General features: G+C 69.8%; 147 protein-coding genes, 1 tRNA gene, 1 other RNA gene and 3 pseudogenes (1 of these 152 cut by a window edge). 84 read left to right on the forward strand and 68 right to left on the reverse strand.

The window, feature by feature from the left end; all coding sequences use genetic code 11:
* On the forward strand, positions 1-834 hold the 3' portion of the coding sequence (locus tag ACFQRD_RS06730; protein WP_377803605.1) for a glycoside hydrolase family 43 protein. The gene continues 69 nt to the left of window position 1, outside the view; 834 of the gene's 903 nt are visible here — the last part of the coding sequence; its start codon lies beyond the left edge, outside the window; it ends in the stop codon at positions 832-834.
* On the opposite strand, the gene ACFQRD_RS06735 is transcribed toward ACFQRD_RS06730, so the two are convergent.
* The 3 genes from ACFQRD_RS06735 to ACFQRD_RS06745 are packed head-to-tail and all read right to left on the reverse strand — an operon-like array spanning position 818 to position 3,272.
* Positions 818-1,333: a dihydrofolate reductase gene (locus ACFQRD_RS06735; RefSeq protein ID WP_377803606.1), complete on the reverse strand. Its 516-nt coding sequence runs from the start codon at positions 1,331-1,333 to the stop codon at positions 818-820. The two genes, ACFQRD_RS06730 and ACFQRD_RS06735, sit on opposite strands and share 17 nt — an antisense overlap.
* Entirely contained in the window at positions 1,333-2,136 is an 804-nt protein-coding gene (locus tag ACFQRD_RS06740; RefSeq protein ID WP_377793666.1) for a thymidylate synthase, read from the reverse strand. The genes ACFQRD_RS06735 and ACFQRD_RS06740 overlap by 1 nt, the downstream gene beginning before the upstream one ends.
* Positions 2,133-3,272 (reverse strand): LacI family DNA-binding transcriptional regulator, encoded by a 1,140-nt coding sequence (locus ACFQRD_RS06745; protein ID WP_377803607.1) that lies wholly within the window; start codon positions 3,270-3,272, stop codon positions 2,133-2,135. Before ACFQRD_RS06745 ends, ACFQRD_RS06740 begins: the two co-directional genes overlap by 4 nt.
* A 226-nt stretch (positions 3,273-3,498) precedes the next feature.
* Between ACFQRD_RS06745 and ACFQRD_RS06750 the strand changes: the two genes are divergently transcribed.
* From ACFQRD_RS06750 to ACFQRD_RS06785, 8 genes are all read left to right on the forward strand, one after another.
* On the forward strand, positions 3,499-5,019 hold the full coding sequence (locus tag ACFQRD_RS06750) for an alpha-N-arabinofuranosidase (RefSeq protein ID WP_377803608.1): 1,521 nt from the start codon (positions 3,499-3,501) through the stop codon (positions 5,017-5,019).
* 15 nt (positions 5,020-5,034) lie between these two features.
* Entirely contained in the window at positions 5,035-6,666 is a 1,632-nt protein-coding gene (locus ACFQRD_RS06755; protein ID WP_377803609.1) for an alpha-N-arabinofuranosidase, read from the forward strand.
* A 317-nt stretch (positions 6,667-6,983) separates the two neighbouring features.
* On the forward strand, positions 6,984-7,547 hold the full coding sequence (locus tag ACFQRD_RS06760) for a type IV toxin-antitoxin system AbiEi family antitoxin domain-containing protein (RefSeq protein WP_377803610.1): 564 nt from the start codon (positions 6,984-6,986) through the stop codon (positions 7,545-7,547).
* On the forward strand, positions 7,544-8,401 hold the full coding sequence (locus tag ACFQRD_RS06765) for a nucleotidyl transferase AbiEii/AbiGii toxin family protein (RefSeq protein WP_377803611.1): 858 nt from the start codon (positions 7,544-7,546) through the stop codon (positions 8,399-8,401). Before ACFQRD_RS06760 ends, ACFQRD_RS06765 begins: the two co-directional genes overlap by 4 nt.
* Before the next feature lie 82 nt (positions 8,402-8,483).
* The gene (locus tag ACFQRD_RS06770) at positions 8,484-9,386 is read left to right on the forward strand and encodes an alpha/beta fold hydrolase (RefSeq protein ID WP_377803612.1); all 903 of its coding nucleotides are present in this window, start codon (positions 8,484-8,486) and stop codon (positions 9,384-9,386) included.
* A 177-nt stretch (positions 9,387-9,563) separates the two neighbouring features.
* On the forward strand, positions 9,564-9,926 hold the full coding sequence (locus ACFQRD_RS06775) for an ArsR/SmtB family transcription factor (protein WP_377803613.1): 363 nt from the start codon (positions 9,564-9,566) through the stop codon (positions 9,924-9,926).
* Positions 9,923-10,453, forward strand: coding sequence for an SRPBCC family protein (locus ACFQRD_RS06780; protein ID WP_377803614.1), 531 nt, complete (start codon positions 9,923-9,925; stop codon positions 10,451-10,453). Before ACFQRD_RS06775 ends, ACFQRD_RS06780 begins: the two co-directional genes overlap by 4 nt.
* Positions 10,450-11,040, forward strand: coding sequence for a TIGR03086 family metal-binding protein (locus ACFQRD_RS06785; protein ID WP_377803615.1), 591 nt, complete (start codon positions 10,450-10,452; stop codon positions 11,038-11,040). Before ACFQRD_RS06780 ends, ACFQRD_RS06785 begins: the two co-directional genes overlap by 4 nt.
* 220 nt (positions 11,041-11,260) lie before the next feature.
* Here ACFQRD_RS06785 and ACFQRD_RS06790 read toward each other — a convergent pair whose 3' ends face one another.
* Both ACFQRD_RS06790 and ACFQRD_RS06795 read right to left on the reverse strand, forming a co-directional pair.
* Positions 11,261-13,246 carry a DUF6807 family protein gene (locus tag ACFQRD_RS06790; protein ID WP_377803616.1) on the reverse strand — a complete coding sequence of 662 codons (1,986 nt, stop codon included), beginning with the start codon at positions 13,244-13,246 and terminating at the stop codon, positions 11,261-11,263.
* Positions 13,246-14,847 carry a family 43 glycosylhydrolase gene (locus tag ACFQRD_RS06795; protein ID WP_377803617.1) on the reverse strand — a complete coding sequence of 534 codons (1,602 nt, stop codon included), beginning with the start codon at positions 14,845-14,847 and terminating at the stop codon, positions 13,246-13,248. Before ACFQRD_RS06795 ends, ACFQRD_RS06790 begins: the two co-directional genes overlap by 1 nt.
* Before the next feature lie 374 nt (positions 14,848-15,221).
* Between ACFQRD_RS06795 and ACFQRD_RS06800 the strand changes: the two genes are divergently transcribed.
* The 10 genes from ACFQRD_RS06800 to ACFQRD_RS06845 all read left to right on the forward strand — a co-directional run bounded on the left by ACFQRD_RS06800 (position 15,222) and on the right by ACFQRD_RS06845 (position 26,302).
* Positions 15,222-16,169 carry an ABC transporter permease gene (locus tag ACFQRD_RS06800; RefSeq protein WP_377793684.1) on the forward strand — a complete coding sequence of 316 codons (948 nt, stop codon included), beginning with the start codon at positions 15,222-15,224 and terminating at the stop codon, positions 16,167-16,169.
* On the forward strand, positions 16,169-16,897 hold the full coding sequence (locus tag ACFQRD_RS06805) for a YesL family protein (RefSeq protein ID WP_377803618.1): 729 nt from the start codon (positions 16,169-16,171) through the stop codon (positions 16,895-16,897). Before ACFQRD_RS06800 ends, ACFQRD_RS06805 begins: the two co-directional genes overlap by 1 nt.
* Positions 16,894-18,399 (forward strand): extracellular solute-binding protein, encoded by a 1,506-nt coding sequence (locus ACFQRD_RS06810; protein WP_377018495.1) that lies wholly within the window; start codon positions 16,894-16,896, stop codon positions 18,397-18,399. The genes ACFQRD_RS06805 and ACFQRD_RS06810 overlap by 4 nt, the downstream gene beginning before the upstream one ends.
* A 58-nt stretch (positions 18,400-18,457) precedes the next feature.
* Complete coding sequence (locus tag ACFQRD_RS06815) at positions 18,458-19,750, forward strand: glycoside hydrolase family 28 protein (protein WP_377018496.1); 1,293 nt, start codon at positions 18,458-18,460, stop codon at positions 19,748-19,750.
* On the forward strand, positions 19,734-20,180 hold the full coding sequence (locus ACFQRD_RS06820) for a hypothetical protein (RefSeq protein ID WP_377018497.1): 447 nt from the start codon (positions 19,734-19,736) through the stop codon (positions 20,178-20,180). The genes ACFQRD_RS06815 and ACFQRD_RS06820 overlap by 17 nt, the downstream gene beginning before the upstream one ends.
* A complete protein-coding gene (locus ACFQRD_RS06825; RefSeq protein WP_377018499.1) occupies positions 20,177-21,136 on the forward strand; it encodes a carbohydrate ABC transporter permease in 960 nt (319 codons plus the stop codon). The genes ACFQRD_RS06820 and ACFQRD_RS06825 overlap by 4 nt, the downstream gene beginning before the upstream one ends.
* 27 nt (positions 21,137-21,163) lie before the next feature.
* A complete protein-coding gene (locus ACFQRD_RS06830) occupies positions 21,164-22,657 on the forward strand; it encodes a right-handed parallel beta-helix repeat-containing protein (protein WP_377803619.1) in 1,494 nt (497 codons plus the stop codon).
* A gap of 45 nt (positions 22,658-22,702) precedes the next feature.
* Positions 22,703-24,103: a polysaccharide lyase family 1 protein gene (locus tag ACFQRD_RS06835; protein WP_377803620.1), complete on the forward strand. Its 1,401-nt coding sequence runs from the start codon at positions 22,703-22,705 to the stop codon at positions 24,101-24,103.
* A 217-nt stretch (positions 24,104-24,320) separates the two neighbouring features.
* On the forward strand, positions 24,321-25,169 hold the full coding sequence (locus ACFQRD_RS06840) for a sugar phosphate isomerase/epimerase family protein (protein WP_377803621.1): 849 nt from the start codon (positions 24,321-24,323) through the stop codon (positions 25,167-25,169).
* Positions 25,170-25,207: 38 nt separating this feature from the next.
* Positions 25,208-26,302, forward strand: coding sequence for a dienelactone hydrolase family protein (locus ACFQRD_RS06845; protein ID WP_377803622.1), 1,095 nt, complete (start codon positions 25,208-25,210; stop codon positions 26,300-26,302).
* A gap of 3 nt (positions 26,303-26,305) precedes the next feature.
* Here the strand turns inward: ACFQRD_RS06845 and ACFQRD_RS06850 are convergent, their stop codons facing one another.
* The 3 genes from ACFQRD_RS06850 to ACFQRD_RS06860 form a co-directional block, all read right to left on the reverse strand.
* Positions 26,306-27,799, reverse strand: a complete 1,494-nt coding sequence (locus ACFQRD_RS06850) for a SulP family inorganic anion transporter (RefSeq protein ID WP_377803649.1) — start codon at positions 27,797-27,799, stop codon at positions 26,306-26,308.
* Between the two features lie 226 nt (positions 27,800-28,025).
* A complete protein-coding gene (locus tag ACFQRD_RS06855) occupies positions 28,026-28,454 on the reverse strand; it encodes a MerR family transcriptional regulator (protein WP_377803623.1) in 429 nt (142 codons plus the stop codon).
* A 30-nt stretch (positions 28,455-28,484) separates the two neighbouring features.
* Entirely contained in the window at positions 28,485-30,719 is a 2,235-nt protein-coding gene (locus ACFQRD_RS06860) for a glycoside hydrolase N-terminal domain-containing protein (RefSeq protein ID WP_377803624.1), read from the reverse strand.
* 374 nt (positions 30,720-31,093) lie between these two features.
* Between ACFQRD_RS06860 and ACFQRD_RS06865 the strand changes: the two genes are divergently transcribed.
* From ACFQRD_RS06865 to ACFQRD_RS06875, 3 genes are read left to right on the forward strand one after another with little or no spacing between them, the layout of a single operon-like run.
* Positions 31,094-32,248 (forward strand): Gfo/Idh/MocA family protein, encoded by a 1,155-nt coding sequence (locus tag ACFQRD_RS06865; RefSeq protein ID WP_377803625.1) that lies wholly within the window; start codon positions 31,094-31,096, stop codon positions 32,246-32,248.
* Between the two features lie 5 nt (positions 32,249-32,253).
* Positions 32,254-33,600 (forward strand): DUF993 family protein, encoded by a 1,347-nt coding sequence (locus ACFQRD_RS06870; protein ID WP_377803626.1) that lies wholly within the window; start codon positions 32,254-32,256, stop codon positions 33,598-33,600.
* Entirely contained in the window at positions 33,597-34,457 is an 861-nt protein-coding gene (locus ACFQRD_RS06875; RefSeq protein ID WP_377018508.1) for a sugar phosphate isomerase/epimerase family protein, read from the forward strand. The genes ACFQRD_RS06870 and ACFQRD_RS06875 overlap by 4 nt, the downstream gene beginning before the upstream one ends.
* A 255-nt stretch (positions 34,458-34,712) precedes the next feature.
* Here ACFQRD_RS06875 and ACFQRD_RS06880 read toward each other — a convergent pair whose 3' ends face one another.
* From ACFQRD_RS06880 to ACFQRD_RS06890, 3 genes are all read right to left on the reverse strand, one after another.
* Positions 34,713-35,108: a type II toxin-antitoxin system VapC family toxin gene (locus tag ACFQRD_RS06880; protein WP_377018509.1), complete on the reverse strand. Its 396-nt coding sequence runs from the start codon at positions 35,106-35,108 to the stop codon at positions 34,713-34,715.
* Positions 35,109-35,250: 142 nt separating this feature from the next.
* On the reverse strand, positions 35,251-36,366 hold the full coding sequence (locus tag ACFQRD_RS06885; RefSeq protein ID WP_377018510.1) for a LacI family DNA-binding transcriptional regulator: 1,116 nt from the start codon (positions 36,364-36,366) through the stop codon (positions 35,251-35,253).
* 159 nt (positions 36,367-36,525) lie between these two features.
* A complete protein-coding gene (locus ACFQRD_RS06890; RefSeq protein WP_377018511.1) occupies positions 36,526-37,305 on the reverse strand; it encodes a sugar phosphate isomerase/epimerase family protein in 780 nt (259 codons plus the stop codon).
* A gap of 169 nt (positions 37,306-37,474) precedes the next feature.
* Between ACFQRD_RS06890 and ACFQRD_RS06895 the strand changes: the two genes are divergently transcribed.
* Positions 37,475-39,130, forward strand: a complete 1,656-nt coding sequence (locus ACFQRD_RS06895; RefSeq protein ID WP_377018512.1) for an acyltransferase — start codon at positions 37,475-37,477, stop codon at positions 39,128-39,130.
* Between the two features lie 7 nt (positions 39,131-39,137).
* On the opposite strand, the gene ACFQRD_RS06900 is transcribed toward ACFQRD_RS06895, so the two are convergent.
* Positions 39,138-39,854: a CE1759 family FMN reductase gene (locus ACFQRD_RS06900; protein WP_377018513.1), complete on the reverse strand. Its 717-nt coding sequence runs from the start codon at positions 39,852-39,854 to the stop codon at positions 39,138-39,140.
* Positions 39,855-39,890: 36 nt separating this feature from the next.
* Positions 39,891-41,069, reverse strand: coding sequence for an LLM class flavin-dependent oxidoreductase (locus tag ACFQRD_RS06905; RefSeq protein ID WP_377018514.1), 1,179 nt, complete (start codon positions 41,067-41,069; stop codon positions 39,891-39,893).
* Positions 41,070-41,210: 141 nt separating this feature from the next.
* Between ACFQRD_RS06905 and ACFQRD_RS06910 the strand changes: the two genes are divergently transcribed.
* Entirely contained in the window at positions 41,211-43,298 is a 2,088-nt protein-coding gene (locus tag ACFQRD_RS06910; protein ID WP_377018515.1) for an alpha/beta fold hydrolase, read from the forward strand.
* A gap of 162 nt (positions 43,299-43,460) precedes the next feature.
* Here the strand turns inward: ACFQRD_RS06910 and ACFQRD_RS06915 are convergent, their stop codons facing one another.
* Entirely contained in the window at positions 43,461-43,943 is a 483-nt protein-coding gene (locus ACFQRD_RS06915; protein WP_377018516.1) for an OsmC family protein, read from the reverse strand.
* A gap of 107 nt (positions 43,944-44,050) precedes the next feature.
* On the opposite strand from ACFQRD_RS06915, the gene ACFQRD_RS06920 reads away from it, so the two are divergent.
* Positions 44,051-44,269, forward strand: coding sequence for a helix-hairpin-helix domain-containing protein (locus ACFQRD_RS06920; RefSeq protein ID WP_377018517.1), 219 nt, complete (start codon positions 44,051-44,053; stop codon positions 44,267-44,269).
* Positions 44,270-44,292: 23 nt separating this feature from the next.
* Here the strand turns inward: ACFQRD_RS06920 and ACFQRD_RS06925 are convergent, their stop codons facing one another.
* The 3 genes from ACFQRD_RS06925 to ACFQRD_RS06935 all read right to left on the reverse strand — a co-directional run bounded on the left by ACFQRD_RS06925 (position 44,293) and on the right by ACFQRD_RS06935 (position 46,648).
* On the reverse strand, positions 44,293-45,561 hold the full coding sequence (locus ACFQRD_RS06925; RefSeq protein WP_377018518.1) for a hypothetical protein: 1,269 nt from the start codon (positions 45,559-45,561) through the stop codon (positions 44,293-44,295).
* 139 nt (positions 45,562-45,700) lie between these two features.
* The gene (locus ACFQRD_RS06930; protein WP_377018519.1) at positions 45,701-46,087 is read right to left on the reverse strand and encodes a hypothetical protein; all 387 of its coding nucleotides are present in this window, start codon (positions 46,085-46,087) and stop codon (positions 45,701-45,703) included.
* 138 nt (positions 46,088-46,225) lie between these two features.
* The gene (locus ACFQRD_RS06935) at positions 46,226-46,648 is read right to left on the reverse strand and encodes a hypothetical protein (RefSeq protein ID WP_377018520.1); all 423 of its coding nucleotides are present in this window, start codon (positions 46,646-46,648) and stop codon (positions 46,226-46,228) included.
* A 383-nt stretch (positions 46,649-47,031) separates the two neighbouring features.
* Here ACFQRD_RS06935 and ACFQRD_RS06940 point away from each other — a divergent pair, with 383 nt between their 5' ends.
* Positions 47,032-48,099: an Rv2578c family radical SAM protein gene (locus ACFQRD_RS06940; RefSeq protein WP_377018521.1), complete on the forward strand. Its 1,068-nt coding sequence runs from the start codon at positions 47,032-47,034 to the stop codon at positions 48,097-48,099.
* Positions 48,100-48,316: 217 nt separating this feature from the next.
* Here ACFQRD_RS06940 and ACFQRD_RS06945 read toward each other — a convergent pair.
* Both ACFQRD_RS06945 and ACFQRD_RS06950 read right to left on the reverse strand, forming a co-directional pair.
* Positions 48,317-48,401: transfer RNA gene (locus ACFQRD_RS06945), tRNA-Ser, on the reverse strand.
* Between the two features lie 93 nt (positions 48,402-48,494).
* Positions 48,495-49,487, reverse strand: a complete 993-nt coding sequence (locus tag ACFQRD_RS06950; RefSeq protein ID WP_377018522.1) for a LacI family DNA-binding transcriptional regulator — start codon at positions 49,485-49,487, stop codon at positions 48,495-48,497.
* 325 nt (positions 49,488-49,812) lie between these two features.
* On the opposite strand from ACFQRD_RS06950, the gene ACFQRD_RS06955 reads away from it, so the two are divergent.
* The 5 genes from ACFQRD_RS06955 (at position 49,813) to ACFQRD_RS06975 (ending at position 55,640) form a co-directional block, all read left to right on the forward strand.
* The gene (locus ACFQRD_RS06955) at positions 49,813-51,477 is read left to right on the forward strand and encodes an HAD family hydrolase (RefSeq protein ID WP_377018524.1); all 1,665 of its coding nucleotides are present in this window, start codon (positions 49,813-49,815) and stop codon (positions 51,475-51,477) included.
* An 82-nt stretch (positions 51,478-51,559) separates the two neighbouring features.
* On the forward strand, positions 51,560-52,516 hold the full coding sequence (locus tag ACFQRD_RS06960; protein WP_377018526.1) for a cell division protein FtsQ: 957 nt from the start codon (positions 51,560-51,562) through the stop codon (positions 52,514-52,516).
* Between the two features lie 26 nt (positions 52,517-52,542).
* Positions 52,543-54,363, forward strand: coding sequence for an ABC transporter ATP-binding protein (locus ACFQRD_RS06965; RefSeq protein WP_377018527.1), 1,821 nt, complete (start codon positions 52,543-52,545; stop codon positions 54,361-54,363).
* On the forward strand, positions 54,363-55,187 hold the full coding sequence (locus tag ACFQRD_RS06970; RefSeq protein WP_377018529.1) for an energy-coupling factor transporter transmembrane component T family protein: 825 nt from the start codon (positions 54,363-54,365) through the stop codon (positions 55,185-55,187). The genes ACFQRD_RS06965 and ACFQRD_RS06970 overlap by 1 nt, the downstream gene beginning before the upstream one ends.
* A gap of 45 nt (positions 55,188-55,232) precedes the next feature.
* Positions 55,233-55,640 (forward strand): Rid family hydrolase, encoded by a 408-nt coding sequence (locus ACFQRD_RS06975; protein WP_377018530.1) that lies wholly within the window; start codon positions 55,233-55,235, stop codon positions 55,638-55,640.
* Positions 55,641-55,798: 158 nt separating this feature from the next.
* Here the strand turns inward: ACFQRD_RS06975 and ACFQRD_RS06980 are convergent, their stop codons facing one another.
* Both ACFQRD_RS06980 and ACFQRD_RS06985 read right to left on the reverse strand, forming a co-directional pair.
* Positions 55,799-55,906, reverse strand: a complete 108-nt coding sequence (locus ACFQRD_RS06980) for a methionine/alanine import family NSS transporter small subunit (RefSeq protein ID WP_377018531.1) — start codon at positions 55,904-55,906, stop codon at positions 55,799-55,801.
* Between the two features lie 125 nt (positions 55,907-56,031).
* Positions 56,032-57,672 (reverse strand): sodium-dependent transporter, encoded by a 1,641-nt coding sequence (locus ACFQRD_RS06985; RefSeq protein ID WP_377803627.1) that lies wholly within the window; start codon positions 57,670-57,672, stop codon positions 56,032-56,034.
* A 287-nt stretch (positions 57,673-57,959) separates the two neighbouring features.
* Here ACFQRD_RS06985 and ACFQRD_RS06990 point away from each other — a divergent pair, with 287 nt between their 5' ends.
* The 3 genes from ACFQRD_RS06990 to ACFQRD_RS07000 all read left to right on the forward strand — a co-directional run bounded on the left by ACFQRD_RS06990 (position 57,960) and on the right by ACFQRD_RS07000 (position 61,745).
* A complete protein-coding gene (locus ACFQRD_RS06990) occupies positions 57,960-59,330 on the forward strand; it encodes a M20 family metallopeptidase (protein ID WP_377018533.1) in 1,371 nt (456 codons plus the stop codon).
* A gap of 45 nt (positions 59,331-59,375) precedes the next feature.
* Positions 59,376-60,959, forward strand: coding sequence for an AbgT family transporter (locus ACFQRD_RS06995; RefSeq protein ID WP_377018534.1), 1,584 nt, complete (start codon positions 59,376-59,378; stop codon positions 60,957-60,959).
* Between the two features lie 225 nt (positions 60,960-61,184).
* On the forward strand, positions 61,185-61,745 hold the full coding sequence (locus ACFQRD_RS07000) for a pyridoxal 5'-phosphate synthase (protein ID WP_377018535.1): 561 nt from the start codon (positions 61,185-61,187) through the stop codon (positions 61,743-61,745).
* Between the two features lie 51 nt (positions 61,746-61,796).
* Here the strand turns inward: ACFQRD_RS07000 and ACFQRD_RS07005 are convergent, their stop codons facing one another.
* The 3 genes from ACFQRD_RS07005 to ACFQRD_RS07015 all read right to left on the reverse strand — a co-directional run bounded on the left by ACFQRD_RS07005 (position 61,797) and on the right by ACFQRD_RS07015 (position 63,413).
* Entirely contained in the window at positions 61,797-62,471 is a 675-nt protein-coding gene (locus tag ACFQRD_RS07005; protein ID WP_377018536.1) for an arsenate reductase ArsC, read from the reverse strand.
* Positions 62,472-62,546: 75 nt separating this feature from the next.
* Positions 62,547-62,948 (reverse strand): arsenate reductase ArsC, encoded by a 402-nt coding sequence (locus ACFQRD_RS07010; RefSeq protein ID WP_377018537.1) that lies wholly within the window; start codon positions 62,946-62,948, stop codon positions 62,547-62,549.
* A 60-nt stretch (positions 62,949-63,008) separates the two neighbouring features.
* Complete coding sequence (locus ACFQRD_RS07015) at positions 63,009-63,413, reverse strand: ArsR/SmtB family transcription factor (RefSeq protein WP_377018538.1); 405 nt, start codon at positions 63,411-63,413, stop codon at positions 63,009-63,011.
* Positions 63,414-63,534: 121 nt separating this feature from the next.
* Here ACFQRD_RS07015 and arsB point away from each other — a divergent pair, with 121 nt between their 5' ends.
* Together arsB and ACFQRD_RS07025 are read left to right on the forward strand one after the other, a co-directional pair.
* The gene (arsB, locus tag ACFQRD_RS07020) at positions 63,535-64,647 is read left to right on the forward strand and encodes an ACR3 family arsenite efflux transporter (RefSeq protein ID WP_377018540.1); all 1,113 of its coding nucleotides are present in this window, start codon (positions 63,535-63,537) and stop codon (positions 64,645-64,647) included.
* Complete coding sequence (locus tag ACFQRD_RS07025; protein WP_377018542.1) at positions 64,644-65,141, forward strand: low molecular weight phosphatase family protein; 498 nt, start codon at positions 64,644-64,646, stop codon at positions 65,139-65,141. The genes arsB and ACFQRD_RS07025 overlap by 4 nt, the downstream gene beginning before the upstream one ends.
* A 104-nt stretch (positions 65,142-65,245) precedes the next feature.
* Here the strand turns inward: ACFQRD_RS07025 and ACFQRD_RS07030 are convergent, their stop codons facing one another.
* Positions 65,246-65,986, reverse strand: coding sequence for a Pr6Pr family membrane protein (locus ACFQRD_RS07030; RefSeq protein ID WP_377018543.1), 741 nt, complete (start codon positions 65,984-65,986; stop codon positions 65,246-65,248).
* Positions 65,987-66,318: 332 nt separating this feature from the next.
* On the opposite strand from ACFQRD_RS07030, the gene ACFQRD_RS07035 reads away from it, so the two are divergent.
* The 6 genes from ACFQRD_RS07035 to ACFQRD_RS07060 all read left to right on the forward strand — a co-directional run bounded on the left by ACFQRD_RS07035 (position 66,319) and on the right by ACFQRD_RS07060 (position 73,743).
* Positions 66,319-68,082 (forward strand): ABC transporter ATP-binding protein, encoded by a 1,764-nt coding sequence (locus ACFQRD_RS07035; RefSeq protein WP_377018544.1) that lies wholly within the window; start codon positions 66,319-66,321, stop codon positions 68,080-68,082.
* Entirely contained in the window at positions 68,079-70,205 is a 2,127-nt protein-coding gene (locus ACFQRD_RS07040; protein WP_377018545.1) for an ABC transporter ATP-binding protein, read from the forward strand. Before ACFQRD_RS07035 ends, ACFQRD_RS07040 begins: the two co-directional genes overlap by 4 nt.
* A 151-nt stretch (positions 70,206-70,356) precedes the next feature.
* On the forward strand, positions 70,357-70,974 hold the full coding sequence (locus ACFQRD_RS07045; protein WP_377018546.1) for an ArsR/SmtB family transcription factor: 618 nt from the start codon (positions 70,357-70,359) through the stop codon (positions 70,972-70,974).
* A gap of 54 nt (positions 70,975-71,028) precedes the next feature.
* On the forward strand, positions 71,029-71,745 hold the full coding sequence (locus ACFQRD_RS07050; RefSeq protein ID WP_377018547.1) for an SRPBCC domain-containing protein: 717 nt from the start codon (positions 71,029-71,031) through the stop codon (positions 71,743-71,745).
* Positions 71,746-71,917: 172 nt separating this feature from the next.
* A complete protein-coding gene (locus tag ACFQRD_RS07055; protein ID WP_377018548.1) occupies positions 71,918-73,081 on the forward strand; it encodes an FAD-dependent monooxygenase in 1,164 nt (387 codons plus the stop codon).
* 14 nt (positions 73,082-73,095) lie between these two features.
* Positions 73,096-73,743 (forward strand): maleylpyruvate isomerase family mycothiol-dependent enzyme, encoded by a 648-nt coding sequence (locus ACFQRD_RS07060; protein WP_377018549.1) that lies wholly within the window; start codon positions 73,096-73,098, stop codon positions 73,741-73,743.
* A 136-nt stretch (positions 73,744-73,879) separates the two neighbouring features.
* Here the strand turns inward: ACFQRD_RS07060 and ACFQRD_RS07065 are convergent, their stop codons facing one another.
* Positions 73,880-74,407, reverse strand: a complete 528-nt coding sequence (locus ACFQRD_RS07065) for a DUF4188 domain-containing protein (protein WP_377018550.1) — start codon at positions 74,405-74,407, stop codon at positions 73,880-73,882.
* A 114-nt stretch (positions 74,408-74,521) separates the two neighbouring features.
* Between ACFQRD_RS07065 and ACFQRD_RS07070 the strand changes: the two genes are divergently transcribed.
* On the forward strand, positions 74,522-75,205 hold the full coding sequence (locus ACFQRD_RS07070; RefSeq protein ID WP_377018551.1) for a MerR family transcriptional regulator: 684 nt from the start codon (positions 74,522-74,524) through the stop codon (positions 75,203-75,205).
* 42 nt (positions 75,206-75,247) lie between these two features.
* Positions 75,248-76,252, forward strand: coding sequence for an aldo/keto reductase family protein (locus tag ACFQRD_RS07075; protein WP_377018553.1), 1,005 nt, complete (start codon positions 75,248-75,250; stop codon positions 76,250-76,252).
* A gap of 130 nt (positions 76,253-76,382) precedes the next feature.
* Here the strand turns inward: ACFQRD_RS07075 and ACFQRD_RS07080 are convergent, their stop codons facing one another.
* The gene (locus ACFQRD_RS07080; protein WP_377018554.1) at positions 76,383-77,942 is read right to left on the reverse strand and encodes an alanine/glycine:cation symporter family protein; all 1,560 of its coding nucleotides are present in this window, start codon (positions 77,940-77,942) and stop codon (positions 76,383-76,385) included.
* 214 nt (positions 77,943-78,156) lie between these two features.
* On the opposite strand from ACFQRD_RS07080, the gene ffs reads away from it, so the two are divergent.
* Positions 78,157-78,253, forward strand: an RNA gene (gene ffs, locus ACFQRD_RS07085) — signal recognition particle sRNA small type.
* A gap of 275 nt (positions 78,254-78,528) precedes the next feature.
* A complete protein-coding gene (locus tag ACFQRD_RS07090; protein WP_377018555.1) occupies positions 78,529-79,392 on the forward strand; it encodes a type II CAAX prenyl endopeptidase Rce1 family protein in 864 nt (287 codons plus the stop codon).
* Between the two features lie 148 nt (positions 79,393-79,540).
* On the opposite strand, the gene ACFQRD_RS07095 is transcribed toward ACFQRD_RS07090, so the two are convergent.
* Positions 79,541-81,046, reverse strand: a complete 1,506-nt coding sequence (locus ACFQRD_RS07095; RefSeq protein WP_377018556.1) for a dicarboxylate/amino acid:cation symporter — start codon at positions 81,044-81,046, stop codon at positions 79,541-79,543.
* 168 nt (positions 81,047-81,214) lie between these two features.
* Here ACFQRD_RS07095 and ACFQRD_RS07100 point away from each other — a divergent pair, with 168 nt between their 5' ends.
* Positions 81,215-82,327, forward strand: coding sequence for a hypothetical protein (locus ACFQRD_RS07100; protein ID WP_377018557.1), 1,113 nt, complete (start codon positions 81,215-81,217; stop codon positions 82,325-82,327).
* Positions 82,328-82,344: 17 nt separating this feature from the next.
* On the opposite strand, the gene ACFQRD_RS07105 is transcribed toward ACFQRD_RS07100, so the two are convergent.
* Positions 82,345-83,835, reverse strand: coding sequence for a hypothetical protein (locus ACFQRD_RS07105; protein WP_377803628.1), 1,491 nt, complete (start codon positions 83,833-83,835; stop codon positions 82,345-82,347).
* A gap of 163 nt (positions 83,836-83,998) precedes the next feature.
* Between ACFQRD_RS07105 and ACFQRD_RS07110 the strand changes: the two genes are divergently transcribed.
* Positions 83,999-87,436, forward strand: coding sequence for a DNA polymerase III subunit gamma and tau (locus tag ACFQRD_RS07110; protein WP_377018559.1), 3,438 nt, complete (start codon positions 83,999-84,001; stop codon positions 87,434-87,436).
* Positions 87,437-87,466: 30 nt separating this feature from the next.
* Here the strand turns inward: ACFQRD_RS07110 and ACFQRD_RS07115 are convergent, their stop codons facing one another.
* On the reverse strand, positions 87,467-87,997 hold the full coding sequence (locus tag ACFQRD_RS07115) for a transcriptional regulator (RefSeq protein ID WP_377018560.1): 531 nt from the start codon (positions 87,995-87,997) through the stop codon (positions 87,467-87,469).
* Positions 87,998-88,111: 114 nt separating this feature from the next.
* Entirely contained in the window at positions 88,112-89,434 is a 1,323-nt protein-coding gene (locus tag ACFQRD_RS07120) for a glycoside hydrolase family 125 protein (protein WP_377018561.1), read from the reverse strand.
* 167 nt (positions 89,435-89,601) lie between these two features.
* Between ACFQRD_RS07120 and recR the strand changes: the two genes are divergently transcribed.
* Both recR and ACFQRD_RS07130 read left to right on the forward strand, forming a co-directional pair.
* On the forward strand, positions 89,602-90,195 hold the full coding sequence (gene recR / locus ACFQRD_RS07125; RefSeq protein WP_377018562.1) for a recombination mediator RecR: 594 nt from the start codon (positions 89,602-89,604) through the stop codon (positions 90,193-90,195).
* 19 nt (positions 90,196-90,214) lie between these two features.
* The gene (locus ACFQRD_RS07130; RefSeq protein ID WP_377018563.1) at positions 90,215-91,969 is read left to right on the forward strand and encodes a hypothetical protein; all 1,755 of its coding nucleotides are present in this window, start codon (positions 90,215-90,217) and stop codon (positions 91,967-91,969) included.
* Positions 91,970-92,096: 127 nt separating this feature from the next.
* On the opposite strand, the gene ACFQRD_RS07135 is transcribed toward ACFQRD_RS07130, so the two are convergent.
* The 5 genes from ACFQRD_RS07135 to ACFQRD_RS07155 all read right to left on the reverse strand — a co-directional run bounded on the left by ACFQRD_RS07135 (position 92,097) and on the right by ACFQRD_RS07155 (position 97,717).
* Positions 92,097-93,191 carry an ABC transporter permease gene (locus tag ACFQRD_RS07135; protein ID WP_377018564.1) on the reverse strand — a complete coding sequence of 365 codons (1,095 nt, stop codon included), beginning with the start codon at positions 93,189-93,191 and terminating at the stop codon, positions 92,097-92,099.
* Positions 93,191-94,210 (reverse strand): ABC transporter ATP-binding protein, encoded by a 1,020-nt coding sequence (locus ACFQRD_RS07140; RefSeq protein ID WP_377018565.1) that lies wholly within the window; start codon positions 94,208-94,210, stop codon positions 93,191-93,193. Before ACFQRD_RS07140 ends, ACFQRD_RS07135 begins: the two co-directional genes overlap by 1 nt.
* A gap of 184 nt (positions 94,211-94,394) precedes the next feature.
* A complete protein-coding gene (locus ACFQRD_RS07145; RefSeq protein ID WP_377018566.1) occupies positions 94,395-95,726 on the reverse strand; it encodes an extracellular solute-binding protein in 1,332 nt (443 codons plus the stop codon).
* 284 nt (positions 95,727-96,010) lie between these two features.
* Positions 96,011-96,841 (reverse strand): carbohydrate ABC transporter permease, encoded by an 831-nt coding sequence (locus tag ACFQRD_RS07150; protein WP_377018567.1) that lies wholly within the window; start codon positions 96,839-96,841, stop codon positions 96,011-96,013.
* Between the two features lie 12 nt (positions 96,842-96,853).
* Entirely contained in the window at positions 96,854-97,717 is an 864-nt protein-coding gene (locus tag ACFQRD_RS07155; RefSeq protein ID WP_377018568.1) for a carbohydrate ABC transporter permease, read from the reverse strand.
* A 335-nt stretch (positions 97,718-98,052) separates the two neighbouring features.
* Between ACFQRD_RS07155 and ACFQRD_RS07160 the strand changes: the two genes are divergently transcribed.
* Positions 98,053-100,290 (forward strand): NAD(+) synthase, encoded by a 2,238-nt coding sequence (locus ACFQRD_RS07160; RefSeq protein ID WP_377018569.1) that lies wholly within the window; start codon positions 98,053-98,055, stop codon positions 100,288-100,290.
* A 36-nt stretch (positions 100,291-100,326) separates the two neighbouring features.
* On the opposite strand, the gene ACFQRD_RS07165 is transcribed toward ACFQRD_RS07160, so the two are convergent.
* The 10 genes from ACFQRD_RS07165 to ACFQRD_RS07210 all read right to left on the reverse strand — a co-directional run bounded on the left by ACFQRD_RS07165 (position 100,327) and on the right by ACFQRD_RS07210 (position 113,770).
* Entirely contained in the window at positions 100,327-101,877 is a 1,551-nt protein-coding gene (locus ACFQRD_RS07165) for a sulfatase (RefSeq protein ID WP_377018570.1), read from the reverse strand.
* 42 nt (positions 101,878-101,919) lie between these two features.
* Complete coding sequence (locus tag ACFQRD_RS07170; RefSeq protein WP_377018571.1) at positions 101,920-103,110, reverse strand: glycoside hydrolase family 1 protein; 1,191 nt, start codon at positions 103,108-103,110, stop codon at positions 101,920-101,922.
* Between the two features lie 29 nt (positions 103,111-103,139).
* A complete protein-coding gene (locus tag ACFQRD_RS07175; RefSeq protein ID WP_377018573.1) occupies positions 103,140-104,996 on the reverse strand; it encodes an ABC transporter ATP-binding protein in 1,857 nt (618 codons plus the stop codon).
* Positions 104,993-106,102: an ABC transporter permease subunit gene (locus ACFQRD_RS07180; protein ID WP_377803629.1), complete on the reverse strand. Its 1,110-nt coding sequence runs from the start codon at positions 106,100-106,102 to the stop codon at positions 104,993-104,995. The genes ACFQRD_RS07175 and ACFQRD_RS07180 overlap by 4 nt, the downstream gene beginning before the upstream one ends.
* Positions 106,099-107,079 (reverse strand): ABC transporter permease, encoded by a 981-nt coding sequence (locus ACFQRD_RS07185; protein ID WP_377018575.1) that lies wholly within the window; start codon positions 107,077-107,079, stop codon positions 106,099-106,101. The genes ACFQRD_RS07180 and ACFQRD_RS07185 overlap by 4 nt, the downstream gene beginning before the upstream one ends.
* A gap of 7 nt (positions 107,080-107,086) precedes the next feature.
* Complete coding sequence (locus tag ACFQRD_RS07190; RefSeq protein WP_377018576.1) at positions 107,087-108,757, reverse strand: ABC transporter substrate-binding protein; 1,671 nt, start codon at positions 108,755-108,757, stop codon at positions 107,087-107,089.
* 462 nt (positions 108,758-109,219) lie between these two features.
* Positions 109,220-110,311, reverse strand: a complete 1,092-nt coding sequence (locus ACFQRD_RS07195) for a LacI family DNA-binding transcriptional regulator (protein ID WP_377018577.1) — start codon at positions 110,309-110,311, stop codon at positions 109,220-109,222.
* A gap of 94 nt (positions 110,312-110,405) precedes the next feature.
* The gene (locus ACFQRD_RS07200) at positions 110,406-111,299 is read right to left on the reverse strand and encodes a carbohydrate ABC transporter permease (RefSeq protein WP_377018578.1); all 894 of its coding nucleotides are present in this window, start codon (positions 111,297-111,299) and stop codon (positions 110,406-110,408) included.
* A complete protein-coding gene (locus ACFQRD_RS07205) occupies positions 111,296-112,306 on the reverse strand; it encodes a carbohydrate ABC transporter permease (protein WP_377018579.1) in 1,011 nt (336 codons plus the stop codon). Before ACFQRD_RS07205 ends, ACFQRD_RS07200 begins: the two co-directional genes overlap by 4 nt.
* A gap of 3 nt (positions 112,307-112,309) precedes the next feature.
* On the reverse strand, positions 112,310-113,770 hold the full coding sequence (locus ACFQRD_RS07210; RefSeq protein WP_377803630.1) for an ABC transporter substrate-binding protein: 1,461 nt from the start codon (positions 113,768-113,770) through the stop codon (positions 112,310-112,312).
* A 284-nt stretch (positions 113,771-114,054) separates the two neighbouring features.
* On the opposite strand from ACFQRD_RS07210, the gene ACFQRD_RS07215 reads away from it, so the two are divergent.
* Both ACFQRD_RS07215 and ACFQRD_RS07220 read left to right on the forward strand, forming a co-directional pair.
* Positions 114,055-115,041 (forward strand): sugar-binding transcriptional regulator, encoded by a 987-nt coding sequence (locus ACFQRD_RS07215; RefSeq protein ID WP_377018581.1) that lies wholly within the window; start codon positions 114,055-114,057, stop codon positions 115,039-115,041.
* Positions 115,042-115,290: 249 nt separating this feature from the next.
* Positions 115,291-116,877 (forward strand): mannitol dehydrogenase family protein, encoded by a 1,587-nt coding sequence (locus ACFQRD_RS07220; protein ID WP_377018582.1) that lies wholly within the window; start codon positions 115,291-115,293, stop codon positions 116,875-116,877.
* Between the two features lie 313 nt (positions 116,878-117,190).
* Here ACFQRD_RS07220 and ACFQRD_RS07225 read toward each other — a convergent pair whose 3' ends face one another.
* Entirely contained in the window at positions 117,191-117,523 is a 333-nt protein-coding gene (locus ACFQRD_RS07225; protein WP_377803631.1) for a hypothetical protein, read from the reverse strand.
* A gap of 1,369 nt (positions 117,524-118,892) precedes the next feature.
* Between ACFQRD_RS07225 and ACFQRD_RS07230 the strand changes: the two genes are divergently transcribed.
* The 5 genes from ACFQRD_RS07230 to ACFQRD_RS07250 all read left to right on the forward strand — a co-directional run bounded on the left by ACFQRD_RS07230 (position 118,893) and on the right by ACFQRD_RS07250 (position 124,102).
* Positions 118,893-120,260, forward strand: a complete 1,368-nt coding sequence (locus tag ACFQRD_RS07230; RefSeq protein WP_377018584.1) for an aspartate kinase — start codon at positions 118,893-118,895, stop codon at positions 120,258-120,260.
* On the forward strand, positions 120,257-121,375 hold the full coding sequence (locus tag ACFQRD_RS07235) for an aspartate-semialdehyde dehydrogenase (protein WP_377018586.1): 1,119 nt from the start codon (positions 120,257-120,259) through the stop codon (positions 121,373-121,375). Before ACFQRD_RS07230 ends, ACFQRD_RS07235 begins: the two co-directional genes overlap by 4 nt.
* A gap of 128 nt (positions 121,376-121,503) precedes the next feature.
* Positions 121,504-122,196 (forward strand): TetR/AcrR family transcriptional regulator, encoded by a 693-nt coding sequence (locus ACFQRD_RS07240; protein ID WP_377018587.1) that lies wholly within the window; start codon positions 121,504-121,506, stop codon positions 122,194-122,196.
* Between the two features lie 59 nt (positions 122,197-122,255).
* The gene (locus ACFQRD_RS07245; protein WP_377018588.1) at positions 122,256-122,792 is read left to right on the forward strand and encodes a PRC-barrel domain-containing protein; all 537 of its coding nucleotides are present in this window, start codon (positions 122,256-122,258) and stop codon (positions 122,790-122,792) included.
* Entirely contained in the window at positions 122,789-124,102 is a 1,314-nt protein-coding gene (locus ACFQRD_RS07250) for a glycosyltransferase family 4 protein (RefSeq protein WP_377018589.1), read from the forward strand. The genes ACFQRD_RS07245 and ACFQRD_RS07250 overlap by 4 nt, the downstream gene beginning before the upstream one ends.
* A 47-nt stretch (positions 124,103-124,149) precedes the next feature.
* On the opposite strand, the gene ACFQRD_RS07255 is transcribed toward ACFQRD_RS07250, so the two are convergent.
* Positions 124,150-124,605: a MarR family winged helix-turn-helix transcriptional regulator gene (locus tag ACFQRD_RS07255; protein WP_377018591.1), complete on the reverse strand. Its 456-nt coding sequence runs from the start codon at positions 124,603-124,605 to the stop codon at positions 124,150-124,152.
* Positions 124,606-124,793: 188 nt separating this feature from the next.
* Here ACFQRD_RS07255 and ACFQRD_RS07260 point away from each other — a divergent pair, with 188 nt between their 5' ends.
* Both ACFQRD_RS07260 and ACFQRD_RS07265 read left to right on the forward strand, forming a co-directional pair.
* Positions 124,794-126,638 carry a flavin-containing monooxygenase gene (locus tag ACFQRD_RS07260; RefSeq protein ID WP_377803632.1) on the forward strand — a complete coding sequence of 615 codons (1,845 nt, stop codon included), beginning with the start codon at positions 124,794-124,796 and terminating at the stop codon, positions 126,636-126,638.
* A gap of 105 nt (positions 126,639-126,743) precedes the next feature.
* A complete protein-coding gene (locus ACFQRD_RS07265) occupies positions 126,744-127,736 on the forward strand; it encodes an SDR family NAD(P)-dependent oxidoreductase (protein WP_377018594.1) in 993 nt (330 codons plus the stop codon).
* 12 nt (positions 127,737-127,748) lie between these two features.
* Here ACFQRD_RS07265 and ACFQRD_RS07270 read toward each other — a convergent pair whose 3' ends face one another.
* Complete coding sequence (locus ACFQRD_RS07270; protein WP_377018595.1) at positions 127,749-128,624, reverse strand: helix-turn-helix transcriptional regulator; 876 nt, start codon at positions 128,622-128,624, stop codon at positions 127,749-127,751.
* 193 nt (positions 128,625-128,817) lie between these two features.
* Here ACFQRD_RS07270 and ACFQRD_RS07275 point away from each other — a divergent pair, with 193 nt between their 5' ends.
* On the forward strand, positions 128,818-129,690 hold the full coding sequence (locus tag ACFQRD_RS07275) for a class I SAM-dependent methyltransferase (RefSeq protein ID WP_377018596.1): 873 nt from the start codon (positions 128,818-128,820) through the stop codon (positions 129,688-129,690).
* 294 nt (positions 129,691-129,984) lie between these two features.
* Here the strand turns inward: ACFQRD_RS07275 and ACFQRD_RS07280 are convergent, their stop codons facing one another.
* The 4 genes from ACFQRD_RS07280 to ACFQRD_RS07295 form a co-directional block, all read right to left on the reverse strand.
* Positions 129,985-130,800: a carbohydrate ABC transporter permease gene (locus ACFQRD_RS07280; protein ID WP_377018597.1), complete on the reverse strand. Its 816-nt coding sequence runs from the start codon at positions 130,798-130,800 to the stop codon at positions 129,985-129,987.
* A gap of 182 nt (positions 130,801-130,982) precedes the next feature.
* Positions 130,983-131,948 carry a carbohydrate ABC transporter permease gene (locus ACFQRD_RS07285; protein WP_377018599.1) on the reverse strand — a complete coding sequence of 322 codons (966 nt, stop codon included), beginning with the start codon at positions 131,946-131,948 and terminating at the stop codon, positions 130,983-130,985.
* A gap of 9 nt (positions 131,949-131,957) precedes the next feature.
* Positions 131,958-133,280, reverse strand: coding sequence for an extracellular solute-binding protein (locus ACFQRD_RS07290; protein ID WP_377018600.1), 1,323 nt, complete (start codon positions 133,278-133,280; stop codon positions 131,958-131,960).
* Positions 133,280-135,358 (reverse strand): glycoside hydrolase family 127 protein, encoded by a 2,079-nt coding sequence (locus ACFQRD_RS07295; protein ID WP_377018601.1) that lies wholly within the window; start codon positions 135,356-135,358, stop codon positions 133,280-133,282. The genes ACFQRD_RS07290 and ACFQRD_RS07295 overlap by 1 nt, the downstream gene beginning before the upstream one ends.
* 157 nt (positions 135,359-135,515) lie before the next feature.
* Here ACFQRD_RS07295 and ACFQRD_RS07300 point away from each other — a divergent pair, with 157 nt between their 5' ends.
* Positions 135,516-136,502, forward strand: a complete 987-nt coding sequence (locus ACFQRD_RS07300) for a LacI family DNA-binding transcriptional regulator (protein ID WP_377018613.1) — start codon at positions 135,516-135,518, stop codon at positions 136,500-136,502.
* 23 nt (positions 136,503-136,525) lie between these two features.
* Here ACFQRD_RS07300 and surE read toward each other — a convergent pair whose 3' ends face one another.
* The 3 genes from surE to ACFQRD_RS07315 form a co-directional block, all read right to left on the reverse strand.
* Complete coding sequence (gene surE, locus ACFQRD_RS07305) at positions 136,526-137,317, reverse strand: 5'/3'-nucleotidase SurE (RefSeq protein WP_377018602.1); 792 nt, start codon at positions 137,315-137,317, stop codon at positions 136,526-136,528.
* Positions 137,317-138,249: a PfkB family carbohydrate kinase gene (locus ACFQRD_RS07310; RefSeq protein ID WP_377018603.1), complete on the reverse strand. Its 933-nt coding sequence runs from the start codon at positions 138,247-138,249 to the stop codon at positions 137,317-137,319. The genes surE and ACFQRD_RS07310 overlap by 1 nt, the downstream gene beginning before the upstream one ends.
* A 501-nt stretch (positions 138,250-138,750) precedes the next feature.
* Positions 138,751-140,280 (reverse strand): adenosine deaminase, encoded by a 1,530-nt coding sequence (locus tag ACFQRD_RS07315; protein ID WP_377018604.1) that lies wholly within the window; start codon positions 140,278-140,280, stop codon positions 138,751-138,753.
* Positions 140,281-140,483: 203 nt separating this feature from the next.
* Between ACFQRD_RS07315 and ACFQRD_RS07320 the strand changes: the two genes are divergently transcribed.
* The 4 genes from ACFQRD_RS07320 (at position 140,484) to ACFQRD_RS07335 (ending at position 142,944) form a co-directional block, all read left to right on the forward strand.
* The gene (locus ACFQRD_RS07320; RefSeq protein WP_377018606.1) at positions 140,484-141,650 is read left to right on the forward strand and encodes an FAD-dependent oxidoreductase; all 1,167 of its coding nucleotides are present in this window, start codon (positions 140,484-140,486) and stop codon (positions 141,648-141,650) included.
* Between the two features lie 155 nt (positions 141,651-141,805).
* Positions 141,806-142,348 carry a TetR/AcrR family transcriptional regulator gene (locus ACFQRD_RS07325; RefSeq protein WP_377018607.1) on the forward strand — a complete coding sequence of 181 codons (543 nt, stop codon included), beginning with the start codon at positions 141,806-141,808 and terminating at the stop codon, positions 142,346-142,348.
* 248 nt (positions 142,349-142,596) lie between these two features.
* Positions 142,597-142,785: a hypothetical protein gene (locus ACFQRD_RS07330; protein WP_377018608.1), complete on the forward strand. Its 189-nt coding sequence runs from the start codon at positions 142,597-142,599 to the stop codon at positions 142,783-142,785.
* A gap of 12 nt (positions 142,786-142,797) precedes the next feature.
* Positions 142,798-142,944 carry a hypothetical protein gene (locus tag ACFQRD_RS07335; protein WP_377018609.1) on the forward strand — a complete coding sequence of 49 codons (147 nt, stop codon included), beginning with the start codon at positions 142,798-142,800 and terminating at the stop codon, positions 142,942-142,944.
* Between the two features lie 127 nt (positions 142,945-143,071).
* Here ACFQRD_RS07335 and ACFQRD_RS07340 read toward each other — a convergent pair whose 3' ends face one another.
* Positions 143,072-143,791, reverse strand: a complete 720-nt coding sequence (locus tag ACFQRD_RS07340; RefSeq protein ID WP_377018610.1) for a hypothetical protein — start codon at positions 143,789-143,791, stop codon at positions 143,072-143,074.
* A 171-nt stretch (positions 143,792-143,962) separates the two neighbouring features.
* Here ACFQRD_RS07340 and ACFQRD_RS07345 point away from each other — a divergent pair, with 171 nt between their 5' ends.
* The 3 genes and pseudogenes from ACFQRD_RS07345 to ACFQRD_RS07355 form a co-directional block, all read left to right on the forward strand.
* The gene (locus ACFQRD_RS07345) at positions 143,963-144,247 is read left to right on the forward strand and encodes a hypothetical protein (protein ID WP_377018611.1); all 285 of its coding nucleotides are present in this window, start codon (positions 143,963-143,965) and stop codon (positions 144,245-144,247) included.
* An 83-nt stretch (positions 144,248-144,330) separates the two neighbouring features.
* Positions 144,331-145,229, forward strand: a pseudogene (locus ACFQRD_RS07350) (IS110 family transposase); the annotation flags it as partial.
* Positions 145,230-145,347: 118 nt separating this feature from the next.
* Positions 145,348-145,521, forward strand: a pseudogene (locus tag ACFQRD_RS07355) (DDE-type integrase/transposase/recombinase); the annotation flags it as partial.
* Between the two features lie 69 nt (positions 145,522-145,590).
* Here the strand turns inward: ACFQRD_RS07355 and ACFQRD_RS07360 are convergent.
* Complete coding sequence (locus tag ACFQRD_RS07360; RefSeq protein ID WP_377019650.1) at positions 145,591-145,914, reverse strand: hypothetical protein; 324 nt, start codon at positions 145,912-145,914, stop codon at positions 145,591-145,593.
* A gap of 252 nt (positions 145,915-146,166) precedes the next feature.
* On the opposite strand from ACFQRD_RS07360, the gene ACFQRD_RS07365 reads away from it, so the two are divergent.
* Positions 146,167-147,252, forward strand: coding sequence for a hypothetical protein (locus ACFQRD_RS07365; protein WP_377019649.1), 1,086 nt, complete (start codon positions 146,167-146,169; stop codon positions 147,250-147,252).
* An 81-nt stretch (positions 147,253-147,333) separates the two neighbouring features.
* Here the strand turns inward: ACFQRD_RS07365 and ACFQRD_RS07370 are convergent, their stop codons facing one another.
* Positions 147,334-148,155 (reverse strand): TetR/AcrR family transcriptional regulator, encoded by an 822-nt coding sequence (locus ACFQRD_RS07370; RefSeq protein WP_377019648.1) that lies wholly within the window; start codon positions 148,153-148,155, stop codon positions 147,334-147,336.
* A 136-nt stretch (positions 148,156-148,291) separates the two neighbouring features.
* Here ACFQRD_RS07370 and ACFQRD_RS07375 point away from each other — a divergent pair, with 136 nt between their 5' ends.
* Both ACFQRD_RS07375 and ACFQRD_RS07380 read left to right on the forward strand, forming a co-directional pair.
* Positions 148,292-148,507, forward strand: a complete 216-nt coding sequence (locus ACFQRD_RS07375; RefSeq protein ID WP_377019647.1) for a dihydrofolate reductase family protein — start codon at positions 148,292-148,294, stop codon at positions 148,505-148,507.
* 373 nt (positions 148,508-148,880) lie between these two features.
* Positions 148,881-149,308: pseudogene (locus ACFQRD_RS07380) on the forward strand (IS3 family transposase); the annotation flags it as partial.
* 66 nt (positions 149,309-149,374) lie between these two features.
* Here ACFQRD_RS07380 and ACFQRD_RS07385 read toward each other — a convergent pair.
* On the reverse strand, positions 149,375-150,274 hold the full coding sequence (locus tag ACFQRD_RS07385) for a helix-turn-helix transcriptional regulator (protein ID WP_377803633.1): 900 nt from the start codon (positions 150,272-150,274) through the stop codon (positions 149,375-149,377).
* A gap of 175 nt (positions 150,275-150,449) precedes the next feature.
* On the opposite strand from ACFQRD_RS07385, the gene ACFQRD_RS07390 reads away from it, so the two are divergent.
* From ACFQRD_RS07390 to ACFQRD_RS07400, 3 genes are all read left to right on the forward strand, one after another.
* Positions 150,450-151,208, forward strand: a complete 759-nt coding sequence (locus ACFQRD_RS07390) for an SDR family NAD(P)-dependent oxidoreductase (RefSeq protein WP_377803634.1) — start codon at positions 150,450-150,452, stop codon at positions 151,206-151,208.
* 172 nt (positions 151,209-151,380) lie between these two features.
* On the forward strand, positions 151,381-152,931 hold the full coding sequence (locus tag ACFQRD_RS07395; RefSeq protein WP_377019644.1) for an alkaline phosphatase D family protein: 1,551 nt from the start codon (positions 151,381-151,383) through the stop codon (positions 152,929-152,931).
* Positions 152,932-152,956: 25 nt separating this feature from the next.
* Complete coding sequence (locus tag ACFQRD_RS07400; RefSeq protein ID WP_377019642.1) at positions 152,957-153,802, forward strand: polysaccharide lyase family protein; 846 nt, start codon at positions 152,957-152,959, stop codon at positions 153,800-153,802.
* 21 nt (positions 153,803-153,823) lie between these two features.
* Here ACFQRD_RS07400 and ACFQRD_RS07405 read toward each other — a convergent pair whose 3' ends face one another.
* The 4 genes from ACFQRD_RS07405 to ACFQRD_RS07420 are packed head-to-tail and all read right to left on the reverse strand — an operon-like array spanning position 153,824 to position 158,328.
* A complete protein-coding gene (locus ACFQRD_RS07405) occupies positions 153,824-155,320 on the reverse strand; it encodes a tripartite tricarboxylate transporter permease (RefSeq protein ID WP_377019641.1) in 1,497 nt (498 codons plus the stop codon).
* A 49-nt stretch (positions 155,321-155,369) separates the two neighbouring features.
* Positions 155,370-155,876 carry a tripartite tricarboxylate transporter TctB family protein gene (locus tag ACFQRD_RS07410; protein WP_377019640.1) on the reverse strand — a complete coding sequence of 169 codons (507 nt, stop codon included), beginning with the start codon at positions 155,874-155,876 and terminating at the stop codon, positions 155,370-155,372.
* Positions 155,869-156,846: a tripartite tricarboxylate transporter substrate binding protein gene (locus ACFQRD_RS07415; RefSeq protein WP_377019638.1), complete on the reverse strand. Its 978-nt coding sequence runs from the start codon at positions 156,844-156,846 to the stop codon at positions 155,869-155,871. Before ACFQRD_RS07415 ends, ACFQRD_RS07410 begins: the two co-directional genes overlap by 8 nt.
* 48 nt (positions 156,847-156,894) lie before the next feature.
* Positions 156,895-158,328, reverse strand: coding sequence for a sulfatase (locus tag ACFQRD_RS07420; RefSeq protein ID WP_377019637.1), 1,434 nt, complete (start codon positions 158,326-158,328; stop codon positions 156,895-156,897).
* A gap of 373 nt (positions 158,329-158,701) precedes the next feature.
* On the opposite strand from ACFQRD_RS07420, the gene ACFQRD_RS07425 reads away from it, so the two are divergent.
* The gene (locus ACFQRD_RS07425) at positions 158,702-159,613 is read left to right on the forward strand and encodes a sugar-binding transcriptional regulator (RefSeq protein WP_377803635.1); all 912 of its coding nucleotides are present in this window, start codon (positions 158,702-158,704) and stop codon (positions 159,611-159,613) included.
* Positions 159,614-159,656: 43 nt separating this feature from the next.
* Here the strand turns inward: ACFQRD_RS07425 and ACFQRD_RS07430 are convergent, their stop codons facing one another.
* Both ACFQRD_RS07430 and ACFQRD_RS07435 read right to left on the reverse strand, forming a co-directional pair.
* Positions 159,657-160,382 (reverse strand): FadR/GntR family transcriptional regulator, encoded by a 726-nt coding sequence (locus tag ACFQRD_RS07430; protein ID WP_377803636.1) that lies wholly within the window; start codon positions 160,380-160,382, stop codon positions 159,657-159,659.
* Between the two features lie 10 nt (positions 160,383-160,392).
* Positions 160,393-161,121 carry an SDR family oxidoreductase gene (locus ACFQRD_RS07435; RefSeq protein WP_377803637.1) on the reverse strand — a complete coding sequence of 243 codons (729 nt, stop codon included), beginning with the start codon at positions 161,119-161,121 and terminating at the stop codon, positions 160,393-160,395.
* Between the two features lie 200 nt (positions 161,122-161,321).
* Between ACFQRD_RS07435 and ACFQRD_RS07440 the strand changes: the two genes are divergently transcribed.
* The 8 genes from ACFQRD_RS07440 to ACFQRD_RS07475 all read left to right on the forward strand — a co-directional run bounded on the left by ACFQRD_RS07440 (position 161,322) and on the right by ACFQRD_RS07475 (position 174,334).
* Positions 161,322-162,110: an SDR family NAD(P)-dependent oxidoreductase gene (locus ACFQRD_RS07440; RefSeq protein ID WP_377803638.1), complete on the forward strand. Its 789-nt coding sequence runs from the start codon at positions 161,322-161,324 to the stop codon at positions 162,108-162,110.
* Positions 162,111-162,574: 464 nt separating this feature from the next.
* Positions 162,575-164,377 (forward strand): glycosyltransferase family 4 protein, encoded by a 1,803-nt coding sequence (locus ACFQRD_RS07445; RefSeq protein ID WP_377803639.1) that lies wholly within the window; start codon positions 162,575-162,577, stop codon positions 164,375-164,377.
* Positions 164,367-165,272 carry an ABC transporter permease gene (locus tag ACFQRD_RS07450; RefSeq protein ID WP_377803640.1) on the forward strand — a complete coding sequence of 302 codons (906 nt, stop codon included), beginning with the start codon at positions 164,367-164,369 and terminating at the stop codon, positions 165,270-165,272. Before ACFQRD_RS07445 ends, ACFQRD_RS07450 begins: the two co-directional genes overlap by 11 nt.
* Complete coding sequence (locus ACFQRD_RS07455) at positions 165,256-166,290, forward strand: ABC transporter ATP-binding protein (protein ID WP_377803641.1); 1,035 nt, start codon at positions 165,256-165,258, stop codon at positions 166,288-166,290. The genes ACFQRD_RS07450 and ACFQRD_RS07455 overlap by 17 nt, the downstream gene beginning before the upstream one ends.
* A 45-nt stretch (positions 166,291-166,335) precedes the next feature.
* On the forward strand, positions 166,336-167,484 hold the full coding sequence (wecB, locus tag ACFQRD_RS07460; protein WP_377803642.1) for a non-hydrolyzing UDP-N-acetylglucosamine 2-epimerase: 1,149 nt from the start codon (positions 166,336-166,338) through the stop codon (positions 167,482-167,484).
* Positions 167,485-167,550: 66 nt separating this feature from the next.
* Positions 167,551-171,435 (forward strand): glycosyltransferase, encoded by a 3,885-nt coding sequence (locus ACFQRD_RS07465; protein WP_377803643.1) that lies wholly within the window; start codon positions 167,551-167,553, stop codon positions 171,433-171,435.
* A gap of 164 nt (positions 171,436-171,599) precedes the next feature.
* Positions 171,600-172,841 (forward strand): glycosyltransferase, encoded by a 1,242-nt coding sequence (locus tag ACFQRD_RS07470; RefSeq protein ID WP_377803644.1) that lies wholly within the window; start codon positions 171,600-171,602, stop codon positions 172,839-172,841.
* Between the two features lie 164 nt (positions 172,842-173,005).
* Positions 173,006-174,334 carry a D-glucuronyl C5-epimerase family protein gene (locus tag ACFQRD_RS07475; RefSeq protein WP_377803645.1) on the forward strand — a complete coding sequence of 443 codons (1,329 nt, stop codon included), beginning with the start codon at positions 173,006-173,008 and terminating at the stop codon, positions 174,332-174,334.
* Between the two features lie 4 nt (positions 174,335-174,338).
* Here ACFQRD_RS07475 and ACFQRD_RS07480 read toward each other — a convergent pair whose 3' ends face one another.
* On the reverse strand, positions 174,339-175,802 hold the full coding sequence (locus ACFQRD_RS07480) for a hypothetical protein (RefSeq protein WP_377803646.1): 1,464 nt from the start codon (positions 175,800-175,802) through the stop codon (positions 174,339-174,341).
* Positions 175,803-175,905: 103 nt separating this feature from the next.
* On the reverse strand, positions 175,906-176,961 hold the full coding sequence (locus tag ACFQRD_RS07485; protein ID WP_377803647.1) for a hypothetical protein: 1,056 nt from the start codon (positions 176,959-176,961) through the stop codon (positions 175,906-175,908).
* Positions 176,962-177,321 lie beyond the last annotated feature (360 nt).

Genomic DNA, 177,321 nt, shown 5'->3' on the forward strand with positions numbered 1-177,321 from the left:
ATCGCCTACGGGACCGGTCCGGTGCGGGACGGTCTGGCCGTTCCCGCCGCCTTTTCGTCGGACCTCCAGCAGTGGGAGGGGATCGGCAACGTGCTCGAGGCCCTGCCATCCGAGGCGGGCGATTCGTACTGGGCGCCGGAGGTCTGCCACCGGGACGGCGCCTGGTGGATGTACTACTCGGTGGGCCACGACGACCGCGGCCACCGGGTGCGAGTCGCCCGGGCCGAGCACTCGCGGGGCCCGTTCCGCGATCAGGGGCTCGTGCTCACGCCCGACGAGCTGTTCGCGATCGACGCCTCGCCGTGCCGACTGCCGGACGGGTCGTGGTGGCTCTTCTTCGCCCGCGACGTCCTCGAGCATGAACGGCCGGGGACTCACCTGGCGGCCGCGCCGCTGCCGACGCCGACCACGCTGGGGGAGACGGTCCCGGTGCTGGAGCCGTACGCAGATTGGCAGATCTTCGAGCGGGACCGGGAGATGTACGGCTCCACGTACACCTGGCACACGCTCGAGGGCCCGCACGTCGTGGTGCGCGACGGCATGCTGCTGCTGACCTACTCGGGCGGCTCCTGGCAGGGCCCCGGGTACCGCACCGCGTGGGCGCACGCCTCCACGCCGGTGGGTCCCTGGACACTGCCGGAGGCGGGGGAGGACGTGCTGCTGGCGACCGACGAGGAGTTCATCGGTCCGGGTCACAACTCGTGCACCGTCGGGCCTGACAGCCAGGATGTGATCGCGTTCCACGCGTGGGATGCCGAGCTCACCGGGCGCTTCATGCATCTGCGCGAGCTCCGCGTCGGCACGGACCCCGCCCGCCTCAGCGTTCGTAGGTGAGGATGCGGTAGCGCAGGCCGTTGGCCGCTTCGTGCCACCCGGACTCCGGATCGGCCGACGTCTGCCGGAAGGCGCTGGGGACCTCGGGGGCGGTGGTGTCCCCGTCGACGTCGAGGTCGATCTCGGTGACGGAGAGCAGATCCGCGTCGTCCATCGCCTCCCGGTAGACCCCGCCGCCGCCGATCACCCAGATCGTCCCGTCCTGCGCGGCCAGCGACTCCTCCGCGAGGCGCAGCCCTTCCGGCAGGTCCCGCGCGCGAACCGCACCGTCCTCGGCGAAGTCGTCGTCGCGGGTGATGACGATGTTGGTACGGCCCGGCAGGGGGCGGAATCGGGGCGGGAAGGACTGCCAGGTCCGCCGGCCCATAACCACGGGGCAGCCCTGGGTGGTGCGCTTGAAGTGGGTGAGGTCCTCGGGCAGATGCCACGGCATCGTGCCGTCCGCACCGATCACGCCGCTGCGCGCCTGCGCCCAGATCATCCCAATGCGCGGTCCCATCAGACCGCGACCGGCGCTTTGATGCCCGGGTGGTGCTCGTAGCCCGCCACCTCGAAGTCCTCGAGGACGTAGTCGAGGATCGAGTCCGGGCGGCGGGTGATCCGCAGGCTCGGGTAGGGGTAGGGCTCGCGGGCGAGCTGCTTGGTGACCTGCTCGATGTGGTTGTCGTAGATGTGGCAGTCCCCGCCGGTCCACACGAAGTCACCGACCTCGAGATCGGTCTGCTGGGCGACCATGTGCGTCAGCAGCGCGTAGCTGGCGATGTTGAAGGGGACCCCGAGGAACATGTCGGCGCTGCGCTGGTAGAGCTGACAGGAGAGCCTGCCGTCGTGGACCTCGAACTGGAACAGGGCATGGCAGGGCGCCAGCGCCATCGCCGGGATGTCGGCCGGATTCCAGGCGGTCACGATCAGTCGCCGCGACTCCGGGTTGGTGCGGATCTGCTGGACGACGTCACTGATCTGGTCGATCACGCCGCCCTCGGGGGTGGGCCAGGAGCGCCACTGCGCGCCGTAGACCGGGCCCAGCTCGCCGTTCTCGTCGGCCCACTCGTCCCAGATGCTCACCCCGCGCTCCTGCAGCCAGCGCACATTGGTGTCCCCGCGCAGGAACCACAGCAGCTCGAGCGCGAGCGAGCGGAAGTGGACGCGCTTGGTGGTGATCAGCGGGAAACCCGCCGAGAGGTCGTAGCGGAGCTGGCGGCCGAACAGGCTGCGGGTCCCGGTGCCGGTGCGGTCGCCCTTGGGGCTGCCGGTCTCCAGGACCTCGCGCAGCAGGTCCTCGTACGGGGTCGGGATGGTCACCGGGGGTGCTCCTCGATATCTGGGGCGGATAGGGATGCGGGAGTACGTGCTGATGACGATGGCGCGGAGATGCCGGTGCTCTCCATGGTCGACTCCCGCGTGACCACGGTGTACGGGGTGTCCACCACGCGGGGCGGGCCGTCGTAGCCCTGGATGCGCTCGGCCAGCAGGTCCAGCACCGTGGCCGCCAATCGAGACTTGTCCGGGGAGACACTGCTGAGGGACGGGGCGGTGAACGGCGCGTCGGGCGTGTCGTCGTATCCGATCACGGCGATCTCCTCGGGCACCCGTCGGCCCAGGCGTCGCAGCTTCGCCAGCGCGCCGATCGCGAGGTCGTCGTTGCCGCAGACGATGCCGTCGATGTCGGGGTGCTCCTCCAGCAGCGTCTGGGCTCCGTCGAAGCCGTCGATGCGCCGCCAGTTCGGGAGCGTCCGCACGACCGCCTCGTCGGGGGAGAGGCCGAACTCGCCGATCGCGGAGAGGAAGCCGTCCCGGCGCAGGGAGCCGGAACTATGGGGCTGCTGCCCGTGCTCGGTGTCGATCACGCCGAGGAAGGCCAGGCGGCGCCGGCCGGTCTCGAGCAGATGCGACGTCGCATCGAAGGACGCGGAGACGTTGTCGATACGCACGTAGTCGCTGCCCTGGGGGAGGGTCTCGGGCAGGTGCTCGCCGATGAACGCGGTGGGCTGGCTGGTGCGCTCCATGCGCGCGAACAGCTCCTCCTCGAGTTCGAGAGGACTGAAGATCACGCCGTCGCCGAAGACCCGTTTGAAGCCCTCCAGCACGGTGCGCTCTGCGTCGCGGCCGCCCGAGGTCGAGTGCAGCACGATGGTCTGACCGCGTCGCTGGGCCTCGTCGATGAACTCCTGGGCGAGATTCGAGAAGTAGGAGAGATTCAGTGACGGCACCGCGAGGGTGATCATCCGGCTGGCCCCGGTGCGCAGCTGCTGCGCCGCGACCTGGGGGCGGTAACCCACCTGCAGGATCGCCTCGCGGACGCTCTCCCGGGTCGACTCGCGCACATGCGGGTAGTCGTTGACCACGTTCGAGACGGTCTTGATCGAGACCCCCGCGAGCTCGGCGACATCGCGCAGCGACGGAGGGCGCTGGCGGCCGGTCGAGGAGTGCGTGGGCATACCTATGATTCTCGCACCGAACCGGGCCGCGGCGGCTGCAGGGCGCGCAGCGGTGGGGTCGGGCGATCAGCCCGACGCGCCCGTGAGACCCCGTTGACGCGGTCCTCTTGCTGTGAAAAGGTGTTTGCAACGATGTAAACCTGATTGTCGCACCTGGTCATCGCATCGTGTCCCGTCGCACTGTCGCGCGAACCGGCGCCCACTCCCCAGAAGGATCCTGACACCGATGTCTCCTGCGCTGACCCTCACCGTCAACCCCGCCTTCCGCGTCGCGCCCGTGCGCCGCCGCACCTTCGGTGCGTTCGTCGAGCACCTGGGCCGTTGCGTCTACACCGGCATCCACGAGCCCGATCATCCCTCGGCCGACGAGGACGGCTTCCGCACCGACGTCCTCGAGCTCACCCGTGAGCTCGGCGTCAGCTCGGTGCGCTACCCCGGCGGCAACTTCGTCTCCGGCTACAAGTGGGAGGACGGCGTCGGGCCCCTCGAGCAGCGACCCGCCCGCCACGACCTCGCCTGGCACTCCACCGAGCCCAACACCGTCGGCCTGGACGAGTTCATGGCCTGGGCGAAGAAGGCCGAGGTCGAACCGATGTACGCCGTGAACCTCGGCACCCGCGGGGTCGAGGAGGCCCTGGACGTGCTGCAGTACGCCAACGCCCCGCAGGGCATCGAGCTCTCCGATCAGCGCGCCGCCAACGGGTCGCCCCAGTCGCACGGCATCCGCATGTGGTGCCTGGGCAACGAGATGGACGGCCCCTGGCAGACGGGCCACAAGACCGCCGAGGAGTATGCCCGGGTGGCCACCGAGGCAGCCCGTGCCATGCGTCAGGAGGACCCGGACCTCGAGCTGATCGCCTGCGGCTCCTCGAACTCGCAGATGCCCACCTTCGGGGCGTGGGAGAACACCGTGCTGACCGAGGCCTACGACTTCGTGGACATGATCTCCGCCCACGCGTACTACTCGGAGAAGGACGGCGACCAGGCCTCCTTCCTCGCCTCGGCCGACGACATGGACTACTTCATCGACTCCGTCGTCGCCACCGCCGACCATGTGCGCGCGAAGCTGAAGCGCGACAAGCGCATCATGGTCAGCTTCGACGAGTGGAACATCTGGTACCAGCACCGCGCCGAGTCCCGCCCGCCGAGCGGCGACGACTGGCCCGTCGCCCCCGTGCTGCTGGAGGATGTCTACTCCGCGATGGACGCCGTGGTGTTCGGCAACCTGCTGATCTCCCTGCTGCGCCACAGCGACCGCGTCGCTTCCGCGTCCCTCGCTCAGCTGGTCAATGTGATCGCCCCGATCATGACCGAGCCCGGCGGGCGCGTGTGGAAGCAGACCACCTTCCATCCGTTCTCGCTCACGTCGCGCCACGCCAAGGGCGAGGTGCTCGACGTGCGACTCCAGTCGCCGACGTTCGAGAACCAGCGCTTCGGCACCAGCACCTCGGGCGACGCGGTCGCGACCTGGGACGAGGAGACCGGGGACCTGACCGTCTTCGTCGTCAATCGCGACGCCTCGGGGCCGCTCGACCTGGGCGTGGACCTCACCGCCTTCGCCGGGCTCGAGCTCGTCGAGGCCCTCACCCTCCACCACGAGGACCCGTACGTGGCGAACACGGCCGACGCCCCCGACACCGTCACCCCGCAGAAGAACGACACGATCGCGCTCGCCGACGGCCGCCTGACCGGTGAGCTGCCCGCGATCTCGTGGTCGATCATCCGCCTGAGCCGCACCGGCGCCTGAGCAAGGAGAACTCCGATGAGCAACCCTGCCCGCACTGTCACCACCGGCCTGGCCTCGGCGCTGAGCGCCCCCAGCCCCGGCACCGGTACCACCGGATCGACCGGCCCCTCCAGCAGGCGGACCGACGGGCCCGCGCGCGTGGTCGTCGACCTCGACCTGCCCGGCGCCACCATCTCCCGCCATCTCTACGGCCACTTCGCCGAGCACCTCGGCCGCTGCATCTACGGCGGCTTCTTCGTCGGCGAGGACTCCGAGATCCCCAACACCCGCGGCATCCGCCACGACGTGGTCGACGCCCTGCGCGCCCTGCGGATCCCCAACCTGCGCTGGCCCGGCGGCTGCTTCGCCGACGAGTACCACTGGAAGGACGGCATCGGCCCTCGCGAGCAGCGCCCTCGCATGGTCAACTCCCACTGGGGCGACGTGGTCGAGGACAACTCCTTCGGCACCCACGAGTTCATGGACCTCGTCGAGCTGTTGGGCACCGAGGCCTACGTCAACGGCAACGTCGGCTCCGGCACCGTGGCCGAGATGAGCGAGTGGATCGAGTACCTCACCCGCGCGGACGACTCCCCGATGGCCTCCCTGCGCCGTGAGAACGGGCGTGAGGGACCGTGGAAGGTGCCGTACTTCGGGATCGGCAACGAGGCCTGGGGCTGCGGAGGCAACATGCGCGCCGAGGACTACGCCGCCCTGGCCAGGCAGTACTCGACCTATGTGCGCGATCACGCGGGCAACGAGGTCACGCGCATCGCGGCCGGTGCCAGCGATGACGACTACGGCTGGACCGAGGCGCTGATGAAGGCCATCGGCACCCTCAAGGGTCGCGAGACCAAGCCCAAGCCCTTCCAGGCGATCTCCCTGCACCACTACACGATGTCCGGGCCGTGGCAGGACAAGGGCAGCGCCACCGAGTTCACCGAGGACGAGTGGTACCTGACGCTCGCCCGCGCCGCCCGCACCGAGGAGCTCGTCGCCCGCCACTCCACCGTCATGGACCACTACGACCCGCACAAGCAGGTGGGCCTCGTCCTGGACGAATGGGGCACCTGGTGGAACGTGGAGCCCGGCACCAACCCCGGCTTCCTGTACCAGCAGAACACCGTGCGGGACGCCCTGGTCGCCTCGCTCCACTTCGACGGCTTCCACCGCCACGCGGACCGCCTGGTCATGGCCAACATCGCCCAGACCGTCAACGTGCTGCAGGCGATGGTTCTCACCGACCCGGACTCCGGCGCGCTGGTGCTCACGCCGACGTATCACGTGTTCGAGATGAACGCCGGTCACCAGGACGCCGCGGCGCTGGACGCCCACGTGCTGCTGCCCGAGGAGCCGCGCGAGATCGAGGGCCGCACCCTGCCGTCGATCTCCGCCTCGGCGTCGACGACGGGGGAGACGGCGCTGATCTCGCTGTCGAACCTGGATGCCTCCGAGGGCCGCACGCTCGTGCTGGACCTGCGCGGCCGCGAGGTCACCGGGCATTCGGCGCGGGTGCTCACCGGAGCGTCCTCTGCCGCGCACAACACCCCGGAGCAGCCCGACGCGGTGGCCCCGGTGGAGCTGACGACGGTGCGCGAGCACGAGCGCGGCCTCGAGGTCGAGCTCCCGCCGCACTCCTTCGCGACGGTGCAGCTGCAACTGGGTTGAGGGCGGGCCGCGGGTGGGCTGGCGCCTGGCCGCGGCGCCCCACGAACGCTGCGCCCTCGCTCAGCCGTCGTACCCTCACGCAGCCGCCGCACTCCCGCTCAGCCGCCGCGACGCAAGAGGTGCCGCTGACGTGGTACTTCTCGGCGCACGAGCGGTCCCGGCTGGGTCCCGCGACCGCCAGGGCCTGAATGGTGCCGCTGCGGTCGGGTCGAGGGCGAGCCCGTATCTGGGTTGCTCGCGCCTGGCTTGGCTATGGTGAAACAAAGCGTATACAGGTATGGTTATCTGCATACGGTCTGTTTCAGGAGGTGAGAGCCATGGGGGCAGAGACGCTGCGTCCAAAGCACGCGTGGCGTGAGGGCATGTCCCGGAGCAACCTCTACCGCGCGGCCCAGTCGGGGCGGTATGAGCGCATTGCTCGGGGCATCTACCGGCCGGCCGACGCGCCAGCCGCGGACTGGGACTGGATCGAGGCTGCCACCCGTCGTCGAGACGCGACGATCTGCCTGACTTCGGCGCTCGCTTTCCACGACCTCACTGACGCGATTCCTGATGCGCTCGACGTCGCCATCCCGCGCGGAGCCCGCATCCCTGCCACCGAGGCGGCAATCAACTGGCACCTGTTCGCCAAGGACACATTCACCCTCGGCCGCGCTGACATCGCGGTCCCGAGAACGGCCCAACGCATCGGCATCTACTCGCCCGAGCGGTGCATCGCCGATGCCTTCCGCCTTCGCGGCGACTTGGGATACGAGCTCGGCAGAGACGCCCTTCGCGAATGGCTGCGCAGGGGTGGCAGGCCGGCCGATCTCATGGAGATCGCGTCCAGGCTCCCCAGGGCCGAGGGGCCGATCCTTCACGCACTGGACATCCTCGCGTGAGCACAGGCGAGGCCGTCTTTCGGCAGCTTCAGAACCGAGCCCGATCGGACGGCGCCAAGGCCGGTAAGCCCACTCCCACGGCCGAGTACCTCACCCGTCACGTGCTTGAATCGTTCCTTGAGCGGCTCGCCCGCACGGATCACCGGGACAACTTCATCTTGAAGGGCGGCATTCTGCTTGCCGTCTACGGCGTACGCCGCCCCACGAAGGACGTGGACTCTGAAGCGGTCAATGTCTCTGTCACGCCCGAGCACATCGTGGACGTTGTGCGTCACGTGGCGGCAGTCGATGTCGCGGATGGTGTCTGGTTCGACGTGGACACGGTCAGCATCCAGGAGATTCGCGACGACGCCGAGTATCCCGGCAGGCGGGTGCGGGTCAACTGTCGTGTCGGGCCTCAAATGCTCGTCGTGGTCTGGGACATCTCCACGGGCGACCCGATCGTGCCGCTGCCGCGGCCGGTTAAGGTTCCTCGGGTGCTCGGTCACGACATAGAGATGCTGGGCTACGCGCCGGAGACCACCGTGGCCGAAAAAGGCGTGACCATTCTGGAGCGGGGGACCGCGAGCACCCGGTGGCGCGACTACATCGACATCGTCCAGCTGAGCGAGAAGCACGGTGTTGATGAGGACCTGCTTCTGGAATCAGCCCAGGCCGTGGCCCGGTATCGCAAAATTGCCCTCGGCCCGATTGCACCTGTCATCGCAGGGTACGGGGCCATCGGCCAGGTGAAGTGGGCTGCCTGGAGACGCAAGGAACGCCACGAGGACGTCAGCGAGCCTTACCTTGACGCCCAGATGGCCAAGGTTGCCGCAGTCCTCGACCCCGTATTCAGACGGTCTGACCGAGCGTAGGTTCGGTCGCGATTTCCGGACCGGATCGGATGCACGAAGCCGGGGCCGGAAGTTCAGGGCCGGATCGAGTAGGTTCTCGCGTGTGACCGCATCGCCGTCCGCGCCTGCTGCGCCGACTCCTTCGCTGCCCGAGCCTGTCCCCATCGACCTCGGTGGGGTCCGGATCGCCACCTACGAATTCGGAGCGGATGGCAGCGCCTCCCGCGGTGACGTCCTGTTCTGCCATGGCACCCCGTGGTCGGCCCAGGTGTGGGCACCGGTGGCCCGGGCCCTGAGTGTGACCTTCCGCGTGCACCTGTGGGACATGCCCGGTTACGGCCGCTCCGGCAAGGAGGCCGACGTCCCGCTCGACCTCGTGACCCAGAGTGAGCGGTTCGCGCGGCTGCTCGAGCACTGGCAGTTGGAGAGCCCCCACGTGATCGCCCACGACATCGGCGGCGCAGTCGCCCTCGGCGCCCACCTGCGTGGCGGCAGCCAGTTCGCCTCGCTGGCGCTGTGGGACGTCGTGACACTCGACCCGTGGGGCTCGCCGTTCTTCCGGCTCGTCGCCGAGCACGCCGACGTCTTCACCGCCCTGCCGCCCGCGCTCCACGCCGCCCTGGTGCGCGAGTACATCAGCGGGGCCGCGCACCGCACGCTGACCGCGGAGCAGTCGGAGCTGCTGGTCTCTCCCTGGATCGAGGGGGAGGGGCAGGCCGGGTTCTACCGCCAGATCGCAGCGCTGAGCCCCGAGCACACCGAGCCCCTCGTGGAACGGCTCCACCAGGTGCGCTGCCCCGTGACGATCGGCTGGGGCGAGCAGGACCCGTGGATCCCGGTCGAGCAGGCCTCCCGGCTGCGGGAGGCGCTGCCGGGAGAGCCGCCGCTGACCGTGCTGCCGGGCGTCGGGCATCTCGCGCCGATCGAGGCGACCGAGCTGGTCGCCACGGCGCTCGCGGAGTGGCTCGCGGGGGCCGCTGATCAGGGCGCTTCGGCCAGCGCCTGACCGCGGCGCCTCGACCCGCTCCTGATCGCGCTGCCACGAACCGAGCCTGGCCGCGCTGACAGCCCGCGCGCGCCCGGCGACCGAGCCCGCACCAGTTGTATTCAACCGAGGGGTTGACGACGTGGCGGAGCAGGCGTAGCGTCGCCGTTGTCAACCAAGAAGTTGAGAAAGGGAGGTATGGACGACGACACTCTCTCGAGGGCCTTCGCCGCTCTCGCCGACCCCACCCGTCGCGACCTCGTCTCCCGGCTCACTCTCGGGGACGCCACCGTGGGCGAGCTCGCCGCCCCCTATGACATGTCGCTGCAGGCCGTGAGCAAACACCTCGCGGTCCTCGAATCGGCCGGCCTCGTCACCCGCCGGCGCGATGCCCAACGCCGCCCCGTGCATCTCGACGCCGAGACGCTGGGGGAGCTGACCACCTGGATCGACCGACATCGCAGGGCCGCCGAGGCACGCATGTCCCGCCTCGACGAGGTCCTCGAGCACGCAGGAACCCCTGACGCAGGCCTCACCGATTCTCAGGAGACATCGCCATGAACGCCACCGACCGTCTGACCACTGCCACCATCGAAGCCGACCCCGACGTCCCCCTGATCCGCATCACCCGGGACTTCCCTGCGACTCCGGCGCAGATCGTCCGCGCCCACACCGACCCGGACCTCTACGCCCAGTGGGTCGGGCCCAAGGACCTCTCGACCCGCATCGACCACTGGGACGCCCGCACCGGCGGCTCCTGGGCCTTCACCAACATCCGGGGTGAGGAGGAGTACTCCTTCCACGGATGCTTCCACGAGGTCTCCGAGAACCGCATCGTCCAGACCTTCACCTTCGACGGCTGGCCCGAGGGGGTCTCGCTGGAGACGATGCGATTCGAGGACCTGGGGGACGGCTGGACCCGCATGCACAGCCAGTCGCTGACCGACTCCTTCGAGGCTCGCGGTCAGATGCTGGAATCCGGCATGGAAGTCGGCATCAACGAGGGCTACGCGAAGCTCGACGAGCTCCTCGAGGCCGGTTCCGTGCCGGCGGGAGCACAGTCTCCTGCAGCGGAGCAGACAGCGTGAGCACCCCGCTGCCCCAGCTCCCGCCCGACGCGAAGTACCGCGCCATCTCCGACCGGTTCACCGAGACGGTCGGCGGGGTGAAGGACTGGGACGCACCCACGCCCGTCGCGGAATGGCGTGCCCGGGATGTCGTCGACCATCTCGTCACCTGGCTGCCGGCCATGATCCACGGGGGCTCGGATGTCCGCTTCTCGGCCGGGCCGTCGGCGGACGACGACCCCGTCGGCGCCTGGATCCATCTCGATACGCAGGTCCGCGAGCTGTTCGAGGATCCGGCTGCCGCGCAGCACCTGCACTCGAATCCGCACACCGGCCAGGACAGGCCGGTCCCGGACGTCGTCGACTCGGTCTTCACCGGGGACGTCTTCTTCCACACCTGGGACCTGGCTCGTTCGTCGGGTCAGGACGATGCGCTCGATCCCGACATGGTCCACGAGGCGCTGGCCGGGATGAGTGCCATGGAGGAGATGCTGCGATCCAGCGGCCAGTTCGGGCAGCAGCAGCCCGTGCCGAAGGAGGCGACCGAGCAGGAGAAGCTCTTCGCCTTCCTGGGCCGCGATCCGCGATGGGAGGCTGCGGCCGGCTGATCTCCGCCAGGACCGATCGCCGAGCGGACCCTTCGTCGTCAGACGTTCCCGCGGGAACGTCTGACGACGAGACACGTTCCCGCGGGAACGTTCATCGGGTCGGCGCGACGGTGCGCGGAGGACGCTCGCGGCCGTGCTGAGGCGTTCCCGCGGGAACGCCTCAGGGCGAGGTCGTCGACGTCGTGTCGCGGCACATCACTCGCGGCACGCCGCCCGCCGATCAGGAGTCGCCGCTCGAGGCGGGGAACTCGTCGTCGCTGACAGGCATGGCCCCGACGATCGCGGGCACCTCATCGGCCGTCACCGGGTGGTCGAACACGGCCGCGTGCACCCGGACGTCGAGGTGGGCGCCGCGGGGTATGTCCCGCGGAGCGGACCAGGCGAGGCTCGTGCCGATTCCTACGTAGTCCGATGCGCGCACGAACCACGGGTCGACACGACTCTGCGTCCGGATGTCCTGCACGAGCACGAGACTGGTCCACTCGTTGCCGTGGCGTCGCTGGACGACCAGGAACGGACTCGTCGACCCATGGGCGATCGACTCCCCGTGACCGTCCTCGACCAGGATGCGGGTCTCGTCCGCGTCGGGCAGACGCCAGAACAGGCCCCCGTACCCCGCCCCCAGCCGGCCCCGGTTCGCGGGGCTCGTCAGGCGCACGTCGGCGGTGTCCGCGTACAGGCGGCTGCGCCAGGCAAGGCCCCACCCATAGTGCTCGGGCAGGACGAACGCCCGGAGGCGTCGCCGTTCGAGCAGGACGTCGCGGCCATCATGATCGAGCCACCTGACCTCCGAGCGCAGATCGCGCCCGGTCTCCGCGGTCTCCGTCTCGCGGATCTCCTGGACACCCTGGTTCGCCAGTAGGGTCGAGCCACGGCCCTCGACGAAGGTGCGCCCTCCCCAGTACGTGGTGCCGTTGACGTCGGGCAGGGCGAGCGACAGGCCGAAATGATGCCGATGATCGACCGGATTCGTGACCGTCAGCGCTCGTCCGTGCAGAGAGCGCACGGGGTGCAGATGAGGGCGCGGGCTGTGGACGGGGGCCATGGACGCCCCCGTCACGGCGGCGGTCAGCAGCGTCCCCCCGTGCAGAAGGGTCCAGTCCCGACCTTCCCGCACCCAGCCCAGCGGCTTCTTCGCGAGGTCGGCATCGTATGCCCCCGACAGTGCATCGGCATGGTCGGGAACGGGCACCCTCGACGGCGGCACGCGCCCCGTGCTGTCGCCGACGATCAGCTGCGGCTCGAGCAGGACATCGCCGAAGGTCTCGTCGGCGCCCGGGCTCTCGATGTGGTCGCGCAGCCGGGTCCAGGCGACCGCGCCCGGATCCAGCTGCTCCTGGCCGACGGTGGTCAGACGCGGCACGGCGAAGCGGGACAGCTCGATGCCGTCGAAACCCGTGACCGAGAGGTCTCCGGGCACGTTGACGCCGAACTCGTTCAGGCGCGCCAGGATGCCGAAGGCCGTGAGGTCGTTGAACCCCAGCACAGCGGTGGCCCCGGATTCGAGCACCTGCTCGGCCACCTCGTACCCGTCGGACATGGTCGAGCCGCCGTGGATGGAGCGGAGCGTCGTCCCCGGGGAGGCGTCGACGAGGCTGTTCAGAGCGGTCAGACGTGCACGGTTGGCCGCGCTGCGGGGCGGGCCGGCCACGTACAGCAGATCCCGGTGCCCGAACGCCTCGAGATGACGGACCAGCTGCGTCATGCCTCCCGCATAGTCGATGCTGATGGTGGTGGCGCGGCCCGCGGTGGTGCGACGGTTGATGAGAACCACGGGAGCGATGGTGCTGACGAGCTCGTCGAGGACGAGGTCGTCCATGCGGGGCGAGACCAGCACCACCGCGTCGCAACGGCGGCGTGCCTCGCGGGCGATCGACTCCTCCCGCTCCGGTGAGGAGGCCTCCGCGACCAGCACGCTGTATCCGTCGGCCTCCGCGCTGCGGGAGAGACCGCGCAGGATCGCCTGGAACATGGGGTTGCCGAGGTCCGGGACCACCAGCGCCACCGTCAGGGTGCGCCCGGTCGAGAGATTGCGGGCAGTGAGGTTCGGACGGTACTGCAGCTTCTGCGCCGCCTCCTTCACACGGAGGCCGATCGACGGATCGACGCTGGTGCGGCCGTTGAGGACGCGCGAGACCGTGGCGCGGGAGACCCCGGCCGCCTCAGCCACCTGGGTGATGGTCGGCCCACCTCCGCCTCGGGGCATCAGATGTCACTTCCTTCGCAGTGCACGGTCACCGGGCCGAAACTCGCCCTCCGGTCGTCCAGGACATGGTCCACCATGCTCCCGGCCGCGGCGAACAGGCCGACCTCCGCGCCGATCCACCGTCCCTTCGTACTCTGCCATCCGGTCAGCAGCCACTGGGGAGGTGCCGCCCCCGCAGGGCGACCGGCCGGGGTCGTTCGGCCCGGCGATGCCCCCAGTGCGATGCGGCCTGCCTGATCGCAGGTCAGATGCAGGCGTATCGAGGCCTCGGCGGTCGGGTCGGCCGTGAACAGCCGGGCGCGGTGGATCGTCTCGTCGGCCGCGTCCTGCGGCATCGTGCCGTGGACGAGGGTTATGCCGTCCCCGTCCCGGACCAGTCCGGCCCACGCGTAGCTCAGCCCGAGCACTACGATCCCCGCCCGCTCGGGGGCGGCATCGCGGCGCGGGGGTGCAGCAGGAAGATGGAGCTCCACCTCCCAGCTGCTCGGCTGCCCCGGAAGCTGCTGGCCGAGCACGTCACCGAGCTGCCGGAGATCGGCGCGGGGACTCGGCGCGAAGGCCAGGTCCAGTCGCCCGTCCCCGGTGCGCCACCGGTCGGCCCGGGGGTTGGCCTGCCAGTGCCAGCGCGGAGCGAGCTCGCGCGAGGTGAAGTCGTCGGAACGCCGCGGCTCCGTGTAGCCCGTGGCCGGACCGCTGCCGCCCACGGCGCCGACCTCGGGGACGAGGGCGACCGGACGGCCGCGGGTCGCGTCGACGGGCTCACCCATGTGGGGCCACCCCTCGGCGTCGAAGCGGACCGGCTGGACGTGGGTGACACGGCCGAAGACGTCGCGGTCCTGGAAGTGGACGAACCACCAGCAGCCCTGCTCGTCGTCGACCAATGCGCCCTGGTGCGGACCGTTGACCGGCGTGTCGTCCTGCTCCAGCGCCACGCGGTGCTCGTAGGGGCCGCGGAGGTCGCGGGAGCGGAAGACGACCTGGTACCCGTCGGCGACCCCTCCCGCCGGGGCGTAGATCCAGTACCAGCCGTCGTGGACGTACGCCTTGGGGCCCTCGAGGGTCAGCATGCCGGGGATCTCGGCGCCGTCGATGAGCACCTCGGAGGCGGACAGCGGGGCCGTGAGGTCCGGGGTCACCTCCAGCAGCGAGAGGCGATTCTTGATCCCGGCACGCGACCGCGCCCAGCCGTGCACCAGATGCGCGCGGCCCTCGTCGTCCCACAGGGGGCACGGGTCGATCAATCCGTGCCCGGCGAGCAGGAGCCGGGGCGCGCTCCACGGGCCCGCGGGATGCGGCGCGTCGATCACGAAGATCCCGTGGTCGGGGTCGGGGTAGACGATGTAGAAGGTGCCGTCGTGCTCCCGGATGCTGGGAGCCCAGACGCCGCTGCCGCGCCGCGGGAGCGCATAGTGCTCGAGCGGGACCAGCGCCGGCAGCGCATTGGTCACGTGCTCCCAGTCGACGAGGTTCGACGAGCGCAGCACGGGCAGTCCCGGGGCTCGATTGAAGCTGGAGGCGATCATCCAGTAGTCGCCGCCGACGCGGATGACGTCCGGGTCCGGCCAATCCGCATCGAGGACAGGGTTCGATCGGTGTTCCAACGTGACTCCTCCGCACGGCCTGCTCAGGGCGCTGGTCCGATTCGTGCGGGCGCTTCCGCGCGACCACCGGGGAACCGGTTACACAGCGTGCTGCGCGCACACTATCAGGTGGCCGGCCGCGGTGAGGCCCTTGAGGTCGCGTGGCCGGGCGACGCCGTGACCAGTAGAGATGGAGCCGGGGCGGCAGGCTGCCCAGAATCGTGTTCGCCCGCAGCGTTGACAGCCGGGAGATCGCCACTCACACTGGGGAGACCGCGGGGAACCGGTTTCACACGACTGTTCCCCGCCCGTGCTTCGACGACGAACAAGGATGGCCAATGGCGGCTGACCCCGTACGCGACCCCAGGATCTCGTCTCCTGTGCTCGCCGCAACCGTGCCTGAGCCCCCTGCGGGAAAGGCGGCCGTACAGGCGCGCAAGAAATCGCTGGCCGCGATGCTCTGGCGCCACCGGGTGCTCTACCTGATGGCACTGCCCGGAATCGTCTACTTCCTGGTGTTCAAGTACCTGCCGATGGGCGGTCTGATCATCGCGTTCCAGGACTACCAGCCGTTCCTGGGGATCCTCAGCAGCCCCTGGGTCGGCTTCGAGCACTTCGTCCGCCTGTTCACGCAGGACACGTTCTTCATGCTGCTGCGCAACACCCTGGTGCTGTCGGGGCTGCTCATGCTCATCTCGTTCCCGGTGCCGATCATCCTCGCGCTGCTGATGAACGAACTGCGCGGACGCTTCTTCAAGCGGAGCGTGCAGACGATCATCTACATCCCCCACTTCATGTCGTGGGTGATCGTGGTGTCGCTGTTCTACGTGCTGCTCACGACCGACGGCGGGGCCATCAACAACCTCATCACCTCGCTGGGCGGGCAGCCCGTCGCCTTCCTCACCGATCCCGAATGGCTGCGCCCGATGTACGTGTTCCAGCACGTCTGGCGCACGGCGGGCTGGGGGACGATCGTCTACCTGGCCGCCCTGACCGCGGTCGACATGACGCTCTACGAGGCCGCCGAGATCGACGGCGCCAACCGGTGGAAGCAGACCTGGCACGTCACCCTGCCTGCCATCCGGCCCACGATCATCGTGCTGTTCATCCTCTCGATCGGTGACTTCCTCGAACTCGGGTTCGAACACATGTTCCTGCTGCTGAACTCGATGAACCGTGAGGTCGGCGAAATCTTCGACACCTTCGTCTACACCGCCGGCATCCAGAACGGCCAGCTCAGCTTCGCGACCGCAGTGGGCCTGTTCAAGGGCCTCGTGGGGCTCGTGCTCGTGATGGGCGTGAACTCGCTGGCGAAGCGGATCGGCGAGGAAGGGGTGTACTGATGTTCGGTTTCGAGCAGTTCGTGGCCCTGAACCGCCGGCTCTCCGGGCTCTGGCGCCTGGCCTGGCTGAACATCCTGTGGATCGCGGTGACCGTGGCCGGTCTCGGTCTCGTGGGTTTCGGTCCGGCGAGCTACGCGCTGGCCAAGTATCTCCATCACTGGCTGCGGGACGGCACCACCCCGCCGGTGGCCCCGACCTTCTTCCGGTACGCCCGGGAGCTGCGGTGGCACCCCGTGGTGATGGGGGCGATCCTCCTGCTCGCCGGCGCCGTCATCCTGGTCAACCTGCTGAGCCTCTCGGACTGGTACCTGAGGGCGGCGAACCTCGCGGCAGCCGCCGTGCTGTGGATCCTCGGCGCCTACGTGTTCTTCGTGATGGCCGCCCTCGACGTGACCGGCATCCGTGCACAGCTCAGCAGCGCCCTGCTGCTGGGGGTGGGCTCGCTGCACTGGACCATCATCGCCACCACCACCGTGCTGGTCGGCTACGGCCTGATGCTGCGCTTCGCCGCGCCGCTGCTGATGATGTTCGGAATCGCCCTGCCCGCCCTCGTCTTCGCCGCCGTCTGCCGGCGGATCCTCCGTGATCTCGAGAGCTCCCCGGAGACCGACCCCCACCCCGTGCTGCGCGTGCCAGCGCACCCGGCGGAGCGCACCGACGCGTCCCCGCCTCGCCCGACGAAGGCCGCCCAGCGGTCGTCGTCCCTCCCGAAAGGAACCCCGGCATGATCACTCGCAGAACTCTCCTGTCCTCCGCACCCCTGGCCGCCACCGGCGCCCTCGCCCTGTCCTCCTGCGGAAGCAGCGGCGGCGGCTCGGCCGGCGCCGGTGGCGGCTCGCTGACCTGGATGTCGATGCTGCACACCCCGTCCACGCCGCAGGCGGACGGCCCGGTGATGACCGCGCTGACCGAGCACACGGGGACCGATTTCCAGTTCCAGTGGGTTCCGGACGCCTCCAAGGAGGAGAAGGTCAACGCGGCCCTGGCCTCGGGCTCCGTCGCCGACATCACGTCCCTGAACCAGCTGGCGATGCCGTCGATCCGGGACGCACTCAGCTCCGGACTGTTCTGGGAGGTCGAGGAGTTCCTCGCCGACTATCCGAACCTCAGCCAGATCAACCCGGACACCCTCGAGGGGGCACGGCTGGACGGTGCGCTGTACGGCGTGCCGTTCCAGAAGCCGCTCGCCCGCTACGGCGTGCTGGTGCGGCAGGACTGGCTGGACCGCCTCGGCCTCGAGGTGCCCCACACCATCGAGGAGCTCGGCGAGGTCGCGAAGGCCTTCGCCGAGGACGACCCGACCGGCACCGGCGCCGCGGCCACCGGGTTCATCGACCGTCAGGAGAGCTTCCTGGTCGGCTTCCGATCGCTCGCCGGCTACTTCGGCGCGGGCGACAAGTTCCAGCTGGACGACGCCGGCAACATCGTCCCCGCCTGCACCACCGATCCCTGGAAGGAGGCCATGCAGTGGTACCGCGAGGTCTACGAGGCAGGCGGCGTGAACCAGGAGTTCATCACGATGCAGAAGCAGAATCAGCAGCAGGCGATCGCGCAGGACAAGGGCGGCATCGTCGTCACCGGGCTGTTCGAGGCCAAGAACTACGTGGCGCTCGCCGAGTCGATCAACCCCGACACCGAGGTGTCCTGGACGCTCATCAACGACATCACCTATGCGGACGTGCCGCGGCGGATCGTCTCGGACACCGGCGGGGGCATGGGCGGCCTGATGTGCTTCTCGACCCAGTCGCTCACCTCCGAGGAGGACCTCGCCCGCGGGCTGACCCTCATCGACGAGCTGCTCGAGGAGCCCGCCTTCCAGCTCATGACCAACGGCATCGAGGGCACGCACTACGAGATGGATGACGACGGGGTGGTGACCATCATCGATCAGCCCCTGTGGGAGCAGCAGGTCCAGCCCTACAACGGGTCACGCCCGTCGGACCTGGTGGAGATCTACAAGTCGTCCGACGAGTACGTGAACCAGGCGAACGAGATGATGGACGAGAACGCCGAGTACGCCATCACCAACCCGGCGCAGTCGCTGACGTCCCCGACGTACGACAACCAGTGGGCGACCATCGAGCAGGCGCTCAACGACGCCTACAACACCTTCATGATCGGCCAGACCTCCATGAGCGACTACGAGGCCGCCATCGAGGCCGTGCGCTCCCAGGGCCTGGACGACATCATCGCCGAGTACACCGAGGCCTACGACGCCGTCAACGGCTGACGGTTCGTCTCCGCCGCGCTCCCCTCCGCTCCTTCCACCGATCGGGAAAGGTCCCTTCGTGTCGACCCTGGACATCTCCGAACCGCCCGTCGCCGAGCTGGCGACCACATGGCTGCAGCACGCCATCGACCGGGCGGCGGCCCGTGGGGGCGGTCAGGTGCGCGTGCCCCCCGGCACCCACCGCACCGGAGCGATCCGGCTCCGCTCGGGCATCGATCTGCACCTCGAGGCCGGCGCGCTGCTGCAGTTCGTCCCGGATCCCGCGCTGTACCCGGCCGTCGAGGCGCGCTGGGAAGGCACGGCAGGCCTCGTCCACTCCCCGTGCCTGTTCGCGCACGGGGAGAGGGACGTCTCGATCACGGGCCTGGGAACCGTCGACGGGGGCGGCGCGACCTGGTGGGAGACGTTCCGGCAACGGCGCGGCGACCTCGAGCATCCGCGCCCGACCCTGATCGGCCTGCACGGCTGCGAACGGGTCACGATCAGGGACGTCTCCCTGCGCAACTCCCCGGCCTGGACGCTCCACCCCGCCCTGTGCGACGACGTCACCATCAGCGGCATCCGGATCAGCAACCCTGCGGACTCGCCGAACACCGACGGGATCGATCCGGAGTCCTGCCGCAACGTGCGCATCAGCGACTGCCACATCGATGTGGGCGACGACTGCATCGCGATCAAGGCCGGCACCGAGCACACGCCGGACCGCGTCGCCTGCGAGAACATCGTCATCAGCAACTGCACCATGATCCGCGGCCACGGCGGGGTGGTGATCGGCAGCGAGATGAGCGGCGACGTCCGCAACGTCGTGATCAGCAACTGCGTGTTCCAGGGCACCGATCGTGGGATCCGTCTGAAGACCCGCCGAGTGCGCGGGGGAGTGATCGAGGACGTGCGGGTGACCAACGTGGTCATGGACGACGTGCTGTGCCCGATCACGGTGAACCCCTTCTACTTCTGCGGGCCGGAGGGCAAGGAGCCCCACGTGGGGGACCGCTCCGCGCGCGCCGTCGACGGGGGCACCCCGCGGATCCGCGGGCTCCATCTCGCACATGTCACCGCGAGGAACGTCCACGCCTCGGCGGGTCACCTCTTCGGACTGCCCGAGGCGCCCCTCGAGAACGTCACCCTCGACGACCTCGACGTCACCTTCGCCGCCGATCCGCGGCCGGGAGCGCCCGAGATGGCGCTCGCCGTGGAGGCCCGGACCCGATCCGGCATCGAGCTCGGGTTCGTGCGGGGCGGCGAGCTCAGCCGGGTCCGGGTCGCCGGCGCCGACGGGGCCGCGGTGTCCACACACGCCTGCGAGGGTCTCGAGCTGGAGGTCAGGGGGAGCGATGACGGTTCTGCATGAGTCCCGCCGGCTCCGCCGTCGCACCGCCGAGATGTGGATCGCAGGTGTCGGGATGGCGCTGGCGATTCTCTGCCTCGGCGGCTTCTGCCTGGTCATGAACGGGGTGGATGCCGCGACCTTCGAGCGCGACGTCATGCCCTCCCTGCTCGGCGCGGATCACGGCATGGGCCCGCAGGAGGCGTTCGAGGCGGCTCGCGTCCTCGGAGCCTGGTTCGGCGCGACCCTGATCGTGGTGCTGCTGCTGTCGACGGCCGGGCTCTTCCTCGCCCGTCGTCTGCCCACCCGCCGCACCACCGGCTGGTGGTTCTTCGCCGCGGGGCTGGTCCTGCTGCTGGGGAGCCAGCTGATCCTGTTCCCGCTCGCGTTCGTCTTCTTCGCGACGGCCGCCCTCTTCGCCCTGCGCCCGCTCACGGATGGGAGCCCTTCATGACCACCGCACCACCCAGCCCTCCCACCGACGCGGGGAGCAAGGCCGTCCTGGCCACGCGTCCGCCACGCCGAAACGGCCGGCCGCGCCTGCGCCGCCTCAGCACGGGGGAGCAGATATTCCGGGTGATCAACGTGATCATCCTCAGCGGCTTCTCCCTGATCTGCCTGATCCCGTTCGTCCACGTCATCGGCAGCTCCTTCGCGAGCCCCGGTGAGCTGGCCACGACCAACTTCCTGCTGATCCCGCGGGAGGTCACCCTCGACGCCTACCGCTACATCCTCTCGACCCCGACGATCTTCCGTGCGATGGGAGTGTCGGTGTTCGTGACCACAGCGGGCACGCTGCTCAGCCTGGTGGTCACGGCGCTGATGGCCTATGCCCTGGCCAAGCCGTACCTGTTGGGGCGCCGAACCATCAACTTCCTGGTCGTATTCACCATGCTGTTCAGCGGCGGCATGATCCCCACCTTCATCGTGGTCTCCTCGCTGGGGCTGCTGGACTCGCTGTGGTCGCTGATCCTTCCGGTGACCGTCAACGCCTTCAACTTCGTGATCATGCGGAACTTCTTCCAGGGCATCCCCGACAGCCTCGAGGAGGCGGCGCGGATCGACGGCTGCTCCGAGCTGGGTGTGTTCGCGCGCATCGTGCTGCCGCTGTCCATCGCCTCGATCGCCACCATCGGCCTGTTCTACGCCGTCACCTACTGGAACACGTACATGCACGCGATCCTGTACATCAACGACTCCTCGAAGTGGCCGATCCAGGTGCTGCTGCGCCAGATCGTCATCGTCGCCAGCGGTGTCAACGCGGACGCCTCCTCGGTGAGCGTGGTGCCTCCGGCGCAGTCGGTGAAGATGGCCGTCATCACCGTGGCCACGATGCCGATGCTGCTGCTGTACCCCTTCATCCAGCGCTTCTTCGTCAAGGGCGCGCTCATCGGCTCGGTCAAGGGCTGAGCCGCACCCCACCGATAAAGGATGATCATGCCGTCAGTTCCCCGCCGCAGCCTCCCTGCCCTGGCCGGTGCCTCCGTGGGCGCCGCCGCCGTGCTCGCCGGCATCGCTCCCGCTCTCGCCCGGCCCACCGCGACCACGCCGGATGGCGTGCTGGCCCTGATGCGGGTCCCCACCGGCAGGTCCGGTGCCGGCGGCGGTCGCGTCTGGTCGCCGCGGCCGACGGGATTCGCCTCCGTGCCCACCCCCGAGCTGCCGGAGGGCACCACGGGCGGACTCGGCGGTCGCGTCGTCACCGTCACCACGGCGGATGCGCTCGCCGAAGCCATCGCGGCCGACGAGCCGACGGTGGTGCTGGTGAGCGGGACGATCGAGTTCCCCAGCGGAACCATCACGGACGTCTCCGCGAACACGAGCATCGTCGGCGTCGGCCGCGGGGCCGAGATCGTCGGGGGCGGGCTGCGGCTGCTCGAGGTCTCCAACGTCATCATCCGCAACCTCACCGTCCGGGACTCCTTCGTCGCGGGGGACTGGGACGGCAAGTTCGAGACCAACGACAACGACGGCATCCGTGTGGATACCTCGCACCATGTCTGGATCGATCACTGCGAGTTCGCCCGGCTCGGCGACGGTCAGGTCGACATCCGCAAGGACTCGACCGACGTGACCGTGTCCTGGTCCCTCTTCCGCGACCACAACAAGACGCTCGGCGTGGGCTGGACCGACAACCTCGTCACCACGCTGACGCTGCACCACAATCGGTTCTCCAACGTCCACCAGCGCAACGGCAGCATCGATCAGGTGAAGATCGGGCACGTGTACAACTGCTGGCTCGCGGGCGCCAGCTCGTACGGCATGGCCTCCCGCGGTGCCACCGAGCTGCTCATCGAGCACAGCGTGTTCGACGCCGTCCGCAACCCGATCGGCACCAGTGACGAGCAGTCCCGGGTCGCGCAGAACGGCAACCTGCGCACCGACTCCTGGGGCGACTGGGAGGACACGGGCATCGACGTCGACCCCGCCGACCACTACGACTACGACCTCGACCCCGTCGACCAGGTGCGCGACCTGCTCACCCGGCATGCAGGCCCCCATGGGCGCACGGAGCGCACGCCGCGGCGCCTGCATGTCTCCCAGGACGGGACCGGTGACGTCTCCTCCATCCATGCCGCCGTGGGGGCCGCGTGGCGCAGCCCCCACCCCGTGGAGATCATCGTCCACCCCGGGATCTATCGCGAGGTGATCTCCGTCTGGCCGGGGTGCGACGGCCTGGAGATCCGCGGTGCCTCCGGTGATCCCGCCGACGTCGTGGTCACCTACGACAAACCTGCCACGGACTGGGCGACCGTCACCGTGTTCGCCCGGGACGTCGTGCTCGCCGCCCTCACGCTGGAGAACGCCTACGAGGACGACACCGGGGGCGACCGCGCCGCCTATCCGCTGCGCTCGATCGACGACACGCTCCGGCTCGAGGACGTCGAGCTCACGGGCGGCCCCTGGGAGATATCGGATCCGCGCCTCTGACCAGGGAAGACCAGCCGCCGACACAACAGATCAAGGAAGATCATGATGGCCACATCCACCCGAACCCGGCGCACGGCCTGCGCACTCGTGACCGCGTCGGCCGCCCTGATGCTGATGATTCCCTCCACCGCCGTGGCCGGCCCCGGCGGTACCCACGGCCCGCCCGATACGCACCCGCGCGATCCGGCCATCACCGACCGGCAGGTCCTTCCCGATGACGACGGCTGGGCCAGCGCCGGCGGCGGCACCACCGGCGGCGCCGAGGCGAACGAGGAGCACGTGTACGACGTCTCCACCCGGACCGAGCTCGTCAACGCTCTCGCCGGCTCCGGAGACGAGCCCGCGATCATCCGGGTCCACGGCACCATCGAGGTCAACGCCGACGAGAACGGTGAACCCCTCACCTGCGACGAGATCGCCGAGGGCACCGGGTACACCCTGGAGGAATACCTCGAGGCCTACGACCCCGAGACCTGGGGCCGTGACCGTAAGCCCGACGGTGAGATGGAGGAGGCCCGCGAGGCCGCCGAACAGAAGCAGCGCGCCCTGGTCGACATCCGCATTCCCTCGAACACGACGCTGATCGGCGCCGAGGAGGGCGCCGGGCTGACCGGCGCGAACCTCACCGTGAGCGGGGTCCACAATGTCATCATCCGCAACCTCGTGCTCGCCGACACCTACGACTGCTTCCCCTCGTGGGACCCCACCGACGGCGACGAAGGTGCTTGGAACAGCGAGTACGACAGCGTGCGGATCGTCGACGGCGCAACCAACATCTGGGTCGACCACAACGCCTTCACCGACGAGCCGATGACCGACGACAAGCTGCCGACGTACTTCGGACAGACCTTCCAGCGGCACGACGGTGCTCTTGACGTCACCAACGGCTCGGACCTGGTCACCGTCAGCTGGAACAGCTTCTCCGACCACGACAAGCTGACCCTGGTCGGGTCGACCGACAGCGCCGACCGTGGGGACCCGGGCAAGCTCCGGGTCACCTTCCACCACAACCTCTACGAGGGCGTGGGCCAGCGGGCACCGCGCGCCCGCTGGGGACAGGTCGACGTCTACAACAACCACTACGTCATCACTGACGACCAGACCGTCGACTACGGCTACTCACTCGGGGTCGGCCACGAATCGCGTCTGTGGGTCGAGGCGAACACCTTCGACATCACCGGTGACACGCAACCGGGGCAGCTCCTGTCCTTCCTGCGCGGCGAGGTCATCGTCACCGAGGGCAACCTCGTCAACCATCGTCAGGTGGACCTGCTGGCCGAGTACAACGCCGTCGCCGATGAGGACGAACAACTCGCCGAGGACACCAGCTGGGAGCCGACGCTGCGGGCCTGCGAGCACAAGGTCCAGCACGTGGCCGGTGTGGTCGATGCCTGGGCCGGTCCCGAGCTCGGTCCTGCGCCGGGCCGTCCTCACGGAGGCTGCTGACCTCCGTCCGGCTGCATCGCACGCCCCAGCAGCGTTCCCGCGGGAACGCTGCTGGGGCGTGCGGACCCTCCCGCGGGAACGTCCATCGGCCGATGGGCCGTTCCCGCGGGAACGCCCCACGGCGCGAATATCGGCCATCGCCGAGCGCGCGGTCCCACGACGTGGACTCCGTGCCGTGGATCACGGTCAGACCCGCGATTCCGCATAGGCTTTCGGGATGTTCTCGAATCTCTCGGCCGGCGCGCTCGGCCTCTCCCTGGACCACCCGACCGCCGTCGACCTCGCCGCGACGCACGGCTTCGGCGGCGTCGACCCGGATCTCGGCTACTTCTGGTCGCTCGGCAGCACCGCAGCTGTGGCCGAGCACGCCGCGGCGGTGCGCGAGCGCGGCCTGCAGTGGGGGATGACCGGCCTGCCGATCGGCCTCGACGCTCCCGCCGAGGAGTTCCGCCAATCCCTCGCCGATCTGCCCGCCGCGCTCGAGCTGCTGAAGGCCGCCGAGGTCACCCGGGTGGGGACCTGGATCCGCCCGATGCACGACGAGCGCACCTACCGCGAGAACTGGCGGCTCTTCGCCGGCCGTCTCGCCCTGGTCGCCGAGCTCCTGGCCGAGGCGGGAATCCGCATCGGTCTGGAGTACATCGGCCCGAAGACGTTCTGGTCCACCGAACGCTTCCCCTTCATCCACTCGCTGCGCGAGGCACGGGAGCTGATCGCCGAATCCGGCGCGGGCAACGTCGGCCTGATCCTGGACAGCTACCACTGGTACACCGCCGGCGAGAGCGCCGAGGACCTGGTCGGCCTCACCGACGCCGACCTCGTCTCGGTCGACATCAACGATGCCCGCAGCGATCGCGAGCGCGACCAGCAGCAGGACCTGGACCGTCGCCTGCCGTACCAGACCGACGTCATCGACCTGGCCGGATTCATGGGCGCCGTCCATGCTGCCGGCTACACCGGGCCGGTGAAGGTCGAGCCGTTCATGAAGGAGCTGGCCGAGCAGCCCGTCGACGACGTCCTCGCGGACATCTCGAGCCGGCTCGACCGCGCCGTCGCGAGCCGCTGACGCACCGCCGGCATCCCACCCCAGCGAAGGACGACGACATGGAACCGCCTCTGACCGGAGCCGACTCCGACGCCGAGGCCACCGTGGAGACCCCCGCGACGGCCGAGGCCGCCACCGCCCGCCGCCGTCTGCGCTTCCTGCTGGGACTGGCCGATCACTTCGAGGACCGCCAGGGCCGGCGCAGCGCCCGCGCCGGCAGCACGGCCGACGGCGCGGCGGCTGACGGCGCGACGGGCGACGGCGCGACGGGGGATGCGGCATCCCCCGAGACGTCGGCCCCCGCCGCAACGCCGCATCTGGACGATCTCCCCGCTGCGAGCGGCACGGAACCACAGGAGGTCCGGATCCGCACGGCCGACGGCGACGTGATCCCCGCCTTCCTCCTGCGCCCCGCTCCGGAGGTGGCCACGGGTGCCGCCGTCGTGCTGGTGGCCGGCCACGGCCGCGGCATCGACGACCTGGTCAGCACTGATCCGGCCGACGAGTACCACGACGGCCTCGCCCACAAGCTGGTGCGCGCCGGGCTGACCGTGCTGTGCCCGGAGATGATCAGCTTCGGACGGCGCCGCGTCCCCCGCCCGGACGGTGCCGAACCCTATGAGGACACCGAGAACTCGTGCGGCATCGATGCCGCCAGCCACCTGCTGCACGGCCGGCCGGTGATGGGCCACCGTGTGGCTGACGCCCGCGCCGCCGTGCAGGCGCTGCGCGAGGTGCCCGGGGTGGACCCGCAGCGGGTGGCCGTCGCGGGCGGCTCCGGAGGCGGGGCCGTCTCGCTGCTGCTGGCGGCAGTGGACCCCACGGTCGCCGGCGCCCTGGTCGCGAGCTATTTCTCCTCGTTCGAGGCGAGCCTGTGCTCGATCCGGCACTGCCCCTGCAACATCATCCCCGGCCTGCTGCCGGAGATGGAGATGGCGGACATCGCCGCCCTCGTCGCGCCCCGGCCCCTGGTGCTGGAGGCAGGTGAGCACGACCCGATCTTCCCGATCGAGGCGACGCGCGCCTCGTTCGCGCAGCTGCCCCCGGTGTGGCAGGCGCTCGACGCCGCGCCTCCCGAGCTCGTCGTCACCGACGGCGGCCACGCCTTCCGCGGGGAGCGGTCCGTGGAGCTGTTGGCCGAGCGACTGGCCTGAGCCTCAGACCGCGTCGCCGAGCTTCCCGGACAGGCGCTCCAGGCGCTCCTGGCTCGCGCCGTCCAGCCCGATGATGCGGGCCTCCTTGCCGCGGTCGGTGTACTTCGACTGCACGGCATCCAGCGCCGCCACGGTCGAGGCGTCCCACACGTCGGCGTCGGTGAGGTCGATGATCACGACGTCCGGATCGCCCGCATAGTCGAACTGGTAGACCAGATCGTTGCTGGAGGCGAAGAACAGCTCGCCCACCACGCGGTAGCGGCGGATCTCCGGGGCGCCGTCGTCGTCGATGTCGGTCTCCCACACCGGCTCGATGCGCACCAGGTGCGCCACCCGCCGGGCGAAGAGGACCATCGCGGCCAGGGTGCCGAGGATGACGCCGACGGCGAGGTTGTGGGTGGCGACCGTGGCGACCACGGTGATCACCATGACAAGGGTCTCCGGCACGGGCATCAGCCGCAGCGTCGAGGGGCGGATGCTGTGCCAGTCGAACGTGGCCACGCAGACCATGATCATGACCGCCACCAGGGCGCCCATCGGGATCAGACCGACGATGTCGCCGAGGGCCACCAGCAGGATCAGCAGGAACAGACCGGCGAGGAAGGTGGAGATCCGTGTGCGCGAGCCGGACTGCTTCACGTTGATCATGGTCTGGCCGATCATGGCGCAGCCGCCCATGCCGCCGAAGAAGCCGGTGACGATGTTGGCGACGCCCTGGCCCCACGCCTCGCGAGTCTTGTTCGAGTGGGTGTCGGTGATGTCGTCGACGAACTTCGCCGTCATCAGCGACTCCAGCAGCCCCACCAGCGCCATGCCCAGCGCGTAGGGGCCGATCAGCTGCAGCGTCTCCAGGGTGAGGGGGACGTCGGGGATGAACAGGCTGGGCAGGGAGTCCGGCAGCTCGCCCTCGTCGCCCACGGTCGGCACGCTCCAGCCCGAGAAGAACACGACGGCGCTGATGACGAGGATGGTGATCAGCGGGGCGGGGATGGCGGTGGTGATCTTGGGCAGCACCACCAGCATCACGATGCCGACGGCCACCAGTGCGTAGACCAGCGGACCCACACCCTGGCCGTACAGGTGCGGGACCTGCGCCATGAAGATGAGGATGGCCAGGGCGTTGACGAAGCCGGTCATCACCGAGCGGGGGATGAACCGCATCAGCTTGGCCACGCCCAGCGCGCCGAGGACCACCTGGAGCACGCCGGCCAGCAGCACCGTGGCGACCAGGTAGTTCAGGTCGCCCGTCTGGTGCATGACCGGGGCGACCACCAGGGCGACTGCGCCGGTGGCGGCGCTGATCATGGCCGGGCGGCCGCCGACGATCGCGATGGAGATCGCCATGGTGACCGAGGCGTACAGGCCGACGGCCGGATCGACGCCCGCGGCCAGCGAGAACCCGATCGCCTCGGGAATCAGGGCGAGGGCGACGACGAGGCCGCCGAGCACCTCGGTCTTCAAGCGGCGGGGGTCACGGAGCGCCTCGAGGACGCCCATCGGGCGCTGCTGGGAATGCGCGGGGGCGGGGGCGCCGCCGAGGGCAGGGCTGACTGACGTCACGAAGCATCCTTGGGGAGAGGAGATGGGAGGGAGGCCCGAGGAAGCGGACGAGTCCGAGGGCCGACGACCAACCCTCACGTTACGGGAGGTTCAGTGGTTCTCGCACCCGGCGGGCGTTGCGCGATGGGTCACAGGTACGGGGTCGAGGGGTGGTAGCGACGGTCTACCGATTCGTCGCGTCCAGGGCGGTCCCGTTCTCCTCGGGACCGGCGATCTCGCGCAGACGCGCCAGGAACTCATCGGCCATCGCCACCTTCTTCTCCAGGGCGCTGCGCCGCTCGATCGCGATCTGCTCGAACTCGCGCAGCGTGCGGAGGGCCTCGGCGGGGGCGCCCGGCCCGTCGGCCGCGTCGGCGACATCGAGCAGCTCGCGCATCTGCTCGAGACTGAAGTCCAGCGGTTTCATCCGTCGGATGAGCAGGATGCGTTCGACGTCCTGCTCGGAGTAGAGCCGGAACCCGCCCTCGGTGCGCTCCGAGGGGGTGACCAGGCCGATCTCGTCGTAGTGCCGCAGCGTGCGCAGGCTCAGCTCGGTGCGCTCGGCGACCGCTCCGATGTGCAGCAGTTCGCGATGATCGTCCGTCGGGCTCATACGGTCAGTGTGCCCGATGGGGCGGCGCCCTCAGATCAGCCGGGAGAGGTCGATCTCCACGGGCCGTTCATCCCTGAGCTCCACGTCGAGCAGTCGCTCTCCGCGGCGCACCGTGTGGGTGCCCAGCGCCCCCGGACCCACCGCGCGCAGGTGCAGCGCGGTGACGTCGGCGTCGGCCCAGGTCATGCCGACCTCGATGCCGGGCCGCGCCCGTAGCCCGCGGACCGACCCGTCGGCCATGATCGGTGGCAGCGCAGGCAGCAGTTCGATCTCGCCACGGTGGCTCTGAAGCAGGCATTCGGCGAGGGCGGCGACGATCCCGATGTTGCCGTCGATCTGGAACGGCGGATGGGCGGAGAAGAGGTTCGGGTACAGCCCGCTGCGCTCGACGCCGTCGGCGGTCTCGGCCGGGCGCAGGTACAGCTCCAGCAGGGCCTGAACGCGGTCCGGACGACGAAGGCGTGCCCACAGGCACGTCTTCCACACCAGCGACCACCCCGTGGCCTCGTCCCCGCGGGCCTCGAGCGAGGCGGCCGCGGCGCGGGAGAGCTCATCGGGCACGGGATCGGTGCCGGGGTAGAGGAAGCCGAGGTGGGAGACGTGCCGGTGCTCGGGCTCGACCTCCTCGAGCCCGTCGGCGTGCCATTCGAGGATGCGGCCGTCCGCCCCCGTCCGCGGCCCGGGCACCCGGTCCAGCGCCGCCTCGGCGCGCCGGACGATCTCATCGTCACCGCGGCCGGTCAGGCGGGATGCCGCGATGAGGAGCTCGAAGATCTCCCGCACCAGCCAGCGGTCCATGCCCGTGCCCTCGCTGAGCCCGACCGGGGTGCCGCCGGGTGCGACCCATTCGTTCTCCGGAGAGGTCGAGGGGAAGGTGACCAGCTCCCCGCCCTCCGTCTCCCACAGCAGATCGAGAGCGAAGGCCGCTGCGTCGCGCAGCGCGGGGAAGCGGCGCTCGGCGATCGAGCGCGGCTGCTCCCCGCCGAAGGCTGCGATCGAGGAGAGCTCGCGCTCGAGCCAGAGGCCGCCCATCGGCCACGAGGACCACTTGGGATTGCCGCGCACAGGATCGGTGTAGCCCCACGGGTCCGAGTTGTGGTGGACGGTCCAGCCGTCGGCGCCGTACACACGGCGGGCGGTCTCGCTCCCGCTCTCGCGCAGCATGGCGACGTAGCCCTCCAGGGCCCCGGCTGCGCCGGGAACGTGCGCGACCCCCGCCGCCCAGTGGTTCATCTCCAGATTGATGTTGACCGTGTAGTTCGAGTTCCACGGTGCCAGGACGTGGGGATTCCAGATGCCCTGGAGGTTCGCCGGCGGCAGGCCCGGACGCGAGGAGGAGGCGAGCAGGTAGCGGCCGTAGGCGAAGGTGGTGGCGAGCAGCTCCGCATGCTCGGAGCCGCCGAGCTCCAGCTCGACATCGCCGGCCCCGAGCGGGAGACGCTCGAGGTGGCGGCTGCGGAGGTCGAGCTCACCGCGCGCCACCGCGGCGTCGGCCTGGCCCGTCGCCTCGGCGAGAGCGTCGGCGAGGGGACGGTCGGGGTGCCGGCCCATGCCCTGCCACGTGGTGACGATGGCGCAGACGACCAGGATGCGGCCCCTCTCGCGCCGGGTGCGGACGGCGACGGCCGCTCGGCTCGCGTCCTCGGCGTCCCACGCGAGCTCGGCGACATCGCCGTGGCGGGTCGGCACGCCGTCCGACGGGGCGCGGAGGACGAGGGTGAGGCCGTCCGGCCCGGAGGTGCGCCGTTCCTCGACCAGGGGGGAGGTGAACTCGAGCGCGACGTCGGCGCCGTCGGGGCAGGGGGCCGAGTGGACCAGGACCTCGTCGGCGGTGCTGACGAAGGTGCGGTGCTCGCCGTCGGGCGTCCGTGCGGTGTGCTCGAACCGTGTGAGATCGAGTGTGCGCTCGACGAGCTGCTGGGTCCCGTCCGCGCGGGAGAGGCGCACCTGCAGATCCCCGACGGGCTGATAGGCCTGCGCCCATGCGGCCCCGAGCTCCTCGATCGAGTTCTGCGCCTCGACGATCTGTCCGGATCCGAACTGCGATCGGGCACGCGTCAGAAGCTCTGCCGCGTCCTCGCGCGAGGTGCACCTGTTCCGGGTGGTGCTGGGGGAGCCGGACCACAGGGTGGTCTCGTTGAGACTGAAACGCGCCACCTCGGGGTCGCCCCAGACCATGGCACCGATCCGACCATTTCCCAGAGGCAATGCCTCCAGCCAGCGCGTTGCGGCGTGACGCCGGCTGAGAGTATCGGGCGGCGTCATGGCAGGTTTCTCCTCGGGGTCGGGGGTCGCGGTCCCAGCAGCAGCGCGCTGGGCATCGCGTCTCGGCAACGCTAAACATCCTATGTCTGAGGGGCCGTTGCGTCGAGGGCCCACGCGGGAGCGAGAGGGCGGGCGCGAGAGGGCGGGCACGTCCGGCGCCGGGCGCGACGGGAAAGCGCTTGAAACCCGGGCGCTGACATGATCTACTGAGCCCCCGGAACGGAAAGCGGTTACCGTCATCCGTCGCTCACGACGGATGCAGCTCGTGCGCGACGTGGCGCGCGAGCAGCCGGGATCGCGGCCGTTCCTCTCAGTCAGCCCAGCACGGACTGCCGCCGCGCCGGCCGCGGCCGCACATGAAGGAGAGCCGCCACATGGCCACACGCAGGATCGGGATCATCGTCAACGGGGCCACGGGACGCATGGGGTATCGCCAGCATCTGGTGCGCTCCCTGCTCGCCATCCAGGACCAGGGCGGCGTCGAGCTCACCGGCGGCGACCGGCTGCTGCCCGAGCTGCTGCTGGTGGGCCGGAACGAGGAGAAGCTGACCGCCGTGGCCACGCGCCACGGCCTGACGCAGTGGACGACGGACGTCGAGGCCGCCCTGGCCGACGAGGACTACGAGGTCTACTTCGACGCCCTGGTGACCAACCTGCGCGTGGCAAACCTCAAGAAGGCCATCACCGCCGGCAAGGCGATCTACACGGAGAAGCCCACGGCGGAGTCCTTCGCCGACGCCCTCGAGCTGGCGCGCCTGGCGAAGGAGGCCGGCACGGTCTCCGGCGTCGTCCACGACAAGCTCTACCTGCCCGGCCTGCTCAAGCTGCGCCGCCTGATCGATTCCGGCTTCTTCGGCGAGATCCTCTCCGTGCGCGGCGAGTTCGGCTACTGGGTCTACGAGGGCGACTGGCAGGCCGCCCAGCGTCCCTCCTGGAACTACCGCGCCGAGGACGGCGGCGGCATCGTCGCGGACATGTTCCCGCACTGGAACTACGTCATCGAGGACCTCTTCGGCCGCATCGCCGACGTCTACGCCCAGACCGCCACCCACATCCCGGCCCGCTGGGACGAGAACGGCACCCGGTACACCGCCACCGCCGACGACGCCGCCTACGGCGTCTTCCGCCTCGAGAACGGCACCGTGGTGCAGATGAACTCCAGCTGGGACGTGCGCGTGCGCCGCGATGAGCTGGTCGAGTTCCAGGTCGACGGCACCAAGGGCTCCGCCGTCGTGGGCCTGCACAGCGCCCACATCCAGCCGCGCGAGGCGACCCCGAAGCCGGTCTGGGATCCCGACGTCAAGGACGGCCACGACTACTTCGACGACTGGATCGAGGTCCCCGACAACGAGACCTTCGACAACGGCTTCAAGGTGCAGTGGGAGGACTTCCTGCGCCACTACATCGAGGGCCGCCCCTATCCGTTCGACCTGCTCTCCGGCGCCCGCGGGGTGCGCCTGGCCGAGACCGGCCTCGCCAGCTCCGCCGAGGGCCGCCGCATCACCCTCGACCCGCTCACGGAGGTCTGAGCACCATGACGAGCACCGATCTGACCCTGCTCGACGAGGACGGCCATCTGCGCACCATGCCGCTGGGGGAGGCGGTCCCCTTCGCAGCGCCCACCGCGCCGCTGCGCTCGCGCACCGTGTTCGCCGCCGTGCACGTGGTCCCGATCGTCCACGGGGACAACACCCCCGGCGCCCCGGCGGACATCGACTGGGAGGCGACCATCGCCTTCCGCCGCACCATGTGGTCGCGCGGACTCGGCGTCGCCGACGCCATGGACACCGCCCAGCGCAACATGGGGCTGGACGCCGCGGCCACCCGCGAGCTGATCTCCCGCACCGCCGACGCCGCCCGCGAGGCCCTCGCCGATCCCGCGTACGCGGGCCTGTTCCGGGACGGCGCGCAGGTGCGCGACCTGGTCGTCGCCGGTGTCTCCACCGACCACCGCAGCGAGCCCGAGCTGAGCCTGGACCAGATCGTCGAGGCCTACCGCGAGCAGCTGAGCGCGACCGAGGCCACCGGCGCGGGCGCTGTGCTCATGGCCAGTCGTCACCTCGCCCGGGCCGCGACGTCGGCCGAGGACTACGAGGAGGTCTACCGCCGCGTGCTCGAGGCCGCCACCGAACCGGTCGTGCTGCACTGGCTGGGCACCGCCTTCGACCCGCAGCTGGCGGGCTACTTCGGCTCCGGCGACACCGCCGAGGCCTCCGAGACGCTGCTGCGGATCATCGAGGCGAACCCGGCCCGGATCCGCGGCGTGAAGATGAGCCTGCTGGACGCCGAGGCGGAGGTCGCCGTGCGCGAACGCCTGCCGCGCGGCGTGCAGATGCTCACCGGGGACGACTTCCACTTCTCCCACCTGATCGTGGGAGAGGGGGCCGACGGGACGACGGCGCGCACCGACCAGCCGGAGGGCAGCTTCTCCCACGCCCTGCTCGGCGCGTTCGCCGTCACCGCGCCCGCCGCCTCCGCAGCGGTCCAGGCACTGGATGCCGGAGAGCCGGATCAGGCCCGCCGCATCCTCGACGCCGCCGAGGAGCTCGCCCGGCACGTCTTCTCCGCCCCCACCTACCACTACAAGACCGGCGTCGCCTTCCTCGCCTGGCTGAACGGGCACCAGCCCGCCTTCACCATGGTGGGCGGGATGCACTCCGCCCGCAGCCTGCCCCACCTCTCGCGCACCATCGAACTGGCCGCGAGCACCGGCAACCTCGAGCGCCCCCAGCTGGCCGCCGAACGCTGGCACGCCATGCTGCGCCTGGCCGGATACGAGGTGGCTCGGACTGACGCTGCTGACGCTGCTGACGCTGTCGGAGCCGGGACCGACGCCGAGGCCGACGGACCGGACGGCCTCACGGAAGGATCCGCCGCATGAACACGCCCGCTCCGGAGACGACCGGCACGCCCCGTCTGTCCATCAACCGCTGGACCTGCCGCACCACGCCGATCCAGGAGTTCCTCGAGGCCACCGCCGCGGCCGGCATCGAAGCCGTCGGTCTGTGGCGCCAGGACGTCGCCGAGGTCGGACTGGAGGCCCTGCGCCGCCGGGTCGATGACGCCGGCCTGCGCGTGTCCACCGTGTGCCGCGGCGGCTTCCTCACCGCCGTCGCCGAGGCGGACCGCGCCGCGGCGCTGGAGGACAACCGGCGCGCGATCGACGAGACCGCAGCTCTGGGCGCCCCCACGCTGGTGCTCGTCGTCGGCGGCATCAGCCAGGAGGACAAGGACATCGCCGGCGCCCGCGCCCGCGTCGCCGAGAACATCGCGGCCCTGGCCCCCTACGCCGAGGAGCGCGGGGTCACGCTGTCGATCGAACCTCTCCACCCGATGTTCGCGGCCGACCGCGCCGTGGTCTCCACCCTCGACCAGGCCCTGGACATCGCCGAGGCCACCGGCAGCCCCGCCGCCGGCGTCGTCGTGGACACCTATCACGTGTGGTGGGATCCCTACCTCGAGCGCGCCATCCAGCGTGCCGCCGACGCCGGCCGCCTGCTGAGCTACCAGGTGTGCGACTGGAACCTGCCACTGGCCGCCGAACCGCTGTTCTCCCGCGGCTACATGGGCGATGGCTACATCGACTTTCCCGCCATCACCCGCATGATCGCCGCGACCGGCTATGACGGCGACATCGAAGTGGAGATCTTCCACGTGGACGTGTGGGCCACCCCGGCCGCCGAGGCCATCCGCACCGTCGCCGAGCGCTTCGAGCAGTTGGTCCTGCCGTACGCATGACGGCCGCCGGCTGACCGTCGATTCCGATCAGCCGGTACTCCAGCGTCCAGGCGCGTCGATATGCGTCGCGTCGGACCGCTGGAGTACCGCCGAGTCGGACCACCGCTCACCACGATCGCCCCGGACGTCTCGGCACTGTTCCGGCACCTCGTCACGCGGGCCGAGCGCTGCTGAGTGAGGAGTCGGGGGAGCGATCCGACGGCGCTTCGGGCCGATTCACGCTGGTCGAGCGGGCCTCTCCGTGGGGTCCAGTAGTCAGCCGGCGACCGGAAAGATCTGCAGCTCGGCCGGCGTATCGGCGGCACGGAGGCGCTCGTCGCACGCGAGCAGCGGAGCGTCGAGCCCCTCTGCCAAGGCGAGGTAGGAGGCGTCGTAGGCCGCGCACCGGTGACGGAGGGACCAGATGCGCTCCGAGAGCGGTGCAGCGTCGTACCGGGCGATCGACATCGCGAAGTGCGTCTCCCGGAGAGCGTCCGAGTCCTTCGGGAGGAGCTTCCGCCCGCGTTCCAGGCCTCGCAGCGTCGAGAGGACCTCGATATCGAGCAGATGCGGGGCTCCCAGGGGCCGGGTCGCGACCGCTCGGGTCAGCTCATCCGGTGCGTCGGCGCTGATGAGCGCTTCGATCATCGCCGACGCGTCCACCACGATCACCGGCGATCAGCTTCCAGGGCCTCAAGGATGTTCGCGCGCGTCGGCCCCGATTCCTGGCTGCGATGGCGAATCCGCTCGACCAGTTGCGCATTCGTCGGAGAGGCGGCGATCCGGGGTGGTCCGGACCCGACCGATGCCGCCCTCAGGCTCTGGTGGTCAGGGCGGTGGACTCCCGAAGCAGCACGTCACCGCGCACATGCACCTCGCTGACGTCCGCGGTGCTGGCCGGTCCGTCGGCGCTATCGGCACCGTTCCGTCCGGCCGCGCCGGTCCCGTTCGTCCCGTCGGCATCCTCCGGCAGTTCCAGGACCCACTCCACGGCCTGGCGTGCCATGTCGTGAAGCGGCAGTGCGATGGTGGTCAGGGAGGGGTTCGCGTCGGCTCCGTCGGGCACGCCGCCGAAGCCGGCGACGGCGACCTGGCCCGGCACGTCGATCCCGCGCCGGCGCAGTTCTCCGAGCGCACCGAGGGCCATCACGTCGGCGGGGGCGAACAGGCACAGCGGCAGGTCCTCGGCGGGGGAGGCCGCCTCCAGGTGCTCCTGGACCTGCTCGGCAGCGAGGTGGCCGCCGTCCCGGGTCAGGCCGGCACCGATGTTCAGCTCCGGCTCGATGCCGGCCTCGGTCAGGGCGGCGACGAACCCGCCGGTGCGGTCCCCGGCCGAGGGGATGCCCTCGATGCCCTGGACGACGGCGAAGCGGCGATGACCTTCGACCACTAGGGAGGTCGCGAGCTCGTGAGCGGCCGCGGCGTTGTCCGGCACGATGGTGCGGCCCACGCCGAGGGACTGGCCCATGCCCACCACGCGGCCCTCGTTGCGGGCGAAGCCCTCCAGCAGCGTGCTGATCGCGGCGTCGGAATCGTTGCCGTAGCGGTGGGAACCCACCAGCACCAGGGCATCGACCTGCTGGGCGATCAGCGACCGCAGTGCTCTGACCTCGGTGTCGATCTCGCGGTCGGTCTGCGTCAGCAGCACCTGGCTCTGGGAGGCGAAGGCCTGCTGCTGGATCTCGCGGGCGATGGTCGCGAAGTAGGGGTCGGCGATGTCGTGGACGACCAGGCCGATCAGCCCGGAGCGGGAGCGCGCCAGGGCCTGCGCCTGCGCATTGGGCACGTAGCCGAGCTTCGCCGCGGAGGCCTCGACCTTCTCCGCGACCGCCTTGCCGGGGATGCGCGAGGAGCCGTTGAGAACGCGGGAGGCGGTGGCCAGGGAGACCCCGGCATCCTGGGCGACGTCGCTGAGACGCACTGCGGGCATCGGGGCTCCTTGTCGGGAGGGGCGGGTCGGGGAAACGCTGTCCGGGCGTTCAGGATACGGCCGCGAAGCGTCTCATGTCCGGCGCTCGGGCACTAATCGTGGTCGCGGGCGTCACGTCGCGATGCACCGAATGACCCGCCGTCTCGAGAGCGTGGCCAGCTACGACGCACCAGGGGACGGGACCAGCAGGGCGTGCAGCGTCTCCGCCTCGCGGGCCAGCGACGCCGGGTCGTCGCCGGGCACGAACTCGAGCAGTGCGTCGTGGTCGCGGTCGTGGACCCGGACGATTTCGAACGCGTCGCGCCACAGCTCGGCGCGTTCGGCGAGAGGCAGGCGGCGTGCTGCGGGCCACCACGAGAACACATGCAGGGTGGAGACATGGGGTAGGGAGGTGCGCAGGTCCCGGATCGCCGCCGCCCGCGGCTGGTCTTGGTGCGGCTGCCAGTACGTGCGCACGGCCGGATGATCCACCTCGTTCAGCAGCTGCAGCGTCGAGTCGATCTCGTCGGTCAGGGTGCCGCCGTGCCACTCCAGGCCCAGCTCGACGTCAGCATCGGCAGCGGCGACGGCCGTCTCGCGGATCCGGGAGACGAGCATCCGGCGCTGCTCGGGTGAGGTCTCACGAGATCCCCGCCTGCCCGCCCAGATGCGGACCCGCGGTGCGCCGAGTTCTCGGGCGGAGTCGAGCAGTGCGGCGGCCTCCTCGGCCACGGAATCCGCTGTGCCGTCGCAGCGGAGATAGGATCCGTAGCTGGCCACCTCGAGCCCGGCCGCACGGGTCGCCTTCCGTGCTGAGCGGGCCGCCGCCACATCTCCGGCGGGGACATGCACGTCGCTGCCCCATTCAATGCAGTGCAGCCCCGCATCGGCGGCGAGGTCGGCGACCTGCCCGACGGAGAGGTCACGAAAGCTGACCGAGCACAGTCCGGAGCGGATCATGCCTCTCCTTCCGCCGGGTCGGGAGGGCCTTCGGCGGTGCTGCTCAGGGCGTCCCGGCCCATGCCAGTACCAGCGGCATAGTATCCGCTCCTGCGCAGACGCCGGGCCCCACTGCGCTACGGTGGCAAGCGCTTGCGCGCACTGAAGCACCGAGACGAACGAGGCTCCGATGGACGAGAACAAGCGGCCCGCCCGCCCCGGACTCCGCGACGCCGAACCGGATTTCAACGCCTGGTCCTTCTGGCGCCAGGCCGACGACGCGGCACAGCAGGCTCAGCGGGAGCGTCTGGCCGAGCTTGCCGCTGACGGCGCCGAGCTCGGCGAGGGCTGTGTCGTCTCGCAGTGGGCCGCCTGCTTCCCGGAGACCCTGGTTCTCGGGGAGGGGGCCTACCTCGCGGCGTTCAGCTACGTGACCGGAGACGTCCGGATCGGCGCCCACTCGACCGTCAACGCGTACGTGGTGGTGCGCGGCGCTGTCAGCATCGGCGAGGGCGTGCGCATCGGTGCCCACACCTCGCTGCTCGGGTTCGACCACCAGTTCGCGCCCGATCAGCCGGTGCGCAAGCAGCCGCTGGTCAGCCGCGGGATCACCGTGGGGGACGATGTCTACATCGGCTCCCACGTCGCCGTCGTCGACGGGGTGAGCATCGGCGCCCACAGCGTCATCGGAGCCGGCGCCGTGGTCACCAGGGACGTGCCGGAGTGGTCGGTCATGGTCGGCAACCCGGCACGGCGCATCCGCGATCGCCGCGAGACCGGCGGACGGTCCTCCGCGCGCCGTGGGGCCCGGGACCTGAGCGAGTTCGCCGACCGGGCCCGCCAGGAGGCCTCCAGCGTTCTGGCGCGGTGCTGGGATGAGGACCAGCGGGCGTTCACCGACACTCCGGGCGCCGAGCCCACCGTGCGCGCCCTGTGCGACGCGGTCGAGATCGCCGAGCTGCTGGAGCCCGCAGCGCTGTGGCAGCTCGACCGCCCGGAGGTGATCCAGCGGCTCACCGCGCGCCAGGACCCGCGCACGGGGCTCATCCCCGAACTCGGCCACGAGCTGGGCGAGCCCACCGCGGCCGACCTCGGCGGGGGAGCGCGGTATCACGTGCTCAGCGCGGGGTACGCCCTCGATCTGCTCGGTGCCCGATTCCCCCATCCGATCGGCATCGTCGACACCCTGCGAGGCCCGGACCTGATCGCCGCCCTCGAGCAGCAGCCCTGGACCGAGCGCGCCTGGGGCGCGGGGGACTGGGTGGACGTGGTCGGCACAGCACTGACGTGGAACCGCGAGTGGTTCGAGCTGCCGGGCGATCTGGAGACGCTCGTCGGGTGGCTGCACCTGACCGTGGACCGCAGCACCGGGGTGTGGGGCCGGCCCCGGGCGTCCGACGGGCTGCGTCAGCCGGTCAACGGCTTCTACCGGCTCAGCCGCGGAACGTTCGCCCAGTTCGGGCTCCCGATCCCGCACCCGGAACGGGTGATCGACACGGTCCTGGCCCACGCGCGCGACGACCGCCGGTTCGGGGTGGGCCGCTCCACGGCCTGCGACGTGCTGGACATCGCCCATCCGCTGTGGCTGGCCCGCCAGCAGACCGCCCACCGCGGCGAGGAGATCACGGCGTGGGCGGCAGGACAGGTGCCCCGGCTGGTCGCAGCCTGGCGGCCTGGCGAAGGATTCGGCTTCGCCCAGCGCCCCGATGCCCGCGGCACGGCCTGCCCCGGCCTGCAGGGCACCGAGATGTGGCTGGCCATCTCCTGGTACCTCGCCGACCTGCTGGGCGCGGCCGGCTCCCTCGGCTACGAACCCCGCGGCGTGCACCGCCCGTGGCCGCGCTGAGGGTTCCTCAGCGCCCGCCGAGCAGCTTGTCCATCGGGACGAAGTCGGAGAACTCCGCGTCCAGCGCCGGGCCCTGCGTCTCGTCGGCCGCCCCACTCGTCGCGCTCGCCGCACCCGTCGCGCCCGCCGGATCCGAGGCCGCCTCGCCGGCCGCCTCCTCGATCCCGGAACGCAGCATGGTGGCCAGCTCGGCAGAGGCCCGCCGCACCCGCGCCGCCAGCGGCTGCTCGTCACCGTGGGCGTCGGCGTCCGCCCCGAAGTCGGCCGAGGCCGCGAACACGACCGTCGGCACCACTTCGGCCTTGAGGTAGCCGAACATCGGGCGGATCGCGTAGTCGATCGCCAGGGAGTGCCGCGAGGTCCCCGCGGTCGCTCCCAGCAGCACCGGCTTCGCCTTCCAGATGTTGATGTCGATCGCGTCGAAGAAGGACTTGAACAGCCCCGAGGGGCCGACGTTGAACACGGGGGTCACGGCGATCACCGCGTCGGCCGCACGCACCGACTCGATCACCATGGACAGCCGCTCACCGGGGAAACGGGTGAGCATGGCGTCGGTGATGTCGTGGGCGTACTCGCGCAGCTCCACGGTGCGCACGTCGACCTCGGCGCCGTCCCGGCCGAGCGCGGAGGCCGCCTCGCGGGAGAGCTGGTCGGCCAGCATGCGGGTCGAACTGGGCGTGGACAGCCCTGCGGACAGGGCGACGAGACGAATGGGACCGGTCATGAGGTGGATCCTCCCTGAAGCATCGAGTAGAGCATGTCAGGCGCCTCGGCGGGCGTCGAACGGCCGCTGGTCCTCGGCGCGCAGGCCGGTCCAGTTGTCACCGGTCTCGAACTTGTAGGTGTCATCGAAGCTGCCCCGCTCGGCCTCGGCGGCGGCGACCTGCGCGGCGTGGGTGGGGGCCTCGGGGACGTCGGCCGGCTTGCGGGCCTCGAGCTCCTTGCGCAGCACCGGGACCACCTCCGTGCCCAGCAGCTCGATCTGCTCCAGGACCGTCTTGCGGGGCAGGCCGGCGTGGTCCATGAGGAACATCTGGCGCTGGTAGTCGCCGACGTGGTCGGCCATGGTCAGGTACCGCTCGACGACCTGCTCGGGGGAGCCGACCGTCAGCGGGGTCATGCGGGTGAACTCCTCCATCGAGGGGCCGCCGCCGTAGACGGGGGCGTGGTCGAAGTAGGGGCGGAACTCGTTGACCGCGTCCTGGGAGTTCTTGCGCATGAACGCCTGGCCGCCGAGGCCCACATAGGCCTGACGGGCCGTCCCGTGACCGTAGTGCTCGTAGCGCTCACGGTAGAGCTGGACCATCTGCTGGGTGTGGCTCATGGGCCAGAAGATGTTGTTGTGCAGGAAGCCGTCGCCGTAGTACGCGGCCTGCTCGGCGATCTGCGGGGAGCGGATCGAGCCGTGCCACACGAAGGGGGCCACGCCGTCCAGCGGGCGCGGAGTGGAGGTGAACTGCTGCAGCGGGGTGCGGAACTGGCCCTCCCAGTCCACGACGTCCTCGCTCCACAGCCGGCGCAGCAGATCGTAGTTCTCGATCGCGATCTCGATGCCCTTGCGGATGTCCTGCCCGAACCACGGGTAGACGGGCCCGGTGTTGCCGCGGCCCATCACCAGGTCGACGCGACCGTTCGTGAGGTGCTGCAGCATCGCGTAGTCCTCGGCGATCTTGACCGGATCGTTGGTGGTGATCAGCGTGGTCGCCGTGGAGAGGATGAGCTTTTCGGTCTGGGCGCCGATGTAGGCCAGCGTGGTGGTGGGGGAGGAGGTCACGAACGGCGGGTTGTGGTGCTCGCCGAGGGCGAAGACGTCCAGGCCCGCCTGCTCGGCGAGCTTGGCCTCCTCCACCATGAGCTGCAGGCGCTCGTGCTCGGTGGGAACCTTCCCGGTGGTGGGGTCCGGAGTGATGTCGGCGATGGTGAAGATTCCGAACTGCATGATCGCTCCTAGCGCGTCTCGTGGCTCGGGAGGGAACGGTGCGTGGCGGTCCCGGCTCGGCCTCCTGTAGATAGTTCAAGAATAAACTACCTGTGCGGTGCGGGCAAGACCCGTCGGCCGCCTCTGGCAGGATGGTGAGGCATGACACGAGCGAGCACCCGAACCCTGTTGGACGCGACCCGGCTGGCCGGACTGGAGACGACCGACGGAGGCAGGATCCTCGCGAAGGTCTCCAGGCTCGATACCACAGGCACGGCGTACCGCAGCGCCCTGGTGGAGATCGAGGGTGACCACCTGGTGCCGCTGACGCGCGGCGCCGCCTCAGTCGGCGCCGTCGCCGCCGCGGAGGACGGCACCACCTTCTTCACCGCCAAGCGCACCGGGGAGGACGGCAAGGAGGCCGACGACGCCCAGCTGTGGGCCCTGCCCGCTCGCGGTGAGGCCCGCGAGGTCGCAGCGCGCCCCGGCGGCTTCGGCGGACTGAGGATCGCCGGGACGCGGCTGGTCGCCGAGCTCGAGGTGCATTCGCAGGCGTCCGACGAGATCGAGCATGCCCGCCTGGCCGCCGAGCGCGAGGAGGCGAAGGTGACCGCTGGGCTCCACGCCGGCTTCCCCACCCGGTACTGGGACCACGATCTCGGCCCGGCCCGATCGGTGCTCGCCCTCGCCGCGCTGCCGGAGGACGTCGCCTGGGCCGAGGCGACTCGCCCCGCGAGCGCTCAGGACGGTGCACCGGCGGACGGTGCAGCCGCGGACGGGGCGCCCACGGGCGGGGCGGCCGAGAAGGACCCCGTCGGCCCGCAGGTGCTGCACTTCCGCCACGTGACCATGCCGCCCGGGCGTCTCGTGGACTGGACCGTGGACCGCGAGGGCACGCGCGCCCTGGTGGCCATGGCCGATTCCCGCGACGATCTGCTGGCCGCCGAAAGCCTGTACCTGCTCGATCTGATCGGCGCCCAGCCACCGCGGCTGCTGCGCGAGCCGACGGCCGAGGCCGAGTACAGCCCGGGCGAGTTCAGCCCCGACGGGACCCGTGCCCTGATCGGACGCGGCCGGAACTGGACCCGCGAAACCAGCCTCAGCTCGAGTGTGGAGGTGCTGGACCTGGCCGACGGAACGTCCTCGACAGTGTGGCCCGAGCTCGACCACTGGGTCGACCCGGTATGGCTGGACGAGGCGACCCTGGTCGCCGCGAGCGACGACCACGGCCGCGGCTCCGTGTGGATCGGCGGCCTCGAGGACCCCGCACCGCGGCGGCTGGCGGGCGGGCCCGAGCAGGACCTGGCCTTCTCCTCGATCTCGGTCGCCGGGGGCGCGGTGGTCGCCTCGGCCTCCGGGATCTCCGTCGCCCCGCACCCGGTGCGCATCGACCCGGCCGACGGGACCGTGCAGGAGCTGCCGAATCCCGCCGATCCGATCGAGCAGACCGGCTCGCTGACGGGGCTGGCCGCCACCGCGGAGGACGGCACCGATCTGCGGGCCTGGCTGCGCCTGCCGGCGGGGGAGGGCCCGCATCCGCTGGTCGTGTTCGCCCACGGCGGCCCGTGGGGGTCGTGGAACGCCTGGACCTACCGCTGGAACCCGGGGCCCTTCGTCGACGCCGGCTACGCCGTGCTGCTGCCCGATCCGGCGATCTCCACCGGCTACGGGCAGGCGATGATCGACCGCGGCCAGCACGAGCTCGGCGGCGCGCCGTTCACCGACATCATGGCCCTGACCGATAGCGCCGTGGCGCGCGAGGACATCGACGCCGAGCGCACCGCGTTCGCCGGTGGTTCGTACGGCGGCTACATGGCCAACTGGGTGGCCGGGCACACCGGGGACCGTTTCCGCTGCATCGTCACCCACGCCTCCCTCTGGGACACCGAATCGATGGGTCACACCACCGACAACGCGAGCTGGGAACGGCCGATGCGCGACCAGAACCGGCGCTACAACCCCAAGGACAGCGTCGGCGAGATCGTGGTGCCGATGCTGGTCATCCACGGCGACAAGGACTACCGGGTGCCGATCGCCCAGGGCCACGCCCTCTGGTACGACCTGCACGAGTTCTCCGCCACCCCGCGCGATGCACAGGGGCGCACCCGCCACCGCTTCCTCTACTTCCCCGACGAGGGGCACTGGATCATGGGCCGCGGCAACGCCGAGGTCTGGTACGAGACCTTCCTCGGCTTCCTCGACCAGCATGTGCGCGGGACGGACTGGGAGGCTCCGGCGACGCTGGGCTGAGGACAGCCCGGGCGCGGCGGGGTCGTCGTAGACATCGCGATGCCGTCCTCGTCGTCGGCCGGGGCGAGGTTCCGCAGGTCGACCTGGACGAACGGCCCCCGTGCGGCCCCGGTCAGCGGCGTCGACCCTCGCCGTCAGCCGTCAGCCGTCAGCCGTCAGCCGTCAGCCGTCAGCCGTCACCAGCTCCACGCGCGGCGTGCCCTGGCCGGTGAGGAGCTTGGAGACGGGGCACCGGGCGTGCGCGGCGTCGGCGATGGTGCGGGCCTCGTCGGCGGCCATGTCCGGGATGCTCACCAGGGCGCGGGGAGCGAATCGGTAGCCGCCGGCCGGATCGCGATGCAGATCGACCTCGACGCTCACGCTGCTCTGGTGCGGGAGCTCTCGTTCGGCGAGCACCACCCGCAGCGTCTCCTCGAGGCACGTGCTCCAGGCCATCGCGAGGAACTGCTCCGGGGTGAACCCCTGGTGCGGTGTCGACGGTCCGCCGGTGGGCAGCGTGGCCCGGTGGGCGGTGGGGCCGTCATGGACGCGGACCTCGCCCGTTGTGCCGTGGATGTTGTCCGTGCGGGCCGTGTAGAGAGCAGGGTCCTCGGGGTGGGGCGAGGAGGTCGGACCGGAGGAGGCACCTCGATCGTCGGCGGTCATGACGTCAGCGTACGGGCGAGGCCGAGTGCGGGGGAGGGCGGACACCCTGGCACTGCGGCATGCGCCGCATGACGCTCGGTCACACGTCCAGGAGAAGGGGAAGGGCCATGGCGACACCGGATGTGCGACCGGTGGGCGACCTGCCGGACGCGCTGGGCAAGACCGCGCCGCGCGAGCTGCAGGCGGCAGGAATCGACTCACTGGAGAAGGTCAGCAGGCGCACGGAGGCGGACCTGTTGGCGATCCACGGCGTAGGCCCCAAGGCGATCCGCATCCTGGCCGAGGCATTGAGCGAGAAAGTGCTGACGTTCGCTCAGGCCGAGTGACACGGGGACGCGCCGGTCACTCCTCAGCTGACGTCCTCGGCGGGAGCGTCCCACGTGTTGCACACGCTCAGGTCTCCGCCCGACTCGAAGCCGACCTGGATCCAGTGCGCACGCGACTCGGGGTCGATGGCATCGGGGTCGCCGCCGTCGTTCCAGGTGGCCGGATCGGCGAGCGCCTCTTGGAGTGAGGAGTCCAGCTGAGCGCTCGAGGGCAGCTGCATCGTCGAGGCCGACCCCAGGCACTCCCGCTGGAGGAAGAACCGTCGGGTCGTCTCGGCCTGCTGATCGGGGTCGTCGGCGAGCTGCTCGTTCAGGGCCGCGTAGTAGAGGCCCACGGAGCTGTTCCACATCAGCGGATTGGTGAACTGGAAGGCGAGATCCCACGTGTATGCCTGCGGGATGTGCTCGGCGTCGCTCAGGGTGGCGCCGGTTCCGGCCCCGATCGGCCAGTACAGCACGCCGTCGAGGTTGCACATCCGGGCGGTGTCCTCCGTGAAGTCCTCCGGGTCGCAGGACATGTCAGAGGGGACGTCGGGCCAGGTGAAGACCTTGATCGTGGGACTGATCCAGGGGAGCCCGCGGTCCGAGCTGGCAGGAGACCACACCTGGTTCAGGCACCCTGAGGCGGCGTCGAGCAGTGACTGCAGCTGCTCGACGTCGTGCTCGACCGGTGTCTCGGGCAGCTCGCACGTGCCGACGTCGGGGAGCGAGCCCTCGGTCAGAGGGTTCTCGATCAGGATCTGCCGGAGGGTCTCGGCGTCCTCGGGCGGAGTGTCGAGCGGACTGATCACCTCGAACTGGGCGTTCTCCGCCGGCACCTCGCTCTCGGTGCTCTCGGTCTCCTCGCTCGGCGTCGCGGAGTCGCTCGCCGTGTCCTCCTCGGTGGCCGGGTCGCTCGTCGGCTCACTGTCGGTCGTGGCCGGGGAGGCGGTGCGTTCCTCATCGCCTCCCCGGGTGAAGGCGTAGAAGGCCACGCCGCCGCCGAGGACGAGGACCAGGACAGCGATGCAGCCGAAGGCCACGGCGATCAGTCCCCAGGGGCGTTTGGGGGAGGGGGACCGGCCGAACTGCGATGGTCCGCCGGGTCCGCCGGGTCCGCCGGGGCCGCCGGGGCCGCCCGGGCCGGCGGGGCCACCCATGCCGGGCTGCGCGGGGGCCGCACCGAAGGACGGAGTCTGTGGCTGCTGGGCGTGGGGCTGGGGCGGCGGGAACCCGCCTCCCTGCTGAGGGCCGCCGTGGTGCCCCCCGTAGTACGGTCCCTGCCCGTTCCCGCCGGTTCCTGCGCTCGACATCCGTTCTCCCCCTTGGCTGCACAGCGTCGTTGCAGGCGCAGGATATCGGGGCGGGACGCTGCAGGCTCCGGCCGTAGGTTCCGATGCGGTCACAAGTGCCCGGGTCGTCCGGCCGAGGGTCGCAGGAACCGGCGGGCGTCTAGGGTGCCGGGGCGACGTCCTCGGCCGGAGCATTCCAGGTGTTGCACGCCGAGAGCTCCCCGTCGGACTCGAAGCCCGCCGTCAGCCACCGCACCCGAGAGGCGGGTTCGAGGGTCTGCGGCGGATCGCCGGTGCCCCAGTTCGTCTCGTCGAGCAGGTGGTCCCGCAGCTCGGCGGACGGCCGCGCCGCCGAGGGCAGCTGCATGGTCGAAGCCGCCGCCAGGCATCTCATCTGCAGGTTGAAGCGGCGCCACACCTCCGAGCTGAGCGGATCCTCGGGGGAGATCTGTTCCGAGAGCGCCAGGAAGTAGGCGGTGAGCGAGCTGTTCCACGCGACGAAGATCATGATCAGGTACGAGAGGTCCCAGACGTACGCCGAGGGCACGTCCGCGGCGTCATCCCGCGAGGCGCCCAGGCCATGGCCGGCCGGCCAGTAGACCGTCGCATCGAGGCTGCAGACGCGGGGGAAGTCCTCCTCGAAACTGCTCGACTCGCACTCGGAGGCGGGGATGTCCGGCCAGGTTTAGACCTGGACCCTCAGGGGCTCCCACGGCAGGCCCCGGTCCGAGCTGGTGGTGGCCCAGACCTGGTTCAGGCACCCGGCGGCCGCATCGAGAACCGCCTGGAGCTCGGCGGTGTCGTGGTCGACCGGAGTGGCCGGGAGCTCGCAGTCGGCGACGTCGGGCAGGGAACCCTCGGTCAGAGGGCTGGTGGCCATGACGGTCGTGAGCTCCTCCACGTCACCCGGCGGGACGTCGATCGGTGAGACCACCGTGAACTCGGGCTCCTCGGTCTCGGAGCCGCTGGGGGTCTCCGGTGTCTCCTCCGCCGGCTCCGACGGGCTCGACGTGGTCGACGCGGCGGTGGGATCCTCTCCGCCGCGGTTGAGCGCGACGTAGGTGACGCCGCCGCCGAGCACGAGCGCGAGGGCGGCGACGCACCCCATGGCCACCACCCTCACGGCCCACGGCGGGCCGCCGCGCCGGCCGCCCCCAGCCGCGGGGCCCGACGTCCGCTGCTGATACCAGCCGTGCGATCCGCCCTGAGGGGGTCGGTCTCCTGGTCCCGAGTGCGTCATGCCTCTCTCCCCTGCCCCGTCACGTCCTCGCCGTGCGCAGGATATGTGAAGCGATGACGCCGCGGACGGGATGCCGGCGTCCTGGCCGACGGGTCCCGGGCTTCCGCCGGCTGCGACGTCGATCCTCGGGCGCCCTGACGTGCGGCGTCCGGAACTGCCCGTGCGGATATCTCGACGGGGTCACGATTCACGCGGAGTCGGTCGCGGCGCGGCCGCTTGACACCGCATCGAACAGGTGTTCGACTTTCGGTATGCGGTGGAGCGGGCAGGAGATCAGCGGCGAGACGACCAGCGGTCAGGAGGACGCTCCGGCTCTCGTCGGCCTCTCCGGGCTCGTGCGCAGCGTCCGCACTCCCGAGTTCCAGGGCGTCACCTTCCACGAGGTGACGGCGAAGTCCGCGCTGAACCGGGTGCCGCCGGCGAGCTCGATGCCCTTCGAGTGGACGGTCAATCCCTATCGCGGCTGCTCGCATGCCTGCGTGTACTGCTTCGCCCGCAGCACGCACCGCTATCTCGACCTCGATGCGGGAGCGGATTTCGACCAGCAGGTGATCGTCAAGGTCAACGTCGGCGACGTGCTGCGCGCCGAGCTCCGCAAGCGCACCTGGAACCGCAGCCACGTCGCGCTCGGCACCAACACCGACCCCTACCAGCGGGCCGAGGGGCGCTACGGACTCATGCCCGGGATCATCTCCGCGCTCGCCGACAGCGGCACGCCCCTGTCCGTGCTGACCAAGGGAACCCTGCTGCGGCGAGACCTGCCGCTGCTGTCGGAGGCGGCCGAACGGGTCCCGGTGGACCTGTCCATGTCGATCGCCGTCTTCGACGACGAGCTGCAGAAGGCCATCGAGCCCGGCACGCCCTCGGCCGCCGCGCGCCTGGCGACGGTGCGGGCCGCGGCGGATCGCGGCTTCAGCGTCTCGGTGTTCCTCATGCCGATCATGCCGTGGTTGACCGACTCCGATGCACAGCTCGACGAAGCGCTCGCGCGCATCGCGGAAGCCGGCGCCGCGCGGGTGGTCTACGGCGCGCTGCACCTGCGGCCGGGCGCCAAGGAGTGGTTCCTGGAGTGGATCGAGCGGGAGCACCCCGAACTCGCCACCGGCTATCGGCGCTTCTACCAGCACGCCTCGTATGCGCCCGCGTCGTACCGCAAGAACCTCGCCCGACGGATCGAGCCGCTGCTGCGCCGCCACGGTCTGAACTCCCGTGAGGACGAGGACCAGCCGGAGCAGCGGCGGCGTGCCGCGGGTGCGGCGCAGCGGGCGACCGCGGCACCGTCGGCGCTCGACCTCGCGCCGCAGCCCGCACTCTTCTAGGGGGCTTGCAGAGCCCCCTGCGTCCCCGGCGGATCTCTGCGTCTCCCTCTCAGCGTCTCCCGCAGCGTCTCCCTCTCAGCAGCGGGATCCGTGACCGAGTAGGAATGACCCGCGCATACCAACAAGGTCGCGGATCTGGCCGCCGGGTCGGGCTCGCTGGCATCGAGCGGGACAAGGAAATGGCTCCTGACCTGGGCCAGGAGCCATTTTCTATCGGCGGAGGATGGGGGATTCGAACCCCCGAGGGCGTTAACCCAACACGCGTTCCAGGCGTGCGCCATAGGCCGCTAGGCGAATCCTCCAGCGCTCACGAAGAGCAGTGGACAGCGTACCCGAGAGCCCAGGTGGGCGCGAACCGTGCGGGCACAGGTCACATCGGCGCCCGCTCCCGGACCTCACCGGGGCGCGGGCCCGGTGGAGTCCCGCACCCGCAGGGTCGGCTCGACACGGCTGAACGACGCCGTCGTCCGCCTTGCGAGCCGTTCGCGGATCATCTGTGCCGCGAGCCGCCCCATCTCCGCCCGCGGCTGGTTCACGCTGGTCAGATGCGGTCTGACGGTCAGCGCGACCGCCGAGCTGTCGTAGCCTGCCACGCTCAGGCGCTCCGGCACCGGGACCCGCAGATCGGCGGCGCGATGCAGGACGCGCACTGCGGCGATGTCATTGGCGGCGAAGACGGCCGTAGCTGCCCCCTCCGCGCCGCGGCGAATCGCCCGCAGCAGCAGGTCGATGCCGCCATCCGGGTGGACCGGCCCGATCACCGAGGCGCCCTCGCGCAGGCCATGGCGCTCCATGGCGGTCAGGAAGCCGGTCCGGCGCAGGGCGGGGCCGGGGCGGGCCGACAGGGTCACGTGCGCGATGCGCCGGTGCCCCGACTGCACCAGATGGTGCACGGCAAGGGCAGCGCCGGCCTCGTCGTGATTCAGGACGTGGTCGACCCCGGGCACCTGGTCCTGCATGCGGCCGATCACCACGACCGGAACCACCTGCGCCGCCTGCTCCAGGGCGGCAGGGTCCAGCCACGACGAGACCACGATGACGCCGTCGACCCCGAGGTCCAGCAGGCGCCGCAGCCCCCGTGCGAGATGAGCGGTGTCCCGTCGACCGTGGGCGATCACCACCTCCAGGCCCTCGTGGTCGGTGCGCTCCTCGATCCCGGCGATGACGTCGGTGTGGTACGGGTTCCCGAGATCCGTCGGGAGCACTCCGATCAGGCCCGTGCCGCGGCCACGACGGCCGTAGCGCAGGCTGCGGGCCGCTGCGAGCACCCGCCGCCGGGTCTCCGCGCTGACGCCGGGCCGATCGTTCAGGGCCATCGACGCGGAGGCGGAGGACACCCCGGCGGCGCGGGCGACGGTGGCGAGGGTGGGGCGCGCTGAGGACGTCACCTGCTCGGTCTATCAGCCGAGATTCCGGTCACGACCTGGAGAGCTGAAATCTTTCAGGGCTTGTCCCCGAGCTGTGGCAGTCCCGTCACCTGGTGTTCATGACCCCGGCGTCAGCGCTCCGTAGCGTCGGAGAGGCCCCACCAGAAGACCGGGACGCCAAGGTTCTGTGACCCCGAGACCCCGAGCCCCCGAGGCCCCGGGACCCCGAGACCCCGAGGCCCTGAGACCCCGAGACCCCGAGGCCCTGAGGGCCCGAGCCATCCAGACCCCGAGCCGGTGCGACGCCCAGCCGTTGCGAGACCGGACCAGCTTCCCGAGGAGACCCGTGACCACTGCCCCCGAAGCACTCGATGCCCCCGCGGAGGGGGCCCGGGCACTCGCCGCTCCGAGCGCGCTGCTGCTGGATTTCGGCGGAGTGGTCGTGACCACGACGCATCGGGCGCACTGGGCTCGCGAGCTGGCCGGCTGGATCGTGGAGCGCACGCGCTCGCTGGGCTGCGACCTCGATCCCGAAGGCGTCGAGCAGTCGCTTCGCGCGGGCCGACGGGCGCTGTCGCTGTGGAAGGACGCCGCCTCCCGTCGGCTGGAACCGCGGGAGCTGACCAGCTCCGAGATCGTCGGGGACTTCCTGCTGGCCGACCTTCCCGCACCGATCCGGGCTGCGGTGCGGCTCGAGGCCGGCGAGCTGCTGGAGCGGATGGCCGGCCTGGTCGCCGATCACCGCGTGCGCGAGGGCATTCCCGCGCTGCTGGAGACCGCGCGATGTGGCGGGGTGCGCCTGGGCATCGTCTCGAACGCCCACTCCGGGCGGGCCCACCGCCGCATCCTCGATCAGCTCGGCCTGTCCGACGCCTTCGGCGTGCAGGTCTATTCCGACGAGGTCGGTATCCGCAAACCGCACCCCGGGATGATCCGGCGAGCCGCGGAGGCCCTCGGTATCGACCCCGGATCGGCCTGGTACGTCGGCGACACCTTGGATCGCGATGTCGCCGCGGGGCGCCGCGCCGGCGTCGGCGCCGTGATGATCACGCGGGATCGCAGGACCGACACCCCGCCCTTCCCCGTCCTCGACGTCCCCGACCTCGTGGTCGAGGAGCCGAGCGGACTGATCGCCCCGCTGCGCACCGCACTGGGCACGGGCCGCGCCTCCACCCCGATCGACGGCGCACCGGCGCCGGCCGGACCGCCGCCGCCCGCACCACGCCGCCGTCCGGCGCTGCTGCTCGACCACGGCGGGGTCATCACCTCCTCCACGCCGAATCCGGAGCGCTTCTCCGGCGTCGGCTCACGCATCGTCGAGCTGGCCCGGGGAGCCGGGTGCCACCTCGAGCTGCCGACCGTCCTCGATGCCCTTGAGACCGGTTGGGAGCGCCACCGTGCCCACAAGCGTCGCCGGGACAGCTCCCCGGATCCAGCACACCGTCACGAGGAGATCGACCCGGCCGAGCTCTGGGCAGACCTCATCGGGCAGGACCTCCCCGAACAGCTGCGCCCCCTCCTGCGCCTGGAGGCCGCCGAGCTGTCCCTCGCGCTGCACCGCGCCAAGTCGCATCCGGCACCGCGTCCCGGCGCGCTCACGCTGATCGAGTGGTGCCGTCAGCGAGGAATCGTCGTCGGCATCGTCTCGAACACCATCTCGGGCCGCGGCGTCCGCGAGATCCTCGAGGACTACGGGATCTCCGCCCACATCGGTCCGGCCGCCTACTCCGACGAGATCGGCGTGCGCAAGCCCGGCCGGGCGATCTTCGAAGCCGCCCTCGAAGCCCTCCCGAGCGACCGCGCCGACGTGGTCTATGTCGGCGACAAAGCACTCAACGACGGGCGCGGCGGCCGAGACGCCGGGATCGGCACCGTCTGCCTGCTCCGCGGCGGCAAGGACTCCGACGCGACGCTGGAAGCCGCCCTCGCCGAGGGGCTCGCCGATCACGTCCTCGACTCGCCGGACCAGGTGATCGAGGTGCTCGCCGCACTCGCCCCGGGCCGTCCCTGACCCCGGCCCGCGCCTGCTCCACCGACCCGACCCGACCCGTCCGCCCCGTCCGTTCGCCCCGCACGCATCGACAGGAGTTCTCATGACCACCCAGACGCCCTCACCGCTGCCGGAACCCGACCAGGATCAGCGCCGCGGAACCCTGCGCGGCGCCGTCGACGGCATCCGCTCGGCCCACCTGAGCACTTCGCAGAAGCTCATGATCTTCGTCCTGTCGATGTCCCTGTTCGGGCTGTCGAACATCCTGCTCGAGATCATCCCCGACATCACGATCGGACCCATCGACCTGTCGATCTCGAACATGATGTTCATCCCTGTCGCGATGGCCGGGCTGCTGTCCCCGTTCTGGGCCGCGCTCGGTGCCCCGCTCGGCGAGATCGTGTTCACCGACCTGCTCATGGGCGACTTCTCCGGCCTCGCCGAGGTCGAGGGATACGTGCAGATGTTCCTCGCGATCTACATCGGCGGCTCGCTCGTCCGCAATCCGCGCAGCCGCGCACAGGTCGGCGTCAGCGCCGTCTGCATCATCCTCATCGACAAGGTGCTCTCCGCCGTCGTGGACATGGCCAAGGTCTGGATCGGGGTCGAGGACGCCGAGTACGTCACCGGGCTGCCGCAGTCGATCATCGCCGTCGAGACCGTCGGTCTGGTCACCGACGTGGTGATCAGCGGCATCCTGTTCGGGGCGATCCCCGCCATGTGGCTGGTGCCCGCCCTGTACGGGAAGATCGAACCGCTCATGGGACTGCGGCCCCGTGTGCCCGGCGAGCCCATCCCCGGGGACGCCCCGCGCGGCCCGCTGTTCGTCGGCGCGGTGGTGCTGCTGAGCATCGCCTCCTTCGGCTTCGCGTTCCTCGAGGCGTTCGACCTCAGCGCCGGTGCCTGGGAACCGGACTTCCTGGACCGCTTCGGGAACGGGTTCCTCTGGGTCTCGGTGGCCGCGATCGTGGTCGTGATGGCGGTCTCCGTGCTGCTGTTCCGCCGCTCGGGCACACCCGCGCCCACCGGCGCTCCCGGGCCCACCGGCACCGAGAACTGATCCGGATCCGAGACCAGGAGCCCCCTGTGCAGACCGCCACCCCGACCGACCGTGACGATGCGGTGATCCGCGTGAAGGACCTGTCCTTTCGCTATCCCGGCACCGATCGCGACACCCTGCGCAACGTCGATCTCACCATCGCCCGTGGCGACTTCGTCGCGGTGGTCGGGGGCAACGGATCCGCCAAGACCACTCTGTGCAAGACCTTCAACGGCCTGGTCCCGCACTACTGGAACGGGGACTTCGCCGGCTCGGTGCACGTGGACGGCCAGGACACCTGGAAATCATCCGTCGCCGAGCTGTCCAGCCGGGTCGGCTACGTCTACCAGGACTTCCAGAACCAGCTGGTGCGGCCGACGGTGCGCGACGAGGTCTCCTTCGGCCCTCTGAACTTCGGACGCGCCGATCACCGTGAGCGCACCGAGGAGGTCCTCGAGCAGCTCGGCATCTCCCACCTTCGCGATCGCTTCGTCTGGCAGCTCTCCGGCGGGCAGTCCCATCTGGTCGCGCTCGCTGCGGTGCTGGCGATGCGCCCCGAAGTGGTGGTGGTCGATGAGCCCGTCGCCGAGCTCGACCCGGCGCGGGCCCGGGAGATCTATCTGCGTCTGCGTGAGCTCAACGAGCAGCACGGGATCACGGTGGTGACCATCGAGCACCACGCGGAGTTCATCGCCGAGTTCGCCCGCTCCGTGGTGCTGATGGCCGACGGTGCCCCGGTGTGGCATCTGCCGGTCCAGGAGGCGATGGACCGCCACGGTGACCTCGAGGCCCACGGCATCCCCGCGCCGGATGCCGTCGCTGTCTCCGCGGCGGTCGGTGCCCGGCCCGTGGCGCTGGATGTCCCCTCGGCCGCCCGCGTCCTGCGACCGCACGTGCGTCCGGATCGGACCGGAGCAGAGCTCGAGCAGGCGCCCGGCCCAGAGCACATGGCCGGCTCCGCGGGAGCGCCCGCGGAGGTCGTCGCCTCGCTGCGGGCCGTGGAGCACGGCTACCGCAGCGTCAGCGGCGCGCTGACCCCGGTGCTGCAGGGCATCGACCTGACCCTGTCCGCCGGGGAACGGATCGCGCTGGTCGGCACCAACGGCGCCGGCAAGACCACCCTGATGAAACTGCTGACCGGTCTGATCGTCCCGCGCCAGGGCACGGTCACCGTCGACGGCGTCGATACCCGCAGCCGCTCGGCCGCACAGCTCGCCGACCACGTCTCCTACCTGTACCAGCAGCCGCAGCGAATGTTCCTCAAGGACAGCGTGCGGGCCGATATCGCGCTGTTCCCCGAGGGGCGCCAGGTTCCCGGCGCGCACGCCATGGTCGAGGAGGTCATCGACCGTGTCGGGCTGGCCCCGTTCGCAGGCCGCGACGGGCGAACCCTCTCCGGCGGCCAGCAGCGCCGGGCCACGATCGGCATCGGCCTCGCGATGCGCCCGCAGCTGCTGCTGCTGGACGAACCGACCTCGAGCCTGGATATCCGATCCCGGGACGACGTCACCGGCATGCTCGCCTCTCTGTCGGAGTCGGTCCGCTGCGCCGTGGTGGCCACGCACGACATGGAACTCGTCGCGAGCTGGGCCAGTCGAGTGCTCGTGCTGGACCAGGGCCGGGTCCTGGCCGACCTCACCCCGCGCGAGCTGTTCTCCGCGCTGGAGATCACCGCCCGGGCCCGCTTGGTGCCGCCGCAGGCCGTCCGCATCGCCCGGGAACTGGGCCTGGAGCCGTTGCCGCTGACCGCGGCCGCGCTGCGTTCCCGGCTCGGAACCGGTACGGCATCGTCCCTCGTCCCGCAGCCGGCGGCCGGCGCGGTCCCCGCCCCGGCCGGTGCCGCGGGCACCACCCTCGATGAGCGCTGATGGCCCGCAAGACCCGAGACGTCCTGAGCGTGGAATGGGTGCGCCTGGAGCTGCTGCGCACCGCGTACTCGACACGCGGGGGAATGTTCGCCCGAATGGATCCGCGCATGGTGCTGGCCTGGTACCTGCTGGCCGCGTTGGCGCCGTGGTTCACGCACAACCTCACCGTGCTGATGATCCTGTTCGTGATGGTCGCGGTCGCCGTCGTGCTCGCTCGGGTGGGCCCCCTGGTCCTGGGGCTGTTCCTGGTCGGACTGATCGGCAACGCCGTCGGCCTGTTCGCCGCCGCATTCGTGTTCGGCGGTGATCTCGGGACACTCGTCGCCCTGGGAGAGCTCAACCTCAAACTGGGCGCGGTCTCGATGGCCTCGATGGCGGCCTTCGTGTCACTGGAGCCGGAGCAGCTCTCCGACGCGCTGCTGGCACTGCGCGCGCCGGAGCTGCTGGCCTTCGGAGTCAGCTACGGGTACCGGATGCTGCCGATCCTGGTGGACGAGTACGTGACCGTCTTCGACGGTCAGCTGCTGCGTCACGCCCCCGTCGAGCGCAGAGGGGTGCTGGGGTGGCGGGTGATCCTGCGGTGGAGCACGCTCGCGGTGACGGCCTTCTACCCGATCATGCTCAACACCGCGAAGAACGTGCGCACGACGGTCGAGGCCCTGGAGACCCGGGGCTTCACCTACGGTGCACATCACCGCGCCGGGCGGACGCTGCGCCTGGCGTACCTCAGGGTCACCTCGTGGGACATCGTGGTGCTGGCCGGCTCGGCGGTCGCTGTGGTCCTCGCGTACTGGACCGGGGCGCAGTTCCCGATCCATCGGTGACAGACTCCCCGTCGACCGCTCAGCGCGTCTCGAAAGGCTGTCCCCATGTCCCACGCCGTCACCCTGAACAGCTCGGCGATCCTCACCGACACCGTCCAGTACTCCTGCTCGGCGACGGTGGAACCACCCGCGAGGCTGGTGGTGCTCGCCGGGGCCTGCCCGCTGGACAGGGCCGGGGACGTCGTCGCCCCGGGCGACCATGCCGCTCAGGCCGCGAAGTGCGTGGAGAATATGATCGTCGCCCTCGCCGAGGCCGGCGCCAGCCTGGAGAACGTGGTCGGGACGCGGGTGCTGGTGGCCTCGAGCGAGCAGGCCGATCTGGTGACCGCCTGGGACGTGGTCCGCGACGCCTTCCGCGAGCATCCCGCACCGAGCACCCTGATGGGCGCGACGGTGCTGGGCTACCCCGGTCAGCTGGTCGAGATCGAGGCGAGCGCCGCCGTGCGCGACTGAGGCCGGGGCGCGGACGCTGCCGGCCGGGCACCCTCTCCGAGAGGCCGTTATCGGAAGCTCATTCCGGCCCGCTGGAGGGGGTGCTCAACCCAGGGACGCCGGACCCGGTGCTCAACGCAGGGACGCCGGAGGGGGTGCACGGGGTGACGCTCGCGCGGTCAGTCCTTCTGCTCGGGGTGGCGCGCGAGGTTGGCGATGGCGGCGGCGAGGCCGCCCCACACGGTCACGATCGCGACGATCATCATGATGATGGCTGAGACGGACACGGGATTCTCCGATCGGTCGGGATGCTGGGATGACTCTGCTGCTGGTCGAGCTGTCGCGGGGCGGGGGCGTCGCCGGCCGGGAGGCGGGCCCGCGGCGAGGGTGTCCCCGCCGCGAGGCCCGATCCTCACCGCGCCGGCGTGGACCGCAGCTCGTGCGGGGTCGCGACGTCTCCGCCGAGGCCCTGGCCGGCGAGCGCCTCGGGGGCGATCTCGTCACCCTCGGAGTCGGCCTTGTGGAGGTTCGATCCGGCCGGCCACGGCAGCAGGGAGAGCCCGATCGCGATGACGACCAGCGCGATCGCCATCAGCCAGCCGAACACGAGCACGAACCAGCCCGGGTAGTCCTCGTAGGTGCCCTCGGCGGTCAGCAGGGTGAGGGTGCTGGAGATCAGGGAGATGCCCAGCACGATGGGGGCGATGACGGCCAGCGCGATCATCCAGATGCGGCCGACGGGGAAGGTGCCCTGGTGGTTGAGGTGGTCGCGCAGCGTGGGCAGGCCGCGCACGATGTAGGTCACCACGATCGTGGAGACCAGGGCGGCTGCGACGATGCCGTACTCGTTGACCCACTTGTCCAGCACGTCCAGCAGCGGCAGACCCATCGTGGTCGAGAACAGCGCCACCGAGACGATCGCCAGCGGCAGGCACACCCCGAGGGTGGCGGGGATGCGGGCCAGGCCGAACTTGTCCTGGATCGCGGCGATGACGACCTCGACGATCGAGATCAGCGAGGTGAACCCGGCCAGCACCAGGGACCCGAAGAACAGCACGCCGATCAGGGCGCCGGCGGGAGCCTCGGTGATGATCGCGGGGAAGGCGATGAAGGCCAGCCCCACGCCGTCGGTGACCACTTCGCCGATCGGCACGCCCTGGGCCTGAGCCATGAAGCCCAGTGCGGAGAACACGCCGATGCCGCAGAGGATCTCGAAGCTCGAGTTCGCCAGGCCCACGACCAGGCCGGAACCGGTGAGGTCGGTCTTCTTCTTGAGGTAGGAGGCGTAGGTGAGCATGATGCCGAAGGCCACCGAGAGCGAGAAGAAGATCTGCCCGTAGGCGGCGACCCACACGCCGGGATCCAGCAGCGCCGCCCAGTTGGGACGGAAGAAGGCGTCCAGGCCGTCGACGGCGCCCGGCAGGAACAGGGCGCGCACCACGAGGATCAGGAACATGGCGATGAGCAGCGGGATGAACACGATCGCGCTGCGGCCGATGCCGCCGTGGACGCCGAGGCACATCACCGCGATCACCGCCAGCCAGACCAGGACCATGGAGATCATGACGGCCGGGACGATGTCGAAGCTGATGACCACGTCGGGACCGCCGAGGGCCTGGGTGTACTCGCCGAAGAAGCCGGCCGGGTCGTCGCCCCAGCGCTGGTCGACCGAGAAGACCGTGTAGTTCGTGGCCCAGGCGATGATCAGGGCGTAGTAGACCGCGATGATCGTCGCGATCAGCACCTGCCACCAGCCGATGAACTCGGTCCAGCGGGTGAAGCGACGCCACGCTGCCGGGGCGGAGCCGCGCCAGCGGTGCCCGATCGCGTAGTCGAGGAACAGCAGCGGGATGCCCGCCGTCAGCAGCGCGACCAGGTACGGAAGGATGAAGGCGCCGCCGCCGTTCTCATAGGCCACGGCCGGGAATCGCCAGATGTTGCCGAGCCCGACGGCCGAGCCGATCGCGGCGAAGATGAAGGCGACGCGCCCGGCGAAGGCGCCGCGGTCTGCTCTCCGGCCCGTCGTGCCGGGGGAGGGGGTCGATGCACTCACAGTTCGCCTCCGAAGTGTGCGCCGAGGAGCGGCGGAAGAAGGGTGGGGAAGGACAAGGATGTGCCCAGGGGGTCACCGAGCCATCGACGGCCCGCCGGATCGCGGCGGCCGAGCGCTGGCTGACAGGGCGCGGCCAGCAGGGGTGGCGGCCGCGCATCGTGCTGGGATGATACGCGGCCGACGGAGCCTGCGACACCGCACGCGGGGGATGGACATGCAGCCGTGACCTCCGGGGGAAGCGGTGATCACGCTACGTGGTCGCGGGTGCGGATGCTTATCCTCGATCCATGTCTCCTCAGCCGTCCGCGCGCCCCGGCGCTCAGCATTCCGAGGTCTCCACCGCCTATCTCCAGCAGCTGGACGAGGAGCGGGAGCTTGCTATGCGCACCGCGTCCCACCCCGGCTCCGCCTTCGAGGGCGCCGCGCCCGCCCTGCACGACCGGCTCGAGGAGCTCGTCCAGCGTGATGCCGGGGAGATGGCCGCTCTGATGCTGGATCTCGGCGAGCATCCCGAGGTCGCCTTCGAGGAGCATCGTTCGGCCCGGGCCATCGCCGACGTGCTGGCAGCCCACGGTGTCGAAGCGCAGGTGGGCGTGCACGGGCTGGACACTGCGATCCGCGCAGAGATCGTGGGGCAGGGCGGCGACGCCGAGGATGCCCCCACGCTGGCGATCCTCTCCGAGTACGACGCGCTGCCCGGCGTCGGCCACGGCTGCGGCCACAACGTCATCGCCGTGATGGGCCTGGGCGCCTTCCTCGCCCTGGCCGAGCTCGCTGCCGCGGATCCGTCGGCCGTGCCCGGCAGGGTGGTGTTCCTCGGTACGCCAGCCGAGGAGGGCCACACCGGCAAGGAGTTCATGGCGCGCGAGGGTGCCTTCGAGGGGCTGGACGCCGCGGTGATGGCCCACCCGTACGGGTACGACCTGGCCGACCAGATCTGGCTGGGCCGCCGGACCCTGACCGTCGAGTACCACGGGCACACCGCCCACGCCTCGGCCCAGCCGTTCATGGGGCGCAACGCGCTGGACGCCGCGAACCTGCTGTACCAGGGCATCGGGCTGCTGCGACAGCAGACCCCGCCGTCGGACCGCATCCACGCCGTGATCCGCGAGGGCGGGGACCGCGCGAGCGTCATCCCCGACTACGCCAAGCTCGACATGTACGTGCGCTCCCAGCGGCCCGAGACGCTCAAGGATCTCTCGCGGCGCGTCGAGGATGCCGCTCGCGGCGCGGCGCTGATGGCGGGCGTCGGCGTCACCGTCGGCTGGGATCAGCATCCGCCGTCGCTGCCGGTGCGCACCAACGAGGCCCTCACGGGTCGCTGGGTGCAGGCGCAGCGCCGCCGCGGCCGCGACCCGCTTCCCTTCGGCGTGGTCTCGCCGATCCTGGCCGCCTCCACCGATTTCGGCAATGTCAGCTACCGCATCCCCGGCATCCACCCCGTCATCAAGGTGGCTCCCTCCCAGGTCGCGCTGCACACGCGCGAGTTCGCGACCTGGGCGGTCTCTGACCAGGCCCGCTCCGCCGCGGCCGACGGGGCCTACGGCCTGGCCGCCACCGTGCTCGACGCCCTCCACGACCCGCAGCTGGCCCGGGCCGTCGCCACCGAGTTCGAGGAAGCCGGCGGCGCCATCGATGTCCCCTCCTACTTCGACTGACCGACCCCCGCGCCTCCTCGCCACCCCGATCCGACTGGAGTCCCCGTGAGCACTGCACCGAACACCCCGGCCAAGGCCGGGCTGACCGACCGGATCCTCAACGGCGTCGAACGAGCGGGCAACAAACTGCCCGAACCGTTCATGCTGTTCGTGATCCTGTTCCTGATCACGGGCGTGGTCTCCACGGCCATGGCGATGGCCGACGTGGTCGTCGAGGTGCCCGGCGCCGACGAGCCGACGGCCATCAAGGGGCTGTTCACCGGGGAGGGCCTGACCTGGCTGACCACCACCCTGGGCGAGAACTACATCGGCTTCCCGCCCCTGGTGACGGTGCTGCCGATCCTGCTGGCGATCGGCATCGCCCAGCACTCCGGGCTGCTGGGCGCCGCGATCCGCAAGACCTTCGGCTCCTCACCGGCGTGGATGCTGCCCTACGTGGTCGGGTTCGTCGGCGTGGTCTCCTCGATCATGGCCGACTCCGCCTTCGTGGTGGTCCCGCCCCTGGCAGCGCTCGTGTTCAAGGCCGCCGGTCGCCACCCCGTCGCCGGCCTGCTGGGCGGTTTCGCGGCCGCCGGCGCCGGGTACTCCACGAACATCTTTCCCACCAGTCTCGACGCGCTGTTCGCCGGGATCACCACCTCGGTGATGGGTGCTCTGCCCGGTTACGAGTTCACGCCGGTCAACCCGATCTCGAACTGGTTCTTCAACATCGTCTCCTCGCTGATCCTGGGCTTCGTCGCCGGATTCATCATCGATCGGATCATCGAGCCCCGACTGTCCCGCCAGGGTGTGCCCGTCGACGAGACGGCGGTGGACGGGGAGGAGCCGGCCGACGACGCCCAGCAGATGCGTGCCGCCCTCACCTCCGTGGAGAACCGGGGCCTGCTGATCGCCGTTCTCAGCGCCGTGGTGCTGACTGCGCTCTTCCTGCTGGCATTCCTGCTGCCCGGCTCGCCGTGGCGCAACGAGGACGGCGGCTTCCTGCCCAAGTCCCCGCTGCTGGATTCGATCGTGTTCATCGTGGTCAGCTACTTCATGGTGCTGGGCATCGCCTATGGCGTGGTCACCGGCGTCCTGCGCAGCAGCCGGGATGCGGTGCGGATGATGTCCGATGCGCTCAAGGAGATGCTGCCCTTCGTCGTCCTCGCCTTCATCCTCGGCAACTTCATCGCCCTGTTCAACTGGTCCGGCATCGGCACGTGGATCGCCGTGACCGGGGCGAACGGTCTGGAGGCGACGGGGCTGACGGGCTTCGCGGCCATCCTCGGCTTCATCGTGCTGGCCAGCTGCCTGAACCTGTTCATCATCTCCGGTTCGGGCATGTGGGCGATCATGGCCGCCGTGTTCGTGCCGATGTTCTCGCTGATCGGCTACGAGCCCGCGTTCACTCAGGCCGCGTTCCGCGTCGGTGACTCCGCCACCCAGGTCATCACCCCCATGAACCCGTACATGATCGTGCTGCTGGGCATGCTGCGGAAGTACGAGCCCGAGGCCGGCCTGGGCACGCTGATGTCCCGGATGCTGCCGTTCGTGGTGCCGTTCTGGCTGGTGTGGACGATCCTGCTGGCGGCGTTCTTCTTCTTCGACCTGCCGCTGGGGCCCGGCAACGGGATCTTCCTGGGGCAGTGACGATCGGGCATCCGCCGCGGCGTGGAGCTGGTCGATCAGGCGCTGCGGAGGGAGGTCTCGAGGGCCTCGCGGATCACGGCGTGACGGGTTCTCCCGGCCGCCTCTCGCGCGTCCCTCGACCAGTGGAGGGACAGTGTTGTGGACGGCGGGCGAGGGGCTGTGTGTGTCCACGCGAGAGCTGTCAGAGTCCGAGGACTTCGCCCCGTCCCGTGCCACGATGGCGGTATGAGCGAACTCGCCGACCGTCTCCGCGCCCTGCCCGCATTCCCTGAGGACATGCCCGTCCTGCATCCCGAGAACGTCCCGGAGGATCCGGACGAACTCTTCCTGTCGTGGCTGGACGACGCGATCGCCAGCGGTGCCCGCCAGCCGCACGCGATGACGTTCCAGACCGTCCTGGCCGACGGCACTCCCGTCGGCCGCACGCTGATCCTCAAGGACGTCGACGAGAACGGATACCACGTCTCGACCAGGAACACCTCCCGCAAAGCTCGGCAGCTGGAGCAGAACCCGCGGGCCGCGATGACGTTCTTCTGGCGCGAGTCCGGCCGACAGGTGCAGATCATCGGTGACGTGGTCGCCCTCGGGGAGGACGTCTCCCAGGCCGACTGGCTCACCCGGCCGACCTCCGACGGGCGCCCGAATCCCGAGTGGCAGGTCTACGCGCTGCAGCCGCACCTGGTCGAGTTCACCCAGTCGCGGCACGACCGCAACCACACCCGGGTCGGCTACCGCCGCGAGGACGGCCGCTGGAGCCACGGCCCGGTCACGACGCCTGCTGGCTGACGCGATGCCCGCCGGCTGGTGCGACGCCGGCCGGCCGCCGCCGTCGGCCCTTCAGCTGGCGTTCGGTCCCACGAGTTCCTCGAGCAGGCGCTGGACCCGGACGTCGATCTCCTCGCGCACCCGCCGGGCGTCCTCGAGGTCGCCCTCGGCCGGATCGTCCAGCTCCCAGTCCTCGTAGCGCTTGCCGGGGTAGATCGGGCAGGCGTCGCCGCAGCCCATCGTGATCACCACGTCGGCGGCGCGGACCACGTCGTCGGTCAGCGGCTTGGGGAACGCTCCCTCGAGGTCGATGCCGATCTCGGCCATCGCCGCGATCGTCTGCGGGTGGATACCGGAGGCGGGGAGGGAGCCGGCCGATCGCACATGGACCCTGCCCTGGGCGTGATGAGCCAGGAGCGCGGCAGCCATCTGCGAGCGCCCGGCGTTCTGGACGCACACCAGCAGCACCTCGGGCACCTCATGGGCTGCCGCCCCCTTGGACTGGGCCAGTGCCGTCAGACGGTCGCGGGCGAAATGCTCGGTGAGCACCGGCAGGTGGGAGGAGATCTTCGCGGTGCGGGCCAGCGTCGCGTAGGACTCGAAGACGTAGCGCTCCACCGTCTCCGGGGCGAAGACCCCGGTGAAGCGGTCCGAGAGCTGCTCGGTGATGGTGTGCAGCACGTGGCCGGGGTCGGTCAGTGACCGGGGCGCAGGGGTGGCGGCGGCGGATTCGGCGGAGGTGTTCATGGCGCTGTCTCGCTCTCTGGGCGGGTGGATACTGCGACAGCTGGTGGGAGGATGGACGCGGCCCGGCCAGGGACGTCAGACCTCGAGGCTCGCGATGAGCTGCTCGACGCGGGCCCGGATATCGTCGCGGATCGGGCGCACGGCCTCGAGGCCCTGGCCGGCGGGATCGGGCAGCTCCCAATCCTCGTAGCGCTTGCCGGGGAAGATGGGGCACGCGTCGCCGCAGCCCATGGTGATCACGACGTCGGACTGCTGGACCGTGTCCGGGGTGAGGATCGTGGGCCGGCCCGCGGAGATGTCTATGCCCTCCTCGGCCATCGCCTGGACGGCGGCGGGATTGATCGAGTCCGCGGGCTCGGACCCGGCGGAGCGGACCTCGACCTTCTCTCCCGCGAGGTGGCGCAGCCAGCCGGCGGCCATCTGGGAGCGGCCGGCGTTGTGAACGCAGACGAACAGGACACTGGGACGATCGCTCATGGATGCTCCTGGTGACGCAGACGTGGCTGAAGGGGATCGTGGCGGAGTGCGGGGCGCGGGTCAGGAGAGGTCGAGGAAGGCGCGCAGCTCGGCGAAGGCCGACGGCACGACGGCGTAGTGAGCCCAGCGGCCCCTCTGCTCCCGGGTCAGCAGACCGGCTTCGACGAGCTTCTTCATGTGGTGGCTGACGGTGGGCTGCGAGATGCCCAGGCCCTCGCCGAGGTCACAGACACAGACGCTCTGGCAGCCGCCCGCGGCGACGTGCGAGAGCAGCTGCAGGCGCGTGGGATCCGAGAGCGCCTTCAGGCGTGCCGAGAGCCGCTCGGCGTCGTCGGCCTCGATCGGGCCGGTGGCCAGTGAGCAGCAGTCGTCCGCGCCCGCCGGCGAGCGGCACTCATCATCGGCCGAGGCGGCCGACTGCGGCCACGAGAGGTCGACCGGATCGCGTGCGGTCGTGGAACTCATGGTTTCACCTGACTCGAGACGGGGGCGTGGGGGTCGGCGTGCACCGTCTGACATTGACGGTCATCTATGTGAAGGCTACTCTACTCATCGATGACCGTCTATAGGAACAGGTAGGCCGCCCATGACGACGACCACCGCCCCCGCCGCACCGTCCGGTGTGGCCCGGGAGATGTCGTTTCTCGACCGGTGGCTGCCGGCGTGGATCCTGCTGGCGATGGTGGGCGGCCTGGCCCTGGGGCGCCTGGTCCCCGGCATCGGCCCGGCGCTGGAATCCGTGAGCATCGCCGGTGTCTCCCTGCCCATCGCCATCGGCCTGCTGGTGATGATGTACCCCGTCCTCGCCAAGGTCCGCTACGACCAGACCCGGCGCATCGGCGCGGACCGCAGGCTGATGGTCACCTCGCTGGTGCTGAACTGGCTGCTCGGGCCGGCGCTGATGTTCGCGCTGGCCTGGATCTTCCTGGCCGACCTGCCCGAGTACCGCACCGGCTTGATCATCGTCGGCCTCGCCCGTTGCATCGCCATGGTGCTGATCTGGAACGACCTCGCCTGCGGGGACCGGGAGGCCGCGGCGGTGCTGGTCGCGGTCAACTCCATCTTCCAGGTGATCGCCTTCGGGGCGCTGGGATGGTTCTACCTCCAGGTGCTGCCCTCCTGGCTGGGCCTGGCCACCACGTCGGCCGAGTTCTCCGTCGGGGCGATCGTGCTCAGCGTGCTCGTGTTCCTCGGGATCCCCCTTCTCGCGGGCTTCCTCACCCGCGTGCTCGGTGAGCGCGCCAAGGGACGCCACTGGTACGAGAACCGCTTCCTGCCGCGCATCGGCCCGTTCGCGCTGTACGGCCTCCTGTTCACGATCGTGCTGCTGTTCACGCTGCAGGGCGACGCGATCCTCTCCGCCCCGCTGGACGTCGCGCGCATCGCGCTGCCGCTGCTGGCCTACTTCGTCGTGATGTTCGCAGGGTCCCTGCTGCTCAGCCGCGCCGTCGGCATGGACTACGCCCGCTCGACCACCGTCGCGTTCACGGCCTCCGGCAACAACTTCGAGCTCGCCATCGCCGTCGCCATCGGCACCTTCGGCGTCAGCTCCGGGCAGGCCCTGGCCGGCGTCGTGGGTCCGCTGATCGAGGTCCCGGTGCTGGTCGCCCTCGTCTACGCCTCGCTGTGGGCGGGCAGGCACCTGTTCCCCGACGACCCCACCGTCCCCGCCCGCACCGCTCGAGAGGTCTCCGCATGAGCCAGCACAGTTCCGACCCGACGCCCACGGAAGCGAGCTCGACGGCCGCCACCTCGGGGTCGACGCCCGCCGGGGCGACGCCCTCCGTCCTGTTCGTCTGCGTCAAGAACGGCGGCAAGTCGCAGATGGCCGCCGCCCTCATGGGTGCCCGCGCCGACGGCGAGGTCGAGGTCCACTCCGCCGGCACGAAGCCCGGCAGCGGCATCAACGCCCTCTCGGCAGAGGTCATCGCCGAAGCCGGGGCCGATATGTCGGCAGGCAATCCCACGCCGATCGATCCCGAGCTCCTGGCCCGCGTCGATCGCGTCATCGTGCTCGGGGCCGAGGCCGTGGTCGAACCGGTGCCCGGGATGCGCGGCACCATCACCACCTGGCGCACCGACGAACCCTCCGAGCGCGGCATCGACGGCATCGAGCGCATGCGCCTGGTGCGCGACGACATCGACGCCCGCGTGCAGGATCTGCTGGAGGAGCTGCGGGGCGCGGCTCGCTGAGCAGCGGGTGCCGCACGCTCGGCGGAGGCGGCGGTCGGCGGGCCCGCGCGGTTGGAGGGCTCGCGCCGAGAGAGCCCCCGCGGCGATTCCCTCACGCACCCAGGTCAGCCACGGCTGTTCAGGGTGCCGCTGGAGGCTGCTGTGCCTGAGTCCGCCGCATTCGGCCCGTTCTCCCGGAGCATCGCCGGCACGGCCCTGTCGACGGCGCGGATCACCACGGCCAGCAGCGCCGCCACCGCCACCACGAGCAGCGCGTTGACCACGGCCGGAATGATGCCGAGATGGGCCGCGTCCAGGAACGGGTACGGGTACCAGTGCGTGATGCTGCCCTGGCCGAAGATGTAGAGCAGCCACACCGCGGCCACCGCGAACGCGCCCGCGACCGTCGACCAGCGGAACCGGCGACGAGGGCCGAAGACCAGCCAGCCCACCACGGTCAGGACTGGCGAGACCGTGTGCAGGCCGAACGACGCCACGCTCGACCACCCCTCCAACTCCAGCTGCGGAGCGAGCACCAGAGCGAAGACCACGCCGGTGATGGTGATCGCCAGCAACGAGTAGAGCCGGGCGATCTCCCACCACGCGCCGCGCCGCAGCGGATCGATCGCCAGCAGCGCGGAGACGACCACGACCACGATGTTGCTCTCGACGGTGAAGTAGCTGAGGAAGCGCCCCAGCCGCACCGCCAGGCCCGCCTGCTCGCCGCTGTCGCCCGAGTTCGCGTCCTGACCGCCGGTGAGGACCAGCGCGAACTGGATGAGGAGCGCGACGAGGACGACTGCTGCGACGGTTCCGTGCCACCACCTGGATGCGGCACGGCGGCGAGGGTCGAGCGAGGTCTCCATGGCCCCAGTCTGGTCCACGGTCCGGTCCACGCGGGGGCCGCCTCCCGGCGATCGCCGACTGCAGCTGGGGAATGTGCGGCGCAATCCTCGGATCATGGGGAAAACCCCATGTCGATCCCAGGGTCGATGGGGCAGGATGAGTCGGGCCGCTGTCTTCTCCTCCGGCTCATCCGGTCAGGACCCGCTCGACCGGGCAGGGAGAGGCCTCCCCACGGTCACGAGTCTTCCGCGGCCGGTCGACGTTCCGGCCGGTCACGATCTGTCCGCACCCGCCGATACGGTCATCCGGTGATGCCGCCGCGATGATGCCCGACGAACTTCGAAGGTCTTCCATGCTCTGGACGCTGATCAGGCGCCACCTCCGTCCCTACGTGCCCCACGTGATCGCCGTGGTGATCCTGCAGCTGGCCACGATCCTGGCCACGCTGTACCTGCCCAGCCTCAACGCCGACATCATCGATCAGGGCGTGGCGACGGGGGACACCGACTACATCTGGCGCGTCGGCGGCGTCATGCTCGGCGTGGCGATGATCCAGCTGGTCACCGCGATCGCGTCGGTCTGGTTCGGTGCCCGCGTCGCCATGGGCATGGGCCGCGACATCCGCCGCTCGATCTACACCCGGGTCGACCGCTTCTCCACCGAGGAGATGGGCCGCTTCGGGGCGCCCACCCTCATCACCCGCGGCACGAACGATGTCCAGCAGGTCCAGATGCTGGTGCTGATGACCCTGAACTTCATGGTCATGGTGCCGATCATGTCGATCGGCGGCATCATCATGGCGATCCAGGAGGACCCGGGGCTGTCCTGGCTGGTCTGGGTGGCGGTGCCAGTGCTGATGGTGATCGTGGGCCTGCTGATCAAGGAGCTCATGCCGCTGTTCCAGCGCATGCAGGCCAACATCGACTCGATCAACGGCGTGATGCGTGAGCAGATCATGGGCATCCGCGTCGTACGCGCCTTCGTCCGCGAGGACCACGAGACCCAGCGCTTCACCGACGCCAACGCCACCCTGACCGACACCTCGGTGCGGATCGGCCGGCTGTTCGTGATCATGGGCCCCGCCATCACCGTGGTGCTGCACCTGGCCACCGCCGCCGTGCTCTGGTTCGGCGGTCACCGGGTCGCCGACGGCCTGGTCGACGTCGGCTCGCTGACCGCGTTCATGCAGTACCTGCTGCAGATCCTCATGGCGGTCATGATGGGCACCTTCATGTTCATGATGTTCCCGCGCGCGATCATCAGCGGGCGCCGCATCGCCGAGGTCCTCGACACCGTCCCCACCCTGGCCGAGCCCGCCGACCCGGTCGAGCTGCCGGCCCGCGGTGGCGGCGCCACCGTCGAGTTCCGCGACGTCACCTTCTCCTACCCAGGGGCAGACGCTCCCGTCGTCGACGGCGTCAGCTTCACCGCCGAGGCCGGTCGCACCACGGCGATCATCGGTTCCACCGGCTCCGGCAAGACCACGCTGGTCAACCTGATCCCCCGGCTGCACGACGCCACCACCGGTCAGGTGCTGCTCGACGGCGTCCCGGTCACGGAGCTCTCGCGCGCGACCATCTCCCGGACCGTCGGCCTCGTCCCCCAGAAGCCGTACCTGTTCTCCGGGACCATCGGCCACAACCTGCGCTTCGGCGACCCTGATGCCACCGACGCCGAGCTCTGGCACGCCCTGGTGACCGCGCAGGCCACCGACTTCGTCGCCGCCCGGACGACGGGGGAGGGCGAGCAGGCCCGCACCGGACTGGACTCCGCCGTCTCCCAGGGCGGTACCAACGTCTCCGGCGGCCAGCGTCAGCGGCTGTGCATCGCCCGCACCCTGGTCGCCCAGCCGCGGGTGTACGTCTTCGACGATTCCTTCTCCGCCCTCGACGTCACCACCGACGCCAAGGTGCGCGAAGGGCTGGCCGAGCGCACCCGGGGCGCGACCACGATCATCGTCGCCCAGCGCATCTCCACCATCACCGGCGCCGACCAGATCCTCGTGCTCGAGCAGGGCCGGATCGTCGGCCGCGGCACCCATGACGAGCTGCTGGAGAGCTCGCAGACCTACCGGGAGATCGTCGACTCCCAGATCACCGCGGAGGAGCCGGCATGAGCCCCGAGAACCAGGACCGGCCGGAGGATGAGGGCCAGGTCGAGGAGAATCGGACCGCGAACAGCGAGCCGCCGGTGTCCAGCTCCCCGTCGGCCCCCGAGACCGCCCCCGGCGCCGTCGCCTCGAGCACCGCCGCCGTCGGCTCGGAGCTGACTGAGGACGAGATCCTGGAGCTCCAGGACTCCGTCAGCAGCGAATGGGGCGAGTCCGCGCCCCGCAAGGCCAAGGCCTTCTGGCCCTCGACCCTGCGTCTGGTCGGCACGTTCAGCGATCACAAGCTGGCCCTGACCGTGGTGCTGGTCTTCGGGCTCGTCTCCACCGGCCTCAGCGTGTGGGCGCCCACCATCCTCGGCAACGCGATGGACGTCATCGCCGACGGCGCCTTCGGCGACGGGGGAGTGGACTTCTCGCAGCTGGGCCGGCTGCTGCTGATCGTGATCGGCATGTACGTCATCGCCTCGGTGTTCGACTGGCTGCAGGGCCGGCTGCTGAACGACATCGTCATGCGGATCGTCTATCGGCTGCGCCAGCGGATCGAGGCCAAGGTCAACCGGCTGCCGCTGAGCTACTTCGACACCCGCCAGCGCGGCGACCTGCTCTCGCGCACCACGAACGACGTCGACAACGTCCAGCAGGCCCTGCAGCAGGCCTTCGCCTCACTCGTGTACGCCGTGCTGACCATCATCGGCATCACCGCGATGATGTTCTGGCTGTCCTGGCAGCTGGCGCTGATCGCCCTGGTGGCCCTGCCGATCTCCGGGGTGGTCATCGGCTTCATCGGCTCGAAGTCCCAGAAGCTGTTCACCGCGCAGTGGCGCCACACCGGACGGCTGAACGGCCACGTCGAGGAATCCTTCACCGGGCACGACCTGGTCACCGTCTTCGACCGGCAGGACAGCATGCGCGAGCAGTTCGACACCCGCAACGAGGAACTGTGGGAGGCGTCGTTCAAGGCGCAGTTCTACTCCGGGATGATCATGCCGATCATGCAGTGGGTGACCTACCTCGGCTACGTGGGCATCGCCGTGGTGGGCGGGCTGCGGATCGCCGCCGGCCAGATGTCGCTGGGCCAGGTCACCGCTTTCATCCAGTACTCGCGCGAGTTCAACGCGCCGCTGGGCGAGGTGGCCGGCATGGCCAACATGCTGATCTCCGGTGTCGCCTCCGCCGAGCGGATCTTCGAGCTGCTGGACGCCGAGGAGCAGGAGGCCGACGGGGAGATCACCGCCATCGTCACCGGGCTCGACGGCGAACCCGCCAGCCAGCGCATCGAGCGCGCCGAGCTGGCCGCCCCCACCCGCGGCCACGTCGAGTTCGACCGCGTCGCCTTCTCCTACACCCCGGACGCCCCGCTGATCACCGACCTCTCGCTGACCGCCGAGCCCGGCCAGACCGTCGCCATCGTCGGCCCCACCGGCGCCGGCAAGACCACCCTGGTCAACCTGATCATGCGGTTCTACGAGATCGACGCCGGCCAGATCCGGCTGGACGGGGTGGACATCCGCGCCCTGGACCGCGGGGCCGTGCGCAGCCAGATCGGCATGGTGCTGCAGGACGCGGTGCTGTTCGGCGGGACCATCATGGACAACATCCGCTACGGCCGGCTCGACGCCACCGAAGACGAGGTGATCGCCGCGGCGACCGCCACCTTCGTGGACCGCTTCGTGCGCACCCTGCCCGACGGCTACGAGACGGCGATCGAGGACGAGGGCGCGAACATCTCCGCCGGGGAGCGCCAGCTGATCACCATCGCCCGCGCCTTCCTCGCCGACCCCGCGCTGCTGATCCTCGACGAGGCCACCTCCTCGGTCGACACCCGCACCGAGGTCCTCGTCCAGGAGGCGATGGCGGCGCTGCGCACCGACCGCACCAGCTTCGTGATCGCCCACCGCCTCTCCACCATCCGCGACGCCGACGTGATCCTGGTGATGGAGCACGGCGACATCGTCGAGCAGGGCTCCCACGAGCAGCTGCTCGAGGCCGAGGGCGCCTACCACCGCCTCTACTGGTCGCAGTTCGCCGCCGGCGTGGATCCGGATGAGGAGGAGTCGCTGCTGGAGGTCTCGACCGGCGTGACCGGTGAGATCTCTGCCGTGGACCCCGACGCCAGCCCGGCCGGCTGACCGCGGGAGCACGCATCGGCGGTTCGTCTCAGGCGGCTTGTCGGCCGGCTCGGGCGGCACGCTCCGAAAGGTTCCATCCAGGGGGAACCTTTCGGAGCGCGGCGGGACGACAAGCCTTGACAAATTAATTTGTCGGGCGGAGTCTAGGGTCATGCATGATGTGGAGACGATCGACGATGCCGCCGCGGCGGAGGCCTCGCTGGACCCGATGCGGGGGCGGATGCTGGCGGCGCTGAGCGAGCCCGGCTCCGCCTCGACGCTCGCCGCCCAGCTCGGTATGCCGCGGCAGAAGGTCAACTATCACCTGCGCGTGCTCGAGCAGCACGGCCTGGTCGAGCTCGTCGAGGAGCGCCGGCGAGGCAACTTCACCGAACGGTTGCTCCAGGCATCGGCCGCCTCGTACGTGATCTCCCCCGGTGCGCTGGGGGGCATGCAGCCGGATCCGGCACGCTCGCCGGACCGGCTCTCGGCCCGCTGGCTGCTGGCACTCTCGTCCCGTCTCGTGCGGGATGTGGGCACGCTGCTGACGGGGGCGCAGAGGGCGAACAGGCCGGTGGCGACCTACGCGATGGACGGGGAGATCCGCTTCGCCTCGGCCGCGGATCGTGCCGCCTTCACCGAGGAGCTGACGACCACGATCACCGACCTCGTCGCCAAGTACCACCGCGAAAAGCCCGCGGAGGGTGGGGGAGAGGGGAAGCTCTACCGCCTCGTCGTGGCGACGCACCCCGCCGTGCCTGCCGACCGTAGTGCCCCGCTCACCCACTGACGCACCGCTCACCACTGACGCACCTGTCACCACCCACCGATGAGGAGAACAGCCATGTCCAAGGAGTTCGAGGTCCGCAAGGAGGTCGTCCTGGAGGCGACCCCGGAGCAGGTCTGGCGAGCGATCGCCACCCCCGAGGGACAGGCCGCCTGGTCCCCCGATCCGTACGTCTCCCAGGACGGGACGGACGTGGAGATCCAGGAGCCGGAGCGCTTCGCCCTGCGCACCCCCGAGGCGGAGAACGGCGCATTCCACGCCTTCGAGTACATCGTCGAGGCCCGCGACGGCAGCACCACCACCCTGCGGTTCGTCCACAGCGGCTACCTCGGGGACGACTGGGACGCCGAGTTCGACTACGGCGAGATGACCGCGCAGGGGTGGGACATGTACTTCCACACCCTCGCCGAGTACCTCAAGCACTTCGCTGACCGTCCCGCGACCTTCGTCGTCGCCGAAGGGCCCGCCTCCTCCTCGAGTCCCGAGGCATGGACGCAGCTCGAGCGGGCTCTCGGTGTGGACGGACCCGTCGAGGTCGGTCAGCAGTTGACGCTGACCCCGGAGGGCCTTCCGCGGCTCGAGGGCGAAGTGGACTACGCCCGCCCGGGCGAGGATTTCATCGGCCTGCGCGCCGCCGACGGCCTCTACCGCTTCCACGGCAGAGCGGCGATGGGACTTCCCGTCGCCGTCGGTCACTACCTCTACACCGAGGACGTGGATCGGGAGGCCGCCCAGCAGGCCTGGAAGGGCTGGCTGGAGCGCGCATACGCCTGACGTGCTCGGCGGTTCCAGAGGCTGCCAGGACGGTCTCCCTCGATACACTGGCATCTCCCGGTACCGTTCAGCGCTCAGCGCCCCGAGGCGGAGATGCCTGCCTGCGTGGGCAATGAGCCCGTGTCGGCGGAACCGCTTCGCCGGCAGCGACCGGCGGAGTAGGTTCGAGACCATGGAGGTCACGATCATCGGCGGCGGGGTCAGCGGCCTCGCCCTCGCCCACGAGCTCGCCCCGGACCACGACGTCACCGTGCTGGAGGCCTCCCCGGGGCCGCGCGGCGGCGGGTACATGATCGACTTCTTCGGTCCTGGTTTCCTCGCCGCCGAGCGGATGGGCATCCTCGAGGAACTGCGTTCCCGCGGGAACGTCTTCGACGGGGTGCGCTTCGCCCGGCCCGACGGCACCCCGAGCGGGACCATCGACGTCGGCCCCCTGGTCGAGGCGGCCGACGGCCGCTACTTCTCAATCCTGCGGCCGGAGGTGGAGCTGGGCCTGCTCGCGCAGCTCCCGGCCTCCGTGGACGTCCGCTACGGGCAGCGCGCCGTCGCAGTCCGCGACGCGGCCCTCAGCGGCGCCATGGATCCGGCCCGCGCCGTGGTGGAGACCGCCGACGGAGCCACCCTCGAATCCGACCTCGTCGTCGCCTGCGACGGCGTGCGCTCCCCGTTCCGTGAGCATGTCGCCCCCGGCCACGGCGAGATCGTGCCGATGGGGTACCGGGCGGCCAGCTACCTCCTCGAGGCCCCGGAGCTCGCCGACGAACTCGGGAACCATGCCCTGATGACCGACACCTTCCAGCGGATCGGCGGGATGTACGCCGCAGGCGCGGGCCGGATCGGCGTCCTGTGCGCCCAGCGCGTCGACCGACGCCTCACGGAGCGACCGGAACCGGATCCCTCGCGTCTGCGCGCGGAGTTCTCCGGGCTCCACCCGCTGGTGGATACGGCGCTGGAGCAAGCACCAGCGTCGTTCTACGACGACCTGGTCGCCCAATCGGCCGCCCCGACGTGGAGCCGCGGCCGGGTGGTCCTGGCCGGGGATGCCGCCCATGCGGTCTCGCTGCTCGCGGGCCAGGGGACATCGCTCGCCGTCGCCGGCGCGGAGGCGCTCGCCCGCTCCCTGCGCGCGGCAGGGCCGCACGTCGAGGTGGGCCTGCGCGACTATGAGCGGCGGTGGCGTCCGGTCGTCGAACGGGCCCAGCGCGCCGGGCGTCGCAGCGCCGCCTCGTTCATCCCGGCCAACGGCCTGCAGCTGCGCGTCCAGCAGGTCGCGCGGCGCACCCTCAGCATCCCGGGTGTCAGCCGTCTGCTCGCCCCGCAGTTCATCGGGGCATGAGAGGAACCGGCTCCGTGGACCGCCGACGCGACGACGTGCTCGCGCGCGAACATGCAGCCCTCACCGAGGACCTGCAGGCGCTGTCGCGGGAGCAGTGGGCGCAGGGGTCGTTGTGCGCGGGGTGGACGGTCCACGACGTGGTCGCCCATCTCGGGGCTGTGCTGACCGGGGGATGGACCTCCTGGGCCGCGCACATGCTGCGGGCCGGTCTGCGCCCCGAGGTCTACAACCGTCGTCGGATCAGCCGCTTCGCCGGACCGACTCCGGAGGAGACGCTGAGCCGGTTCGCCGCGATCGGGTCCCGCCACGGGGAGGCGATGCGCCCGGCGACCCGACGGACCGTCCCCTGGCTCGGCGAGGTCATCGTGCATGCCCAAGATATCCGTCGGCCGCTGGGACTGGAGCGGACACCGGAGCAGGATTCGGTGCTGGCGGTCGCGACGTTCTTCGCCTCCCGCGACTACACGGTCAGGAGCCGGTCGCAGGTGAGAGGGCTCCATCTCCGGGCGACCGATGCGTCCTTCGCGCACAATCCGCCCGAACTGCCGGCGGTGCGCGGTCCACTGCTCGCTCTCGTCATGGTCATGGCCGGTCGCCCGGCCTACCTCGAGGACCTGGCGGGCAGCGGGGTGGCGACGCTCCGGCGGCGCATGACCCGCTGAGCCGGCTGCGCATGGCGCGAGGAGACGCTCCTGCTCGGGGATCCGTGCGTCAGCCGCCTGCTCGCCCGGCAGGTCCTCGGCACCCGAGGCTGCGTGCCCGAGGCGGCGTGCCCAGGAAGTCTGCCCGGAAGGTGGCTCACGCCCGGCCCAGCCGCTCGCGGGCGGTGCGCCCGCGCGAGGCCAGCGGCGCCGAGCCGGCGGCCTTGGCCAGGCCCACCTCGGCGCCGTTGCCGTAGAAGGTCTCGATTCCCGAGGCGGGAACCTCGAAGGCCTCGTGCCAGATCCCGACGGCTCCGGGATTCTTCCGAGCCGCCGCGTTGAACCGCTCCCACGCCGGCATGTGGGCGCGGGAGGTCATCCGCGCGTACTGGTAGAGGTGCTCGACGCTCTTCCAGTACTGCACCACCCACGGCCCCTTCGGTCCCAGCAGGTTCTCGGCGCTGAGGAACCCCAGGTCCTCGGCCTCGCCCCGCTCGGAGGCGGCGCGGTTGCGCTGGAGCTCGGCGAGCATCCGGGGCATCTCCGCGGCGACCGGCAGCCAGAGGTCCGGTCGCCACGGCTTGTGAATGGTCATGCCGATGTTGAACACCACGACCCCGCCGATCGGGGCATGGGTGAGGTTCGGCGGGCGGGTAGGTGTGACAGAGTCCGGCTGACGGGCCATGGCGCGCTCCTCGCGAGATTAGAAAGTGCTACTTTCTAAGAGTGGGCCGGACCCGTCCCCACGTCAAGGGGTTTCCGTGTCTGGGCCCGAGGAAGCACGACAGAAGGTGACACGATGAGGATCTCCGCCCTCGCGGAACGGACCGGCGTGCCCGTCGGCACCATCAAGTACTACCTGCGAGAGGGCTTGCTGGCCCCGGGCCGTCAGACCTCCCGCACCACCGCCGAGTACGACGAGTCCCACGTCGAGCGGATCCGCCTGGTGCGGGCCCTGACCGACGCGGGTGGGCTGGGCATCGCGGCCGTGCGCCGGGTCGTCGTCGCGATCGACGCGCCGGATCCGCAGCGCCACCACGTCCTGGCCACCGCGCACAACGCTCTCGTGGGCAGCGGAGCCGCCCACGCGGAAGCGGAGCGAGGACGGGCGGCCGCGACCGATCAGGATCACGAGCGAGCAGAGGGCCGCGCTGATCCCGCCGGGCTTGACGGGCGCGCGCGGCGGTGGGCCTCGCGCCGCGGCTGGTCCGCTGACCCGGTCGATCCGCTCCTGGAACGGCTCGAGCGGGCCTGGGAGGCGTGCGGCGCGGCAGGGATCGAGGTGGACGCGGCCATGCTCGACGACTACGCCGACGCCGTCGAGCATGTCGCCCGGATCGATGTGGCGTCCGTGCCGACCGGGGCGGACGACGCGGTGCGCCGAGTCATCGTCGGCACCGTCATGACCGAGCCGATGCTGGCCACTCTGCGCCTGCTCGCCCAGCGCCAGGTCGCGATCCGGGGCGAGCAGGAGCCCGGGTGAACACCCCTGCCTGATCGGCCGCTGCGACGTAGGCTGGGAGGTATGGAACATCGTCATCTCGGCCGCAGCGGCCTCAAGATCAGCGAAATCATCTACGGCAACTGGCTGACCCACGCCTCCCAGGTCGAGGACGACCGCGCCCGCGCGTGCGTGCAGGCCGCCCTCGACGCCGGCATCAGCACCTTCGACACCGCCGACACCTACGCCAACACCGCGGCGGAGGTCGTGCTCGGCGAGGCACTCAAGGGGGAGCGGCGCGAGTCGCTGGAGATCTTCACCAAGGTCTACTTCCCCACCGGCCCCAAGGGGCACAACGACACCGGCCTGTCGCGCAAGCACATCCTCGAGTCCATCGACGGGTCGCTGCAACGGCTGCAGACGGATTACGTCGACCTCTACCAGGCTCATCGCTACGACTACGCGACGCCGCTGGAGGAGACCATGCAGGCCTTCGCCGACGTGGTCCACTCCGGCAAGGCCCTCTACATCGGCGTCTCCGAGTGGAACGCGGATCAGATCCGCGCCGGCCACCAGCTGGCCCGCGAGCTCGGCATCCAGCTGATCTCGAACCAGCCGCAGTACTCGATGCTGTGGCGCGTGATCGAGGAGCGCGTGGTGCCCACCTCGCGCGAGCTCGGCGTCTCCCAGATCGTGTGGTCCCCGATCGCGCAGGGCATCCTGACCGGTAAGTACAAGCCGGGCGCGGAGCCGCCGGAGGGTTCGCGGGCGCGGGACGAGAAGGGCGGCGCGGACATGATCAAGCGCTTCCTGAACGACCCGGTGCTCGAGGCGGTCCAGGGCCTGCTGCCGATCGCCGAGGAGCAGGGCCTGACCCCGGCGCAGCTCGCCGTGGCCTGGGTGCTCTCCAACGACAACGTCGCCGGTGCCATCATCGGCGCCTCGCGGCCCGAGCAGGTCACCGAGAACGTCAAGGCCGCCGGCGTCACCCTCGATGCGGACGTCAAGGCCCGCATCGACGAGGTCCTCGGCGACATCCCCGAGATGGACCCCGCCAAGACGGTCTCCCCGGCGCAGCGCCTCGCCTGAGATACCTCACCTGGGCTCATCGCCCGGAAGACGACGACGGCTCGGCCCCGATGTGGGGCCGAGCCGTCGTCTCTGTGTGGAGCTCGTGCCGCGCCGGTTCAGAGGCGTCGGTTCACCGCAGTGTGGGCTCTCAGAGCGGGCGGGTCTCCGGGCCCTTGGTGCGGCCCGCGATCTCCTCGCCGGTCGCGCCGGGTGTGATCAGCCCGTCGGCCCGCAGCTCCCAGAACTCGGCGTTGCGGATGCCGACGTTGCGCGGGTCGAACTGGGGATCCAGCCCCTGCTTCTTCTGCTGCTGGTAGTCCTTCAGGGCCTTCAGCGCCGGTCCCTGCATGATGAGGATCGCGACGACGTTCAGCCATGCCATCAGGCCCACGCCGACGTCCCCGAGCGCCCAGGCGTCACCGGTGGTGGCGACCGAGCCGTAGACCACCGAGACCAGGATCAGCGCCTGCAGGCAACGGATCAGCACGCGGCGCACGGTGCGGCTGGGGATGAAGCGGTTGAGGTAGGTCAGGTTGACCTCGGCCATGTAGTAGTAGGCCACGATCGTGGTGAAGGCGAAGAAGAACAGGGCGATCGCCACGAACGTCGGCCCGAGGCCCTGGAAGACGGTCTCGAAACCGTTCTGCGCGTACTCGGGGCCGTAGTCGGTGCCCTCGGGGATGGCGCCCTGGTACAGCACCGTCTCCTCGTCGAGCGCGAACACCTGGTACATGTTCGTCGAGATGATCAGGAACGCGGTGGCGGTGCACACGAACAGGGTGTCGACGTAGACCGCGAAGGACTGCGCGAAGCCCTGCTTGGCGGGGTGGGAGACCTCGGCGGCTGCCGCCGCGTGCGGGCCCGTGCCCTGGCCGGCCTCGTTGGAGTACAGGCCTCGCTTGACGCCCATCTCGATGGCCTTGCCCACGATCGCGCCGAAGGCCGCGTTCATGCCGAAGGCGCTGGAGAAGATGGTGCCGAAGACGTGGCCGATCTGGTCGAAGTTCACGAAGAACACGACCAGCGCCAGGATGATGTACAGGAGAGCCATGATCGGCACCACGATCATCGCGAAGTGCGCGATGCGCTTGACGCCGCCGATGATGATGAAGGCCAGCAGGATGATCAGGCCCACGGCGGTCATCCAATGCGGGATGTCCCAGGCCTCGAAGACGGCCGAGGAGACGCCGTTGCCCTGCACGCCCGGCAGGAAGAAGCACATGGCGATGATGGTGAGCGCCGCGAACACGGCCGCGTAGACCTTGAAGACCGGAGCGGCGGCGGTGTGCTTGTACGCCTTCTCGATGTAATAGGCCGGGCCACCTCGGTACTCGCCGGTGTCGAGGTCCTTCTCCTTGTAGATCTGGCCCAGGGTGCACTCGATGAAGGAGGTCGCGGCGCCGAGCAGCGCGATCACCCACATCCAGAACACGGCGCCGGGGCCGCCGAGGGCGATCGCCGTGGCGACGCCGCCGATGTTGCCCATGCCCACGCGGCCGGCCAGGGACATCATGAGGGACTGGAAGGAGGACGTGCCGTCGGGAGAGGACTCGCCCTTCTTCAGCTGCGAGACCATATCCGGGATGCACCGGATCTGCAGGAACACGGTGCGCAGGGTGAAGTAGAGGCCGGCCAGCAGCAACAGGATGACCAAGGGCAGAGCCCAGACCACCCCGTTCAGCATCCCGACCACGTCGGCGAAAGTCATGTCAGCCCTCCTGAGGCATTGAGGAAGCGGTGGCGACGTCGACACCGGAGGTGCGTGACCGGGGACACGGCCGCGCGCTGGAGGAAACCTACCCGACCGTCTCGGCGTCGAGCCCGTATTCAGCTCCGCGTTGCCGGGTCGTGATCAAACTGTCAGGGAAGCGGCATGGCGCACACCGGTTCGAAGTCGCCCGGGAGGAGCCGTTACACTTGTAAGCGACCCCTCGTGCGGTGTCACCTCGCTGAACTCCCCCAGGGCTTGACGGCAGCAAGGGCAGGCGGGCTCTGGCAGGTGCGCGAGGGGTCCTTCATGCCCTCCGGCCGGCGGGTGCGCGCGGCCGATGTGCTGCGCCGATGGCGGCCGACGGAGCGGACCCGATCAGCAGACTGCCTGCGGCCGACATGGTGACTGCACCGACCAGCCGTTGAGCCGGTGGTTCCCCAGGGCACAGCTGCTCTCGTCGTGGGGGATGTCCTCCACCCGATGCGGCGGGGAGCCCCGTATCCGGCGCCGGTGCCGGATTCCTACGGTGGAGCCCGACGCGGAATCGCACCCGGCGCCGCGCACCGTCCCTCAGGAGCGCACGATGTCCTCGAATTCCGCCGTGCCCCCGGCGCTCTCCGCGTCCGCCTCCGATGCTCGTCCCGTCTACGGACGCGTCGCCCTGTTCATGGCCGTGGCCACTGCCGCTACCGTCGCCCTCTCGATCCCGTTCGCCAGCGGAGTGCTGCCGGAGGCCGCCGTCGGCGTCATCGTGCCATTGGCCCAGCTCTTCCCGCTGATCGCCGCCCTCCTGGTCCGCCGCCGCGGAGAGAGATGGTGGCGCTCGCTCGCGCTGGCCGTGCCCTCCTGGAGGGCGCTGGGCATCGCCGCCCTCGCTGCCGTCGCGGCCTTCACCGTGGTCCCGCTGGCCCGTGTGCTGATCGGGTTCGGTGCGGGGGCTCCGCCGATGGCCGACGGCCCGCCGCTGGCCGGCCTCGTGGCAGCGGTCCCGGCCGTCTTCGTCATGCAGGCCGCGTTCGCGATCGGCGAGGAGGCCGGCTGGCGAGGCTGGCTGCACCGAGAGCTCGCGCCGCTCGGCTTCTGGGCGATGTCGCTGAGCGTCGGGGTGATGTGGGCCGTGTGGCATCTGCCGATCGTGGTCGCCTTCGGGTTCTCTCCGCGGGAGGCGATCGCCTATCTGGGCACGATCGTCGCCGTTGCGCCGCTGCTGTCGGCGCTGCGAGAGATCTCCGGGACCGTCTGGGCGGCCGTCATCGGCCACGGGCTGCTCAACAGCCTCCGTGTCGGGATCGAGCAGAACGTGCTGGGACCCCTCGGCCCGGGCCTCGGGTGGCTGCTGGACGTGGCCTCGTGGGCGCTGTGGCTCGCGGTGGCCTGGATGGTGCTGCGCGCCGCCGGTCCGGCCCGCCGGGTCGGTGCCGACGGATCAGACCAGCCGGACCGGTGATCCGTACTGCGCCACCTGGGTGTCAGAGGTCGGACGTGATGGCCACCAGGCGTCCATGGACGCAGAAGCGGGGCCCCGGAATGCCGAGGGCGCACATGCGCCGCACTCTGCACTCCGGAGCCCCGCTCAGCGGTGCCTCCGCCAGGGGTCAGACCGAGGTGGCCTGCTTCTCCCGGGCATCGGGGTCGATGATCGCGTCATCGGCCGGGGCGCCCGGCTCGGTGGCCTCGGCGTGGGCGGCCGCGGCCGCTCGTGCTTCCTCGGCCTGCTCAGCCTGGATGGCCTGGAACGAGGTGCGGCGCGCGGCGTCGTAGGTCTCGTGGTCCAGGATCCGCTCGCGGCGGGAGACGATCACCGGCACCAGTGACTGGCCGGTCACGTTCAACGCGGTGCGGCCCATGTCGAGGATCGGGTCGACGGCGAGCAGCAGGCCCACGCCCTCCAGCGGCAGGCCCAGCGTGGACAGCGTCAGCGTGAGCATGACGGTCGCGCCGGTCATGCCCGCGGTGGCCGCCGAGCCCAGCACGGAGACCAGCACGATCAGCAGGTAATCCGTGACGCCGAGGGAGACGCCGTAGAAGTTCGCCACGAAGATCGCGGCCAGGGCCGGGTAGATCGCGGCGCAGCCGTCCATCTTGGTGGTCGAGCCCAGCGGGACCGCGAAGGAGGCGTAGTGGCGCGGCACGCCCATGCGCTCGGTGACGGTCTGGGTCATCGGCATGGTGCCCAGCGAGCTGCGGGAGACGAAGCCGAGCGAGGTCGCCGGCCACACGCCGCGGAAGAACGAGGCGACGCTGAGGCCGTTGACCTTCAGCAGCACCGGGTAGACGACCAGCAGCACCAGCAGCAGGCCGATGTAGATGTCGGCCGTGAACACGCCGAGCTGGCCGATGGCCTCCCAGCCGTAGCTGGCCACCGCGTTGCCGAGCAGGCCCACGGTGCCGATCGGGGCGAGGCGGATGACCCACCACAGCATCTTCTGCACGATCTCCAGCGCGGAGCCGGTGAACCGCAGGAACGGCTCGGCCTTCTCGCCCACGGAGAGCACCGCGATGCCGACGGCGATGGAGATGACCAGGATCTGCAGGGCGTTGAAGCCGAGCGAGACCGAGCCGTCGTCGCCCACGCTGCCCTCGATGCCCAGGAAGTTGGCCGGGACCAGGCCGGTGAGGAAGTCGAGCCAGGTGCCCTGGGTGGAGGAGGCCTCGGCGGCGTCCGCGGAGACGCCGGAGTTCGCACCGGGCGTGGTCAGGGCGCCCAGGCCGATGCCGATCAGCACGGCGATCATGGAGGTGATCGCGAACCACAGCAGCGTCTTCCACGCCAATCGGGCGGCGTTGGTGACGTTGCGCAGGTTCGCGATGGAGGTGACGATCGCGAGGAAGATCAGCGGCGGGACCAGGGCCTTCAGCAGCGTCACGAAGATCGAGCCGATGGTCTCGAGGGTCGTGGTCAGCCAGTTCGGGCCGTCACCGCCGTCTTCGCCCGCGCCGGGCACGGGACCGATCTGCGCGGCGACCAGCCCGAGGACCACGCCGAGGACGAGGCCGATGAGGACCTGCCAGCCGAAGGGGATCCGCGTGATCGCGCGCAGCGGATTGCGAGAGCGCGTGGGGGGCGCCTCGCTGGCGGGGGAGGAGGTTGAAGTATTCACAGCCGAAGACGCTACGCGCGTGAGGGGTTCGGATCAATACTTTGCCTACGGCATCACACAAGGACTGCTTATGCCTCGAGCGGCCTCCGCCGGTCGGCTGATGGGAGCGGCCTGAAACGTCGCCGCGCGGACGATGTGCCGGCCGCGGCGGGTTGGCACCGTGGAGCCATGCCCGAGCCCCGCAGCGGTCGCCACCCCGAGTCCGCGGCCCGATCCGAACCCGAGAGTCTCGCCGAACCTGCCGCCCGTTCCGAGCCCGAGGGCCTCGCCGATACCGCGAGCCGTCCGGAAGCCGAGGCTCCGGCCGCGCAGGAACCGACGCGGTTCGCGGCCGACGTCGACTACAGCGGCCGGGCCGACGGTCATGACTACCTGGTCCGCGTGCGGCACTGCTTCCTCGGCACCTCCTTCACGGTCACCATCGACGGCGTCGAGCACGACCCCAAGGCCGAGCAGAAGGCCGCCTCCGAAGGGGATCCGCAGGATGACGGCCTGGCGTTCCGACTGGAGGAGAACTTCACCGTCACCTACGCCACGGTGCGCCGCCCGGGCAAGGACGGTGAGCTCGCCGACGCCGAGGTGATCGCCGTGCGCACTGCCGGCCTGGGCGGCGCCGGGGAGGTCGACGTCCGCAGCGGTCTCCAGCGGATCCCGCTCGCGCCCGAGGAGGGCAGCCCGTCGGCCGCCCGCGATCGTCGGCGCACCGCCCATCCCACGCGCTACGCCCTGCTCGCGGCACTGGCCAAGGCCGCCGGGTTCCTGCTGCCGCTGCTCGGGATCGGGGCGCTGTTCAGCGGGTTCCTCCGACCGGCGATCGAATGGATCCTTGCCCGCATCCAGCCCGTGACCGACGCGATCGCCGCCTTCATCGCGCCGATCAGGGAGTGGATCGCCGATCTGCTGCGGCCACTGGTGGAGCTTCGGGACAGGATCCTGGGCCCGGTGCAGGAATTTCTCTCGAACCTCCTCCGGCCCGTCCGCGACGGCCTGGCCTGGCTGCGCGAGCGGCTGTTGGGATGGATACCGGACCTGGATCTGCCCGTTGACATCCCGGACTGGGTGGCCGACATCGCCGTTCCGGTCATCGTGGTGCTCGTCGTCTTCGTCATCACCCGCCAGCGCCTGCGGGCGCGCGCGAAGCGGCTGCACGAGGCGCGCACCTCGGGAGGCTCGAGCCGGGCGACGGCCTCCGAGGACCCTGGTGCGGCGCGCACGTCGGCCAGGTCGAGCGAGGCTTCGACGTCGGACGATTCGGACGACGGCGACGGGCGGGGGAGCTGAGCGCCTGGACCGCCGTACTACTTCTCGGAGTCGGAGGTGTAGTCGAAGCCGGAACCGGAACCGGAACCGGAATCGGAGCTGGAATCGAAACCAGAGCTGGAGTCGGAATCAGTGCCGGAGTCCGGATCCGGTGCGGCGGACCCCCACGCCGGGCTGCGCCGGCGGGCGTGATCGACGCGCTGGGTGCGCCGGATGTACACGGCCAGCGCGACCATGACGACGACGGTCGCCATTGCTGCCCACCAGCGGACGCTTCCGGCCTCCGCATTCGTCATCAGCACCGCGAAGACGAAGACCAGTGGGATCAGAGCGGCCAGCGCGCGGATGGCTCGGACGTTGCGCCGGTGATCCTCCGGCTTCGTGCTCAGGGCGTTGTCACCGATCGCGATGTGAGGCAGGAAGGCGGCGGTGAGCGGCAGGATGACGAACACCGTCAGCGCCAGCGCGCCCAGCATTCCGAAGAGCAGGGCCATCAGCGCCGCCATCCCGACCCATCCCGGCAGCGGCACGTCCCGCGTGACGAAGCCGGCCCAGTCGATCGCCCCCAGCGGCCGGGAGGCGAACCCCCGCCACACCGGCGGCAGCAGCCCGACCAGGACGCTCGGAAACAGGACCACGCCGACCGTCACGAAGGGCAGCGTGAGCGCGCGGTACAGAGCCGCCAGGGTGATGCCGAGCTTCTCGTCCCGTCGCCACAGCGACTCGATCACCGCCCACAGTGGAGCGGGCACGGCGGACAGCGGCACGATCCACGCCACCTGGCCGGCCCGGTCGTCGTCGATGCCGCTCAGCGTGATCAGCACTGTGGCGCTCAGCGAGGCGAGTGCGCCGAGGAGCAGGAGGATCCCGGTTCCGGGGGAGACCAGCCTGCGCAGCATGCCGTCGGATGCGCGCGTGACCACCCGGGGACCTGTCGGCACGGCAGCGGACGCGCCCTCGTCCTCGGCGTGCTCGTCGGCAGTGGTGCCGTCTTCGCCCTCGACTGCGCGGTCCATCGCATCGGCGGAGCGGTCGGGCTCCTCCTGGACGGCGCTGCGCCGGTCACGAGCGTTGAGGACCAGCAGGAGGAGCGAGAGCACCGCGATGAGCACCGTGACCGTGACCAGGCCGAGGGCGATGAGGTACGGCAGGTCCGGCGGCAGCGGGATGCCCAGGCGAAGGCGGGGCAGGGCACTGTCGCGGATCCCGTGAGCCGCGGCGAGCGTCAGCACGAGGAACAGGGAGATCCCCGAGGCGACCAGGGCGCAGGCGGCGGGGACGGCGTCCACCGGACGCGAGCGGCGAGTGGCGCGGATCCATCCTGCCCCGTCGACGAGCACGTAGATCAGCAACGGCAGCTCGACCACGGCCGCCGCGACGTAGCCCAGCGGGCTCTGGTACGGGGCGTAGTAGGCGGCCAGCAGGGTGGCGACGGGGCACAGAATGGCCAGCGCCAGCCCCAGCACGATCTGCATGGCGGAGGTCGGCCGGGGGCGTACGTCCTCCTCGGACGGGGTGAGGGCGAACATGCTCGACATCTTTCCATCGACCGGTGCGCCGCGCTCTCTGCCCGCCCGGCCGTGGACGGATGGTCGCACGCCCGTCACGGCCGCGGTTCCTCCCCAGGGGAGTGCTGTCCCCAACATGTGCACGACAGGCGGGGTCGTCGGTCGTCTCCATTAGCCTGTGGGGGTGGCCACCGCTCTGTACCGTCGTTACCGCCCGGAGTCCTTCGCCGAGGTGATCGGCCAGGACCACGTCACCACGCCCTTGCGGCGTGCGCTGCGCGCGGGCCGCATCGGTCACGCCTATCTGTTCTCGGGTCCGCGAGGCTGCGGCAAGACCACCTCGGCGCGCATCCTCGCCCGCTGCCTGAACTGCGCCGAGGGGCCGACGGATACGCCGTGCGGGCAGTGCGATTCCTGCCGTGACCTGGCCCGCGGCGGCTCCGGCAGTCTCGACGTGGTCGAGATCGACGCCGCCAGCCACGGTGGCGTGGACGACGCCCGCGAGCTGCGCGAGCGAGCGTCCTTCGCGCCGGTGCGCGATCGCTACAAGGTGTTCATCATCGATGAGGCGCACATGGTCACCTCCGCGGGCTTCAACGCGCTGCTCAAGCTCGTCGAGGAGCCTCCGGAGCACGTGAAGTTCGTCTTCGCGACCACCGAGCCGGACAAGGTCATCGGCACCATCCGCTCGCGCACCCACCACTACCCGTTCCGCCTGATCCCGCCGCAGGTGCTGGCTCCGTACCTCGATGAGGTCTGCGCGGCCGAGGGCGTGCAAGTCGGCGAGGGCGTGATGCCGCTGGTGGTGCGCGCCGGAGGAGGCTCGGCGCGTGACTCGCTCTCGGTGCTGGACCAGCTGATGGCCGGCGCCGGTGAGGACGGGCTCGACTTCCCCACCGCGATCGCGCTGCTGGGCTTCACCGACACCGCGCTGCTGGATACCGCCATCACCGCGGTCGCCCAGCGTGACGCCGCCTCCCTGTACGAGGCGGTCGAGCATGTCCTGGCCACCGGGCACGAGCCCCGCCGTTTCGTGGAGGACGTGCTCGAGCGGATGCGGGACCTGATCGTCCTGGCCGCCGTGCCGGATCGCGGCGCAGATCTGCTGCCGCAGGTCCCGGCGGACGAGCTCGAGCGCATGCGCACCCAGGCGGGGATGTTCGCGCCCGCGGACCTGTCCGTCTGCGGTGACCTCGTCCACGAGACGCTCTCGACCATGAGCGGGGCGACCTCACCGCGGCTGCACCTCGAACTGCTCGCCGCGCGGCTGGTGCTGCGCGACGAGCGGGCCGCTGCCCCCGCTCGAGCCGATGGGCAAGCACCGGCAGAGGGCCGCCCGGCCTCGGCCCCGCCCGGGCAGGGAGGCCAGGCCGCCGCAGGCCCGTCCGCCGGTCCGACGTCGGCCGCTCAGGGCTCGCAGCCGGCGCCGGCGGCATCCGGTGGCCGCGAAGAGGCTCGCCGGATCGCCCAGGAGAAGGTCGAAGCGGCCCGGCAGGCGCGCAGCGGCAACGCTCCCTCCCAGGCCGCCTCCTCGCAGGCGGCGGGGGAGCGGCCCGATTCCGCCGTTCCCGGACGGCAGCCGGCGCCCGGACCCGGGGAGCGGCAGAACGCTCCTGCAGCCCGCGAGGGCCAGGCCGCCGCACGACCTGACGGCCGATCGGCGCCGGACGGATGGGACAGCACGCCCTCCCGGCCGGCCCAGAGTGACCGCGACTCCGGGCCCTCGCGCCCTGCCCAGGGCGGTGGGGACGCCCAGCCGTCGCGCCCGGCACAGGATGGCTGGGACGCCCAGCCCTCGCGCCCGTCGCAGACGCCCGTGGAACCTCGGGCTGCCGCGCAGCAGGCCGCTCCACCGGCCGCGGCCTCCACGGCGGAGGCAGCGGCGAACTCTTCCGGCGTCGACGGGCGGGCCCAGGGCATCGTGGACGCGGCCACGGTGCGCGAGCACTGGTCGGCCATCCTCGACGAGCTCGCCCAGATCCGGCGCCCCAGCTGGGTGCTGGTCGCCCAGAACGCGCACGTCAATTCGATGAACGGCTCGACGCTGCTGGTCGGGTTCCGCACCGAGGGCCTGGTCGCGGCGTTCCGTCGAGGGACCGTCGCGCAGAACGTCGCCGACGCCGTCAGGCGCATCATGCGCGTCGAGGTCACGGTCGACGCGATCGTGGCCGAGGACCCGGGGCCCGGAGGTCCCGGTGACGGCGGCCCGGACGATGGCGGTCCCGATGACGGAGGCGGAGGCGGGTCCGGTCCCGACGCCGACGGTGGCCCGGAGACCGGCATCGCCCGGTCCGTCCCGGCTGCCGCCGGGAACCGATGGGACCGGGGCCGCCCCGAGGCGTCGGCGGCTCCCGGTGCACCGGGCCAGGAACGTCCGGTCCCGTCCTGGGGCGAGGCCGAGCCCGCCATGGCGCCGCAGGGCAGCGCGCAGGGCGGAGGCCCGCCCTCCTCCGCACCCCGGGCCGCTGATCGCTCCGGCGCAGGGACGGCGCCCGCGCGCAGCCAGTCCTCACCCGCGGCCCCGCATGCCCGTCGCGAGGGCGGCACGATCACTGCGGAGCGCCCCGAGGACTTCCCTCCCGAGCCCGACGACCCGTATCCGCCCGATCCCGAGGATCTTCCGCCTCAGGACGTCGCACCGCACCGCGCCCATGCCGCTCCGCAGCAGAGCGCGCCCCCGCAGCGGGATCCGTCCGCACCTGCTCCCGAGGCGCCGGGGCCCTCCACCCGCTGGTCCGACGCTCTCGCACCGGCACCGGCAGCCGACGTTCCCGGTGAGCCGGCAACGGGCAGCAGCGCCCAGCCCGAGCCAGGCCCTCGCGCCGAGCCCGGAGCAGGCATCCGTGCCGAGCCGGAGACGGGCGTCCGCGACGAGCCGGCGACCGAGATCCCCGTCGTGGAGGACGAAGGCCGCGACACCCTGCCTCCGGGCCAGCCCCGCACCTATGGACAGAACGCCCTGCGGCGGGCGATCGCCGAAGACCGAGTGGTCCATTCCCGCCCCGCCACCCGTGACACGCGCCCGTGGTCGGACGCACTGCCTTCCGACGCCGGAGCACACGAGGAGCCGGTGGCGCCTGCCGCCGACGACCCGGCAGTTCCCTCGCCCGGTGACGAGGAGCCGGCCGGGGCAGTCCCCGTCGAGAGGGCGATCCCGTCTGCGGGGCCCGTCGAGTCGCCGGCGCCGTCTGCGACGGACTCGCAGTCGCCGGCGCCATCTGTGACGCCCTCGGAGCCGCCGGCCGAGTCGGCATCTGCGCGGGCAGCCGCGTCATGGGGTGCCGCGGCGACGGTCAGCTCGGCGCCCAGCCCGGTCTCGGCGCCGGATCGTTCCGCGCCGTCGGAGTCGCCCGCAGCGCCGGAGGCCCAGGCTCCCGCCCCCGCCCGCACCGGAGCCGCCCTGGCCCGCGAAGCTGCGCTGGCCTCTCGCACGGCCGGTCTGCGCACACGCAGCGGCACCGCGGAGCCCGCTGAGGGCGCTTCGGCCCCCGTCGACCCCACCGGCGGCGCGTCCCGCGACGACGAGGACGCCGTGGTGGCCACGCGCAATGGCCGTGAGGTCATCGAAACGGTCCTCGGCGGCAAGATCATCGAGGTCATCGACGAGACCGACCGGTACTGATCCGGCCGGCGGGAGCCACCGGGCCGCCCGTCAGCCCTCGCGCGGCTCCAGCAGACTGAACAGATCGGTGCGCAGCGTCGCCGGGTCCACCCCGGGCGAGGGCGGGCTCACGTAGAACTCCCAGAACGGGTAGGTCATCTGCTCCCGGCGGTCGCCGACCTCCTCGGTGAACGCGCCCCAGCTCTCCGCCAGGCCGCCGTATCCACCGACGTGACTGACCCAGGCCACGCGACCGGCCGGCAGCACCGAGGCAATGACCTCGTACCCGCTGGGCAGCGTGATGGGTGCCGGCAGCGGCTTGTCCACCGGGAAACCGACCTCGACGTCCGCCGTGGAGACCGGCGCCCGGTGGTGCAGCGCGAAGGCCGGCCCGATCGGGTGCACTCCTGCCTCCTCCAGCGCCGGGACCAGGTGCGAGAACGTGCCGTCCATGAGGGTCGACATCTCGTACATCGGGAAATCACGCTGAGAGACGACCGCGGTGGGGACCTCCGGTGCCTGGGTCACCTTGCACTCGGAGACCGGCTCGCTGGAGTCGTAGGGATGCGGCAACGACGGCATCGTGCATGTCCTGTTCTCGCTGGCGACGCCCGCTGGATCTGCGGCGGGTGGCCACGACGGTACAACGCGCCCGTCACGATGCCCAGCGCCGCGACTCCGCCCGGTCGCCCCGGGTCACTCCGCCGTGCGGCGAACCCCCGCCAGATCCAGCGCCAGCTCGCAGAACATCGAGTTCGACCACGAGAACCACTCGCGAGTGAAGACCGTCGGATCATCGACGTGAACACCCTCGTGCATCATCCCCGTGCCCCCGTCGGTGCGGATCAGCTGCTCGAGGATCCGCAGGCGCTCGCCGTCATCACCGCAGGTGAGGCCTTCGACGGCCTTGCCGATCGGCCACACGTGGTCCTTGGGGGTGTGCGGCGACCCGACGCCCTCCAGGAACAGGCCCGCGAAGTAGTACGGGTTCGTCCGTGAGAGCACCGCGGCGCGGGTGGCGAGGTAGGTGGGGTCGTCCATCGCCACGCAGTCGAGGTACGGCAGGGCCAGCAGGCTGGGCACGTTCGCATCATCGAGGAACACGTGGTTGCCGCGGCCGTCGATCTCGTGCGCCCAGATCTTCTCGCCGTCCGGCCCCTCGACCAGGCCGTGCGCCGCCAGCGCCTCCCGGATCTCGGCGGCGAGCCGGCGTGCCTCCGCGGCATCCTCGGCCTCGCCGGCGACATGCTCGAGCAGCTCGGCGAGCCTCTCCAGAGCGAGCGCGAGGAAATGGTTGCCGGGGATGTTGTAGCCCAGCTCGCAGGCGTCATCGCTGGGACGGAACCCTGCCCACACCAGGCCGTTGGGCTCGGTGAGGGAGCCGCGCCCCTCGCGGGCGAGGGTGTCCTGGGCCGGAGCGCCGGGCCGGCGGAAGAAGTACTCGGAGCGCTCCTCATGGTTCTGCTCGGTGCGCACCGTCGTCAGGATCGCGCGGGCGGCGGGCACGAAGTTCCCGTCGGCCCAGGAGGTGTCCCCGGTGGCCTTCCAGACCCGCCAGGCCAGGTCCGGCCCGTACGAAAGAGAATCCAGCTCGAACTTGCGCTCCCACGCCCAGGGGTTGTCGCGGTCCGTCTCGTCCTCGTCCCAGTGCGAGGCAGACGGGGTGCGGTTGAAGGCGTTGGCGTAGGGATCGATGACGAGGTACTGCCAGTGCCGGCGCAGCAGCCCGTTCAGCAGCTCCACCAGCACGGCACGGTCCTGCGCGGAGCCGACCCCGGCCACGACCAGGCGCAGCAGGGGGGTGAGCTGAGCGGCGGAATCCCGCAGCCACATCGCGGGGATGTCACCGGTGATGACGAAGGTGGTCCCGTCGTCCTCGCGGTGCACGGTGGTCTCGGCGGTGTTGCGCAGATAGGTGACCACCCGGCGGGCGATCTCCGTGGCCGGGGCGACGTCGCCGAGACCGTCCAGGACTCGTGCGTGGACGGCGTCGAGCAGGGCGTCGGGCAGCTGGGCCATGGTTCTCCTCGTCGGGGGTCGGTCCGGTCGCCAGGCTACCGATGTATGTCCCAGCGATGGACAAACATCTCGCGGTGAGGACGGCTCGCGTGAGGAGAGGCACGGCCGGAGGCGGGCGGCGACCGTCGTGGGCCGGCCCGTCAGCCGCACGAACTAGAGTTGAGGGCGTGTACGAAGGCATCGTTCAGGACCTCATCGACGAGCTCGGCAAGCTGCCGGGCATCGGCCCCAAGTCGGCGCAGCGGATCGCGTTCCATCTGCTGGACGCCGACGACGCCTCCGTGCGCCGCCTCGCCGACGTGCTGGTGACGGTCAAGGACACCGTCCGCTTCTGCGAGATCTGCGGGAACGTCTCGGCCGAGGAGAAGTGCCGCGTCTGCGCCGACCCGCGCCGCACCGACGAGGTGATCTGCGTGGTCGAGGAGTCCAAGGACATCGTCGCCATCGAACGCATCCGCGAGTTCAAGGGCCGCTATCACGTCCTCGGCGGCGCCATCGACCCCATCGGCGGCGTCGGCCCCGACGACCTGCGCATCACCCAGCTGATGAGCCGGCTGGGCTCGGGGGAGACGAAGGAGGTCATCCTCGCGCTGGATCCGAACATCGAGGGCGAGGCCACCGCCACATACCTCTCGCGTCTGCTCTCGCCCCTGGAGCTCTCCGTCTCGCGCCTGGCCTCCGGCCTCCCCGTCGGCGGGGACCTCGACTACGCCGACGAGATGACCCTCGGGCGCGCCTTCCTGGGCCGACGAGCCGTGTGAGAGCCCACCAGGAGCGCCGATGACGTCCCCGCACGACCGCCCTCTGCCGCCCCTGGTGGACCTGCCGCCTCCGCGCGAGCTTCCGGATGAGAGCACGGACCTGGTCGCGCCCGGGGAGATCATCGCCGAGTCCAAGGGTGCCCTGGCCCGCCGTCTGCTGCGGATCTTCTGGGCTCCCGGCCTGGTCGTCCTGGGGCTGTGGCTGGTGCTGGTGTTCTTGTACGTCGGCGGCGCCTCACCGGCGTACTGGCTGCTCAGCCTGCTGGTCGGTCTCGCCGAACCGGTGCTTCTGCGCTCGACCGTGAGTGAGCTCGGCTTCTCCGCGGGCGGCCTGTGGACGGCGTTCCTCGTGCTGCCGCTGGTGGGTGCCGCCCTGAGCCTGGCGACCGTGCCCCTGGCGCCGCTGGCCATCGCCGGGATGGATCCCCGGCGCCACCTCAGCGAGAGCGGCTTCCAGCGCGACGTGGCCACCCGGATCACGGCGGTGCTGCTGGCCCCGCCGATACTGGTGGTCGCGGCGCTGCCGCTCACGGTCATCCTCGGCCTGCCGCAGCCGTGGTCGGGCCTCGGACCCGGCCAGCTGATGTCGCTCGCGCTCGCCGCCGGAGCGATCATGCTGGCCTGGATCTGCGTGCGTCCGCTGGTCAGCGCCCCGAAAGTACTGGACATCGACCCGGCCTCCTCGGTGGAGACCACCGCCCGCCTCGAGCGGGACCTCGAGCGCCGCCGGGCCGCGGCGAAGCGGGTGCTGGCCCAGGACCGCCGCCACCTCCCGCCGAACCCCGGCACCCGCGCCGCCTCCGCCGGGCTGCGACCGCGCGGCGCGCTGACAGCTCTGGCTCTGATCGCCCGGGCATGCGTGACCTGGTTGGGCCCCGCAGTGGTCGCGCTGAGCTGGGTGATCTTCGGGATCACCGACCTGGTGAGCACGATCAGCGGGATGACGCAGTCGGATCTGTCCCAGGTGTCCTCGCCGCTGGGCTGGCAGATGCTCGCCGCCGCCGTCCCTGCGCTCGGGCTGGTCCTCCTCGGCGTCGCTCTCGCCCCCGGCCTCGCCGCCCGGCTCAGCGAGAACCAGCGCGGCCTGGTCATCGACCAGCGCACCTACGCCTCCTGGGCTCATCGGGCCCGCGTGAACCCGTGGGAGGCGCGGGCGGTGTCCCTGACCGGCTGCATCAGCGCTGCCGCGGGGCTGGCCGGAGTGGCGCTGTTCGCGGCCGGGCTGATGCTGCTGCCCGGTGCGGCCACCCCCACCGCCTGGGTGTGGATCGTGTGCGACGCCCTGATCCTGGTGCCGCTGCTGGGTCTCGGTGCGGCCGCCGCGATGCGAGGCGGGCTGCGCGATGTGCTGTACGGCCCTGCCGGGAACTACACCCGGCGCGAGACCCCCTACGCCCTGGTCGCGCCCGAGATCGGCACGCGCACCCAGCACGCCCAGGATCCGGCCGTGCGGGCCGCGATGCGCAAGCGCCTGCAGGAGCAGGGCGGCCAGAACAGCCTGGCCATCTTCGACCTGGACGCGGCCGGGGAACGACTGTGGGTCGACGACAGCCAGCCCGGCGCGAAGGACACTGCCGTGCGCGAGGCCGATCTCGCCCGTGGCTTGCTGCCCGACTTCGGCGCGGAGGGCTCCCCGCTGACCAGCGGTGGGGCCGGCTCCGGCGTCGACGGGAGCGGCCCGGGGGCCGACGGCTCCGGCCGCGGCAACCGGCCGGCCCACGGACCGGGAGCGCACCGGATCCCCGATTCGGTCCCCGGCCTGCGCGAGGACTGAGCCTGCGCGAGGGCTGAGGTGCGCGCGGACTGAGGTGCGCGAGGGCTGAGCCTGCGCGAGGGCTGAGGAGCGAGGCCGGAGCCGGCGGGAGGACCGCGGGCCCCGCGGGCAGCCGCGCGGGCCGGGCTCAGGCGATGCGGGTGCCCATGCCGAGGCGCGTGATCGGTATCGCCAGACGCCAGGTGGACACCGCCAGTGCCGCGGCCGCGACGAGCAGCCACAGGGCCGCGCCCATGGGCCACAGCGGACGGTTCGGCGGCTCGCCCAGATCGGTGGGGTAGCCCTCGGCGGAGGGGTCACAGTGATTGTGGTTCGCCGGGTGGGTCGGGGTCGCCGAGGTCCGCATCCCTGTCTTGATCAGCTGCAGGGCGTCGACGTCCTCATCGGATCTCCAGGCCTCGTCCGGATTCACCCTGGGCGATGCCTCCGCCAGCAGCACCACCGGGTTGCCCCACATCAGCGGCTGGGTGAGGTCGAGTCGGACGATGTCCTGGGTGTCCTGCTCGCGGACGCAGACCGGTTCGCCGGTGCTCTCGCCGGCGCTGTACTGGTAGTCCATGTGGTACGTCGTGACCTCCCGCTCCTGGACCAGGAAGATGGCGGAGACGCCCCACGCGATCGGCAGCACGGCGGTCACGCCGAACACGATCACGTAGGCGAGCACGACCGAGCCCAGCTGCCGGTTCGTCAGCGCCGAGAGTCCCAGCCCCAGCGCGGTCACGCACAGCGTCAGCCCCGCGATCACGATCACGAGGCGCAGCATGTACAGCGGGCCCACCCCGCCCAGCAGCGCCATCGGCACCACCGACGGCAGCGCCAGGACCAGGAACGCCAGGCCCGTCAGCCAGCCCGCCAGCAGCTTGCCCAGGACGATCTCCAGCGGGCTCAGCAGGCTGGCCTGCAGCGTCGCAAGGGTCCCGGCGGTGCGGTCGCCGTTGATGGAACCGGCTGACAGTGCGGGGACCACCAGCAGCATCGCGAACATCACCAGCATGATCTGCAGGCTGAAGACGACCGCGGCGATCGGTTCGATGGAACTCCACTGCGAGGAGTACATCGTCGGCGCCAGGGCGAGCACGCCGATGCCGATGAGCGCCAGAGTCCACACGCCGAGCGCGACGTACCAGCGCACGGAGCGGATCCGCTGACGCAGCTCGAGCGAGGTCACCAGCCACAGGCCGCGCGGGCGCAGCGACAGCGTGCCGTTGAGCGGTCGGGTCATCACAGGGCTCCTTCGCGCTGGGCGGCGTCCGAGGCGAGGTAGGCGGCCTCGAGGCGCCCGGTGGCCGGCCCGAAGGACAGCACCTGCGCACGGGCACCGGTGAGATCGGCCAGCAGGCGCGCGGCCGTCGCGTCGTCGGGCAGCTGGACGATCACCTCGGCGTGCCCCGAGGAGCTGCGGTCGGGGCCGACGATCTCGCCGTGGCGCACGCCGAGCCGGCGCAGTGCGTGCTCCAGGGCGCGCTGGTCGAGGGAACAGACGCGCCACGGGCGTGGCCGGTCGGCCAGGTCCCGCACGCTGCTGGCGTCGATCACGCGACCGGAGTCCATGAAGACGACGTGGTCGGCCATCTCCTCGAGCTCGGTGAGGATGTGACTGGAGACGAGCACCGTCGCACCGTCGGCCGCGAGGGACCGCACCACGCGCAGCAGCCGGCGCCGGGAGGCGGGATCCAGGCCGGAGGCCGGTTCGTCGAGGATCAGGACGCTCGGTTCGTGGACCAGGGCCCGGGCCAGGCCCAGGCGCTGCTTCTGCCCGCGGGAGAGGACGTGCGCGGGCTGGCTGGCCAGGGACGCGAGATCCAGCAGCCGCAGCAGCTCGTCGACCCGCCGGCGCAGCCGCTCGGTGGGCAGGAAGTACGCCCGCCCCATCACCTCGAGCACCTCGCCCACGCGCAGCGAATCCCAGGCGCCGAACTGATCGGGCATCCAGCCCACGCGCTCACGCACGGCGGGGGAGTCGGCCGACGGGTCGACGCCGTCGACCAGCACGCGCCCGGCATCCGGGGACAGCAGCGAGGCGAGCATCAACATCAGCGTCGACTTGCCGCAGCCGTTGGGGCCGACGAGCGCCGTCACCGCCCCGCGCGGCGCCGTGAAGGACAGGTCGTGCACGGCCTGCACGCTGCCGAAGGCCCGGCTGACGTGCTCGGCGACGATGCCCGGGCCGCTGGGCACCTCCGGAACGCCGGATGGGCCGGGCGCGGTTCCCCCGGTCAGCGGGGACGTGTTCTCCGTCATGAGCACAGCGTCGCATGCAGCGGCGCGCCGACCAGCTCCGTGGAGAGCACGTTGTGGACACAACCCGTAGAAGGATCGTGAAGAGCCTATGAACAGGGACGTGAGCCGACGAGCGGCTCAGTCGGGGGCGGGCCGCCGGCCACGATCGCGGATCGGGGCCTCATTCCGCCATCGCGGCGTTGCCCTACTCCGCCATCGCGGCGTTGCCCTCCTCCTGGGCCTGGGGGATGCCCTCCTCGGCGGTCAGGCGGCCGATGAAGACCTCCTGGAACGTCGGCATCGCGGCCTCGAGGCCGGCGTTGGCACGGGTGCCGGTATCGGCCTCGGCCGGGTTCTTGGCGGCCTCGACGAAGACGCTGACGTCCACGCCCTTGTCCTTCCAGAACGAGATGAAGGCGTCCTGCGCGTCGACGTGGCCGGGGAAGGAGACGCCCTTCTCGGCCAGCGGCATCTGCCCGTCGACGCTTCCCAGCCAGGTCAGGAGCTTCGCGATGCCCTCCTGCTGGTCGTCGTCGGCCTTGGCGTTGCCCACCGCGACCACGCCGTGGACCAGGGACTTCGCGCCGGCGGGGCCGGCGACCGGTGCGGCCAGGGCCCACTCGAAGGAGTCACCGACCCCGTCGGCGATGTTGGTGAGGTTGTAGGGGCCGGACTGGAACAGGCCGAGCTTGCCCTGAGTGAACAGATCGCGGGTGAAGTCGCCGTTCTCGTTGGTGTCGGCGGCGCTCGGGGCGATCTGGTCGACGTTGATGAGGTCGGCCATGTACTGGAAGGCCTCGATGCCCTCGGGGGAGGCGAAGGTGTACTTGTCGTCCTTCTGCCACTGCGCGCCGTTGGAGGCCAGCATCGGGCCGATGATCGCCTGCCGGTCGGCCTGGGAGTTGAAACCGAACTGCGCGCGGGAGTCGACGTCGAAACCCTCGTCCCCGGGATGGCGCCCCTCGCCGTCGACGGTGAGGGCCTTGCCGGCATCGCGCAGGGGATCGCTCTCGGCCGACGGGTCGAAGCTCAGATTCGCGGGGTCCACGCCCGCGGCCTCGACCAGACCCTTGTTGTAGAACAGCGCGATCGAGTCCCAGATCTGCGGGACGCCCCAGAGCCCGCCGTCGCGGCTGTAGAGGTCCACGACGCTCGGCTCCCACTGCTCGGCCCCGTCGGGCACGACCTCGTTGATATCCAGCAGGTCCTCGGAGTCCTTGTACTGGATGTAGTTCGCGGAGTTCATCCAGTACACGTCGGCCGCATCGCCGCTGGCCACGTCGAGGGGCAGGCGGGTCCAGTAGTCGTCCCAGGGGACGATGTCGATCTCGACGTTCCAGCCCTCCTGCTCGGTGAAGGCCTGGAACGACTCCTCGTAGGCCGCGGCGGCGTTCTCGTCCCACAACCGGAAGGTCAGCGTGCCATTGCCGCCGCCATCGCCGCTGCCCCCGTCGTCACTCGAGGGGGAGCAGGCGGCCGCGGTCCCGAGCAGGCCGGCGGCGGTGAAGGTCGAGAGCAGGGTGCGGCGGGTCAGCATGGGGAAGGTCCTTCCGGGGCCTGGGAACAGCGCGGAGCAGTCCCCATTATCGCGCGGGGACAGCGGGGCGGTCGGATCTGTGGCGGTGTATGTCGCGGGGTCTGGGGAGGGTTGACGCGAGGATGCCGGGTCCGGGGAGGGGTGGCACGAACATGTAGCTCAGCGGCACGCGACCCCCGTATACGTAGGGCAGATGCTCCTCTACTACAGGTTCGTGCCAACGCCACCCGGCTACCCCAGCCCGCCCGCCGCCCGCGGACCACTCCGGCCACCCCAGCCGGCCCTCAGCGCAGGGTGGTCTCGCCGACCGAGCGGGTGATCTGCTTCTGGAACACGACCATGAGGATCACCAGCGGGAGCATCGCCAGGGTCGTCCCGGCCATCACCAGGGTCCAGTTGTTGTTGTACTGCGACTGCAGCGCGGAGGTCGCCACGGTGATGGTGCGCCACTCGGGGCCGGAGGTGATCACCATCGGCCACATGAAGTTGTTCCAGTGGGTGACCACGGTGATGAGGATCAGGGTCACGATGATCGGCCGATTCAGCGGGACCACCAGGTGCCACAGCAGGCGCAGGGTGCCGGCGCCGTCGATGCGCATGGCGTCCATCAGCTCGGTCGGGACGCCGCGGAAGTTCTCCCGCAGCAGGAAGATCGCGTACGGGGAGCCGAGCACGAACGGCAGCACCAGCGCCCAGAACGTGTTGCGCAGCCCGGCCTCGCTCATCATCAGGTACAGCGGCACCACCACGACCACCTGCGGCACCATCAGCGTGGCCACGTACACCCAGAACAGCAGGTCACGGCCGGGAAAGCGCAGCAGCGCGAAGGCGTAGGCGGCCAGCACCGAGAACACCATCTGCCCGGCCAGGATCACCGCGACCATCTGCACCGTGACCACCACGGGGGTCACGAACCCGTCGGAGGAGGTGAACAGGCCCACGAAGTTCTCCAGCGTCGGCGGGGCCGGGATGCTCAGCGGCCCCTGCTGGGCGAACTGCTGGGAGGAGGTGAAGGCCGTCATCACCGAGACCAGGAACGGGCCGAGGGTGACGGCGGCCGCGAGGGCGAGCACCAGGTAGGTGCCCGCGTAGCTCAGGGCGCGTCGTGCGTGCATGGTCTCCTCCCCTCAGCTCATGTCGTAGGTGATGCGGCGGGCGAAGTAGCGCTGCTGGATGAGGGTGATGATCACCAGCAGCACGAACAGGATCACGGCGACCGCACTGGCCCGGCCCAGCCGGGAGGCGCCGAAGCCCTCGTTGTACACCAGCGAGGCGATCACCTCGGTGCGGTGCTGGGGCCCGCCGCCGGTGAGGGCGAAGACCATGTCGAACACCTGGAAGCTGGCGACGACCTGGGTCACGGCCAGGAAGAACGTCGTCGGCCGCAGCAGCGGGATCGTCATGTGCCACATCGAGGCCCAAGGACCGGCGCCGTCGAGCCGGGCGGCCTCGTAGATCGAGGTGGGGATGCGCGAGAGCCCGGCCTGGAAGAACAGCGAGATGTAGCCGACGTTCTGCCAGATCGCCACGAACGCCACCGCGGGCAGGGCCAGGCTCGGGTCCGTCAGCCACTCGATGCGCATGCCCAGGATCTGGTTCGCGGCACCGACGGAGGGCTGGAAGATCCATTTCCACACCACGCCCAGGGCCAGCGGCGCGCACACCCAGGGGATCACCACGATCACCCGCACCACCGCCGACCCCGGCACGGCTCTGACCAGCTGCGAGGCCAGCGCCAAGCCCAGCGCCATCGAGACCGGCACGGAGATCAGCGTGAACAGTGCCGTGACGATGAGGGAGTTGGCCAGGGCGCCGCTGCTGAGCAGCGTCGAGTAGTTCTGAAGGCCGACGAAGTCCCGGGTGCCCAGCAGATCCCAGCGGAACAGGGAGACCACGAAGGCCAGGACGACGGGCAGGATCAGGAAGGCGGTCACGCCGATCAGGCTCGGCGCGATCAGCAGCCACCCCAGCAGGGGCCGACGAGCGTTCACCGAGCCCCCTCGCGAGAAGCTGTGTTGTCCACGATCACCGGGACAACTTATTACAGCTGGCCTCGGCGGTGGGGAGGGGCAGTCTCGAGCGCCCCCGACGGTTCGACGCGCGGTGTCGCCGCGCCCGTTCCCCCGGAACGTTGCAGCGCTGACACGTTCCGGGGGAATGGGAGCCGTGTCGGCACGCTCGTCCTGGTGCTGGCACGCGCCCGCCGTGCTGGCACGCGCCCGCCGTGCTGGCACGCCCCGCCGTGTCGGCGCGCTCGCCATGATGCGCCTCTGACACCGAGGTCCGCGGCCTGATCCCCGGCGCGGCCCTCGATTAGGCTTCCCCCATGAGCTCAGCGACGGACACCGAGGCCTCCAGCGGCGCCGACCAGGGCGGGATTGACCAGCGGCACGGCGTTCCGGGCAGCGTTGAACAGGGCAGCACCGAACACGGCATCACTGACCAGGGTCGCGACCCGCACGCCTCGATCTACGACCACGGCTTCGTGCGTGTGGCCGCCGTGACCCTGCCCGTCGCGCTCGCCGATCCCGCGACCAACGCCGAGCGGCACCTCGAGGTGCTCCGCGATCTGCACGACCAGCAGGTCGGTCTGGCCGTGTTCCCCGAGCTCTCTCTGAGCGGCTACTCCCTCGACGACCTGGTGATGCAGGAGCCGCTGCTCGATGCCGTCGAGGCCGCGGTCGCCACCCTGGTCGAGGCCAGCCGTGAGCTGCTGCCGATCATCGTCGTCGGCGCCCCGCTGCGGCTGCCCCACCGCAGTCGGGTCTTCAACGCCGCGATCACCATCCACCGGGGGGAGATCCTCGGCGTCACCGCCAAGCAGTACCTGCCCACCTACCGCGAGTTCTACGAGCGCCGCTGGTACGCGGCGGGCGATGACGTGCCCGGCGGGATGCTGCGGATCGGGGGTCACGACGCGGTGATCTTGCAGGGCCAGATCATCCCGGTGCCCGACGTGCCGGGGCTGAACCTGTTCGTGGAGATCTGCGAGGACATGTGGGTGCCGATCCCGCCGTCGGCCGAGGCTGCGCTCGCCGGCGCCACGGTGCTGGTGAACCTCTCCAGCTCCCCCATCACCATCGGACGGGCCGACGAGCGCAAGCTCCTGGCCCGCTCCGCCTCCGACCGCTGCCAGGCCGCGTACATCTACGCCGCCGCCGGCGAGGGCGAGTCGACCACGGATCTGGCCTGGGACGGGCAGACGTTCGTGTACGAGTGCGGTGACCTGCTGGGGGAGTCCCAGCGGTTCCCGCAGGGCCCGCGCGCCACCGTCGTCGACGTCGACCTCGAGCACATCGTCGCCGAGCGCCGGCGCCAGAACACCTTCGACGACAACCGCCGCAACCTCGCCGAGCCCATCGACCACTACACCTACGGGCCGGAGACGTACCTCTTCGGGGGCGCTCCGGCCGACGGGGCGGGCTCGCCATCGCCCGCTGCGTCCCCCGCGACCGGCCCTCTGCGTCGGCCGCACCGGCGTTTCCCCTTCGTGCCCGACGACCCGGCCCGCCTGGCCCAGGACTGCTACGAGGCCTACAACATCCAGGTCGCGGGGCTGGTGCGTCGGCTCAGCGCGATCGGCGGGGACAAGCCCGGCGGCACGCGTCCTGTCATCGGGGTCTCCGGTGGCCTGGATTCCACGCACGCGCTGATCGTGTGCGCGCAGGCCATGGACCGCCTGGGCCGCGACCGCTCCGAGATCCTGGCGTACACGATGCCCGGCTTCGCCACCGGAGAGACGACACGCTCCAACGCCGAGCTGCTCTCGAAGGCGATCGGCGCGAGCTTCGAGACCATCGACATCCGGCCGGCCTGCACCCAGATGCTGCAGGACATGGGCCATCCCTTCGGCCGGGGCGAGGAGGTCTACGACGTCACCTTCGAGAACGTCCAGGCCGGCATGCGCTACGACTATCTCTTCCGCCTGGCCAACCATCACGGCGGCATCGTCGTCGGCACCGGCGACCTCTCCGAGCTGGCGCTGGGCTGGGCGACCTACGGTGTGGGCGACCAGATGTCCCACTACGGCGTCAACGCCGGCGTGCCCAAGACGCTGATCCAGCACCTGATCCGCTGGGTGATCTCCGAGGGACTGTTCGACCAGTCGACCGCGGACCTCCTGCAGGCGGTCCTGGACACCGAGATCACCCCGGAGCTGATCCCCACCCGCGAAGGGGAGGAGGCGCAGACCACCGAGGGCTCGATCGGGCCCTACGCGCTGCACGACTTCGCGCTCTACCACCTGCTGCGCCGCGGCTATGGGCCGGCGAAGATCGCCTACCTCGCCCATCAGATGTGGGGTGACGCCGAGGCCGGCGAGTGGCCCGCCGGATACGCCGAGGCGGACAAGCGCGCCTACTCCCGCGACGAGATCAAGCACTGGCTGACCGTGTTCACGCGCCGCTTCTTCGCCAACCAGTTCAAGCGCTCCGCCGTGCCCAACGCGCCGAAGGTCCTCGCCGGCGGCTCCCTGTCCCCGCGCGGCGACTGGCGGATGCCCTCGGACGTCACTGCGAAGGCCTGGCTCGCCGAGATCGAGCGCGAGGTGCCCGGGGACGCCTGAGCGGCGGCGCCCCGGCCTGCTCGCCGGCCTCTCGACTCAGCCCCGCGGCCGGGGCGGCGAGACCAGCCGCGCGGGCCTGCCATCGGCGTCGACCTCGGGCTCGTAGGGCACGTCGCCGACCGCGGCCTGCTCCACCCGCAGTCGCTCCTCCAGCTGGGCGCGCACGGTCGAGTACGCCGGGTCCTCGGCCACGTTGCGCAGCTCCTCGGGATCCTCCTGCAGGTCGTACAGCTCCCAGTACGGCGGGAACAGGTTGCGGCGGGTGCCGGGCAGCCCGAGCCCGTCGTTGTAGAACCGGATCAGCTTGTACCGCCGGGTGCGGATCCCGTAGTGCGCCAGAGCCCCGTGGATTCCGTCGTCGTTCTCCCAGTAGCGGTAGTAGAAGGCGGGATCCTCCTGCGGGGGCAGCTCGTCGCGCAGCGCCTCGAAGAAGCTGGTGCCCTGCATCCCGGGGTCCGGCTCCACGCCGGCGGCGGCGAGGAAGGTGCGGGCGTAGTCCACGTTGGTGACGATCTCCTGGCTGCGCCGGCCGGCGGCCAGCTGCCGCGGATAGCTGAGGATCAGCGGCATCCGGATGGACTCGTCATACATGAAGCGCTTATCGAACCAGCCGTGGTCGCCGAGGAAGAACCCCTGGTCGGACGCGTACGCGTACAGGGTGTCGTCGAACAGGCCGCGCTCGTCGAGCGCAGCGGTGAGCCGGCCGACGTTGTCATCGATCGAGGCGACGCACTCGAGGTAGTCCTGCATGTACCGCTGGTACTTCCATACGGCGAGCTGCTCGTGGTCGAGCCCCTCGGGCGGGTACTGCTTGACGTCCTCGAGGGTGAGGTGGTCGGCGATGCGCATGGCCGCGCGGTGGGCGGCCTCCCCGCGGGTGGCGTAGTCGTCGTGGAAGGTCGACGGCAGGGGGATCGGGTCGGCGTACAGGCCGCGATGGGCCTCGTCGGGCTCCCAGGGCCGGTGCGGGGCCTTGTGGTGGACGAGCAGGCACCAGGGCTCGTTCGGCGCCTCGGCCTCCCAGTCCCCGATCCACTCCAGCGCCAGATCGGTGATGACGTCGGTCGTGTACCCGGTGCGCTGGATATCCCCGTCGGCGGTGCGGAAGACGGGATCGAAGTACTCGCCCTGGTCGTGGAGGATCTCCCAGCGGTCGAAGGCGCGCGGGGCATGCTCGGGGCCCTCGCCCAGATGCCACTTGCCGACGATCCCGGTGCGGTACCCCTCCTCGTGCAGGCGCGAGACGAAGGTGGGCAGCGAGGAATCCATCGGCGTGGACAGCGTGGTCACGCCGTTGACGTGGCTGTGGGTCCCGGTGAGGATCGAGGCGCGGCTCGGGGTGCAGATGGAGTTGGTGCAGAAGCAGTCCTCCATCACCCAGCCGCGCTCGGCGAGCTCATCCAGGTGCGGGGTGCGATTGACGACGGACCCGTAGGCACCGATGGCGTGGGCGGCATGGTCGTCGGTGAGGACCATGAGGATGTTGGGACGGCGGGCGGGTGCGGGCGCGGCCGACGGGGAGGGCGCGGCCGACCGGGAGGGCGCGGCCGACGAGGGCGCGGGATGCGGATCTGCTGCGGGTGTCATGGCGACTCTCCGGATCGGAATCGGGATCGGGGGACGGTCGGGTCAGGAGTCCTCGACGCTCAGCTCGCCGGCGCGCGCGACCTCGCCGTACCAGCGGGCGCTGGGCTTGATCTCGCGTTCGAAGGTGTCGGGATCCCAGCTGAGCAGACCGAAGGTGGGGCGGAACCCGCTGGCCCACTCGTAGTTGTCCAGCAGCGACCAGTACTGGTAGCCGCGCACGTCGATGCCGTCCTCGATCGTGCGGTGGATGCCCTCCAGGGCACCCTGGACGTAGGCGCGGCGGCGCGTGTCGTCGGCGGTGGCGATGCCGTTCTCCGTGATCATGATCGGCACGTTGCCGCTGAGCTCCCAGGCGCTGCGGATTCCCAGCTCCGAGGCGGGCGGGAAGAACTCCCAACCGGTCAGCGTGGTCTCGACGCCCTCGGCCACCGGGATCGGGCCGTCGGGTCCGATGAAGGTGCGGGTATAGGCCTGCACGCCCAGGAAGTCGTCCCCGGCGGAGTTCTCGAGGTACCAGAAGTCGCGCGGGTAGCCGTACTCCTGGAGCTTCTCCTGGCTGCCCTCCTCGCCCGTGGCATGGAAGGCCTGGGTGGCCACGGTCCAGCCCGAGAGGATGTCGCCGCGGCCCGAGAGCACCTCGCGGGATGCCCGGTGGGAGGCCAACAACTGGTCGGCGACGTGGAGGTCGGGGAAGGCGAGGCCGTGGGCGACGAGGTTCTCGGCCTTCTCGCCGCCGGCGAGCATCGCGGCGATGTTGGGCTCGTTGATCGTGCACACGTAGCGCACGTCGTCCAGGATCGGCAGCACCGTCTCGGTGTAGTGGGCGAACAGCTCGGGGGCGTCGTCGGCCCGCCAGAACCCGTCGCGGTCGAACCACCGCGGCACCGTGAAGTGCAGCAGGGTCACGATCGGCTCGACGCCGTGCTCGAGGCAGGTGTCGATCATGCGGCGGTAGTGGGCCAGCTCCGCCTTGGAGACGACGCCGCGCTCGGGCTCGATGCGCGCCCATTCGATGCTGAAGCGGTAGGAGTTCAGCCCCAGCTCGGCGAGGATGCGGATGTCCTCCTCGAACCGGTGGTAGCTGTCGGCCGCGTCACCGCTGGGCTCGACGACGTGGGTGTCCGGGCGGTGCTCCATCTCCCACCAGTTCGAATTGATGTTGTTGCCCTCGATCTGGTGAGCGGCGGTGGCGGCGCCCCAGAGGAAGCCGTCGGGGAAGCGGAGCGTGGACATGGGTCTCCTGTCGTGGGTGTCGGGGTCGGTCAGGCGCCGTGGACGCGCCCGGGGTTGGGGATCGCGTCGAGCAGGCGGATCGTGTACTCGTCGCGCGGCTGCCGCATCACCTGCGCGGTGGGGCCCTGCTCGACCACCCGGCCCTCGTGCAGCACGAGGATGTCGTCGGTGATCAGACGGGCGCTGAGCAGGTCGTGCGTGATGTACAGCAGCGACATGCCGGTGCGCTCGCGCAGGTCGCGCAGCAGCGCGAGCACACCGGCCCGCAGGGAGACGTCGAGCATCGAGACGGGCTCGTCGGCGATGATCACCTGCGGGTCCGCGGCCAGCGCCCGGGCGATCACCACACGCTGGCGCTGCCCGCCCGAGAGCTGATGGGGGAGCTTCTTGGCGTACTGCTCGACCGGCGTGAGGCCGACGGTCTCCAGCAGCTCGAACACGCGCCGGCGGGCGCCGTCGCGATGGACGTCGGTGAGGTTGGCGATCGCCCTGCTGAGGGTGTACTCGACCGTGTTCAGCGGGTTCAGGGCCGAATACGGATCCTGGAACACCATCTGCACGGTGCGCCGCAGATCCCGCAGCCCGCCCCGGCGCAGCGCACCGACGTCGACCGGTCCCAGCTGGATGCTGCCCTCGGTGGGCTTCTCGACCCCGGTGATCATCCTCGCCAGCGTCGACTTCCCGCTGCCGGACTGCCCGACCAGCGCCGTGGCCCCGCCCGGGGCGAGCGTGAAGCTGACGTCGTCGACCGCGAGCACGGGCGCGGCGCGGCGCCGGGGCGGGGCGTAGCGCTTGGTCACGCCCTGGACGCGGAGCTCGGGGCCGTCAGGGACGGCCGGGCCCGAACGGCGTGCGGAGCCGGCGACGCCCGGTGCCGGCCCGTCGGCCGTCGATCCGGGATGCGGCGGCGGGGCCGACGGGGGGTGCTCGGCCGGCGGATGGTGCTCGGCCGACGGATGGTGCTCGGCCGACGGGCCATTCCCGGCCGGCGGCGCCTCACCGTGCGGGGAGGTGGCGCGCAGCTCGGGCGCCTCGAGCCCGGGCAGCGAGACGTGCTCGGCGCGGGGATCGGCGAAGTGGCTCAGCAGCATCTGGGTGTACTCGTGCTGCGGCCGGTGGAGGATCTCGGCGCTGGGGGCGTCCTCGACGATGCGGCCGTCGTGCATGACCAGCACGCGGTGCGCTGACTCGAGCACCACCCCCAAGTCATGGCTGATGAGGATGGCGGTGAAGCCCTCCTCGGCCTGCAGCGCCCGGATGGTGTCCATCACCGCGTGCTGGACCAGGACGTCCAGCGCGGTCGTGGGCTCGTCGAAGACCATCAGCTGCGGCTCCAGCGAGAGGGCGAGCGCGATGGTGATGCGCTGGCGCATGCCGCCGGAGAGCTCGAAGGGGTACCGGTCCAGCACCTCCGGGCCCAGGGACACCCGGCCCACGAGCTCCTCGGCCCGCTGGTCGCGGCGGCCGCTCGCGACATGTCCGTGGGCGGCGAAGATGTCGTGGAAGTGCTTGCGGATGGTGCGCACCGGGTTCAACGTGTTCATCCCGGCCTGCAGCACCATCGCGAAGCCGCCCTGGCGCTGTGTGCGCAGGGCCTCCTGGCTCATGTGGGCGATGTCGACCTCGCCGAACATCACCCGGCCGCCCTCGATGCGGGCAGGCGGCTTGGCCAGTGCCGTCAGCGCGAAGCCCAGGGTGGACTTGCCGGAGCCGGATTCCCCCACCAGGCCGATGAACTCCCCGCGGCCGACGTCGAACGAGACGTCCTTGACCGCATGGGTGGGGCGTGCCCCCACCGGTTCGTAGACGACGGAGAGGTTCTGGACGCTGAGCAGGGGTTCGACTTCTGCCGTGGTGTGCTGCGTCGTGATCGGAGCGGTGCTCATCGCCCGGTGCTCCCTTCCCGCAGACGGGGATTGCTGATCCCGTCGATGCCGAAGTTGATGAGGGTTAGGGAGGTGGCCAGCAGGGCGATGCACAGGCCCGGGGCGAACAGCAGCGCCCACTGACCGGTCAGCATGGCGTTGGAGTTCTGGGCCCAATAGATCATCGTGCCCCAGCTGACCACCGTGGAATCGCCCAGCCCGAGGTACTCGAGCCCGGCCTCGGCGAGGATCGCGGCGGTGGCGGAGCCGAAGAAGCCGCCGGCGATGATGGAGGTCATGTTCGGGAGGATCTCCCGGAAGATGATCCGCGGCGCCCGCTCGCCGGAGAACCGGGCAGATTCTACGAAGTCGCGGCTGCGCAGGGTGCGTGTCTGGCTGCGCAGCACGCGGGCTCCCCACGCCCAGCCGGTGACGGCGATGACCACGATGATCACGGAGATGCCGCCGTTGCTGAGATAGGTGGCGACGACGATCATCAGCGGCAGGCCGGGGATGACGAGGAACAGGTTGACGATGAAGTTGACGACGTCGGCCAGGATCCCGCGCATGTACCCCCAGGTGAGGCCGATGATCACGGAGATCACCGTGGAGATGCCGCCGGCCCCGAAGCCCACCACGAGGGAGATCCGGGCGCCGTAGATGACCTGACTGAGCACGTCCTCCCCGGCGGCCGTGGTGCCCAGCCAGTGCTGGGCGGAGGCGTCGAGGTTGCGCTCGAAGGTGTTGTCCTTGGGGTCGTAGGGGGCCAGCAGCGGCGCCAGCACGGCCAGCACCACGAAGATGCCCAGGATGATCAGGCCGATGCGGGCCTTGCGGTTGCCCCAGATGGTGCGCAGTCCGCCGGCGAGGGCCGCCAGGGCGGGGTGGCGCTGCGCGGTGGCGTCGGCCGCAGCGGCGGATCCGCGGTCGCCGGGAGCCCCGTGGTCGCCGGTGGGCCCGTGGTCGCCGGCTGGTCCGGGGCGGCCGACGGGGCTCGGGCTCCCGTCGGGTCCGGAACGGCCGGCGGGGCTGGTTCCTGCGGGACTGCTCGCCCCGACGGGGCCGGCCGTCCCAGGAGCGTCCTCGCCCCCGGGATTCGATGGGGTGCGGTCGGTGGGTGCGTTCATCGCCTCGTCCTCGGGTCGAGAATGCCGTACAGGATGTCCACGAGCAGGTTCGCCACCAGGACGCTGACCGTGATCATCAGGAAGATCGCCTGCATCAGCGGGTAGTCCTGGCCGGTCACCGCGTTGAATAGGAGGAACCCGATCCCCGGGTAGCCGAAGACCTGCTCGACGAGGATCGAGCCGCCCACGACCCCGCCCAGGGCCATGCCGAAGCCGGTCAGGTTCGGCAGGATCGCGTTGCGCGCCGCGTACTTCAGCGCCACCGTGCGCCCGGGGATGCCGTTGGCCTCCGCGAAGGTCACGTGGTCCTCGCCGAGGGTGGTGATCATGGCGTTGCGCATGCCGATGATCCAGGCGCCCAGCGACGTGATCAGCATCGTGAAGGCAGGCAGGGCCGCGTGGTAGATCGCATCGAGCACGAACTCGAGGGAGAGTCCCGGCACGGTGGTGGCGGAGTACGCCCCGAAGGTCGGGAACAGGTGCAGCACGTATCCCAGCAGGAACAGCAGCAGCAGCGCGGTCCAGAAGTAGGGGAAGGTGTTGATGAAGCTGCCGCCGACGGTGGGCAGGGCATCCAGCCAGGTGCCGCGCTTCCACGCCGAGAGCACACCGATCAGGGTGCCGATGACGAAGGCCGCGACGGTCACGAGGCCCACGAGGATCAGCGTGTACGGCAATGCCTGGGAGACCAGACCGCTGACGGGCTCGGGGTAGAAGGCGTAGGAGACACCGAAGTCCAGGGAGAAGATCTGGCCCAGATAGTCGACGTACTGCTGGAGGATGTTGCCGTCGGGCACCCCGAGCTGGGCCTCGACCGCGCGCCGCGTCGCCTCGGTGACGGGCCCGTTCTGGGAGAGCTTGGCGATGGCGGCGTCGGCGGGGGAGCCGGGCATCATCCGGGGGAGCAGGAAGTTGATGGTGATGGCGGCCCACAGGGTCAGCAGGAACCATCCCAGGCGTTGCAGGGCGTATCTCATCGGGGGATCACTCGCCTTCCTGGCCGGCGCGGCGCACTCTGGTCAGCACCATCAGCGGTGAGGACCCGTACGTCTGCAGCGGTGCGTAGGGGTCCTCGGCGGTGGGCCAGCCGGTGAAGCGGCCGTCGTTGTACAGGCCCCACAGCCCGCCGTAGTACATGGCGATGACAGGGAGATCCTGGTAGAAGATCCGTTGCAGCTCGTGCAGGATCTCGGTCTGCTCCTCGGTCGCGACCGAAGCGCGGTATCGCGCGATCAGGTCGTCGACCTCGGGGTTCTGGTACCGGATGCGGTTGTTCTGCGTCTCCTCGCCGATGGGGGCGTAGTACTCGCCCGAGAGCAGGTTCGTGAAGCCCTGGAAGGCGTCGGAGCCGTTCGACGAGCCGCAGGCGACCTGATAGTCGCCGCTGGTCAGGTTCGCCTCGTAGGCGGCCGCCTGCGGCGCGTCGATGGTGACCTCGATGCCGATCGCCCCCAGCTGGCTCTGGACGGCCTGCACGGCCCGCAGCCAGTCGGTGTACCCGTTCGGGGTGGAGAGCGCGAAGGTGAACGGCTCACCCTCCGGGGTGAGCATCGTGGTGCCGTCGTACGTGAACCCGGCCGCTTCGAACGCCTCGATGGCGGCGTCGGTGTCCTGCTGCAGGAAGCCGCGGTCCGGGAGCTCCGGGTTCAGCAGGTCCTCCTGGTTGGGCAGCAGCATCCCGGACTGGCTGGCCGGGCCGGTGTATCCCTCGACGGCGGCCGAGGCGATCTTCTCGCCGTCGATCGCCAGGGCGAGACCGCGACGGACGTCGGCGCTGTCGAAGGGGGCCACGTCGTGATTCGGATGCAGGCCGATGATCCCGCCGGGCGGGAACCAGTACTTGTTGTGCTCGTTCGCCGCCATCCACGTGTTCTCGACATCGCTCATGTACGAGTACGCCCAGTCGTAACCCTTGGTGACCAGGTCGAGCTGCTCGCTGGCCGCGGGGTAGACGAGGTGGGAGATATCGATCGACTCGGCCTGCCAGTAGTCCTCGTACCTGTCGAGCGTGTACTGCAGCGAGGTGAAGTTGCCCAGTGCGAACGGCCCGGAGCCGACGGGCTCCTCGTTGCGCCAGGTCGAGGGGTCCTCGACCCCTTCCCACAGGTGCCGGGGGACGATGATCGTCTTGCCGATCACGGGCAGGGCGGGGGTGTCGGGGGCCAGCAGGGTGAAGGTGATGGTGGCCCCGTCGGTCTCGATCGACTCGAGCCGGCCCCACACGCCCGCGGTGTCATTGGCCGGGAACTCCTGGAGCATCCGGAACGTGTAGGCCACGTCGTCGCTGGTCAGCTCGGTGCCGTCGTGCCAGGTGACGCCCTGGCGCAGAGTCATCACGATCTGCTGCGGGTCCGGCTGCTCCCAGCTCTCGGCGAGCCATGGCTCCAGTTCCCCGTCCAGCGGATTGATCCAGATCAGCGGCTCGTAGATGATCGTCGCCGCCGTGCGGGCATTGGACTGGTACGGGTTGAAGTTCGCGGTGAACGTGGGCGTGCCCTTGTCCCCGGCGATGAGCATGGTGTCGTCGCCGATGGTGGGATCGGGCCGGCTCGTGATCTGCAGGGAGCATCCCGAGGCGACGAGCCCGGTGATGCCGAGCGCGCCGCCGGCCAGGAGGGTGCGCCGGCCCAGGTTCAGGTGTGGTGCAGATGCCACGTCGTCACGTCCTCACGCCGTCGTTGTGAACGATTCCGCTCCGAGGGCCGAGGTGCCTCCAGCAGTGGAGACGCCTCCGGGAGCGGAGGTGCAGGGGCCGGTGCCCGCCGCGTCGCGGGAGGAACCTGCCTGCCGGTGTCCGTGCGGACCGGGGCGCCTCCTCCATCACCGGCATCGGCGCTCCGTCGTACGGAACGGTGTGACTGTATGCGCTTACATGCCGCTCGTGCAACCCCGGGGGCGCGGCGGGGTTGCACGCGGCCCCGGCGGGCCGGCTGGGCGCATCGGACCCGGGGCCCGCCGGACACATCGGACCCGGGCCCCGCCGGGATCCGTGAGCGCGTTGGTATTCATGCCGTGAAGCAACAGGGTCACGGATCTCGCGGTGCCGTTCGCCGCCGGGAGGGCGCGGTGGCCGTGGCGGTCGCGGGCGTGGGCGGTGCAGCGGGAGCCTGCCCGGGCTCAGGTGGCGGGCGCGGCTCTGCCGCTGCTGTCGCGCAGGAGCACATCGACGGGCAGCTGCAGGTCGAGGGGCTCGGCGTCGGGATCGGCGATGCGCCGCAGCAGGGCCTCGACGGCGCGGATGCCGAGGTCGGTCATGGGCTGGCGCACCGTGGTCAGGCGCGGCCGGCTGTAGCGGGCCTCGTCGATCCCGTCGAAACCGGTGACCACGCACTGCTCGGGCACCCGGATCCCCGCCTCCTGGAGCGCGGCCAGGGCGCCCAGGGCGCTCTGGTCGTTGGCCCCGATCACGGCCCCGGGGGCCCCGCTGCGCAGCTGCTCGCCGAGCGCGTCGTACCCGCCCTGCCAGGAGAAGTCGGCCAGGACGCGGTGCCACGGGCCGTCATGGGAAGCCACCGCGTCGCGGAAGCCGAGTTCGCGGGCCGTGGCGTCGGGGGAGTTGGGCGGGCCGGCGAGATAGACCACGGGGCCGGGCGGCTTCACCGTGAGGATGTGCCGTGTCAGGGCGGACATCCCGCCGCGGTTGTCGACCCGCACCGAATCGGTGGCGCCGCGGATCTCGCCCGCGACCAGGACCAGCGGGACGCTGCGGGCGGCGCGTTCGATGAGGTCGTCGGGTACCGTGCGGGAGACCACCGCGAGCCCGTCCACGCGGCCGGTCAGGTCCCGCAGCACCACGTCACGGCTCACGCTGGTGCCGGCCGCGATCAGCAGGGCGTACCCGTCGCGCCAGGCCGCGGCCTCAGCTCCCTGGACGAGCTGTTCGAAGTAGCGGTTGCGCAGGGGGCCCGCGTGGGAGTCGTCATGGTCCTCGAGGAACTCGACCTCGCCGTCGACGTCCGTCGGCCGGCTGCTGGTGGCGGGGATGTCGTGGCCGGGGATCAGCAGGCCGAGCACCCCCGTTCGACGGCCGGCGAGCCCTCGCGCGCTCGCGTTGGGCACGTACCCGAGCTCCTGCACGGCCGAGAGGACGCGTTCCCGTGTGCCGGCGGCCACCTTCTCGGGGCCTCGCAGCACCCGCGAGACCGTCGCGATGGACACTCCGGCATGCTCCGCCACGTCATAGACGGTGGGTGACTTCTTCAGCGGCACGACGGATCCTCCGGGGCGGTGCACGAGCGGCACCTCGGGCTGTGGCGGGAACTGTCGCACGGTACCCGAACCCTCGCCCGGTCGATCACCCGGCTTACTTCACCGCACCCATCGACAGTCCGCGCACCAGCTGCTTCTGGGCGATCCAGCCGGCGAGGACCACCGGCAGCGAAGCCAGCACCGAGGCGGCGGACAGCCGCGCCAGGAACAGGCCCTCCGAGGTCATGGTGGACATCAGGAAGATCGGCACCGTGGCGGCGTTGGCGGCGGTGAGGTTCAGGGCGAAGAAGAACTCGTTCCACGCGAAGATCACGCAGATCAGCGCGGTCGCCGCGACGCCCGGGGCCACCATCGGCAGCAGCACGGTGCGCATCGTGCGCATCAGCGTGGCCCCGTCGATGGAGGCGGCCTCGAGCACCTCGCCGGGCACCTCGAGGAAGAACGAGCGCATCATCCACACCGCGATCGGCAGGTTCATCGCCGTGTACAGCACGATCAACGTCAGGATGTTGTCCAGGATCCGCAGCTGACCGGCGATGACGTAGATCGGCATGATCACCGCGACCACCGGCAGCATCTTGGTGGAGATGAAGAAGAACAGCACGTCCTGGGTGCGCTTGATGGGACGGATGCTCACCGCGTACGCCGCCGGCACGGCCAGGATCAGCACCAGCAGCGTGGAGACGCCGGTGGCGATCACGGAGTTGACCAGATAGGAGGCGGCCCCGGAGGAGCCGATGATCGAGGCGTACTGCTCCAGGGTCGGGGTGAAGAAGAACGTGGGCGGGTTCGAGGCGGCCTGCGACTCCTGCTTGAAGCTGGTCAGCACCATCCACGCCACCGGGGCGAAGAAGATCAGGCCCGCCGCCCAGGCCAGCACGGTCAGCAGGGTGCCGCGGGCCCGTCCCGTCGGCCGTCGCCGCCTGGGCCGGGAGGCGGCCGGTGCAGCGGCGGGGGTGCGCGGGGCGTCGGCGGTGACGGCACTCATGACTGCTCCTTGGAGTTGATGCTGGTGAAGATCAGGCGCAGCGCGAAGGTGGCGACGATGATGGTGGCGATCACCGTGATCACGCCCATCGCGGCGGACTGGCCGATGTCGAAGCCCAGGAACGCCCGCTGGTAGATGTAGAAGGGCAGGTTGGCACTGGCGGTGCCGGGCCCGCCGGCGGTCATCAGGTAGATCTGGTCGAACGTGTTGACCACGTAGATCGCGCCCAGCAGCACCGAGAGCTCGAGGTAGAAGCGCAGGTGCGGCAGCGTGATGTGCACGAACGTCTGCCACATGGTGGAGCCGTCCATCTGCGCGGCCTCGAGCACGTCACCCGTCTGGGACTGCAGCCCCGCCAGGAGCAGCAGCATCATGAACGGCGTCCACTGCCACACCAGCGCGATGAGGATCGAGAGCAGCGGCAGCTGGCTGGTCCAGTCGATGGGGGAGATGCCCACCAGGGAGATCAGCCAGTTCACCAGCCCGTAGGTGGGGCTGAACATCGAGATCGACCACAGCATCGCCCCCGCCACCGGCATGATGAGGAACGGCGTGATCAGCAGGGTGCGCACGATGCCGCGGCCGGCGAACTTCCGGTCCAGCAGCAGCGCGAGCCCCAGGCCCAGCACCATCGAGACGCCCACGCAGCCCAGCGTGATCAGCACCGAGTTCAGGGCGGCGGTGCGGAAGGTGGAGTCGACGAAGATGTCGAGGTAGTTGCGCAAGCCCACGAACTGCTCGCCCTCGGGGCGCAGCAGGTTGCGGGAGCGCAGCGAGTACCAGATCGTCAGCAGGAACGGGATCTGGGTGCAGATCACCACGAACGCGAAGGCGGGCATCAGCGGCAGGCGGCGACGCCACCCGTCGGCCCGGGAGCCCTCCTGCCCGCGCGGTCTGCCTCCGCGGGATCCGTCGGCCGACGGACCTCCCCGCGGCGCGAGAGGATCCGTGCGGCCGGTCCCGCCGGTGCGTGGGGCGTCGGCCGGGGTGTCGGTGGCTGCGCTCATCGCTCAGCCCTCCCATCCGTAGGTGCGGGCGACGGACGAGGCGAAGGTCTGGGACTGCGCCAGCGCCTCGTCGACCGTCTTGGAGCCGGCGATCGCGGCGGAGAACTGCTGGCCCACGCGCGTGCCGAGATCCTGGAACTCGGGGATGACGACGTTCTGCAGCCCGTCGTAGGGCACCTCCACGGTCATCGCGTTCTCCTGGGTGGCGTTCTCCATCGAATCCAGCGTGGGTTCGGCATAGTTCTGCGAGAGCTCCGCGTACTCGGGGATCTCGTAGGTCGACAGCCGCGAGCCGGGCGGCAGCGCCTCCCAGCTGACCTCGTTGCCCACCAGATCGAAGTAGTCCGGATGGGTCATCCAGGCGATGAACTCCCAGGCCGCGTCCTTCATCTGGCTGGTCTCGGGGATCGCCAGCGCCCAGGAGTACAGCCACCCGGCGTACTCGGTCCTCTCCGTCGGCCCCAGCGCGTAGGCGGTCTTGCCGACGACGGTCGAGGAGCTGGGGTTCTCCACCCCGGAGACCATCGAGGAGGCGTCGAACCACATGGCTGCGTTGCCCTGGCTGAACTGGGTCAGGCATTCGCCGAAACCGGAGGTGGCGGCGCCGGGCTGGCCGTAGGAGCGCAGCGTGTCCACGTACATCGAGACCGCCTCGTGGACCTCTTCGGAATCCAGCCGCGGAGCCCAGTCCATGTCGAACCAGCAACCGCCGTAGGTGTTGATCACGGTGCTCATCGGCGCGAGGTTCTCGCCCCACCCGGCCAGGCCGCGCAGCGCGATCCCGGCCATGCCGTTGTCGGGATCGTGCAGTGCGGAGGCGAACTCGCGCAGCTGATCCCAGCTGGGCCGCTGCGGCATCTCCAGGCCGGCCTGTTCGAACAGGTCCTGGCGGTAGACCAGGAACGCGCTCTCGCCGTAGAACGGCACCGAGTACATCGAGCCGTCCACGGTGAGGGCATCGCGGATGGTGGGCACGAAGTCCTCGGGGGCGTACCCGTCGGTCCGAGCGATGTACGGCTCGAGGTCGGTGAGCCAGCCGTTGGGCGCCCACAGCGGGGTCTCGTAGTTGGAGATCATCACGACGTCGAACTCGCCGCCGCCGGAAGCGACCGACGCGGTGATCTTCGCGCGCGCCTCGTTCTCCGGCAGCGAGACGAAGCGGACGTCGATGTCCGGGTGCTGCGCAGTGAAGTGGTCGATGAGGCTGATCGCGTCCTGCATCTGCGGGTTCGACACGATCGCCACCACGATCGATTCGCGCCCGGCCGACGCGGGGGCGCAGCCGGCCAGGCCCAGCCCGGCGGCGCCGATGCCTGCGGTCAGGCCCGCACCGAGCAGCGTCCGACGGGAGGGCCGGGTGAGAGGGCTGCGTGGTGGTGACGCCTTCGGGGCCGTCCCCGCGGCGCGGGTCGAGGCGCCCGGCGGGTGGGCCTCGCGGGGCGGATGTGGTCGGCGGTGTCCCATGCGCTGTTCTCCTCTGAACGGCTCGAGGCTGGAGTCTCGGGGGAGCGGGTCGATCAGGTCTCTCGGGCGCCTCCGGCGTCCGTGCCGCGGGAACGGTCGCTCCGGCGCGACCGCCGCGGACGGCGATGTCTCCGCTGGAGGATGACTGCGGCCGACGGCCTCGCCGGTGCTCACAGATGATCGCTCGAAATGCTCAACTGCGAGTGAGCGTAGTCATATACGCTCACGTGAGCAACAGTTGGGCGACAGATGATCGCTATCCCCAGGTGGCAGGAGGTGCCGGCATGGCGCAGGATGATGCGGCGGTGAGCGAGGTGGCGCCGGCCGGCGACCGCTCCGAGGCGACCACTGTGTCCGGCTCCCTCAAGGCCGCCCTGGCGACCGAGTACTACATCGATGGCCTGTCCAAGGTCGAGATCGCCCGACGGCACGAGCTGTCCCGCTTCCAGGTGGCCCGGCTGTTGGACGAGGCGCGCGACGAAGGCATCGTGCGTATCGAGATCGTCGACCCCGCGGCCGCCGGCCATGACCACGCTCAGCTTGCCCAGCAGCTGGGCATCGCCTCGGTCACAGTCGCCGCGGCCCGCCCCGGCGAATCGATGCGCGCCGCCATCGCCCGGCAGGTGGCCCGGCTGCTGCCCACCCGCCTGCGCGAGGGCGGCCGGCTCGGCGTGGCCTGGTCCCGGACCCTCATGCACCTTCCCGAGTCGCTGGACTCGCTGCCTCCGGCCGACATCGTCCAGCTGGTCGGTCCGCTCAGCGCCCCCGGCTACTCCACCGCGCACTCCTCGGCCCTCGTCCACACCCTGGGTTCCTTCAGCGGCGGCCAGGTCTGGGCCCTGCCCACGCCGCTGATCGTCGACTCCGCGCAGGTCGCCGCCTCGCTGCGGTCCATGGACGAAGTGCGCACGGCCCTCGATGCGGCCGACAGCCTCGACGTCGCGGTGGTATCCGTCGGGGCCTGGTCCCCGGGGGCCTCGACTCTGTGGGCCCGCCTCGCCGAGAGCGAGCAGCGCCGCGCGCAGGAGGCCGGAGTCGTGGCGGAGACCTGCGGCATCCTGCTGACAGGCACCGGGGCGGTGTGGCACTCCGCGATGGAGGACAGGGTGGTCGGCGTGCGCCCCGACCAGCTGCGCCGGGCCCACGTGATCGCGGCGGCGCCCGCCGTGGGGCGGCCGGAGGCCGTCGTGGCCGCTGCTCGCTCCGGTCTGGTCGATGACATCGTGCTCGCCCCCGACCTTGCCGATCAGGTCGCCGCACTGCTGGAGTGAGGGGCGCCGCGCCGCCGGCGTCCCGGACGGTCGCGTGCCAGGGGTGCGAGTGGGGCAACGCGCCGCCGGCGCCTTGCCCGGCCGCGTACCGGGGGTGCGAGTGAGGGGCGCCGCGCCATCGGCGCGCCGGCCGGCCGCGCCTCGAGGGTGCACGGACCGTTCGATCAGGTGAGCGCGCAGTACTGCTCATCTGACGAGAACGTTGGTAGGGTCGGCCCCATCACATCACTCACCGACGAAGGATGAGACATGACCGCTCTGAACGCTTCTGCCCTGCCCGAATTGGCCGCGAGCGGTCAGGTCGCGGTACCCGACTATCCGCTCGAGGACCGCACGGTGGGCATCGTCCACTTCGGTGTGGGCGGCTTCCACCGCGCTCATCAGGCGATGTACCTCGACCAGCTCTTCCGCGCCGGCCGCGACCGTGACTGGGCGATCTGCGGCGTCGGCCTGCTGCCCGGGGATGCCCGCATGCGCGACGCGCTCACCGCGCAGGACGGGTTGTACACCCTGGTCACCAAGGCTCCCGACGGCCATCGCGAGCCGCGTGTCATCGGCTCCATCGCCGAGTACCTCTTCGCGCCCGACGATCCCGACGCCGTGCTGGCGAGGATGACCGACCCGGCGGTGCGCATCGTCTCGCTCACCGTGACCGAGGGCGGCTACAACTACAACCCCTCGACCGGCCAGTTCCAGTACGAGACCGAGGACGTCGCCGCCGACCTTCGGACCCGCTTCGATCCCGCCGGAGCCCAGGCCGCCGGGCTCGCGGCGACTGACGGGGGCGGGGCGAACACCGCCCATCAGGCTGGTCATCCCCGCACTATGTTCGGGTACGTCGTCGAGGCGCTGCGCCGACGCCGCGAGGCAGGTACCGCGCCGTTCACCGTGATGTCCTGCGACAACGTGCGCGGCAACGGCGACCTCGCCAAGCGGATGATCCTCGCCTACGCCCGTCGCCGCGACGAGAACGGGCTGCACGAAGGCGCCCCCATCGCCGACTGGATCGAGGAGCATGTCGCCTTCCCCAACTGCATGGTCGACCGCATCACGCCGGTCACTTCCGAGGCCGACATCGAGATGATCTCGAGCGACTTCGGCATCGAGGATGCCTGGCCCGTGGTCAGCGAGGACTTCGTCCAGTGGGTCCTGGAGGACGAGTTCCCCGCCGGCCGCCCCGCCTACGAGGAGGCGGGCGTGCAGATGGTCGAGGACGTCGAGCCCTATGAGCTGATGAAGCTGCGTCTGCTGAACTGCAGCCACCAGGCCATCGCCTACTTCGGCCTGCTGCTGGGCCACACCTACGCCGACGAGGCCGCGGTCGACGAGCATCTCGCCCCGTTCACGCGGCGGCTGTACATGGACCGCGAAGGCACGCCCACCGTGCCCGAGGTGCCGGGCATCGACCTCGACGCCTACAAGGACGAGCTCATGGAGCGCTTCGCCAACGAGCACGTCAAGGACACCCTCGCCCGCCTCGCCGCCGAATCCTCCGACCGCATCCCCACCTGGATGATGCCCGTGATCCGCGAGAACCTCGGGGCCGGGCGCGACGTCACCGCCACCGCCGCGATCGTCGCCTCCTGGGCCCGCTACGCCGAGGGCACGGGCGAGAACGGGGAGGAGTGGCCGGTGGTCGACCGCCTCCACGGCCGCGTGATGGCCGCCGCTGCGAAGCATGACGAGGACATGCTCGCCTTCCTCCGCGACGAGGAGCTCTTCGGCGATCTGGTCCAGCACGAGGCGTTCACCGAGCCCTACCTCCACGCCCTCGAGGTGCTCCGCACCCGCGGCGCCCGGGCGCTGCTGACGGAGCTGGTCGAAGGCGCCGCCTGACCAGGGGCCACCTGCGGCACCGGCGCCGCCTCGGGGCCCCGGTGCCCCTGGTCGGTGCCTTGCACCCGGCCCCGGGTCTCTGGGGTACCTCGATCGAGTCGCGAGTTCGGCGCGTTTATCGGGCGCTTTCTGCACTGAACTCGCGGATCGTTTGCGGCCGCGGGCTGGTATCCATCCGGTGGGCTCAGGCCGGGACAGCGGTGGGGAAGTACGGCGCCGTCTCCGACCGCCGGATCGACACGCGCCGGGTCCCGAGTAGTGGGGAGCCCGCGATAGCGCCGGATCCTTCGATGCCGGAGCACTCGAGCTCGCCTCAACCGGTCCAGCCCTGTCGGCGCATGTTCTCGGAGATGCGATCGACCGCGCGGTGGCACTCTGAACGCAGGTCTCGGGCTGTCGTCTGGATCTCTACCCAGCCATGGTCGCGGCGCCGCTCGCTGCGTTCGATGTCCCGTTCCTGCTGCTGAGGAGTCCGATGACTGGGCCCTTCGTGCTCGAGGCACACCTGCCACTGCGCCCAGGAGAGGTCCGGGGTGCCCAGGCTGACCGGCCCGGCGAAGATCTCAACGTTGATCTGTGGCTCCGGAATGCCCTCGCGTATGACGGCAAGGCGGAGCTTCGTCTCGGCGGGCGAGTCGCTGCCCACCCGCACATGGTCGAGAGCCGTCCGCAGTCGGGCAGCGCCACGTCCGCGGTACCTCTCGGCGAGCATGACCAACTCGTCGAGAGCTATATAGGGCTCGGACCGTTGTTCGAACTTCGGCCGCGGGATCCTCACCAGATGATCGCCGACACTCACCAGCGCGGCATGCGAGAAGACCGTGGAAAGATCGAGCAGCGTACGAGTCCGACTGGTGAGCGGGACGTCCCGAAGCGATGACACATCCTCCGGACCGAGCGACAGTTCCCTCCAGCGGATACGTCCTGAGGTGCTGCGATGGGATCCCTCCCGACTCAGGTGGACAGAGCACCGACGGTCTGTCAGGTCCCATGTCGGGGACCTCTCCGGCATGGGAAAACCCCAGAGACGGGCGGCTGTGAGCGTGCAGCCGACGACTCCCGGGGCGCCCCGAGCGCATGCCGCGACGACGTCGAGCTCCGTCACGTTTCCAGTGCGCGTCGCATAGAGCCCCTGTGCGATGCGGATGAGATCATCTGCCGCCAGCCGACGGCTCGATACGCCCGCGGCCCTGGCTTCCGCCGTGGTGAAGACGCCGGGCGCTAATGACGGGGGCAGCGGCGAGCGTCGGCGAGACATAGGCTGAGAGTGGGCCACTCAGAAAGGGAGCCGCCCCGGCCATCCACAACTCCCTGGTCGGACGGTCGGGCGGTCGTTCCTCCACAGCGGCTCGGCGGGTGAGCCAGTGCGTCCGCATGGGGATGGACCGTGATGAGACGCGGTACCGGTCAGGTGGCCTCGTGAGCTTCCCCGCCTGATGTGATCGATCGAGTCGCGAGTTCAGTGCGTTCAGCAAGGTCTAAGTGCAGCGAAGTCGCGACTCGACCGAGGTGGGCCCGGCTGGATCGGGAGGGGCCCTGGCAGATGGGTCAGGGGCCCGGCTGGTGGAGCGGCAGGGGTCTGGATGATTTGTCGGGAGGGGGGTGGGCTCCCCAGACCATGTCAATGTTGGGTGGAACACGTCGCGACCCTGCCGTCTACCTGGGCTTTCTTCTCAGATGCCTTGGTCATGGGCGACCTGACGCCGCGCCTCGTAGACTGACGGGCGGGCTTGTGCGCCTGGCACCGGAACCTCGGTGCCACGGTGTGCCAGGCGGATGACCTGCGAGGTTCCCTCGGCGCGGGCAGGGCGGAAGCGCCCCCTGCGGCCGAGACACCACCAGGGCCCGCCCCGGCACCCGGCCACGGCATCGCCCCGGCATCCGCCGAGGCATTGCCCCGGCACCCGCCGAGGCGTCGTCCTCGGCACCTGCCGAGGCATCGCCACGGCACCCGGCCACGGCCCGAACAGCATGACTGTCCCGCCTGTCCGCAACAGTGAAGGAAACCCCTCCCCATGAGCCTGGTCGTCCAGAAGTTCGGGGGATCCTCCGTCGCCGACGCCGACTCGATCAAGCGCGTCGCCCAGAGGATCTCCTTGTACTCCAAGGCGGGTCACAAGGTGGTGGTCGTCGTCTCCGCGATGGGTGACAGCACCGATGAGCTGATCGACCTCGCCCAGCAGGTCACGCCCAACCCGCCGCCGCGTGAGCTGGACATGCTGCTCACCTCGGGGGAGCGGATCTCGATGGCGATCCTGTCGATGGCGCTGAACGCCGTCGACGTCGATGCCCGCGCCTACACCGGTTCGCAGGCGGGCCTGATCACCGACGAGATCCACGGCAAGGCGCACATCCTCAAGGTGACCCCCGGGCGGATCCAGGAGGCCCTGGACGAGGGGTCGGTCGCGATCGTCGCCGGCTTCCAGGGCGTCTCCCAGACCACCAAGGACATCACCACCCTCGGCCGCGGCGGCTCGGACACCACGGCCGTCTCCCTGGCCGCGGCGCTGGACGCCGACGTCTGCGAGATCTACTCCGACGTCGACGGCGTGTTCACCGCGGACCCCCGCATCGTGCCCGCCGCCCGCCGCGTCCCCTACATCTCCTGCGAGGAGATGCTGGACTTGGCCGCCAACGGCGCCAAGATCCTCATGGTGCGCAGCGTGGAGTACGCCCGCCGCTATGGAGTGCCGCTGCACGTGCGCTCCTCCTACTCCGGCCGCCTGGGCACGATCGTCTCCGACGACCCCGACCGCGTGATCCCCATCGACCCCGACGTCACCATCCGCAGCGCGGACGTCGTCCGTCGCGACGCCGCTGACCCGACCAAGGAGCTCCCCATGGACGACATCGCCGATCCCGGCCTCGAGGCCCCCATCATCTCGGGCGTGGCGCACGACCGCAGCGAAGGCAAGATCACCGTCGTCGAGGTGCCCGACACCCCGGGCAAGGCCGCGCTGCTGTTCGACGTCGTCGCCGGCTCCGGCGCGAACATCGACATGATCGTCCAGAACTCCTCGACCACCGACGACACCGTCGCGATCTCACTGACCCTGCCGGAGACCGACGTGCCGGCCGCGCTCGAGGCGATCGAGACGGCGCGTGAGACCATCGGGTACACCGAGGTGCGCTACGACGACCAGATCGGCAAGGTCAGCATCGTCGGCGCCGGCATGAAGTCCCACCCCGGCGTCTCGGCGACGCTGTTCCGCTCCCTCGGGGATGCGGGCATCAATATCGACATGATCTCCACGTCGGAGATCCGCATCTCCGTGGTCACCGAGCAGTCCCGGCTCGACGACGCGGTGCGGGTCATCCACTCCGCGTTCGGCCTCGACACCGATCAGACGGAGGCCGTGGTCTACGGAGGGACCGGACGATGAGCACTCAGAACACCACCGCCACCACCGCTGCGCCCGACTTCACCACCACCCCCGGCTACCGGGCCGACGGGCCGGTCATCGGCCTGGTAGGCGCGACCGGCCAGGTGGGCCGCGTGATGCTGTCCCTGCTCGCCGAGCGGGCCGTGCCCCACAGCGCGGTGCGCGCCTTCGCCTCGGCCCGCAGTGCCGGCACCACCGTGCAGTACGCCGGCCAGGATCTGACGGTCGAGGATGCCGAGGCCGCGGACATCACCTCCGAGAGCTCCCGCGTGGACATCGCGATCTTCTCGGCCGGTGGCTCCACCTCCAGGGCCCTGGCCCCACGGTTCGCCGAGGCCGGCGCCACCGTCGTGGACAACTCCTCGGCGTGGCGCCGTGACGACGAGGTACCCCTCGTCGTCTCCGAGGTGAACCCGCAGGCCATCGCGTCGGCCCCGCGCGGGATCATCGCCAACCCCAACTGCACCACGATGGCGGCGATGCCCACCCTGAAGGCTCTGCACGACGAGGCGGGCCTGGCGCGGCTGAAGGTCGCCACCTACCAGGCCGTCTCCGGCTCCGGCGTGGCCGGCGTCGCGGAGCTGGCCGGGCAGGTCCGCGCCGGCGCCGAGGACGTGGAGAAGCTGGCCCTGAACGGGTCCGCCCTCGATCTCGGCGAGCCGTCGACCTACGCGAAGCTGATCGCCTTCAACGTGCTGGCCCTGGCCGGGAATCTGGTCGAGGACGGCTCCGGGGAGACCGACGAGGAGCAGAAGCTTCGCAACGAGTCCCGCAAGATCCTGGACCTGCCGGATCTGCCGGTGGCCGGGACCTGTGTGCGCGTGCCGGTGATGACCGGCCACGCCGTCGCGATCCACGCCGAGTTCGATCAGGCCATCAGTCCCGAGCGCGCCCGTGAGCTGCTCGAGGCCGCCCCGGGCGTGTCCGTCGTCGAGCTGCCCAATCCGCTCGAGGCCGCTGGTCAGGATGGCACGTTCGTCGGACGTATCCGTGAGGATCAATCGGTGCCGGGCGGCAAGGGGCTCGTCCTGTTCGCGGTAGCGGATAATCTGCGCAAAGGCGCTGCACTGAACGCCATCCAGATCGCTGAGCTGATCGCCGAGGAGAAGAACTGATGAACATGGACGCCGCGAGCGGGCCTCCCGGACCCGGAACCGGGCCCGCTCCGCTGTCGTCCGAGTTTTCGGATCGTGCTGGGGGCGAACATTTCGGCCAGGCGGCACCGGCCGCCCCAGTCGGCCCGATGATCGTGGCACTTCGTACACTCGACACCCTGACCACCGGAGAGCAGGCACCCGACGACGGCCCGCGAATCGTCATCGACGCCGCCCCGGAACTGGCCAGCCTGCAGACCAGTCCGGGCCAGGCACGCCGGGAGGCCATCCTCGATGGCGCGTCCGCACTGTTCGCCGAGCGCGGCTATCACGGGGCCAGCCTGCGTGACATCTCGCGTCGCGTGGGGATCTCTCATCCAGGGATGCTGCACCACTTCTCCTCGAAGGAGACCCTGCTGGGTGCGGTCATCGATCGTCTCGAGGCCCACGCACAGGGCCTCATGGACTCGACCGAGGCCCTGCAGGGCTCACCGAAGGCCCTGCTCGCGGCGCTGACCGGGCCCTGGAGTCCGTCCCAGCACTCGATGTGCCTGCTGGCCACGCTGTCTGCGGAGATCGTCAATCCCAGCCATCCGGGCCGCTTCCGCATCGCGCGGCTTCGCCTGGTGCACGAGCACGTGCTGGAATCCGTGCTGACCAGCTACGCGGAGAAGGGGCTGCTGCGTGACGGCGCCGAGCCCGCGTTCGTGGCGCGATCAATCTTGTCGGTGCTGCTGAGCCTGGCGATGCGCGAGCATTCGGTGCGCGAGCTGCAGCAGCGCAGCGCGATCGATCCCGTCGAAGAGCTCCACGCGTTCGTGAGCCACTATGTCGATGGCTGATTGCGAGAGGTGAACGCGGTGCGTGCACGGGGGTCACGACCGATAGGGGGAGGACGACGATGACCGATCCACTGCCCGGCCATTCCGAGGACATGAATCCTCCTCTGGCCCGGGAGCGCTTCGCGGCGCGCTCCCGGCTGCAGGCGCTCTCCGGCGCGACCGTGCGCGGGAGGGGCGGCGAGTCCGTGGGCCGCGTGCGCGACATCTATCTGCAGGATGCGACCGGCGAGCTCGCCGCGATCACGGTGGTGCGGCGTCAGCTGAGCTCCCGTAGCGTGCTGATCCCCGCCTCCGCCATCGCCGTGCTGCCGGCGGAGCACCCGGATGAGGCGGAAGCGGCCGACGGCGCCGCGGACCGCCCGACCGGCGAGCACGCCGACGACGGGAACGCGCCTGACGCCGATCGCGAGCGCTCCACGCGGCGCCGTCGCGGCCGGACGACGCCGCACCCCGGCCACCCGCAGGCCCTATGGCTGCTGGTCGACGCCGACGTCGCCCGGGAGGGCATCACCGCCCCGGACACCGCCCACGCCACCCCGGAGATGCTGCGCGAGGCCGCGCGGGTCCTGGGGATCGAGGAGGCACCGGCCGAATGAGGATCCTGGTGCTGACGCACTACTACGCCCCGGAGTTCGGGGCCCCGCAACGCCGCTGGTCGGCGCTGGTGGAGCGCTTCATGACGGCGGGGCACGACGTCACCGTCGCCGCCCCCGTGCCGCACTACCCGGGCGGGCGCCCCACCCGTGAACAGCGCCGCGCCCACCGCGTCGGCGCCATCGAGAAGGGCATGCACCGCGAGACCGTGCTGCGCACCGCCTACCTCCCGCACCGGGCGGACATCGCCTCGCGGACCGTCGACCACGTCGTCGCAGCCGGGGACGCGCTGCGCCGGGTCCGCCGTCGCTTCGCCCGGGCTGCCTCCCGCCCCGACGTGGTGATCGCGACCGCCCCCGCCATCCCGACGCTGCTGGTGGGGCACCTGCTCGCGGCCCGCTGGCGGGTTCCGCTGGTGGTGGAGATGCGTGACGCCTGGCCGGACCTGGTCACCCACGTCGGCCCCGCCGGCGCGCTGCCCGCCGAAGCCGCCCACGCCCCGCACCCCGGCCTCGCCCGCCGCATCGTGCGCTGGATCGTCGCCCGGGCCAAGGGACTGGTCCACCAGCAGGTCACCCGCTGGCAGAGCACCGCACGCGCCGTGGTCACCACCACCTCCCGCTTCGCCGACGTGCTGCACGAGCGGGGCGTGACCAAGGTCGAGGTGGTCCGCAACGGCACCGACCTCTCCCAGGTCCCCGCCCAGCGTGACCACGCAGCCGGCGACCACTCCGAGCTGCGGTGCCTCTACCTGGGCAACATGGGCCGGTCCCAAGGGCTGGAGACGGTGGTCAGGGCCGCCGCCCGGCTGCATCACGACGGGGTCGAGATCCAGGTGCGGCTGATCGGGCACGGGATCGAGGCGCCGGCTCTGGCGTCTCTCGCCCATGAGCTCGATGCCCCGGTCACGGTGCTGCCGCGCATCCCACACCGCGAGGTGGGGGAGCAGTACGCCTGGGCGGACACGGTCGTGGTCTCCCTGCGGGACTGGGCCCCGTTCGCCTGGACGGTGCCCTCCAAGCTCTACGAGATGCTCGCCACCGGCCGTCACATCACTGCACTGCTGGCCGGGGAAGCGGCCGACGTGGTCCGCCGGGCCCGCGCCGGCGACGTGCTGCCCCCGCAGGACGAGGACGCCCTGGTGGGCCTGTGGCGGGGCCTGGCCGCGGACCGCTCCCGCGCCCGGGTGCGGCCCAGCGGCCGCGAATGGGTCGCAGAGCACGCCGACGACGATGTGCTGGCCCGGCAGTACCTGGAGATCCTGGAGTCGGTGACCGGGGCGGTGCCGCGCTCAGTGCCGCTCGCGCGCTGACACGGCGGTTCGGGTGCCGACCGCGCCACGCTTGCGCCGTCCCCGCGCTACGGCCGCGCCTGCCGCAGTTCGCGGTTGACCGCCGCGAGACCGACCTCGAGCGCCTCGAGCTCGCTCTGGTCGAGGCCGGCGACCACCTCGTCGCCGAGGTGCGGATCCGGTGTGGTGACCTCCGCGACCACGGAGCGGCCCAGCGCTGTCAGGCGCAGGTGCCGGGCCCGGTGATCGTCCTGGTCGACGACCCGCTCGACGAGTCCTCGCGCCACCAGCTTGTCGACGATTCCCGTCATGGTGGGCAGGGAGATCCCGAACTCGCCGGCCAGATCCGTCGAGGTGCGAGGCGTCGGCCCGCTGAGCGTGGAGAGCACCCGGACCTGCTTGAGGGTCAGGTCCACGTCGAGCAGGGAGCCGACGAGCCGGGGGAGCGATCGCACGGAGATCGCCACCAGCAGCGTCTGGATCCGCTGTTCGACCCGGCGGCGCGCGTCGTCGTGGTCGGTCACGGACCCAGGGTACGGCCGCATCGGCGGACCCAGGGCCCGACCGCCTCGTCGTGGTCGGTCACGAACCGGGGGTACGGCCGCATCAGCAGACGTTCAGCCATGATGCTTAGCCTGAGACTAAGTGAATTGTCGTGGTGCGGTGGATCTGCCGGGACCCGCGGCGCCCCCACCCTCGAGAGAGGACCTGTATGACATCCACGTCGCACGGTGCCGACGACGTCGACCTCGAAGCCCTCCGCCGGAAGCACGCCCAGGAGCGCGACCGCCGCATCCGGCCCGATGGCGCGCGGCAGTACCGCGGCACCACCGGCGAGTTCGGCTACTACGCGAAGGACCCGTACACCCCGCGGGCGGAACGGGAGCCGGTCACCACGGACGTGGAGGCCCTCGTGATCGGCGCCGGGTTCGGCGGTCTGCTCACCGCCTCGTTCCTGCGGGAGCGCGGCGTGCAGGACCTGCGGCTCATGGACGAGGCCGGTGACGTCGGCGGGACCTGGTACTGGAACCGATACCCCGGCGTGCGCTGCGACATCGAGTCCTACGTGTACATGCCGCTGCTCGAGGAGACCGGGTACATGCCCTCGCAGCGGTACGCCCCCGGGGAGGAGATCCGCCGGCACGCGGTGCGCATCGCGGAGCACTTCGACCTCTACCGCGACACCCTGTTCCACACTCGCGCGACCGGGCTCAGCTGGGACGAGGACTCGACGATGTGGATCGTCGAGACGGACCGCCAGGACCGCTTCCGCGCCCGCTACGTGGTCACCTCATCCGGCACGCTCACCCAGCCGAAGCTCCCCGGCATCCCCGGGATCGAGAACTTTCGCGGCCACACCTTCCACACCAGCCGCTGGGACTACGGCTACACCGGCGGCGATGCCGAGGGCGGGATGACCGGGCTCGCCGACAGGACGGTCGCGGTCGTGGGAACCGGGGCCACGGGCCTGCAGATCGTGCCGCACCTGGCTCGGGACGCCGGCCGTCTGCTCGTCTTCCAGCGCACCCCGTCCACGGTCGATGTGCGCGACAACCGGCCGACGGACCCCGAGTGGGCACGCTCCCTCGAACCCGGCTGGCAGCGGGAGCGGATGGATAACTTCCTCGAGGTCCTCGCCGGGGAGGAGGTCGAGCGCTGCCTGGTGACCGACGGGTGGACGGCCACCGCTCACCTGCAGCGCAAGATCCTCTCGGGGGCCGTGGACGAATCCGTCGACGCCGACGAGCGCGAGCGCCGCGACGAGCGCGACGACGCCGTGACCATGAACCGGCTCCGGGAGAGGGTCGAGGCGGTCGTGGACGATCCCGAGGTCGCCGAGGCGCTCAAGCCCTGGTACCGGTACATGTGCAAGCGACCCGGCTTCAGCGACGAGTACCTGCAGGCCTTCAACCGCCCCACCGTCACCCTCGTGGACACCGCCGATCACGGCGGCATCGCCAGCATGAGCGAGGACGCGATCGTGGTGGGCGAGACCGAGTACCCAGTGGACTGCGTCATCTTCGCCACCGGGTTCGAGACCGGTGTCTCCGGGGTCGTCTCCGGCACGCTGCCGGTGATCGGCCGCGGCGGCCGACCGCTGCTGGAGGCGTGGGGCCGCGGGCCCCGCACGCTGCATGGATTCTCCACCCACGGGTTCCCGAACCTCTTCCAGCTCGGCGCCGTCCAGAACGCGAACTCGGTGAAATTCGTGCATATCCTGCAGGAGCAGGCGCTGCACATCGCCGAGGTCATCGCCCGCGCGCAGCAGGAAGGTGCGCGGTGGGTGGAGCCGTCCCCGCAGGCCCAGGAGGAGTGGGTCCGCACGGTCCGCGAGACCGCCCGGGACGAGTCCCGCTTCCAGGCCGAATGCACCCCGGGGTACTACAACGCGGAGGGCCAGCAGTCGATCACCGGGTTCACCTTCTCGCCCGGACCCGTCGTCTTCCACCGCCTGCTGCGGCAATGGCGGCGCGGCGACATGGCCGACATGCTCGTGCGCACCGACGAAGATGCCGACCGACGCACGGCGGCACCCGTCGGGGCAGGGGTGTCGTGACCAGCAGGCCGGAAGCAGGACGCCCCGACATGTCCGCGTCCCTCGTCGAGGGCGACGGCAGCACCCCCGGCGGCTGACCGCCGCCGCGACTGAAGGAGAGCACGCATGTCCCACCTCACCGCCGCATCCTCGATCCGCGACTGGCTGGCCGATCCGGCCGGAGCACCCCTGATCGAAGGACTTCTCGCCCAGGCGGACGTCCCCGCCGACACCCGCGCACAGATCGCCCCGCTGCCGCTCCAGCAGCTGGTCACCCTGAGCCAGGGTGCCCTGACCCAGGACGCCGTGGACGAGATGGTCCGCACCGTCAACGGCGGGCAGCTCCCGGAGGAGGCCGCCCCGACGGTCCCGGCCGGCGCCCGCTTCGAGGGCAGGACCGTCGTCGTCACCGGCGCCGCCGGCGGCATCGGAGCGGCGACGGCGTCGCGGATCGCGCACGAGGGCGGCCGTGTCATCGCCGTCGACCTCTCCGAGGACCGTCTCGCCCGGTTCGCCGCAGAGCACGAGCAGCTGGACGTCATCGCTGTGGCCGGGAACATCACCGAGGCGGAGTCGATCGACCGCATCGTCGCCGCGGCCGGGCAGAGCATCCACGGGCTCGCGAACGTGGCCGGTATCAACGACGACTTCTCCCCGCTGCACGAGACCAGCGACGAGATGTGGGACCGGGTGATGGGCGTGAACGTCACCGGCACCTTCAAGCTGACCCGGGCGATCCTGCCCGCCATGATCGCCGCCTCCGCCGGCTCGATCGTCAACGTCGCCAGCGAGGCCGCCCTGCGCGGCAACGCCGCCGGCAATGCCTACACCACGTCCAAGCACGCCGTGGTGGGGCTGACGAAGTCCGCGGCGTTCATGTACGGACCCCACGGCATCCGGGTCAACGCGGTCGCGCCCGGCGGTGTGGCCACCGGCATCCCGTTCCCGCCGTCGATGTCCGAGACGGGCTCGGAGCGCCTGCGCCCGTTCCAGAAGCAGATCCCCACGCTGGCGACACCCGAGCAGATCGCGGCCTCGATCACGTTCCTGCTCTCCGACGACGGCGTCAACCTCAACGGCGTCGTGCTGCCCACCGATGGCGGGTGGCACGTGCAGTGACGCCGCGAGGTCTCATGCCCGCTGATCGCGGCGCCAGCGCTGCGGGGTGACGCCGTAGAGGGCGCGAAAGCGCCTGACCAGGTACGTCGCTTCCCTCAGTCCGGTCTGCGCGGCGATCACGCCGAGCGGCAGGTCGGTCTCCCGGAGCAGGCGCCGCACCTCGGTCATCCGCCGTTCGGTGATCCAGTCGAGCAGGGGTCGTCCGGTGCGTGCACGCACCACGGTGGTGAGGTGACCCGGTGTGTAGCCGAGGGACTCGGCGAGGTCGGTGACGGTCAGCGGCCCGCGGAATCTCGCCTCTATCTGCTCGAAGACTCGCTCCACCAGCGGGTCGGGGGTCGAGGCCTCCCCTGGGAACAGCCGTGCGGCCGCGACCAGGATCCGGGTCAGGAGTGCGCTGACCGCATCGCGGGCCCCCGGGCGCTCCGGTGCCGCGAGCTCTTCCGCGAGATCGCCGATCCAGGTCGACCAGCGGGCGCGGTCACGGTCGGGAACGAGTGCGGCTCCGGAGCCGGGGGCGAACATCGCGAACAGTGGGTGGTGTGTCCAGGCCAGTGGCGAGAGCGATGACAGGGCCGGGACGGCGTCGGCGCTGAACGCGATGGCGTTCCCCCGGCATCGTGACGCCTCGGCGAGGTCGGAGGCGTCCACCACCCTGCCCGGTGGCACGGCGTGGAGCTCCCCCGCGCGGGCCGCGGGCGGGGCACCGTCGGTCTGGAACGGTCCCGCGGGATCCTCGAGATAGAGCAGGACGAAGAAGTCGTGGGCGTGGCGATGATCCGGGGCCGACGCCGCGCCGCCGGTGCTCGGATCGAAGCGGGTCACGCTCACCGTCGGCGCGCCGGCACGCTGGTCGAAGCGATAGACCGGTGTGCCGTCGGGACGCACCGTCCGCAGCCTCCGTCGCGGAGCATGGGATCCCTCGACCGAAGAATGTGCCATTCTGCCCCGTTTCTGTGCCGTCCACTGACCGAATGATGTCCAAGGCTGGGGTCAACGATACGGCGACCCGGTCACCGATCGCGCCCGTGCGGCACGCCGCCGCGGGACTCGCGCGGCGGCACCCGACGAAGGAGACCAGATGACGAGCCGGCCCGACGTCCGCATCCTCGATCACCGCACGCCGCAGGAACGGGACCGCTCCTTCCTGCCCGGCATCGGCCGCGCCTGGCTGATGCCGCTGTACGACATCATCACCAAGGTGGCCGGCGCCGGCGCAGTGCACCGTCGCGGCGCCGAGCTCGCCGGCATCAGAGCCGGGGAGTCGGTGCTCGACGTGGGCTGCGGCACCGGCAACTTCGCTCTCACGATTCTCGGTCGCCAGCACGGTGCCCAGGTCACGGGTCTGGACCCGGACGGTGGTGCTCTGCGACGAGCGGCGCGCAAGGCCCGACGGCGCGGCTTCCCACTCACCCTGATCCGCGGGTACGCCGACCGTCTCCCCGTGGAGGACTCCTCACTGGACCACATCGTCTCCGCGCTGGCCCTGCACCACGTCGAGGCCGCGGACCGGGCGCGTTTCGCCGCCGAGGCGCTTCGGGCACTCCGGCCCGGCGGCACCATCACCATCGCCGACTTCGATGGGCCAAGGTCCGACGCCGAGCACGAGGGCGGGAGCACGCACGGGAGTCACGCGGCGCTCGGGAGCGAGGCCGCGAGTGGCCACGGCCATGGACGCGCACGTGGGGGCGGCCGTGGTCGCAGTCGCGCAGCTGGGGGCGGCCATGGCCACCCCCGCGCGGGCGGCCATGGACCGGCTCACGCGATGCGCCACCTCCTTGCCGTGCTGCCGACCCGCAGAGCACCGGTGCCCACCGTCGGCGACAAGGAGGGCGGCGACGATAACGGGATCGTCACCCTCCTCACCGAGGCCGGATTCGACCGAGCCCGCGAACTCGACCATATCCAGGACCGCACCGGGCGCGTGAGCTTCGTGCAGGCGACCCATTCGTGAGAACACCGCATTTCCAGCGTCGGTGTCTGTGTCGAGGCCCGGTTCCTCGGAGTCCGGTTCCTCGGAGCCGCATGGCGGGCAGGCCGATGGAGGGCTGGCCGACTGGCGGGGGACGGATGTCGACTCGGCGGTACTCCAGGGGACAGGCGCGGCATATATGGCCGCGCCTGTCGATGTGAGTACCGTCCAGCAGGATCCACCCCGGTGCCCGCGCCCGCCAACCGCCGCACAGCCCGGCTCCTGCACGGGGCTCCGGGTTCGGCGCCGCCGCCCCGAGCTCCGCGGCCTGACGGCTCAGCCCTTCACGGCCCCAGCGGCCAAGCCCTTCACGTAGAACCGCTGCAGGCTGACGTAGAGGATCACGCAGGGGATCATCGCGATCACGGCGCCGGCGACGAGCTGGCCGTAGTTGACCTCGCCGTAGGTGCCCACCTGGATGTTCAGCAGGGCGACGGGCAGGGTGAAGTACCGCTCGGTGGTCAGCAGTGTCAGGGCGCCCAGGAACTCCGTCCACGAGGTGAGGAACGCATACAGCGCGGCGCTGGCCATGCCGGGCAGGATCATCGGCCGCAGCACGCTGACCAGCATCCGGCCGGTTCCGGCGCCGTCGACGATCGCCGAGTCCTCGAGCGCCTGGGGCACGGTGTCGAAGGTGTTCTTCATGACGAAGATGCCGAAAGGCAGGGCGAAGTTCGTCGAGAAGAGGATCAGCCCGAACCGCGAATCGGTCAGTCCCACGGAGTTCATCAGCAGGTACAGCGGGGTGAGGATCGCCTGGAACGGCACCATCATCGACAGCAGTATGAGGCTGAAGGCGAGCCGTGCCCCGCGGAAGCGGAACTTCGAGAACCCGTAGCCGCCGAGGGTCGCGACCACCGCCGTCAGCGCCGCGGTGGACAGCGAGACGACGATGGAGTTGACCACCGGGCGCCACATCGTCGCCTCCCCGGAGAGGAAGATCGCGAAGTTCTCCCCGGTCAGGTCGAACATCTCGCCGAGCCCGGGCGTCCCGAGGATCACGTCGTTGGGCTGGAAGGCCCGCAGGATCGACCAGGCCAGCGGCACGGTGAAGATCAGGGCGAACAGGGTGCCCAGCACGATGTAGGGCACCAGGCGGCGATCCTTGGTGACCGAGACCGGGTTGGCCGGTGGCTGGCCGCTCGTCGTGCCACCACCGGACGGCCGGCCGCTCGTGCTGTCGGCGGGTGGGCGGCCGCGTGCCGGGTCGCCGGACGATGGTCGGCCGGAGGCGGCCGGTGCCTGCGCGTCGGATGCGTGTTCGCGCGAGAGGCTCATTGGTCGTCACTTCCTCTCAGGAGCACGAACTGGGCCGCGGTGATCAGCGCCGTGAACACCACGAGGATCAGCGAGATCGCCGTGGCCGAGCCGAGCTGCATCTCGACGAAGGCGCGGTTGTAGATGTAGGCGACGATGGTCATGGTGTCCGTGCCCGGGCCGCCCTTGGTGAGGATGTAGAACTGGTTGAAGGCCAGGAACGAGCCGATCACGGAGATGATCAGCGACATCCCGATGGCCGGGCGGATGATCGGCACCGTCACCGACAGCTCCCGGCGCAGCCAACTGGCCCCGTCGATGTCGGCCGCCTCGTACACCTCCGAGGGGATGCCCTGCATGGCCGAGAGCAGAAGGATCATCGTCAGCCCCGGCACCGCCCAGATCACCAGCAGCGACAGCAGGATCGTGGCCTGTGTGCCATCCAGCAGCCAGGCGGTGGAGCCGTCGGTGATGCCGAGGCCGGCGAGGATCCGGTTGATCACGCCCGAGTTCGGCTGCGCCTCCAGCACCAGCATGTAGCTCAGGGTGGTCAGGCCCACCACGAAGGGGATGAAGAAGATCGTGCGCAGCAGCGTCGAGCCGGGCCGGTTGGCGCGCACGATCACGGCCAGGCCGTAGCCCAGCAGCAGGATCGGCAGGGTCACGATCGCGGTGTACAGCAGGGTGTAGCGCAGCGCCTTCCACATCCCCGGGTCCGCCAGCGCTTGGGTGTAGTTGGCCAGCCCCACGAAGCGGTACTCGCCGATCAGCGGCCAGTTGGTGAAGGAGATGTAGGCGGCGAACACGATCGGGATCAGGGCGAAGAACGAGACCAGGGCGATGGCCGGAGCCACCAGGAGCATCCCGGTTCTCGGGCGGTGGGTCAGCGAACTGGGACGGCGCCGGGGCCGGGGCGGCATCGCCTCGGCCACCGGTCTCGCCCCGGTCGGTCCCAGCCGCGCCTCAGCGTCGAGTGCGGACATCACGGGCTCCTAGAGTTGGGTCTGGGTGAGGATGCGGTCGTACTCGGACTGGGCCTCGGCCATGGCGCCGGGGACGTCGCCGTCGAACACGGCCCGACGGACCATCGCCAGCCACGGCCCGGCCTGCTGGTTGTAGAGCAGGTTGTAGGCCAGCGTCGAGGGCACGTACCCCTCGTCGAGGTTGGTCACCGGCACCACGGCCTGCTCGTAGGTCGAGGAGAACTCCTCGTCGGCGCTGTCGGAGCGAATGGGCATGTAGCCCGAGGCGGGCATCGAGCGCTGCATCTCGAGCTCGAGGCAGTAGCGCAGGAACTGCCAGGCGCCGGACGGGTTGCGGGCGCCGTTGAGGATGCACATGTTGTCCCCGCCGGAGAAGGTGGCCACGCCGCCCTCGGGCCCCGGCAGCAGCACGTTCTGCGAGATCGGCCGGAAGTCCTCCTCGGCCTCGGTGACGCAGACGCTGTAGTTGCCGGGGAAGAAGACGACCTCGCCGGAGCGGTAGTCGTTGCCCCATTGGGCGCCGTCCTCGACGAAGCTGCGCTGCGGCACGAGCTCGTCGACCCACAGCTGGCGGTGGAACTCCAGGACGGCTTCGACCGTCTCGTTCCCGTGCACGTTCCCGGACTGCTCACCGAGCTCACCGGTGAGCAGGTCCGTATCGGCGGCCCAGATCATGGGCTGGATCGTGAAGCCCATGGCACCGGCGGCGTTGCCGGGGAAGGACCATGGGTGCACGTCGGGCAGGGCCTGCTTGATCGTCTGGCAGGCCTCCATCAGGGAGTCCAGGCTGCCGGCGACTTCGCCGAGCTCGAAACCCGCCTGCCCCAGCAGCTCGGTGTTGGCGAACAGGGTGGAGTAGTCCCCGGCGAACGGGGCTCCGTAGATGCGGTCTTGGTAGGTGACCAGGCCGACGTGCCCCGCCGAGAGCTGGTCGAAGAACGGCAGGGACTCGACGAGCTCGGTGACGTCGGCGAAGGCGTCGCGCACGTAGAACAGCGGGCAGTTGATCAGGTCGAAGTCGACCAGGTCCGGCACCGAGCCGCCGCGGATGGAGGTGGCGAGCTTGGTGACGTACTGCGCGTCGGGGATCGGCAGGACCTGGACCTCGAGATCTTCGTGCTCCTCGTTGAAGGCGGCGGCGACGGCCTGGATCGCGGTCTGGGTCGCCGCACGGCACCACACCGTGACCGTGCCGGTGGCGTCCTCCCCGAAGCCGGGCGCCGAGGTGTCCGTCGGCGGGAGGCTGCCGGCGCACCCGGCGAGCGCGGCCAGGCCCGTCGCGCCGGCGCCGAGGCCGAGCCCCGAACGGAGGAGACTGCGCCGGGTGAGCATCATTCCTCCTCGAGGGGCAGCCACACCCGCATCGGCTCCACGCCCCGGTTGGCCCACGCGAAGTAGGGGATCGCGGTCCACGTGGCCGCGGTGCGGGTCTCGGCGGCGTCCGGGCTGCCGTGGACGGGGTAGGGCCAGGCCGCAGCGGAGTCGGAGACCTGGACGACGCTGCCGTCGACGGCCAGCGGCACCGCGCCGTCCAGCTCCGGGATCGCAGCGCCGGGCTGCGGGACCTTGGCGGGGTCGACGGCCGCGTCGTCGACGGTGAGCGCGTCCGGCTGGTCGGCGTTCTCCAGGGCGTAGACCAGCGGGCCGCGCTCGAGGGCGACGGCGCCGCGGGAGGCGTCCAGGCGGTGATGGGCGCCGACGAAGCGCGGCGTCAGATCCAGCTGCAGCTCCAGCTCGTCGCCGGGGGAGAAGACCTCAACGAGCTCGACCTGCTCGGCGTCGCCGGGGATCGGGACGTCCTGGCCGCGCAGCGTCAGCCGCGCGGCGCCGCGGGAGAACGGCGGGATCCGCAGGGTGAGCCGACGGGCCGAGCCCGGAGCCGCGTCGATGCGCAGACGGACCAGGCCGTCGTAGGGGTACTCGGTGGTGACCGAGACGCGCAGCTCGTCCGAGCCGTCGGCCGCACCGACCCCGGTGCTCCAGGTGCCGGTGGCGTACTGGTGGATCTGCAGGCCGTCGGCCGTGGCGGTCGCCACCAGGTGATCCAGGCTCGCAAACGTGCGCATGATGTTGGGCGGGCAGCAGGCGCAGTCGAACCAGCCGCGGCGGCCGTGGGCGATCGAGCGGCCCTCGTCGGCCAGCGCGCCCTCGCGCAGCTGGAGGGAGTTGACGTAGAAGTACTCGGTCCCGGTCAGGGAGACCCCGGCCAGGAACGCGTTGTACAGCAGCCGCTCGACGGCGTCGGCGTACTGCGGCTTGCCGGTGGCCAGCAGCAGGCGCCACGCCCACTGGATGGCGCCGATGGCGGCGCAGGTCTCGGCGTAGCCGCGGTCGGTGGTCATCTCGAACGGGTCGCCGAAGGCCTCGAAGTCCCAGCGGGCGCCCATGCCGCCGGTGACGTAGGTCTTGGTGGCCAGGAGGTCGGCGAAGACGGCCTCGGTGCGGGCCAGCAGCTCGGCGTCACCGTCCTCGATGGCCTGGTCGGTGGCGCCGGCGAACAGGTACAGGGCGCGCACGGCGTGGCCTTCGACCGACGTCGTCTCCCGCACCGGCACCCGGGCGGAGAAGTACCCGGGTCCCGGGCGGGCGCCGGGGAAGGTCTCCTCGCGGCCGCGCACATCGAGGAAGAAGCGGGCAAGATCTTTGATCTCCTCGCGGCCGGTGTAGCGGTACAGCTCCACCAGGGCCATCTCGATCACGGGGTGGCCGCCGGTCGCCGCTCGCCCCTCGGGGCCGAAGATCGTGCGGAGGTGATCGACGATGCGCAGCGCGACCTCCAGCAGTGCCGTCTCGCCGGCGTTGCGGGCCAGGGCGACGGCGGCCTGGATGAGGTGGCCGTAGCAGTACAGCTCGTGGTTCCAGGCGAGGTTGGTGTAGCGCTCGGCGGGGGAGTGGCGCAGGGTGTGGACGGCGTTGAGATAGCCGTCCTCCTGCTGGGCAGAGGCGATCAGCGCGGTCACCTCGCGGGCCATCGCGCGCAGGGCCTCGTCGTCCTCGCGGCCCAGCTCGAAGGCGACGGCCTCGAGCCACTTGTAGACGTCGGAGTCCTGGAAGATCATCCCCGAGGCCTCGCCCTGCTCGGTCCCGGCGACGATCCGGAAGTTGCGGAACGTTCCCGAGGTCTCGAGCTGTTCGTAGCCCGACCGCAGTGCTGCCGTGCGGTTGCGCTGCTGGCGGGTGTGCCAGAAGCCGCCGGTGATGCGGGCGGCGCCCGGGTTGAGGGGCCGCAGCACGGCACGGGCCGAGTCGGTCGGGATGGCGGGGGCGGCGAGGTGCCCGCCGGCGGAACCGGAGGTCAGCGACTCGGAGGGGGGAGCGTCGTGCGCCTGGCGGTCACCGGTCGGGGATGCGCCGTCGGCGAGGCCGGAGCCGCTCACGGGGGCGGGCGCGGAGGTCGATGCATGGGTCATCTGGGACGAGCCTCACTGTGTGCGTCGTTGCGGAAAGTGCGGAAATCGCGTTTCTGTGGAGATAATGGCACGCGTTCCCGCGGTGCCACAACCCCCGCCGTCCACCCCGCCGACCCCGGCGGAGCCCGGGAGCACGCCAGGAGGTCACGTGAAGAACATGTCGAAGCCGATGCCGCGCATCGCCGATGTCGCCGCGCTCGCCGGGGTCTCGGTCAGCACCGCCTCGAAGGCGCTGAACGAGACGGGACAGCTGCGCGCGGACACCCGGGTGCGGGTCAAGGAGGCGGCCTCCGAGCTCGGCTTCGTGATCGGGGCCAACGGCCGCGGCCCGGCCGATACCCGCACGTACACCGTGGGCCTGCTGACCACGGACAGCTTCGGGCGCTTCACGATCCCGCTGCTGATGGGCGTGGAGGACGCGCTGGCCGCCGGGAAGATGGCGATCATCCTGTGCGACACCCGGGACGACGTGCTGCGCGAGCGCCACTACCTGCAGTCCCTCCAGGAGCGGCGGGTGGACGGCCTGATCATCACCGGCCGCACCACCGATCCGCGGCCCTCGATCGGCCTGGATCTGCCGACGGTCTACGCCTTCTCGCCGTCCGATGACCCCGAGGACTTCGCGGTGGTGGCCGACGAGGGGGCCGGTGCGGCGATGGCCGCCGAGCATCTGGCCTCGATGGGCTCGCGCCGCATCGTCCACGTCACCGGGCCGCAGCGCCACCACTCGGCCTCCTCCCGCGCGGTCGCGGTGGCCGAGTCGCTGGGGGAGTCCCTGATCGCGCCGCCGCTGTTCGGGCACTGGTCCGAGGAGTGGGGCCGCAACGCGGTGGACATGCTGCTGGCTTCCCATCCCGACGTGGACGGTTTCTCCTGCGGCTCGGACCAGATCGCCCGCGGGGTCACCGACCGGCTGCGCGAGAGGGGCATCGAGGTGCCCGCCCAGGTGCGGGTTGTCGGCTTCGACAACTGGGACGTGATGGCGCTGGCCTCACGGCCTCGGCTGACCACTGTGGACATGGGGCTGGCGGAGCTGGGGCGCCTGGCCGGTCGCACTCTGCTGGACCTGGTCGAGGGCGAGGATGAGCCGCCCCGGCGCCAGGTCCTCACGCCCCGCCTGGAGGTGCGGGGCTCGAGTTTGTGAGGGCGGCGTGTGCCGCCACGCCGCTATCCGCGAATCTGGCTGACCAGGTCCTCCAGTGCCACAGCGGGATCCTCGGTGACGGAGCGGATGGCGGTGAGGGTGGCATAGCCGTCCGCCAGCAGGGCCGCGTCACTGCCTGGACGCGGCCGGGCGGAGGGCGAGGACACGGCCAGGCGGACATGGTCGTCGGCCCCCTCGTCCCTCTCGGTCGCCGTGGTCTGGGCGACGCCGAACTCGGCCAGGGTCGCCGCCCGGAGCTCGGGGAGGGTGTCCCCGGCGGAGATCGGCACGTTGAGGTTCAGGACGGTGCCGCGGGGCTGCTCGGCGAGGCGGGGGATGACCTGCTGGGCCAGGGCGGATGCCGCCGTCCAGTCCAGCACCTCGGACCCCGTGGGCGCTTCCTGCGAGACGGCCAGCGCTCGCAGCCCGTTGACGCCTCCGGTCAGGGCGGCCCCCACCGTTCCCGAGTGGAGGACGACCTGGCCGACGTTGATGCCGCGGTTGATGCCGGAGAGGACCAGATCCGGCGTCGGGCCGAAGGTGCCATGGCCGGCGAGGAGCGTGATGAGCCCGGGGCCGGCCTCCACGGCGAAGGCGGTCACTCCGTCGAGGCCGGCGAGTCCGCGTCGCTCGTACAGGATGCGGCCGTCCTCCTGCGCCACCGTGATGGAGGCGCTGCTGCCGCTGGCCTCGGAGGCGGGGGCAGCGATGAGCAGTTCGAGCCCCGCGTCGAGGGCGGCCTGCGCGAGGCGGTGGAGCCCCGGGGAGTCGATGCCGTCGTCGTTGGTGACGAGCGCCGTGAGGGCCCGCTCCATCACTCGTCTCCCACGGAGTCGAGGGGGCGGATGCTCACCAGCTCGCGCAGCCGGTGGACGGTCTCGCGGGTGCCCGAGCCCAGTCCGTGACGGGTGACGTTCAGGGCCCCGGCGGCCGCGCCCAGCGTCACGGCCTCCTGGAAGTCGGCTCCGGCCGCCATCGCGGCCGCGACCCCGGCGGTGAGCGAGTCGCCGCCGCCATGGGTGTCCACGACCTCGAGCGTGGGCATCTGCACCTCGCTCAGCTCCCCGTCCGACAGCAGCAAGGTGGGCTCGTCCGCGCGAGTGACGATCGCATGGGAGGCCCCTTCCGACGTCAGCTGCTGCATCGCGCGGACCAGCTCGGGCACGTCGGTGCCCGCGGCGCGACCGTCGGCCTCCAGCTCATCGTGGGCGGTCTTGACGACGCTGAGACCACCGGCGAGTGCCATGGTCAGCCGCTTCCCCGAGAGGTCGGCGATCACCTGGCAGCCCACCGTGTTCAGGTCGGAGGCGAGCCTCCGGTAGATCGTCGCGGGCACGATGTCCTCCCTCACCGCGCCGCTGAGCATCACGGTCCCGGCGTCCATGCCGGCCTTGAGCGTGAGGCCGTAGAGCTCGTCGAGGTCGTGGCGGGTGATCCGGTCTCCGCCGGCCTCGGCGATGCTCACCCGTTCGCCGTCGCGGCGGTCGTGGATGTAGGCGCCGTTGTGCGCGCTGCCGTCGACGGCGAGCAGCTCGATCCCCTCATCGTCGATCAGGTGGCGAAGCAGGCGGCCGGTCTCGCCGGCGATCACGGAGCACATCGTCACCTCGACGCCGAGGGCGCGCAGCATCCGTGCATGCCAGATTCCCTGACCACCGGCGTGGATGTGGATCTCCGGCTCCCCGTGCTGCCCCTCCACCGTCACGGTGAGCACGGGTGCGGGCGCGAAGACGACGACGTGTCCCATGTGCGCTTCCTTCCGTCGACCTGTCCGGGTCGCTGGCACCGCAGGGTACGTGGCGGGAACTCGCAGGGGAACGGTTGGTCCGAGTGGTCGGTCGGTGCCTGCGTAGCGGGTAGGACCCGGGTGGCATCGGGCACCTGGCAAGAAAGTGGGACCCGGGTGGCATCGGGCACCTGGCAAGAAAGTGGGACCCGGGTGGCATCGGGCACCTGGCAAGAAGGTGTAGCACAGCGGCACGCGACCCCTCTGAGAGAAGGGCACGGGCCGCTCAGCTACAGGTTCGTGCCAGCGCCCGCCGCGCTGGCGGAGGAGAGTTGGGCGAGAACCGGTTTCGACCTATTGGGCGGTACTCCAGCCTCCCGACGCGGCATATACGGGCGCGCCTGGTCGTGTGAGTACCGCTCAGCAGGATGCGGCACGCCGCCCCGCGCTGCAGCGAGCGCGCCTGGTCCTTGCGCCGCGCGCCTACCCCTCCCGAGCCTGTTCCGTGCGCCGCCCGCGCGCCTACCCCTCCCGCGCGACACGGAAGGCCGGCAGCACGACCTCCTCGCGCAGCTCCCGCCGCTGCTCGGCGGGGGCGAAGCCCGCATCCAGGCCCGTCAGCACGATCTGCTCCAGATCCTCGAGGCTCCAGTCGAAGGTGCTCGCGGAGATCGCCATCTCCCGGGAGGTGCTGGTGCGGCTCATCAGCCGGTTGTCCGAGCTGATCGCCACCGCGAAGCCGTGCTGGTGCAGCGGACCGACGGGGTGGCCGGCGAGATCGGTCGCGGCGCCGGTCTGCAGATTCGAGCTCGGGCACACCTCGAGGCAGACCTGCTCTCGGTGGATGCGGCCGGCGGTCGGCCCGAGCTCGTCATCGGAGATGTCCTCGATCAGCCGCACGCCGTGCCCGATCCGCTCGGCCCCGCAGTCCAGTGCGTCGGCGATCGAGGCGGGCCTGTCGGCCTCGCCGGCGTGGATCGTCACCCGCACCCCGTGGCGCCGGGCGAGGTCGAACTGGGCGCGGAACCGGCTCGCAGGGAAACCGGCTTCGGGCCCGGCGAGGTCGATGCCCACCACGCCGGAATCGCGACGGGCGCGGGCGATCTCGACCAGGTCATCGCTGGGCTCGAGGTGACGGAGGTAGGCCAGCAGCTGGCCGACGACGATCCGGTGCCCGCCGGCCGCGGCAGCCGCCACGCCCTCGTCGAGCCCGTCCTGGACGGCCTGGACCGCCTCATCGAGGGTGAGCCCGGCGCCGGTGTGCTGGTGGGGAGCCCACCGAGTCTCGGCGTAGACGACCCCGTCGGCGGCCATGTCCTCCACGAATTCGCGGGCGATGCGGCGCAGCTCGGGAGCCGTCTGCATGAGGGCGAGGGTGCGCTCGAAGGTGGAGAGGTAGGCCGGCAGGGAGCCGGAATCGGCGGTGGCGCGGAACCACTCGGCGATCTCCTCCGCGCTCTGACCGGGCGGGTCGATGTCGTGGTCGCGGCACAGCTCGAGCACGGTCTCGGGGCGCAGGCCGCCGTCGAGGTGGTCGTGCAGGGCGACCTTGGGCAGGGACCGGACGTCATCGGCGTGGAGGTGCATCAGGGCAGGATATGCCGAGCCTGTGTTCTTGTACTGCTGCGACAGGACCTCGGCGGCGTGGGCGTCGGCCCGGCACGTCGACATCGGCACCTGCTCGAAAGAACTGCGCGGCACGGGGTCGCGACACAGGCGAGCAGTGCGGGCCTCGTCCCAGTCGACATGCACGAACCAGCCGCCCTCCTCATGGGCAACGTCCCGCACGACCCCGACGGCACATACCTCCTGTCGCCGGGAGAGGTAGGCCCAGATCAGGTCGCCGATCTGCATCGTGCGGAACCCGCTGCGCAGGCACCACCGCTCGACCGGCTGCGACCGTGCGATCGCCTCCCACACGGCGGTGGCATCGCGCCTCTCGAGCCAGTCACCGGGTTGGTGCTCGAGATGGGCGGCCGGGTTGACGGGCAGCAGCCACTGCGTGCGGGCGGTGCCGTCCGGATCGGTGCCGATCGAGTGATGCGCGTTCACATAAGTCCTATCCGTCGCCCGGGCGCCACGAGGCGTCAGGATAAGAGTTATCCGTACACCTCACGTCGCGCTCTCTTCGATGACTGGGGCGACAGCGGCTCGGGCGCGGATATGCGAGAACCCGGGTGGCCTTTCCAGCAGCGCTCTACAGATGTAGTGTGCTCTACATCTGTAGAGAGTGAGTGACGTACGGGGGATAGGCCATGCGGATCCTGATCGTGGGCGCCGGCATCGCCGGCCTGACGCTCGCGGCGCTGCTGCAGCGTCAGGGCGAGTCGCCGACGGTGATCGACCGCCGCCACGAGGACGCCGACCTCGGCTACGGCCTGGCGCTGTGGCCGCACGGCAGCCGCGTCTTCCACGCCCTCGGCGTCCACGACGCCTTCATCGAGCGCAGCGAACCGATGAGCCGCTACGTTGCCCGGGACGGGGCCGGCACCGAGCTGACCTCCTCGTCGATGCCCGAGAGCATCGCCGACTACGGCCACCTCGGCATCATCGACCGCGGCGATCTGCTGGGCATCCTGCGCGACGCCGCCGACGGCCTCGACCTCCGCGACGGAGTCAGCATCGAGCACCTCACCCCGCGCGGCGAGCAGGTCGAGACCGTGCTGAGCGATGGCACCGAGGCGAGCTTCGACCTCGTCGTCGGCGCCGACGGGATCCGCTCCCGGGTGCGAGAGCTGATGCTCGGCCGGCGGATACCCGACCACGACACCGGCTGGGGCTGCTACGTGTGGTGGGCCGACGCCGACCTGGCGGCCCCGGGGGAGACCACCGAGCGCTGGGGCGCCGGCAGCTTCCTGGGCACCTACCCCAGCCGCGACCAACTGTGCGTCATCGCCGGGGCGCCGCTGGAGACGCTCCGCGGCGATGCGGCCGACGGGGTCGGCCGCGCCGACGGGGCCGGCCGCGCCGCCCGCCTCGCCTCTCTGCTTCGGCCCTACGGCGTGCCAGTCGACCGCTACCTCGCCGACCTCCCGGCCGACGACGAGCCGCTGTTCCTATGGCGCATGGCCGACGTGCGCTCACCGCTTTGGACCGACGGCCGCATCGCCCTGGTCGGCGACGCGGCCGCCGCGTTCCTGCCCACCGCCGGCATCGGAGCGTCCATGGCACTGGAATCCGCCGCCGCCCTGGCCAACGAGCTCTCCCGCACCGACGAGACGTACGTGGCCAAAGCGCTGAAGCTCTACGAACGCCGACGGCGCCGGCGGGTCGAGGGCGCCCAGACTCAGTCGCGCCGGCTGGCGAAGCTGATGTTCGTCCGCTCACCGGTCGCGGCCTGGGCCCGCGACCAGGCCCTGCGCCACGCCACCATGGAGCAGGTCGTCGGCCCGCTGATCAAGGACCTCCGCCGGCCGATCTGAGGCGCCGCCTCCCCGCGGAACCGGACCGCTCAGCGGGGTAGGTTCCCAAAAGGTCCCACCAGGTGGAACCTCTCGGAACCGAGTTGCTCCGAGTAGGCACCGAGAGCGGAGGATCTGGCATGCGTGGCAAGGGCGAGCACGAGAGAGGAGGGGCCATGTCGGCTGCGGATGAGCGCCGGGAACGGATCGCGGACGCGGTCATCGACGTCCTCGCCGAGCGCGGGAGCCGGGGCCTGACCCATCGGGCGGTCGACGAGGTGGCGGGGCTGCCGACGGGCTCGACCTCCTACTACTTCCGCACCCGCGCGGCCCTTCTCGCCGCGGCCGTGCCCCGACTGGCCGAGCTCGACGTCTGGGCGCTGGACGGCAGCGACCAGCACCAGCAACTCGTGGCCATCCTCCACGACGCGCTGCACGGAGCCGGCCGGCGCCGCACTCTCGCCCGCTACGAGCTGGTGCTGGAGGCCGCGCGACGTCCAGAGATCCAGCGCGCCATGGCGGAGGGCAATGCCCGCGTCATCCAACGCGTCGCGGCCCTGTTCCCCGCGGCCTCGGATGCCGAGGCGCAACGCCGCGCCCGCGACGTGCTCGCCCTGGTCGACGGGCTGTTGCTGTTGAACGTGACCTGTCCGGAACAGCAGCGCATCCCTGCCGAGGAGATCGCCGCGTCGGTGGTCCGGGTACTCGAGCTGCCTTGAGCCCCGTGACTTGGGCCGGGAGCGGCCCGGAGCCCCGTGACCCTGGCCCTGCCCATCCCTGAGCCAGGTGACCCTGAGCCTCGGAAGGCCTGAGACAGGGGTGGCGATAGCTGCCGGCGGCGGTCACCACCGTGTGGTCCGACGACGGATATCGGGTGCGCCCGCTCGTTGCCCATGCCACGATCGCGAGCGAATGCCGAGCGCATAGCAGGGCCGCGACGCCTCGCCAGGATCTCTGTGCTGACCTGGTGGCATACGCGTCTGTACCGTCGGCGCGCCTGACCACTCTGATCACGGTCACGATCAGCGTGGCCACCTTGTACGTGGCCCTGTTCGTGCTGAACCTCGACGTGGCGTGGTTCCTGGTGCCCCAGGAGTACTTGGAGACCACGCTCATACACAAGGCCGCATTGGGCACGTACATGTCGCTGGCTTAGGGCTTCTCGACCATGGGCGTGCTCGCCGGCGCGGTCGGCTCCAGCTTCGAGTCCGACGAGTCCGTGCGGCAGGTCGCCTACGGCCAGCGCGAGAAGTACCGGCTGCGCAGCATCGGTGACTCCACCGAGTCCCCGGCGGAAATGGCGCGCGCCGAGTGAGACGGGTCGACCCGGCGGCGATGGCGCGCGCGGAGTCAGGCACCTCGGCCCCCGCGGAATCGGCGCACGGAGCGAAACCGGCCGGCCCGCCTGTGGTGACACGGGACGACCGCGGCGACGCCCGGCCTCACCGCAGCAGGATCAGCTGGCGCAGCCACGGCACGTGCTCGCCCAGCAACGCGAACATCCCGTCCCCGAGCACGGCCAGGGCGCCGGCCGAGAGTACGGCCGCCAGCGCGCCCTGCAGCAACTGGCGGCGCGGCCCGATCAGCTCCATCACCCGCTCCGCGAAGCGTTCGTGCCGACCGACGGCTGCGGCGATCGTGACCGCCACCAGCGGAGCCTGGTAGACGAGGTTCCACAGCACCAGCAGCAGCGCGCGCACCGCCAGCCGCGGCTCCTGGGCCGCCATGCCCACGGAGATCGCGAAGCCCGGGTCGGCCAGGGCGGTGCCCGCGAACGCGACGCCGGCCATGACCAGCGGCACGGCGCCCAGGCGCTGCGGGGAGCTGCGGTTCTGCAGCGGGCCGTGCGGCGTGGGCGGCCGCCCGGCCTCGCGCGCCTGGTGCACGGCGAAGCCCGCGAGAGCGAGGCCGGCCACGACCTCGATCGCCCCGATCGCGTCGCTGGATTCCAGGACCGGCCGCAGCCAGCGCTCCAGCAGCGTCAGCAGCGGGTGCAGGAAAAGGGTGGCGGCGATGATCACCGTGGCGTAGCCGCCGTGGAAAGCCAGCAGATGGCGCAGGCGACCTCCGCGCAGCAGCACGCTGATCGCGATCACGCCGCCCAGCACGTCCACCGTGACCACGGCCAGCCCGAAGAATGCGAGAATCCCGGCGAAGGTCATGTCCGCAGGCTACGAGACTCTCAGAACCTCGCACGACAGGGTAAGTCGCCCGCACGTATGGGGGCCCTTCACCTGCGCGGGCGCTTAGTTCCCGCGGCCGTCAGGCCAGCGGGACTCGGCCGCCTGAATTTATCGGTGGGTCACCACCTGATGCTTCACTGCGACGTCACGTTGCCACAACGACACCGGCTCGGGAGGCCCTATCCCGGCATCCGTCCCGGCCACGCCGCACGGCCGTCGCCGCCTGTCACCACCGGCTTCGTCATCGGCTCTCTGGCCCGCTTCTCCCTGCTGGATTCCCGCCAGTTCCGCGACCCCGAGCCCGAGCTGCGGGTCGATTTCACCGATCCCGCTGCCGAGACCATCGGTGTGGAGCTGGTGTGCACCTCGGTCGCCTCCGACCGGGACGGAGCCCAGAACGACGGCTACACGTCGGATTGGACCCAGCACGAGTAGTCTGAGGTCTCTTCGTAACGTGGGTGCCGGCACCGGGTGTCGTGGCTGCGACCAGCAGTGATGCTCCAGGGAAGGACAGCATCATGGAACCGAGATGTGCGGTCGTGGTCGGCTTGGACGTGGTTAAGAGCGAGCATCACGCCTGCGCTCTGGACCCCGACGGGAACCGGCTGTTCGACAAGCCTCTGCCGCAGGACGAGGCCCAGCGCCGAGAGCTGTTCACCAGCCTGCAGAACCATGGCGAAGTGCTGATGGTCGTCGGCCAGCCCAACCCCAACACCATCGGTGCGCTGCCGATTGCAGTCGCCCGCGACGTCGGTTGCACCGTCGCCTATCTCCCGGGGCTGGCGATGCGGAAGGCCGCGGACCTGTATCCGGGCAGGTCGAAGACCGATGCGCGGGATGCGTTCATCATCGCCGACACCGCTCGCACCATGCCCCACACCCTTCGCAGCGTGGACCGTGACAGCGAGGTCCTCTCTTCCCTGAAGGTCCTCGCGGGCTGCGATAAGGACCTCGCCCATGAGACCACGAGGGCTCTGAACCGGATTCGCTCTCTGCTGGCGCAGATCCATCCCGCCCTCGAATGGGTCGTCACCGGTGGGAGCCTGGCCACGGGCTGGTCCTCGACCTCCTGGAGAAGTTCGGCGGCCCAACGGGGCTGAAGGCTGCGGGGCGCGGCAGAGTGCTGCGGTTCGCCCGCTCCCGTTCCCGGCGCGGTCCCGAAGCGCTGGTCGACCAGACCTTCAGTGCACTTGGCGAGCAGACCGTGGTCGTTCCCGCCACCGCGGCGGTGGAGATGGTGGTCCCACGGGTTGCTGGTCAGCTCAAGGAGCAACGGGCCACCGTGGCTCGGGAGGTCGAGGCAACGTTGGAGGACTTCGCTCTCGCTTCGGTCTTGATGAGCATGCTGGGGATCGGCATCAAAACCGCCGCTCAAATCCTCCTGGCCATCGGCGACGGCACCGCCTTCGAGCCCGCGAGGAGTCCTCCGAGCTGGGTGATGCGCGTCGGCGGATCCGGCCGCTGGAGCAGGAGAACGAGGTCCTGCGCCGCGCGGCCGCCTACCTCTCGCAGGCGAACCTGCCGGGAAAATCCTCTTGTGGCTGACCGATATCACCGAGCACTGGACCGACGAGGGCAAGCTCTACCTCTGCGCGATCAAGGACGTGTTCTCTCGCGGGATCCTCGGCTACTCCATCAGCGACCGGATGAAGGCCCGACTGGCGGTAAAGGCCTTGGACAAGGGCGTGCCACGGGACAGACCTCCGCGATGAGCCCTGGTAGGCCCGCGCCCGGAGGCCCCGGCTCCAGCACTGGGGTCCGTGGGCGGCTGAAAGCCACTACTTCACACCCACGGGCTCCAGGTCGTGAGCCTCTGGGCAGGGCGGCAAGGAGTCTGGGATGAGGAACAATATGGGTTCTCCCGGGTTTACGTGTTCATCGTGGTCCACTGCGGCGCGCAGGAGGTTCAGTCCAGTGGTGTCGATGTGGAGCGTTTCAGTCAGGTCGACGGTGACCTGACCCGCGGGATGCATATCGCGTGCCTTGAGGATCAGGGAGAACAGCGCCTGCTGGGATTCTTCGGTGAGGCAGCCCGTGGTGACGAGCCGCATCGCTCTACTATCGATCTCGGCGCGGACGATCACGGAGATGTTGTGAGTCATGAGGGAGAAAGAGGTCCGTCCTTCGAGGGTGGGCGACTGGCCGCCGCCGGTGACGACCCGAGGCCGACAGCCCCACCGTACGGTGCTGGCTGTGCAGGCTGGCGTCGACGCGTTCATGGTCACCGACCGTGAGGTAGGTACGACATCGCGACGACAGAACGGAATGCCGGGCGGCGTGGGCCTCTGCGTGTGCGGGGTCTGGGACCGGGACCGTCTCGCTGCGGACAATTGTGTCGATGCGATGCTGAGGGCATGGACTCGACGACCCCGATCCTTGGTTTATGTGCCGATCCTGGCGTTCCGGAGCGTGTCGCTGCGTCGATCGCCGACGACTTGACCGGACAGCTTTTCCGCAAAACTGGTCTGCGGTGGCGGGTGGAGGTCAGCGAAGAAGCGCTGCCGCTGGCCCCCGATGGCACCATTCAGCTGCTCGAGCACGCGCCACGGTTGCTGGCAGAGCACGGATGGGAGTCCTTCGTCTACCTCACCGATCTGCCGCGGTACCTTGATGATCACCCGGTGCTGCTCCAAGTGAGTACCGATGCCCGCGCCGCGCTGATCTCGCTGCCCCCGCTCGGCGCGGTACGAGTTGCCCCGCGGATTCGTGAGTTGCTGATCACGCTGGTGGGGGCGGCCTCATCCGCTGCAAGCCCGGACGCGCCGGCCATCGAGGCTGCAGTCAGTCGTGTGAAGGTCGAGCAGCGTCCGTCCTCCGACGAGAACGACCTGATGATCACGATGCTGACGGGACGCTTCCGCGCGGTGCGCATGTTGGCCGGGATGCTGCGCAGCAACCGCCCGGGTCGTTTGCTGCCGGCCATGACCGGAAGTTTCACCGTGGCTGTCGCATCTGGCGCCTTCGGCGTGTTCTACGGGACCCTGGCGAGCGTGGCCGATCCCCTGTCGAGCCTCCGCCTGCTGCTGGTCAGCGTCCTCGTCATCGGCGCTCTGACAAGCTGGCTGATCGTGTCGAACAACTTGTGGAACCGTGAGCCCCAGCAGAGCGATATATGGCAGACGCGCCTGGATAATATCTCCACGATCATCACCGTGGGAGTCAGCGTGGTGCTGATGTATCTCATCCTCTTCGCCGTCATGCTCGCGCTGTCGCTGGCGCTCATCGACGCGGGCTATCTCCGCGGCGAGTTGATGCACCCGATCGGCCTGGGCGACTACATCGACCTGGCATGGCTGACGGCGTCTCTGGGCACTCTGGCAGGTGCACTGGGGTCGAACTTCGACAACGAGGACGCGGTGCGCTTGGCCACCTACAGCCAGCGGTATCACGAGCGGCGTGAGCTCTTCGACACCTACGAGAAGACCAGGACGGGGCAATGAACGTCAGGACTCACCCAGGAGCATTCTCAGCACGGACCTGATGCGCTGATTGCGGCCGTCACCGGGTCACCGCAGCGTCGCTCAGGCCTGTGTGCTGATGGAGGCCGGATCTTCCCCGTGGGCAGGTTTGAGGAAGGCCCGAACCAGCTTGGCGAGATCGTTCATCGGTGCATCGTCGTGCGGATTGCTCTGCATGGCGCGCACAGTCTCCTCACGAGCAGCGAGGTTAAGTACCAAGGCGAGCACCGCCCGACTGGCGAATGGCGGGTCGATGCCGTCCCGGAGGAGACACTTCTCGTCGAGCTGGGCAAAGCACTGCTCGAGCACGTGTTCATGCACCCGATGCAACCGAGCCACCCGAAACCGGCTGGGAAGATCCTTGCTCACGGCCTCGGCATCCAAAGTGGCCAGGAGCTGGATCGGGTGAGACGCCGGATGCCACACCTCTGCCAGTGCCCGCAGCAGCGCGTCACCGTCGGTGCAATACTCGTCGAGATGATCGAGGGCACTCTGCGCGCGCGCTTCTAACCGATCCAGCACAGCATTCAAGAGCGCTTCTTTCGACCCAAAATGATGCAGCATTCCCGGGTGAGACAGACCCACATGGCTTGCGATATCTCGCAGGCTCGAGGCGTGGTACCCGTGCTCGGCGAACATCTCCGCGGCGCCATCGAGAACCTCCTCCCCGCGGGAGGTGTGATGGGCACCTGCTGGGCGACTGCGGTCCGTCGCTCCCGGTGACCGTGGCGGCGTTGCAGGCTCAGACGCGTCGGCCGGTGGAAGCTTGCTCAGAGGCGTTTCCCGCTTGGGAGAACCACCTGGATGCTCAGCACGATCCGTAGTCGTCGGTTTAACGGTGCTCAATGCTTCAGCCTGTCTGTCGCCTGCCGGGTGACCTGCCACGAAGCTTCAGAGGGCAGGCAGTCCCGCCCCGCTGGAGGTCCGTTCTCATCTAACTGAAGAGTACCGGATCCGATTTCGGAACGCCGCTCGTTCTCGAGAGACGGCCTCGGCAGAGCGCCGCTTCCCGAAGAGCCGCGTGGCCAACGTGCTCGTCGGCAGCGGCAAACTTGCGACAGAGCTGGACCGACTGGATCTGATCGACGAGTACACGTTCCTCGTCCATCCCATGATCGCCGGCCACGGCCCCACCCTGTACCAGGACGGACTGCCCAGCACCCGACGACTCGATCTGAACTCGGCGGAGCCGCTCAGCAACGGCGCGGTCGCCATGCACTATCGACGGGCTGATTGAGGTCCGTCATCCGAAGACGGCGCACCTCGAGATGTCACCTATCCGTGCAGCAGTCCCGGTTGAAATCCGCAATCTTGGCTGCCTTCATCACGCCGGCGGACGGCTGAACAAGCCCCATCTACGGCCTCGCCCTCCCTCCAGATCCCTTCTAGAGACAGGGTCTGCACGCGCGCTAGTGCCTTATAGAATCTGGATCCTGTCCCGGCCACCTCTGCGGGATCCACTCCACGACCCGCCGCATCACCGTGGCGACCGGGTCGCATCGCCCGCCCGGATCGCCTCGGTGACCTCGAGGTGCAGCTGGAGTCCATGAGGGTCATGAACCGGCCCAGGTTTGATGCTGCTGCTGTTTGAGTCCGGAAGGATGGACAGCATGCCGAAGAAGATCGATCCCCAGCTGCGCGCGAGGTGCGTGCGGCTCGTGCGCGAGCACCAGCAGGAGTACCCCACCCTGACCGCGGCGACGGCCGCGGTCGCCCGCCAGGAAGGCGTCTCGCGGGAGTCCGTGCGGCGCTGGCTGGCCCAGGCTGACGTCGACAACGAGACGAAGCCGGGCGTGACCAGTGAGGAGTCTGCCGAGGTCAAGCGACTGAAGGCGGAGGTCAAGCGGCTCCGGGAGGACAACGAGATCCTCCGGCGGGCCTCGATTTTCTTCGCGGGGGAGCTCGACCCCCGAGGCCGCTGATCCTCGCGTTCATCGACGAGATGAGGGCCGAGGGCTACGCAGTCGAGTCGATCCTCCGCGTCCTGCGCCAGCAGGGCCTGGAGATCGCTGCGAGGACCTACCGCGCCTGGAAGCGCCCAGCCAGCAACCTCAGGTCAGATCCTCACGAAAGCCAAGCGTCCAACCACTTCAGCAACGCGACACTAGGACTGCCAGGTGTCTTGTTCATCAGTGTTTTGCGTGGCGGACTCAGAGGGCTCGGTGGCTCCGCGCCCCCAGCTCATCAGGATGCTGAGCTTCTCCGCCGCGGGCGAGCCGACGTCGGCGGTGTAGGTGGAGAGGAACTGCCCTCCTGACTCCGGGACCTCCAGGGTCTCGTAGCTGAGTGTCATCACCCCGACGGTGGGGTGGAAGATGCGCTTGGTGCCGTGCCCGTGCTTGAACATGCGGTAGTCCGCCCAGAACCGGGCGAACTCCGGCGACGCCACCGACAGCTCGCCGACCAGCTCCTCCAACTCCGTATCTGGCTCGGCGGGGTTGTGCGCCGCCCGCAGCGCGGCAACGGTGGGTCCGGCGACCTCGTCCCAGTCCGGGTACCGGGTGCGGTTGGATGCGTCGAGGAACAGCCATCGGGCAACATTCCGGTCGCGCGCCGGCATGGCGGCGAAGTCCGCCAGCAGGATCGTGGCTGCCTGGTTCCAGGCCAGGATCTCCATGCGCGGTCCCTGGAGCAGCGCCGGAACAGGGTCTATGGCGTCGACCAGTGCACGCATCCCGCCCCGCACCCGCGACCTGGCCGTTCGCTGCGTGTGCGGGCGTGCAGGCTGCGGGCTGACAAGGCCGCGCAGGTGTTGCCGTTCCAGCGGGTCGAGCCGCAGCGCGTCCTCGATAGCAGTGAGGACCTGGTCCGAGACATCGCCGATGCGTCCCTGCTCCAACCTCGCGTAGTAGTCGACGCTCACCCCGGCCAATGCGGCCACCTCTTCGCGGCGCAGCCCCCGGCGCCGGCGCGGAACCGGCGACGGCGGTAAACCGACAGCCTCCGGATCAATCTGTGCCCGGCGTGAAGTCAGGAACTCGCGCAATCCGTTCAGCGTTGTCATCCTCCCAGTCTGCCGTCGCGCTCAAGCTCCTGGCCGGTGTAGCAGGTAGTGCGAGTACCAGTTGCCAGAGGGCGTGCTATCTGGTTCCCCTGGCCCCTGCGTGCTGATGGCATGGATGTCGTCACCAATCAGACCGGCATCTGTTCCCCGATGCCACCCACGTAGGAGGACGACCATGACTGAGAACCTCACCGGAACCGTCGCGATGATCAGCGGAGCCTCCAGCGGCATCGGCCGCGCCGCGGCCCGCCGCCTCGCCGGCGCGGGCGCTTCCGTTGCCCTCGTCGCCCGGCGCGCCGGCCGGCTCGAAGAGCTTGCCGCCGAGCTGCGCGCCGACGGTGGCACCGCCCTGGTCGTCGCCGCTGACCTGACCGACGCCGACACGGCGGCCGCCGCCGTCGAGACCACCGTCACCGCGCTCGGCCGACTGGACACGCTGGTCAACGCCGCAGGCGTCATGCTCAACGGCGCCTCTGACGAGACACCACTGTCCGAGTGGGACCGGATGGTCGACATCAACCTGCGCGGATTGATGTACGTGACCAAAGCCGCTCTGCCTCACCTGTTGGTGGCGGCGCAGCATGGCCCTCGTTCGGTTGCCGACGTCGTGAACATCTCCTCTGTTGCCGGCAGGTTCGCTGCCCCGACCGTCGCTCTGTACAACGCGACCAAGTTCGCAGTGACCGGCGCGACCGAAGCCTGGCGCCAGGAGTACACCACCCGCAACCTGCGCTTCTCGGTCATCGAGCCCGGCCGCACCGCCAGTGAGCTGTTCGAGCACAAGGCCAACTCCGACACCGACTTCACCGCCGCATTCGGTGAAGTCGAGGCATTGCACACCGACGATGTCGCCGACGCCGTCGGCTACATCGTCACCAACCCGCGGCGCGTCGCTGTCAACGAGATCGTCATCCGCCCCACCGATCAGCCCTGACCTGGGCCAAGCCGCCGGATTCGCTCATGCACCACCCGGACGGCGCACGGGGGGTTCGAGGCGCACCTGGCGCCGCGTCGCCCACGCGTCCTCCGGTGTTCAACTGCGAGCAACCGTCGGGTGCTTGACTGTGATGTCACACCGCCACGACGACACCAGCTCGGGAGACCCTATGCCGGCACCTGCCCCGCCCACCTCGCTCAGCCGCCGCCGCCTGCTGCAGGCCAGCGGCGCCTCGGCCGCCCTGCTCGCCCTCGGCATCAGCGCCCCTGAGGCCGACGCCGAGCCGCTGCCGCACCGGGAGGACCTCTTCGGCCTCGGCGTGGCCAGCGGCGCACCCCGGCCCGACGGCGCGGTGCTGTGGACCCGCCTGGCCCCGGATCCGCTGGCGGAGGACGGCCACGGCGACATGCCGCTGCGCAACGTCAGCGTGCGCTGGCAGGTGGCTCGCGACGCCGAGTTCAGTGACATCGTCCAGCGCGGCCAGGCCCTCGCCCAGCCTGAGCTCGCCCACTCCGTGCACCCGCGCGTTGAGGGGCTCGAGCCCGCGACGGAGTACTTCTACCGGTTCCTCGTCGGCAAGCAGACCAGCCCTGTCGGCCGCCTGCGCACGCTGCCCGCGGCCGGCGCCGACGTGGAGTCCTTCTCCGTCGGCGTGGTCTCTTGCCAGGCCTGGTACCACGGCCACTTCACCGCCCACAAGCATCTGGCCGCGGAGGAGGACCTTGACCTGGTGGTCTTCGTCGGCGACTACATCTACGAGTACGGCATCACCGAGTCGAACCTGTGGCGCCAGGGCGCCGAGGTCTCCGCGGCGCACGGCGTGGAGATCGAGACGCTCGAGCAGTACCGGCTGCGCTACGCCCTGTTCAAGTCCGATCCGCACCTGCAGGCCGTCCACGCCCGCGTGCCGGCCGTCGCGGTGTGGGATGACCACGAGGTCCAGAACAACTACATCGCGGACACCTCCGCCTACGCGATCCCGCCGGAGCTGTTCACCTACCGCATCGCCGTGGCCTACCGCGCCTTCTACGAGAACATGCCGCTGGACCTGGCGGCTCTGCCCGACGGGCCGGATACGGACATCACGGCCGGCTTCGACGTGGGCTCCCTGGCCCGCTTCTCCCTGCTGGATTCCCGCCAGTTCCGCGACCCCGTGCCCGAGAGCGCCGAGGAGCAGTACGCGCAGGACCGCACGATCCTCGGCGCTGACCAGGAGCAGTGGGTCACCGGGCGCCTCGAGGAGTCCGAGGCGTCGTGGAACCTGCTGGCCAACGGCGTGGTGCTCACTGCGATCAGCGAGGACCGCACCGACATGTGGGACGGCTACCCAGCCGCTCGGCAGCGGCTGCTGGATGCGATGGCCGCCAGCTCCAACCCCGTGATGCTCACCGGCGACATCCACAAGCACGTCGCCGCCGAGCTGCGGGCCGATTTCACCGATCCTGATGCCGAGACCATCGGCGTGGAGCTGGTGTGCACCTCCGTCGCCTCCGACGGGGACGGCGCCGAGACCGACGGCTACACCTCGGATTGGACCCAGCACGAGTACGTCAAGCACTACGACGGCCGACGGGGATACCTCCACGTGCGCCTGACGCCCGAGGAGCTGACCGCCAGCTTCTACATCGTCGAGTGGATCGAGGCCGACGACACTGCGCCCAAGCAGCTCTCGGCGCGCTTCACCACACCGGCCGACGACCCCCGTCTGATCCCGGCGTGACCCGGGCCCGAGAGGAGACAGCATCATGAGCCCGCGACCCGCCACCGTCACCGGTCTGCACGCCGAGCCCGCCCTGGCCACCACCACCCTGATCTGGGAGCCCCTGGCCTGGGAGCCGCTGATCGACCACTACCGCGTCTACGCCGTGCGCGGCGCCGGCGCGCCCGCCGCCCCGCGTGAGGAGGATCTGCTCGCCAAGACGGTCTACCCGCGCCTGGTCCACGACGGCCTGGATGCGGCCGGCGAGGAGTGGACCTACACCGTCCTGGCTGTCTCCGACGCGGGCGAGCGCGGCAAGCCCAGTCAGCCGCTGACCGCGACCTCGCAGCCCTCGGTCACCGCGACCGGCCGCGAGGTCGCCACCATCGGCAGCTTCGATGGCCGCACCCTCGAGTTCCGCTTCGCCCCGGATTCCTACTCGAGCATCCCGGATCAGTACCCCGATGCGGTCATCGAGTACACGCAGGGCGCCGACGAGCCCGGCAGCGCCTGGCCCTATCTGCTGCCCGGCCCGGGAGACGGCTGGGCCGGCAACCACGACTACCGCGCCCGCTGGACCGTGACCCTCGATGAGGCCCCGGCAGGCGACCACGACCTGGCGATCTGGCTGGTGGACACCACTCGCCTCGGCGGGACCCTGGCGGTCAGCGTGGGCGAGCAGCACATCCGCGACATCGACCTGCCGCTCGGCGCCACTCGCGGCTCCCGCGAGGGCGATGCGACCGTGCCCGGCTCGACGCTGGTGCGCTCCTTCCACGAGTTCGCCATCCCGGCCGACGCGCTGCAGGCCGGAGAGAACGTCATCGAGCTGCACCTGGTCGAGGGCGGCTGGGTCGCGTGGGACGCGGTGGGGCTGTTCGCGCGGGAGTGAGCCGTGCCGGTCCGCGTGGGCTCAGTGGTCCACGCGGACCTTCTCGGGCTCTGCGGCGCGGCGCCGTGCCAGCCAGCCCACCAGCGCCCACAGCAGCGCGCCGATCACCAGGATCGTGAACACCGGGCTGGAAGCGAAGATCCCGAGGGAGCCGTCGGACTGCAGCAGGCTGCGACGGACGTTAGCCTCCAGCAGCGGCCCGAGCACGAAGGCGAGAGCCAGCGGAGCCACCTCGAAGCCGAACTTCTTCATCACGTAGCCGAGGATGCCGAACGCCAGGGCCACCCAGATGTCGAAGATCGAGGTGTTCACGCTGTACACGCCGACAACGGTCACCAGCAGGGTCAGGGGGCCCAGGAACCGCATCGGGGCGCTGAGCAGCCGGGTGAACAGGTGGATCAGCGGGATGTTCAGCACCAGCAGCATGAGGTTGCCGATGAACATCGAGACGATCACGCCCCAGAACACCTCGGGGTGGGTCTGGATCAGCTGCGGCCCCGGGGTGATGCCCTGGACCATGAGGGCCCCGAAGATCACGGCCATCGTCGTGTTCGCCGGGATGCCCAGGCTGAGCAGAGGGATGAACGAGGAGTTCGCGGCGGCGTTGTTCGCCGTCTCGGGCCCGGCGACGCCCTCGATGGTGCCGGTGCCGAACTTCTCAGGGTGCTTGGAGATGCGCTTCTCCACGCCGTAGGACGCCATCGACGCGATGGTGGCGCCGCCACCGGGCAGGATGCCGAGCAGGAATCCGATCACCGAGCCGCGGGCGAAGGGGCCGGTGGAGGCTCGAACCTCTGCGCGTCGGGGCAGGACGCGCCCGTAGCCGAGGGACTCGGGTGGGTTGCGCCTGCTCTCGTCGATCGTGTGCAGCAGCTCGCCGATCCCGAACAGGCCCATCGCGACCGCGGTGAACTCGATCCCGCCGGCCAGTGCGGGCACTCCGAGGGTGAACCGGGCCGTGCCGTCGATGGGGTCGGTCCCGATGGTGGCCAGCAGCAGTCCCACCGCGGCGACCACGACCCCGCGCAGCAGTCCGCCGTTGGCGAGGTAGGCGACCAGCACGATGCCCACCAGTGCCAGCAGTGCGTACTCGGCGGGTCCGAAGCCGAGGGCGAGGCGGGCGATGGGGGCGGCCAGGAACAGCAGTCCGGTGATCGCGACGGTCCCGCCCACGAAGGACCCGATGGCGGAGATGCCCAGGGCCACCCCGCCCTGTCCCTTCCGGGCCATCTGGTATCCGTCGAACGTGGTCACGATGGTGGTGGCCTCGCCGGGGATCTTCAGCAGCACCGAGGTGATGGTCCCGCCGTAGGCGGAGCCGTAGAAGATGCCGGCGAGCATGATGATCGCGGATTCCGGGGGCATCGCGAACGTGATCGGCAGCAGCAGGGCGATGGTCCCGGCGGACCCGAGCCCCGGGAGCACCCCGATCAGGTTGCCCACCAGGACCCCGATGAACACGATCAGCAGATTCTGCAGGGTGAAGGCCGTCGATAGGCCCAGCAGGAACTCTTCCATCAGCGTGGCTCCTGAGTCTCGAGGGTCGGTGTGTCGGTGGGGTGGGCGGTCATAGCGGGGCGGAGACGCCGAGGATCACGAAGAACAGAACCCACGCCGCGGCCGTCGCGAGCACACAGGTCAGTGCGATCTGAAGCGGCTTGCGGGCGCCGGCGGCCAGTTGGCATCCCGTCAGCAGCACCAGCGAAGCCACGATGAAGTGGACGTACTGGAAGAGCAGGATGAAGGCGAGGATCGAGCCGACGGCCAGGAGTGCGTGCAGCTGTTCCCGGCCGAACGCTCCTTCCTTCCCGTCGCGGTTGAACACCACAAAGATGACGGAGCCGACGGTCAGCGCCGCGCCCAGCGTCAGCGGCCAGAGTCCGGCTCCGGGGCGCTGCAGTGTGCCCACACCGAAGCTGAGCGCCCAGGCGATCGCCCCGATCCCGACCGCCGCGAGGACCAGGGCGCCCAGTGGTTTCAGGACGCGCTGCCGCGGCGGGGCGGCGCCGGCCTCGGTTCCCGGGTCGATCGGCTCGGCTGCGGGTAGCGCGCCGTGCGAGGCTTGCTCATTCATCGATCAGGCCCAGTTCGGCGAAGGTCGTCCCGTTCTCGTCGTACTCCACCTGGAGGTTGTCGGTCAGCTCGTCGGCCGGCACGCTCGAGGGCTCGGAATACAGCGTCTTCAGGGACTCGGTCACCCCGTCGGACTCGCGGGCCTGGGTGAAGATGTCCTCCAGCTTCGCGGCGGCCTCGTCGGGAACCTCGGCGTTGGCGTAGAGCGCCTTCCACACGGACAGCTCGACGTCCACGCCCTGCTCCGCCGCGGTGGGGACGTCGGGCAGGGCCTCGATGCGCTCGGAGCTGAACACGGCGATCGCCCGCAGGTCCTCGGACTCGAGGTACTGCATCGCCTCTCCGGGGTGGACGGCCACGGCGTCGACCTGGTTCCCGAGCAGCGCGGTGATCGCCGGGGCGGAGCCGTCGAAGGGGATGCCCTCGGCATCCTTCTCCAGCAGGGAGAACGTCTGGGCGACCGAGAGCTGGGTGTAGCTGCCGGTGCCGGAGTTGGCATAGGTGAAGCGGTGCCCGTTCTCGGCGCGCAGGTCATCGATGCTCTGCCAGGCGCTGTCGGCGTTGACGACCAGCAGGATGGGCTCCTCGTTGACCGCGGCGATGCCGCGGAAATCCGAGGGTTCGAACTGGACGTCCTGGAAGTACGGCATGGAGGCGAACGGTCCGTTGGGCAGGTAGATCACCTGGCACGGGTCGGGCTGCTGCGTCGCGATCTCGGTCGCGGCGACGGTGCCGTTGGCTCCGGTGGGGTTGGTGACCTCCACCCGCACGTCGGAGTTCTTGGTGGCGGCGTCCGCGAGAGCCCGGCCTACGGTGTCGGAGCTGCCGCCCGGGGGATAGGGCACGGCCATCGTGATGGTGTCGCAGCCTCCCTCGCCGGAGGCATTGTTCTGGGCGCAGCCCGCGGTGGTGGTGGCGAGGGCCGCGGTGGCGGCCAGGACGATCAGGCCTCGGGATGATCTGCGGTACATGTCGCTACTCCTTCGTAACTGGTGGATGGGGGGCGGGACGTGCGGTGGTCAGAGGACGGTGGCTGCCCAGCCGGCGGTGTGCAGCTCACTCTCGGCCCGCCAGCGGGAGACCACCGCGGAGAGTCGATCGCGCTCGGCCCGGGCCGACGGGACGTCCCAGAGGTTGGCCATCTCGTGGGGGTCCTGCTCGAGGTCGAACAGCTGGCCGTCCTCGTGGTCGATGAACTCGACGAGCTTGTAGCGGCGGTCGCGCACCATCGTCATCAGTTCGGTCTTCTGCAGCACCATGTCCTGGGCGTGCTCGGAGAAGGCGTACTCGCGACCGGCGTACTCCTGGCCGTGCAGGGCCGGGACCAGGGAACGGGCCTCCATCCACTGCGGCGGGGCGATCCCGGCCAGCTCGAGCACCGTCGGCCCCAGATCGAACAGGGACGTCAAACCGTCGAGCCGCTGTCCTTCGCGGATTCCGGGTCCGGCGATCAGGGCGGGCACGTGCACGCTCGGCTCGTACATGGACCACTTCTGAATGTGGCCGTGGTCGTTGAGGCAGTCGCCGTGGTCCGAGGTGAAGATGATGACGGTGTCCTCGAGCACCCCGCGCCGCTCCAGGGCGGCCATGATTTCCCCGACCTGCTCGTCGATCATGGTCACGTTGGCCATGTAGTGGCGGCGCTGGCGGGCGACCTGGTCGGCGGTGGGGTTCTCCAGGTGCACGATGCCGTCGTGGTCGACCTCCAGGTTGTCGCGGATCAGGTCTTTCACCGCGTAGGGCTGGCTCTCCCGATCCTCGGGGGAGTCGTGTACCGGCGGCATCTCGACGCCGTCGTACTGCTCGAGGGCGGAGGTGGTGGGGTCATACGGCGGGTGCGGGCCGGGGAACCCGACCTGCAGGAAGAAGGGCTCATCGCCGGGATAGACATCGAGCCAATGTGCTGCCAGCCCGCCGACGAAGTTGTCCACGTGCAGGTCGTCGGGGGAGTCCCACTCGAAGGCGCCCAGCCGCTCGCTGTAGTCCTCCAGGGCGCGGTACTTGGTCGCCCGATCCGGCTTGACCAACCCGCGGGCGCGGAACGCCTTGTCCCATTCGTCGAGGAAGAACGGAAGCGTGGGATTGGAGCGGTCCTTGTTCTCGACCACGTGCCGCTCGTGGAACCCCAGGCTCGCGGTGTACGGGTAGGTGTGCATCTTGCCGACGTTCACGCAGCGGTACCCGGTCTCCGCGAGTCGCTGCACCCAGGAATGGCTCCACGGATCGTTGTTCTTCAGCACCCCGGTGGTGTGCGGGTACAGCCCCGTGAACAGGCTCGCGCGCGAGGGCGCGCAGGACGGCGCGGTCACGTACATGTTGGTGAACGACGTGCCGGAATCCGCCAGCCGATCGAGGTTCGGAGTGATCGCGTGCTCGTGGCCGAGCGCGGCGATCGTGTCGAAACGCTGCTGATCGGTGATGACGAAGACGATGTTGGGACGGTCCTGGGACATGTCGTCCTTTCTGTCGGGACGGCTGATGCCGCGTATGGGTCGGGTTCGTGGGGTCGGGGTCACGGGGATGGGTGACGCGTGGGTTCGCTTCGTGGGGAGGAATCCGCGGGGATGGTGCTGCTGGAGCCGGTGGCCTCGGTGCCGGACCGGCGGGCGGCCGACGGGTGAACAACGGCGACCGGGTTCCGGACTCTCCTCTGAGCCCGGGGACGTAATGCACATGTGAGCGTTATTGAATCTGCTCGGATGGTGGTGCGAGTGTAGGAGCGTGTCGAACGACGCGCAACCGCGCATTCATCGCCGTGCTCAAATGTGCGACAGTTGGGGCGTGGTGGATACACGGCGCAGGACCGACTCGATCAGTAGGGCTCTCGTGCTCGACGTGGCCCGGGCCTACTACCTCCATGACCGCTCGAAGGTCGATATCGCGCGCCAGACCGGCCTCAGCCGCTGGCAGGTCGCGCGCGTACTGGCCGACGCCCGCGACTCCGGCCTCGTGACCATCCATGTCGCCGATGACGATCCCGGCGCCCGCGACCTGGCCGGTCAGGTCCGGGACGCCCTGGGCATCAGCGAAGTGATCGTGGTCGACCGCGGCGCCAGCACCGCTCTGACCCCGAGCATCGACGCGGTGGCCTCCGGCCTGGCCGAGTACCTCTCCGAGACGGTGCGTGCGGGGGAGACCCTCGGCATCGTCTGGTCCCGCATCGTCGAAGCGCTACCGGGGAAGCTGCGCAGCATGGCGCCATGCGATGTGGTCCAGCTGGCCGGCGCGCTCACCTTTCCCGGCAACCGCGTGGGTTCGGTCGAGGTGATCCGTCAGGTCGCCCGCGTCGCCGAGGGGACCGCGCACCCGATCTATGCACCGTTGGTGGCGCCGACGGGAGAGACCGCGGCCGCCTTGCGGCGCGCACCGGAGATCGCGAAAGTGCTGGATCGGGCCATGCACGCCGACCGTGCGGTGGTGGGGATCGGCACCTGGACCCGCGAGGGCTCCTCGATCCTGCCCCTGCTACCGGAGGAGCTGGTGAGCGCGACCGCTGCGGCTGGTGCTGCCGCGGTCATCTCCGGCCGGGTGATCGATGCCGACGGGCAGGCGATCGACGTGGGCGTGGACGAGCACATCCTCGGGGTGAGCCTGGACCAACTGCGCGGGATCCCGTCGGTGATCGGCGCCTGCGCCGGCGCCCATCGCGCCGACGCTGTGCGCGCTGCGGTGCGCGGAGGCCTCGTGGACGTGCTGATCGCCGACGAGCCGCTGGCCCGGGCGCTGCTGGGATCCTGAGGCGCGCGCGGGAGCGGCCAGTCCCCAGGGCCTGGCTTAGTGCTCACGCATGTCGACCCTCCGTATTGTCCGTACGAACGGACGCCTCCTGCGAGGTGCGCTCGACGATCCGGCGCATCATTGCCGCCGCCTCCTCCGCCTCGCCCGCGGTGATCGCGCCGGCGACCTCGGCGTGCAGCTGCAGGTCGTGGGGATCGGGCAGCAGGTGGGCCCGCTCCCGCACGGCCCGCTCCTGCAGGGCCTGGTCGATCACCGCGCGCAGCCGGGCGAACATGCTGTTGGCGGAGAGGTCGAGCACCGCGGCGTGCAGGGCGAGGTCTGCCTGCAGGAACGCGGTCGCCTCGGGCTCGCCTGCCGCGCTGCGCATCGCCGCCACGGCCCGTTCGAGCTCGTCCGTGCTGGCCGATCCGCTGCGGACGGCCCGGGCGGCGGCGGCCGCGGCGGCCGGCTCGATCGCCAGGCGCAGGGCCCGCAGCTCCTCGATTTGCTGGTCTCGCTCGCTGCTCTCGAGCCGCCACCGGATCACGCGCGGATCCAGCACGTCCCAGTGCTCGCGGCCCAGCACGCGCAGGCCCACGCGCCGCCCGGCGCTGAGCATGCCCAGCGCGCCGAGCACCCGCGTCACCTCCCGCACCACGCTGCGGGAGGCGCCGGTGCGCTGGACCAGGGCGTCGATGGTGTCGCCGTGCCCGGCGGGCAGTTCGCCGGCGACGATCTCGCGGCCCAACTGGTCCAGGGCGCGCTCGAAGGCGGTGGAGTCCGCGGCCATCCCGGCTCGCTCAGGCCTGGGAGACGGGGGAGACGACGAGTTCGTCGATGCGCACGTGCGCGGGGGATTCGAGCACGAAGCTGACGGTGCGGGCGATGTCCTCCGGGGTGAGCATGACGGCGCGGGCGGCGGCGTCGGGCACCTGCGGGCGCTGCTCGAGGAAGTCGGTGGCCACATCGCCCGGGCACAGGTGGCAGGCGCGCACGCCGTGGGCGGCCTCCTGCTGGTTCAGGGTGCGGATCAGGGAGGAGACGGCCGTCTTGGAGGCGGAGTAGGCCACGCCCGCGCCCGGCTGGAAGCTCCAGCCCGCGTAGGAGGAGATCGCCACGACGGTGCCGCTGCTCTGACGCAGGTGGGGGAGGGCGGCGTCGATGACGGTGGCGACCGCGGTGAGGTTGGTGCCGACGATCTGCTCGAACTCGCCCATGTCCTGATTGTCCCAGCGGCGCTGCGGCGCGTTCTGGCCGGCGGCGAGCACCAGAGCATCCAGGCTCCCGAAGCGGTCGGTGACGGTCTGGGCGGCCTCGGTCACGGCGCCTTTGTCGCGCACGTCCAGGGGCAGCGCCAGGGCCTCGCCCCCGTCGGCGGCGATCTCGGCGACCACTTCGTCCAGCACCTCGCGGCGGCGTCCGCTGACGGCGACGGCCCAGCCCAGGGCTGCCGCGGCGCGGGCGACGGCGCGGCCCATGCCGCTGCCTCCGCCGGTGATCCACAGGGCGGGTGCGTTTGTGCCAGTCATGGGGTCTCCTCGTCGTGCCGTCGTCATCAGGGATGTGACGTTGTTATGTGGCTGCTCGGGGCTGTGCGGATCGGTCCCGGACGCCGCGGAGGCGACTCCGGTGGCCCGCCCGATCTCAATAGTATGCTTTTTGGGACGGTCTGCCGACGGGGCATGCCGAGAGCGAGCCAGCGGCGACGGGCTGCGGAGAGGACGACGCGATGGAGCTGGATCTGAGGAACAAGGTGGTCGTGATCACCGGCGCGGCGCGCGGCATCGGAGCCGTCATCGCCCAGCGCTTCGCCGCCGAGGGCGCGAGGGTGGTTGCCTTCGACCTCGCCTTCCCCGACCCGGCCGAGGGAGTCGGCGTCGAGGACGGCCAGGGTGAGGAGCTGCCCGTCGAGCAGGTCGTGTGCAACGTCGCCGATCCCGAGTCGGTCCAGGCGGCGGTGGACGAGGTGGCCGGCCGCCACGGCACCATCGACGTGCTGGTCAACAACGCCGGCATCAACGTCGAGGGCGCGGTGGCGGACATCGAATGGGCCCGCTGGAAGGCCTGCATGGACGTGAACGTGGGCGGGGTGTTCCTCATGAGCCAGGCGGTCGCGCCGCTGATGCAGGCCGCCGGCGGCGGACGGATCATCAACGCCGCCTCGTTCGCGGCGATCGTCCCCAGCGTGGCCAGCGCCGCGTACTCCGCCTCGAAGTCCGCCGTGGTGCAGCTGACCCGGGTGTTGGCCTCGGAGCTGGGCCCGTGGGACATCACCGTCAACGCCTACGCCCCCGGCATGGTGCCCACCGCCATGAACGGCTTCGCCGAGATGCCCACCGAGGCGCAGGACCGGCTGCTGGACACCCTCTCCCTGCGCCGCTGGGAGACCCCGGACGACGTCGCGAACCTGCTGATCTTCCTCGCCAGCGACCAGGCCTCCTACATCACCGGCACCCTGCTGGACGTCTCCGGCGGCAAGCTGGCCACGCAGATCCCGTCACGGGCGTATGGGCGGTGAGTACAGAGGGCAGTCTGACCCGGATAGACCGCCCAGCGGGACACCAAGATCCTCATGATCACTTGGCTGTTGGCTTCCCGGCTGCCGGCATGGTGGTTCTGGCGGGCTGGACGGAAGGCGGGGAATGGATCGCCGATGTCTCCAACAGCATAGGAACCGATAGCCTCGGGTATATGCGCCGGAGTGGCGTCACATCTGACAAGGGACACGAGCGCGGAGCCGTGTGAGCCGGAAAGCTATTTTGAACGCTAGGCGCCGATCCAGGCCCGACAGCGCCCCACCGAAGTACCGATGGCTCTGGCGTGACTCGAAAGGGATGGCATCCGCGTGTCGGTGCCCAACGCCTACGGGCGCCGTGGGTCATCAGACCGTGCTGTCTAGTGTGAGCCGGTCTGCCTGATGAAAGGCGCGCAACATCGGTAGTATCCCCAGGTGTCCGTCATACGTTCTCCGGAAGGGGGACCGTGCCCAGCCCCCGCCAGACCGTTCGCAATGCGCGTCTTCTTGTCCAGTCATGTCTCCAGCACCTTGTGGATGATCCTGCGTTGCTCGCGGTGCAAGCGAGCCGAAGGCTCCCGTTCTGGGCGCGGGTGAGAGTCGGCAAAGGCCTCCTCGACGTGGGTCGCAGGATCCCTGGCGGAACGGGTGTCGCGGCGCTGGGTGCCTTCATGGCTGGTGACGGGAGAACCTCGGCACAACTGCTCGAGCGCTCCACGGGGTCCCGGTCCGCACTCCGCGGAGAGGTTGCCGTCCTACTGGACCGCGCAGATCTGATCTCGACCAACGCGCCGGCAAGTACTCGCGCGCGTGCCGCGTGGATGCGTGGTCAGTTCACCGCGGCGGTCACGATTCTGGAGAAAGCTGGCCAGGGACGCACCCGGTACGCGCAGCGTCTGCGTAGCGAGTTGCAGCTGCTGCAGCCTGGATATCGCCTCCCTGTGTCGCAGCGAGCGACCCCGGTGCGTGCATCTTTATTGGAAAAGCCGGCCAGGGTACTCTGTCTGGTTACGAATTCTCTGCCGCATACCCAGTCCGGCTACTCCTTGCGTACTCATCGTATTCTCACCGCTCTGTCCGGTGAGGGCATCGCATCGGTGGCGCTGACGAGAACCGGATATCCGGTCATGGTGGGGCTTCCGACCGCTGCTAAGGAGGACGTGGTCGATGGCATCCGATATGTGCGCACTCTTCCCGAACGGCTACCTCGGACGCAGGAGGACCGCCTGCTCGCCGAAGTGGAACGGGCTCTCGCCCTGGTCGAGGAGTTCCGCCCGCATATTCTGCACGCGACCACGAACTACTACAACGCGCTGGTTGCGCAAGCAGTCGCGGAGGTGACCGGTTTGCCGTGGGTGCTCGAGGTGCGAGGGTTGATGGAGGAGACGTGGATCGCGTCCCTGGCGACGGCGGAGGGCCGCAAGTTCGCTGCGACGTCCGAGAAACCGCGGCTTATCGCCGCGCGCAGGGCCGAGCTCGTCGCTGAGGCGGACGCCGTCGTCACCCTTAGCGAGACCATGGCCGCGGATCTCGAGCGGCACGGTGTCGATCGTTCTCGGGTCGCGATCGTTCCGAATGGAGTCGACGAGTCTCTGCTGGAGGACCATGTCACTCCGGAAGAAGCGCGGCAGCTCCTAGGCCTCAAGCGGCGGGATTCGTTCATGGTCGGCGCCGTGAGTGCACTGGTGGACTATGAGGGATTCGACACGCTGTTGCGGGCGGTCGCGCTGCTGCTCACCGAGGATTCGGCTCCGTCCGCCTTGCGTGAGCAGCTATATGTCGCCATCGCAGGCGACGGCAGCGCCGCCCCCGCGCTGCGAACGCTCGCCCGTGAACTCGGAATCGAGGATCGCGTTCTGATGCCCGGCCGGGTCCCGCGGGATCGCGCGCGCGACTGGGTGCAGGCGCTCAACGTTGTCGTAGTTCCGAGGCGGGATGTCGAGGTGGCGCGGACGGTCACGCCTCAGAAGCCGGTCGAGGCCATGGCTCTCGGCCGGCCAGTGATCGTGAGCGATTTGCCAGCGCTCCGGGAGACGATAACCGACGACACGGGACACCTCGCGGGCCTGCTGACTCCGGCAGGTAATGCCGAGGCACTGGCGACCCAGATCCACGCACTATGGGCGGACGCGCCCCGTCGCGACGAACTGGGGGAGAAGGGACGCTCGCTTGCGGCGTCACGGACCTGGAGCGCGATGGTGAGACGATATGACGCGGTGTACACCCAGGCGGCGTCCGAACGCCGAGAAGGAGCAGCGCGTGGCAAGTGATGTCAAGAGCGTTCCGCGGATCTTGCGTGCCCTCGACGAGCAAGGCGTGGAGACGGCGGGCCTTGGCCCGGTGGGCGTGCGTCCGAAGCTCGGTGACTACCTTCGAGAGCTGTGGGGGCGGCGCCACTTCATCTGGATGGACTCGCGTCACCGCCTGGCCACAAAGAACACTAGAAATAGGCTGGGCAACGTCTGGCTCGTGCTGCGGCCTATCCTCGATGCGGCGCTTTACTTCGTCGTCTTCGGGTTGATCATTACTGGTGCACGAGGTGGCGTGGAGAACTTCGCCGCGTATGTCGTGATCGGCGTCCTCATGTTCCAGTCCACCATGCGCAGCATCAGCCAGGGACCAGGGATTATTCGCGGCGGCGCCGCCATGATCCGAGCGTTCTCGTTCCCTCGCGCCTCGCTGCCGATCTCCACCGAGATCCGTGACGCGCTCCAGATGCGCTTCACCCTCCCGGTCGTGCTGATCATGATCATGGTGATTCCGCCCCACGAGATGCCGGGCCTCGCCTGGCTTCTGGTGGCCCCGATCCTCCTGCTCCAGACGGTCCTGAATTTGGGTGTGTCCTTTCTCATGGCTCGTATCGGGTTCGTAGTCCCCGACACCGCCCAGCTCATGGGGGTGGTCGGGAGATTTCTGATGTATGGCTCGGGCGTAATCTTCCCGGTCGAGAGATTTCTTGAGCGCTTCGACAATCCCTGGATCGACCTGGTTGTACTAGCGAACCCGATTTACCACATGCTGAAGATGTATCGCGAGGTGCTGATCGACAATGAGGTGCCGGCGCTCAACTCATGGTTGGTCTTCGGGGCGTGGGCCTTTGCCCTGTTGATCGTCGGGTTCTTAGTGTTCTGGCAAGGGGAGGCGACCTATGGCGACGACCGCTGATCCCGACAGCTCGCGGCCCCAGCGCGACGACCAGCCCGAGCGCTGGGTCGCGCCGGAACAGTCACCGGTGACCTTGGTCGCCCACGATGTACGGGTGCGGTACCACGTGCCGTGCACAGACCGCACGCCCCGGAAGAACTTCATGGGACGGCTGCGGCGCAAGCACACGGTCTCGGTCGCCGCGGTGCGCGGGATCTCTTTCACTGCACGCTCGGGTGAGTTCATTGGGGTCATCGGGCGTAACGGCTCAGGAAAATCGACCCTGCTGCGTGTGCTAGCCGGCCTCGAGGCCCCAACGTCAGGCACGGTTCTCACCTCCGCGAAACCGATGCTCTTGGGAGTCAGCGCGGCGCTCATGCCCGACTTGACCGGCGCAGAGAACGTCAAGCTTGGGGCTCTCGCCATGGGGCTGACCCCGCAACGCGCCGAGGAGATCTTCGAAGACGTGGTCGAGCTCTCCGCCCTTGGGGACGCCATCGACCTGCCGATGCGCACCTACTCCTCGGGTATGGCAGCGCGACTGAAGTTCGCGATCTCTCTCTCGGCGGATCCGTCGATTCTTATGATCGACGAGGCGCTCTCAACGGGTGATGCCACATTCGCAGAACGCTCGAAGCGCGCCATGGACGAAATGCTTGCGAAGGCCGGCACGGTGTTCCTCGTGAATCATGCCGCCCAGACCATTGAGAGCATGTGTTCACGTGCGATCTGGATGGAGCGTGGCAGAGTAGTCCAGGACGGAGACGCCGTGGAGGTCGCTCGGAAGTACCGCTGGTTCGCGCACAACCTGGCTCAGGGCAATGACGAGAAGGCCGCCGGTCTGTTGCGGGATGCGGTCTTGGAAGGTGAGGAGACGCGTCGCGCCGCGCAGCTTCTTGTGCAGACACCAACAGAATCGGTCCGGAATCGGAGCATCCCGGAGCTTGAACCTGATCCTTTCACTCGCATATACGACAAGCACTCTCAGTCCCCCAAGAAGTCTTTCCCATCCACCGTCTTCCCCAATGCGGCAGACTGACGTCGATCCCGCGAATCACGAGGAGTTCCTGTGTCCCTCCGAATCATGACCATCTACGGCACGCGCCCTGAGGCGATCAAGGTCGCGCCGATCATCAAGGCCATCGATACTGCAGATGGCCTCGAGAACGTCATCGTCGTGACCGGACAGCACCGTGAGATGCTCGACCAGGTCAACACCATGTTCGAGATCGTGCCGGACCACGACCTCAACATCATGAGCAGTGGACAGACCCTCAACGGGATCATTGCGCGGGTGATCAGCGGTATCGACGAGATCCTCGAGCTGGAGAACCCCGATGCGGTCATCGTGCAGGGAGACACCTCCACGGTGATGGGCGCCGCTGTCGCTGCATTCAATCGCCAGGTCCCAGTCATCCATCTGGAGGCCGGACTGCGATCCGGCGACATTAACTCGCCTTTCCCCGAGGAGGCGAATCGGAGGCTGACCAGCCAAATCTCGGCGCTCCATCTTGCACCCACCGAGACCTCGAAAGCGAACCTGACCCGCGAGGACATCAGTGAGAATGACATTGTCGTCACCGGGAACAGCGTCATCGACACTCTCCTGTTCGCGACGCAGACGATGGACGTCCACTTCGAAGATCCGCGTCTCGAGGCGCTTCAGGAGGCCAAAGAGGCTGGGACTGCCGGTCGCATCCTGCTCGTGACCGCTCACCGTCGTGAGAACCTCGGCAGTGCGATGGAGAGTATCGGCGAAGCAGTGGCGGAGCTCGCACAGAAGTACCCGGAACTCACGATCGTGTTTCCGATCCACAGGAATCCCAAGGTGCGGGCTGCGATCCGCCCCGCCGTCGAGGGTCTAGAGAACATCTTCATCATCGAACCGCTCGCGTACGCCGAGTTCACACGGGCGCTGAGCCTGGCAGACGTCGTCCTCACCGATTCCGGTGGTGTTCAAGAGGAGGCGCCGAGCCTCGGCAAGCCCGTTCTGGTCATGCGTGAGAACACTGAGCGTCCGGAGGCGGTTGTCGCCGGTACGGTGAAGCTCATCGGCACACACCAGCAGCGTCTCGTCGACGAGGTCTCGCTGTTGCTGGACTCGGAGGAGGCGTACCGCGGAATGGCGAATGCCGTGAACCCGTACGGCGACGGGCGGGCCGCGGAACGCACGCTCGCTGCGATCAAATGGAAGTTCGCCGAGGGTGGTCGACCGCAGGACTTCGCTGACTAGGGCGGCCTCACCAGACGGAGCGGTGTACAGCCGTCACGTGATGCGACAACAAGAAGAGGATGGCACATGCGAGCAGGGATGCGAACGGTCGCGATCGCAGGTGGGGGAGCGTCGGCACTGCTCGTCGTTCTCCTGGTGGCGGCAGTCATGGCGGAGTCGTGGATCACCGCCGCTGCGGCAGGGATCCTCGGGATTCTCCTGGCAGTCGGTGTGACAGTGGTGGTCGCACGGTTTGCCGATCGAGTATCCAGGGACGCGGACCGTACGTCGATCCGGTTGAGGAACATCGAAGCGCGAATGTCTCGGGACGCCGACAAAGCATCGATGCGAGCGACCGCGGACGCCGAACGCGACGATCGCCTTGAGAATCTTCGTGCCGACCTCGAGGGGGCGCGCAAGAGTATCGGCGTGCTAGATCGACGAATGAAGGCCGCGAAGCTCGACGCCCTCCAGGCCGAGGTCGCGACGCTCACCAGGGCGGTTCGTGTGCTTCGCCGTCGAGTCCCCGACGGCTTCCTTGACCCGGTCCATGACGAGCTCGCCAATCTCGCAAACACGATGGCCACGGAGATCGCTCGACTCAACGGAGCAGTGCAGGAGACCCAATCCCGAGCGGACGAACCGGCGCGTGCCGAGCTGGCAGCCGTTGGGAAGACGGCACAGGACGCGTGGCAACTGGGCACGCAGACTGCGCTTCGGCTCGGTCGCCATCCGCGGTCTTTCCTCACCGTGACACAGGCGGCGGACCTTTTCGAGCGTTACCTCTCCGAGGACCGCTTCCTCGAAGTCATCCCGTTGATCACTCGCTACGATCTCCTTCGCCGGCTGGACCTGGGCACCCTGCGTGCTCTCTACCGTTTCTACAAGGCCACGGGATATCTGAACCACGCGTCGATGGTCCTCAAGCGCGTTGCCGAGGCCTCTCATCGCCCGGGTGATCGGAAGGCCGTCGCCAAGCTCGACCGTGAGCTCGCTTTGCTCGCCCATCCGATGTCAGTCAACACCGATGTGCCGGCGGCTCAGGCGCACGACGCCTCGGGCCCGATCCTACACTTCGTGGGCAAAGTCCTCCCTGAAACGCAATCCGGGTACACCATTCGAACGCACTACACAGCTCGGGCGCAGTTGAACCGAGGCCTGCGGGTCGCGGTCGCCGGACAGTCCGGCATCACTGCGGATCGAGTGGAGAAAGCGACCCATTACGAGTATCAGGGCGTCGACTACCATCTTCTCCCCGGCCCTGTGCGTGGCGATATCCCCATCGATGAGTGGCTTCGGGTAAACGTTCGTGAGCTTGCTGCGCTCGTGCGAAGACTCCGCCCCAGCGTTCTCCACGCTCACTCGGATTTCTACAATGCACTGATCGTGCATGCCGTCGGAGCCGCTTACGGGATTCCGACCGCCTATGAGACTCGCGGTTTCTGGGAGGAGTCCTGGCTCAGTCGGACGATGTCGAAGTATTCGTGGGAACTAGACTCGCGGAACATCTTCGAGACGTACGGGCTTCCCGCCGCGTACTCGCTGCGCAAACATGCTGAGGAAGTCGCTCGATCTGCCGTTCACCACAACTTCACGCTCGCGGGTGTGATGCGGGAACACATACTTGAGGCGTCGACGCCGGAAGGTGGAACGGACGACGTCTCGATCGTTCCTAATGCGGTGGACCCAGACTCCTTCCCGGTGCAGGATCGCGACCAGGAGCTCGCGGACGCACTCGGCATACCCGAGGACGCGTTGGTGGTCGGGTACGTCTCCTCGATGGTGTCGTACGAGGGAGTCGATACACTCATCGACGGATACCAGATCGCGTCGGAACGGGTTTCCCAGCGGATGTGGCTCCTTCTCGTGGGGGATGGGAGCGATCTAGAGGCTCTGAAGCAGCGGGTGGCCGACCGTGAGATCAGCAATGTCATCTTCACGGGCTCGGTACCCCACGACGACATCCTGAGCTACTACGGATTGATCGACATCTTCGTCGTCCCCAGGAAGAAGTCCCCGGTGGCTGATCTTGTCACCCCTCTCAAGCCGTTCGAGGCGTTCGCCACCGGCCGGGCAGTGATTCTCTCGGACGTCGCCGCGCTGCAGGAGATCGCGGACCAATCGGGGGCCACCGAGACTTTCCGTGCTGGGTTCCCGCGGGATCTCGCGAGGAAGATCGTGGAACTGGTCGGGAACCCGGCAAAGCGCCGTGGACTGGGGGTGCGTGCTGCGCACTGGGTGCGCGCCCACCGTTCGTGGGATGCGAACGTCGAGGAGTACTACCGGGTATACCGGAAGCTGGGATACCGAGGGCCGGTGGACCCCTCACTCGAGTCTGCCACCGAACGGCGATCGGGCGGTGTCCGAGAGACTCTGCCCCGGGCACGCCCGCGCGAGTCCGGCCCCACTGCCGCGCCACGGGGCGACTCGAGTTCGGAGGACGAATCACGGGCCGCCGGCGATGATCAGCTGGTGACTACTGATCAAGGAGCTCCGGAACCGGGGTCGAGCGGCTTCGTAGCGCCGACGTTCCGCGTCGTCGTCGTCGCCATGAAGCCGCAGATTGCCGGGCGGATCCGACGGAACATCCAGACCCTCCTGGAACTCGGCGCACAAGTGGTCGTGGTGAACACGACGCCTCGCGACGACTTCTTCCAAGGGTTGTCTAGTCCCCGCCTGTCTTCCGACTTCGTCGACGTGCGTTCATTGGCCGTCCGCTACCAGTCACGGATGACCAGGAAGAAGAACGAACGCCAAGCGAAGTGGGATCTGCAGAAGAAGGGGCACACTGGAGCCGCGAAGAGCCCCGTGAACAGAGTGCCGGAGTGGACGTCCACGGACCTTCCCGGCATGGACCTGATGGTGCGCGGTCTGACGGCTCCTCGGGCTCAGGAGGCTCTGCGTGAAGTGAGGCAACGGTGGCGAAAAGCCGACAAAGAGCTCACGAAGTTCGTGCGCTCCACGCGGAACAAACGGGAACTGCTGATCCGGGACCAGCTCAAACAAGTTCATCTTGTTAACCGCTTCGCCGAGTTCTGGCGCCTTGCCCCGGCGCGGATCGTGGGTCACCAGCCGGACCTGATCATCAGCTCCGACCTCCCCGGTCTCGTCGGAGCGAGTATCGCGGCGCAACGTCTCGGCGTCCCGCATCTGCACGACTGCCATGAGCTTTACCTAGAAAGCACGACCCTCAAGCCCTATGAGCGCAGGCTACTGTGGCCGGTCGAGAAGCACTACATCCGGCGCGCAGATTCTGTGGTGGTGGTCAACGAGACCATCCGCGACGAGTACGCACGTCGCTACGGAGTGCACGGCACGGTCCTGAGGAACAGTGCTCCCGCCGTACCCGAGTCGGTGAGGCGCAATCCGATGAACCTGCGGGCGCTGGCGGGTATTGCGCAGGACGCGAAGGTCCTCCTCTATCAAGGGGGGTTCATGACGGGGCGGGGCCTCGATGTCTGTGTCCGTGCAGTCGAGCATCTCCCTCCTGAGGTGCATCTCGTGGCGATCGGCAAGGGCAAGATGCTCGAAGAGCTCCAGGAGCTGGCTCGAACGCTCGAGGTCAGCGACCGGGTCCATTGGCTCCCCGCTGTCGAGCCGGGCGAACTCCCCGCCTACACGGCGTCCGCCGACCTCGGCGTGATCCCGTACCAGCCCGTCTCCCGAAACAACCAGTATGCGCTACCGAACAAGATCTTCGAGTACACCGGGGCTGGCATCCCGTTTGTTGCGTCCGATTTACCTGAGCTACGGAGGATCGTGAGCACGGCGGCCTGCGGTGCTGTCTACGATCCGTTTAGCCCGGATGCCCTTGCCTCTGCCGTGCGCCGGGTTCTTGATCCGGAGCAGTACGCCACGTACCGAACGAACGCGGAGCAGTTCGGTCGAGAAAATTCCTGGGAAACGGAGCGCGAAATACTAGTGTCGGAGATCAGTCGCTTGGTCTTGGGCAGGGCGTCCGGCGTGGGCTGACCGCCATGATCGGTGGCCAGCGGAGAAGTAATCTTGCCCCGATATAGAACGATCGATGGCCCGAAGGCCCTGCCCGACGCGTAGCATGACGGGTGGCATAAGGTGGCCTGGCATACGCCAATCCAGGTCTGGGACGAGAGGAGAAGGCCATCCGCATCGCGGCCGTGGTCCACAACGATGTCAAGCATGACGCGCGTGTCCTGAAGGGTGCGGCGTCGCTGCAGGCACGAGGGCACGACGTCAAACTCTTCGGTCTGACGGCGGACGATTCTGAGCGTTTCGTCCTCCCCGATGGTATTCCTGTACATCTGGCGCATCGTGATCTTTCGGACGTTCATGCGAGGATCGAGCGCGACGGTTTACCGAAAGGCAAGGAGAGCTCCATCTGGATGTCGTTCAGGATCCAGGGCGAGATCTTGTTCGAGGCTGTCCGCGCGAACTTCGATCCCGAGCTCGTTCACATTCACGACCACCTGGCACTGACCGCCGCGGCAGAGTACAAAAAGGCGTTTGAGTGCCCGATCATCTGGGATGCACACGAGATTTATGAGGATCTCGCCAGCATCGAGCCGGCACGCGCGCTAGTCAATTCCAGTATCATTCGGGAGAATGTCAGGCACGTTGACGGCTTTATCACGCTTAACCAAAGTATTGCCGACTTCTATAGAGACAAATATCCAGAGCTCCCTGAAGCTGCTCTCGTGCCGAACGCTGTTGAACGTGCGAGTCGGGCGAAGTATGATGGTCGCCTTCACGATAAAGCCGGATTGGCCAGGGATCAGAAAATTCTTCTCTTCCAGGGTGGGTACTCTTTGCGCAGAGGGATTCCTGCCCTCCTTGAGGCCTCGCGTTCGCTTCGGGATGACTGGTCCTTGGTTTTCATGGGGTGGGGGAAGCTCGAAGCCGAGATCCGGGCTTACGCCGACCGCACCTCTGGTCGTGGTGAGGGGCGCGCACCCGTTGCGATGGTCCCCGGTGCTCCGCATGACGAGTTGCTCAGTTGGACGGCCGGCGCCACGCTCGGAACGATCCCGTACGAGAACACCGGATTGAACCATTTATACTGCTCGCCGAACAAGCTGTGGGAGTATCCGGCTGCAGGCGTTCCTGTCCTGGCCAGTGACATGCCGGAGATGAAAAGGAAGATCGATCGGTACGGCATCGGCCTGACCATTGACCGCGCCCTCGACCCTGGAGACATTGCCGTTGCGGTCAACGAACTCTCGAGCGAGGACCTCGCGACAATGCGGCGGAATTGCGCGTCGTTTGTGGCCGCAGAGAGTTGGCAAAACTATGAAGGTCGCGTTGTTGAGCTATATGCGCGTCTCGGCAATGGGCGCGGGAGCCGTGCGTCCGAGGTTCGTAGGCGCTGGAAATCCATATCGCGACGCCTCGGAGGGCGGTAGTGACATACTGAAGCTTGTGCCTACAGCCTTGCCCGTGACATTATGGACTTCTTCTTCGGCTGATTTTCCGTATCGGACTGGGGGTGTCCGTAGCAGGGGGGTCCGGTCTGTACCGGGATTTGCGGATTCGCCGAAGATGGCCTGGAGTAAGAGAGTGGTTTCTGATGAACGCAGCGCCGGAGTATATGACCAACGAGGCCGACGTCGGCCTTCCCCCCCTTCAGGCATCGCGAAAAGCGGTTTGGAACTACTATCGGATCGAGTTTTTGCCCAATGGGTATCCGGGCCGCCGCGCAGGTGACGTCCTTCAGGCTCACCCGATCTACGGCCCCTACGTGCTCTCCGACTATATGGCGCAGTATCGAGAGACCGGCGATCCCGTGTTCCTCGATGCGGTCATGCGTGTTGCCGATGCAGCGGCGGATCAGATGTCTTCCGTGGGTGATGGAGCCCTGGCGTTCCTCTACAGTCAGCAGGGAACGGCAGTCTCTCTGCGTAAGGAGACCTTCTATAGCGGACTGACACAGGCGCGTTACGTGGATTCGTTCAGGCGCTTGCTTGCGCTGCCCGGCACAGAGCGGTTTCACGAGGTCCTCTCCGGAATCGTGGCGAGCCTGGAGGTGCCTGTAGAAGAAGGTGGGGTGGCGCGCTATACGGAGAGCGGCGGTCTGATCATCGAGGAGTACCCATCGCCCATACCCGATTGCACACTGAACGGCTGGACGACTGCAACCTGCATTCTCGGGGACTATGCGAGGCGTGATGGCGGAGACCGGGCATGGAGCATCTTCGAGAGATCAGTGAAAGGGCTCGAGGAGCTCATTCCTCTCTACGACGTCCCCGAGATCGCTAACTCACGCTATCGCCTCACGGGCACGGCGTCGATACGAGTGACCGCCGTCGGTGCGGATGTGGCGGTGGATGGGTGTGAGATCGAGATGCCGGGCGTCGGCGTCTTCGGGGCAGCATCGCCGGGGGAGCCTGCAGGTGAAGCTCTCAGGAAAGGCCCGCTCCGGATCCGGAGCGGCACCACTGCCGAGTTCGCGATCTCGCTGAGCCGACTGACGTGGCCGGCCCCAAACCGTATACACCTCGATGTTGATGCATCTGCCGCGGGCTCGGTTGAGGTGGCAATTGCCGACGGTCGCTACTCTCCGCTCGCCAACCATGTCCCGGTCGACGATTACCGACTCGTCGCGAGGCATGCACTCGTGTCGGGAAGAAACTTTCTCGACGTTTCAATCCCATGGGAATGTGCTGAACTTGTCGCCTACCCGACGAATTTTCGCAAGACGCTAGCGGGTCGTCAGTTCAATCAATATCACTGGATCCATGTGGATACGCTGGGAAAGATCGTAGACGCTACCGGAAGTAGCGTTCTCGCTCACTATCAGCAGAAGTGGAAGCTATACCCCGAGCGCTGGCCGAGTATCCCGGAGTATCAGGACGAGAGGATCATGCTCGAGCGCTTCGACGCGGCGAAACATAAGTAGCCCTTCAGGAATTGAGCTCAAGGATCTCGGCGGCTGAGAGCACCGTTGCGCCGAAGACCGCCGATGGGGGATGTTGGAAAGCGATCGAGTTGATCCGCCGTTTGATACTGCGGTCCCACGGCGCGAGCGCTCCCCATGCGCCAGCGTAGGTGTCAGCGTATCCCTGACGGGGGGCGTCGTTCGCGTCGCCAGGGAGCCACCGAAGGGTACTGATTCCGTCTGTGACCGCGATGAAGTGGCGCCGAAAGGAAAGGGCGACTGATGAGAGCGTGGCGTCTTCGACAAGCTTGCTGTCGATGCGCCGCCACTCCGCTAGTGCACGGACACGCATTGTCGCGTGTGAGCTGTCTTCGGCTCGGCGCACGGCGCGTACGCGACGCTCGGCCAGCGGTCTTTCGCGCTCGACGCCGAAGAAGATATCGCTGTCGACGGGATAGTAGAACCACGGATGCCGGATGACGCCGGCTTCGTAGGCGTCGATCTCGCGAGTGAAGCGGCGCGTGAGCGACGCTCCGAGGGTTCGACGACTCTTGTCGTCCCGACGGTCCCCGATGACGAGGAGCGACGTTGCCACGTCGACGATGTGGTTGTGGGGGAGGTCAAGGCCGAGGCGCCGCCCTGGGAAGTCCTCGGGGGTGATATACCACGACTGTCCGGACAAGGTGCGAATTTCTTGGTCGTGCTCGGCGAGAGCGCGTTCGGCGGTGGTGAAGAGGTCATCTGGCGTGACGTCCGCGCCGGGGGTTCTAGGGCCTGCCGCATCGAGTGCTTGGGCGGCAGAGAGCAGGGATCGTGTGATCATCCCTGTGTGCACGAGATGTGGTGCGAACTGGGGCACCAGCCGCACGTCCCGAGCCTCCAGACCGGAGAGATCGATGGGTGCAGGGAGGTTCCGGAGCAGCACCGCATGGACGGCGCTCTTCTCCGCAAGGACGTCGGGGAGATATGAGCGAGCGTCGGGCTTCACCGAGGCTTCGGGTGACGACCAGATCGTCGAGCCGTCGCGCATGGCGTGGACCGTGACGGTGCCCGTAGTGGGGCGCTCGATCCGGATGGCGTCGGCGGCGGCCTGAATCTGTATAGGAACCCCTGCTATCGATCCAAGCGGTGCTGTCGCTGCGGTGTACCTAGGTCCTGCGGACCAGGCGTTCCCGACTCGTCCGCGCCAGTTCCTGGTCCCGGAATCGACGTCTGTTCGTTCGCAAAGGTGCTGGGCCCAGGAAGCGGCTTGCCGTAGGTGTACCGGATCGGCCGTGGCTCGCCATGCAGCGCAGGCGGCGCGGACCAGGAGCGAGACGTCCCAGGCGAGATGCCCACTAACGTTCGATGTATAGGCTGGCTCGGAGTTGATCTGCTCGCCCATCACCTCGAGCCCCTCTCGGGTGATCCGCTCGTACGTCTCACGGATGTCTTTGCTGCGGTGGCTGCTCGGCCCCGGCGTCGAGAAGGGTACGGAGTCGTGGTCCATTGCTCGCTCTCGCGGAAGTGTTGCCCTGGGATTTTTGCAGGAGACCGGTCGGCGGAGCGTTTGGTGCTGGACCTTGAGCACCGCGGAGGACCGATTGGATACCTTAGGGGAGGGTCGAGATTACCGCGTCCGTTCCATCGGCGTGTACGACGACCGGTGTGCCTGCGAGACTGTCGACCTGCACCACCAGAACGACCGCTGTAGCGTTGTCGGGTACCTTGCTCGCCATGCCCTGCAGGCGAAGGTTCCACGGCACGTGATGCGTGTCGTGGTCGATGGCGAGGATTTCGTCCCAGTACGTCGACGTCGACTCGATGGCCCCGTCCTCGTCGAGCCATCGAGCGATGACTCGTATTCCGACAGTTGAGGACTCGGTGCCCGTCATCGACGGTTGGCACTTGTTCTCCCCGGCGTCCCGGGAGCCGCCGACCACGGTGCAGGAAGTCAGTCGCACGGTCGAGTTTATCGAGTCGAGCGAGCGTGGGTCGTCGACCTGCAGGCTCAGCACAGTGAGCTCTGCTCCAGGTTCGACGAGCGTCGCATCGTCGAGACGGTGCAGTGCGAGGTGGCGGTCTCGGTCCGTCGCTCCCAGATCGAGGGAGACGGAGACCGGCAGCGAGTCGACGCCGTCGCTCGGTGCGTTGATGAACGGAGCCGATGCGCGGAGGGAGCATGTCATCTCCTCATCGGTAGGCGGCGCAAGTGCCTGTCCAGAAATTTCGCCGCCGCGTGCGAGGAGGACGTTCGTGCTCACCTTTCCGCTCGCGGACATCTGCACCTGCCTGCCGTCGCTTGAGCAGTCGATGCGCGCAGAGACGAGGGCAGCCTGCGGCGAGGCCACGGGTGATCGATTGATCTTGAGGTCGAAACTGATGAGAGCGCTGTTCGCCGTGCCGGCTGGGACCGTCACCGTCTCCAGTTCCGCGTCCTGGGCACCGAACGTGAGGGAGGTCTGCACTGCTGTCGGCGACTCCCTAGCAGTGGTTGCAGCTTCTGGCGGCTTCCCTGGCGGTCTGTCGATCCCTCCTCGTTCGATGGCGAGCGTTGCGACGACGGTTGCGAGCACCAGCACCAACGAGTATGTCGTGAGCGCAAGAATGCGCCGTCGGCGGACGCGTGCTCCACGCCGGCTTGGCGTGTCGTCGGCGGGATCCTTCACGCCTCCTTACCCTAGCGTCCGTTCGAGAGGGCTGAGGCCTGTCCATGCGCGAGAGTATGTGGACAATCGGGGCGGGGGGCGGACCACCCGGGCGGGGCCGACGCGGGAGGTGACAACAGCGTTGACGCGGGACGACGATGATGTGAACAGGAAAATACGACGGTGAGGAACCACAGCGGCACGACGGGCTTACAGCGATCGGGCAGTAAGGTCGACTCGACTGAGCCGTTGTGATGTGGGTAAAGCTCCTCGAAAGGACTCTTGTGAAGACAGCTGTCGTGGCACTGGGGAAGATCGGGCTGCCGCTGGCGGTGCAGTTCGCCGATGCAGGGCACGAGGTCATCGGCGTGGACACCAATC

This window comes from Brachybacterium sp. GCM10030268 (assembly GCF_042666305.1).
Classification (GTDB): Bacteria; Actinomycetota; Actinomycetes; order Actinomycetales; family Dermabacteraceae; genus Brachybacterium.

Bases quoted from the DNA above. Each gene is read 5' to 3' on its own strand.
- ACFQRD_RS07000 (WP_377018535.1), top strand. From the start codon at position 61,185: ATGAGCGAACTCGCCGACCGTCTCCGCGCCCTGCCCGCATTCCCTGAG.
- ACFQRD_RS06805 (WP_377803618.1), top strand. From the start codon at position 16,169: ATGTTCGGTTTCGAGCAGTTCGTGGCCCTGAACCGCCGGCTCTCCGGG.
- ACFQRD_RS06885 (WP_377018510.1), bottom strand. From the start codon at position 36,366: ATGCCCGCAGTGCGTCTCAGCGACGTCGCCCAGGATGCCGGGGTCTCC.
- ACFQRD_RS07030 (WP_377018543.1), bottom strand. From the start codon at position 65,986: ATGGAGACCTCGCTCGACCCTCGCCGCCGTGCCGCATCCAGGTGGTGG.
- ACFQRD_RS07310 (WP_377018603.1), bottom strand. From the start codon at position 138,249: ATGGGACACGTCGTCGTCTTCGCGCCCGCACCCGTGCTCACCGTGACG.
- ACFQRD_RS06750 (WP_377803608.1), top strand. From the start codon at position 3,499: ATGTCTCCTGCGCTGACCCTCACCGTCAACCCCGCCTTCCGCGTCGCG.
- ACFQRD_RS07105 (WP_377803628.1), bottom strand. From the start codon at position 83,835: ATGTTCGCCCTCACCCCGTCCGAGGAGGACGTACGCCCCCGGCCGACC.
- ACFQRD_RS07100 (WP_377018557.1), top strand. From the start codon at position 81,215: ATGCCCGAGCCCCGCAGCGGTCGCCACCCCGAGTCCGCGGCCCGATCC.
- ACFQRD_RS07435 (WP_377803637.1), bottom strand. From the start codon at position 161,121: ATGACTGGCACAAACGCACCCGCCCTGTGGATCACCGGCGGAGGCAGC.
- ACFQRD_RS07245 (WP_377018588.1), top strand. From the start codon at position 122,256: ATGACCGATCCACTGCCCGGCCATTCCGAGGACATGAATCCTCCTCTG.
- ACFQRD_RS06745 (WP_377803607.1), bottom strand. From the start codon at position 3,272: ATGCCCACGCACTCCTCGACCGGCCGCCAGCGCCCTCCGTCGCTGCGC.
- ACFQRD_RS06890 (WP_377018511.1), bottom strand. From the start codon at position 37,305: ATGATCCGCTCCGGACTGTGCTCGGTCAGCTTTCGTGACCTCTCCGTC.
- ACFQRD_RS06825 (WP_377018499.1), top strand. From the start codon at position 20,177: ATGACCACCGCACCACCCAGCCCTCCCACCGACGCGGGGAGCAAGGCC.
- ACFQRD_RS07390 (WP_377803634.1), top strand. From the start codon at position 150,450: ATGACTGAGAACCTCACCGGAACCGTCGCGATGATCAGCGGAGCCTCC.
- ACFQRD_RS07430 (WP_377803636.1), bottom strand. From the start codon at position 160,382: ATGGCCGCGGACTCCACCGCCTTCGAGCGCGCCCTGGACCAGTTGGGC.
- ACFQRD_RS07055 (WP_377018548.1), top strand. From the start codon at position 71,918: ATGGAGGTCACGATCATCGGCGGCGGGGTCAGCGGCCTCGCCCTCGCC.
- ACFQRD_RS07335 (WP_377018609.1), top strand. From the start codon at position 142,798: ATGGGCGTGCTCGCCGGCGCGGTCGGCTCCAGCTTCGAGTCCGACGAG.
- ACFQRD_RS06760 (WP_377803610.1), top strand. From the start codon at position 6,984: ATGGGGGCAGAGACGCTGCGTCCAAAGCACGCGTGGCGTGAGGGCATG.
- ACFQRD_RS07065 (WP_377018550.1), bottom strand. From the start codon at position 74,407: ATGGCCCGTCAGCCGGACTCTGTCACACCTACCCGCCCGCCGAACCTC.
- arsB (WP_377018540.1), top strand. From the start codon at position 63,535: ATGACGACGACCACCGCCCCCGCCGCACCGTCCGGTGTGGCCCGGGAG.
- ACFQRD_RS07175 (WP_377018573.1), bottom strand. From the start codon at position 104,996: ATGAGCACCGCTCCGATCACGACGCAGCACACCACGGCAGAAGTCGAA.
- ACFQRD_RS07160 (WP_377018569.1), top strand. From the start codon at position 98,053: ATGAGCTCAGCGACGGACACCGAGGCCTCCAGCGGCGCCGACCAGGGC.
- ACFQRD_RS06830 (WP_377803619.1), top strand. From the start codon at position 21,164: ATGCCGTCAGTTCCCCGCCGCAGCCTCCCTGCCCTGGCCGGTGCCTCC.
- ACFQRD_RS07480 (WP_377803646.1), bottom strand. From the start codon at position 175,802: ATGGACCACGACTCCGTACCCTTCTCGACGCCGGGGCCGAGCAGCCAC.
- ACFQRD_RS06790 (WP_377803616.1), bottom strand. From the start codon at position 13,246: ATGCCCCGAGGCGGAGGTGGGCCGACCATCACCCAGGTGGCTGAGGCG.
- ACFQRD_RS07465 (WP_377803643.1), top strand. From the start codon at position 167,551: ATGCGAGCAGGGATGCGAACGGTCGCGATCGCAGGTGGGGGAGCGTCG.
- ACFQRD_RS07200 (WP_377018578.1), bottom strand. From the start codon at position 111,299: ATGAGTGCCGTCACCGCCGACGCCCCGCGCACCCCCGCCGCTGCACCG.
- ACFQRD_RS06845 (WP_377803622.1), top strand. From the start codon at position 25,208: ATGGAACCGCCTCTGACCGGAGCCGACTCCGACGCCGAGGCCACCGTG.
- ACFQRD_RS06850 (WP_377803649.1), bottom strand. From the start codon at position 27,799: ATGGGCGTCCTCGAGGCGCTCCGTGACCCCCGCCGCTTGAAGACCGAG.
- ACFQRD_RS07220 (WP_377018582.1), top strand. From the start codon at position 115,291: ATGACCGCTCTGAACGCTTCTGCCCTGCCCGAATTGGCCGCGAGCGGT.
- ACFQRD_RS06775 (WP_377803613.1), top strand. From the start codon at position 9,564: ATGGACGACGACACTCTCTCGAGGGCCTTCGCCGCTCTCGCCGACCCC.
- ACFQRD_RS07170 (WP_377018571.1), bottom strand. From the start codon at position 103,110: ATGTCCACGCTCCGCTTCCCCGACGGCTTCCTCTGGGGCGCCGCCACC.
- ACFQRD_RS07075 (WP_377018553.1), top strand. From the start codon at position 75,248: ATGGAACATCGTCATCTCGGCCGCAGCGGCCTCAAGATCAGCGAAATC.
- ACFQRD_RS07025 (WP_377018542.1), top strand. From the start codon at position 64,644: ATGAGCCAGCACAGTTCCGACCCGACGCCCACGGAAGCGAGCTCGACG.
- ACFQRD_RS07475 (WP_377803645.1), top strand. From the start codon at position 173,006: ATGAACGCAGCGCCGGAGTATATGACCAACGAGGCCGACGTCGGCCTT.
- ACFQRD_RS07010 (WP_377018537.1), bottom strand. From the start codon at position 62,948: ATGAGCGATCGTCCCAGTGTCCTGTTCGTCTGCGTTCACAACGCCGGC.
- ACFQRD_RS07165 (WP_377018570.1), bottom strand. From the start codon at position 101,877: ATGACACCCGCAGCAGATCCGCATCCCGCGCCCTCGTCGGCCGCGCCC.
- ACFQRD_RS07005 (WP_377018536.1), bottom strand. From the start codon at position 62,471: ATGAACACCTCCGCCGAATCCGCCGCCGCCACCCCTGCGCCCCGGTCA.
- ACFQRD_RS07180 (WP_377803629.1), bottom strand. From the start codon at position 106,102: ATGAACGCACCCACCGACCGCACCCCATCGAATCCCGGGGGCGAGGAC.
- ACFQRD_RS07235 (WP_377018586.1), top strand. From the start codon at position 120,257: ATGAGCACTCAGAACACCACCGCCACCACCGCTGCGCCCGACTTCACC.
- ACFQRD_RS07070 (WP_377018551.1), top strand. From the start codon at position 74,522: ATGAGGATCTCCGCCCTCGCGGAACGGACCGGCGTGCCCGTCGGCACC.
- ACFQRD_RS06895 (WP_377018512.1), top strand. From the start codon at position 37,475: ATGGACGAGAACAAGCGGCCCGCCCGCCCCGGACTCCGCGACGCCGAA.
- ACFQRD_RS07295 (WP_377018601.1), bottom strand. From the start codon at position 135,358: ATGACCCATGCATCGACCTCCGCGCCCGCCCCCGTGAGCGGCTCCGGC.
- ACFQRD_RS07260 (WP_377803632.1), top strand. From the start codon at position 124,794: ATGACATCCACGTCGCACGGTGCCGACGACGTCGACCTCGAAGCCCTC.
- ACFQRD_RS07120 (WP_377018561.1), bottom strand. From the start codon at position 89,434: ATGGCCCAGCTGCCCGACGCCCTGCTCGACGCCGTCCACGCACGAGTC.
- ACFQRD_RS07275 (WP_377018596.1), top strand. From the start codon at position 128,818: ATGACGAGCCGGCCCGACGTCCGCATCCTCGATCACCGCACGCCGCAG.
- ACFQRD_RS06970 (WP_377018529.1), top strand. From the start codon at position 54,363: ATGGCCCGCAAGACCCGAGACGTCCTGAGCGTGGAATGGGTGCGCCTG.
- ACFQRD_RS07290 (WP_377018600.1), bottom strand. From the start codon at position 133,280: ATGCTCACCCGGCGCAGTCTCCTCCGTTCGGGGCTCGGCCTCGGCGCC.
- ACFQRD_RS07090 (WP_377018555.1), top strand. From the start codon at position 78,529: ATGTCCTCGAATTCCGCCGTGCCCCCGGCGCTCTCCGCGTCCGCCTCC.
- ACFQRD_RS07265 (WP_377018594.1), top strand. From the start codon at position 126,744: ATGTCCCACCTCACCGCCGCATCCTCGATCCGCGACTGGCTGGCCGAT.
- wecB (WP_377803642.1), top strand. From the start codon at position 166,336: ATGACCATCTACGGCACGCGCCCTGAGGCGATCAAGGTCGCGCCGATC.
- ACFQRD_RS06925 (WP_377018518.1), bottom strand. From the start codon at position 45,561: ATGTCGAGCGCAGGAACCGGCGGGAACGGGCAGGGACCGTACTACGGG.
- ACFQRD_RS07040 (WP_377018545.1), top strand. From the start codon at position 68,079: ATGAGCCCCGAGAACCAGGACCGGCCGGAGGATGAGGGCCAGGTCGAG.
- ACFQRD_RS07050 (WP_377018547.1), top strand. From the start codon at position 71,029: ATGTCCAAGGAGTTCGAGGTCCGCAAGGAGGTCGTCCTGGAGGCGACC.
- ACFQRD_RS07365 (WP_377019649.1), top strand. From the start codon at position 146,167: ATGGACTCGACGACCCCGATCCTTGGTTTATGTGCCGATCCTGGCGTT.
- ACFQRD_RS07410 (WP_377019640.1), bottom strand. From the start codon at position 155,876: ATGAATGAGCAAGCCTCGCACGGCGCGCTACCCGCAGCCGAGCCGATC.
- ACFQRD_RS07185 (WP_377018575.1), bottom strand. From the start codon at position 107,079: ATGAGATACGCCCTGCAACGCCTGGGATGGTTCCTGCTGACCCTGTGG.
- ACFQRD_RS07455 (WP_377803641.1), top strand. From the start codon at position 165,256: ATGGCGACGACCGCTGATCCCGACAGCTCGCGGCCCCAGCGCGACGAC.
- ACFQRD_RS06935 (WP_377018520.1), bottom strand. From the start codon at position 46,648: ATGGGGTGCGTCGCCGCCCTCGCGCTCGTGCTCGGCGGCGGCGTCACC.
- ACFQRD_RS07035 (WP_377018544.1), top strand. From the start codon at position 66,319: ATGCTCTGGACGCTGATCAGGCGCCACCTCCGTCCCTACGTGCCCCAC.
- ACFQRD_RS07140 (WP_377018565.1), bottom strand. From the start codon at position 94,210: ATGACGGAGAACACGTCCCCGCTGACCGGGGGAACCGCGCCCGGCCCA.
- ACFQRD_RS07015 (WP_377018538.1), bottom strand. From the start codon at position 63,413: ATGAGTTCCACGACCGCACGCGATCCGGTCGACCTCTCGTGGCCGCAG.
- ACFQRD_RS06915 (WP_377018516.1), bottom strand. From the start codon at position 43,943: ATGACCGCCGACGATCGAGGTGCCTCCTCCGGTCCGACCTCCTCGCCC.
- ACFQRD_RS06780 (WP_377803614.1), top strand. From the start codon at position 9,923: ATGAACGCCACCGACCGTCTGACCACTGCCACCATCGAAGCCGACCCC.
- ACFQRD_RS07440 (WP_377803638.1), top strand. From the start codon at position 161,322: ATGGAGCTGGATCTGAGGAACAAGGTGGTCGTGATCACCGGCGCGGCG.
- ACFQRD_RS07240 (WP_377018587.1), top strand. From the start codon at position 121,504: ATGATCGTGGCACTTCGTACACTCGACACCCTGACCACCGGAGAGCAG.
- ACFQRD_RS06865 (WP_377803625.1), top strand. From the start codon at position 31,094: ATGGCCACACGCAGGATCGGGATCATCGTCAACGGGGCCACGGGACGC.
- ACFQRD_RS07130 (WP_377018563.1), top strand. From the start codon at position 90,215: ATGACGTCCCCGCACGACCGCCCTCTGCCGCCCCTGGTGGACCTGCCG.
- ACFQRD_RS06840 (WP_377803621.1), top strand. From the start codon at position 24,321: ATGTTCTCGAATCTCTCGGCCGGCGCGCTCGGCCTCTCCCTGGACCAC.
- ACFQRD_RS07320 (WP_377018606.1), top strand. From the start codon at position 140,484: ATGCGGATCCTGATCGTGGGCGCCGGCATCGCCGGCCTGACGCTCGCG.
- ACFQRD_RS06990 (WP_377018533.1), top strand. From the start codon at position 57,960: ATGTCTCCTCAGCCGTCCGCGCGCCCCGGCGCTCAGCATTCCGAGGTC.
- ACFQRD_RS07145 (WP_377018566.1), bottom strand. From the start codon at position 95,726: ATGCTGACCCGCCGCACCCTGCTCTCGACCTTCACCGCCGCCGGCCTG.
- ACFQRD_RS07215 (WP_377018581.1), top strand. From the start codon at position 114,055: ATGGCGCAGGATGATGCGGCGGTGAGCGAGGTGGCGCCGGCCGGCGAC.
- ACFQRD_RS07300 (WP_377018613.1), top strand. From the start codon at position 135,516: ATGTCGAAGCCGATGCCGCGCATCGCCGATGTCGCCGCGCTCGCCGGG.
- ACFQRD_RS06735 (WP_377803606.1), bottom strand. From the start codon at position 1,333: ATGGGACCGCGCATTGGGATGATCTGGGCGCAGGCGCGCAGCGGCGTG.
- ACFQRD_RS07045 (WP_377018546.1), top strand. From the start codon at position 70,357: ATGCATGATGTGGAGACGATCGACGATGCCGCCGCGGCGGAGGCCTCG.
- ACFQRD_RS07115 (WP_377018560.1), bottom strand. From the start codon at position 87,997: ATGCCGTCGTTGCCGCATCCCTACGACTCCAGCGAGCCGGTCTCCGAG.
- ACFQRD_RS07080 (WP_377018554.1), bottom strand. From the start codon at position 77,942: ATGACTTTCGCCGACGTGGTCGGGATGCTGAACGGGGTGGTCTGGGCT.
- ACFQRD_RS06900 (WP_377018513.1), bottom strand. From the start codon at position 39,854: ATGACCGGTCCCATTCGTCTCGTCGCCCTGTCCGCAGGGCTGTCCACG.
- ACFQRD_RS07400 (WP_377019642.1), top strand. From the start codon at position 152,957: ATGAGCCCGCGACCCGCCACCGTCACCGGTCTGCACGCCGAGCCCGCC.
- ACFQRD_RS06920 (WP_377018517.1), top strand. From the start codon at position 44,051: ATGGCGACACCGGATGTGCGACCGGTGGGCGACCTGCCGGACGCGCTG.
- ACFQRD_RS06870 (WP_377803626.1), top strand. From the start codon at position 32,254: ATGACGAGCACCGATCTGACCCTGCTCGACGAGGACGGCCATCTGCGC.
- ACFQRD_RS06755 (WP_377803609.1), top strand. From the start codon at position 5,035: ATGAGCAACCCTGCCCGCACTGTCACCACCGGCCTGGCCTCGGCGCTG.
- ACFQRD_RS07250 (WP_377018589.1), top strand. From the start codon at position 122,789: ATGAGGATCCTGGTGCTGACGCACTACTACGCCCCGGAGTTCGGGGCC.
- ACFQRD_RS07210 (WP_377803630.1), bottom strand. From the start codon at position 113,770: ATGGGACACCGCCGACCACATCCGCCCCGCGAGGCCCACCCGCCGGGC.
- ACFQRD_RS06875 (WP_377018508.1), top strand. From the start codon at position 33,597: ATGAACACGCCCGCTCCGGAGACGACCGGCACGCCCCGTCTGTCCATC.
- ACFQRD_RS06810 (WP_377018495.1), top strand. From the start codon at position 16,894: ATGATCACTCGCAGAACTCTCCTGTCCTCCGCACCCCTGGCCGCCACC.
- ACFQRD_RS07205 (WP_377018579.1), bottom strand. From the start codon at position 112,306: ATGAGCGCAGCCACCGACACCCCGGCCGACGCCCCACGCACCGGCGGG.
- ACFQRD_RS07340 (WP_377018610.1), bottom strand. From the start codon at position 143,791: ATGACCTTCGCCGGGATTCTCGCATTCTTCGGGCTGGCCGTGGTCACG.
- ACFQRD_RS06910 (WP_377018515.1), top strand. From the start codon at position 41,211: ATGACACGAGCGAGCACCCGAACCCTGTTGGACGCGACCCGGCTGGCC.
- ACFQRD_RS06820 (WP_377018497.1), top strand. From the start codon at position 19,734: ATGACGGTTCTGCATGAGTCCCGCCGGCTCCGCCGTCGCACCGCCGAG.
- ACFQRD_RS07405 (WP_377019641.1), bottom strand. From the start codon at position 155,320: ATGGAAGAGTTCCTGCTGGGCCTATCGACGGCCTTCACCCTGCAGAAT.
- ACFQRD_RS06960 (WP_377018526.1), top strand. From the start codon at position 51,560: ATGACCACCCAGACGCCCTCACCGCTGCCGGAACCCGACCAGGATCAG.
- ACFQRD_RS07395 (WP_377019644.1), top strand. From the start codon at position 151,381: ATGCCGGCACCTGCCCCGCCCACCTCGCTCAGCCGCCGCCGCCTGCTG.
- ACFQRD_RS07415 (WP_377019638.1), bottom strand. From the start codon at position 156,846: ATGTACCGCAGATCATCCCGAGGCCTGATCGTCCTGGCCGCCACCGCG.
- ACFQRD_RS06940 (WP_377018521.1), top strand. From the start codon at position 47,032: ATGCGGTGGAGCGGGCAGGAGATCAGCGGCGAGACGACCAGCGGTCAG.
- ACFQRD_RS06975 (WP_377018530.1), top strand. From the start codon at position 55,233: ATGTCCCACGCCGTCACCCTGAACAGCTCGGCGATCCTCACCGACACC.
- ACFQRD_RS07360 (WP_377019650.1), bottom strand. From the start codon at position 145,914: ATGACTCACAACATCTCCGTGATCGTCCGCGCCGAGATCGATAGTAGA.
- ACFQRD_RS06860 (WP_377803624.1), bottom strand. From the start codon at position 30,719: ATGACGCCGCCCGATACTCTCAGCCGGCGTCACGCCGCAACGCGCTGG.
- ACFQRD_RS07325 (WP_377018607.1), top strand. From the start codon at position 141,806: ATGTCGGCTGCGGATGAGCGCCGGGAACGGATCGCGGACGCGGTCATC.
- ACFQRD_RS07230 (WP_377018584.1), top strand. From the start codon at position 118,893: ATGAGCCTGGTCGTCCAGAAGTTCGGGGGATCCTCCGTCGCCGACGCC.
- ACFQRD_RS07420 (WP_377019637.1), bottom strand. From the start codon at position 158,328: ATGTCCCAGGACCGTCCCAACATCGTCTTCGTCATCACCGATCAGCAG.
- ACFQRD_RS07285 (WP_377018599.1), bottom strand. From the start codon at position 131,948: ATGTCCGCACTCGACGCTGAGGCGCGGCTGGGACCGACCGGGGCGAGA.
- ACFQRD_RS06835 (WP_377803620.1), top strand. From the start codon at position 22,703: ATGGCCACATCCACCCGAACCCGGCGCACGGCCTGCGCACTCGTGACC.
- surE (WP_377018602.1), bottom strand. From the start codon at position 137,317: ATGGAGCGGGCCCTCACGGCGCTCGTCACCAACGACGACGGCATCGAC.
- ACFQRD_RS07135 (WP_377018564.1), bottom strand. From the start codon at position 93,191: ATGACCCGACCGCTCAACGGCACGCTGTCGCTGCGCCCGCGCGGCCTG.
- ACFQRD_RS07385 (WP_377803633.1), bottom strand. From the start codon at position 150,274: ATGACAACGCTGAACGGATTGCGCGAGTTCCTGACTTCACGCCGGGCA.
- ACFQRD_RS07150 (WP_377018567.1), bottom strand. From the start codon at position 96,841: ATGCACGCACGACGCGCCCTGAGCTACGCGGGCACCTACCTGGTGCTC.
- ACFQRD_RS06855 (WP_377803623.1), bottom strand. From the start codon at position 28,454: ATGAGCCCGACGGACGATCATCGCGAACTGCTGCACATCGGAGCGGTC.
- ACFQRD_RS06905 (WP_377018514.1), bottom strand. From the start codon at position 41,069: ATGCAGTTCGGAATCTTCACCATCGCCGACATCACTCCGGACCCCACC.